The sequence below is a fragment of the Streptococcus mitis subsp. hohhotensis genome, from assembly GCF_000722775.1.
Lineage (GTDB): Bacteria > Bacillota > Bacilli > Lactobacillales > Streptococcaceae > Streptococcus > Streptococcus carlssonii.
On sequence record NZ_JPFZ01000009.1, the window covers coordinates 575,216 to 805,901 of the forward strand.

A 230,686-nucleotide genomic window follows, 5' to 3' on the forward strand; every position below is an offset into this window, starting at 1 on the left:
GTTCTAAACACACTAATAGGTGCTCTTATCAATTTGATTATGCTAGCAAAAAGTATATTGAAGAATATTTTAAAAATCTTCGTGATGACCAAATTAAAGATAAGCTTGATGCCATGATGAGAAGTCTTTTTTTCAAAAAAGAATATTTGCCTCAAACACCAGTAGATCGAGGAGATTCTTGTGATGAAAATCCTTTAGTTCTGAAAAGAAAGACTGAAAGACAAGTACATCATAAAACTTTAAGAAGAAAAAGTATTGAAAAATGGCTATATAAAGAACTCGAAAATGAACTTCATCTTTTCTATGGCAAAGTACGATTAAGTATTTCAGAATGGTCTAATAGACAAGGAGATACTCTTTATTTTTTGAATATTTTTTGTAAGGATTCGAATAGGAAATGGAAAAAGAAAGCAAGTATATATCTTGGTGATAAAGTTTTGCTTAAAGTTGAAGAAGATACAGATTATTATTTAGTTGCAATTGGTCATTTAGATTTTTCAAAAGGATTTCCTCCAAAACTGAAGTTGGCAAGTAGACAAGCTTTCTCCATTGAGAAAGTTTTATGATAAGCAGAGGTGTAAAATGGCTTGGGTTGAATATTTAATTGATAGTTTAAAGAGAATTTTCTTAAAAAAGTCTATATCTGATTTTGAAAACAAAACAGAGAATGGAGAGGAAGGATATGATTCTAGATTTAATGATTCTACTTCAGAAGAACGAGGGATCAAGATTAAAACGTATTATGAAAATTGGGAGAATCAGACATTTGAATCTCTATTACAAGAGCATGGCTTGGTAGAATTAAAATTGCTGATTAATAATAATGAAATTTCTGAGAGTTTTAGTTTTTGTAATATTGGTATAAACTATAGTATTACCAAAACTGCAGATTTTAATTTCAGGTATAGAAGTATTAGTGTGCTACCTAAGTATAGAGAAAGAGGTGTATGTAGCTACTTGCTATTAAAATCAATTATTGTAGTTTTAGAAACACTAGAAAACAAAAATGTAGAATTTTCTTTAGTAAATACAGTAAAAATTGAAATTGAAGACAGATTTTCAATTTACGATTCTATTTTAACGGAAAAAATACCAAGTGAAAATATGCAATATAAAGTATTCTTAGCTGAAAATAGAGATACTAATATAGCACAGTTAAGGGAAATGTATAATAGCAAACTAGAAAAAATGACTACTAATTTAAAATTTACTTAGTATGATAGCATAGATTTAGTCAACATTTAATCAATATTTCGTCTGGAAGAAATCATTTAGTTCACATAAAGTGTGTTATTCTACTTGAAAAATTGAGAGATTTTGAAACAATAAAACATGCTATAATAGTTGCAGAAAGGTTGGTATTTATGGCTAGGATATTGGTTATTGAAGACAATAGTGACATTCAAGAGATTTTACGAACACTTCTTACTGAGGAGCATGAGGTAATTCAAGCCTTTTCTGGTACAGAAGGAATCATGCGTTTTGACCAAGGTGGGATTGACCTCGTTTTGCTAGATATCATGCTTCCTGGAAAAAATGGGGATCAGGTTTTAAAAGCCATCAGGGAACAAAGTCAAATTCCAGTCATTATGCTAACGGCTTTGAGTGATAAGAAGTTAATCAGTCAATACCTCTTAGACGGTGCCAATGATTACATAATCAAGCCTTTTGATTTGGACGAAGTCTTTGCCAGAGTTACTGTTCAATTACGTCAAAGCGTAGAAAAACAGCCTGTGGAAATAGGAAAAACTGAAAATCTGCCACAAAACTTGAAAAATATCCAGTTTGATGCAGAAAGTTTTGAAATCAAAAATAGTCAGGAAACGATTCGCCTTGCCAAGAAAGAATGCTTGATTCTCCAAACTCTCCTCAAACATCCTAAGAAAATTTTCACCAAGGAAGAACTTTATGAATTAGTCTGGGAGGAGAGCTACCTACCTGGAGATAATACTCTCAATACGCATTTGAGTAATCTTCGTAAAAAATTAAACCAGCTTGATCCAAATCAAGAATATATTGAAACCATCTGGGGCGTTGGGGTAAGATTAAAAGGAGACAAGCAATGACCTACATGATAATCTTTATCCTATTGGTACTCCTAATTATTTTATCGATTGTATTAATTCGCTACCATCTAGCACTTAAAAACTTGAGTCAACAGATTGAAGACAAGATTCTCACAGGTAGTATGAAAAGAGTCGGAGTCAGCATTTTTTCCAAACATTTTTTACATCTCTACCAGCAAATTGAAAATCTATTTCAAGAAGTGGAACAATCTCGGTTGGTGATGAAAAGGGAAAAGCACACTCTGGATATGGCCATCAGCAATATCGCCCATGATATTCGGACGCCTCTGACTATCGCTTCAGGCTACACCCAACAATTGATAAAAACTCCTGAAAACAAAGCAGAAACCTTACAAAAAATAGCCCAGCATCTTGATTTAGTTTCCAAACGTTTGGAGGCTCTCCTAGAATATCGTCGTTTGATGGAAGGAGCTGTCAAACCGAAACTGGAAGAAGTTGATCTTTCAGCTTTTATTACCAAGAAGACTCTGGCTTATTATGATGTTTTTCAGGCGGCAAGTATCACGCTTGATTTTAAGGTTGAAGCTGGTCTGAAAATGAGGACTGATGAAGACTTGCTGGATCGAATTTTACAAAATCTGCTTGGGAATGTCCTCAAACATGGCAAGGAAGAAGCGCGGCTATCTTTGAGAAAGGAAAAGGAACAGCTTGTCTTAGAGATTGCAAACCTTGTCAAACAACCCATCAAAAGAATAGAAAATCTCAGCAACCGTTTTTATTCTGAAAATCTATCAGACACCGAAGAATCCTCTGGTTTAGGCCTTTATATCACTGAGGAATTATGTCATCTTCTCGGTGCAGAGATGAAACTAAGCACAGATGGGCAATGGTTGTCGGTTTTCATTTACTTTTAACAAAAAGAAACCTCCTCTGTAGGCTAGAGGAGGTCATTTTTTATAGACTTTTCTTTTTGAAAACTGTCAGTCCACTTAGATTAAAGATTACAATAACAGCTAAGCTAACTATAAGTGTATAGAAAATGGATTCACTATTAGCAGTCATAGCATAGAAAAACTGCAATGATAAATATGGCAAAATTTTGATACTTGGGAAGATGAGCATTGGCATAGAAAGTAAGATAGAGCTGACCAAATAACCAATAAATACCGCAATATAAGAATGACTAACATAGAGGATGAAGGAAACAATGGAAAGCCAAGCAAGGAGGCAAAGAAATTGAAGGAAAATGGTTACCAGTAGATTGCCAATAAAGCCATCAGGCATAGTTCCAAATCCATTTAAGATTGTTGCTGGAATAAAGGCAATCACAAGGCTGATGATGACTTGTAAAAGTGCAATAGAAGCCAATACAAAGGCTTTCGCTAGAAAAAACTCTGTACGAGAAACCCCTACTGTCAAACTATTTTTATAGAGCTTTCCGATTAAATCAACACCGAGAACGAGACAAGTTAGAACAATACAGAGAAAAACGAGGTTTGAACCTTGACTAGATGCGTTAATCAGGGCTTGTACACCGTCCCAACCATGGGTTGGAATTTCTGGCTCTTCTGTATTGATTGCCATCAGATGGCCAGTAGCTCCAAAAACAGCCCCCATTAACATGAGTACAAAGAGAATGAACTCTGTAATCCAGAATCCTTTGGAACGGAAAAGACGGTAAAAGTCTGCTTGAATGGTATGTATCATGATTTTTCTCCTATTCGACCAATTGAGTGAAGTATTCTTCTAGGTTTTGACGGGCATAGTAAATCTCGTCAATGGCAACATCTGCCAAGGTTAATTCCTTGAGAATCTGTTTGACATCTTGTTCCTGACCAAAGATATGGATTTCATTTTCAGGATTAACAACCTTGAACTGGAGCTGGATTTGTTCTTTCAATACTTGACAAGCTTTCTCTTGATCAGCTGTCTTAAGAACAATATAATCCTCACTTAGTGTTTCAAATTCAGCTTTGCTGATTTCACGGATAACCTTTCCTTGATCTAAAATACCAAAACGATTAGCTACGAGGTAGAGTTCTGACAAGATATGGCTAGAGATGAGAATGGTGATCCCTTGTTCTTGATTGAGTCGTTGAATCATGAGTCGAAATTCTTTGATACCGATTGGGTCGAGACCATTGATAGGTTCATCTAAGATTAGGAAATCTGGTTTGGATAGGAGGGCAATGGCAATACCAAGTCTTTGTTTCATTCCAAGAGAGAAATCTCGAAAGACTTTTTTACCTGTATCTGTCAAACCTACATAGTCTAGGGTTTCTCGAATGACTTGATCAGCATTTGGAATATGACGAATCATACAGTAATATTTCAGATTTTGATAAGCTGTTAAGTGATTATGAGCTACAGGTGATTCAATCACTGAACCTACTCGAGATAGAGCTTTGGTCCACTCATTTTCCGTTTGGCTAGAGAAGAGGGAAACAGTCCCTTTATCCGCAAACAGTAGTTGCGTAATAATTTTTATTAAGGTGGTTTTCCCAGCTCCATTCTTTCCGATCAGTCCATAGATATCTCCCTCTCTTATCGTTAGATGAAGATCCTGAAGGATAGCTTGTTTGTCAAAGTTTTTGGACAATCCATGAATGTCGAGTACTGTTTTCATGATTCTCTCCTTTTGATTTATTTTGATAACTCTAGTATAAAGCATAGAAATCAAAGAAAGCTCAAGGATTTCTAAAGAGTTTCTAAAGTTTTAGGAATTCTTAAATATCAAAACCCAGTTGATAAGAACTGGGCTTCTTAATTATAAAATATATTTCTCAATGGCACGCGCAACGCCGTCTTCTTCGTTGCTGGCTGTAACGGCATCCGCAAGAGATTTGACATAATCGCTGGCATTTCCCATTGCAATGCCAAGTCCTGCAAACTGGAGCATTTCGATATCGTTATTGGCATCGCCCATGGCCATAATTTCTGATGGCTTGATATTCAAAATCTCTGCTAGTCGAGAAAGCGCAGTAGCCTTTGTCGTTCCAAGTGGCATGGCTTCATAAATGACAGGCTGTGAACGAACTCCACTAAATCGTTGACAGAGTTCTCCAGCAAAACGCTCTTCAAAATCGTCTGTTTGCTCTCTGGTGCCCAAAAACATCCCTTGGAACATGCGATACTTGCCACTAGTCGCTTCCTCAAGAGAAATTTCAGTCAGGTCTGAAAAGACTAGCTTGGCATCATTTTGAATGATTTCATTCGGCTTACCACCGAGGACAAAATAATGCTCCTCATCAAAAAGAGTCAACTGAACATCGCTTTTTTCAGCTAGGTCATAGAGGTACTCGATGTCTGCTGGACTGAGTTCTTGCCAATCAACCAGACTCCAATCACTGGTCTGGTGAGTTGAACAACCGTTGTTAACAATAACATATTCGTTCTGGAGGTCAAGCCCCAGTTTTTTGTAGTAGGGGAGGACACCGAAAAGGGGGCGGCCCGTACAAAGTACCAGTTTGACGCTTTTTTCAATAGCTTGGTGAATAGCAGTAATATGAGCTTGTGGGATTTCCTTGGCTTCATTGAGGAGGGTTCCATCCATATCCAAGGCTAGTAGTTTAATCATAGGTCTTCCTTCTTTATCTTTTGGTATTATTATAGCATATTTTAGAAAATAAAATGGTAAAAGGGTAGAGACTAATTGATTTTACAGTTTAGGATATTTGGAGAACATTTATTAGGAAAGGTTACACGTTATTCAATTAAGTAAATAATTATATTTGGTAAGCTGGTCAAAAAAACAGAGGATTTAAGATGAAAAATGTGTTATTCATCTTAAATCCTCTGTTCTCCTTAATTTTTTATAAATCAACTTGATTAGACGTAGGGTATGATTTATCTTCTAAATTTTCGTTTGATAATAGAGCGTTGGACTTTTAAAACAAGTAAGCTAAATCCGATTGCTGCGACAAATGCAAGAGCAGTTGATAATTTTAATGCTAAAAAGATAAAACTAAAGATAGCAACACAGATACAAAAAACAGCAATATTAACAAAAAATAGGATTTCCTTGAGATTGGCATCAGATTGTGCTTCAGGTGTATAATCTTGATAGCGAGGAATCTGATGATTTAATTCTTCTTGATAGTCTACCTCATAGGATTGTAATTTTCTTACAGGCATTATTCTCTCCTTAACTGTACATACCTATTTTATCATTTTTTAATCGGATAATTATTACAGTAAGGTTACAAAAAGAATAAAGTCCCTTTTCATTTTCAAACTATTGTTCAGGACACGATAGTTTGAAAATAATAGTACGCATAATATTAAGGCTGTTAAACACCTATTGAAAATAGATTAGTAGAAATCGAAACAGTACATTAATACTCTTTAAAACAAGTTAGCGGCATCTTGTATTAGGTATATGTTACTGATTTAGCCAGTTTTATCTATAATCAAAAAGCTGTTCTTTGATTTTTATTGAGTATATAGACTGCAAATTGCGCTTAAAAGTGGTATAATGGTAAAGTTATATAGTCCCGATAAGATGGTAGGCATTTATTATGATGAGTTTTTCTATCAGTACTTTGCAATTCGCAAAGAATGACGGCTCCAAAGTCGTTCGTCATTCTACGGTTGCCGCTATAGGGCGGTCACCCTATGCGCCTTACTAGCTTCAGAAATAAAAAAGTATCGCTTTTATTTCTTTCACGTCGTAACTCTTAGAAAATGAGAATACCTATCAGTACTTTGTAACTCTATAACACTATTTTTAAGGGGGGACATTTTTATGTCAGAACGTAAATTATTCACGTCTGAATCTGTATCTGAGGGGCATCCAGATAAGATTGCAGACCAAATCTCAGATGCGATTTTGGATGCTATTCTAGCTAAGGATCCAGAGGCGCACGTAGCTGCTGAGACAGCTGTATATACTGGTTCCGTCCATGTTTTTGGTGAAATATCTACAAATGCCTATGTGGATATCAACCGTGTGGTTCGTGATACCATTGCAGAGATTGGCTACACCAATACAGAGTATGGTTTTTCTGCGGAGACGGTGGGAGTTCACCCATCACTTGTTGAGCAGTCACCGGATATCGCCCAAGGGGTTAATGAAGCCTTAGAAGTTCGTGGAAATGCAGACCAAGATCCGCTGGACTTAATTGGTGCTGGAGACCAAGGTCTCATGTTTGGATTTGCAGTGGATGAAACAGAAGAGCTCATGCCATTGCCAATTTCACTCAGCCACAAGTTGGTTCGTCGTTTAGCAGAACTTCGTAAGTCTGGTGAAATCAGTTATCTTCGCCCAGATGCCAAATCACAGGTTACGGTTGAGTACGATGAAAATGACCGTCCGGTACGTGTGGACACAGTCGTTATTTCAACTCAGCACGATCCAGAAGTCAGCAACGAACAAATTCACAATGATGTCATTAACAAGGTTATCAAAGAGGTTATTCCAGTCTCTTACTTGGATGAGCAAACAAAATTCTTCATCAATCCTACTGGTCGTTTTGTAATCGGTGGACCTCAAGGGGACTCTGGTTTGACTGGTCGTAAGATTATCGTAGATACTTATGGTGGCTACTCTCGTCACGGTGGTGGTGCCTTCTCTGGTAAAGATGCGACTAAGGTGGACCGTTCAGCCTCTTATGCGGCTCGTTATATTGCCAAGAATATCGTTGCAGCAGGTCTTGCTAAGAAGGCGGAAGTGCAATTGGCTTATGCTATCGGTGTTGCCCAGCCTGTTTCTGTCCGTATCGATACCTTTGGTACAGGAAGAGTAGCTGAAAGCAAGCTTGAAAAAGCAACTCGTCAAATCTTTGACCTTCGCCCTGCAGGGATTATCCAAATGCTTGATCTCAAGCGTCCAATTTACCGTCAAACAGCGGCTTATGGACACATGGGACGTACAGATATTGACCTTCCATGGGAACGCTTGGACAAGGTAGATGCTTTGAAAGAAGCAGTCAAATAAAATCTTGAGAGGGGGACTTCCCCTCTTTTTTACTGATAAAACATTTCACATACAAATAATTGAACTTTGGAAAAAATAAGACTATATATAGCTCTTCAGTTGTGTAGTATTAACAGAAGTTTAGTGGGTGAGTTCTTTATCATTTTCCTTATTCTGTTGACTATTTCATTCTGGTTTAGTATTTGGAAACTAGAAAAAGCACTAGCTAATAATTCACAATGTAATTCCAAAGATTTAGATCCGAAAACTGGAAATTTTTGTACTTTTACCTAGACAGTGGATAAACCCTTGATACGACTGAGTTTAAGGGGTAATGTACACTCTTTGAAAAATGTACTTTATAATCGAAATGTACTTTATTTTAAGATTGGATAAAGTACATTTTTTGATCCAGTAGCTTAGATATATAATGTACATTTTAGACAATTTTGAACGAAAAAAATTTTTAGTTATATCTTCGGTCTAAGTCTTTTTATCACTTTAAAAAACTCCTATAACATCTTTCCGAAAAACTATAATTTTCTTGAAAAATGTATAAGTCTATGCTATACTACTAGTAGACTTATTTATGGAGAAAATACATGAAACGCGAGATTTTACTGGAACGAATCGACAAACTAAAACAAATCATGCCCTGGTATGTTTTGGAATACTACCAATCTAAGCTTGCCGTTCCCTACAGTTTTACAACCTTGTACGAATACCTCAAGGAATACGATCGATTTTTCAGCTGGGTTTTGGAGTCAGGAATTTCAAATGCTAATAAAATATCTGATATTTCTTTATCTGTCTTGGAAAATATGTCTAAGAAAGACATGGAATCTTTTATCCTTTACTTACGTGAACGTCCTTTGCTGAATGCTAATACAACCAAGCAAGGAGTTTCTCAGACAACCATCAATCGGACTTTGTCAGCACTTTCTAGTCTTTACAAGTATCTGACTGAGGAGGTTGAAAACGACCAGGGCGAACCTTATTTCTATCGTAATGTAATGAAGAAAGTTTCAACCAAGAAAAAGAAAGAGACTCTTGCTGCCAGAGCTGAAAACATCAAACAAAAGCTCTTTCTAGGTGATGAAACAGAAGGGTTTCTGACTTATATAGATCAAGATTACCCACAACAGCTCTCAAATCGAGCTCTTTCATCATTTAATAAAAATAAAGAACGTGATTTGGCCATTATTGCCCTTCTCTTGGCATCGGGTGTTCGCTTATCTGAAGCTGTTAATCTGGATCTAAGAGATCTCAATCTTAAAATGATGGTTATCGATGTCACTCGAAAAGGTGGCAAACGTGATTCGGTAAATGTCGCTGCCTTTGCTAAGCCTTATCTAGAAAATTATCTGGCCATTCGTAATCAACGCTATAAGACTGAAAAGACGGATATTGCACTCTTTCTAACTCTCTATCGAGGTGTTCCCAATCGTATTGACGCATCCAGCGTTGAAAAAATGGTTGCTAAATACTCTGAAGACTTCAAAGTTCGTGTAACCCCCCACAAACTGCGCCATACCCTAGCAACTAGGCTCTATGATGCTACTAAATCGCAAGTTTTGGTCAGCCATCAGCTAGGACACGCCAGTACACAAGTCACTGACCTCTATACCCATATCATAAATGATGAACAAAAGAATGCCTTGGATAGTTTATAGATCGCATAAATTAAATTATGTAATAAATAAGAAAGGGATTCAATAAACTATTAATCTTATTTGATCATATCAAATACAATTGCTAACAGAGTAAACAGCTTTAAAGAATATGAAATAAAATTTATGTGGCCACTAGCTTGCCTTTCTTTGTAATATCCTGGATATGCAAATCACTTATAATTGGTATTCATCTCAAAATAAGAGGATTCCACAAAAATAAATCAAATTGAGCACTTATAAAAACATGATGCTGCCTGCGATGTCCAATATTTTATCAGAAAATAAAATTCCGCTAAAAACAATCATGGATAGGGTTGGACATTCTGATTCTGATGTTACTAATTCCATCTATACCCACGTCACGAAGAACATGAAAGATGAAGCAATCAATGTACTGGATAAAGTTATGAAAAATATTTTTTAAAAAGTTTTGCCCCTTTTTTGCCCCCTAAATACAAAAATAGCCCTTCGGATAAAATCCGAGGGGCTAGAAACGTTGTTTAATCAACGGCCGAACTTTTGAATTTCAAGGTTCGGGATAAAATAGTTCACTGAACTATTTTATTTTTTAAGGTTGTAGAATGATTTCAATCCACGGTATTCAGCTACTTCACCAAGTTGGTCTTCAATGCGAAGTAATTGGTTGTATTTAGCGATACGGTCTGTACGTGAAAGTGAACCAGTCTTGATTTGTCCTGCGTTAGTTGCAACTGCGATGTCAGCGATTGTTGAATCTTCAGTTTCACCTGAACGGTGTGATACAACGGCAGTGTAACCAGCTTCTTTCGCCATTTCGATAGCGTCGAATGTTTCAGTAAGAGTACCGATTTGGTTAACTTTGATAAGGATTGAGTTAGCAGCACCTTCTGCAATACCTTTTTCAAGGTAAGAAGTGTTTGTTACGAAGAAGTCGTCACCAACCAATTGAACTTTACCACCAAGACGTTCAGTAAGAGCTTTCCAACCGTCCCAGTCATTTTCATCCATACCATCTTCGATAGTGATGATTGGGTATTTGTTTACCAATTCTTCAAGGTAGTCGATTTGTTCTGCAGCAGTACGTACAGCTGCTCCTTCACCTTCGAATTTAGTGTAGTCGTAAACTTTACGTTCTTTATCGTAGAATTCTGATGAAGCACAGTCAAATCCGATAAATACGTCTTTACCAGGAACATATCCAGCAGCTTCGATAGCAGCAAGAATAGTTTCAACTCCATCTTCAGTTCCTTCAAAACGAGGAGCGAATCCACCTTCGTCACCTACGGCTGTTTCAAGACCACGAGATTTAAGGATTTTCTTAAGAGCGTGGAAGATTTCAGCACCCCAACGTAGAGCTTCTTTGAATGATGGCGCACCAGCAGGTACGATCATGAATTCTTGGAAAGCGATTGGAGCGTCAGAGTGAGAACCACCGTTGATGATGTTCATCATTGGAGTTGGAAGAACTTTAGTGTTGAATCCACCAAGGTAGCTGTAAAGTGGGACTTCAAGGTAGTCAGCAGCAGCACGAGCTACAGCGATAGACACACCAAGGATTGCGTTTGCACCCAATTTACCTTTGTTAGGAGTACCGTCAAGAGCGATCATAGCACGGTCGATAGCTTGTTGGTCACGTACATCGTAGCCGATGATAGCTTCAGCAATGATGTTGTTTACGTTGTCAACAGCTTTTTGTGTACCAAGACCACCGTAACGAGATTTGTCACCGTCGCGAAGTTCAACTGCTTCGTGTTCACCAGTAGAAGCTCCTGATGGAACCATACCACGTCCGAAAGCACCTGATTCAGTGTAAACTTCTACTTCAAGTGTTGGGTTACCGCGTGAGTCTAGGACTTCGCGAGCGTAAACATCAGTAATAATTGACATTTTTTACTCTCCTTATGAGTTAAATTTTTTACACCTCTATGATACCTTAAAACCACTCCTTTTTCAAGAAAAAACGTTATCTTTGTGCAAATTTTCCTTAACTTTATAAAGTAATCGCTTTCTTTTGTCTGTTTTATTCTAACTTTTATGATATACTGTTTTCATGACAGATTTATCAAAACAATTACTTGAAAAAGCTCATGGTGGAGCAAAATTAAATCCGGATGAGCAAAGACGCTATCTTGGTACCTTTGAGGAAAGAGTTCTTGGATATGCAGATATTGACACAGCAAATAGCCCTCAGTTAGAAAAAGGCTTTTTATCTATTTTAGAAAACCTTCAGGAAAAAGCAGAACCATTATTTGTGAAGATTTCACCAAATATCGAATTTGACAAGCAAGTTTTCTACTTAAAAGAAGCTAAAGAAACTGATAGTCAAGCTACCATTGTATCTGAAGAGCACGCTTCTTCTCCTTTTGGCCTGATTATCCACACCAATGCACCAGTTCAAGTAGAAGAAAAGGATCTTCGACTTGCTTTTGCAAAACTTTGGGAAGTTAAAAAGGAAGAACCAGCCAAAACATCCATCTGGAAAAAATGGTTTGGCTAAATTTTGCGCATAGTTAATAAGTGTCCAATATTGGCGGCCGTGCGCTCCAGATAGAGGCTGGCATTTTTCAAACTATCTTCTAAAGGTTCGCTTTTCTCTAAAATAGAAAAGGCGGCTTGGATATTTTCAAATGGTAGGGAAGGTAAATCTTCAGCAAGACTACCACAAATAGCAATAACAGGAACTCCGACAGGGGTTCTTTTTGCAACACCTATAGGTGCTTTACCTGCTAAACTTTGACAATCTAGCTTTCCTTCTCCTACAACAACCAAGTCAGCATGTGAAACTTTCTTATCAAAGTTGATTAAGTTCAAGCAGGTATCAATTCCAGATACGATATTTGCCCGAGCAAAGGCACACAAACCGCCAGCAAGACCTCCACCAGCTCCTGCTCCTTTAATTTCCAATGTTACAGGGGAGGCTTTTTCATAAAAATCTTGGATTGCCTGATCTACGACTGCAAACATAGTAGGATCTAGGCCTTTTTGTTTGCCAAAAATATAGGTCGCACCTTGAGGACCACATAAGGGACTGACGACATCTGCTAAAATACGAATTTGCACATCTTCAGGAATTTCATAGCAATTTTCTGTTGACATACAAGCTAAGTTTAATAAGGACTGCCCGCAAGCGGGCAAGACATTTCCATCCCTATCATAAAATCGATAACCTAAACCAGCAGCGATCCCAATTCCTCCGTCATTACTGGCCGTACCACCAACTCCGATATAGATATCTTTAATCCCTTTAACAATGAGACAACGAATCAATTCCCCTATTCCACAAGTTTGGATTTGCAGTGGATTTCGTTTCTCTAGCGGAATTTTTCCAAGGCCAACCAAGTCAGCTACTTCAAATAGTGCCAGTTCCCCTTTTTGAAAATAGCGCATGTCTTCTTTTTGGCCAAAAAGGCCTGTCACTTGGATCCATTTTTCTTCAAGGTCAAGAGAATGTCGAATGGAATCTACTGTACCTTCGCCACCATCACCAACAGGGCAGAGGAGGCATTCTACATCTGCTATCGATTGTTGGAAGCCTCTTTTTATTGATTCAGCTACCTGTTGAGCTGTCAAGCTTTCCTTAAATGAATCTGGTGCAATTACAATCTTCATATTTTCCCTCATTCTAACCAGTCAATCAAAGGAAGAACTTCTAAAAAATCCCTCTTGTCAACATGATTCGGTATTTCTTTTTTGAGCACTTCTTTGGCACAAAAGGCGATTCCTAGCTCCGCCGACTTCAACATTAATAAATCATTGGCCCCATCACCGATTGCAATCGTTCTTTCTTTAGAAAGTTTTAGTTCCTCTCTCCATTTTTCCAGAGTTGCTTGTTTGAGTTCAGGGCTTATAATTGCTCCAACTAATTTTCCTGTTAGAAGACCGTCTTTGACTTCAAGTTGGTTTGCAGAGAAATAGGCAATGTCGAGGGATTTTGCTAATCTCTCAACTATTGGAGTAAATCCACCGGACACCAGACCAACTAGGATTCCATTCTTTTGGAGAATGGAAATGAATTCCTGGGCATTTGACGTTAGATGAATAGTGTTGAAGACTTTATCAAAAACCGAAACAGGAAGACCTTCCAACAAGGACACTCTTTTTCGTAAACTGCTTTCAAAGTCCAACTCTCCTTGCATTGCCCGACTTGTAATCAGCGAAATTTCCTCCTCACGACCTACCTCTCTTCCCAAAAGATCAATCACTTCTTCTAGGATTAGGGTTCCATCTACATCCATAACACACAAGCCTTTTACTTGAGACATCAGTTCTCCTCTCTAAACAGCCCAAAAATCGTATGAAGTCATCATACGATTTTATCTATTAATTAACTAAACTATGGTACAAGTCAAGATATGACTTGCAAGCTGTATCCCATGAGAAATCACACTCCATAGCTTGTTTTTGTAGATTTCTCCAAACATCAGGATGGTTTCTATACAAGTCCAAAGCTGTTTGGAAAGTCCAATTTAACCAGTAAGGAGATAGATTGTCAAAGCTAAAACCAGTACCGCTTCCTTCGATTGGATTGAAAGCGCGAACGGTATCTCGCAATCCTCCAACTTCATGGACCAATGGCAAGGTTCCGTAACGCATAGCCATCATTTGAGACAAGCCACATGGTTCAAAACGACTTGGCATGAGGAAGAGGTCACAAGCAGCGTAGATTTCTTGAGCTAGTTTGACATCAAAAGTGATATTTGCTGATAGCTTGTCTGGATAGATTTGAGCAAACCATGAGAAAGCTCCTTCAAATGCTGGATCGCCAGTTCCCAAAAGAACAATCTGAACATCATTTTGCAAGATATGGTGAAGACTTTCGACCACCACATCAAAACCTTTTTGACGTGTCAAACGAGAAACAATTCCCACCAGTGGAACGTCGGCTCTAACTGGCAAGCCAACTCTTTCTTGCAATTTTGCCTTATTCTGGGCTTTTCCAGACAAATCTTCCTGATTAAAATGATAGTCTAAAAGAGCATCCGTCTGAGGATTATACAGGTCAGCATCAATCCCATTCACGATACCAGATACTTTACCTGATTCCATTCGAAGAATTTGATCCAAGTTACATCCGAACTGACTGGTCATAATTTCATGAGCATAACTAGGTGAAACGGTTGAAACACGGTCAGCATAAAGAATACCAGCCTTCATCCAGTTCAGACAGTTGTTCCATCGAAGGGTGCCATCAGCATAACGTTCAAAGCCGACTCCAAACAAATCCCATAACATTCCTTCTGAAAATTGTCCTTGGAATTCCAAATTATGAATGGTTAAAACAGTTTTTATTCCTTGATAGGCTTGAATCCAACGGTATTTTTCCTTTAACAAGAAAGGAATCATAGCTGTATGGTAGTCATGAACATGGAGAAGGTCAGGAATAAAGTCAATCCTTTCCATAGCCTCAATGGCAGCAAGTTGGAAAAAGGCAAAGCGTTCTCCGTCATCAAAATCACCGTAAACATGACCACGGAAAAAATAATATTGATTGTCAATAAAGTAGAAGGTCACACCGTTTAAGACTGTTTTCTTAATTCCACAATACTGTCTGCGCCAACCGACACTTACCTCAAAATGAAGAACATCTTCAATTTGATTTCCAAATTTAGCCTCTACCATGTCATAGTAGGGTAAAATTACTGCAACTTCATGTCCCGCTTTTACTAGTGATTTTGGAAGAGCGCCAATAACGTCTCCCAAACCACCTGTTTTTGAAAAGGGTGCACCCTCTGCTGCTACAAATAAAATTTTCATGAATGAATATCCTCTGTTACTTTGCTACCTTTCTTAACGACAACTGGATGTTCTGCAGTTCCTCGAATCACAACACCTGGCTCAACTTCAACACCTTTGTCCAAGATAGCATATTCGACCTGAGCCCCTTCTCCAATAACAACACGAGGGAAGAGCAGGCTATCTTTAACCAAGCTATCCTTGTGGACATGAATATTACGTGATAGAACAGAATTAGCCACTTGACCTTCAATGATACTACCGGAAGCAAACTGAGAAGTACTTACCTTAGATGTATTGGCATAGTAAGTTGGCTCTTCGTTTTTGACCTTTGTATAAATCTTTTGATTTGGTGAGAAGAGAGAGTAGAATTTTTGTGATTCAAGCATATCTTTGTTAGCTTGATAATAAGACTCTACAGAGTGAATATTTGCCAGATAACCTGTGTACTCGTAGGCAAAAGCCCCTTCTTTTGCAGCCAAATCCCGTAAAACATAGCGCAACTTCTCTGGATGTTCTTTCTTAGCTTCTTCTTCTAAGCGTTCAATCAACCAAGGTGTATCAACGACAAAGATATCTGTAGACATGTTATAGATTTGATCTGGTAACTTGCTATCAAAGAGTTTATGAGAACGAACATGGTCTGTTTCATCCACTTCCAAGATTGCATTTACTTCTGAAATGTCTTTCTTAGCTAGCTTTTTATAAACTACAGTGATAGGCCCTTTTGTTGTACTATGTAGATGGAAAACTTGGTTCAAATCAATGTTAATCAGAACATCACAGTTGAGGGCAACCGTTTGGTTTGAGCCAGAACGTTTCAAATAAGTAAGAAGCTGTTGGTAGTATTCTTTTCCAACTGTACTACTCTCAACGCGTGTATTATAAATCCCTAGATAATAGTGGCTAAGAAGAGTTGACAATCCCCACTCACGCCCTGAACGGATATGGTCAAAGACTGAGCTGATATTATCCTGCTGGAAAATACCAAAGACACTACGAACACCTGCATTAGCAAGACTAGAAAGCGGGAAGTCAATCAAACGATATTTTCCACCAAATGGCAAACTTGCTACTGGACGGTGGTCCGTCAATGTTGACATATCATGAAAACCAACTGTATTTCCTAAAATGGCAGAATATTTATCAATCTTCATCTGTTGCTACCCCCACTACTTCATTATATCCTACAACTTGTACTTCTTCTGTTCCATCAATTTCGACACCGTCAGAAATAACCGCACCTTCACCAATAATGGCACGTTTGATTTTAGCTCCCTGACCAACAATTGCACCACTCATGATAACTGAATCTACTACTTCTGCCCCTTCGCGAACTTGCGCACCTGTTGAAAGGATAGAATGTTTAACAGTTCCATCTACAAAACAGCCATCGACAACCAAGGAATCTTCCACATGAGCATTTGCACCAAGGAAGTTTGGTGGTGAAATCAAGTTTCTTGAGTAAATCTTCCATTGACGGTTACGGCTATCCAAGGCATTTTCTGGGGAAATGTACTCCATGTTGGCTTCCCAAAGTGACTCAATCGTACCGACATCTTTCCAGTAACCATTAAATTCGTAAGCATAGACACTTTCACCTGACTCAAGGTAATTTGGAATGACATTTTTACCAAAGTCTGACATATCTACATTGCTCTTTTCAGCAGCAACGAGCATATTGCGGAGACGTTGCCAATCAAAGATATAGATTCCCATAGAAGCTTTCGTAGATTTAGGTTGAGCTGGTTTTTCTTCAAATTCAACAATACGGTTATTGGCATCTGTATTCATGATACCAAAACGACTAGCTTCTTTCAAAGGGACATCAAGAACTGCTACTGTCAAACTAGCATTATTATCCTTGTGAGACTGGAGCATATCATCATAGTCCATTTTATAGATGTGGTCCCCAGAGAGAATTAAGACATACTCAGGGTTGACACTGTCGATATAATCAATATTTTGGTAAATAGCGTGGCTAGTCCCCTCAAACCAACGATTTCCTTCACTTGCAGAATACGGTTGAAGAATAGAGACACCAGAATTAATACCGTCTAATCCCCAACTTGAACCGTTTCCAATATGATTGTTAAGAGCAAGTGGTTGATACTGGGTGATGACTCCAACATTGTGAATCCCTGAGTTGGCACAGTTTGAAAGAGCGAAGTCAATGATACGGTAGCGTCCGCCAAATTGTACAGCTGGTTTCGCAAGGTTTTGAGTGAGTTTTCCGAGACGAGTTCCTTGCCCACCGGCAAGAATCAAAGCTAACATTTCATTCTTCATTTTCTACTCCTTTTTGGTTTTTACTTGTGACGGTTTTTGCAGATTTCAAGCGGCGTTTGATTTTCCAAACACTTGCTCCCATAGCCGGTAGGGTAAAGGTCAAGGTCTGCTCATAATCTTTCCATAGTCCTTCTTGCGTTTGAACAGTTTGATTATGTTCTTTCCAAACGCCTCCCCACTCTTCTAACTCAGTATTCCAGACTTCTTCATAAATCCCTGCAACAGGCAGACCAATGGTAAAATCTTTTCGTTCAACAGGTGCCATATTAAAGACGCAGACTAGCATGTCGCCCTTCTTACCCTTACGGATGAAGGAAAGAACACTCTGGTCTCGATTATCCGCATCGATGATTTCAATACCATCATAGCTGGTATCAATTTCCCACAGACAGCGGTGGTCTTTATAAAACTGGTTTAGCTGAGAAGTGAAATACTTCATCTTAGCATTCATAGGGTCTTCTAGATTAGACCATTCCAACTGCTCTTCAGATCTCCATTCTAGGAATTGGCCGTATTCACTACCCATGAAGAGCAATTTCTTACCAGGGTGACAAATTTGGTAAGTGTAGATATTGCGCAAGCCTGCGAATTGATTGTAACGATCTCCCCACATCTTGTGCATCATACTCTTCTTACCGTGAACCACTTCGTCATGTGAGAATGGTAAGAGATAGTTTTCCTTGAAAACATACATAAAGCTGAAAGTCACCAAATTAAAGTCATATTTACGATAAATCGGATCTTCTTCATAGAATCGGAGAATATCATTCATCCAGCCCATATTCCATTTGTAGTCAAATCCTAGACCGTCTGAATCTTTAGTGTCAGTAATCTGAGTAGCTGATGAACTTTCCTCAGCTATCATCATAACGTCTGGATGAACTAGTTTAATGACATTATTCAAACGTTTTAAGAAATAATAGCCTTCGTAGTTGAGATTGCCACCATCTTTATTAGGCGTCCATGGAGCATCATCGTAGTCAAGATAGAGCATATTGCTAACGGCATCCACGCGAATACCATCTAAATGGTAAAAGTCAATCCAAAACTTAATGCTAGAAATCAAGAAGGACTGGACTTCATTTTTTCCAAGGTCAAAATTGAGTGCACCCCAACCGTAATTATGAGCCTTATTATGGTCTTGGTACTCAAAAGTCGGTGTCCCGTCATAATAAGCTAAGGCATCATCATTAATGGTGAAATGACCAGGTACCCAGTCTACAATAACCCCAATATTGTTTAAGTGACATTCCTCAACAAAATCTTGAAACTCTTCAGGGAGACCATAGGCATGCTCTAAAGCGAAGTAACCCATAAGCTGGTAACCCCAACTCAAACCGAGAGGGTGAGACATCAAAGGCATAAACTCAATGTGAGTATAGTTCATCTCAACTAGGTAAGGAATGAGTTCATCTTTCAATTGAGCAAAACTATAAGGACTTCCATCTGGATTTCTCTTCCACGATCCAGCATGAACTTCGTAGATATTGACAGGACGTTCAAAGAAAGTCCAACGTTTTCTGCGAGCTAACCAAAGCCCATCCTTCCATTTCTTTTCTGGAATCTCTGTTAAAATAGCTCCAGTACCCGGACGTGCCTCATATCGTACAGCCAAAGGGTCAATCTTCATCAGCTGATGACCATTTGCACGCGTGATATGATACTTGTAAATTTGGCCTTCATGAGCAAGGCTGGTAAAGACTTCCCAGACCCCAAATTCATTTCGTTCCATCGGAATTTGATTTTCTACCCAATTCGTGAAATCCCCCACCAAGTGGACAGCCTGAGCATTGGGAGCCCACACACGAAATGTATAACCGTACTCTCCATTTAGTTCTTCCCTATGTGCTCCTAGATAATGCTGAAGGTGAAAATTTTCTCCTGTCATAAAGGTGCGCAAAGCTTCTCTTTTATCCATAATACCCCCTTTTTTCTGTAAGCGTTTTCCATAGATTTATTATACTACCTTTTTATGTAAGATTCAAGTAAATTACCATATTTGGTAAAAATTCTTTTGAAAATCTTCAAAAAATGAACTTATCCATTCACTTATAAATCAAGGAAAGACAGATAGTTTGTGAAAACTTCCTCTTTTTGATTACTATCATATCACAAAGTTCGTATTTTATCCAAATATAGCATTGTTTTTATGTAAAAAACAAAACCAGGAAAACAATTTCCTGATTTTACATTTCATTTCACATCAAAAACAATGGATTTGACATTTGTCATCGCTTCAATGCTATATTTAATTCCTTGAACACCAGCACCAGAACCTTTGACACCAAGGAATGGGAAATTATCTGGACCACGTTGGGTTTTATTATTAATATGAACTGTACCCACTTCAAGTTTTTCAGCAATTTCAAAGGCCTTTTTGAAATCATTTGTAAAAACTGAAGATTGAAGGCCGAATTCAGATTCGTTGGCAAAGGCAATTGCTTCTTCTACATTAGCCACACGAATAATTGGTAAAACAGGGCCAAATGGCTCTTCCCATGCTACTTTCATATCTTTTGTAACTTGGTCAAAAAGTACTGGCCAGAGAAGATTGCCCTCACGTTTGATTGGTGTAAGAGCCTGAGCCCCTTTTGCTTGTGCATCCTCAATCAATCCCCAAATAAAGTCGGCTGAAGCATTGTCAATAACAGGTGTAATATCAGCATTGTCAAATGGGTCACCAACTGTTAATTTAGCAACCTCTGCTTGAAGCAAAGTAGCTAATGTATCTGCTACACTTTCGAGAACAATGACACGTTTAATGGCCGTGCAACGTTGGCCTGAGTAGCTAAAGGCACCTGCAACGATTTGCTTAGTGGCATGTTCCAAATCTGCATCTTCTAGTACAAGAGCTGCATCTTTCCCGCCAAGCTCCAGCATGATAGGACGCATACCAGCTAAACGACCAATACGTTTTCCGATAGGAGTTGAACCTGTAAAGTTGATGAAGTTGACTTCTTTGTGCTCAATGATATAATCCCCAATTTCTGAACCACGTCCCGTAATGGTATTGAAAACACCTGCTGGAATCCCTGCTTCCTCAAAGGCTTTAGCCAACAAGAGACCAGAAATAGAACCTTGTGTTGGTGGCTTAAACATAACCACATTCCCTGCAATCAAGGCCGGAGCAATCTTAGATCCAGAAAGGTTGACTGGATAGTTAAAGGGAGCAATAGCTAGCACGACTCCAACCGGCTCACGACGAACAACAGCCAGTTTGTTTTTACTTGCTGCTTCAAAACCGCCACCTTCCATCGCTTGGCCTGTGATGCGGAGACCTTCTTCAGCAGCATAACGAATCAAGTCTGCTGTACGCACTACTTCTCCAATGGCTGCTTTAATCCCTTTTGCTACTTCTTTGGCAAGGATAGTACCAATTTCTTCCTTATCGCGTTCTAAAATAGCTGCTGTTTTATGCAAATAAGCCGCACGTTCAACTGCTGATAAAGCTCGCCATGCTGGCAGGGCTGCACGCGCAGCTTGCATAGCCTCATCTACTTCCGCTTGGCTCATAGCTGGTACTGTCCCTAATTCTTCTTGATTGATTGGTGAATAAATCGTAATTTCTTTTTCAGATGATTTCCATTCTCCATTTACTAAATTCTTATATCTTGTCAAATTCTCGTCCTCCTGAAAATGATTAAGATATATTTTACCAAATTTTCAGAAAATTACAACCCTTTTTACAATATTTTTGAGATTATTTTCACAAGCTTGACTTTTCAAACTATTTGAACTCTTTTGTTAAGCAGTCAGTACAAGAAGAAAAGGCTTAGATGAACTAAACCTTTTTCATGCTATGTTATTTTTCATTGAGTTTTATAATTTTTAGCAAGAAGATATCCTAGAAATTATACGACACAATTGAAAACTTTTGATTTTTTCTACAAGACTTTAAAGACGCTGGCGCTAACGCCACCAACCATGTCTTTATCACTTAAATGGCTATTGGTCACCAATAGTTCTAGATTTCCAGCATTTTCAAACTGGAAGTCTTGCCCTTTAGCATTAAATACAACCAGTAAATGGTCTTCCCCTTGAATCTCATAGACAATCAAACCACTATGTTCATTTGCTGAATGAACAAAAACATGATGGTAAATTTCATCATAAGTAGGGTAAGAAAAGGCACCGGTTCCTGTCTTCAATCGAATCATCTGACGGATAAACTCAATACTATCTTGACGCTCATTAATCAAGTCCCAGTTCACTTGGTTCACACTGTCTGGAGCATTATAGCTATTCATAGCACGCTCTCTATCATCATGGGTCAACTCACCATTTTCACCAGTCGCAACTAGTTTGGTACGACCAAATTCTTGACCGATTTCCATAAAGGCCATCCCTTGCATGAGTAGGTTCATAGCTGTGGCTGTCTCAACCTTTCGCATGATTTGTTCTGAACTTTGGTCTGGATGAAGAGTTGCCAATAAATCGTGAAGATTGTAATTGTCATGGGCTTCCACATAGTTAAGTACTTGATTTGGATGTGTATAGGTTCCTAATTCACGACTGCCTAGGATTGCTTTGGCAAGAATTGGCTCTGTCGCAGCACCGCTGACAAAACCTGATTTAATTGCACCGTAAACTTCTCCACCTTTGACAGCATCACGCTGATTGTCATTAAAGAAACCAATATTTGGCATTTCGTAGGCGTTGTCTTTCTTAGCCTTATCATAAGGGGCAAGACCTGTTCCCATGTCCCAACCTTCTCCATAAAGGATAATGTTAGGGTCAATTTCATCCAAGCTCTGACGAATCATCTGCATGGTCTTGACATCATGAATCCCCATCAAGTCAAAACGGAAGCCGTCAATATTGTATTCCTGCACCCAGTATAGAAGAGAATCAATCATATACTTGCGGAACATTTCGTGTTCACTGGCTGTTTCATTTCCAACACCCGTTCCATTCTGGAAGGTACCGTCTGGATTCATACGATAATAGTAATCAGGGACAGTTGTTTGGAAAGGTGCATCAACAACTGAGAAGGTATGGTTATAGACCACATCCATAATGACACCAATACCTGCATCGTGATAAGCTTGAACCATGGTCTTCAAATCACGAATAACCTGAGCTGGGTCGTCTGGATTTGTTGAAAAACTAGTTTCTGGCGCATTATAGTTTTGTGGGTCATAACCCCAGTTGTAGGTTACATTACCATCCGCATCATACTCTTTATGACGGTCTGCAATTGGTTGCAACTGAACATAATTGTAGCCTATCTTCTTGATGTAATCAAAAGCAGTTGACTGGCCGTACTGGTTAACTGTTTCAGTCTGTGCAGCACCTAAGAAAGTTCCTCGAAGATGTTCATCTACACCTGAGGTCGGTGATTTGGTCAAATCACGAATGTGCATTTCACAGATAACTGCCTTACATGGATTTTCCAAGCGCCAAGTAGCCTCAGAACCGTGCTTGACCTCGAAGTTTGCAACTTGCTTTTCTGCAGGACTCAGGATAGCTGAACGTTTGCCATCAGGACTGGTTGCGATGGTATAAGGATCGCGTGTCAGTGTTTGGTGGTGAGGAAATTGGACTTGATACTGATAAGCCTTACCAGTCAAATCTTCCTCAACATCCAAACTCCAGACACCGATTGTATTGTCCTTATGATTATAAGAGTAGCTATTTCCTCTCTCCATATCAAAAGTTTTCCAAACAGGAGCATCATTAGCAGCTGATTCATAAACAACTACCTGCACTTCTGTCGCTGTCGGAGCCCAGAGGACGAAATGTGCCTGATTATCCTCTACACGGCACCCCAATTCCCCTTGGTAGCCCCAATGGTGGTCGAAACTAGCACTATTGATAGCCTTGTCAAAGGCAAAAGGATTTTGATTTTTATAGAAAGGACTGGCAATAGCAGGATTTTCAGAATAATAAATTCTATCATCCCCTTCCAAAATCCAAACCTCTGTTAAAAGAGGATAGTGATTAAAACGGATAGCATACTCTTTACTGGTTTGGCCGGTATGAACCACAAAATTCAAACTTTCTAAGGGATGAATGCTTGGGTGTTCAAAGCTAAATAAGGCTCCAAAATAATCTTCTTTGTAGGTCAGCAAATCAATTCGCTGGTCATGACTTTTTACAAAAGAGCAAGTGTCGTATTCACCATTCTTGCGATGGTAATGAATGCGCATAGGGTAGTTATACATTTTTTATTTTTCCTTTTTTTATTTGTTTCTGTTTTACTAATAAATTTTTGACTAATTTTGTCCCGATTAACAAACTAGTTATACTGTCTAAACTCTGGTTTTAAACTATCATTACAGACTTTCTAGCCAAGCTTCATCTCGAACCTCGATACCAAGTTCTTGTGCTTTTTGCAGTTTACTTCCAGCATCTGCTCCTGCAACAACAAGGTCTGTCTTTTTAGAAACACTGCCTGTCACTTTGGCACCCAGACTTTCGAGTTTACTTTTAGCTTCTGAGCGCTTGAGCCGTTCCAATTTCCCAGTCAATACCACTGTCAAACCTGACAAGGATGCATCTGCCACTACAGTCTGTCCTTTATATTCCAGATTGACCCCAGCTTCTTTCAATTCTTTTAGGAGAATTTCAGAGCCCTCTGTCGCAAAGTAAGTCTGAAGACTTTTGGCAATTACACCACCTAGACTTTCAATACTAGCTACTTCCTCTGGATCTGCCTGAGCCAGATTTTCAATCGAATGGAAATGTTGGAGTAACAGCTGACTGGCCTTGCTTCCGACATGACGAATTCCCAAACCAAACAAGAGTTTTTCAGCAGAGTTTTCCTTAGATGCTTGAATGGCTTGATACAGTTTAGCAGCGGACTTTTCCTTAACCCCCTCTAAAAGGAGAAAATCTTCCTCTTTCAAACGATAAATATCTGCCACGTCCTTAACCAAATTGGCAGCAAAGAGTTTCTCAACAATAGATGGACCAAGGCCTGTAATATTCATAGCATCTCGAGAAGCAAAGTGGATCAAACCTTCCATGATTTGGGCAGGACAACGCGGATTGATACAACGGAGAGCCACTTCATCTTCAAAGTGCAGCAAGACAGAATTACAACTTGGACAGTTTGTTGGGATATCTAGTTTTTCTTCAGAAACCCGTTTGGACTCTACCACACGTAAAACAGCAGGGATGATGTCCCCAGCCTTATAGACGATAACTGTATCATCTTTGCGGATATCCTTTTCAGCAATATAATCAACATTGTGCAGGGTTGCACGGCTAACAGTTGTACCAGCTAGCTGAACAGGGGTCAGATTAGCAGTTGGGGTTACAACACCCGTACGGCCAACTGTCCAGTCAACTGATAGGAGTTGTGCTTCTTTTTCCTCAGCAGGAAACTTGTAGGCCACTGCCCACTTTGGAGCCTTAACAGTAAAACCAAGTTCTTCTTGACCTGCTAGGTCATTGACCTTGATTACCACCCCATCGATATCATAAGGCAGATTCTCCCGTTTCTCTCCTACTTCTTGGATAAAATTCCAAATCTCATCCATGCTTTCAGCCAGAATTCGCTTAGGATTAACCACAAAACCTAGTTGTTCTAGGTGCATTAAGACTTTTTCTTGGCTGTCACGAGTTGAAGGGCTGGCTTCTTGATAGAGGAAGGTAGCAAGATTGCGCTTGGCAACTACTGCTGTATCCAACTGTCGCAGGGTGCCTGCTGCCGCATTACGAGGATTGGCAAATTCAGGCTCTCCATTTTCTTGTCGTGCTTGGTTGACCTGGTCAAAAGAAGCGCGTGGCATATAACATTCCCCACGAACTGTGATATCTAGTTCTTCTGGCAAGGTCAAAGGAATGTCCTTAACACGCTTAAGATTTTCTGTGATATTTTCCCCAATAGAACCATCACCACGTGTTGCCCCAGCAACCAAAATCCCCTTTTCATAAGTAAGCGAGATAGATAAGCCATCGATTTTCAGCTCACAAATATAGGTTGGATGGGCCACTTCCTTACGAACACGCGCATCAAAAGCTTCAAGCTCCTCACGTGAAAAAGCATCCTGCAAACTATAAAGAGGATACTGATGACTGTATTTTTCAAAACCATCTAAGACTTTGCCACCAACACGATGGGTCGGACTGTCTGCTAACACTTGATCTGGATAGGCAGACTCCAACTCGACCAACTCACGGTAAAGACGGTCATACTCACTGTCTGAAACCGACGGATTATCGCTGGTATAGTACTCAGTCGCATAGCGATTGAGCAAGGCGACCAACTCATTCATTCTTTTATTCATAAGACCATTTTACCATAAAGTAAGCCCTCCTCACAAACGAGAAGGGCGGAAAAACACTTAGTTTGAAATTATTTTTGAAGTCCAAGCAAACTTATGTCTCTTTTTCAAAACGGGTTCGAACATATCCGAGAGCTAAGAAAGATAAGGCTACAACTCCAAGTCCAATAATCAAGAAAGAATAAAGATGGACACTTGGAAGCCAGGTCATTAAACCTGTTGCTATAGGCATAAATAGTATAGCTAAGGTATAAATCGAACTGAGAACTCTACCAAGATATTCACCTTCAACCTTGGTTTGTACCTGAGTAAAAAAGTGAACATTGAACATCGTCATAAACAATTCACAAACGAAATTTCCTGAAAAAGTCAGATAGGATGGGAGAGTGAAGCCCATTATCATCACTCCAAGTCCAGTCAGAGCCAATAAAAACAGAAGCATTTCCATACTGGCTTTAATCTTACTAGCTAGCAAAGCCCCAACAATAGATCCGATAGCCCCCATTGTCAAAATAGTGGCATAGGCTCCTTCTGACCCGTAAAGCTGATTCGAAAAGGGAAGGAGGTAATTAAAAGCTGCGAAGAAAAAATTGACACTTGAAGCCATGACTAACAAAAAGAAGATTTCCTTTTGCTTCACAATATAGTGAACTCCCTCCTTGATATCAGAAAAAATAACTTTGAATGTAAGTTTCTTCTCCCCCAAAGTCTTCTCTTCTTTTTTGGGAAGCAGGGCTACCAAGCCAAAAGCGAGAAAAAAACTAAGGGCATCTAATACCAAGGTAATGCGAAGACTTGCAAATTGTAAAACCAGAAAAGAAAGTACAGGAGAACTCACACTGACAACCTGCAAGACCAACTCCAAACGAGAATTGTAGAGGACCAGTTCATCCTTCTCTACCAATTCTGTGATAATGGCCTTATTTGCTGGTCTAGAAAAGGCAAAGGCAATCGACTGCACAATATTAGCCCCAATCAAAGCCCCAATCATCCAGCTGTCATTCCTTATAAAAGAAATAGCCAGACAAAGAATCCCACAAACAAGGTCTGCCACCATTAAAATCTTACGACGAGAAAAACGGTCTGAAATGACTCCGCCAAAAGGATTTACGAGAATAGATGTGACCAGTTCAGAAATCTGATACATTCCTAAAACTGTCTGTCCGATGGTTCCCATAGAAGCCAACCAGACACTATTTCCATAATCATAGAGCATATTCCCTATCTTGTTAACAGCTCCACGACTAATCAGCTGTACTGCATAGCGATTCATATAAAAACTCCTCTCAAATTTTGAAACTATTGTATCAAAACCGAAAGGAGCTTTTTATTTTTTCCCTTATTTGGGAAAATTAATCTTTGACAAATTTTTCGTAGTGTTCCTGATAATAGGCTACCTGCTCTGGGAGATCTAGCACGTCAAAAATATGCATGGCCTCTTGCATCTGGCTACAACCTTCTTTACACTTTCCTTTTTGGTACAAGGCAAAACCTTTTAAGTAATGTAAAATATTTCGTTCATACAGACTAATGTTTTTACCAATAATCTTCTCTGTATAAGCCTCAAAATAGCTTGCATTGTCAAAAGAAAGATGCTCTAAACAATGCTGATAACAATTGAGGGCCAAAATCAAAACCAATCTCTTATGGCGACCAATCTCTTGGTAAAATTCCTCCCTCTCCATAACTTCTCTACCAATCCGAGTGACATAATCCACATCGTAGAAACTATAGAGGTTTCCAAAAAGAATCAACTCATACATGGTCCATTCTTCTGTTTTGAAGAGATAATCTGCTACCTTATCCAAATCATCCTTCTTCATATGATAACTCGAATCTCTTTGACAAATCAGACCTTGCAACAAAATCCAGTTCAGCTCAAAATAGAGAGGATTGGTCGAACTCTTAGCCTTTTCAAGTTGTTCTCTTTGAAGTTTTTGAAAACCTGCAATATCATTTGAGTAGTAAAGCGGAATAATTTGTCCCATCATGGCAACATGTTCATGATTGTGAAAATTCCTAGCCTTATCCATGAAATTTTCGATTGTTACATGAATGTTGTCCAAAATCTCAAAGAAACGCGAGACTGCTAGATCAGACTCCCCAAGCTCAAAGCGAGATAACTGAGAGGTAGAGCAAGACTCTCCTGCCGCCTCCTTTAAGGAATAATTTCCACTTGTCCGAAATTCACGAAATACTTTTCCAAGATGTTCCATCTTTACACCTGCTCTGATAATTCTTCCCATTCAAGCATGGCTTCTTCCTGACGATGGCTGATTTTGTCTAACTCAGCCTGCAATTCCATGAGTTTGCCGGCATCGTTTGTTTCCAACATTTGTTCAGAAATGGCTTGACTTTGACTTTCTAACTCTTCAATTTCAGCTTCTAGACTTTCTATTTGTCTCATGAGCTTGCGGACTTCTTTTTGGCTTTCTTTCTGGGCCTGATAGTCATTGACTGGACTTGATTCTTTTACTTGATTGCTAGTTGAAGCTTCCTCAGTCTGGCTCATTTCTATTTCTGCTTTCTTCTCAACATAGTAGTCGTAATCTCCCAAGTAGAGAGTCGAGCCATTCTCAGACAATTCCAGTACATGAGTTGCTACACGATTGATAAAGTAACGGTCGTGGCTGACGAATAGAAGAGTTCCATCGAAGTCAATCAAGGTATTTTCCAACACTTCCTTGCTATCAATATCCAAGTGGTTGGTTGGCTCATCCAGAATCAAAAAGTTGTTGTTTTCCATAGACAGTTTAGCCAAAAGCAAACGCGCTTTCTCGCCACCAGACAGCATGCCGACTGATTTTTTAACATCATCTCCTGAGAAAAGGAAGGCACCAAGACGGCTACGGATTTCAACTTCTGGTGTCAGTTTAAAATCATTCCAGAGTTCATCCAGTACAGTATTACTTGGTGTCAGCTTGCTTTGGGTTTGGTCATAGTAACCAACCTCAACATTAGCGCCAAATCGCTTTTCACCCTTGATAAAAGGAATCTGGTCTACTATAGACTTGATAAAGGTTGATTTTCCAATACCATTTGGACCGACGATAGCGACAGCATTCATCTTACGAAGGTCTAGGTTAATCGGTTGTGACAGGACTTCCCCATCATAGCCAATAGCTGCATTTTCAACAGTCAAAACAACATTGCCCGACGTTTTCTCAGACTGGAAGGTCATGTTGGCAGATTTCTTACCAGCTTCAGGCTTGTCCAAACGCTCCATTTTTTCTAGTTGTTTACGACGAGATTGGGCACGTTTGGTCGTTGAAGCACGGACTAGATTGCGATTGACAAAGTCTTCCAGAGCAGCGATCTCCTTCTGTTGCTTTTCATAATTTTTTGCCTCAGTAGCTAGTTTTTGCTCCTTCAACTCGACAAAACGAGAGTAATTGCCAACGTAACGATCCAAGGAATGCTTGGTCAAATCTAGCGTAATTGTCGCAACCTTATCTAAGAAATAACGGTCATGGCTAACAATAATGAGGGCACCGCTATAGTTTACCAAGTAATTCTCTAGCCAGGCAATAGTTTCAATATCCAAGTGGTTGGTTGGCTCGTCCAAGACCAAGAGATTGGGCTTTTCAAGTAGCATTTTGGCTAGAGCCAAGCGAGTATTTTGACCACCTGAAAGCTCGGCAATTTTCATCTGCCACATAGATTCGTCAAACTTGAATCCATTTAAAATCGCTCGAATATCAGCTTCATAGGTAAAGCCACCTGCTTGGCGAAAATTCTCAGATAAGCGGTCGTAATCTGACATCAGCTTATTCAAGTCCTCACCAGACTTTTCACCCATCTCCAGCTCCATCTGACGAAGTTGTTTCTCAGTCCGACGCAAGTCATCAAAGACATAAAGCATTTCATCGTAGATGGTATTTTCAGACTCAAAACGGCTATCTTGGGCTAGGTAAGATAGAGAAATATCTTTTTTCTTATTGATTTCTCCACTAGTTGGCTCCTCTTCTCCAACCAAAATCTTTAAAAGAGTAGACTTACCTGCACCATTTTTCCCAACAAGAGCAATCCGATCTCGTTCATCAACCTGCAGGTTGATATTATCAAAAAGAACTTCTCCTGCAAAAGAACGTTCAATTTTATTAGCTTGTAAAATAATCATACAAGTAGTATAGCATGTTTCCCTAAGGCATTCAAGACTTGATAAACAGGCATATGTCACTACTTTTCTGAAAATTATGCTACCGTTTTACTAAAACGCTAAAAAGTGCTATAATGTGAACGGTTAAAACAATTTACAAAAAGGAGAATTTTAATGTCTTACCAAGAAAATTACCAGAAATGGGTTGATTTTGCGGAGCTTCCTGACTACCTTAGTCAAGATTTGGAAAATATGGACGAAAAAACAAAGGAAGATGCCTTCTATACAAATCTTGAATTTGGTACTGCAGGTATGCGTGGCTTGATTGGTGCTGGTACAAACCGTATCAACATCTACGTTGTTCGTCAAGCTACTGAAGGTTTGGCTCGTTTGATTGAGTCAAAAGGTGGAAACGAAAAAGAACGCGGTGTAGCAATTGCCTACGACAGCCGTCACTTCTCACCTGAGTTTGCCTTTGAATCTGCGGCAGTTCTTGCTAAACACGGTATCAAATCTTATGTATTTGAAAGCCTTCGTCCAACTCCAGAACTATCATTTGCAGTTCGTCACCTCAACTGTTTCGCGGGTATCATGGTCACAGCCAGCCACAACCCTGCACCATTTAACGGGTACAAGGTTTACGGTGAAGACGGTGGACAAATGCCTCCACACGACGCAGACGCTTTGACTACTTATATCCGTGCAATCGAAAACCCATTTGCAGTTGAAGTTGCTGATGTGGAAGCTGAAAAAGCTTCTGGCTTGATTGAAGTTATCGGAGAAGCTGTCGATGTAGAATACCTCAAAGAAGTCAAAGATGTGAACATCAACCCAGCCTTGATTGAAGAATTCGGTAAAGACATGAAGATTGTCTACACACCACTTCATGGTACTGGTGAAATGTTGGCTCGTCGTGCTCTTGCCCAAGCAGGATTTGACTCTGTTCAAGTCGTTGAAGCGCAAGCAACTGCTGACCCAGACTTCTCAACTGTAAAATCTCCAAACCCAGAAAGCCAAGCAGCCTTTGCCCTTGCTGAAGAACTTGGTCGTCAAGTTGGTGCAGACGTTCTTGTCGCAACTGACCCTGATGCTGACCGTGTTGGTGTTGAAGTTCTTCAAAAAGATGGTAGCTACCTCAACCTATCAGGGAACCAAATCGGTGCCATCATGGCTAAATACATCTTAGAAGCCCACAAAAACGCTGGAACTCTTCCTGAAAATGCAGCGCTCTGCAAATCTATTGTTTCAACTGACTTGGTAACGAAGATTGCTGAAAGCTACGGCGCAACTATGTTCAACGTCTTGACAGGTTTCAAATTTATCGCTGAAAAAATCCAAGAATTCGAAGAAAGACACAATCACACTTACATGATGGGATTTGAAGAAAGCTTCGGTTACTTGATTAAACCATTCGTACGTGATAAAGACGCTATCCAAGCTGTTCTTGTCGTTGCTGAACTTGCTGCCTACTACCGTTCACGCGGTTTGACACTTGCTGACGGTATCGAAGAAATCTACAAAGAGTACGGCTACTATGCAGAAAAGACAATCTCTGTTACCCTTTCAGGTGTCGATGGTGCTGAACAAATCAAAGCGATTATGGCTAAATTCCGTAACAATGCTCCAAAAGAATGGAACGCAACAGCTATCACTATCGTAGAAGACTTCAAGGCACAAACTGCTACTGCTGCTGACGGTACTGTTACAAACTTAACAACTCCTCCAAGTGATGTTTTGAAATATACACTTGCTGACGGTTCTTGGATTGCCGTTCGCCCTTCAGGGACAGAACCAAAAATCAAGTTCTACATTGCAGTTGTAGGTGAAACCAACGAAGAATCACAAGCTAAAATTGCTAACATCGAAGCAGAAATCAATGCTTTTGTAAAATAAACACCTATAAAAGATGAGAAAACCAATCTCATCTTTTTTTCGTATCAAATCTAAGCAATTTTAGAAACTTTATGGCATACTAGACATATCAATGAAAGCGAGGTAATCTCATGGAACAATTTTTAGATAATATCAAAGACCTTGAAGTCACTACAGTTGCGCGTGCGCAAGAAGCTCTTGATAAAAAAGAAACTGCAACCTTCTTTATCGGTCGCAAAACTTGCCCTTACTGCCGTAAATTTGCAGGTACTTTAGCAGGTGTCGTAGCTGAAACCAAAGCTCACATCTACTTCATCAATAGTGAAGAAGCAAGCCAACTCAATGAGTTACAAGAATTCCGTTCACGCTACGGAATCCCAACTGTACCAGGATTTATTCACATTGCAGGTGGACAAATCAGTGTTCGTTGTGACTCTTCAATGTCAGCACAAGAAATCAAAGATTTCGCTGGATTGTAAAAAATCAGCTAACAAGTTTTAAAATCACAAAAACGCATAATGGAGCCGAAGAACGCTTTGTGAAGTACATAGATTTTTAGGATACTACAAAAATGTTGTATCCTTTTTTGTATCCCTTTTTTAAAAACAGGGTCTGCTTTAGGGTCTGTTTGTGACTCCCTTTTTTACAAAAGAATACCAAGGAATACTAAAGATAAAAATAAAAAACGTTGATTTAACAACGTTTTACCAAGGAATGCAAAAGAATGCAAAGGAATAATGGAGCCGGTGGGAGTCGAACCCACGTCCAAACACCTGCCAACATATTTGTCTACAACCATAGGTTATGTATTAGTTTAACAGCCCCTCGACACATAACTCAAGCCTAGAAACTGCGAGTCTATCAATCTCTTATCAAGCCACTAGACAAGACTTGATCGTATCTCGCTAATAATAAGACCTGTCATTGAACACGAGCAATCCAAATCGGGTCACGCCTGCTGGTTTTTAGGCAGCTAGAGCGTAAGAAGTGTTATTTTTTGCAGTTATATTTAACTGAGCGTTTACGTCGCCACACGAGTCGCAAAATATGCCTCATAATGCCTGTCGAATCCGTAACGACCCCAAAAGACAATAAAACCATTATACCTTATCTAACTAAAAAATGCAAAAGGGAAATCAACTAACTAAAAAAGATGGTCTTTCAAAGCTTTGGTCAAAACCTGATAACCAGTAACACTAAGGTGCAACCCATCAGTTGTATAATCTTTTTTGAGTTGGCCTGCCTGGTCTGTCAAACTATCAAAAACTGGCACAAATTCTACCTGCATATAGGCAGAAGCAAGATCTTGATAGGCTTGATTCCACTCCTGAATTTTTTCATTTGTGCGGATATAGACTGTCTGCTTGTACTCCTCTCCCTCATTGACTGGCAAAATAGAAAGTAATTTAATCTCAGCCAATGGATAATCGCGAGCAATAGACTGTATGATAGCTTCGAGATTATTGAGAGCATCATTCACAGGCACATCCTTTCCGATATCATTTGTTCCAATCAGAAGGACAATTTTATCTACCGCCCCACCATATAGATGAGCATCAAGGTTCTCTCGTAACAAGCTAGTCTGATAACCACGAATTCCTCGATTGACAATCGTTTTTGAAGTCCCAAATAATTCCTGCAGAGGGTAGTATTCGACAATGGAATCCCCAATAAAAATAATGTCTGGCTCTACAACAGAAACCTGATTTAAGTGACGATACTTGGTTTGGATTTTTTCTTGTTCCTTTAGGAGCCAATTTTCTAATAACTGTACTGCCACTTCATTCTCCTTTTTCTAACCAATTTTCCAAGACTTGATAAACTCCTCCTTGGCTATTGGCTGGCGCAAGAGCAGTAGCCACAGCTTTGGCTTTCTCATCAGCATTTTCCATCGCATAGGCAATTCCAGCCATTTCAAGCATTTCAACATCATTTTCACTGTCACCAAAAGCCATGATTTGTTGGGCTTTCAAGTCCCAGCGCTTGAGTAATTCTTCCAAGCCCCATGCTTTATGAATTCCAGCTTGAAGGATATCAATGCAACCATAGCCACTGGATACAGCACGAACACGGCCATCAAAGAGGTCATTGATTTCTTCCAAAACCGAACTCAAACGCTCTTCACCAACAACCATACTCATCTTGAGCACACCTCCAAAAAGGTCAGATGTTAACTCATCCACAAACTGCATCCGTTGGTAGAATTTTTCAATCATTTCTGGAGTCATAAAACTTTCAAGGTCTGTGAAAATCGTACCTTCCTTGACGAAACCACCCTTCATAGCCGTCACAACAAACTGATCCTGACACTCTCGACCCTTGAAATGAGCCAAAGCCTTATCGACAATGGCATCATCCCAAGTCTGAGCCTGAATCAGTTCATTGTTTTCAAACATACGAGCACCGTTTGCAACAACCAGAACCACTCGATCGACCAAGTGCTCCAGTAGTTGCCTCATGCGGTGAATTTCATTCCCAGTCGCGATGACAAAACGAATACCCCTTTGATCCAACTGATCTAAAATCTTTTCCAAGCGTGTAAGATCAAGCTGGCCTCTAGCATCCAGCAAGGTCCCATCCATATCTGTCGCAATTACCTTAATAGTCATTTACTTTCCTCTGGATTCAAGCTAATCCCACTTCAATCCCACATGTTCGTTCATTTCTTTGTAGGCTGTATCAATTCGTTCCTTAGTCGCTTCATCTAATTGATCACGATGACTGCCACCCTCTATGAAATCTTCCAAGATATAGGTTTGATAATGATATAAAGGATAGCCTTCTGGTGAAAAGGTTCCCTTTGGTGTTCGATTGACCCAAGTAGGATGAGCTTTAGCTGTTCCGATAGTTGTTTTTCCATCCTTCTTCTTAATGGTCACGTCCATGAGAACGCCACGTTCAGTCCACTTAGCATTTTCTACCCCTTGCATGGTCTCAATTCGTTGATTGGAAATGAAGTTCCCCATTGAATAGATAATGAGTTTCTTGTCCCCATCTTTTTCAACAATTTCAGACGGTTCAACTACGTGTGGATGCCCTCCAAAGATAATATCTGCTCCCCAATCAATCATCTTGTGATAAAGAGCTTTTTGCTCTTCAGTCGGTTCTATGCGATACTCAACACCCATTTGTGGCATGATAATAGTGATATCTGCTTCCTTTTCCGCCCGTTCAATTTCAGACTTCATTTTATTTTCATCTAAATCTGAAAGATAGTGATTATAATCCTCTTGAGAAATATTTTGCTCAATTCCATTAAATCCATAAGAATAAGCCAAAAGTGCAACCTTGATACCATTCACTTCCTTAATGACCAGCGGAGCCTGATCACGTGGCTCGTGCGTATAAACTCCGATTGGAGTGATTCCAGCCTTCTCAATAATATCGGCCGTTGAAATAACCCCCTCAATTTGCGAATCCAAAATATGATTATGAGCCAAATCTAGAACATGATAACCTGCATCCTTAATGGCATCCATAACTTCAACAGGAGCATTAAAGAGAGGATAACCCGCTAAATAATGATCCTTATTAATGGTTCCTTCAAAGTCACCAATAGCTAAGTCTGCTTGCTTAAGCCAAGGAGTAACATACTCAAAATTCTCATGAAAATCATACGTTCCATCATCTTTTTTTGCTGAAAAGTAAAGAATATCATGATAAAGCAAATCACCATGAGCCATAATTCTAGCAGTTTTTTCCTCTTCCTGCTCCTGAGACTTTTTCTTAGTTCCTTCTTGAGAAATAGTATCTCGTTTTTGACTGGTCATAGGCATGCCTTGGAAGCTTTCAAACAACAAAACCAAGCCCATTGATAAAGCAACTGCTAGCAAGAGTACCGCCACAAATCCCTTGTTACTCCACTTACGATAACGTCTAAAAAAGTTAACCAAACCTTTCACAAATCGAAAAACTGGTCCACGTTTATGTCTATCTTGTCTTCTTTGCATCTTCATTCTCCCTACTTTCTAATGCAAGCCTTTTCTTTTTATTATAACACAGATAAGTATTTCTTTCACAATTGAATCGAACCTAAAAGGCATTTTCTATAAAAGCTCGATGCCGTAATGCTTTCAATCCTTGTCATTTTGTGATATCATGTAGAGGTAATGAAAGGAGAGAAAATGTCTGCTATAGAACGTATTACAAAAGCTGCTCACTTAATTGATATGAACGATATTATCCGCGAGGGGAATCCGACTCTTCGCGCAGTTGCTGAGGAAGTTACTTTCCCCTTGTCTGACCAGGAAATCATTCTTGGCGAAAAGATGATGCAATTCCTCAAACATTCCCAAGATCCTGTCATGGCTGAAAAAATGGGACTCCGAGGTGGTGTTGGACTGGCTGCTCCCCAGTTAGATATCTCAAAACGCATTATCGCTGTTTTGGTGCCTAATATTGTTGAAGAAGGCGAAACTCCACAGGAAGCCTACGACTTGCAAGTCATTATGTACAATCCCAAAATCGTCTCTCACTCGGTTCAAGACGCTGCTCTTGGTGAAGGAGAAGGTTGTCTGTCTGTTGACCGCAACGTGCCTGGCTATGTTGTTCGCCATGCTCGCGTTACTGTTGACTACTTTGACAAGGATGGAGAAAAACACCGTATCAAGCTCAAAGGCTACAACTCCATCGTTGTTCAGCATGAAATTGACCACATCAACGGTATCATGTTTTACGATCGTATCAATGAAAAAGACCCATTTGAAGTTAAAGATGGTTTACTGATTCTGGAATAAAAAAATCCCGTTGCAAGACGGGGTTTTGTGTTATAATAGAGGCATGAAAACAAATGATATTGTCTATGGCGTTCACGCCGTTACCGAAGCCCTACTTGCAAATACTGGAAACAAACTCTACCTCCAAGAAGATCTCCGAGGTAAGAATGTTGAGAAAGTCAAGGAACTGGCTACAGAAAAGAAGGTGTCCATTTCTTGGACTTCAAAAAAATCCCTCTCTGAGATGACTGAAGGTGCTGTTCACCAAGGTTTTGTTCTACGAGTGTCCGAATTTGCCTATAGCGAATTAGAACACATCCTAGCAAAAACACGCCAAGAAGAAAATCCACTTCTATTGATTCTGGATGGCTTAACTGATCCTCATAACCTAGGCTCCATACTGAGAACAGCCGATGCGACCAATGTTTCAGGTGTCATCATTCCCAAGCACCGTGCTGTCGGAGTTACTCCTGTCGTTGCCAAAACGGCCACAGGTGCTATTGAACACGTTCCGATTGCCCGAGTGACCAACCTAAGCCAAACTCTAGACAAACTCAAGGATGAAGGCTTCTGGACCTTTGGAACAGATATGAATGGGACTCCTTGCCATAAGTGGAATACAAAAGGGAAAATCGCCCTCATCATCGGAAATGAAGGAAAAGGCATCTCTAGCAACATCAAAAAACAGGTTGATGAAATGATTACCATTCCCATGAATGGACATGTTCAAAGTCTCAATGCCAGTGTTGCTGCAGCCATTCTCATGTACGAAGTTTTCCGAAATCGCCTATAAAAGAGGCTGGACAAAAACCAGATTCTAAATAAAACCGCTCAGTGATTTCAGTTTTACTCACAATCAAGCTGAAAACAACTGTGTGGTTTTTGAATAGCTGATTTGTAAAATCCATGCTCGTGAAAATGAATTCAAGCTCTACTATGCTGGTCTAGTTGTCTCTAACACACACTCTGAGCTCACCAAAAATATTCTCTAATTTGCGAAAAACGAGATCAGTTGCCATCTTACATTTTGCATAGATTCCAGATTTTTTCTTCAATATATCATGTGTTCTGAACGAAGTTGCCTAAAGAAATTCTAAGTTGTATCGTAACAAATTGATTTTTGAGTTCCTTATATAAGAAAATGAGCATCTCCAACTACGAGAATGCTCATTTTTTAAGATTGTATAGTCACATTTTTATACTCAATGAAAATCAAAGAGCAAACTAGGAAACTAGCTGTAGGTTGCTCAAAGCACTGCTTTGAGGTTGTAGATAGAACTGACGAAGGTCAGTAACATATACACGGCAAGGCGACGTTGACGCGGTTTGAAGAGATTTTCGAAGAGTATTACATATGTTTCAAACGCTCAATCCGCTCTGAGATAGGTGGGTGGGTATAAAAGAGTTTTTGGAATCCTCCACCTTTCTTGGGATCATTGATATAAAGTGCACTGCTGGCATCATCTACAGGACGACTCATAGGTTTACTATTGTCTAACTTACGTAGAGCATTTATCATCCCTTGAGGATTGCGCGTCAACTCAACACTGGAAGCATCAGCTAGGAATTCCCTCTGACGAGAAATAGCTAGTTGCACTAAGGTTGCAGCGAGAGGTGCCAGAACAATAGCTAGTAGTGAAACCACGAGCATAATGATTTCTAAGCCATTTCCATCTCGGTCATCGTCACTTCGTCTGCGACCTGCACCACCCCACCACATCATACGACCTGCCATACTAGAAAGCATAGTGATAGCACTGGCCAGGGCAACAGCAATAGTCGAAATGCGGATATCGTAATTACGAATATGACTGACTTCATGTCCCATAACAGCTTCTAGTTCTTCACGATTCATGATAGCTAGGAGACCTGACGTAGCAGCAACAGCCGCATTTTGAGGGTTAGAACCTGTCGCAAAGGCATTTAAGGCTGGATCATCAATGATGAAAACACGGGGCATAGGAATCTGAGCGACCATAGCCATATCTTCTACTACATGGTAGAGGTCTGGTGCCGTTTGTTCATCAACCTCACGCGCTCCATTCATGGACATGACAATCTCTGTCGATTGAAAAATCATGGACAAGGCATAGATAAAGCCGATAATCAGTGCGATAACCAAACCACCAATCCCAGACCGCATAAAGAGGTAACCAACCGCATAGCCAACAAGAGCTAAGAGTAGGAAAAATACCAGCAACAAAATCCACGTTTTTCGTTTATTGCTTGCAATTTGATCAAACAACATCTTAGTCACCTAAACCGCTAAAATCAACTTTAGGTACTACCTTTTCCTCTTCTGGAGTTTGAAGGAAATCTGCTGCTTTAAATCCAAACATTCCAGCGATAATATTGCTTGGGAAAGTTTCTAATTTTACATTGTAGTTGCTGACAACACTGTTGTAGAGTTGACGAGAGTAAGAAATTTTATTTTCTGTGTTTGTCAACTCCTCTTGCAATTTAACAAAGTTGGCACTAGCTTTCAAATCTGGATAGCTTTCTGCAACTGCAAAAATACCTGAAACCTGACGAGTGAGGGCATCACTAGCTTTCATAGCTTCTGCTGGTGAAGTCGCTGCCGCCACTTGGTTACGTAGTTCTGCCACCTTTTCAAGGGTAGAACCTTCATATTTAGCATAACCTTTTACAGTCTCAATCAAGTTTGGCAAGAGATCATTTCGACGTTTCAACTGAACATCAATCTGACTCCAAGCCTCCTTTGTTTGCATACGATTCTTAACCAAACCGTTATAGCTAACAATCACAAAAATAACAACAAGAGCCAAAACTCCAAGAATAATCCAAGTCATTATATAAGTCCTTTCTACTTTTAGATTAGTACCAGTATATCAAATTTTTAATGATTGTGGTAAAATAAGATGATACTAAAGAAGGAAATAACTATGAAACCAGAAACATTTTACAACCTGCTTGCCGAGCAAAATCTTCCACTTTCGGACCAGCAAAAAAAACAATTTGATCGTTATTTTGAGCTCTTGGTCGAGTGGAATGAAAAGATTAATTTGACAGCTATTACAGATAAAGAAGAAGTTTATCTCAAACATTTTTATGATTCGATTGCACCTATTCTGCAAGGCTTGATTCCCAATGAAACTATCAAACTGCTTGATATCGGGGCTGGGGCAGGATTTCCTAGTCTGCCGATGAAAATTCTCTATCCTCAGCTAGATGTAACTATCATTGATTCACTCAATAAGCGCATCAACTTCCTCCAACTTTTGGCTCAAGAACTGGATTTAGACGGTGTTCATTTCTACCATGGACGTGCAGAAGACTTGGCCCAAGACAAGAACTTCCGTGCTCAATATGATTTTGTAACAGCTCGTGCGGTTGCTCGCATGCAGGTTTTATCTGAATTGACAATTCCTTACCTGCAAGTTGGCGGAAAACTATTGGCACTCAAGGCCAGCAATGCCCCTGAGGAATTATTAGAAGCTAAGAATGCCCTCAACCTCCTTTTTAGTAAGGTCGAAGACAATCTCAGCTACGCTCTACCTAATGGAGATCCGCGCTACATCACAGTGGTAGAAAAGAAAAAAGAAACGCCAAATAAATATCCACGTAAGGCTGGCATGCCCAATAAACGCCCGCTTTAATCTTTTTAGTAAAAAAATATTTACAAAGTTTGTAATTTTTGCTATACTATCAAAAGCAAAGGTTTTTAATGTCATCCCGTGAGGTGACGAAGACGCAGAAATATTTAAAACTCTTTAAAGTCTAGATTTTAGAGAAGTCTTACTCTGAGGGCCTATTGCTGTAAAATAATGGGCTCTTTTTTGATGCCCAAAAGTGAGGTTTATATGAAACAAGAATCAACTGTTGATTTGTTACTAGACGTTGACCAACGTCCTTCGGCTGGCAAAGGAATTCTCCTTAGTTTCCAACACGTTTTCGCTATGTTTGGTGCGACCATCTTGGTACCATTGATTTTGGGAATGCCTGTATCTGTTGCCCTTTTTGCTTCAGGTGTTGGGACACTCATCTACATGATTTCAACTGGTTTTAAAGTTCCAGTTTATCTAGGTTCTTCATTTGCCTTTATCACAGCAATGTCACTTGCTATGAAAGAAATGGGTGGTGATGTATCTGCTGCCCAAACAGGGGTTATCTTGACTGGTTTGGTCTATGTCCTTGTGGCTGCTGGTGTTCGTTTTGCAGGTACAAAATGGATTGATAAACTCTTGCCACCAATCATCATCGGACCTATGATCATCGTTATCGGTCTTGGACTTGCAGGTTCAGCTGTTACCAACGCTGGTCTTGTAGCTGATGGAAACTGGAAAAATGCTCTTGTAGCAGTTGTTACTTTCTTGATTGCTGCCTTTATCAATACAAAGGGAAAAGGCTTCCTACGAATCATTCCATTCCTATTTGCCATTATCGGTGGTTACCTCTTCGCACTAACTCTTGGTTTGGTTGACTTTACACCAGTTCTTAAAGCCAACTGGTTCGAAATTCCTGGTTTCTACTTGCCATTTAGCACTGGTGGTGCCTTTAAAGAATACAATCTTTACTTTGGTCCAGAAACCATCGCTATTTTGCCAATCGCTATCGTAACAATTTCTGAACATATCGGTGACCATACTGTTTTGGGTCAAATCTGTGGCCGTCAATTCTTGAAAGAACCAGGTCTTCACCGTACTCTTCTTGGTGACGGTATCGCAACTTCTGTTTCTGCCTTCCTTGGTGGACCAGCAAATACAACTTACGGAGAAAATACAGGGGTTATCGGTATGACTCGTATCGCTTCTGTCTCAGTTATCCGTAACGCTGCCCTTATCGCGATTGCCCTTAGCTTCCTTGGTAAATTTACAGCCTTGATTTCAACTATTCCAAATGCTGTACTTGGTGGTATGTCAATCCTTCTCTACGGAGTTATCGCAAGTAATGGTTTGAAAGTCTTGATTAAAGAACGTGTTGATTTCGCTCAAATGCGTAACCTAATCATCGCAAGTGCTATGTTGGTCCTTGGACTTGGAGGAGCTATCCTTAAACTTGGTCCAGTTACCCTTTCAGGTACTGCCCTATCAGCCATGACAGGAATCATCTTGAACTTGATCTTGCCATACGAAAATAAAGATTAAGAGACTTGACACAGAAAGAGAATGAACAAAAACGAGCTTCTCTTTACTAACCCCAAAAAGTTGCACAAATAATTATTGAAAGGATTTAGTTCTGTACTGCACAGGACTAAGTCCTTTTATAATAAAATGAAGCAAAACAGTACATAATGTGGTATCGTCAATTGAAACAAGGACAAGATAAAAGAGCCTCAAAAAAAGGTATTGCAACTTGGCAATACCTTTTTTGAGGTACTTTTTGAAAGCCATCAAATGATGACTTTTCAGAGGGAGCAAAAAACTGTCCTCTTTATATTTTAAACGTTTAAATGTCTTCTTTAAACAGTTGGTTAAAGAAACCGTCTGTGTTTTTAAGAAGGGCTTTGAATACCTTAGATTTAAGAGCTACAGTATGAGAGAAGTCATCTGTTTTTTTCAAATCTTCTTCGACTGCTTTATCAAATAAAGGCCTTAACTCATCATAGTTACTGATATGGACGCCATCAATATCGATACCTTCAAAGCCTTTCTTAGCTTTAGCAAGAACCTCCTCGTACCAATGTCTCTTCCACTCTTCAAGTGTCTTGAACTTGTCTCCAGATACTTTCTTAATAATAAAGTCATCGCCTAGCAAACCTTTATTTTCTTTAATAGCCGCATCTTTGTATTTGTTAGATACATAACTAGTGAAACCTTTGTCATATCCATAATAACCCCACATGCGGAAGGCATTGTGCTTGAATGATAATGAACCAGGAGCTCCAAGACTAGTATTACCACCATAAATACCAGCCATCATATTGACGTTTACATATGCTGAGTTGACAGCATAATCTTCAGGGCGATAACGTCCGTTACCTGGATTTCCATGTTTCGTCATGAAGTTATTATCCACTAAATCATTGACGCTAGATAAAGTCATTACCTTTTCTTCACCTTTCAAATCACGGACACTATCCCATTGGTTTGGACCTAAAAGATCATTGTACTGAATCTTAGAGCGCATTTCTTTGTCGATTTTCTTGAACCACTTACTATTGTCTCCTTTAATTTTAGGAAGTACAGCATCAGCTTCTACATAATCAAGCAACATCATAGCTTCATTGTAGTTTCTCATGTAGCGGTCAATGTCATCACGTGTCTTTAATTTGTCAGGATCTGGGTTGTACCATTGGTTACCATCATTTGGACGATGGTAAGCCATGTTAATTCCAAGTGCGCCGTATTCACCATTAGTCGTTGAACTATCAGGTGTTTGCAGCATACCTTGTGCATAGGCTTCTGCATTTGTACCAACACGTTGACTGTATCCTCCGTAATAGAGCATTCGGTCATTGACGTGTGTTGTTTCATGTGTAAAGGCTGAAATACCAAATTGTGATATTAAATCAGTTACCATAAAGTAAACTTGGTCATTATTGTTTGCACTATCGTAAATACTAGCCATAGCTCCCATGGCTCCATTTGTTGCGTGGAATTTGCCAGTTGGACCATACAATTCTCTAATAGGTCTGATAATTGCCCCGTTCTTTCCGTACCCCATGCTGTTGGCACCGTCGACTCCATGGTAGTTTTGGTTATCCCAAACTGGTGTCGGTACCATATTTTGACTCTTAAGTAATCTATCACGAACATTAGGTAGAGCTAATCTGGACCAGAAATCAAGATACGTTTGTTGTCCCTTAGCAACTTTATCAATTTCTTTCTTAAATTCGTTTCGAGCTTCTTCTGTATGTTTTCCATATTTCTCAAATGAACTGTACGCCATCGTGTTATATGTTGAAATTAAGAACATATGGGCATCTTTAAGCGTTAGAAGTGGTAAAATCATACGACCATGAACACCGTTATCTAGCCCATCAAAGACTCTATGACGTTTATTAATAAAGTCAGGATTTGTAGTTTTAGGTTCTGAAACATAAACATTCTTAGCTGAGTGGATAAACCAATCATTAATGTCTTTATCCTCTGTAAACAAACGCATGTTGTATTCTAGGAAGTTACGAAGACTACCTTTACCAGTATTACTTGCAATGATTTCACGATAAGCATCCTGAGTTCGGTCACCCTTTAAGTTCTTCTCGCTAGACCCGATGTTAATCAAGCGATCTAATACACTTGGTGTTTTACCGTAGAAGTCAGGTTTAAATATCATAATGTCTTTGATACTCATACTGTTGTCAGTATACTTAATGTTATAGTAACGGTTCAAGTAAGATAGAGCCATCATAATTTTCGCTTTATTATCGTCAATTTTCTTCACAAGTGCTTTCATCGCAGCTTCGTCACTATTCAATTGATGATCTTCATTTTCGACTAAAGCTTTCACAAATTTATCAAGATTGTCTTTGACGTCAGTAAAGCTTTCTTCTAGATACAAATCAGCTGGATTTCCAATAATTTTACGAACATCTTGCGAATCGTATGTGACTGAAGATAACTTCTCTTTCACATCTGCAATCAGTTTGTCTCGATTTTTAACAACCATATTCGGTGTATAGACAACATCACCAAGACCAGATACGCTATATTCACGCACTTGTTGGACTTTAGAATCCTTGAGTGTGACCCCCATTTCTTCTTTTGTACCATCTGCATAGTGAATCATTATTTTATCGATATCCGATAAATCGGTCACGAATTGACCATCCTTCATTCCCGTAACAGAAAGGACTTCTTTCTTAGCTAAGTTTGAATCTTCTGCAAGTTTGTTACCTTGGTTGACAATCCATTCTTTGTTATAAAATGGTTGAAGTTTCTCAATATTACGATAAGCCAGATCTCGATCTACTTTATAGTCTTGGGTTGACTTATATTCATCTTCTCTTCTGGTTAAACGATTTAAGCGATTGACCACAGGTTCGTTGATTTCATATTTGTCAGCAGTAATATTAAAGGCTGCAATTCTCTTATTAGCTTCATCTTGACTAATTTCTTTAATTTTGTCACGAGAACGTTTGTATGAATGCTTACCTGAACTGACACCTTTGACAACAAAGTTACGATCTAACCATCCATTTGTGAAATAACCATCATCGTAGTCCAAATCTGAAGAACCAAAGAACTCTTCACCATTTTCAACTCTCATCATTGAAATATTATCTTCAAGTTTACCAAAAGGAAGATTGCTATTGATAAATCCACCTGTTTCAAACAAAACTTTAGTCTTAATGGTTCCTTTGGTGACCGATTTACGAATTGAACCGTATTTACCAATTCCCATAGAGTCGTTGCCATTATCTGTTTTAGCAACTAAACCACCGATACGGGCTTTGTTGGCAACAATATCAGCTTCTACATATGCTTTTGCAACATTACCTCTCCAAATCTCACCAGCTATACCAGCTAAGTATTGTCCTTTATCACCTATACCTGTGAGTTTACCGATGAAGGCTACATTTGTCAACTGACCACCACTATCGATTTTATTGACGATACCTGCAATATTGTTATTAGCAACTACATTACCAGTCACCTTAACATCTTCAACAGTTGCATTTTTCACCATATTGGCAACAGGTGCTATTCCGTCAGCCCAAGGCATATTGATATCCACATTACCTAAATTAATATTTTTCACAGAACCATTTTCAACACGGTCAAATAAGGGACGGGCAATGTTATGAATTGTATATTGTTTACCATCAACACTTGATAGATGTCCCTTAAACGTACCTGGAACATATTGTTTGTTAGGTGTTGGTACATTCGTTGCATTCAAATCTGCTCCGATTTTAAATGTACCATTTTTATTAACATTCATAGCGTCTACTAAATCTTTAAAGTTATAGTAGACATTATCTTCTTTAGGTTGGGGTTTTTCTATATAATAAACATACTTATTGCGCGCCTTAGATGGATCAATGTGTTGAATCAAATCTTGAGCTTCAGCAGTGATTTTATAAAGTTTCTTACCTTCTTCAGTCACTTCTTCAATTTTATCAACTGCTAAACGTGTTACTTTATTATCACGACTAGTGATTTTTAAGTACATTTTCTTCACATCTTCATCAGAAGGTTTTTCGCTCATGAAATCACTTGGTGTTTCAGTACCATCATCATTCACCTTCACTAAATTAGTAGATGAAATATTTTTAATTTCGACCTTTTTCAACTCCAAACGCAAAGGTTTTTCATCCAGTTTAGATGTTTCATCACCTTCACCACGGTTGTAAGTCATTGTTGTTGCAATTTTATAATCTTTGAATAAATCCAAACCTTGAATAGCGTCTGTCAATTTTTCTTTAGATAAATCAACTCGCTTAACAACAGTGTCCCCATCTTTAATCTCAGCTATAATGCTCTTGATTTCAGCATTACCTGTATTTTCAAGAGTGTAATCCAATTTAGCTGAACGATCCATCGCATCTTCTGTAACCTTATCTAAAGTCAAAGTTGGAGCAACTTTTGACGTATATTCTGGCAACTCAGCTTGAACTTCTGGTTCTCCCTTTTCTGTGACTACTGCTTCGGGTAATGCTGGCTGAACTGCGGGTTCCCCTTTCTCAGTCACAACAGCTTCCGGCAACGCTGGTTGAACTTCTGGTTTCCCTTTTTCAGTCACAACAGCTTCGGGTAAGGCTGGTTGAACTTCTGGTTCCCCTTTCTCAGTCACAACAGCTTCCGGCAACGCTGGTTGAACTTCTGGTTCCCCTTTTTCAGTCACAACAGCTTCTGGTAACGCTGGTTGAACTTCTGGTTCCCCTTTTTCAGTCACAACAGCTTCGGGTAAGGCTGGTTGAACTTCTGGTTCCCCTTTTTCAGTCACAACAGCTTCTGGTAAGGCTGGTTGAACTTCTGGTTCCCCTTTTTCAGTTACAACTGCTTCGGGTAAGGCTGGTTGAACTTCTGGTTCCCCTTTTTCAGTCACAACAGCTTCTGGTAACGCTGGCTGAACTTCTGGTTCCCCTTTATCAGTTACAACAGCTTCCGGTAATGCTGGCTGAACTTCTGGTTCCCCTTTATCAGTTACAACAGCTTCTGGCAGCGCTGGTTGAACTTCTGGTTCCCCTTTATCAGTTACAACAGCTTCTGGTAACGCTGGTTGAACTTCTGGTTCAACTAAATTGCCGCCAATTGGTGCTGTATATTCGGGTTTCTCATGAACTTCAGGTTCTACCAGATTACCACTAACTGGTGCTGTATGTTCATGCTTCTCTGCTTTAGGAGCCTCGTCTGGAACAGTACCTACAGGTTCAGTATATTCTGGTTTTTTATAAACTGCTGGTTCAACTAAATTGCCGCCAATTGGACCTGTATATTCTGGTTTCTCATGAACTTCAGGTTCTACCAGATTACCACTAACTGGTGCTGTATAGTCAGGCTTCTCTGCTTTAGGAGCCTCGTCTGGGACTGTACTTACAGGCTCAGTGTATTTAGGTTTCTCAGCTTTAGGCGCTTCATTAGGGATACTTTCCTGAGTTTCAGATACTGGAACATTCTTTGTTCCCTCATCCTTATGTTGAATTTCTGAAATTGCATCATCATCAAGGGATAAGTATCCAATATAACGATATCCAGCAATTTGAACTACTCCTTCATTACTTGGAGCTTTCAAAGAATTGCTTATATCGAGAGCTTGCATACTAGAAAGACTAATCAGTCCGATAGTAGTAACTAAGAACAGACTAGCAACTTTTTTCTTTTTATGAACTAAAAGAACTAAACTACCAATAGCTAATAGACCTAAAGCTGTAAGCACAGAAGTCGATGAACTTGTTGCAGGAAGAGTTTCCTGCTGATAAATAAGAGCATAAGTTTCCTCATTATCAGTAGGAATTCCTGCCTGAATCTTAGTTTGTTCTTCTTGTGTAAGAGCACTTTTTTCAATGTAATGATAGGTAGAAGCATGGATGACTGACGGTGCAACCAAGACACTTCCTAGTAACACCGAACCAACAATCCCACAGATTTTTCGGATCGAAAATCGTTCTTTTTTAAATAATGACAAGCGTAATCACCTTCTTTAATTTTATTTCCTAACAGTAAACACTATTTTTTATTCTCAAAAATTGAACTTCTAAAATCATCGGTTTTATCTAGATAAGCCTTAAATATTGCTTTCTTCAACTTATGAACTGCACTGTCAGTCTCAGGATTATAGTTATTCCAATAATAATAATTACGTTCTTCTGCATCCTGTAGAACAGCTTCATCCATTAGTTGTTGTAAATCATTTACTCTTTGAATGGTCTTGGTGGCATTACTCATCCATGATTGCGTCGGATCTTTAAAAGTAACTTTAGTTAAATGATTAAACTGAGCAATGCGCTCTTGATACATAGCTTTTTTAAAGGCTGCCCAAGATAGATACTTACCATCAAATAGCTTTTCTAAAACAAGTTTATCTGTCACCAATCCTCGTTCTTTACCATAAATAGTTATTTTTTTACCATTTTGTTTAGCAAGGTCTTCATATTGATTTGAAATATATGGTACCATACCATCTTTAAAGCCTTTAGCAGCCAAGAGTTCATAAGCCATACGACGGCCCATCAAGTCGCCAGGTGTTCCTATATCACTACTTAATGCTGCATAAATCGGCGCAAATAATTTAATAGTGAAGTAGCCATTTCTTTCATATTCTTTAGACTTGTACTCACGAGCTGATAAGATATTATGGTCAATCAAACTATCAAAGTTAGTCAATTGTTGGGCCTCTTCTTCTGTCAATGTTTTGACTACGTTAGTGGCGTAAACCTCATTTCCATCTGCTGGATCTTTCACATACTTATTCTCAATTTTTCTGAGAGCTTCCATTTTCTGATAAACATTCAGTTTCTTAACGATTGATTGTCCTTCAAGATATTCCAACATATAAACGACATCAAACATATTGTGGACATATTGCTTCAAATCATCAGAGTTTTTAAATCTCGTAGTTGGATCAAGTATTTGTAATCGTTGTCCTTCTGTACTATCAGATTTTGAATGTTTCAAGATTGAGTTAATGGTAATGGTCGCATCATCTGGATGGTCTGGTGCTTGTAATAAGCCTTTAGCAAAGAACTCTGGTCCCAAGCCACTTCTTCGACCATAGCCACCAAGATAAATTTCCCTATCAGAGTTATGTGTCATTTCATGAGTATATGTTACCGCACCAGATTTATCTAACATACGATAAGCCATGTAGTAGAATGCGTCACCCGTTGCATATGCACCATTAGCATTGTGAACAACATTATTTCCAGCAGGGCCAAAGAAGTTTTTAATAGCTGGATGATTAGTTTCAAAATTAGCTTCTTGTAACTTATTATCTTTATCATTTCCAAATCTAAATGCATCATAGACTGGGACACTTCTAAATAATTTTTCTTTATTTTCTTTATCTAGAATTTTATACCAATAATCATAATGATCTCTAAATCGTTTAGCCGCTTCTTTTGCATTATCTTCTACAAATTTATTTAATTTCTCTCCCTTAGGATGTTCAGGACTTCTATATCTATCATAAGCACCAAATCCTATAGTTGAAATATTGGCGATCATAAATATCGTTTTTTCTTCTGGTAAAGTTAATAACGGTAAGACCATACTTTGATATTTCCATGATGGACTAGTTAATCTATCATAAACACCTATAGAGTGTTCTGTTCCTTGTTCTAACTGCTTAGAACTTACTTCAGGAATAGTAGATTTTTCTTCAACTATATAAGCTTTAGATTGTTTTTTAAACCAGTCGTTATTAGAAGTAGTTGGTAGAAATACTTTTCTATAACCTTCTAATGCTTTAAATAAACTTTCAGTTCCATAATTTTTCGCTAATAATACATTATAAGTAATTACATTATTTTTCGCTAATAAATTATTAAAGCCAGACTTACCTAATTCAATAACATTATCTAATGCAGAACTATTAGACTTACCGAAGAAATCTAAATGATATAATACTAAATCTTTAGCACTCGCATTATCATATTTAAAATTATACCAACGTTCTAGATAAGTTAAACCTAGAAGTAACGCTTCTTTATTATTCTTAATTTTTTCTATTACATAATTATCAATTATTGAATTACTATTTTCAGCTATTGCCGCATCAGCAGAAAGAAGTTTTGATAAACTATCTTCAATGTTTGCTTTTGTTTTGTCGAATTGTTCATCTAGATATAATTCAGTTAATTTTATGTCATTAGAAATATCTAAGACATTTCTAACTCCAGCTGAACTATATTGAACAGATTTCAGGTCATTTAAAACAGCGTTTACAATATTATCATAATTATGCAACAGCGTATTAGGTGTGTATATTAATTTTGTATTAGCTATTTCATATTCTGCTACTTTAGAGAAATCTTGTAGATATTTTATATTTAATGTTTGAGAAGTATTATCTGAATAATGAAGTAACAGCTTATTAATACTAGCTTTATGTTTATTAATATCAGAAATTACTTCTTTCTCATGCATCGGAACTACAGACACAAGCTCTTTAGTAAATAAATCATTATTAGTGTCCACTAAATTACCATATTTAACAATTGTCTCTCTATTATAGAAAGGTAATAGTTTCTCAATATTTTTATATACTTTCAACCTAGAAATATCAGCATCTTTTAAATTTCTATAATCCGTTTTATATTTAGAAGAGAAGTTAAAGTCTTCTGTTTTAATATCATTTTTATGAACAAGTTCAGCTTTTTTCTCCAGAACTTTATTATTTTCTAATACAGTTCCTCTTTGTATTTCTGAATCTCTACTTAGTACTTCATCATCTACTTGTACTACATTGACTACCTTATTATTTTTATTACTATAAGTGTTAGTTGCTCTTATTCCTTTAAAATCATAACCAGCAATAGCATTACCGTTCGTAACATTAACGTCACTTAATACATTTGTAAGTTGACCTGAGTTTCTTTCATCTGATGATTCTCTATCCCAAAGATACCCTGCAACTCCTCCAACATAACCAAAATGTTTTACATTATTAAGATTTCCTTCAACATAACTATTACTAATTGTCGCTTTTTTATCAACAACACCTGCTATACCACCAACAACCTGGTCTCCTGTATTAGCATTTGTCGCCATATCGATAGATGAAATTGATCTATCAATCAAAGCACTAACTCCTGAAAGTTTTCCTACTAAACCACCTATTTGATAAGTAGCTCTTGTATCATAAGTATTCGTTATTCTACCAGTAAAACTACTATTAGAAATTGTAGAGTTAGTTACTTGTGAAACTAAACCACCCATGCTACGTTCACCAGCAATTACACCAGATGAGTGAACATTTGTAATTGTAGTACCATTATTCGCCTCTTTAGCAATTGTGGCAGCATCTTCTTTAGAAGAAACATTTACTTCTTTTATTGAAAGATCTCGAATATTAGCATGATTTAAAACATTAAATAACGGTTTTTTCAGATTATATATAGCATAGTTCTTATCATTGTTTGAACCTATTAATGTACCACTAAATTCGTGATTAATATAACTTTCTTTACCATCTGGAAGATCTACTTCACGAGCATCTATAGTCGCCCCTAGGCGGAACGTACCATGTGGGTTACTATTCATAGCATCTACTAGATTTTTAAATGATGTATAAACTCCATTTTCACTACTTACCGTCTTAGGTAGGTAGTAAGTATAATTTTCTAAAGTACTATTGTTTTCGTATTGAATTAAATCATTAGCTTGTCCTACAATTTTATAAACATCTTGATTATCTTTTCTAACGCTCTCAATACTCTTAACTGGTAACATAACATCTTTAAAGTTCTCTGATTTTACTTTCATAAAGTAATCAGTTGGAGTAGTTGGAACACTCGCAAGTGAAGTTACATGTCGATATTTATTATTTTCTACTGTATATAATTCCACGTTTGAAACATTTCTAAGTTCTAGTTTCTTGTCGACTTGTTTTTCTTCTTTAATTTTATCTTTAGGACGTTCCGCTTCCCCATTTGTAGGACTTGCCTCATTTTCATGTTTAGTCTCTTCTGCACTTGCTTGTTCGATTTTACCAGTATATTCTTTCGGTGCTTCTACTTTCTCTGGCTCGACTATCGCTCCAGCTTGTACACCTGTGTATTCTGGCAGTGGGGCTACTTGTTCTGGTTCAACTATCGCTCCGGCCTGTGGACCTGTGTATTCTGGTAGGGGGGCTACTTTTTCTGGTTCTACTATCGCTCCAGCCTGTACTCCTGTATATTCTTTCGGTGCTTCTACCTTCTCTGGTTCTACTATCGCTCCAGCTTGTACACCTGTATATTCTGGTAGGGGGGCTACTTTTTCTGGTTCTACTATCGCTCCAGCCTGTACTCCTGTATATTCTGGTAGTGGTGCTATCTGTTCAGGTTCACCTTTATCACTTACCACAGTATCTGGCGACTCTGGTTGAACCTCAGTCTCACCTTTGTCAGTCACAACCGCTTCCGGTAGCTCTGGTTGGACTGCTGGTTCGCCTTTTTCAGTTACAACTGCTTCCGGTAACGCTGGCTGAACTTCTGGTTCACCCTTGTCTGTAACAACTGCTTCGGGTAACTCTGGTTGGATTGCAGGTTCAACTACTGCCCCTGCCTGGGGACCTGTGTATTCTGGTAGTGGTGCTACCTGCTCTGGTTCAACAATAGCTCCGGCTTGTGGTCCTTTATATTCTGGAAGCGGTACCACCTGTTCAGGTTCGCCTTTATCTGTTACAACTGCTTCTGGTAACGCTGGTTGGACTTCTGGTACACCTTTATCACTTACCACAGTATCTGGCGACTCTGGTTGAACTTCTGGCTCACCCTTGTCAGTCACGACTGCCTCTGGTAACGCTGGTTGAACTTCTGGTACGCCTTTTTCAGTTACAACTGCCTCTGGTAACGCTGGCTGAACTTCTGGCTCACCTTTATCGCTTACAATTGCTTCTGGTAACTCTGGCTGAATTGCCGGTTCACCTTTATCTGTTACAACTGCTTCTGGTAATGCAGGTTGGACTACGGGTTCAACAATAGCTCCAGACTGTACCTCACCATGTTCTGCACCAGTCTTAGGTTGTTCCTTCATTACTTGAGCTTTTTTAGTACCTTTTTCGACTATTCTTAAAACAGGCGCAGTCGTTGAGGTTGAAATAATTTCTCTAGAAACTTCTTCCTTGTTTACAGAGAATACTCTAACGACTTCAACTTTCTTACCTAATTTGCCTTCTTGTTTTACTCTTACAGTTCCTTCAGCTAAATCAGGATTCTCTTGAACTTCTTCTTGAAAATCTATTTTTGTTTCTATAGTTTCATCGCGATATAAGAGTTCAGGTTTGTTCAACTGACCTGATAGAACTTCATCCTGTGGATTTAGTGTATTTACCCCAGTCCTTTCTTTTGGAGAAACCTTCTCGTCTTTCTTCGTTTCTAGATTCTTATGTTCTGCTAATTGTTCTTGAGAATCTGAAGATTGTATCTCTTCTTTTCTTGGATTCGTTAATTCAGTAGAGAAAGGTTTTTCAACTACTTGAACTTCTGTCGGCTTAGTTGAAGAGACAGGTGTTTGTTCCTGAATAGCTTGTCCTGTTGATGGATTCTCTACAAAATTCGGTGTAACATTATAATCCACCTTTTGTTGAGTTTTGGGAGTAGCTACTGATTTCTCTTGATCGCTTACTTTAGATTCAGAAGTTATGTTCCCCTCTTTGATATATCCAATATAAGTGTAACCTGAAATGTCTTTAGGAAGAGGTAATTTTTCTCCTGAGGTTAATTCATAGTCAGTATTGTAATTCAGTAAGAGATTATTTTCTAAAGCATGAGCTGAAACTAAGACACCATTTCCTATTCCTGCAACCAATACTAAATGTAATACTGTTTTATTCTTAACTTTTTTCTTTGAAACGGCAAAAATTAAAATTCCCAGAGCAGCTAAGCTAGCACCAGCAACCAAGGTTTGCATATCATTCTTGCTTCCAGTATATGGCAATTCTCCCAGTTGATTTTGAGAATTTAATTTATAAACAAGATAATAAGTTTCATCATCATTCTCCGTGTATGCCGGAATATCATAGACAAGCTGCTTCTTGTCTTCTGATGATAACTCTGACTCTGTCACATATTTATAGTGAACACCTTTAGTCTCTTGAGCTTCTACAGATGAACTACCTAATACAGACATAAAAAATAAACTTGAAATCGTCGCAGATACAAGTCCTACTGATAATTTTCTAAATGAAAAACGCTGCTGTTTTTCACCAAAATACTTTTCCATGATTCCTCCTTGAAATAAAATTTATATTTATGTTACGAAGACCTTTAATATATTAGTGTATTATCTATAAAAAAGGCATCACACTTTAATTATACTCTTAATTTACCAAAAAGTCTTAAAATTGAGTTACGCTTTCATACTTTGTTTTATATATAAAATACGAAGGAGCAGGGTTTGCCATTTCCTATTTTCTCTTTTTGGATAAAATGTAACCTACCATGAAATTTCCACGGTAGGTGTTACTTATATTAGCAATCGTTCTAAAAATGGTTTGATGCAGTTGATAAGAATCCCTTCTATCCAGCTTTCTTGTGCTGAGGATAGATGATCTGCCTGAAGGCTTTCTTTTAGAAAATCTCGGACTTGTTCTGGTGCGATTTCAAACTCCAAAGCTTTCATTTTATAGAAAAAGTCGATGAGATGGTCTGACAGATATTCAGTAGAAAAAGGCACTTCTCCACTCTTTCGATATTCTAATAAGAGCCGGGCAAATCGGGATTTTTCTTCAGGAAGCTCACGAAAATAGGAATTGAGAAGCCATGTCTGCTTCTGCTTTCTCTCAATTGGATCCTGAGTTGCAATTCGTTGATCTTTTTCCAACTCTTTTTGGTATTGTTTGGCCTTGATAGCCCGTTCTGTTCGATTTTTACCAAAAAGAATTTTCTCCCACTTGCGTTCTTCTTGGGTTAGGGTTTCTGTAAAGCCAAAGTAATCCTGATAGGCACGCTCTGCTGGTCCCATGGCTAGAACCAGATTGTCTGCATATTGTTTGGCGATTTTATCCCTCTTCTTGCGCTCTTTCTCTGCCTGGATTCGGAGTTCTTGTTCGTAGTCAATTTTCTCCTTTCCTAGCTTGACAAGATAGAGTTGGTCATCTGGTTTGCCAAGTAAAAAGGGTTTGATACACTTTTCAAGGACTTCTTCCATACGAGCCTTCTTCTTGGGTTCTGCCTTGGTCCAACTTCCTCCCTGAAAGACTTCTAAGAAGAGCTGGTAGTCTTTCTCAGGTGAGAACTGATTGCCACGATTGGGTTTAAAAACACCTTTTTCCCAGAGCCACTTTAGAAGTCGCTCGTCAAAGTCACTTTTATTGACCTTGATTTTTCCTTTTTCTTAGCTTTTCTGGTTAGATGTTCGACCTTTCTGAGCAGTTTTTCTTCCTCTTCCAATTGCTGGTCAAGGGACAATCGATGAAAATGACGAACACAGTCGCTACCAATTGGAAAGAGGCGTTGCCCTGTGACACCGTTAAAGAGTTCATAAGCGTATTTGATGGCATTTCCACAGACACAATTGCTACGGCCGATACCGTTAAAAATCAAGGAAACTTCATTCCATTCCTTGGTAGCTTGTTCCCAAGTATCAGCTTTTGAAGCCTGTAAAACCGCATCGTGCAGGGATTTTCTAACTGGAAGTGTCATGAGGTCTCCTTTCTAGATTATACTTTTACAACTTGAACCTCGTCTTTACCGAGTAAAATCAAGTATTTTTCAATATTTTCAATCGAATAGGCTCGAGATAAAGCCTCTCCGTATAGGGCTAGCTGACCACGATAGCGGTCTATGAGTTGACTTGGATCATCATAGCGGTCTGTCTTGTAGTCGAAAAGAACGATTCTATCCTCATAAAGCAGATAGCCATCAAGGATACCACGGACAACGAAGTCTTCCTTACTCTTTTGGTCTCGTTTGAGCATGGAGAAAGGTTGCTCGCGATAAAGATGGTCGGTATTAGCGATAATTTCCTGACCGAGTGCTGTGTCAAAGAATGCAAGAATTTTAGCAAGATTGATCTTGTCCCTAACAGCTGGGCTGGTTTGAACTTGTTTGAGAGTTTCTATCAGGCTAGCAAGAGTTGGTTGCTGGCTGAGGTCAATTCTCTGCATGAGTTCGTGGGTGGCACTACCAATTTCATCTCCTGTTACCTTTTCTTTGGTTGAAAAATCTGGCAAATCAAAGTTGATTTTCTTGTCTACTGACTGGCCTTGACCTGCAATCTCGACACCTTCCATATCCATAACGGGTTCGTAGAATTTCTTGATTTGACTTGGGGTTTGAACACTAGGAAGTTCAATAGCTGCGCGGTGAAGAGTATTATATACTTCTACTTCTTTCAGCATTTCAAGGGCTTCTTTGATGGTTTCTGACTGGCGATTGTCTACTTGGGAGCTATCTTGGAGAGGGCTCTTGTTTTCCAACTCTCCGATAGCTTCTCTAGTCAGCTGATCTTCACCAACAAAACGATAGCTAAAGTTGAGATGATCCTTGGCAAATACTTTACTGATAGCCCAAATCCAATCTTGGAAATTCCTTGCTTGCAGTCTAGTGTTGCTATTTAGTTTCCCATTTTTAGCTGTTGGGTATTCCTTGGCTTCCAGCTTTTCACGAGAACCCTTACCGACAAGATAGAGCTTTTTCTCAGCCCGCGTCATGGCAACATACAGCAGACGCATTTGCTCTGAATAGCTTGCCAGCTGTAATTCCTCTTCGTTCTGTCTATAGGTCAGACTAGGAATGGAGAGTTTGATGGTTTTAGGGTAGTAGGCTTCCACTGCTCCTGTCTCCATTTTGGCAATGTATTTGACACCTAGTCCATTTTTACGACTGAGAATGACTTCTGACATGGTGTCTTGCTTGTTGAAATCTTGATCCATATTGAGAATAAAGACGTAAGGAAACTCTAGCCCTTTACTCTTGTGAATGGTCATGAGCTCTACTGCATCTTTTGGCGGTGCGACGGCCACGCTTGCCAAATCGTGCTGGGATTCTAGGATATTGTCAATCATGCTAATAAAACGTGACAAGCCTTTGAAATTGCTCTTTTCAAATTGGTCAGCACGCAGAGCTAGGGCATAGAGATTGGCCTGTCTAGCAGGCCCATTTGGCAAAACCCCAACATAGTCATAATAAAAACGGTCGTTGTAAATCCTCCAAATCAGGTCATAGAGGGAGTGCGTTTTGGCATACAAGCGCCAAGAAGCCAAGATATCCATGAATTGATTTAGCTTATCAGCTAGTGTTGAGTGAATTAACTCTTTCTGACTTGTTGCCTGTTTTTGTGCATTAACCAGTTTCTCAAAGAGATTTTCTTGGACTTTGTCCTCTGCTTTCTGAAGGGATAAACGTGCCAACTCGTCCTCATCAAAGCCAAACATTGAAGACTTCATAAGGGCAACCAAGGCATAGTCTTGCAGGGGATTGTGAATGACACGAAAGGTGTCTAGCATGACTTGCACTTCTAGGGATTGGAGATAATTGTTCTGCTCTCCGTCAGTTTTGACAGGAATTCCGTACTCTGACAAAGCGAGAAGAATCTGGTCATTACGACTGCGACTGGAGGTCAGAAGGGCAATTTCTTTAAAAGCAACACCTTTTTCCTTATGGAGTTTAAGAATTTCCTTGATAACCAGACGCATTTCGCCTGTTAGTTTCGTTTCTGTTTGACTCTCTTCTTCCTCACCTGTATCGCCCTTGTCGTAGAGGAGAAATTCTACCTTGTTGTCTGTATTAGGAGTCAGTTTGGTATTGGCAAAAACAAGCTGGTGCATGTTATCATAGTTGATTTCGCCGACCTCTTGGTCCATGAGACGTTCAAAGACATCATTGGTTGCTGACAGCAATTCTGAACTGCTACGGAAATTTTCCTTCAGGAGAATGAGCTTGCCCTCTTTTGGATTTTGCACATAGCGTTGGAATTTCTCATTGAAAATCTGCGGGTCTGCTTGACGGAATCGGTAGATGGACTGCTTGATATCCCCCACCATAAAGCGATTGTGGCCATTAGACAGCAATTCCAGCATCCGTTCTTGAATATGGTTGGTATCCTGATACTCATCGACCATGACTTCGTGGAAACGCTCCTGATAAGCCTCACGAACTTGTGGGAAATTCTCTAAAATCTCAATGGTGTAATGGCTGATATCAGCGAATTCAAAGGCATTTTCCTGACGTTTACGCTGACGATACGCTTCCACAAAATCACCCATGAAGGCTTGGAAGGTTTTAGCTAGTTCCCATGTGTCTTGATGATAACGTTCTTGATAGTCGAGAATGGTTATCTGGTCTGACAGTTGTCCTAGTTTAGCAAACTGGGTCTTTCTCTCTTCGTTGTAGGCATCGGCCAGTGGCTTCAAATCAGCCTTACGGCTGGCATTAGTCAGAGCTCGGCCGTTTTTCTCTTTCGAAATTTCGACAACACGCGCAAGCACTGCCTGATAAGCCTGACTATCGGACTCCTGATTCAAGGAGCCAATTTCATCCAGAACTAACTGAACATTTTCTAAATAAGCAGCCTTTGTAAACTCCTTGGCATCATTATCCAGATGGTAACGGAAAAAGCTTTCCAAATCCCAAAGGGCTTGCTGGATTTTCTCAGTTAGTTTTTCTTTTTCACTGGTAAAATCAGCTTTTTCAAAGCCTTTTAAGAAATATTCACTCAGCCACTTTTGAGGATTACTGGTAGATTGGAGAAAGTCATAGATTTTATAGACCTGCTGGCGCAGCCCCCGTTCATCCTTGCCTCGCCCAGCAAAGTTTTTCAGCAAATGACTAAAGGTCTCTTTCTGTTTACCTTGATAATGGACTTCAAAGACCTCATGGAAGACTTCGTTTTTGAGAAGAAGTTGCTCGCTTTGGTTTTGTAAAATACGGAAATTAGGCGCAATGTCAAGTAGATAGCCGTGTTTACCAAGGAATTTTTGTGTGAAAGAGTCCATAGTTCCGATGGCAGCGTTGGGTAGATCAGCCAACTGACGACCCAAGTGTTGTTTGAGGTCAACGTCATCGGTTTCTTGGATTTGTTGGCTGATTTTTTTCTCCAAACGTTCCTTAAGCTCAGTGGCTGCCTTAACGGTAAAGGTTGAGATGAAGAGTTGAGAAATTTCGACACCACGAGCCAATTGATCTAGAATGCGCTCTGCCATAACAAAGGTCTTCCCAGAACCAGCCGATGCTGAAACAAGGATATTTTGACCAGAAGTGTAGATTGCTTCGATTTGCTCGGCAGTTTTCTTTTGTTCCTTATTCGAATGCGCTTCTGCTTCTTGCAATTTTTGAATTTCCTTCTCAGTTAAAAAGGGAATAGGCTTCATCGATTCAACTCCTCTCTTATTTTTTCAAACCAAGCTTGCTTGAGCTTTTCTCCGACCAGACGCTTACCATCAGCTAGGTCTAACTTCTCTAAGAAACGGGCTTGACCCAAGTGGTAATTGGCTTCAAATCCTGTGATGGCTTGATGTTGATGAACATACGGTGCAATACTTCTGCCATTTTCGGTATAAGGATTAATAGCGAACTGGCCTGCTAAAATCTTCTCAGCTGCTTTCTTGTAAAGTTGGGCATTGTAGTCCAGCAAGAGCTGGAATTCCTCATTCGTCAGCTGATTTGCCTTGTTTTTATTGTAAAATTCACCCAAATGACTGCTTTCTTTTTCTAAAAAGAGCCCTTGGTATTTCATTGACTTGCTAGCTTCTACTACTGCACCTGCCAGACTTTTAACTGCCATCAAAGATTGGACAGGCTCAGCCATTTCCAAGTACATGGCACCAAAAAAGTTCTGCTCCCCTTCTCTTTTTAGGGCAGCTAAATAGGTTGGCAACTGAGAATTAAGCCCATTAAAGAAATGAGGAAACTGGAACTGAGTCAGACTGGATTTGTAGTCTACCACTCCAATCGCCCCATCAGCTTTCAATCGGTCAATGCGGTCAACCTTGCCTCGTACAAAGACACTGCGTCCATTGTCCAATTGAATAAAGGCCTGCTCTTTACCGCCGAAGTTCGCCTCTTCTTTGATGGTTTCGATGGCTGGATTGTGTCGGAGAATATGTCCAGTCGTCCGCGCCACATCAAGCAGAACTTCTTTAGTAAACTGGGCTTCCAAATTTTCTTGATAAATAGCTTCAAATTCGCGTTCTTGACTGGTTTCTTGAATAGCTTGTTCTAAACGTTGGTCAAAAGAATCTTCATCAGGTAACTGCAAGGCGCGTTCAAAAATGCGGTGTAAGAAATTCCCATGACTACGGGCATCTGGACGCAGGCGCAATTCCTCCTGCAATCCTAAAACGTAGCAAAGAAAATAACTGTATTCATTGCGATAAAACTCCGTCAAACCAGAGGTAGACAGGTAAAACTCCTTGTCAGCTGGATAGAGAGCCTGCAAGGTATCCTTGGTCAACTGCTTACTGCTTGGACTGGTTGGCAGGGCTGGATTTTCCAGACCTTTTTGGTCAAGTTTTTTACCCATCACACGCGCCAGAACCTTGACAAAGGTCAAATCTTGCTCAGTATCACTCGTCTCGCCCTGCTGGTGATAGGCCACCAGACTAGACAAAAGACTGTGATATGACCCTAGTTCTTCCTTAGACAGCCCCTTGTGATTCACCCTCTTCTCTTTTCGACTAAATCCAAAATGGACTAACTCTTGAAGATAGATTGATTCCTTGCTTTCACTTTCGTTAAAAAGGCTTGGAGCCGACAAAACCAACTGCTTACGAGCAGAATTGATCAAGGAAAGCATAGTGTAGCGATTTTTCTTGAGGTTTTCACTGCTGGCAATCAGCAATTGTGACCCTTCCTCTGTCGCTTGGTTTAAGCTTTGTCTTTCTTCATCTGTCAAAAGACTGGTATTTTGCGCGATTTTTGGTAAATTGTCCTGAGTCAACCCAATGGCGTAGACAAAGTCAGCAGTCAGTGGTGCAATCAAATCGTAACTCTGCACCAGAACGGTGTCCACTGTCGCTGGAATGGTACGGTATTGAGATAGACTCATTCCAGAATGGAGCAAGGCTAGAAAGTCCTCTAGACTAACCTGTGAACCAGCAAAAACAGTCGCAAATTGTTCTAAAACATGGCAGAATGCTTTCCAAACTTCGGCTTGTCTTTCCTGTTCTACAGCTTCCATAGTGGCTGTCAAATCTTGCAGTTGCTTGGTCACCTCTCCTTCTTTTAGAAAGACATTCCACTTTTGCAAGAGGTTTTCAGCCTTTTGTTTTCGACTGGCAAAAAGAGTCTCAATAGGTGCTAAAACACGCAGACGAAGGGCATTCAAACGCTCTAAATCAAATTTTCTGTGATGGGACTTGGTGAAGGCTTGCTGAAAGGCTGGCAAGCCATTGATACCAAGATAACGGATATATTGCTCAAATGCATCAATATCAGCCTGACTGAGGTCGGTATACAAACCTGTTCTGAGAAGATTAATCAAATCCTCCTGACGGAAACGATAGCGTTTTAAAGCTAAAATAGACTCGACAAACTGTGTCAAAGGGTGGTGGGCCATGGATTCGCTTCTACCAAGATAGAAAGGAATCTGATACTGGTCAAAAATGGTTTTGAGAGATAACTGGTAAGAAGTCACATCCCCCAAGAGAATACGAAAATGCTTGTAACTCAGGTCTGAGTTCTCATGCAATTTCTGACGGATGCTACGGGCTACTAGCTCCAACTCCTCCTTTTGCGTCAAGCAAGACCAGATTTGTAAGTTGTCACGGTCCTTCTCATTGACATCCAATGTTAATTCTGAAAAGTCATAGGACGATTCCAATAAACGAGAGGCCTTATCAAAACTATCCATCTTCTCATGAGTCTGAGAACGGTCTTGAGCAGGAGTTTGGTATTTAGAGGCTAGATGATGGAGAAACTCCACACTGGCTTGATAGAGATTGCCTTCAGCGAATGGGCTAGTATAAGCTTTCTTACTAGCATAAGCCCCAATGACAATCTCAACACCCTTGCCATGAAGTAAGTCCACAATTCGCTCTTCTTCGGAAGAAAAACGGGTAAAGCCATCAATAACCAAGGCGATTTGAGTAAAATCACTACTAACTTTGTCATTCTCAATAGCCTCAATCAAATGGGACAATTGACTTCCCTGAGCCAACTGACCTTGATTGAGATAAGCCGTTACCTTCTCAAAAATCAAGAGTAAATCGGCCCTCTTGTCCTCATCCGTCAAACTCTCCAAGTCCAAAAAACTCATCTGAGCCTTGGTCATTTCGTGATACAATTCAATCAACTGCTGGATGAATTGAGTATCCTGCTTAATCGCACCATAAACACGTAAGTCTTTGGGATCAAGTTCAGCAAGACATCTGTAAAAGGCCATCCCAAGACCAATGTCATCTAGACTGGTCTTAGCTGGCAAATCATTCAAAATCAGGTATCGAGCCATCTGCGCAAAGCGCGTGACGGTAATCGCAAAAGAAGCCTGCTGGGACAAGCATTCCAGTACGGCGCGTTCTTTTTCAAAAGAAAGAGAGTTGGGAGCTATGTAGAAGACCCGCTTGCCAGCAGCAACTAACTCCTCCGCCTCTCTTGTTAGAATTTCTGTCAAAGAAGTCCGAATATCAGTATAAAGTAATTTCATCTCTGCCTCGTTGGAATTTTTCATTACCTTTTATTATACCATGATTAGCCAGCCAAGTCTGAAAATAATCAGTTCTTGCTCACCTGTTGAAAAGAAAATGCCGGAAAGTTCCGACATTGTTTTAGTAAGCTAATTTCCTGAAAATAGGAGTAACCACACATTCCAGAAGGCAGTAATATTGATGAAAATATGAACTACTATTGGATAATAGAGATTTTTAGTCATACGGTACAATAGAGCCAAAATAAGCCCTCCGCTAGCATAAATGAAAAAAGCAAGAGGAGTTAAAGCAAAATTGATATGAATATAACCGAAAATAATAGCAGAAAGCAAGACATCTCCGTACCAAGGTGAGTTTTTGAAAAAGGTTGTCATAAGCACACCGCGATAAATCAACTCCTCAGCAATAGGGCCGATGAAGCAAACGATGAGCAAGAAATAAGGGTACTCCTGTCTCCCCATCATTTCTACCGTTTCATTCAAAGAAATTTGATTTGAAGACGAGGGTATGAAATAAGACAAGAAGAAGTCCGACATATACGAAATGATGTAGCCCAGTAAAAGGTAGATAAAGTACCTCGGCTGCCACTTGAAATGAAAAGTCTTCTTTCCTGCAAAAACTAGTAGATAGATGACCGCTAATAAAAGACCTCCACTCTCCATCCAAAGCAGAATCTGAAAAAATTCACGACTTGCTGGTAGATAGGGCTTTGCGAGGTGATTGAAAATTCCCCAAAACCAAGTTGATTTGTAAAAAATTAAGGACAATGCTAGTAAAATCTGAATAATCCGTTTTTTCATCTTAAATCCTCTGTTTTCCTTGGCTAGATTATTGAATATAATGGTTTGCTTAACTGCATAACAAGTTTAGTATAGAATATCTTTTCAAAATATCCTCTTCAAATCATGAATTGTTATCAAAACATCCTAGACTGTAAAATCAATTACCCCCTCCCCTTTTACCATTATCTTCTCTAACAAAGGAAGACCTATAATTAAGTTACTAACCTTGGATATAGATTGATTTCTCCTAAATGAATCCAAAGCCCCCAAAAAATCAGGTGGTTTAGTTAGCCTGAACCTTACAGAGCGAGACAAATAAAAGCCAGTATTGCTACTGACTCTTACATCATTTTGATTTAACAGGATAAATTTATGCTTCTGATTTCGTCATAACTGACTCACTACCTTTTTAATAAAGCAAGTAATTTTTCTGCTTCTGCCATGATGCCATTATTATCCATGGTTTGGAGACTCAGATTATTTCGTAAACCAGCTAGGCTCTCTGTCACATTGTTTTTCAAGCTAGCATCCGTTACTTTATCAAGTAAAGCTTCTACTTCTTTGAGTTTGGCTTCTACTTTTTCAGTCTCTACTTGAGGGACTTCAGCTTCGTCTGTTGTATCGTTAGCAACTCCCTCTGTCTCGTCTGCATCAGTGCTCGGTTTATAAAGATTATCTACTGAAGGGTTTAAACCTGCGTGATTCTCTTTTTCATCAGATTCAGGGCGAGTTGGCTCACTTACTTCATCATGTTTCTTATCTTCATCAGGTTTACTGTCTTGGTCTGCCTTATTTTTACGAACATGGTCGCTGGCATTTCCCCAACCATTATCTGAGTGAGGACGTTCGTTTGGATGTTCAACGTAATATTTTACAGTCGCAAAAAGATCCTCAAGGCTATAACCCTTAGGTGCTTCATAGAGTCCTTCGTCAAACCAAGCAAATTTAATGTTATGGTAATGGTCATAATGAGGTATAATCAAGCTACCATTTTTAACTTCAACAGTATGTTGGAGATTGTAAGGCATGTGATCAAGTGGAACTTTCTTAGCTGCCTTCACTTTATTATAGATTGCTTCTGCTCCTTTAACCTCAGTATTTCCTACCCCCTGATTATCTGTTGAAGGAGGCATCAAACCTTTCTCTTTAGCATAAGTCTGAGCTGCTGCTCTTTCAGCTTCAGACAAACTTTCTTTCTTGATCCAATGACTATGAGTCATATGCGGAGTTACATAGGCATCGCCTTCATCGCTAGTTATATCACGAGGATCAAAGATATAGCCATCTTCTGTTGTATACTTACCTGCTAATTTCGCTAATTTAATTTCATCGTTCGTATAAGCAATTTGAGCATTTGGTTTGCCAAGTCGCTCTGGATGGGTAATTGGTGCTAGGAAGGTAAGAATATCATCAACTAGCTTGACTTTATCACTTGAAACATCATTAAGACGTTCCAATAGTTTATCCAAAGCGTCAAAATCAGCTTGGCGCCCTTTATTAGAAATCAAATTTTGATGAACTTTTGCTAGTAAATCATAAACCTTGTTGTAAAATTCTTGATCACTAGAAGGGATGGTACTTTTCTTAGCTCCTAACACATGAGACAAACTTTCTTGTTTGGCAAGTTTATTATCAATGGCTATAACAGTTTCTGCTGAAAGCTCCTTAGTAGAGATATAACGCGAGGTTCCATTCTCTTCAAAGACATAACCATCAGCTACCTTTCGAACCGCCTGTTTCACCAATTTTCCATCAATTGGATTGCTTGGAGATGGTTGAGGATTGGGTACAGGTTGTGGACTTGGTACTGGGGTAGTATCTGGAGCAGGGATTAGATTTGGTCTTGATGGTAACCAATGACTTGAACTATAATGAAGTGGAATCATTCTTGCAATCTTCTGCTCTAGATCAGACATTTGTGAATAAGGAATAAAGTGATAATGGTCTCCGTGAGGCACTGCTACACCGTTAGCTGTACGTTTGATGATTTGTGCCGGATCAAAGACTAATCCATCCGATTCTACATGTCGTTCTGATAAAGGTTTGGCATACAATTCACTTAAAAGTGTTGGGATATCTTCCCCTTGATTTTGATGATAAGTTGGGGTGACAGTCAGGTTTGGAGTCTCTGTCAAACTTGGTTGGGCTGGTTTAGCATTATCACTACTTGGTTTACTTGAACTTGTAACAGAATGTGAGCCCTGTTTACCATTCCAATAAGCTTGGGCAGCAGCCAATTCTCCTGCTGACAAATCACTCTTAGGAATATAGTGGAAATGATTGCCGTGCGGTACAACAAAAGCGTCTCCTGTATCTTCAATCACATCGGTCGGACTAAAGACATACCCATCATCCGTTGTATAAGCGCCTCCAGTTCCTCGATTCGGTGCCGGCGTATTGAGATTAAAGTTTGGTTTAATCGGTGAACTTGGTGTTGAACTTAGTTTCTCAGAACTGCTTGGTTTCGTATTGTCAGAATGACTTTGAACTGGCTGACCTCCAATTGGTAGATTTCGAGCCAATTTTTCTTCCAAAGCAGACATTTGCGAATAAGGAATGAAATGGAAATGGTCCCCGTGAGGCACTGCCACACCATTGGCAGTACGTTTTGTAATCTGTGCTGGGTCAAATACTAATCCATCAGACTCCACATGACGTTGGCTAAGTGGCAAAGCGTACAATTCTTGAAGAAGACTAGCTAAATCCTCATTTGAGCTCTCCGGAGCTTTGGCAGAATCTTGAGGTGTCTCAGATTGACTCATTCTAACGCTAGATCTTGTTTCAGCTCTACTTGAACGATATTCAACCGTACTTAATTGGCCACCTTTTCCAGATAAGAAGGCTTGGGCAGCAGCTAATTCACTGGCAGACAAATCACTCTTAGGAATATAGTGGAAGTGATTGCCATGAGGAACGATATAAGCATCACCCGTATCTTCGATGATATCAGATGCATTAAAGATATACCCATCATCCGTTGTATAACGTCCTTGGGCTCTGGCAGCAACTACCGCCTGATCGTTAGAACCGCCTCCATGATTATGACTATGTTCCTGCTTCTGACGTTTAATCTCTTCTTTTGTCCGAATATTGTCCGCATGAGCCGCATCTTTAAGGTAAACATAGTATTTCCCGTCTACCTTAATCACATAACCACCCTTGATTTCATTGACAATGTCTGCATCCTTCAACTGATAATTCGGATCTTTCATGAGGAGTTCTTCACTGATGATGGCATCATAAGGAACCTTGCCATTATAGTAATGATAATGGTCTCCATGAGAGGTCACATAACCTTGATCCGTAATCTTGATAACAATTTGTTCAGCGTTGATTCCCTCTCTCTTACTGACTTCATCTGGTGTCAAGTTCTCTGCCTTTTGACCAACCTGATCACCGTCTATATAAGCAACTCGATTAGAATCTTTCTTAACTTGTCCAGCTTGATACCGTCCAAGCTCATAAGAACAAACACTTAGGGCAAGAACTGCCACTGAACCCGCCACATATTTTTTATTGATTTTCATTCTTTCCTCACTTTAATTCTTCTGCTAGAACACTCATATTTTCTTCCAGGTTTTCTAAATAAGTCTTGTCATTTTGTGGGTCTGCCTCTAAAGGATTCAGAGTTTTAAGACCCACACCTGTTGATTTGACAAGAGTTTCAGCTACTTTTGAAGAAGCATTACTTTCTGTAAAAATCGTTTTAACCTTATAGGTTTTAACAAATTCCTGAATTTCTGTTAGTTGTCTTGGACTTGGTTCTTGTTCAGGAGAGATACCTGCAATACCAAGTTGATTAAGTCCAAATCGCTTCGCTAGATAAGAAAAGGCTGTATGTTGTGTTACAAATGTTTTCTGAGTCGCTTTTTCAAATTTAGGTTGGAATTTCTTAGTTAGTTCTTGAGCTTTTTTGATAAAGGCTTGCGCATTTTTTTGATAAGTTTCTTTATGTTCACTATCCACCTCTGAAAGTTTATCAGCGATAATTTGCGCTTCTTCGCCAGCTTTTTCAGGATCTAGCCAAGTATGAGGATCATAGAGCGTTTTTTCATCAACTCCATCCCCTGCTTCCACATCCTCTAGACCAGGGACACGATCTAAAGTCATTCCTTCTGAAGCCTCTAAAACCTTAACTTTGGATTTTTTAAGATTGGGATCCAGACTTCCTGCCCAAGATTCGAGCGTATGCGAATGGTAGACAAATACATCTGCATCATAGATGGCTGCGATATCATTTGCTGAAGGTTCAAAGGAGTGAATCCCACTACTTGACTGAATCATTCGAACATCATTCAAGTCACCAGATACTTCCTTGACCATAGCATAGATAGGATAAAAACTAGTTACAATTTTCATCCCTTTACCTGACTGGCTTTCCTTTTGACCACAAGCACCTAAACACAAAAGAAAGATACTTAACAATACTAAAAATAAACTTTGTTTCTTCATGGATAACCCCTTAACTATTTAATTAACTGGTAAACATTCTACTCCTAAAAATTTAATCTGTCAAGCTATTTTAAGAAAAAAATTGAAATTTCTTTCACATATAAAAATCTGCTGAGTTTCAATAACTCAACAGATTCTCACTTTATATAGTCAATGAAAATCAAAGAGCAAATTAGGAAGCTAGCCGCAGGTTGCTCAAAGCACTGCTTTGAGGTTGTAGATGAAACTGACGAAGTCAGCTCAAAACACTGTTTTGAGGTTGTGGATGAAGCTGACGTGGTTTGAAGAGATTTTCGAAGAGTATTATTCTTCTATGGTAGAATGCTTATAGCCATAAGTGAAGTAAATAATACTTCCTACTAACAATGCAACTAGGAAAGCAATCCAAGTTTCCATATTATACTGCAACATAAAGGATAAACAAATGATGATTGATAAAATTGGTAATAAGGGTACCAATGGTGTTTTAAATTCTCCAGCTTTGGGCATTCCTTTTTCTTTCCGTAAGCGAATCAAACCATAAGCCAGCATGATCAAGTAGGCCAAGGTACAAATGTTTAAGAAGGCTGCGATACTGGCTAGTGGGAATATTCCTGCAGCTACTGCTGAAGCTAGACCTGTCAAGATAGTAGCATTCTTTGGTACCTTGCTAGTCTTCGTTAGTTCTTTAAAGGAGGCAGGCATTAAGCCGTCACGCGCTAAACTGTAAATCATACGCGATAGGGCATAGGTCATCGAAATACAAACTGTAATCAAGGTCAAGATAGCCACCAATGACACATAGTTAGCTGCCCAACTAATCCCAACGCTACGAAGAGCATAGGCAACAGCATCATCTACATTTAGATGACTATAGTGAACCACACCAGTCAAGACAAGGGTCACCAAGGCATAGAGAATGGTTACAATAGAAAGCGATAAGACAATCCCTCTAGGAATATTTTTTTGAGGATTCTTGACCTCATCTACAGCCATAGAGATGGATTCAAATCCCAAAAATCCAAAGAACATTAAGGACGCACCAGCCATAATACCAGTACTAGCTCCATAGATTTGTCCAAAACCATAAGGAGCAAAGTTGCTCCAATTATCAAGCTTGATATGCCAAATTCCCACCAAAATAAAGAGAGCTAAAGCGGAAAATTTCAAAATTACTAGAATAGAATTAAAGCGTAAGGCAGCCTTGGCATTAAGTAAAACAAGCGAGGTAACTAAAACTAAGACAAGAATAGGTAATAAATCAACAAATGTCCCTGCTTGAGGATTGAAGGTGCCATTTAAAGCCTGAGGAAGGACTATCCCATATTGAGAAAGCAAGCCTTTAAAATAAGCTGCCCAACCCGAAGCCACACCAGATATGGCTGTCATGAATTCCATCATGGTTAACCAGCCAGCCAACCAGGCTGGGAATTCTCCTAAAATAGCATAGAGATAACTGTAGGCACCACCTGTAGCGGGTACTCGCGAAGCAAATTCTGCAAAAAAGAGGGCTGATAATCCCACACACAAGGCAGAAATAACGATTGAAATCACTAGGGCTGGACCTGCTAGAGTTGCGGCTGCAGTGCCTGTAATTGTAAAGACGCCTGTCCCTACCATGGCTCCGATTCCCAGCAAAATCAAATCCCATAACTTCAAATGCCTATGCATCTCCGTTTTATCTAAACTAACATTCTTTGTTCTAAATATATTCATCTTTGACTCCAAAATAAAATGATGATTCTATTTTACCATAAATATAGGAGATTTGTGAATATTTATAAAACATTTTTCTGAAAAAATCTGACTACCTTTTTGTAACGGATTAAGAACCAAAACTCTTAAAGAAGTTGACAATGGCTTGCCAGAGGGCGCTTAAGAAATTACCCCCGTCCTCTAGCGCCTTATCCGCATCAAAGTTAAGATTGATATTTTTAAAACTGTCGCCAGCTTGTGAAACAATACTTTGTTTCAGGTCATTTAGGGTTTTAGTGAAGTCTGCATTGCTGAGGATATCACTCTTTGAGAGGTTCAATGCAAAATTGATGATGATATTGATCTGGTTTCCTGTTATAACCTGATCAAGTTTATAATTTTTTAAAGTATCTTCAACAATTTTACGGACATCTTCTTCTGTCAGATTTCCCTTGCTTTCTTTAGCTTTGGCCAGTCCTGACTTGATATCAGCTAGGGCAACGTTTAATTTATTAGCATCATAGCCTGACTTGTCCTTGTTTTCAGCATTGATATCTGACAAAGCCTTCAACTCTTCTTGAGCCAAGTCTTTATTGGCTTGCGGCACCTTGGCTCCATTAGCTTCTAGCGAATAGTAGATCCCTGCTAAAGCACTCTCACCTGTAACTGGAATGGGCGCTGCAACAGTGATTTTGGCATGTTCCACACCCAAAGTTACAGCTGCGTTTCGGTACATATCCTGAGTTACCTTAGTGATGTTTTCTGGTGTTTCAATCTTGACCTCAAGTGGCGACTTGTCACCTAGTTTTTGAATCTTGGCTGATGAATACAACTGTAAACTAGAGTCATTGGCAACATTCATAATCTTAGAATAGACATCAGGTGTCATGGTCTTGAGTTCCTTGGTGTCTGTTGAGGCATTGTAGCCTAATTTCTTAAGAGTTTGATTTTTTTGGTCTTCAGACAATGATGAACCTAGGACATATTCAGGTTGGACATAGGTTTCATCGATGACTTTTTGAACATCTGTTGCTGCATGGGCGCTATTCATAGCTGTTACTGCCCACAAGACCGCAGCACTAGTCAGAAAGAGTTTCTTTCTCATAGGGAATTTCCTCCTTTACCTTTCTAGAGTAATATATCTATCTTAAAGAAAACTTATAGCAAAAACACCTGGACTAGCCAGATGTCGAAAAGAGTGTGAAAGTTTTGATGATGTAAAGGTTGAGTTGCACCTGTCTAGAATAATAATAGTTTCCTCCATTTACATAGAGTTCAGCACCGTGAAAAATGGAAATGGGGTGAATATAACTATAAGTCTTTCCAGTGGTATTGCCAAGCAAGGGAGCAACCGTCTCACGAGAGTATTGTTTGGCCAGTGCTAGGGTGTTTTCCTTGCCATTTTGGGCGATAAAATCGATATAGGCAGGTCCAAAATTATAGGCTTGAACAGCCGTCCAAACATCTACACCCTTCTTCTGGGCCAGATAGAGATTGTCTGTCAGAGTTTGAACGCCTTGCCGAATGCTAGAGGCATTATCATTGATGGTGTTGGTTGAACCACTTGCAGACTCACTAGACTGCATGACATCGCCTTCTTTTCCTTTTGTTTCGGTATAAATCATAGCGAGCACAAGCTCTTCGTTTGCTGGGGTGTCTTTTTCACTCAAGATTTCTCGCACCATGGGTTGATAGGTCATGACTTGCTTGACATCTTGGTGAACGCGGTAAGCTTTATATCCAGCAAAAAGGAAGACTGCTAGTACAAGCACTCTTCGAATTCGTTTAAACATTATTTGCTTTGAATATCCTCGATATTTTTGATTAAGATAGAGTAAGTTCCATTGTCGTTTTGGATAAACTCAACAGACTCGGCGTCTTGATAGACGTTATTGGGAACAATGAGCTCAATTCCATTTGACAAGGAAAGTTTTTGGTTTTCAAATTTTTTAAGCTGACGACTGGCATCAATTTCATCAAATTGAACTGGTTCTGGTACGGCTTCTTTGACTTGGTCAATAAAGCTCAAACGAGCTGTCAGATTGTTGTCAAAAAGGTCGTTAGCCAATTTTTCAGGTGACAATTCATTACTTTCTTCTAGATTATTGAAAATCGCTGATTTGACCTTGGATTGAAATTGAAAATCATCTGTGTTAAAAGTCTCAGCAATTCTCTGGGCCGTTTTTTCCAGTTCCTTGATAGATTTCTTAGGAGAAATCTTAGGAGCGACAGCAAGAAGATTATCTGAAAAATAGTTCAAGAAAGTTCCATTGTACTTGATTCGTTTTTCAATCAGATGGTACTTGCGGCTCTGAAGATTGACCACCAAGGCTTCGTCGGCACCCGTTCCAAATCCAGGCAGGTTATTCTGAGTCAGCTTGATTGGATTATCAACTTCTCCACCGAGGTGAGTCAAGGTCTCCCGCAGAGCAATTCGCAAGAAAGCGAAATGTTCTACACCTTCTTTAGAAAATTGCACAAAAATCAAGTCATTGGTCTTGAGGTTTTCAGAAATACTGAACTCTTCTTTCCAGAGATTAGCCAATGTTACTGATGTCTCCAACAAATCGTCTGTGATATGATTGAAGAAGGGATTTTCTTCCTCGAAAATCCCAGTCTTGGCTTCATCTGAATACACACGTTCAATTTTTCTACGCAGGTATTCTTCGATTTTTGGAGTAATATTGAGAAGCTTATCCGCTAGGAACAGCTCGGTATCATCCGGACTGAACTGGTGAATAATGGCTTTCTTAATATAAATATCCATAAAAGTTTTAGTCCTCGTATAATGGGAAGGCATCTGTCAATTCTTTGACTGCACTTCTCACTTCTTCTAAGACAGCTTCATTTTCTGCATTTTTAAGGGTTTTAATGATGAGCTCAGCCACTTTGCGACTTTCTTCTTCACCAAATCCACGTGCAGTAATAGCTGCTGCTCCGATACGAATCCCACTAGTCTTGAATGGTGACAAGGTTTCGTAAGGGATTGAGTTTTTATTTAAGGTAATATTGACTTCATCCAGCAAGTTTTGAGCAACTTTTCCGTTTTCTACAACCTTAGTCACATCCACTAGGAAGAGGTGGTTTTCAGTCCCGCCAGAAATGATACGGAAATCAGGGTCTTGCAAGAAGACATCTGCCATAGCCTTACTGTTTTTGATAACATTAGCAGCGTATTCCTTGAAGGCTGGATCCAAAACTTCTTTGAAGGAAACAGCTTTAGCTGCCACAACGTGCTCCAAAGGACCACCCTGAATACCAGGGAAAATAGCTGAATTGATTTTCTTAGCTAAATCTTCATCATTGGTCAAAATCAAACCACCACGAGGGCCACGAAGGGTTTTGTGGGTTGTGGTTGTCGTGATATGAGCGTATGGTACTGGGCTTGGATGTAGACCAGCAGCAACCAAACCAGCGATATGAGCCATATCTACCATAAGTTTAGCCCCAACAGCGTCCGCAATTTCACGGAATTTTGAAAAGTCGATAATTTGAGAATAGGCTGAAGCACCTGCTACGATCAATTTTGGTTTTACTTCTTGGGCTTGTTTCAAGATAGCATCAAAATCTAAGAGTTCCGTTTCAGGATCAACACTGTAAGAAACAAAGTTGTAGGTTTGACCTGAGAAGCTAACTGGAGCTCCGTGGGTCAAGTGTCCACCTGCTGCCAAATCCATCCCCATAACGGTATCACCCGGCTCAATCAAGGCCATGTAAGCCGCACAGTTGGCTTGGCTTCCTGAATGTGGTTGGACATTAGCGAATTTAGCGCCGAAAATTTCTTTTGCACGTTCAATAGCTAGACTTTCTACCACATCTACTACATCTGTTCCACCATAATAACGGCGACCTGGGTAGCCTTCGGCGTATTTATTCGTCAAGATAGACCCTTGAGCTGCCATAACAGCCTTGGAAACTACGTTTTCCGAAGCAATCAACTCAATGTTGTTTTGTTGTCGTTCTTCTTCTTTGGCAATAGCATTCCAGAGATCAGCATCGTATGCTTTAAAATCATCTTTGTCAAAAATCATAGGTCTTCTCCTTTATTGTGTGACTAGTCCATTAGTTTAATTTTCTTATTAGAAAATCAAACTAAAAGATGCGAATAAACCGTTTCTGCATTTTATCACAAGTATAACCAACTTTTTCATAAAATGCATGAGCACCCAGACGATGATCAGCAGAGTTTAAGCGGATAAACCCATAACCACGTCTTTTTGCTTCTTCTTCCAACCCTTGTAATAAGCTTTTACCAATACCTTGACCTTGCGCTTGAGGTGAAACTGCTAAAGCTAAAATATTAAATCCTGCCTTAGAATAAAGTGATTCATGGACCTCAGCGTGGACATATCCAAGCAAGGCATGACTAGCTTCATCCTCATAAGCAAGTAGGAAATGATGGGAATCCTGAGATAATCTAGCTAGTTGACTAGCTGTGTCCTCTGGACTAAAAGAATAGCCCAAAGCTTCTTGGTTAATGTCACAAATAGCTTTCGCATCTGTTTCTTGCAAATCTCTTAGCATCTCATTCCTCCTCAAAAGAAATCTCCGGTAACTGAGCAAGAATATCTTCTCGCTTAATGGCCCCTTGGCGTAAGATTTTCACCTTATCTCCAGACAAGTCCAAAATAGTCGAATCCTGTCCGGTTAGAAAAGCATCGTCTTCTAGACCCAGAACCTCTTGGTCAAAATCCTTCAGAATTTGTTCAAAGGTTACTCCACTTGCCTGACCTGAAATATTGGCAGACGGTCCAATCAAGGGCCCTGTCTCTCGAATCAAATCCAGCGTGATAGGATGACTGGGCATCCGAAATCCCACAGTTTCAAGACCAGAATTGACCCAATAGGGAACTCGGTCATTGGCTTCTAGAATAATGGTCAAGGGACCCGGTAAAAAGGTCTCGACAAACTTTTGTAGATAAGTTGGCTGATTCTTTGAAAAGTGCAAGATATCCTCTAAAGAGGCAATATTGAGATTGAGTGCCTTGTCTCTGGGACGACGTTTAATCTGGTATACATGATTAACTGCTTTTTCGTCTAGAGCCTTGGCAAACAGACCGTAAACTGTCTCTGTAGGTAGAACGACAGCTCCACCATTTTCCAACTCTTGTCTAATCCTGTCCATCATCAACCACGACCATCCTATCTTGACCAAATTGGTCCTTAAGTGTTCTTACACGTTTTTCAGGAAGATGCTTCCTAAAAAGTTCAGGAACACTTTGACCTTGCTTGTATCCAATTTCAAGGTAAATCTTACCACCATCTTTGAGATAGTCTTTTGCATCTTCCGCAATTCTACGATAAATAGCTAGGCCATCCTCGTCTGCAAAGAGAGCTAGATGAGGCTCCGAATGCAAGACATTCAAGCCGACCTCTGACTCATCTTCACGAGAGATATAGGGTGGATTGGAAACAATTATATCATATTTTTCAGAAATTTCTGTAAAACAGTCAGATTTTTTTAAAAATATTTGAAGATTTTGATTTTTAGCATTTTCACTGGCTATATCTAAAGCATCTTGGGAAATATCTGCTGCTGTCACTGACCAATCTGGTCTGTTTTTTGCTAAGGCGAGAGCAATAGCTCCACTACCTGTTCCAATATCCAGAACTGAAAGATTCGTCTCAGGATTTTCAGCCAGGATAAGCTCCACCAACTCCTCTGTTTCTGGACGGGGAATCAAAACCCGCTCATCAACTTTTAACTGCATTCCATAAAAATCTGCCTGTCCAATGATGTACTGTGCCGGTTTATGAGTTGCTAACTGTTGGAAAATTCCTTTTACAAATACTTCTTCCTCTTCCGTCACTTCCTGCTGGAGGGCAAAAACAAAGTCCGTAAAAGATAGATTTTTCAGGCTACGATAGACAAAAGAGAGGCTTTCAGCTTCCTCTCCTTGTCTTATCAATTCTTCTTCAAAATCTGAAAATAATTGAGCTAATTTCATTATTTATTTGTTTAATTCTTCTAATTTTTGTGTTTGGTCATAAAGCACCAAGGCATCCACAACTTCGTCCAATTTACCAGACAAGATGGTATCTAGTTTTTGGAGAGTTAAGCCGATACGGTGGTCTGTGACACGGTTTTGTGGGAAGTTATAAGTACGAATCCGTTCTGAACGGTCACCAGTACCGATTGTTGACTTACGCTCAGCGTCTTGTTCATCCTGAGCAATTTGTGCAAAGTGGTCAGCAACACGCGCACGGATGATTTTCATAGCCTTCTCACGGTTCTTCTGCTGGGTACGTTCTTCCTGCATCTCAACCTTGATATTGGTTGGCAAGTGAACGATACGAACGGCAGTCGCAACCTTATTGACGTTCTGTCCACCAGCACCTGATGCGTGGTAGATATCAACACGAAGGTCTTTTGGATCAATATCATATTCAACTTCTTCCACTTCAGGCATGACAAGAACTGTGGCAGTTGATGTATGGACACGGCCTTGACTTTCTGTCACAGGGACACGTTGAACACGGTGGGCACCTGATTCGTACTTGAGTTTTGAGTATACGGACTGACCTGAAACCATGGCAACAACTTCTTTAAAACCACCGACACCGTTCATAGAAGATTCCATGACTTCAAAACGCCAGCCTTGGGCTTCCGCATACTTTTGGTACATGGTTAAAAGATCTCCAGCGAAAAGTGCTGCTTCGTCTCCACCAGCTGCTCCACGAATTTCTAAGATAATATTCTTGTCATCGTTTGGATCTTTAGGAAGGAGCAAGATCTTCAGTTTTTCTTCGTATTCTTCTTTTTCAGCCTTGGCATCTTTGAGTTCTTGCTTAGCCATTTCTTCCAAGTCAGCGTCTCCGCCTGATTCCTTAATCATCTCTTCAGCGTCAACGATGTTTTGAAGGACTTGTTTGTACTCACGGTAGGCTGTTACCGTATCGCGAGTAGAAGCCTCTTCTTTCGAAAGTTCCATGAAACGCTTGGTGTCCGAAACGATATCTGGGTCACTGAGCAACTCTCCTAATTCTTCATAACGGTCTTCTACAGCTTGTAGTTGATCATAGATATTCATTTTTTCTCCTTATTTCTCAATTGTTAAATCATAGATTGCTACTACTTCGTTCTCGGATATTTCCCCAGTTTCTTTAAATCCATAACTGAGGTAACAATATCTTGCATGTTCGTTTTCTGGTTCATAAGACAACCAAAGTTTATTGCTTAAACCTGCTGGCGCTGTCCGAACATAGTCTAGTACTTTATCCATAATTGGTTTAAAATATCCTTGATTTTGAAAATTCTTATCAATCATAAAACGAAATAGTAAATAATTTCCACTACTAATTCCGATCTTTTTATCATAAGCTATCATCACAAAACCTATAATTGCATCATTATCATAAACTGCCAATGGAGCTACAAAATCTCCATTTTTAGTGTAGACGTATGCTTCAGCTAAACTAATTGCGTTGGTTGCAATGTATTGTTTTTGATATTCCTTGACATCCAAATTCAAAACATCAAAATAATTTTCCATTGTAACATCTCTTAGTTCAATTGTCATAGTTTTACTCCTTGTTAGAGGTTATCATTGGCGCAAAATAATGTTTACGGCAAACCGAGATATAGGTTTCATTGCCACCAATCTGAATCTGCTCACCATCGTAAACGGGCAGTCCATCCTGTGCTCGCAAAACCATAGTCGCCTTTTTCTTACAATACTGACAGATGGTTTTAATCTCATCGATTTTATCTGCTAAAAGCAAGAGATACTTGGAACCTTCGAACAGTTCATTGCGAAAGTCATTTTTCAAGCCAAAAGCCATGACAGGTATGTCTAACTCATCAACAACACGAGCTAGATCATAAACATGATGGCGCTTAAGAAACTGGGCTTCATCGACCAACACACAGTAAGGCTTTTCTGGTAGGTCTCGGATATAGCCAAAGATATCCGTCGTCTCCTCAATCGCAAGAGCAGGGCGTTTCATACCGATTCGACTCGACACATAGCCAACACCGTCACGCGTATCCAGAGCCGAGGTCATAATCACAACACCTTTTCCTTGCTCCTCATAGTTATAGGCCACCTTGAGAATCTCAATCGTCTTACCTGAGTTCATTGTCCCATAACGATAATACAACTGTGCCATGTTTCTTGCTTCACGTCCATTTCTAAATTTTTGCTACATTCTAGTATATCATAATTTTCTTAAGCTTTAAACGGCAAAATGTGGTAGAATAGAAGAAATCAAAAACTAGTGGAGGAAGCTATTATGCCATTTGTACGCATCGATTTATTTGAAGGACGCACGCTCGAGCAAAAGAAATCTCTTGCTAAGGAAGTAACGGAAGCGGTTGTTCGCAACACTGGAGCCCCTCAATCTGCTGTCCATGTCATCATCAACGACATGCCAGAAGGAACTTATTTCCCACAAGGGGAAATGCGTACCAAATAAGCTAGCTTAAGCAGAATTGCTTAGGCTTTTTCAATCTCCAAGTAGCATCCATTGAAGAAATAGTTCAAATTTGTTACAATTTGAAAAGAGACTTGGAAAAATTTCCAAGAAAAGAGCTATTAATTAAAGGAAACATTATGATTACACGTGAATTTGATACCATCGCTGCTATCTCCACTCCACTAGGCGAAGGAGCTATCGGTATTGTCCGCCTGAGCGGAACAGACAGTTTTGCTATTGCGCAAAAGATTTTTAAAGGAAAAGACTTGAGTCAGGTTGCTAGCCATACTCTCAACTACGGTCACATTATTGATCCTCTGACTGGTAAAGTCATGGACGAGGTTATGGTTGGGGTTATGAAGTCTCCAAAAACCTTCACTCGTGAAGATATTATCGAGATTAACACCCACGGTGGGATTGCGGTGACCAATGAGATTCTCCAACTAGCAATCCGTGAAGGAGCTCGGTTGGCAGAACCTGGTGAATTTACCAAACGTGCCTTCCTAAATGGACGTGTGGACTTGACTCAGGCTGAGGCGGTCATGGATATCATCCGCGCCAAGACAGACAAGGCCATGAACATTGCGGTCAAACAACTTGATGGTTCCCTTTCTGATCTGATTAACAATACCCGTCAAGAAATCCTCAATACTCTTGCCCAAGTCGAGGTCAATATCGATTATCCTGAGTATGACGATGTTGAGGAAGCTACTACTGCTGTTGTCCGTGAGAAGACTATGGAGTTTGAGCAATTGCTAACCAATCTTCTTAGGACAGCCCGCCGCGGTAAAATCCTTCGTGAAGGAATTTCCACTGCTATTATCGGACGTCCCAACGTTGGGAAATCGAGCCTCCTCAACAACCTCTTGCGTGAGGACAAGGCTATCGTTACAGATATTGCTGGTACGACTCGAGATGTCATCGAAGAATACGTCAATATCAACGGTGTTCCTCTCAAATTGATTGATACAGCTGGAATTCGTGAAACAGATGACATTGTAGAACAAATCGGTGTTGAGCGTTCGAAAAAAGCCCTCAAGGAAGCTGACTTGGTTCTACTGGTGCTAAATGCCAGTGAACCACTAACCGCCCAAGACAGACAACTTCTTGAGATTAGCCAAGATACAAACCGTATTATTCTTCTTAATAAAACCGACCTACCTGAAGCGATTGAAACTTCTGAACTTCCAGAAGATGTCATCCGTATTTCAGTTCTTAAAAACCAAAACATTGATAAGATAGAAGAGAGAATCAACAACCTCTTCTTTGAAAATGCTGGTTTGGTGGAGCAAGACGCAACCTACCTATCAAATGCCCGTCACATTTCCTTGATTGAGAAGGCTGTTGAAAGCCTACAAGCTGTTAATGAAGGTCTTGAACTGGGGATGCCAGTTGATTTGCTTCAAGTAGATTTGACACGTACTTGGGAAATTCTCGGTGAAATCACAGGTGATGCGGCTCCTGATGAACTCATCACCCAACTCTTTAGCCAATTCTGTTTAGGAAAATAAGAAATCCATGATCGTTCAATCGGTCATGGATTTTATTGTCTTCATTAATAATCTGGTCTTAAAACCCCTGTTACAGTTGCCTTAGTCGCTTCGTAGTCGCCATCTACGACAACTTTGATAATGCGTTTGGCATCTTCTTCTGGTGCTGGAACAAGAGGTAGACGAGTTGGACCAGCTTCAAATCCCATATAGTTGAGAACGGCCTTGACAGGAGCAGGGCTTGGATAAGAGAAGAGGGCATTAACCTTAGGAATGAATTTACGCTGAATTGCTGCAGCTTTCTTCATGTCGCTTTCTGCAATGGCAGTAAACATCTCGTGCATTTCACCCCCATTTGTATGGGATGCAACAGAAATGACCCCGTCCGCACCAAGGTTCATGGCATGAAAAGCATCGCCATCCTCACCAGTATAGACCAAGAACTCTTCTGGCTTATGCTCAATCAAGTAAGCCATATTGGCCAAGCTAGTACATTCTTTAACCCCAATGATATTTGGATGGTCAGCCAAACGAAGCATGGTTTCTGGAGTTAATTCGACAACCACACGACCTGGAATGTTATAGATGATAATTGGTAGGTCCGAAGCGTCTGCAATTGCTTTAAAATGCTGATACATTCCTTCTTGAGAAGGTTTGTTGTAGTAAGGTACAATAGCGAGTCCAGCAGCAAAACCGCCAAATTCCGCTACTTCTTTGACAAACTCAATAGAGTCACGCGTATCATTAGTACCTACACCCGCAATCAAAGGAACGCGTCCATTGACAATCTTTTGTACAGCCGCAAACAACTCCAACTCCTCATCGTGGGTCAAAGTTGGACTCTCAGCGGTGGTTCCTGCGAGAAGAATTCCATCCGTATGATGGGCCAATAAATGCTCAATCAAGGCTGGAATGGCATCAAAATTGATGGAACCATCCTCGTGGAAGGGAGTAATAAAGGCTGTGATGATTTTACACTCTTTTAAATCTTGATAAGACATGAAAACACCTCTCTATTTCAAAGAAGGAGTTCATCTGAACTCCTAAACGATATAACTATTTTAATTCAAATTTCAATTCGGCAGTTGGACGAACCAAGCCACGTTCATGAAGAGTTTCAGCAATCTGAACTGAGTTCCAAGCAGCACCTTTGAGCAGGTTGTCTGAAACAACCCACATGTGGATTCCTTTTTCAGCATCCAAGTCTTTACGGATACGACCAACAAAGGTATCACGTGAACCAACTGCATTGATAGCTTGAGGATAGATTTGATGAGCTACATCATCTTCAAGGACAGCGCCTGGGAAGGCTGCGATAGCTGCTTTAACTTCTTCAATTGGAGCCACTTCTTTTGTTTCGATGTAAACAGACTCAGAGTGAGCTGACAAGACTGGAATGCGCACACATGTTGCAGACACCGCGATGCTATCATCTTCCATGATTTTCTTAGTTTCCTTAGTCATCTTCATCTCTTCGTAAGTGTAATCATTGTCAGTGAAAACATCAATTTGCGGAAGAGCGTTAAAGGCGATAGGATAGTGTTTCTTGTCCCCACCTGAAGGCAAGATTTCCGCATGCAAATCACGTGGGTTTACACCATCATTCAAGACTTCACGAAGTTCACGTTGTGTTTCAAGAATCGCTCCCATACCAGCACCTGAGACGGCTTGGTAAGTTGAAACGATGATACGATCCAAGCCCCATTTTTGGCGAACTGGCTCAAGAGCCACCATCATTTGGATTGTTGAACAGTTAGGGCAGGCAATGATCCCGTTGTGAGCATCAAGTGCATGAGCATTGACCTCTGGAACAACCAATGGTACATCAGGATTTTGACGGAAGTAAGATGTATTATCTACTACTACCGCTCCAGCTTTAACTGCGTATGGTGCATACTTAGCTGATGTAGAACCACCTGCTGAAAAGAGAGCAATATCAACTCCTTCAAAAGCTGTTTCAGTCGTTTCTTCAATCGTAATATCTTGATCTTTAAATTTCAAAGTCTTGCCTGCTGAACGTGCAGAAGCAAGTAAACGAATTTTATCGATTGGAAGTGTTGATTCTTCCAACATTTTTATCATCTGAGCTCCGACAGCACCTGTCGCGCCGACTACAGCAACTGTATATCCCATAAATAACCTCTTTCGGAATTTTCTAAAAATTTCTATAATAGATGTATTATACTACTTTTTCCATGAATTGCAAAGCTTTTTCATCATTTTTTGGAAAATAAAAATCCCCAGTCGCTAGACCAGGGACTAAGAGGCATCTTCATGTGATGAGCAGGTTCACACAACTCATCAAGGTCCGCTCCTGCGTTATGACCTCCTTATGCTCAATAGTAGTCCGAAGACTACCTATCGACTCATCGCATCTTCTATTCTACTAAAGAGAATCACTTTTGTCAACAGACGAAACTCTTTATATTATCAAATTCAAACTTCGTCAGCGTCTCCTTAGCGTATATATGTTACTGACTTCGTCAGTTTCATCTACAACCTCAAAAACATGTTTTGAGCTGACTTCGTCAGTCTTATCTACAACCTCAAAGCAGTGCTTTGATCAGCCTGCAGCTAGCTTCCTAGTTTGCTCTTTGATTTTCATTGAGTATTAGTTTCATTTACACAGCTGAATAGAAATATCTTTGAAACATTTGATGCAGACATAACAAAAACCCTTGTAAATAAAGGGCTTTTCTGTCTATTTAATGCTAATTGCCGGGATTGAACCGGCGACCTCATCCTTACCATGGATGCGCTCTGCCAACTGAGCTAAATCAGCTTACTTGAAAAGTATACTATAATCAGAAAATCCTGTCAAGTTTTCCTTAAAAATTTTCCATAAGAAAAAGCCAGGTAAGAGCTACCTAGCTTATCTAATTCTATTTGCTTAAATCGATTCGACGACCAATTTTACCGATAATAATCGCTCCAATAATCAATGAGGCGAATTCACCGATACCTGTTGTGAACCAAGTAAGGAAAAATGGTAATTGCGCTACGATATTCAACTCTGCAGCGATAGTAAACATAGAAATTGAAAAGAGGATTGAAAAAAAGAAATGATCTTTTCGAATTAATCCATTAAAGAGGTAATCTTTGCTGTATTTTGCAAAAAGCCAAACACCTAGACTGAGGAATACCAAGGTTGATCCACCACCAACAAAGACATCTAGCAGTCCGAAGCTAAAGAAATTAGCAATCATACAACCGATGGTAACTCCGATGATGTACTTAGGATTGTAAAAAGCCATAAAGTTCATCATTTCTGAAATACGGAACTGATAAGCACCATAGCTGATGGCATTTAGAGGCGGTGTGACAGTCAAAACGACATAGATAGCAGCGACGATTGCGATATCTGCAACATCACGAATAGTTAATTTTTTCATCTTTTCTCCTTTAGCGGTTGCCCGCGTGTAATATGCTTGGTGAAAGAAGCTAAGCACCAAGGGTTGCTTTATTCAACCTTACTAGTATAGCACAATAGCCTGCTTTATGCTATACTTAAACCATGAAAATTCCTATTCAAAAATTTTTTAACAATGAAATTTTATCCTATCTCTTTTTTGGCCTTGCAACAACTCTAGTTTCGATTCTCTCACGACTAGTCATTTATCAACTAAGTCATCAGGAACTCCTTGCTACTGCTCTAGCAAATATTATTGGTATCCTCTTTGCCTTTATCACAAATGATACAATCGTGTTTAAACAAGCAAGGAAGAATCGACTTATCCGTTTAGTGAAATTTTTTCTTGCCCGCCTTTCTACTTTTCTGTTAGACTTGTTTTTAACTTTTCTCTTTGTAACCCAATTTCCTCACATCATAGGACAATTCGTAAATGAAAGTCTTGACAAAATCAATGCAATCGAAACAGTTCTTGCACAAATATCAATAATTATTCTTAATTATATTCTAAGTAAGCTATATGTTTTTAAAAAATAAAAATTTTGAGCATATATCTTGCAAGCTCTTCTTAATTAATATATAATTAAGAGTAAAAATTTTTTGAAAGGGAAAATGAAAATGTTAAAAGATCTTAAAGCATTTTTGCTTCGTGGTAATGTTGTTGACCTTGCTGTCGGTGTGATCATTGCCTCTGCTTTTGGTGCTATCGTTACTTCATTTGTTAATGATATCATCACTCCACTCCTATTGAACCCAGCCTTGAAAGCTGCGAAAGTACAAAACATCGCTGAGCTTGCATGGAATGGTGTTACATATGGTAAATTCTTGAGTGCTATTATCAACTTCCTTGTTGTAGGTACTGTTCTCTTCTTCGTTATTAAAGCTATGGAAAAAGCTCAAAGCCTTACTAAAAAAGAAGAAGTTGTTGAAGAGGAAGCACCAGCTGCACCAACTGAATTGGAAGTACTTCAAGAAATCAAAGCCCTTCTTGAGAAAAAATAAGCGATTAAAAGGATCTAGCGCAAAGCTAAATCCTTTTTCTTTACTCTTTCGGCAACTTACCTGCTTTCTCTAGCATTTTCTTGATCAAATAAGGCATCTTAACATTTTCACGACCTTTTTTCTCAATCAGTTTTTTCACAAATTCTGGCATTTGTAAATCTTGAGATTCGGCCAAAATGTTTTTCGTCTCGTCTGAAGGAACTAATTCATCAAAGGTTTCTTCTTCTGGGAGAAATTCCTTAAATTCTTTGTCCTCATTAGCTCTGACGGTATTAACCAAGGCATCAATCAAACGAGAATCTGTATTTGGCATTGGTGGACGATGGTAGTTTACACCAAATTCCTGACATAAGTCATAACATTCCACATCATTGTCAAACAAGACTTCAATATGCTCGCTAATGAAGCTGATAGGAACAAAAATATAATGGTCTGGATGTTCTTTCTGTTCTCTGAGATACTCTAAAACATCTGGCTTAATCCATGGAATCCCGATATCACTTTCACTCTGCCAAGTGTTAGTATATTGCTCTGAACTCAAGCCTAGTTTTTCAGCGACTAGCTTGCTATTTTCAAAAATTTGGTCGATATAGGGGTCACCAAAATCCAAGGCAAAAATAGGTACACTATGGGCTGAAAAGATGACTTTAAAGCTATCTTGCTTCACTTCATCTTTTAAAATCTTAGCAATTTCATCTGCCCAATAGTTTAGCAAGGCCTCTTCTTGATACCAGTCCTTAATGACCAAAAATTGAATTTGCTTGCTTTCTAAAAATTTCTCATAACCCATGACAGAGTAAAAAGAATAATGAGGCTCCAAAATCAAACAAATACATTGCTCGATTCCGTCTGCTTCCATCTGACTAATCACATCTGGAATAAAGGGACTGGAAAATTTATTGGCAAAATAGACACTATATTCATTTCCTAGCCTAGCTTCTACTAAGGCAACCTCTTCACGGGTAATTCTTTGCAGAGGCGTACCTCCAATAAGTACATAATTATCATAGAGTGTTTGAATCTCGTGATCTTGAGGTCTCACTCCACGACGAATATTTGTGAAAAAATCAGCCACACCTTCAAAGGTAATCTCTTCTGGTGAACCGAAAGTCATCATTAAAATTGCTTTTTTCATAATCGCTTCCTTGTGATATTTTTATCAAGTTTATTTTATCATTTATCCATTAATAAGTAAACGCCAACATAGCGAATTTCCCTAACTTCTGTCTTTTGTTTTTCTCTCTTTTCTATGATACAATGGAAAAAATGAATTCAAAAGGAGTTTTTTATGACTTATCCAAATCTCTTGGACCGCTTCTTGACCTACGTTAAGGTCAACACGCGCTCTGATGAACACTCTACTACTACTCCAAGTACGCAGAGTCAGGTAGATTTTGCTACAAATGTTCTTATCCCTGAAATGAAACGTGTTGGACTGCAAAACGTCTACTACCTTCCAAATGGTTTTGCGATTGGTACCTTGCCAGCCAATGATCCATCTTTAACGCATAAGATTGGCTTTATCTCCCACATGGATACTGCTGACTTTAATGCCGAAGGAGTTAATCCCCAGGTAATTGAAAACTACGATGGTGGTGTGATTGAACTTGGAAATTCTGGTTTTAAATTAGATCCAGCTGACTTTAAGAGTCTGGAGAAATATCCAGGCCAAACGCTCATTACAACTGATGGAACAACCTTGCTAGGTGCTGATGACAAGTCAGGAATTGCTGAAATTATGACTGCTATTGAATATCTGACTGCCCATCCTGAAATTAAACACTGTGAGATTCGTGTTGGTTTTGGTCCAGATGAAGAAATCGGTGTTGGTGCTAATAAATTTGATGCAGATGATTTTGATGTGGACTTTGCCTACACAGTTGATGGTGGTCCATTAGGTGAACTTCAGTACGAGACCTTTTCAGCAGCTGGGGCTGAAGTGCATTTCCAAGGGCGCAATGTCCACCCTGGTACTGCCAAAGGTCAGATGGTCAATGCCCTTCAGCTAGCAATTGATTTCCATAATCAACTTCCAGAGAATGACAGACCTGAGTTAACAGAAGGTTACCAAGGTTTTTACCATCTAATGGATGTGACAGGTAGTGTCGAGGAGGCGCGTGCTAGCTACATCATTCGTGATTTTGAAAAAGATGCCTTTGAAGCGCGTAAAGCAGCTATGCAGTCTATCGCTGATAAGATGAATCAAGAACTTGGTAGCGACCGTGTCACTCTAAACTTGACAGACCAGTACTACAATATGAAAGAAGTCATTGAAAAAGATATGACTCCAATTACCATTGCTAAAGCCGTTATGGAAGATTTGGGGATCACTCCTATTATCGAACCAATCCGTGGAGGGACAGACGGCTCTAAGATTTCCTTTATGGGAATCCCAACCCCTAATATCTTTGCTGGTGGCGAGAATATGCACGGTCGTTTTGAATACGTTAGCCTTCAGACTATGGAACGTGCAGTTGATACAATCATTGGTATCGTAGCCTATAAATACTAAAAATAGACTGGGCAAAAACTCAATTTTAAGAGAAAATGAAGTAAATCTTCACACAATAAAACGCATAGTATCAAGTTTTTTCTGTACTGATACTGTGCGTTTTTTGATTATAAATGCGAATTATTTAGTAGGACTTCTCTTTATTGATGAACTGCTTGAGCTGCTGTGATGAGGGTTAACTTGTAAACATCATCTGCATTACATCCACGAGAAAGGTCGTTAACTGGCTTGTTCAAACCTTGCAAAACAGGACCTACTGCCGCAAAGCCACCAAGACGTTCTGCCATCTTGTAGCCGATATTTCCTGCCTCGATACCTGGGAAGATAAAGACATTTGCTTGACCAGCTACTGTACTTCCAGGAGCTTTCAAAGCTGCAGTTTCAGGAACAAAGGCTGCATCAAATTGCAACTCACCATCGATTTCAAGGTCAGGTCGCAAGTCGTGAGCAATTTTAGTTGCTTCAACGACCTTATCAACGCTTTCACCAAACCCTGAACCTTTAGTAGAATAGCTCAGCATGGCAATTTTAGGCTCGATGCCAAACATCTTAGCTGTGATTGCTGAGTTGATGGCAATTTCAGCCAAGGCTTCTGCATCAGGATTGATATTGATAGCACAGTCTCCAAATAGGTAACGTTCCGTACCACGAACCATGAGGAAGGCACCTGAAGTACGAGTCACATTTGGACGAGTTTTGATGATTTGTAGGGCTGGGCGAACTGTTGAAGCTGTTGAGTGAATAGCTCCAGATACCATTCCATCAACCAAGCCCAAGTAAACCAACATAACACCAAAGTAATTGACATCTTCAACCAAAACCTTACATGCATCTTCTTCAGACATTTTGCCCTTACGACGCTCTACCAAGGCAGCAACCATTTCTTCAAATTGAGGATAATGTTGAGGGTCAATGACTTCATAACCATCCATGATCCCTTCAATTTCAAGATAAATTTTAATTTTTTCAGGATTTCCAAGCAAAACAGGAATCACTTCTGTTTCTTTTACCAAGCGTTTAGTCGCTTGAAGAATACGAGGCTCTTCCCCTTCAGGGAGAACGATACGAGCATTTTTACCAACCAAGTTGGCTTTGAGACTTTCAAAAACTTCCATGAGTTTTCTCCTTTAAAATAATAATTATACTCTGAATCAGTTTTTATAGAGTATTAGTTGATAACTGGGTAATAAGGTTACTGAAATCATCCGGCAAGGGACTTTCTAACTGCCAGTCTTGCTCTAAAAATGGATGATAAAAGGATAGGTAATGGCAATGCAGGGCCTGACGTTGAATGCCGTCGTCCAGACTACCACCATACAAATCATCTCCCAACAAAGGAAAACCAATATGAGAAAAATGGACTCTGATTTGGTGAGTTCGACCAGTGTGCAGACGAATATCTACCAAATGAATATTTCCATAAGAAGCTACAATCTTGTAGGAAGTATGGGCATACTTTCCTCCTTTTGCCACTCGTCTGGTAATAATGGAGTCTTCATCACGCGCAATCGGGGCAATAATTTCTCCTTCCGGCTCCAAATATTCATCTCCTTTAACCAGAGCAAAGTAGCGTTTTTCAATAGACTTTTTCTGCAACTGCTTGTCTAATCGTGCATGGGCATAGCCGTGCTTGGCAAAGAGCATCAAGCCAGAAGTATCTCTATCAAGTCTGGTTACAATGTGAACCTGCTGATTTTCGTAATTTTGCTTGACATAGTAACCCTTGATAAAATTGGCAATGGTATTGGAGTGATTGACACTAGGAATAGAAGCCACTCCATAGGGTTTATTTAAGACTAGAAAATGGTCATCCTCATAGAGAATATCCAGTGGGCGCTCGATTGCTTCTAGAGTTTCAAAGCCTTCCTCAGCAGGAATATCGATAGTAACGCGGTCTCCAATGTCCAATAGATAAGTTGCATTTTGTGGTTGATCATTGACTAGAATAGCTCCGCCTCGAAACTTAATCTTAGCTAGCAGACCCTTAGAAACCTCGTGCTTTTTTAAGAAGGTCTTAACCTTGACATGCTCATCTGCGATAAATTCAAACCTCATTCGTCCACCTCGCCGATAAATGCATCCTTAACACGATTCCAGAAACTGGTATGGCTAGGTGATGCGACAAAGTGAATCTTATGATGGTCGATTTGATACTCAATACGCTCAATATTACGGAAAGAATAAACGCTATTGTCAACCGAAATGGTATGGTAATCGTTTCTCGTCGGGATAAGTTCAATCTTATCCTTCTTAGGAACAATAATGGAAGAGCCCAACGTTCGATAGACACGATTATTAAGGCTGGCAATTTCCGTTAACTGAAGAGCTTCAATGGTAGGGTGTAAAACTGCACCCCCAAGAGACTTGTTATAGGCTGTACTACCAGTCGGTGTCGAAACTGTTAGCCCATCTCCGCGAAAACGTTCAAAGGGAACACCATTGATGACAATATCTGCCACCATGGTTCGATCAGACCTGCGGATGCTGGCTTCGTTGAGGGCACGAAAAATCTTGACCTCTCCATTTCCAAGAAAAACCTTCACATTTAGAACAGGGTAGGAAACCCTTGCTCCGGTATCTAGCTGCAAATTAGTCACTAGCTTGTCCAACTCAAAATCACGGTAGTCCGTATAGAAACCCAAATGTCCAGTATGAACACCGATAAAACGGACCTTATCAAGTTGGTTTTCATACTTATGAAAAGCCGACAAGAGCATGCCATCCCCACCTATGGAGATGACAATATCCGGATTGGTATCATTGAGTATAAACTGATTTCTCTTCAAACGATCTCGCAATTCATACAAAACCCTTTGACTCTGCGGTTTTCTATTAGCTATCAGATCAATTCGTTTACCTGTATTCTTCATCTGTATCGTCACTGTTTCCTACACCGTCATTTAATTTTCTACTCAAAGGATCAAAAAGAGCCTGGGCTTCCTGGATATCATCTCGAATTTTACCCATTTCTTCATCCAACTGATGGGCAATCTTGGCTGTAATTTCCAGTCTCTTTTTAATTTCCTCTGGGAAATCCCCTTGGTACTTGTAGTTGAGAGAATGTTCTATCGTTGCCCAGAAATTCATGGCCAAGGTACGAATTTGAATTTCTGCCAAAATAGTCTTAGCTCCATTGATGGTGTCAACCATATATTCTACTACCACATGATAGGAACGGTAGCCTGATGCTTTTCGATGAGTAATGTAATCTCGCTCCTGTATGATTCGCATGTCCTGACGCTTGTGCAAAATTCCCACTACTTCCTTAACGTCATCTACAAACTGAACCATCACACGCAAACCAGCAATATCTTGCAAATCGTGCTCTAAGGTCGCATAAGTAATGCCACGCCGAGCCATTTTTTCTTTGATGCTCTCAATCGGCTTGACTCGACCAGTCACAAACTCAATCGGAGAATGCTTATTTTGCTTACGATATTGCTTCCGAATACCACGTAGTTTAATCTTTAACTCACCAACAGCTTGAATGTAAGGATCTAGAAATTCTTCCCATTCTAAGGTCATATATTCTCCCTTGTTCTCATACTATCCTTCAAAAATATCTTTGATTTTTTCTCCAGATTCATATACAATAAATACAATGCTTATTATACCATAAATCCGCTTTCAACGATAAAGAAAAGGTAAGAAAAATGAAACATTTAGAAATTGAATTGAAAACACTCTTGAAAAAAGATGAATATGATCATCTAAAAGAGCAGTTCACAGGTGTCACTCCTGTTCTTCAAAAAAATTACTACATCGACACTCCTGATTTTGAACTACGAGAAAAAAAGGTCGCTATGCGCATTCGAACCTTTGAAGACTGGGCAGAACTGACACTCAAAGTCCCGCAAAGTGTTGGAAACATGGAATACAACCAAAAATTGCAACTAAAAGATGCTGAGAACTATCTTAGTAAGGAAGAACTGCCTCAGGGACTGGTTCTTGATGAATTGGCGAAACATGGTATCCAGAGCAAGAACTGGCAGGTGCTTGGTTGTCTCACAACACTTCGCTATGAAATGCAAACAGCTATTGGTCTCATGTCGCTGGATGAAAGTCAGTTCTTTGATATTACAGATTACGAATTAGAGCTCGAAGTGGAAAATCATGAGCACGGCAAACAGGATTTCCAACAATTTTTAGAGGAAAATCAGATTTCCTACCAAAAAGCTCCCTCAAAATTGGTTCGATTTGTCAAAAGCATGAAAAATAGCTGAAATAATCTCCATTTTTTGGTAAAATAGAAGAGATAAAATACAAAAATCCCAGTTCATATAGGCTAGGCAGATATGACTAGGATTTAAAAAGTTTACAGAGGACGGTCTATAATGTCAGATAGAAAAAACATGAAACTTTTCGCACTCAACTCTAACCAAGAGATTGCACAGAAAATTGCTCAAGCTGTTGGTGTGCCACTTGGAAAACTATCATCACGTCAATTTTCAGACGGAGAAATCCAAGTAAATATCGAAGAAAGTGTCCGTGGTTATGATGTTTACATCATCCAGTCTACAAGTTTCCCTGTTAACAACCACCTAATGGAATTGTTGATCATGGTTGACGCTTGTGTGCGCGCAAGTGCCCACAGTATCAACGTTGTCCTTCCATATTTTGGCTATGCACGTCAAGACCGTATCGCTTCGCCTCGTGAGCCACTTACAGCAAAACTAGTTGCTAATATGCTAGTTAAGGCTGGTGTTGACCGTGTCCTTACCCTTGATTTGCATGCTGTTCAGGTGCAAGGCTTCTTTGATATTCCTGTTGACAACCTCTATACAGTTCCTCTATTTGCAAAACATTACTGCGATAAGGGGCTCCTTGGGTCAGATGTTGTTGTCGTTAGCCCTAAAAATTCAGGTGTGAAACGTGCTCGTAGCTTGGCTGAATATCTTGATGCTCCTATCGCCATTATCGATTACCCTCAAGACGATGCAACTCGTAACGAAGGCTATATCATCGGTGATGTTGAAGGTAAGAAAGCCATCTTGATTGATGATATTCTTAATACAGGACGTACCTTCTCTGAAGCTGCTAAAATCGTTGAACGTGAAGGGGCTACAGAAATTTATGCTGTTTCTAGCCACGGTCTCTTCGTCGAAGGAGCTGCTGAACTTCTTGACAATACTAATATTAAAGAAATTCTTGTGACTGATTCAGTAGCAACAAAAGAAAAAACTCCTAAAAACGTATGCTACATCACTGCTAGTGAGTTAATTGGTGATGCTATCGTCCGTATCCACGAAAGAAAACCAGTCAGCCCACTCTTTGCCTACAACAAAAAGAAATAAGGTGATTCTTTGATTTATTTGGACAATGCTGCAACGACTCCCATGTCAGCAGTTGCTATTTCAGCTATGACCAAGGTTATGCAAGAAACCCATGGCAATCCATCTAGTATTCATGGTCATGGTCGTCAAGCTGGCAAACTCTTGAGAGAAGCCCGTCAGGAACTAGCCTTGTTACTGGGGACAAAACCTCAACATATCTTTTTCACTTCTGGTGGGACTGAAGGAAACAATACTGCCATCATTGGCTACTGCCTTCGTCACCAAGAACAAGGAAAACATATCATCACAACTGCCATTGAGCACCATGCCGTCCTTGAAACCATTGATTACTTGGTTCAACACTTTGGGTTTGAAGCAACCATTATCCAACCAGAAAATCAAGAAATCACAGCTCAACAAATTCAAAAAGCTTTACGTGATGATACGATTTTGGTTTCTACCATGTTTGCCAATAATGAGACAGGAAACCTACTACCCATTGCTGAAATTGGCCAAATACTCAAGCAACACCCTGCTGCCTATCATGTCGATGCAGTTCAAGCTATTGGCAAAATCCCTATACACCCAGAAGAATTGGGCATTGATTTTCTCACTGCTTCTGCCCACAAGTTCCATGGTCCTAAGGGAATCGGCTTTCTCTACGCATCTAGCATGGACTTTGATTCCTATCTTCATGGCGGAGACCAAGAACAGAAAAAACGTGCAGGTACTGAAAATCTAGCTGCCATCGTAGGCATGGTTGCAGCCCTAAAAGAAGATTTAGAAAAGCAAGAAGAACATTTTCAACATGTACAAAATCTAGAAACTGCCTTTCTTACAGAGCTAGAAGGAATTCAGTATTACCTGAATAGAGGCGAACACCATCTCCCTTATGTTCTCAATATTGGATTTCCTGGTCAGAAAAATGACCTCTTACTCCTCCGTCTAGATTTGGCTGGAATTTCTATCTCTACTGGCTCAGCTTGCACTGCTGGCATTGTCCAATCTAGTCATGTTCTCGAAGCCATGTACGGGGCAAATTCAGAACGCTTGAAGGAATCCGTTCGCATCAGTTTGTCGCCAGAAAATACTGTTGAAGACCTACAAACCCTCGCAAAAACCTTAAAAGAAATTATCGGAGGTTAGCCATATGGCATTTGAAAAAACCATTCAGTTAAAAAATTGTCGTTACGACTACACTCTTAGCCCTTCTGTTAAAAAATTCACCCTTAAGGACAACACCTTTTTTGAGACTAAGGTTGGTAACTATGAATTGACTCGCCTTTTGGAAAAAGTGCCAAACAGCGGTGAAGGCTTCCAACTCAAAATCATTATTAACAAGGAACTTACAGGGGCTAAAATCAATATCACTGACAAGTTTGGCCTTCGTCTAGTTGATATTTTCAAATCAGAAGACCACCACATTCATCAGGAAAAATTCTACTTCCTCATGGATAGCTTGGTAGAACGTGGTGTCTTTACAAAATCAGAAAGATAGAGCCAAAATGTTTGAACTAACTTATAAGGACAGCTATCATGTAGAGCGCACTCTCAAGTATGATGATTACGAGGCTCTCATGCTGGCTCTGTCAGGATGTGTGACTCTGCCAGATACACTTTATGTAACCTCTTTGACCTTTCAAGGGCAGGAAGTTTACCAAGGACTGGTCGGAGACCTCTACCGTTTTCTATCACATGCAGATTTTTTACATCAAAACTAAGATTTTTCTTAGTTTTTTCTTGTTTTTGTTGATTTTTTCACAATGTTTCTATAAAATAGAAGAATAGAAAGGTTGTGATTTTGTGAAAGATAAACAGTCTGCTATTCCAAAAGCTACAGCGAAAAGACTCTCTCTCTACTATCGAATTTTTAAGAGATTTCATGCAGAAAAGATTGAACGTGCCAACTCTAAGCAAATTGCAGAGGCCATTGGGATTGATTCCGCGACCGTACGTCGTGATTTTTCCTATTTTGGTGAACTTGGTCGTCGTGGATTTGGCTATGATGTCAAAAAACTGATGACATTTTTTGCCGATTTGCTCAATGATAACTCTATTACCAATGTCATGCTGGTTGGTATTGGAAATATGGGGCATGCCCTTCTCCACTACCGTTTCCATGAGCGTAACAAGATGAAGATTATCATGGCCTTTGACCTTGATGACCATCCTGAAGTCGGTAGCCAAACTCCTGATGGAATTCCCATTTACGGAATTTCTCAAATCAAGGATAAAATCAAGGATGCTGATGTGAAGACTGCTATCCTGACCGTTCCCAGCGTTAAGTCACAAGAGGTCGCTAATCTCTTGGTTGATGCTGGCGTGAAAGGAATTCTTAGTTTTTCACCAGTCCATCTGCATTTACCAAAAGATGTGGTCGTTCAGTATGTCGATTTGACAAGTGAACTCCAAACCCTCCTCTATTTCATGCGAAAAGAGGATTAGAAAGCGAAAATCATTTTATGAAAAAACCAGTTATAGGGATTACAGGAAACGAAAAAACTCATCCAGATGATGACATCATGATGAGCTACGCAGCAAAAGGCTTTGTTGAAGGCGTTAAAGACGCTGGAGGGATTCCCATCATCCTACCGATTGGTGATCAAGAAATGGCCTGCCACTATATCAGTATGGTTGACAAGCTCATCTTGTCAGGTGGACAAAATGTTGATCCAAAATTCTATGGTGAACCAAAAACCATTGATAGCGATGACTACCACCTTCAAAGAGATATCTTCGAACTGGCCCTCATCAAGGAAGCGATTAAACAGAAAAAGCCCATTTTCTCTGTCTGCCGTGGAACTCAACTCTTTAACGTTGCCATGGGTGGAACTTTGTATCAAAATATCGAAGATCACTGGCAGGATTGTTCCGCAGAGTACACAACCCAACGCTTGGTGACAGAACCTGATACAGTTCTTCGAGAAATCTATGGAGAAATTTCCCATATCAATTCCTTCCACCATCAGAGCATCAAGGATTTAGCACCAAATTTAAAGATTGCGGCTCATGATCCTAAGGATGGCATTATTGAAGCTGTCATGAGTACGGATGATGTTGCCTTTCTCGGTGTCCAATGGCACCCAGAATTTCTATTTGAAAATCGTCCCAAAGATAAAAACCTCTTTGACTATGTCGTTAATGAACTTTAGATTAAATCCGTCTTTTCACGGTAACTAAAGTAACTAGAATGTGAGACAATCAAATGGTCCAAGAGGACAATTCCCATCAGGTCGCAGGCTTCTTTCACAAGTTTAGTGACATGATCATCATTTCGGCTAGGCGCTACCGCTCCTGAAGGATGATTATGGACCAAGATGAGTGAAGTCGCCATATGCTTGATAGCATAGTGAAGAATCTCTCGCGGCTCAGCGATACTACGAGTTGCAGAACCGATAAAAATGGTCTGTTGATGGATGATTTGATTTTGAGTATTGAGATAGAGCGCCACCAGGTGCTCTTGTTTTTTATCCCCCAATTCCTGTTGCATCTTCTTGGCCAACTTTTGACTGCTGAGAATACTTTCCATCTCAATAGTCTCATGTTTATGAATACGATGCCCCAGTTCAATCATTGCTTGTAATTCTATGGCCTTAACGCGCCCGATACCAGATAGACTCTGCAATTCCTGCAGGGTCATTTTTTTCAAATCTGTTAGGCTTGAAAGATTATTCAAGACTTTCTGGGCAATTTCAAAAACGCTAGCTTGACGTGTTCCTGTCCTGAGTAGAATAGCTAGCAACTCTTGGTTACTGAGCGCTTCAACTCCTTCTTTGGCCAGTCTTTCTCTTGGCAGCAGTGAATCTTCTTGGAATGAAATACTGTACATAAAAATCCTCCTCACTTTATTATTCGTGAGAAGGATGGAAAATTAGATTTTTTTCTCAATTGGAGCCACACTGGCTAAAAGTTTTTTCAAACCAACTTCTGGGAAATTGATTTTCAATTCCTGCGTAGCACCACTACCTGAAACTTCCAGAACGGTTCCCTCTCCCCATTTCTTGTGGAGAGCAATGTCACCAATAGACCAATTTGTCTCGCTAGACGCTAATTTTGCACCAGCTGTAAATTGACCAAATGGAAGACCGCTTGACTGAATAGTTTTTGGTGCCACACCGCGTTTACGGTCTTGGAGGGCCTGCGCCAAACTCATACCTTGACCGAAGGCAAGACCACCACTGCTATAAGATGCCTTAAAGCTTGTATTTGCTGGACGAGCCAGACCTTGATACTCAAGTAAGTCTGAACTAATTTCATTAATAAAACGAGTCGGACGGTTGTAGTTGGTACGACCAAAAAGCAGGCGTGAGTTGGCATTGGTCAGATAGAGAATTTTCTCTGCACGCGTGATACCTACATAGGCTAGACGGCGTTCTTCTTCTAATTCATCTTGATCTTCAGCTGCACGGCTAAGCGGAAAGACATTTTCTTCCATCCCAATCAAAAAGACAACTGGAAACTCGAGACCTTTGGCAGCATGCAGGGTCATTAGGGTCACTTCTGATGTCTCCTGACTACCTGAATCTGTGTCCGCAATCAAGGCCAGGTCATTTAAGAAACGACTCAGTTTGTCCAAACCAGTTTCCTCTTCTGGACCATCAGAGGTATCATCAAAGTTTTTCGTCACAGAAAGGAACTCTTCAATATTTTCAACCCTAGCCTTGCTTTCTAGAGTCGCTTGGGTGTTAAGAATATCGACATAACCTGTTTTTTCTAGGACGGACTCAACTAACTCAGTAATGCTTAAGTGGTCCAGTTGCTCCCGCAAATCCAGAATCATATTGGCAAAATCCCAGATAGACTGGGCTGCTTTACCCTTGATACCAGATAACATGATATTAGCAGAAGCATCTAGCATGGACATATCTTGCATATTCGCAAAGTCACGGATTTTCTCAACTGTACCTGGCCCAATTCCACGTTTCGGTTCGTTGATAATACGCTCAAAACTGATATTGTCACTCAAATTGGCAATAAGATTGAGGTAAGCGATAATATCTCGGATTTCCTTACGGCTGTAGAACTTGGTTCCGCCAACCATGGTATAAGGGATATTTGACTTGAGCAAGGCTTCCTCAATAGTACGGGACTGCGCATTAGTACGATAAAGAACTGCAAAATCCTTGTGAAGGAAGTTTTGACTCCGACCAAGTTCATCGATAGTTCTGGCTACAAATACAGCCTCATCTAGCTCATCATTGGCACGATAGTAAACGATTTGTTCCCCATCAGCGTTTTGAGTCCAGAGATTCTTAGGACGGCGGTTTTTATTGTTTTTAATGACCTCGTTGGCCGCTTGGAGAATAGTTTTGGTTGAACGATAATTCTCCTCCAACAAAACAACCTTGGCTTGGGGATAATCTTTCTCGAAGTCCAAGATATTCTGCATATCAGCACCACGCCAACCATAGATAGACTGGTCCGCATCCCCAACAACACAGATGTTTTTAAAACGTGAAGCCAAGAGTTTGACCAATTGATACTGGGCATGGTTAGTATCTTGGTACTCATCAACATGGATGTACTGAAACTTCTGCTGATAGTAGGTCAAAACATCAGGATTTTGATCAAAGAGACGTAGGGTCAGCATAATCAAATCATCAAAGTCAACAGACTCAGACTGACGCAGTTCTTTTTGGTAAGCAGTGTAGCACTGGGCCACGATTTGCGTGTACATATCTCCAGCTTGGGCAGCATAAGCCACATCATCAATCAGATCATTCTTAGCATTGGAAATAGTCCCTAAGATACTCCGTTCATTCCATTTTTTAGGATCCAAGTTCAACTGTTTGAGAATGCGTTTCATGAGCGTTCGCTGTTCACCAGGATCGACAATTGTAAAATTGCGATTGTAGCCAATATGGTCCGCATCGCGACGCAAAATACGCACACACATGGAGTGGAAGGTCGCAATCAGACAGTCCTGAGTGGCTGGATTAAGGTTATAAGCACGCTCTTTCATCTCACGCGCAGCCTTGTTAGTAAAGGTAATGGCCAAGATATTCCAAGGATTAACCAGCTTTTCATCAATCAGATAAGCAATACGGTGGGTTAAAACACGGGTCTTACCAGAACCAGCCCCCGCCATGATTAACAAGGGCCCTTCTGTCGTTTGCACCGCCTCAGCCTGACGGTCATTCATTCCATTTAATAATGCGTTCATCTTCTCTTCCTTACTCTTGAAGTCAATATTTCTATTATATCAGAATTCAGGGAAAATATCTTTACCTAGACTGGTTACGTGTAGAAGGAAACTTCTTATATCTAGATAAAAAATGAGCTTGGGTATTATTTCCAAACTCATTTATTACTCAATAAAAATCGAAGTGCAAACTAGGAAGCTAGCCGCAGGCTGTACTTGAGTACGGCAAGGTGAAGCTGACGTGGTTTGAAGAGATTTTCGAAGAGTATAAAGTCAATTGCAATATACTAGAACAAGCCTAATACTGTTCCATCGCTTTCAACATCCATGTTGAGGGCTGCTGGTCGTTTGGGAAGTCCTGGCATGGTCATGACATCGCCAGTTAGGGCAACGATAAAGCCTGCCCCTAATTTTGGTACCAATTCACGAATAGTAATTTCAAAGTTTTCAGGTGCTCCAAGTGCATTTGGATTATCTGAGAAACTATATTGAGTTTTAGCCATACAGATTGGCAATTTGTCCCAACCGTTTTGAACGATTTGAGCGATTTGTGTTTGAGCTTTCTTCTCAAAGTTCACTTTGCTACCACGGTAGATTTCAGTAACAATCTTTTCAATCTTTTCTTGGACAGAAAGGTCATTGTCATACAAACGTTTATAGTTAGATGGGTTTTCAGCGATAGTCTTGACAACTGTTTCGGCAAGTGCTACTCCACCTTCTGCGCCATCAGCCCAGACACTTGCCAACTCAACTGGTACATCGATTGAGGCACAGAGTTCTTTCAAGGCTGCGATTTCAGCTTCTGTATCAGAGACAAATTCATTAATAGCTACGACTGCTGGAATACCGAACTTACGGATATTTTCAACGTGGCGTTTCAAGTTAGCAAAACCGGCACGAACCGCCTCCACATTTTCCTCTGTCAAAGCGTCTTTAGCCACGCCACCATTCATCTTAAGGGCACGAAGGGTTGCTACAATAACTACTGCATCTGGAGAAGTTGGCAAGTTTGGTGTCTTGATATCAAGGAATTTCTCGGCACCAAGGTCTGCACCAAAACCAGCTTCAGTAACTGTGTAATCAGCCAAGTGAAGGGCTGTTGTAGTTGCTAAGACAGAGTTACATCCGTGAGCAATATTGGCAAATGGACCACCATGTACAAAGGCAGGTGTACCGTAAATTGTCTGAACTAGGTTCGGCTTAATCGCATCCTTCAAAATCAAAGCTAAAGCACCTTCAACCTGCAAATCACCTACAGAAACAGGTGTACGGTCATAGCGATAACCGATTACGATATTGGCCAAACGACGTTTCAAGTCCTCGATGTCTGTTGCCAAGCAAAGAATTGCCATGATTTCGGAAGCAACTGTAATATCAAATCCATCCTCACGAGGAATACCGTTTAGAGGACCACCAAGTCCAACGGTCACATGGCGAAGAGCACGGTCGTTCAAATCCACAACACGTTTCCAGAGGATACGACGTTGGTCAATTCCCAACTCATTCCCTTGGTGCAAGTGGTTGTCAATCAAGGCAGAAAGAGCGTTGTTGGCAGTTGTAATGGCATGCATGTCTCCAGTAAAGTGGAGATTGATATCTTCCATTGGCAACACTTGAGCGTAACCACCTCCTGCAGCACCGCCCTTAATCCCCATTACTGGACCAAGAGATGGTTCGCGGATAGCGATCATGGTTTTCTTGCCAATCTTGTTCAAGGCATCCGCAAGACCAATGGTAATAGTTGATTTTCCTTCACCTGCAGGTGTTGGGTTGATGGCAGTAACCAGAATCAATTTTCCAACTGGATTACTCTCAACTGCACGAATTTTATCAAAGCTGAGCTTAGCCTTGTACTTTCCGTACAACTCCAAATCGTCGTAAGAAATACCAAGTTTCTCTACAACATCAACGATTGGCTTCAACTCAATACTCTGTGCGATTTCAATATCTGTTTTCATTCAAAACTCCTCTAACCTCTTTTATGATAATTCATTATAACACAAAACAAGATTTTTAACATCCTTAAACTCTCTAAACGTTCGTAAATATCCCTGTTTTTAAGGTTTTTAGAGTCCTTTCTTAAATTTTATATGGCTTTATAGTTTGAAACTATATTCTTTCCTTTTACCAAAATTTTATCACTTTCATTTTACTTACCGTTTATTTTTGTGTACAATAGTGCTATGAAAATTTTAGTTACATCGGGCGGTACCAGTGAAGCTATCGATAGCGTCCGCTCTATCACTAACCATTCCACAGGTCGCTTGGGGAAAATCATCACTGAAACCTTGCTTGCTGCTGGGCATGAAGTTTGTTTAATTACGACAAAACGATCTTTGAAGCCAGAAGCTCATCCCAACCTAAGTATTCGAGAAATTAGCAATACCAAGGACCTTCTACTGGAAATGCAAGAACGTGTTACAGATTATCAGGTTTTGATTCACTCAATGGCGGTGTCTGATTACACTCCTGTCTATATGACAGGGTTTGAGGAAGTTCAATCTAGTTCCAATATAGAAGAATTTTTAAGCAAGCAAAATCATCAAGCTAAGATTTCTTCAACTGATGAGGTTCAGGTTTTGTTTCTGAAAAAAACACCAAAAATCATCTCTTTAGTCAAGGAGTGGAATCCAGCTATTCATCTGATTGGCTTTAAGCTACTGGTTGATGTTACCGAAGACCATCTGGTTGACATTGCTAGAAAAAGTCTTATCAAGAACCAAGCAGACTTGATTATCTCAAATGACCTGACTCAAATTTCAGCAAACCAGCACAGAGCTATCTTTGTTGAAAAAGATCAGCTTCAAACAGTCCAGACTAAAGAAGAAATTGCAAAACTCCTCCTTGAAAAAATTCAAGCCTATCATTCTTAGAAAGGAAAGCTATGGCAAACATTCTCTTGGCTGTAACGGGCTCAATCGCCTCTTATAAGTCGGCAGATTTAGTCAGTTCTCTAAAAAAACAAGGCCATCAAGTCACTGTTTTAATGACTCAGGCTGCTACAGAGTTTATCCAACCTTTGACACTACAGGTACTCTCACAGAATCCTGTCCATCTAGATGTCATGAAGGAACCCTATCCTGACAAAGTGAATCATATCGAGCTTGGAAAAGAAACGGATTTATTCATCGTAGTCCCTGCAACAGCTAATACTATTGCAAAACTAGCTCACGGCTTTGCGGACAACATGGTAACCAGTACAGCTCTAGCCATGCCCAGTCATATTCCCAAACTCATCGCACCAGCAATGAATACAAAAATGTATGACCATCCGGCAACTCAGGCTAATCTGAAAACATTAGAAAGCTACGGCTATCAGCTGATTGCTCCTAAGGAATCCCTACTAGCTTGTGGAGACCACGGACGAGGAGCTTTAGCTGACCTCACAATTATTTTAGAAAGAATAAAGGAAACTCTCGATGAAAAAACGCTCTAATATTGCACCCATTGCTATCTTTTTTGCAACCATGCTTGTGATTCATTTTCTAAGCTCACTTATCTTTAACCTTTTTCCATTTCCAATCAAACCGACCATCGTTCATATTCCTGTCATTATTGCCAGCATTATCTACGGTCCACGCGTTGGTGTTACACTTGGATTTTTGATGGGGCTACTTAGCTTGACAGTTAATACGATTACAATTTTACCAACAAGCTACCTCTTCTCACCTTTTGTACCAAACGGAAATATCTACTCAGCTATCATTGCCATCGTTCCACGTATTTTGATTGGTTTGACTCCTTATCTAGTCTATAAACTGATGAAAAACAAGACAGGTCTGATTCTAGCTGGTGCCCTGGGTTCACTTACCAATACAGTCTTTGTACTTGGTGGAATTTTCTACCTTTTTGGAAATGTCTTTGATGGTAATATCCAAAAACTCCTAGCAACTGTTATCTCAACAAATTCGATTGCTGAATTAGTTATTTCCGCAGTTCTAACCCTAGCCATTGTTCCAAGACTACAAACCTTGAAGAAATAAAAACAATCTCCGCTTTCAAACATGAAGGTGGAGATTTTGCTCTATATCGTTACTATTATTAGTGAAATCTTTACCAATATTTAATTTAAAATGGTCTATAAACTTAGGTAAATCCTTGATTTATTGTCTTGTTTATTATACTATACTAGTGTATATACAGTTAAAAAGGAGATTCTTATGAACACACGGAAAAAGACACAATTTATGACAATGACTGCCCTCTTAACGGCTATTGCAATTTTGATTCCAATTGTTATGCCTTTCAAGATTGTCATTCCACCTGCTTCTTACACTCTGGGGAGCCATATCGCTATTTTTATTGCCATGTTCTTGTCGCCCTTGATGGCAGTTTTTGTCATCCTAGCCTCTAGTTTTGGTTTTTTGATGGCTGGCTATCCCATGGTTATCGTTTTTCGAGCTTTTTCCCATATCTTTTTTGGTACTTTGGGAGCTCTTTACCTACAAAAATTCCCCGATACCCTTGATAAACCAAAATCTTCCTGGATTTTCAACTTTGTGTTAGCGCTTGTCCATGCCCTTGCTGAAGTATTAGCTTGTGTCGTTTTTTATGCAACTTCCGGTACCAATGTAGAAAATATGTTTTATGTTCTATTTGTGCTAGTTGGATTTGGTACAATTATCCATAGTATGGTAGACTATACATTAGCACTAGCTGTCTATAAAGTGCTTCGAAAACGCCGTTAAAAGGAAGAACTATGACAAAAGATCGCAAACAAGCCCTTCTCCAACTCTTGAAAGAAGCTCCAAAAGCCCTCAATGGCCAAAGTTTGGCGGAACATTTTCATGTCACACGTCAGGTCATTGTGCAGGACATTGCAATTTTGAGAGCCGATGGCGCTCCTATCCTATCCACTAATCGTGGCTACGTCTATAAGCAAGTTGATGTCAATCCATACGTCCACAAACTTTTCAAAGTCAAACATGAAGTTGAAGAAATCGGTCAAGAACTCCTTGCTATCGTAGATAATGGAGGGCGTGTCCAGAACACCTTGATTGACCATCCCGTTTATGGAGAAATTGAAACCTTGCTGAAACTGTCTTGCCGCAGAGATGTGCAACATTTTCTAGAACAAGTCGAGCATTCTGACTTCAGACCTTTGTCTGAATTGACAGATGGCATCCATTACCACCTAGTCGAAGCCGAGACACAACAAGACCTCCACTATATCGAGGAGGCCTTGGATCAGCTCGGTTATTTAGTAAAGGATTAGAAAATTTTCTGTTCCCAATCGTCTTCTGTACGGCGAGGGTAGAAAAATTCAGATTTGTCAGGATCTTCCATCATCTCCATCAAGGGTAATATATCATAGGCCAAATCCAAGTTTGGAATCTGGTCTTTTTGAATCCAATAGCTCAAATAGTAACAATGATATTTAAAAACCACATGGAATGAAAATTAACAACTACTTGCTTACTAAAAATATATCACCAGTTATGTTGATCAACATTATCCTTAGTCACAAGATAAATTGGAGAAACTGTTTCTTTTTCCAGTTTTTTCCCTTGATAATGATCTATTGCTGATTGAATAGCAATTTCACCCATCTTAGCTGGTTGCTGAGCGATAGTGGCAGTAATATCACCTTTTGCAATAGCGTCATGTGCATCTGGTTGACCATCAATACCAACAATTAATACATTGCTAAGACCAGCTGCTTTTACTGCTTGTGCAGCTCCTAACGCCATCTCATCATTCTGTGCAAAGATTGCTTGTACTTCTTTGTTTCCTTGAATCATATTTTGCGCTGTATTCAAAGCTTTTGCGCGATCAAAATTAGCGGATTGACTAGAAAGAACATCTAAATTTGTCTTTGAAATTTGTTCAAATCCTTTACCTCTATCTACAGTTGCAGAAGCGCCAGGGACTCCTGATAATTCAAAAGTTTTTGCTTTTTCTCCCAATTGCTTGGTAATAAATTCGGCAGCCATTTTACCTGCTTCTACGTTATCAGAAGCAACAGTTGTCAAGACTTCACCACCATTACTACCGCGGTCAATTAAGATTACTGGAATATTTGCATTATTAGCAGCTTTAATAGATGTAACAATTGCATCAGAATCAACTGGATTAATTAGTAAAGCATCTACATTTTGACTAATAAAATTCTGAATATCATCTGCTTGTCTAGCAGCATCATCTTGTGCATCTGCTATCTTCAAAGTTACTTCTTTTTCTCCTGCGGCTTTTTCAAGACCATCTTTCATAGCTACAAAATAGGGATTGTTAGTAGTCGAAATAGAAACTCCTAATTTTAATTCTTTTGCCGACTTTTGAGTCGTAGATTTATTATCATTTGATGAATTTCCTAAACCAGTTTTTCCACAAGCTACTAAAGCAAAAATAAATGTTACAAACAAAGCAAAAATGCTAATTTTTTTAATAATTTTCATGTTATTACTCCTCGTAATATATATCTATAGGGATAGTTTCCATCCCGACTATTGTTCGTCATCTAATAAATTGTTGCTATTTCCAAAAAAATTGAAAATGATTCTACTGTTTTACAACTTTAAAACGATCAATCAGAACAGCAATTAAAATTACAACTCCTTTTACTACTTGCTGCCAAAATGCTGACACACCGATAATATTAAGTCCATTATTCAAAACCCCAATAATTAAAGCACCTATTAAGGTCCCCAGTATACGACCTTTACCTCCTGATAATGAGGTTCCCCCAAGAACAACAGCTGCAATAGCATCCATTTCATAACTAGCACCTGCTGTTGGTTGAGCAGAACTTAAGCGTGATGTTATAATCAATCCAGAAATTGAAGCCATCATACCTGAAATTGAATAAATGATAATTTTCACTTTATTTAGTTTCACACCTGATATATATGCTGCTTTTTCATTCCCCCCTATAGCATACACAGATTTACCAAATGCTGTTTTATGAAGTAAAACATATAAAACAATAAATACAATAAACATAATAATTACAGGAAATGGAATTCCGACTATGTAACCTTGCCCCAAAAATTGAAATAAGAATGTATCACTTAATCCTTTTGTAATAGGATTCCCATTTGTATAAACAAGTGTTGCGCCTCTAAAAATAGTCATAGTTGCTAAAGTAACGATAAATGGAGCTAATTTCCCGTAGGAAATCAATAAACCATTCATCATCCCCAGAATGCAACCCAAAATTAAAGAGATGAGAATTGCTAATGTAACAGGCATTCCAGATCCTAATAGGCCAGCTGTGAGCGCACTGGATAAGGCTAAAATTGATCCAACTGATAAATCAATTCCACCTGTTAGAATAACAAAAGTCATTCCAAAAGCGATCAGTGCATTTGATGTTACTTGCAATAGTAAATTTAACAGATTATTTGCTGTTAAAAAATTTGAATTGATAATAGTGATGACAGCCATTAAAATTATCAATGCTATTACTGTTGTCAATTCTGACATATACTTCATAGTATTTTTCACACTATTGTCCTCCTGTAGCTAGTTGCATAACTTTTTCTTGTGTAGCTTCTCGACGTGTTAATTCCCCACTAATTCTACCTTCATGCATGACCATAATGCGATCACTGACTCCAATCACTTCTGGTAAATCTGAAGAGACCATAATAATCGGTACACCTCGTTCAGCCAATTCATTCATTAATTGGTAAATTTCACGCTTAGCTCCAACATCTACCCCACGAGTTGGCTCATCTAAAATCAGTACTTTTGGTGCAATACCTATCCATTTTGCTAAAACTACTTTCTGTTGGTTACCACCAGAAAGTGTTCCAACTTCCTTATCTGGATAACCTGATTTAATTCGTAGCCTATCAATTAAACGTTGTACAAATATATCACTTGTTTTATTATCGAAAATGCCATTTTTAACAAAATCACGAGTATTAGGTAAAGTCATATTATCTTTAATAGAAAAATCTAAAATCAATCCCTCATCTTTACGATCTTCTGTTAAGAAACCAATTCCATGCTTAATTGCTTCAAAAGGATTTTTAATTATCAGTTGTTCTTCGTTTATTATAATTTGACCAGATTTTAAAGAATCAATTCCAAAAATTGCTCGCATTATTTCAGTACGACCAGCACCCATCAAACCAGAAAAACCAAGAATTTCCCCTTGACGTACATAGAAAGAAATATCCGTAAAAGCATCACCAGAAAGATTCTTAGCTTGAAAAACAATATTCCCAATCTCAGCCTTTTTTTCTGGATAATAATCTTCTAATTCACGACCTACCATCTTCTGAACTAATTCATCCGCATTAGTTAAGTTCGTTTTCTTGGTATCAATTACAAACCCATCCCTCATAACAGTTATAAGATCTGTAATCTTAAAGATTTCTTCCATCCGATGTGAAATATACACAATACCTACACCATCAGATTTTAATCCTTCTATCACTTTAAAAAGTGTTTCAGTTTCACGATCAGTTAAAGCTGCTGTGGGTTCATCCATAATTAACAAGGAAACTTCTGATAATAAACATTTTGCTATTTCTATCATTTGTTGTTGTCCGACTGATAATTGACCAATGATTGCATCAAGAGGAATAGAGATATTAAGACGTTTAAATGCTTCTTTAGCTTTCCTTTCCATACTAGCTTTATCTAAAAACCCAATCGAATTTTTTATTTCTCTTCCTAAAAAAAGATTATCAAGTACAGTCATATCTGGCCAAGTATTCATTTCTTGATGAATAAAACTCAGTCCAAACCGTTCTGCCTCTTGAGGATTAGAAAATGTTTTTTCTTTTCCATCAATAAAAATAGTTCCTGAAGTAGCTGGAAAAAGTCCAGTTAAAATATTCATTAAGGTTGATTTGCCTGCACCATTCTCTCCCATTAAAGCATGAACTTCTCCTGAATTAAGAACCAAATCAATACTTTCTAAAACACGATTATTCCCAAAAGATTTTGAAATGTTCTTCATTTCAATTTTCATAGGCAACCCCCTTCTAAATAATAACTCCTGATTGCAAGATTATATTCGAATATGGTGTATCTTCCCCAGTGCGAATAACTGCCTTAACTTTAGTATTCATAGCTTTCAATTCTTCATGACTAATATATTCAATAATTATATTCGATCCTAAAAGATCTAGAACTGCTTGCCACTGTTCTTTGTTTTTTTCCTTAATTTCTTCTGCTAAGAAAATTTTTTCAATAAGTACATGATCTGAATATTCTTTTAAAACTTCTAAAAAACTTGGACTGCCTTTTCTTAATGCTAAATCAATTTTATCAACACCTTTTGGAACTGGCAATCCTAAATCTCCGATACAAACCAAATCCATATGACCTAAATCATCAGCTAGTTTTGCTATATTACTATTTAAAATCCCATATTTCTTCATATCCTGAATGCTCCTTTATTTCTTTCAAACTCGGCATGCCTCCTTGCGCTCCAAATCTTTGAACAGAAAGATGTGAAGCAATCGTTGCAAAGGACAATGCAACATTCATCTCTTTTCCTTTTGAGATAGCATAAGCAAAAGCACCATTAAACGTATCTCCTGCTCCTGTAGTATCAACTACTTCTGCTTTTATAGCAGGAATCTTCTGAACTGCTGTCCCATCATAATAAATAGAACCTTCAACTCCTAATGTCACAATCATTTTATTAGGATAAATTTTAATAATTTCTTCTAATTTCTTATCTGGAAAAAGCTCTGAACATTCATGCTCATTAGGAGTAATAAAATCACAAAAAGGAATCATCTCTATGTCTGTTTCTCTAACTGGTGCAGGATTGTAAAGTACCTTAACTTTATTTTCTTGACAAAATTTAGCTATAGATAAGTTGGCTTCATGTGGTATTTCATTTTGTAATACAACAATACTTGCATCACTAATCAATTCCCACTCATTTTTCCAATCATTTGTTTTAACTAAATTATTCGCTCCGGGATAATAAATAATCCTATTATCACCTCCATATAAAGTAATTTGTGCAACTCCTGTAGATTGTGGTACCGTTCCCACATATTCTATAGAAATATTATTATTTTGCAGATTGCTTAGTAAATCTGCTGAAAAAATATCTTCCCCAACGTCCCCAAATATGTAAATATTATCTTCTACACTGGATAATCTACCAATAGCTACAGCCTGATTTGCACCTTTTCCACCTGGAACTATATTAAATGAATCCCCAAAAATCGTTTCACCTCCTTCTGGAATCCTTTTTGTTCTCATAACTAAGTCCATTGAAATGCTTCCAACAACAACAATTTTACTCATTTCTTTCTCCTTAATGTATTTCTTTCTATGTACCTAACAGGGAGTTTAATTTTAGCTTCATCTATAGAGAACTTATTTGCCATATTATAGATTAGCTTTGCAGCCTGTTCTCCCATTTTATATGATGATTGGTGGATAGTTGATAAAGAAGGATAAATAAATTGACTAAGTACAATATCATCATAACCAATGATTTGAATATCATCTGGAATTTTTTTCCCAATTGCTAAAATTTCATGAATATAAGCTATCGCATGAATATCAGAAGGTGCTATAATACTATCAATATTTGGATTTCTTTTTAGATTCTCTTTAGCTTCTTTTTGAATTTTTTCAAAGTCAAACGTTTCACTTTCTTCAATACAAATCTCTAAAGATTTATTGCTCAAATAGTTTAAACTGGCTTCAAATCGTTCCGCAATGTTCTCAGCTTTATCATCTAAAACTTTAATAATCATAACTTGCTTAGCGCCAGCATTCCAAATTGCTTTAGCAGCCAAACGTCCACCCAACTGATTATCAGAAAAAACACCATAGCCTGTATCTTTACTAATCCGGTCAACCACAACAACAGGTAATGTTAGATTTGGAAATTCCTTTGTAAAGTCAAGTGTTGTTATAATACCAGCTGCATTTGTTTTTAACAAAAGGTTTATATATTCTTCTAACGAATCATGATCTGAAATAGTACCAACCATAATCCTATAACCTTTATCTTTCAAATATGATTCGGCTCCTCGAACCAATCTTGGGAAGAAGGGATTAGAAATATCTGGCAATAAGAGTCCTACCATTTGATTTTTTTAGTTTTTAAAGATTGTGCTAATACATTTGGTGTGTAATTTAATTTCTTGATAGCATTTTTTATCTTTTCTCTCGCATCATCTCCGACATAGCCTTTTTTCGAAATATATCTTGAAACTGTTGACTTTGATACTCCAGCTTCTTCAGCAACCTGTTTTATTGTAGTCATCACTCCTCCTTTTTATATTGTGGAACCGTTCCCTTATGTATATAGTAAGCGTTTTCTTTGTTTTTGTCAATACTTTTTTAGAAATATTTTAAATTTATTTCAGAGTATATATGTTTTTTCCTAATCTTCTATTACTATTAGACAGAAAACACAACAAGACCTCCACTATATCGAGGAGGCCTTGGATCAACTTGGTTATTTAGTAAAAGACTAAAAAATCTCTTTCTCCCAGCCATCTTCTGTACAGTGGCGGTAGAAAAACTCCGACTTGTCCGGAGCTTCCATCATCTCCATCAAGGGTAACATATCATAGGCCAGATCCAAGTTTGGAATCTGGTCTTTTTGAATCCAAGAAACTTCTCCTTCATCTGAAGAGCGAAGGCTACCAGAGAACTCAGTCGCCTTATAACAAATGACAATATAGCGCCCACCTGTATCTAGTGGCCAATTTTTAATGCCTACCAGTTGCGGATTTTGGATAGTCAATCCTGTTTCTTCGTAGATTTCACGAATGACAGACTCCGCAAAAGACTCGCCATTTTCTACATGGCCTCCTGGAAAGGCATAACCAGACCAGCGATTGGTTTCAGGAGAGCGATACTGCATCACCACGCGCTGAGTTTCAAGGTCTTCAATCAGACAAATGTTTGTTAAAATCGTTAATTGGGAGCGGGACATAAATTTACTCGCTTTCTAAGATTTAATTTTCTATCATATTTTTACTTTAAATTTCATAACCAGAGGATTGATATTCATGAATGTCATGGGTCAAGAATCCTCTAAAAGCCTGAAAAAGTCTGATAACGCCTTTGGAAGATTCTTGTTTTTAAAAATAATCCATAGATTAATAAACAAAGTTAAGCAAAGTCAAAATAATCAGATATTCCATAAAACAGTGTCAAGTTTAAACCAAACAGACCTAGAATAATTTGGATAAGTACAAATGTAAGATCAATAGTTCTTAACATAGTCTGATGTTTCACTACAATTGGTTCTTTTTTTCAATATGTTTTACTATTAGTAATCTTAACACCTGTTAGATATAAATTAACCAGATTAGTAATAATTAAAGATAATATTGTAATATTAAAGAAATAACATTTATTTATCTTTAAAACTTTCCTCATCATTTCTAAACTCTACTGAACCGAATTGAGTAATATCAATCTTCTTTACAAAAGGAAATACTGCAAATATAGAACTAGTTAACAAAAAAGCTAAATCAATCCATGTTAGTTCAATTTTTAAACACTTAAACAATCCCCATATTATAAATATAGTAAGCGCTAGAATTGGGCTTATGTAATTCAAACTATTAAAAGCTTCTTTTAAACTTTTTCTTTGTTCTTGCTTCTGTCTCTCTTTTTCATAAATTGCAGTTGCAGAGCTTCGTGCTAATAATTCTTCATAAGATGGTAAATCTACTTCTTTGAAAGTAAATTGAGATTTTTGCTCATCATCCACTACTTGAAATAGTCTATTGATCGTAAAAATCGCTTGATCCTCATTACTCTTTAAAACATAATAAACTGGTACATCCATACCATTAGTCTGAAGAAGTTGTTTAATTCTACTATTAAATCCAGACAATTGTTGTCTGGAAAACGAGTCTACTCTACCTATTTTTAATTCAAAAATTGCGATAATTTCTTTTGTATTATAATCTATAATTGCAAAATCGGTTACAAAATTTCCAAGTCTATACTCTTGTAACACTGTTTCTTCTGAATATTTTTCTAATAATTTTTTCTTAAATTCTTTTTCAAAAGTTACTATAGTAGTTTTATTAATCATTATATCTCATTTCTTAAATTTTATTTCTAAACATACTTAATTATATACAAATAATTATAATTCCCCTAATCCAACGCCTTGACTTCCAGCATCATATCACGTATCTGAGCTGCTAGTTCAAAGTCAAGCACTTCAACAGCTTCTTGCATTTGTTTTTCTAGTTTCTTGACGAGTTCTTTGCGTTCTTGTTTGTTGAGGCTATTGATGTCAACTTCCTTGTCCTCTTCCTTAGCAACTGCCTTGGTCACGGCAATCAGGTCACGGATTTCTTTCTTGATTGTCTGTGGTACAATACCATGCTCTTCATTATAAGCCATCTGGATTTTGCGACGGCGGGCAGTTTCATCGATGGCACGTTGCATAGACTGGGTAACCGTGTCCGCATACATGATGACATGACCTTCGCTGTTACGGGCAGCACGTCCAATGGTCTGGATGAGTCCACGCTCGTTTCGAAGGAAACCTTCCTTGTCAGCATCGAGAATAGCTACCAAGCTTACTTCAGGAACGTCAATCCCTTCACGGAGCAGGTTGATTCCGACCAAGACATCAAAGACACCCAAGCGCAAGTCACGGATAATCTCTGTCCGCTCTAAAGTCTTGATATCTGAGTGCATGTACTTGACCTTGATGCCCATTTCCTTGAAGTAGTCGGTCAAGTCCTCTGCCATTTTCTTGGTCAAGGTTGTGATAAAGGTTCGCTCGTTCTTTTCAACACGGGTATTGATTTCACCTAAGAGATCATCAATCTGTCCCATAGTTGGACGGACTTCCACCTCAGGATCCAAAAGCCCTGTCGGACGAATAATTTGCTCAATCACTGTCTCGGTCTGTTCATTTTCATAGTCACCTGGTGTCGCTGAAACATAAACAATCTGATGAACGTGACTCTCAAACTCCTCCCGTCGGAGAGGTCGATTGTCCAAGGCTGATGGCAAGCGGAAACCATAATTAACCAGCATTTCCTTACGAGAACGGTCTCCATTGTACATACCCTTGATTTGTCCCATGGTCATGTGACTCTCGTCAATCATGATTAAGAAATCATCTGGAAAGAAGTCGAGAAGCGTATAAGGAGGCTCACCTTCGCTCCGTCCATCCATGTGACGTGAATAGTTTTCAACCCCGTTGGTATAGCCCATCTCGCGTAACATTTCGATATCATACTCTGTCCGCTGTTTCAAGCGCTGAGCTTCAAGCAATTTGCCTTCCTTTTCAAAGACAGCTAGTTGCTCTTCTAATTCGGCCTGAATTTTAGCAATGGCAACTTCCATGTGATCATCATTGGTCACAAAGTGAGTAGCTGGGAAAATCGCCAAATGATCCACTTCTCCTAGTACTTGACCCGTCAGAGCCTCAACTTCACGAATACGGTCAATTTCGTCTCCAAAAAATTCCACTCGAAAGGCGTGTTCATCACGGGAAGCTGGGAAAATTTCCACCACATCCCCACGCACACGAAATCTGCCCCGTTGGAAATCAATATCGTTGCGCTCAAACTGGATATCCACCAAATCATTCAAGAGTTTATCACGCGAAATCTCAAGACCTGGACGGAGACTAACCACGCTATCAGAGTATTCCTTAGGCGAACCCAAACCATAGATACAAGAGACAGAAGCCACAACGATGACATCATTACGCTCTAGAAGGGCTGAAGTCGCTGAGTGACGGAGCTTGTCAATCTCGTCATTGACTGAACTGTCCTTCTCGATATAGGTATCGCTAGAAGGGACATAAGCCTCTGGTTGGTAATAATCATAGTAAGATACAAAATATTCAACAGCGTTCTCAGGGAAAAATTCCTTGAACTCCCCATAGAGCTGACCTGCAAGAGTCTTGTTATGGGCAATGACCAGAGTTGGTTTATTAACTTTGGAAATGACCTGACTCATGGTATAGGTCTTCCCTGTTCCAGTCGCCCCCATCAGAATCTGAGCTTTTTCTCCACCCTCGATATTATCTACCAACTGCTCGATAGCTTGGGGTTGATCTCCTGATGGTTGATATTTTGATACTAGTTTAAATTGATTATCTGTAATGCGGTTAATCATAAGAATCCTCTCTCCATGTGCTATTCCTATTTTAGCATACTTGTAACATTTTCACGAAGAAAAGGACGGACCGAAGTCACATCCTTTCATTTTCTTTCTTTAATTGATAAGCGAGATAGACAATCAGCAGAAACAAAATAATACTGGACACGATGGAACCCTCAATACCAAAAGACCCACCAGATAGCCAGTCTTGATTGCCTTGTGGAGTAAATTTCATGATTGAGGTTCCTGAAGACTGACCACTAACTAATACTCCAAAGAGGTTTCCCTGTGCGAAATTCCAAGCTCCATGAATACCACCTATACCCCATATAGTATCTGTTTTAAGAAGATATAAGGACATGGCAACTCCGAATAAAAAGAGATTCACTAGAGATAGAGGTGTGAGACCCGAATTACCCATATGAAGCAGGGTAAAGAACAGGCTAGATATAAGAACAGCAAGTTTTAGATTGGTTCTTGAGGCCAATTGGGGAAGGAGCCAAGCACGGGACACCACTTCTTCTGTTGTCCCCTGTAAAATCCAAAATGGGATAGTAAAGACAACAAAGATAAGAGAATAAGGATTTAAGTGAATAGACTCAAAACGATATTGCCCCAAGGCCACCAAACCTAACAAGGTCAGAAGAAAAAGTGCCAAACCTAGGCCAAATCCTTTCAGAAGACTGCTGAGGAAATTCTCTCTATAAAATCCCAAGGTTCGAATAGGTCTTTTCTCAACTTTTCTAGTCCATCTGAACACAGTGTTGAGTATAAAACCAAAGGCCAGTAAATCTAAAATTAAATGAAAGTCACTTGTTTTATCCATCAAGCTCTGCTGCAAGGTCTGCAAGTAGGTTGCAAGATTTTGACCAGCCTCTCCAAAATTTCTAGCAAGTCCGATGAGAGCTAACAAACTAATACCATACAGAGTATAAGCCACAAACTCTCCTATGAAGACAAAAGCAAAGGCTAACAAGGGGCTTGTGTAAATGTTTAAACTCATTTTTGAAGCTTGGAAGTCTTTAAATATTCTTTTGTTCTTCATATCCCTGTCCTCTTTTCTTCTATATATACTATTATTATAGCACTTTATAGTAGCAATTCAAGAAAGAAAAGGAAAAAACAATGTTATATTTTCTGACACAGAAATATAAAAATTTGCCTTTTTTTACTTTTTCTGATATAATGGGAAAATATTCGGAAAAGGAGACTAAAAATGAAGAAAAAATTTCTAGCATTTTTGCTAATTTTATTCCCAATTTTCTCATTAGGTATTGCGAAAGCTGAAACGATTAAGATTGTTTCTGATACCGCCTACGCACCTTTTGAGTTTAAAGATTCAGATCAAACTTATAAAGGAATTGATGTTGACATTATTAATAAAGTCGCAGAGATTAAAGGATGGAATATTCAGATGTCCTATCCTGGATTTGATGCAGCGGTAAATGCAGTTCAAGCTGGTCAAGCTGACGCTATCATGGCAGGGATGACAAAGACTAAAGAACGTGAAAAAGTCTTCACCATGTCTGATACTTACTATGATACAAAAGTTGTCATTGCAACTACAAAGGCACACAAGATTAATAAATATGACCAATTAACTGGCAAAACCGTTGGTGTTAAAAACGGAACTGCTGCTCAACGTTTTCTTGAAACAATCAAAGATAAATACAGCTTTACTATTAAAACATTTGACACTAGTGATTTGATGAACAACAGCTTGAGTGCTGGTGCCATCGATGCCATGATGGATGACAAACCTGTTATCGAGTATGCCATTAACCAAGGTCAAGACCTCCATATTGAAATGGACGGTGAAGCTGTAGGTAGCTTTGCTTTCGGTGTTAAAAAAGGTAGCAAATACGAGCACCTGGTTACTGAATTTAACCAAGCCTTGGCTGAAATGAAAAAAGATGGTAGTCTTGATAAAATCATCAAGAAATGGACTGCTTCATCATCTTCAGCAGTTCCAACTACAACTACTCTAGCAGGATTAAAAGCCATTCCTGTTAAAGCTAAATATATCATTGCTAGCGATTCTTCTTTTGCACCTTTTGTTTTCCAAAACTCAAGTAACCAATTTACTGGTATTGATATGGAATTGATTAAGGCAATTGCTAAAGACCAAGGTTTTGAAATTGAAATCATCAACCCTGGTTTCGATGCCGCTATCAGTGCTGTTCAAGCTGGACAAGCTGATGGTATCATTGCTGGTATGTCTGTCACTGATGCTCGTAAGGCAACTTTTGACTTCTCAGAATCATACTACACTGCCAATACTATCCTTGGTGTCAAAGAATCAAGTACCATTGCTTCTTATGAAGATTTGAAAGGGAAGACAGTTGGTGTTAAAAACGGAACTGCTTCTCAAACCTTCCTAACAGAAAATCAAAGCAAATACGGCTACAAAATCAAAACCTTCGCTGATGGTTCTTCAATGTATGACAGTTTAAACACTGGTGCCATTGATGCCGTTATGGATGATGAACCTGTTCTCAAATATTCTATTAGTCAAGGACAAAAATTGAAAACTCCAATCGCTGGAACTCCAATCGGTGAAACAGCCTTTGCCGTTAAAAAAGGAGCAAATCCAGAATTGATTGAAATGTTCAACAACGGACTTGCAAACCTTAAAGCAAACGGAGAATTCCAAAAGATTCTTGATAAATACCTAGCTAGTGAGTCTTCAACCGCTTCAACAAGCACTGTTGATGAGACAACTATCTGGGGCTTGCTTCAAAACAACTACAAACAACTCCTTAGTGGTCTTGGTATCACTCTTGCTCTAGCTCTTATCTCATTTGCTATTGCCATTGTTATCGGGATTATCTTCGGTATGTTTAGCGTTAGCCCCTACAAATCTCTTCGTGTAATCTCTGAAATTTTCGTTGACGTTATCCGTGGTATTCCTTTGATGATTCTTGCAGCCTTCATCTTCTGGGGAATTCCAAACTTCATCGAGTCTATCACAGGCCAACAAAGCCCAATAAACGACTTTGTAGCTGGTACCATTGCCCTATCTCTCAATGCAGCGGCTTATATCGCTGAAATCGTTCGTGGTGGTATTCAGGCCGTTCCGGTTGGTCAAATGGAAGCCAGCCGAAGCTTGGGGATCTCTTATGGAAAAACCATGCGTAAGATTATCTTGCCACAAGCAACTAAATTGATGTTGCCAAACTTTGTTAACCAATTCGTTATCGCTCTTAAAGATACAACCATCGTATCTGCTATCGGTTTGGTTGAACTCTTCCAAACTGGTAAGATTATCATTGCCCGTAACTACCAAAGTTTCAAGATGTATGCAATTCTTGCTATCTTCTATCTTGTAATTATCACACTTTTGACTAGACTAGCGAAACGCTTAGAAAAGAGGATTCGTTAATGGCAAAATTAAAAATTGATGTAAATGATTTACACAAAAACTACGGAAAAAATGAAGTCCTAAAAGGAATTACGACTAAGTTCTATGAAGGAGATGTTGTTTGTATCATCGGTCCTTCAGGTTCTGGTAAGTCAACCTTCCTCCGTAGCCTCAATCTTCTAGAAGAAGTTACGAGCGGTCACATCACTGTGAACGGTTATGACTTAACTGAAAAAACAACCAATGTTGACCACGTCCGTGAAAATATCGGAATGGTTTTCCAACACTTCAACCTTTTCCCACACATGTCTGTATTGGACAACATTACCTTTGCCCCTATTGAGCACAAGTTGATGACTAAGGAAGAAGCTGAGAAATTGGGAATGGAGTTGCTTGAAAAGGTTGGACTAGCAGATAAAGCTAATGCCAACCCAGATAGCCTATCAGGTGGTCAAAAACAACGTGTGGCCATCGCTCGTGGACTTGCAATGAATCCAGACATCATGCTCTTTGATGAACCAACTTCTGCCCTTGACCCTGAGATGGTCGGGGACGTACTAAACGTTATGAAAGAATTGGCTGAGCAAGGTATGACCATGATTATCGTAACCCATGAGATGGGATTTGCCCGTCAGGTTGCCAACCGCGTTATCTTTACTGCAGATGGTGAATTCCTTGAAGACGGAACACCAGATCAAATCTTTGACAACCCACAACACCCACGTCTGAAAGAGTTCTTGGACAAGGTCTTAAACGTCTAAACTCAAACTGTAAGGATTTCCTTGCAGTTTTTTTCTATCTCGTATTGGATTTTTTGATTTTTCGGAAAATTATGTTAGAATTAAGTTTATGAAATGAGGTTTCCTCATACCTAGCAAGACTAGGAATAAAAATAGAAATTAGGTAGCTAGATGTCATCTAAGGTTATTGTTACAATTTTCGGTGCGAGTGGAGACCTGGCTAAACGCAAGCTCTACCCTTCCCTTTTTAGACTATATAAATCCGGCAATCTTTCCAAGCACTTTGCCGTTATTGGAACTGCCCGTCGTCCTTGGAGCAAGGAATATTTTGAATCTGTAGTAGTCGAATCAATCCTTGATTTGGCAGATAGTACCGAACAGGCTCAAGAGTTCGCTAGCCACTTCTACTATCAAAGTCATGATGTCAATGATACAGAACACTACATTGCTTTGCGTCAATTGCAGGCTGAACTAAATGACAAGTACCAAGCTGAACACAACAAGCTCTTCTTCTTGTCTATGGCACCTCAGTTCTTTGGAACTATCGCAAAACACCTCAAGTCTGAAAACATTGTGGATGGTAAAGGTTTTGAACGTTTAATCGTTGAGAAGCCATTTGGTACAGATTACGCAACTGCAAGCAAGTTGAATGACGAACTCCTAGCAACATTTGACGAAGAGCAAATTTTCCGTATTGACCATTATCTTGGTAAGGAAATGATCCAAAGTATCTTTGCAGTTCGCTTTGCCAACCTGATTTTTGAAAACGTTTGGAACAAGGATTTTATCGACAATGTTCAAATTACCTTTGCAGAGCGCTTGGGTGTAGAAGAACGTGGTGGCTACTATGACCAATCTGGTGCCCTCCGCGACATGGTACAGAACCATACTTTGCAACTTCTTTCTCTCCTTGCTATGGACAAGCCAGCAAGCTTCACAAAAGACGAGATTCGTGCTGAGAAGATTAAGGTCTTTAAAAACCTCTATCATCCAACAGATGAAGAGCTTAAAGAACACTTTATCCGTGGTCAATACCGTTCAGGTAAGATTGATGGCATGAAATATATCTCTTATCGTAGCGAGCCAAATGTGAATCCAGAATCAACAACTGAAACCTTTGCATCTGGTGCCTTCTTTGTAGACAGCGATCGCTTCCGTGGCGTTCCTTTCTTCTTCCGTACTGGTAAACGTCTGACTGAAAAAGGAACTCATGTCAACATCGTCTTTAAACAAATGGACTCTATCTTTGGAGAACCACTTGCTCCCAATATTTTGACCATCTATATCCAACCAACAGAAGGCTTCTCTCTTAGCCTAAATGGGAAACAAGTAGGAGAAGAATTTAACTTGGCTCCTAACTCACTGGATTACCGTACAGATGCGACCGCAACTGGTGCTTCTCCAGAACCATACGAGAAATTGATTTATGATGTCCTAAATAATAACTCAACTAACTTTAGCCACTGGGATGAAGTTGGTGCGTCATGGAAATTGATTGACCGTATCGAAGAACTCTGGGCTGAAAATGGTGCCCCACTTCATGACTATAAAGCTGGAAGCATGGGACCTCAAGCTAGCTTTGATCTACTTGAAAAATTCGGTGCCAAATGGACTTGGCAACCAGATATCGCCTATCGTCAAGATGGTCGTTTAGAATAAAAAAATTTCCTGCAAGTTTGTTCCTTGCAGGATTTTTACTTCTAATTAGATTAAGCCTTCCAAGAGACCCTTCATAAAGTTTTCTGAGTTAAACTCTCCAATATCATCGATTTTTTCACCAAATCCAATCAATTTTACAGGAATATTGAGTTCTTCACGGATAGCTAGAACAACACCACCTCGAGCAGTTCCATCAATCTTAGTCAAGACAATTCCTGTCAAAGGGGTAATTTTTGAAAATTCTTTGGCCTGTACCAGGGCATTTTGACCTGTTGATGCATCAAGAGCCAAGAAAGTTTCATGTGGTGCTTCTGGTACAACACGTTTGATGATACGACCAATCTTTTCCAACTCAGCCATGAGGTTATCCTTATTTTGCAGACGACCAGCAGTATCAATCATAAGAATATCGATACCTTCAGCTACGGCACGTTCCATGCCATCAAAGACTACGCTGGCTGGGTCAGCTTTTTCAGGTCCAGTCACAACTGGAACATCCACACGGCGTCCCCATTCTGCTAATTGGGCAACGGCACCAGCACGGAAGGTATCTGCCGCAACTAGCATAACTTTTTTACCTGCTTGTTTGTAGCGGTGGGCTAGTTTCCCGATAGAAGTTGTTTTCCCGACACCATTAACACCGACAAAGAGCATGACTGTCAAGCCATCTTGGAAGTGGATACTTTCATCATAGTTGCCATCCTTTTCATAAAGCTCAACCAATTTCTCAATGATAACACGGCGAAGTGCGTCAGGTTTCTTGGCGTTTTCAAGCTTGGCTTCGTAGCGTAACTCCTCTGTTAAGTTAGAAGCGACTTGGACACCAACGTCACTCATAATCAGTAATTCTTCCAGTTCCTCGAAGAATTCTTCATCGACAGAGCGGAAATTAGCAAAGAAGGCATTCAAGCGAGCTCCGAAGCCTGTACGAGTTTTCTTAAGACTACGGTCATATTTTTCCTGAACAGTTTCTTCTACCTGAGGCCTTTCTGCTTCAAGAACTTCAGAACTATTTTCTTCTACAGTCTCTAAGAGCTCAGTATTCTCTTCCTCTGAAACTTCTTGTGAGTTTGGAAATTCTTCGACTTCTTCTTGAGAAACTTCTACAACTGGCTCTGAATCCAGACTTTCTTCAACTGTGCCTTGGATTTCCTCTTCTTGGAGCAGAGCTTCTTCAGAACTTTCAACCTCTGCATCTTCTTGAGGAACTTCCTCAGCTTCTGTAAGGGTAGTCTCAATATCTTCAGACAAATCAAGATTTTCCAGAGCTTCTTTTACAACTTCTTCGATTTTAGGTTCTTCTTTTTTTCCGAATAGACGGTCAAATAATCCCATATCTTAGTTCTCCTTTAGCACATATTCTTCGATAGCCCAGGCAACAGCTTCTTCATCATTGGTCATTGGCGTCACTACATTTGCGACTGCCTTGACTTCAGGAACAGCATTTTGCATGGCGACACCGAGCCCTGCCCACTCAATCATAGAAAGGTCATTAGCCTCATCACCACAGGCCATGACTTGGCTTTGCTCTATTCCCAGATGACTGATTAGTTTAGCCAATCCTGTTGCTTTATGAACATTCTTTGGTGACCACTCTAGCAACATTTCACGTGATTTAAAGATTTCATATTGGTCAAACAATTCTGGAGAAATCTTTTGAATGGCTGCATCCAAGGGTTCTTGAGGAAAGGCAGTCACGCACTTATTGTAAGTCATTTGACTAGACAAGTCTGCAAAGTCCACTGGAACAAAGGTCAATGCTGGATTAAATTTGGCATAAAGACTTTCTTGGTCCGATTGGATTTGATAAACAGTTCCTTCTGAAATGGCATCAAGAGGCAGTGATAATTTCTCTGTTTCTTCATACAAGCGTGCTACATCATCATATGAAAAGACTGTCTTATCAAGGATTTCACCTGTATTTTTCTGAACCAAACCACCATTAAAAGTAATCGTATACTCATCTTCATGGCCGTCAGTCCCTAGCTCATGGAGAAAGAAAGCCATAGCTTTTAAGGGACGACCAGTTGTCAATACGACCTTGATACCACGATCACGCGCAGCTTTCAAGGTTGCCTTGGTACGATCCGTCAGCCTTTTATCAGTAGTCAGCAAGGTCCCATCCAAGTCCAATGCAATCAATTTTATATCTGCCATTATAAGCCCTCCATATAAGCTATAACCGACTGGTCCTTATGGTGACCAATCACTGTCTCTGCTAATTCTAAAATTTCAGGTCGTGCATTTTCAGGAGCTACAGGATGTCCCACAACCTGCATCATATGTAAGTCATTAAGATTGTCTCCAAAAGCCATAACCTGATCCATTGTGATGCCAAGTTTTTTAGCCAATTCAACAATGGCCACTCCCTTATCGACATAGTCCAGAACAATATCAATAGATTCAAAGCCAGTTGTCATGGCCTTAACACCAGGAACATGTTCATTGACCCAAGCTTCTCCAGCTTCTAGCGTTTCTTCTGTGAAGTTGGTTGTAAATTTGAAAATGTCATCTGTGATAGCTTCCAAATTCGCTACTTTTTGAATATTTTCATTATAGTGCTGACTCACTTTTAAATAGGTCTCATCAACCGTATCTAGAACATAAGCTCCCTTTTTTCCCGTCAAGAGCAGTTTATTGATATCTACATAAGGTGACGTTTTCAGCCTTTCAAAAGTTGATAGATAAAAGTCACGAGACATAGTCGCTTCATACAAGTCCTGACCTTGATACTCTACCAAACTACCATTTTCCGCAATGAAAATAATATCATCACGAACATCAGCAAATAATTTTTCTAAGGATAGAAATCCCCGACCCGAAGCCACCGCAAAGTAAATCCCTTTTTCCTTATAGGAAGCCAAGAGAGACTTGAGGCGATCCATATCAAAGCGTCCATTCTCATCTAGGAAGGTTCCGTCCATATCCGTTGCTACTAGTTTAATTGTCATCCTTCAATACTTTCTAAATCTTTTAACTTAACCGAAACAATTTTTGAGACACCTGATTCTTGCATGGTCACTCCATAGATGGAATCAGCCGCTGCCATAGTTCCCTTACGGTGGGTTACGACGATAAACTGGCTGTCCTTGTCAAATCGATTGAGGTAATCCCCAAAACGTTTTACATTGGCTTCATCCAGCGCAGCTTCCACCTCATCCAAGATGACAAATGGAATGGTCTTGACACGAATAATGGAGAAGAGCAAGGCAAGAGCCGATAGAGCTTTTTCACCACCACTCATCAGATTAAGAGACTGGATTTTCTTACCTGGAGGTTGAACAGAAATCTCCACACCAGCTGTTAAAAGGTCACCCTCAGTCAATATCAAGTCCGCTTGACCTCCACCAAACATCTGCTTGAAGGTCACTTTAAAGGACTCACGGATAGCTTCAAAGGTTGATTTAAAGCGTTCCTTGACCTCATCATTCATCTCTGTAATGGTCTCAAGGAGCAAGTTTTTTGCTGACAAAATGTCATCTCGCTGACTATTTAGGAAATCCAAACGATTGTGGACTTCTTCGTACTGGTCAATAGCTTCCAAATTGACAGGACCCAGTGAGCGAATAGCCTTCTCTAAATCCTGCACCTCTTGCTCTGCCAGATTAAGGTTTTCCAACTCATGTGCTTTTTCTAGAGCCTCAGTATAGCTAATCTGATACTGGTCTGTCAATTGACTTTGTAGATGGCGCAAGCGCTCGCTGACCTTTTCTTTCTTAGCTTCAGCACGTGTTTGCTTGCGAATCCACTCTTCATTCTGCTGACGTGCCTGGTCCAAATGACTGGAAATATCATCCAGTTGACCTTCAATATCATCCAATTCAAACTGCTTGCGAATCAAACCTTGTTGGAGATTTATTTTCTGAGTTTTGGCTTCTTCGGCCTGCTGACTGAGCAAATCCGTATCAACTTTCTCAAGATTGTCAACCTTTTCTTGAAGAAGGCGCTGGATTTCCTCTTGTTCAAGATCGAGATTATCTAGTTCCTTACCTAGGCGTTCAATATCAGCCACTTCATAACGTTTTTGCCCTTGCAGTTCTGTCTTAAGCAGGCGAGCTTGCGCTAGCTCTTCCTGCAAGTTTTGATAGCGTTCTTGGATGGCATTTTTGTTGGACTTAATTTCTTCAATCTCAGCTTCCAGATTTTGCTTGTCACTGGCAATGGTAGCAAGGCGCTCTTGGCATTTTTCCTTATCTGCTTGCCAATCTCCTTCAGTAAGGCGATTTAATTCCTCTTCTTGAAGTTTCCAAAGCGTTTCTAACTCTTCCACTTGCTGACTGGTCTGCTGATAAGCAAGAGACAGGCCTTGCTCCTGAATACGAGCCTGCTCTCCTTGAGATTTAATAGCTTCTAATGATTCGGTCAATCTAGCCATCTCATCTTGTAAGGTCTTCAAAGATGCTTCTTCTGAACGAAGACTTGCTTCTTCTTCAGCAATTTCTTTTTGTAATTGTTCCAGTTCTGGCTTGATAAAAATGCTGTTATTCTGGCGATTGGCACCACCCGCATAAGAACCACCTGTACGCAATTCTGTCCCATCCAAAGTCACTATACGAACTTGATAACGAACCTGGCGAGCTGCTGCACGAGCATGTTCTACGGTATCAAAGATAGCCGTCGTAGCTAGCAAGTTCTTGAAAATGGCTTCCAGTCTAGTATCGAAAGTAACTAACTCGTCTGCCATGCCCAAAAATCCCGGACTTGCAGCAATAGCATCTTGGTTCTGACTAGAAATCGTACGCGCCTTAATAGTTGTCAAAGGGAGGAAGGTCGCACGACCGGCTCTGTTTCGTTTAAGGAAATCAATGGCCTTGGTTGCCGCATGTTCATCTTCTACGATGATATGCTGACTGCTGGCTCCAAGCGCAATCTCTAGGGCAGTTTGATAATGCACATCAAAGGTCAGGTGCTCACTGACTGCACCAATAATCCCACCAAGTTGGTCTTTTTCTTGGAGAACACTCTTAACACCTGCATAAAAGTTACTATGATTTCTCAGGATATTTTCTAAACTTTGAGCTCTGGCCTGCTTGTTTTTAAGACTGTCCAGACGGTCAAATAGTTGACTTTGTTGAGCTTGATAGGAAGCTTTCTGCTCCTCTTGCTCCTTGGCAATAGCTTGATAGTCGGCCAATAATTTCTGAACTTGCTCCTTGGCAGTTTCAAGCTCTTCTTTTTGCTGACTAGCCTTCTCTTTAGCTGTAGCCAGTTGTTCTTTCAGCTTTTGTAGTTGATCTGCTTGTTTTTGAGAAAGCTGACGACTATTTTCCAACTCATTTTCGATGCGGGTCAATTGGTTTGAGACATCCGCTTCTTCTTGTAAAAAGGCTACAAAGCGTTCACGCAAGAGCTCAATCATCTGATCAGGATCATCTGAAAAAGCCAGCAATTCAGCTTCTAAACGATTGAGTTTTTGATTATTTTGGACTAGATTTTCCTCTAACAGAGCTAAAGAGCTTTCTTTATCAGATTTTTCTTGGCTGAGTAAATTTCTCTTATCTTCCAAAGCAGCCAAACGGGCTTGTGCTTCCTGTTGATTCAGGGCTACTTGCTCAGATTCTAATTTCGATAGGGCTAATTTTCTCTCTAAATCACTAATTAGACTGGTCAAATCCATCAAACTGCCCTGGTCTTTGGCCATCTCAGCCTGTAAATCTTGGCGTTGCTTCTTGAGATTCTGATTTTCCTCTTCTAATTGTTCACGCTTTTGGTAATAGCTCATCAAGAGTTCCTGAACCTGTGCCAATTCTTCTTCTGTCGACTCTAGTTCAGCCTTATTTTCCTTGATTTGAGCAACTAAAACATCCAAGTAAATAGCCTTACGTTGACCTTCCAAGTCTAGAAACTTACGAGCATTTTCAGCTTGCTTCTCAAGAGGCTTGATTTGATTATCCAACTCGTAGATAATGTCCTCTAAGCGGTCTAGATTGTCCTGAGTTTGCTGCAGTTTACTCTCAGTTTCTTTTCGACGAGTCTTGTATTTCAAAACTCCAGCAGCCTCTTCAAAAATAGCTCGGCGTTCCTCAGGCTTGGAATTAAAAATCTCCTCAACCTTCCCTTGGGAAATGATGGAGAAGGAATCTCGTCCCAAACCTGTATCCAAGAAAAGATCATGAATATCACGCAGACGGACTTTCTTACCATCAATCTTGTATTCGCTATCTCCACTACGATAGATATGGCGTTCTACTCTGATTTCTTGTCCGGCATCTTTGATAAAACCGTCATGATTATCCAGAGTCACAATTACAGAAGCATAATTGAGGGGTTTACGACTTTCCGTCCCAGCAAAGATAACATCTGGCATCTTGCCCCCACGGAGACTCTTGACACTAGACTCCCCCAAAGCCCAGCGCAGACTTTCTGTAATATTCGACTTTCCAGATCCATTGGGTCCAACAACTGCCGTCACACCTTGGTCAAAGACGACCTTAGTCTTATCAGCAAAAGACTTGAATCCCTGAATTTCTATTTCCTTTAAATACATGAATCCAGCCCTTTCTCAACGGCATTTTTGGCAGCTTCCTGCTCTGCTAGTTTCTTAGAACGACCTTGACCTTGACCAATGCTCTTACCTTCGACAAGAACTTCTACATCAAATACCTTATCGTGGGCAGGACCCGTTTCAGAAATCACCTGATAACGAATAGCCACATCACCATTGACCTGAAGTAACTCTTGGAGATGGGTTTTGTAGTCTGTAATCATCTCAAATTCGCCTGCTTCAACCTTAGGAATCATGACTTGATAGATAAATGCCTTAACCTTGGCCACATCCTTGTCCAAAAGAAGGGCACCAAGAAAGGCTTCAAAGGCATCACCAAGGATGGTATCACGATTGCGACCACCAGATTTTTCTTCCCCCTTACCCAGCTTGATAAACTGATCAAACTGGCAATCACGCGCAAAACCAGCCAAACTTTCCTCGCGGACAATCATGGCACGGAGTTTAGACAAGTCTCCCTCAGGCTTTTTAGGATATTTTTTATACAGATATTCTGAAATCAATAACTGTAGAACAGCGTCTCCTAAAAATTCCAAGCGCTCATTGTGTGAAATTTTTAAGAGGCGGTGCTCATTGGCATAACTCGTATGAGTAAAGGCAGTCTCCAGTAAGTTTTTGTCTGCAAATTCGATTGCAAAATGGTTCTTTAGTACAGTTTGTAATTCTTTCATACCAACCTCTTTCTAACTGATAGCAGTCCTTTTTATTATATCAAAAAAAGCCCCCTGAGTCACTCTAAAATGGGACTGGAAAGCATTTGGGAATTCTTTAAAATAATGTTTTCAGTTTTAGAGACAAATTTGGGTCAGAATAAAGAAAAAAGCCCTATTAAAGGCTTTTTAGGATGTTTATATCCACCCTGAGGGAATCGAACCCCCATCTCAAGAACCGGAATCTTACGTGATATCCATTACACTAAGGGTGGAAACTTGTTTTATTATAACAGAAATTTGCTCTAATAACAAGTTTTTTTCTAGACGGATAGCCCGTCTTAGTGGGAAGCATCCCCATTCCAGATAGAGTTTTTCACGATAACATAATCAACGTGTTTAAGGTCAGCAACCTGACGTCCACCTGCATAAGAAATAGCACTTTGAAGGTCTTGTTCCATCTCAGTTAAAGTGTCTTGCAGATGACCTTTAGCAGGAAGCAAGATACGTTTGCCTTCCACATTTTTGTAAGCACCTTTTTGATATTGTGAGGCTGAACCGTAATATTCTTTGAACTGTTCACCATCGACTTCAATCGTTTTCCCTGGACTTTCGATGTGTCCTGCAAAGAGGGAACCAATCATAACCATGCTGGCACCGAAACGGATAGACTTAGCAATGTCGCCGTGAGTACGAATTCCTCCATCAGCAATAATCGGTTTACGTGCAGCCTTGGCACACCAGCGTAGAGCAGCCAACTGCCAACCACCTGTACCAAAACCAGTCTTAACCTTGGTGATACACACCTTACCAGGACCGATTCCGACCTTAGTAGCATCCGCACCAGCATTTTCCAATTCACGTACAGCTTCTGGTGTTCCCACATTTCCAGCAATGACAAAAGTATCTGGTAATTCTTTCTTGATGTGTTGAATCATAGAAATCACACTATCTGCATGACCATGGGCAATATCAATCGTGATGTACTCAGGAGCATCAGCCTTGAGCTGGCTAACAAAATCATACTCATAATCCTTAACACCGACAGAGATAGAAGCAATGAGCCCTTGCTCATGCATTCGTTTAATAAAAGGAATGCGTCCTGCCTCATCAAAACGGTGCATAATGTAGAAGTAACCCCCTTTAGCTAGTTGCTCTGCTACATTTTCATCCAAAATCGTCTGCATATTCGCTGGCACAACAGGTAGTTTAAAGGTGTGATTTCCTAGAGTGACACTTGTATCCGCTTCTGCACGGCTTTTAATCACACATTTATTTGGAATCAATTGAATATCTTCGTAATCAAAAATGGGAAATTCATTTAACATATCGATGTCTCGTTTCTTTTGTAATGACCTACCTATGCTCTCGCATCACTACGCCTTTTCCGACGTTTCCTTAATTCATTATAAACTAAAGTACAGTTTTTGTCAAATAATTTTATAAATTAAAATATATTGTTCGGTTTTTTCTTATATCAAAGACAAAAAAGTGGAGAGATTATTTTCTCCCCAGTTCTTTAGTAATATTACTTTTAAATATTTCTTCGGAGTTTTCTAGCATTTCACAAAATTCACGATAAGATGAAGACTTCTGAGGAATTTGGATAGACCATTTCTTTAACAAAGCTCCATAACCTGCTAGCTTTCCTATCTCATTATCAACAACCTTGTCCTTGCTCGGAAAAACAAGACCAGCCTTCTCAGCTTTCAAAATATAAGAATAGGAAATCAGCTGGAATAAGTCCTCACGGTTGATTCCTTTTTCAGTCAATTCCAGTTTTTTATACTTAGCATCTAAAACTATTTTAAGCTCTTCTTGATAAAAATCTGGATATACTTTCCGTTTCCCAACAGAAAATACCGAAATACCACCTAGTTTTTCTTTATTCCGTGGATGGATGAAATCTTTTGGCAACAAAGTATGAACATACTCTTCCCAAAGCCAGGCAACATCAAAAAGAATACCATGAATTTTTTGATCTTGATACCCTAAACCGTGCTTTTCTTGGTTTAGGATCATCAGACAAAGTTCTTGTAACTTTCTGTACTCGTGAAAGTATGCATGACGTATAGGTTTAGATTGATTTACCCGAATAATCTTAGCACGATCAGCTAGTTTATAGGCAGGGGTTACACGCACGATTTCAGCTACGCTTTCTCGACTAGTTGAGAGGTTATCTAGTCCCCCTTGACCAATGCTTTCCTGGTTCTTAATGTATTCAATAGTGTGACGGACCAACTGCATGAGGGGATTATCGTAGGTGAACTCTCTCGTTGTGTAGGCAATATTTCCCGTGAAAGGAAGATTTTTCTTGAGATGGTTTCTTACATCAATCACTCCCTTAACATGGCTGTCGTTATGAGAAAATCGCTGGTATTCCTTATAAAGACCTTTTCGAATTGTAGCTTGTAGATACTTGGGGAAGAGATACATCAAAAGCTGATAAAGCCTCTCTTCACGAGACAAAGCAACATCTAAACTAGTGAGATTGATATTAAGAACCTTGTGTAAGAGATAATGCAAAAAATGGTCATTACTCTCATTAGAAAAGCGAGAGGAAATCGTTAATCTTTCCTGACCACACCCCAGAAAACCAATCACATTTCCAGTCTTGATTTTCTGATTAACTGTTTCAAAGATTTTTTGGTCCTTCTCTAAGTCAGGAGAATTCTTCAAATCATTTGGAAAAATAAAGATATTGTCCTCTTTAGAAAGGTTATCCAGTGTTCTATCAAGAAGTGCTTGACTTAGTTTGGGATATTCTGCGACAAAGTCTTCCTTAGCAATTCTATGCTGATTATCAGTTATCCGCATCATTATCACCAGTATCTTGCGGTTCTGTTCGCTCCTTATTTATCAGATCAAATGCTTTTTTCAAAGTTTCCAGAGTTTCAAATTCCTCATAAGTACCCCGTACATAATCTTCCAAAAGCGGTTTGAGATAATCAGACCAGAGTGATTCATAGTCAAAATCTACATCCTTCAAGTTAAGGAAATAACTTGGCCCGATATGATAATGACTATTTAATTCCTGAACGTTTTCGATAGCAACATTCAAGTTTCTTAGACGTTTTTTCGCTTCTTCAGCTTTATCACCAAGAGCAGTATCGAGCATACCTAATTGGCTTTCAGCAGTAACTTCAACAAAACGGAAACGACGACGCATAGCAAAATCAAAGGTGTCCACTGAACGGTCAATGTCATTCATAGTGCAGATGATATAGACATTTTCAGGGATATAAAATTTCTCATCAGTCTCATGTAAATTAGCGTATTGTGTAGAAACACTTCCCTTTTCACCACGATAACTAGGGTCGATAGAGAAAAAGAGTTCCCCAAAAATCTTAGAAATCTCCCCACGGTTGATTTCATCAATGATAAAGACAAAATTATCTTGGCCTCCAGTTTTCTTAGCGTCTCTAGCTTTCTGACAAAACTTCTTAAAGATACCATCTACTAATTTAAACTCAATGGTACCATCTCCATTAGATACTGGTCTCAATCCCTCTACAAAATCCGTATAGTCATAAGATGGGTGAAACTGTACAAAGCCTATTTGGTCTTCGTTGCCATCCGTTAATTCTTTAGCAATTTCTTTAGCAAGATAAGTTTTTCCTGTACCAGGAGCACCGCGGAGGATGAGGTTTTTGGATGACAGTAAAATATTTTTATACTCGTTGATATTTTCTGATGTGTTTTCCTCGTTTTTAATATCTGCAATCTTATCTTTTTCAATATTAAAATCCATATATAACTCATCAAGACTTGAATATGTTAATAAAGATACTGTTGTAAAGTCCCATTTATTGGTTTCAAGAGAATTTAACTGGAAATCACCAAATTTACTAATCGGAATGATTTCAAATCGTCTTGGAAACCCTTCGAACTCACTATTTTCAACATATTGATAAGGACCAATTATTTTAGCCAAAAAAGAAGCCCGTAGATTCTTCCTGGGAACTACTACTAAATCTCCTATACTGACTCCATGTTGAAGGAGTGCTACTTGATTCTCTTGTTTTCTAGGTTTTTCTTCACCACTGTAAGGATAATTTTTTTCTTCTATATTTTCAAATCCAATATATAGAACTTTATCCTTAAAAGATTTCTTATGCAATTTTATGTTATTGGTCCCGCCAACTGAAATTTTCCAAACTCTTATATTCGACATAAATTCCTCCATTTTAACATTAACATATAATATTTTTTATATAATAACACTAATCAAGAAGCAAAGCAAGGAATTAAATAAAAAGTCCAGTGTTAGGAGCTTTAATGTCTCTTAACGCTAGACTTCTTCTCTATCCTAATAATACTCACCCTGACGGTAGTCCCATGAGTTAAAGGTGTCTGACAGATGCATCATAATCTTATCAATGTCAAGCCCTTTGCGGATTACAACTGGAGCTGGTGAAGTTGAGCGAGCTCCTCCTTGTTCTGGGATGAGTTTGCCTTCTTTATCGACCATAGAGACCATCACACCCTGCTCGTAGCGTGTTTCAATCGTTTTGTCAGGTTGGATGGATGCCACGTAGTCGTCTGCTTCAATGACAAGGTCCACTGCTCCTTCGATACGTTCTCCGATTCCTTCTACCTTACCACGGTTTCCTTTTCCAGATGGATTTGCAGATGAGGCGTAGACCATCTTGCCTTCTTCCCAAAGTTTGGCAGCCAATTGTTCACCAGCTTTCCCAAACTTGATAACGAAACAGCTAGTACCACGAACGTCAGTCATCAGTTCTACACGGCCATCCCCGTATGCTTTCAATTTTTCAAAGGCTTCTGGTTTCCAAGGAAGAATACAACCAAGAAGAATGTCTTCATCCCAATGTTTTTGGTAAAAGGCTTCAATTTCTGGGTTGAGTTGTGCTAAAGCGCGAAGCTCATCCATGCTACCGCAGAGAACAACACCTGGTTTGTTACGGTTACGCTCTTTAGCTGCGAACTTGCGCTCAAGTCCTGCCTTGTCGCTAGTCATGATAATGTAACCAACTTTAGTAGGGCAAACGATACATCCGCCCTCACCTTTTAAAATATCATATCCTTCTTGTGAAAGTGTTCCGTTCCATTGAATGTGTTTTGTCATAGTTCTATTTCCTTTTCTATTTTTCTTCTAATCCTGCCAGTAGGCTGGTCGTTGTTTTTCATAAGCAGCAATCAAATCTTCATACTGCAAAGTAATACCGATATCATCCAAACCATTTAAGAGTTTGTGTTTCCACTCGCTATCGATTTCAAAAGTGAATTCTCCAACTGGTGAGATGATTTTTTGTTGTTCCAAGTCCACAGTTACCTGGTCGGTTGGTTTTAGCTGGGCTAGTTTCTCTCTAACCTCTCTAGGCTGAACAATAGGTAACATGCTATTATTGAGTTCATTATTGTAATGAATGTCACCGAAAGACCCTGCAATCACAACCTTAAAACCATAGTCTGCTAGAGCCCAAGCTGCGTGTTCTCTCGAAGAACCTGCCCCAAAGTTATCCCCTGAAATGAGAATACTGGCTTTGCGATATTCAGGTCGGTTAAAGACAAAGTCTGGATCCTCAGTATACTTGTCATCCAAATAACGCCAAGCATACATGAGGTACTTACCAAAGCCTTTTTTATCAATTAACTTGAGAAACTGCTTAGGTAGGATTTGGTCGGTGTCGATATTATCATTCATGAGAGGAACGGTCGTTCCCGTATAAACTGTAAATTTCTCCATATCCTCTCCTTACTGAGCTTCTGGCATTTGTCGAACATCTACAAAGCGCCCTGCAATAGCTGCTGCTGCTGCCATGGCTGGACTGCAGAGATGAGTCTTAGCGCCAAAGCCCTGTCTGTCTTCAAAGTTGCGGTTGCTGGTTGAAGCGCAGTGGACACCATCAGGAACCTTGTCCGGATTCATTCCTAGGCACATAGAACAACCTGGGTCTCTCCACTCAAAGCCAGCATCTATGAAAACCTTATCCAAACCCAACTTCTCAGCAGCTCGTTTGACAGGACGAGAGCCCGGAACCACGATAGCCGTTAGATTGGGGGCTATTTTCTTTCCTTTGACAAATCGCGCAGCCAGTTGCAAGTCGCTGAGACGAGCATTTGTACAAGAGCCGATAAAGATATAACCTAGTTCAATATCAGCTGGCTTTTGACCTGGTTCCAAATCCATATAATTGTAGGCTCGTTCATCATTCATATCCTTAATTTCTGGGAAACTACTGTCAAAGTCAACCCCCATAGCAGGGTTGGTTCCCCAGGTCACCATAGGAGCCAAGTCTGAGACATCCATCTGGATAACCTTATCATAAACGGCATCCTCATCACTGACAATTGTTTTCCAATCCGCCACAGCCTCTTCAAAGTCCTCTGGAACACATTCTCGTCCCTTGAGATAATTATAGGTGGTTTGATCCGGATTCATGATTCCCATCTTAGAACCAAACTCGATGGACATATTGCAGATAGTCATTCGCTCTTCCATGCTCAGTGCATCAATCGCTTGTCCCCGATATTCCACCACATAGCCAACACCACAGGCAACGCCGTACTTGGCAATCAAGGCTAGAATGAAATCCTTAGAATAAACTCCTTTTTGAGGAACACCAGTGAATTCTACCAGCATTTTCTTGGGTTTGACCTGCCAGAGGGTCTGTGTCGCGAAGACATGTTCGACCTCACTGGTCCCAATTCCAAAAGCGATCGCTCCGAAAGCCCCGTGGGTTGCTGTGTGACTGTCTCCACAGACGATGAATTTTCCTGGTTGGGTTCTTCCTGTTTCTGGACCTACCATGTGCACGATTCCTTGTTTTTCAGAACCGTGGGCAGCATGTTCGATCCCAAACTCCTCAACATTTTCAGCCAGCTTATCAATTTGAGCCTTAGAAATCACATCTCGAATATCGTAGATATTGACTGTCGGGACATTGTGGTCAAAGGTTCCAAATGTCAATTCTGGTCGTCTCAATCTACGACCTGCGTCTCGTAATCCTTGAAAAGCCTGAGGGCTGGTCACTTCATGAATATAGTGCTGATCCACATACATGAGTTGGGGCTGCCCCTCTTCTCCTGTGATGACATGACGGTCCCATAATTTATCAAAAATCGATTTTCCTGCCATCCATTACCTCCAAATAAAATATAAGGCTACTACTGTGGACACCATTCCGAGAAACCAAACTGTTTTAAAATACCATTTTCGAGTCTTGTGGTGAAAGATGATTCCTGCTAACCAGGCCCCAAAACCACCACAAGTAAAGGCTAAAATGAGTAAGATTTTCTCTGGGATGCGCCAAACTCTTCTCCTTGCCTTAGATTTGTCAATGCCATAAATCAAGAAAACCATGACATTCCAAATCAAAAGGACTAGAGTAATTCTTTCGTCTAACTTCATAACCTTGCAATAATAGCTTCTGTCATTTCCTTAGTTGAAGCCTGTCCACCTATATCTCTTGTTAAAATGTCAGCCGCTAAACTTGCCTCAACAGCACGCTCAATACGCTCTGCATCCTCATAACGTCCAAAACTATCTCTCAACATCATGGCAACTGATAAAATCATGGAGATAGGATTTGCAATGCCTTGACCAGCAATATCAGGTGCTGAACCGTGAATAGGTTCATAGAGACTTGGTCCATTTTCAGAATGACTGGCTGATGGCATAACTCCAAGTGTGCCAGATAGGACGCTTGATTCATCAGAGAGAATATCTCCGAAAAGATTTTCTGTCACGATGACATCAAACTTAGCAGGATTGGTAATCATGAGCATGGCAGCTGAGTCCACCAACTGGTGTTCCAAGGTCACATCTGGGAAATCCTGTGCGACCTCCTCAGCTACTTTCCGCCAGAGTTTTGAGGTCGCTAGAACATTTTGCTTATCAATACTAGTAACGATTTTTCTCCGATTTCTTGCGATTTCAAAGGCTTTGCGAATAATCCGCTCCACCTCCTCATAGCTATAATCGTTGATATCACGGGCTTTGCGCTCTTCAAGGATATGATCTCCAAAGTAAATCCCGCCTGTCAACTCCCGCACCACGACAAAGTCTACACCAGCAATTCGTTCCGGTTTGAGTGGTGACAAATGCTTGAGACTGTCAAAGATTTTTACAGGGCGAATATTAGCGTAAAGATTGAGTTCCTTACGGAGAGCTAGCAAGCCTTGTTCAGGCCGAACCGTTTCACTATCATACCGGGGACTACCGATAGCCGCTAGGAGAATGGCATCTGCTTCACGACATACCTTGAGGGTTTCATCAGGTAAGGGATGCCCTGCTGCATCGATACCTGCACCTCCAAAAGGTCGTTTGTCTATTTCATAGTCAAAGCCTGTTTTTTCAGCTAGAGCCTCCAGAACTTCTAAACCAGCCTCCATGATTTCTGGGCCGATTCCATCCCCTGCTAGAGCTACTATTTTCTTTGTCATAGCCTTCTCCTTTACACACTAGGCATATCGCGGTAGGAAACGCTACGCCCCATCTCACCAGCATTCTCTTTTTGAACAAAGGTATTGGCATTGATGTAGGCAATAGCAGATGCTTTCAGTACATCGAAATCAAGTCCCGCTGCATTAAAGATGGTTTCTGTATCTCTGTTTTCAACAGTGACCAAGACCCGAGCTTGGGCATCAATTCCATCTGTCACCGCATCAATGGTATAGGACACCAAGCGGACAGATTGGTTAAAGAACTTATCGATAGCGTTAAAGATCGCTTCAACGGAACCTTGCCCTGTCGCATTAAATTCGACTTTCTCACCATCCATATTGGCTAGGCTTACGAGCGCTTCGATGTCATTATCAGCATGAGTTTGCAGTTGTAAATCATCAAAGTGGAAGCCTTCTGGATTTTCAACCATGGTTCCAGCTACCAGCGCACGAATATCTGCATCTGTGATTTCTTGTTTCTTGTCTGCTAACGCCTTGAACTTCGCAAAGAGTGGTTTGATATCCTCTTCTGTAAAATCTAGGGCCAATTCTCTCAGTTTCTCAACAAAAGCATGGCGACCAGACAATTTTCCAAGCGGAAGACTATTACTCTTAACACCAACCAATTCAGGGGTGATAATCTCATAAGTAAGAGGATTTTTAAGAACTCCATCTTGGTGAATACCAGATTCGTGAGAAAAGGCATTACCACCAACTACAGCCTTGTTTTTAGGAACTGGAATACCAGAGAAGCGAGAAACCATTTCTGACGTATTGATGGTCTCATTTAGGACAATACTGGTTTCTGCTTGATAGTAATCTTGGCGAATATTGAGAGCAACTGCTATTTCTTCCAAAGCAGCATTTCCAGCTCGCTCCCCAATACCGTTGATAGTTCCTTCAACACGTCCTGCCCCATTCTTGACGGCAGCAAGGCTATTAGCCACTGCCATTCCAAGGTCATCATGACAGTGAGGCGAATAGATGATCTGACGATCCGTCTTGACATTCTCAATCAGGTATTTGAAGATGGCTCCATATTCCTCTGGTGTGGTAAATCCTACCGTATCAGGAATATTGATATAAGATGCCCCTGCATCAACCGCTGTTTGAACAACTTGCAAGAGGAAATCCAACTCTGTTCTAGTCGCATCCTCAGGAGAGAATTCAACCACTTCAAACTTAGAACGGGCATAAGAAACATGCTCCTTAATAGCTTCTAGAATCTCTTCCTTGCTCTTATTGAGCTTATACTTACGATGAATCGGACTGGTAGCGATAAAGACGTGAACCTGTGGATACTTGGCATCCTTGAGAGCCTCATAACAAGCATCAATATCAGACTTGACAGAGCGTGCTAAACCAGTCACCGCTGTTTTCTTCAAGACCTTAGCAATCTCCTGCACTGCTGTGAATGAATCAGGACTCGCCGCCGGAAAACCAGCTTCAATGGCTGAAATACCCCATTTCTCCAGCTGCCTTGCAATGGCAATTTTTTCCTTGATTGAAAAATTAACGCCCGGTGTCTGCTCTCCATCCCGAAGGCTGGTATCTAGAAATTCAACTGTTCTCATAAGATTTCCCCTTTTCCAAATGTGGTTTTAAAAAAACATCTCGCTCAGAAGTCCAAGCGAGATGTTGATTCACTCCCGCTTGGTAAGCCAAACAGGACTAATGCTTTTTGCACTAGCCCGAGTACCTCAACAACAAAGCAAATTGATTAAACTTAGCTGTTCTCATGTTTGACTTTCTCCTTCGTTTGATATCTTGTTTAATATTTTAGCATAGGCAAAAGCACTTGTCAAGAAAAAATCAAATATTTTCTGAAAATTTCTTCAGTATAGAATATTTAGCTAATTGAAAATTATTGAAATGTTTCATTTTTTAGAAGTTAAATTCCAACTTTTTTCTATCAATTCCAGTACCATTTCATCTGACAAAGTATCATCAAAAGCCACACTAATCCAGTAGCGTTTGTTCATATGAAAGGCTGGATAAATTCCCTTTTTTGAAAGTAAGTCAGCTACTTGGTCATGCTTGAGGTTGACTGCTTCCACTAATCCTTCTCTACCCTTTTCCAGCTTATCCCAAGAGATTCTCATCAAGACGGCATACCACTTTTTATTACTTTCATGTCTTAACACTGCCGTATCAGGCGATTTCTCCCACATATACTCCAACTGATTTCCATACTTTTCCTGAACTTGAATCATGATTCGCTTAGTCTGAGGACAGATAAAATCCTGTATCTCAAAACAAGCCTTCCGAATCTGGTAGAGAATCTCCAGACAAGCCTCACGGACACTTGCAACAAAACTTCCTGTCATACTTTCCATATGAACTTGAGGATAGAGGTCGCCCATTTCCTGATCAAAGACCTGAAAATTCACATTATCAGCAGTGATGGACACAGTCATGACAAAATCACCCTGCAAAATCATGCAGCTATAAGTCCAAACTCCACTACTTTCTACAAAACCATAGGCACGAGCCTTTTCTTGATTAAACTGATAGGATTTAAAAATTTCAAACATAAGTTAAAACTGCTACCCAAAGCTAGCAGTTCCTTTCTATTTTTTAAAAGACAACCTTGGTTCCATGCAATTGTGTCACGCCCAGCTGGTCAATAAAGGTTTGACGGTTGTCAAGGTCAATCCCCCCACCTGGTAGAATTTCAATTTTACCTTTAACGTGCTCCAAAATTCTGTGATAGTGAGCAAAACGTTTGTCTAGTGAATCGCCAGATACACCCGCACGAGTTAAGATACGAGTGACTCCAGCTTGGCTGAGCCAGTCAATCGCTTCTAGTTGATCTTCATCGCTCAATTCATCAAAGGCCATGTGGAAGACAATTTCCATTCCTTTTGATGCAGCAATTAACTTTTCAAGATTAGGTTTATCCAACTTCTTCTCAGCAGTTAAGGCTCCAAATACAACTCCTTGACTTCCAGCCTGAGCAGTCAATCGAATGTCTTCTAGCATGATTGCAATTTCTAGTTCATTATAGACAAAGTCGCCACCACGTGGACGAATCATGGTCATAATGGTTGTATCGTAGTTAGCTGCCAATTCAACCGCTGCCTTGGTTACTCCATAGCTTGGTGTTGTTCCTCCCACTGCTAGATTATCACAGAGTTCGATTCGACGAGCTCCAGCCTCCATCGCTTTTTCAAGCAAGGTCACATTTTCAGCACAAAATTCGTAAATCATTTGATTCTCCTTGAAGATTACTTTGAATTTATTATATCATATTGTTGTGAATATGCTTTCATTTTTATCAAGGGAAATAGTTACAAATTTTACTTATTCTTTGTCTGGAATGACCTTGAAGAGATAATAAGTGATAAAGATGGTCAAGGCTCCCAGACCGATTTTGACTGGTAGGAGAGGAGCAAAATAAATAGAAATCCCCATCAAGATGTAGATAGATACAATGATTTTTTTCTTGCGTTCACGCGCAATAGACTTAGTCTCGCGAAAATCAGCTACATATGCTTGATAGAGCTTGGTATGATAAAGCCAGTCTTCGAAACGCTTGGAACTTCTTGAGAAACAAGCAATAGACAACAAAAGAAAAGGCGTTGTAGGCAACAAGGGTAAAACAACCCCAACAATAGCCAAGGCCAGTGATAAAAAACCAATAATTAGATAAATAATACGCATAACTTCTCCTAGTTAATACTCTTCGAAAATCTCTTCAAACCGCATCAACGTCGCCTTACCGTAGGTATGGTTCCTGACTTCGTCAGTCTTATCTGCAACCTCAAAGCAGTGCTTTGAGCAACCTGCGGCTAGTTTCCTAGTTTGCTCTTTGATTTTCATTGAGTATAAAATAATCTTCTTCTAGTTTCGCATAAAATGATGAATTTTGTCAAGTTCCAACCAAAAGAGCCTGAAATTAACTTTCAGGACTCTCCTCTTATTTAATCTTTTCTTCTTCGTAGTCACCCTTGCTACAAACAACCTGCTTGCCACCACCACGGACTTTTTTCTCCATGAGGAAATTGCCACATTTTGGACAGTCACGACCAACAGGCTTATCCCAAGAAGTAAATTCACATTCTGGATAGCGATTGCAACCATAGAAGAGGCGGTTACGCTTGGTTTTACGCTCAATAATTTGTCCCTGATGACAACTTGGACACTCTACACCAATCTCTTTCACGATTGCTTGGGTATGACGGCAATCTGGGAAATTACTACAAGCGTAGAACTTACCAAAACGACCAAGTTTAATGACCATTGGGCTGCCACACACTTCACAATCAAATCCAGCTGGTTCATCCTTAATCTGGATTTTTTCCATTTCTTCTTCAGCCTTGGCGACTTCTTTAGAGAATGGTTTGTAAAAGGCATCAATGACACGTTGCCACTGCTCTTTTCCGACTTCGACATCATCCAGTTTTCCTTCCATTTCAGCTGTGAAGGTCACGTTTACGATATCTGGGAAATATTCAACGATGAGCTTGTTAACAATTTCTCCCAACTCTGTCGGTTCAAAGCGTTTGGTTGCAAGGCGAACATAATAACGTTTCTGAATAGTTTCAATGGTCGGTGCGTAGGTTGACGGACGTCCAACCCCATTTTCCTCCAAGGTCTTAATCAATGTCGCTTCAGAATAACGAGCAGGTGGTTGGGTGAAATGTTGCTCTGGTTTGCTATTAACCTGCTTGACTACATCTCCAACAGCCATATCTGGTAACATCTTATTTTTATCAGAATCATTATAAATGGCAAGATAACCATCAAACTTAACCTGACTACCATTAGCAGCAAATTGAACCCCATTTTGAGACAATTTAACAGCCATCGTATCAAAGACAGCAGCTGTCATCTGACTCGCTACAAAACGATTCCAAATAAGAGTATAAAGCTTGAGCTGATCCTTGTCCAAATACTTAGCAATACTTTCAGGTGTATTAAAGACACTAGACGGACGAATAGCCTCGTGGGCATCCTGAGCACCTGATGCATTTTTGACCTTGCTGCCATGCTTAGAATACTTACTACCAAAACGGTCCGTAATGAAACTTGCTGCTTCATTTTGCGCTACAGGACTGATACGAGTCGAATCGGTACGCATATAGGTAATCAAACCTTGAACACCAGAACCGATATTAATTCCTTCATAAAGTTGTTGGGCAACCATCATGGTTTTTCGAGTACGGAAGTTAATTTTATTGGCAGCATCCATCTGCATAGATGAAGTGGTATAGGGTAAAGGAGCATTGCGTTTGCGCTCTTTCTTATCCACCTGATCCACTGAAAAGTCTTTACTAGTCAGACGAGACAAGACTTCCTTAACCTCATCATTGCTAGTCAGTTTCAGCTTTTTACCATCCACTCCATAGAAGGAAGCCTGAAATTGCTTGGTTCCCTTTTTAAAGACACCATCAATTGTCCAATATTCTTCTGGTTGGAAGGCATTAATTTCATTCTCACGGTCAATGATTAACTTAAGCGCAATAGACTGAACGCGGCCTGCTGACAAGCCCTTCTTGACCTTTTTCCACAAAATAGGCGAAATCGAGTACCCTACCAAGCGGTCCAAGACACGGCGTGCCTGTTGGGCATCGACCAAGTCCATATCAATCTTGCGTGGCTCTTTGAAAGCATTTTTGACCGCATCCTTAGTGATTTCATTGAAGACCACACGGTTGGCATCATTTTCATCTAAATTGAGAATATGAGCCAAATGCCAAGAAATCGCTTCTCCTTCACGGTCCGGGTCACTCGCCAGAAAGACTTTATTAGCTTTTTTAGCTTCTTTTTTCAAGTCATTGATGAGAGGACCTTTTCCTCGAATATTGATATATTGCGGTTCATAATTATTTTCAATATCGACGGACATACTGGATTTCTTCAAATCACGGATATGCCCGACACTGGCTAAAACCTTGTAGTTTCTGCCTAGATATTTTTCAATCGTCTTAGCCTTAGCAGGCGACTCCACGATTACTAGATTTTTTTTAACTATTGATTTTTTCTTTTTTGTTGCCGTAGCCACAGTATCACACCTTTTCAAAGTAATAAACTTTATAAAGTGTAAACCATTTTGCCATAACTGTCAAGACTTAGCTCCAATATATAGAAGAAAAGTTTGTTTAGTAAGCGGACTTTCTTCTTATAGTCAATGAAAATCAAAGAGCAAACTAGGAAACTAACCGCAGGTTGCTCAAAGCACTGCTTTGAGGTTGCAGATGAGACTGACGAAGTCAGTAACCATACCTACGGCAAGGTGAAGCTGACGTGGTTTGAAAAGATTTTCGAAGAGTATTAAAATTCAAATTCTGCAAGAACATCCTGCCCACTCGTGACCAATTTTGCCCCTTCTTGAATCAAATGATGGCAACCGTCTGATAGTCCATCTAAAATGCTACCAGGTATAGCAAAGACGTCACGTCCTTCTTCCATTGCTCGCTCACAGGTAATAAGGCTACCTGAGCGCATCTTAGCCTCTGCTACAATCACACCACGACAAAGTCCAGCAATGATGCGATTACGGGCAGGAAAATGAAATTTCAGAGGTTGTTCGCCAGGTCCATATTCACTAAGAACCAGATGGTCATTGCCGATGTAGTCTTGCAAGCGTTTATTTGCTTTTGGATAAAACACATCCAGTCCTGTTCCAATCACTGAAATGGTTTTTCCACCATTCTGCAGAGCTGCCATATGAGCTGCTGTATCAATCCCCCTGGCTAATCCACTGACGATAACCAGTTCATTTTCCAATCCCTGAATGACTTTTTCAACTGACTTAACTCCCTGTTTGCTACAAGCACGACTGCCGACAACTGCTACCTTAGGGAATTTCAAGAGATCAAGATTTCCCTTGTAAAATAAAAGTACAGGTGCATCATATATTTCACTCAAATCCCAAGGGTAACAGTCATCTAAAATAGAGAAAGATGGAAATTTTTTAAACTCCTTCTCCAAATGCGCATCGTCTATCTGAAAATAACGTTCCATAAAAACAGCTGGATTTCTGCAACCTGATATATCTGCAATATCACCCAACAAAAGCTCCTGATCAACATTTTCACCGTATTCTAGGACCTTCAAAATCTGTTGATTGCTCAAACCTGATTTTTTTAACTTATAGATTTCATAGTTTGTGATTTTCATAAATATCTCCATTTCTTTTTCTACTCATCTATTTATTCGTAAAAAAATCAAAAAACATCCGACTATTTTAGCCAGATGTTGGAATCTTTAATTTTCGTTTTTAAGAATTTCTTCTAATTTATGATAGTCTTGGACACTATCGATCTCATAGATGCTATTGCCTTCTAATTCTTCAACATAGACATCCAACTCTTTGATATTATCCTTAACCATATTATCCCAGTAGAGATCAACAAATTCGCCACTTTCATAAGCCTTGTCAATAAAGCTGACAATTTTTTCTGCAGTTGGAGCATCCCAGAAGGATACACCACTAAGGATGCGACCTGCCTTACTATCAACAGTAATGTCTTGAACCTTATAGTCATCTCCATAGACCAAGAACCATTCGTTGGTACAATCTTCACGATAAACACTAAAATAAGTCGAACGAGTCAAATCATTGCGGAACATATTTTTAAAAAGATAATTGTCAGCATCAATAACATAGCTGTTGGCCAATTCTTCTTTTACAAGATAGAGAGAGTAAAAGTTATTGTAGTCAGCATATTTATCATTGAAAACGAGACGAACACCATATTTTTCTTTTAAGTAATCAAATTGTTCTTTAAGGTAACCAACGATGATGATGATGTCATTAATTCCTTTTTCTTTTAAAAACTCAATTTGGTATTCAATCAAAGGTTTTTGATTAACCTGAACCAAGGCTTTAGGGGTATTTTCAGTCATAGGACGCAAGCGAGTTCCCAATCCCGCTGCTAAGATGATGGCTTTCACACGAATCTCCTTTATTCTTTAATAATAATATAAACTCCAGCAATGACGACAAGTGACGTAATAATTGTCAGCATATCTAGCGGTGCACCCAAGAAAACAACTGCGAACAAGACAGTCCAAACTACATAGCTCACATTCAAGCCTGTAGCCTTGGCTGGTTGCAAGCGATTGATAGCGATATAATAAGCCAAGTAGGAAATCATATCAAAGGCTGCAAAGACAATCATAAGACCTAGTAATTGTCCATTGGCCACTTCTGCAAATGACTGATGAGAGAAGAGCACAATCACAAGATAAGACAAGAATGAAGTGACTTGACGAATCAAGAGAGCTTCGATTTCACTCAATTCACTTTCCATGGCAAAGGAGCTAAGAACACTCTCACTTCCCCATGCAATGGCACAAACTAAAGCACAGAGAATACCAATGTAGAAGGAATTGACCTGTTCAACCTTATAGGTCTGAGCAATAATCCCTCCAATAATCAAGACAATCCCAAACACAGTATTTTTCGAAATCTTGTGCTTCAAAAAGAAGAAAGCCAATAAAACTGAAATCGCAGGATAAATAGCCGATACAGATGAAGCTAAGGAACTTCCGATATACTTAACCGCATAAAGATTGGCCTGCATACCGATAGGGCCTGCTAGCAAGGCTCCGATGATAACACTAACATTGCGAATATTTAAGAAAATTGAGAGACGAACTTTTCCTTCTTTTACCAAGAGAAAAGCTAGTAAGATAAAGATACTCAAGAAATCGTGAGCAGCGGCCACCACAAAGGGCGACAAATCTGTAAAAATCGAAAAGATATAAGCACTAATCGTTAGACCTAAACCCCAGAAAATACCTGAGAGTAGACCAAAAGAAACTCCATTTTTATTTTTCATCAGAACCTCCATAATATGACAAACCTTTAACAGCTCTTTGGTAACGACTCACACCATAGTCACCAAAATCTGCACCTTGCTCTTCTTTGTAGACTGTCCATAGACTCCAAATAGCATCTTGCAAAATTTTATAGATGGCAATCTTTTCACGAGAGACAGGTGTTTGCTCACTCTCATAGTGAGACAAGAAGGCTTCTTCCTCTTGACGAGTGAATTCAGACTCTAAAAAGAGAGCAGCCAAATCCCACATTGGATCGTTCATTGATGAATATTCCCAGTCAATCAGATAAAGTCGTCCTTGAGGTGATTCGATAAAGTTTTCAGGGACCAAATCGATATGACAAGATTTTCTGTCAACACCTAAGTCAGCCAGTCTTTTCTCTAAGGAGAAGACTTCTTCTCGAACCGCTTCATAGTTAGCATAAGGGATTTTTTCTTCAATTAAGGATTCGTATTTTTTGATTTCTTCAAAAGGAGCAAATTCTCCCCTTAATTCCTTACCAGAGGCATGAATCGTTTGTAAAATTGGAGCAATTTTATCAAACTTGGTCTTGATTGACGTTGAATCCAGCGTAATCGCAGATTCGATATACTCATTTACTTTGATACCAGCTTCAATATCAAAAAGATAATTTTTTACATCTAGGTCTAAATCCTTCAGTAGTTCAAGATTGTACTTTTCATCTTGACGATTGATCAGCTTTTCTGTCCCTTTACCAAAGAACTTAACAATGTATTGCTTATTTGTTGTTTTGACCAAATAGTTTTGATTGGTCATTCCCCCCAGTTGTTCAACACTGAGGACTTCCTCTTCTTCACTAAGTAGGGAAGAAATTTTCTCTTTAATGATTTTCTCCACAATTAACCTCCAGCACTTATACTTCCCACTTAAACACGGTTTTAAAGGCTGTGTTTAAATCGGTTGCAAAGACACGGTGAATATCTTTAATTTCTCTTACAGGTTCTTCTAGATAAAGGATATTTTTAAGACGATTGGCAAATTTCTTGACTTCCATCATTTGGATGGCATTTTCAAAATCGATGCGACCAGAACGAGAAGATCCAACTAAGAGCAAGCCTTTTTCTAAAGTATCGCGTGTATTGAGATTGACTTTATATTCGCTAACGCCCATCATGAGAATCGTTCCCTGAGGACGAATATAGCGAATCAAGTCATTAATAGCTGGTCCAGTACCATCACCACCACAACACTCAAAAGCATGGTCAAAGGCCAAATCTTCGGGAATATTATCAGTGATATAGCATTCTTTTGCAAAAGAGAAAAGTTCCAATTTTTCCCAATGACGACCAATAACCACAATCTCTGCTTCTGGCAAAGTATAGTTGATAATATTGGCAACCACAAATGCTAAACTTCCATCTCCGATAACGGCGATTCGGTCCCGCTTGCTATGAGCAAGAGTCAATAGACGATTCATAGCGTGCATGCCAACACTGACAAACTCTGTAATGGCTGCAACCGTATCTTCGATAGCATCATAAGCCACCACACGGTCTTTAGGGAGAGAAACAAACTCTCTCATAAAGCCATCAAATCCACTAGACAAGAAATGGGTCCCTGTCATGTAGTTCTCATAGAATTCTTCATCACTCTGCATAGGAGGCTGATTAGGAATCATGACAACTTTTTGCCCAACCTCATAGGTTCCTGTAGGGTCAGAAATAACGGTTCCACATGACTCGTGAATCATTGCCATTGGAAGTTTTTTATTCAAAACCTTGGGATCACGTTTCCCTTGGTAGTAACGCTGATCCGCATGACAGACCGCCATATAATTAGGACGGATAAGGATATGATTCTCTTGGTCAATAGCCTCTTCCTGATATTTGACATTGATAAACTTAGGCTTAGTTAGTTGATAAATTTGATTAATCATTTTACTAGTCTTTCTCAATCATACTTTTTGCAATCTTCAAATCTGTTACGGTTGTAATCTTCAGATTTGAGTATTCACCCTTGGCCAAGGCTACATCTTTTCCTTTAATGACAAAGATTTTACATGCATCTGTCAAGATTTTCTTCTCTTCATCAGAAAGAGATCCATAAAGGTCCATGAAGTCCTTGCAACGGAATGTTTGAGGTGTTTGTCCTTGATAAAGGTGAGCACGATTTGGAATATCTGTAATGAATTGACCATTGGTACTTTCAACGATAGTATCAACCGCTTCTACCACTGTATCCACTGCGTCATGATTTTGAGCAAGTTTGATATTGTCCTGAATCATGCGAAGTGTAATAAATGGACGAACAGAATCGTGGGTAACAACGATATCCTCTGGAGTAAGCGGACGATAAGCATCAATGGCTTCAATGATTTTCTCAATACTTGTATTGCGGTCAGCACCACCCTTTGTAATGATGATACGTTCCTTATGAAGAGGAAGATATTTATCTACAAGATCTTCTGCATGAGAAACCCAGTCTCCATGAACCCCAACTACAATTTTTTCAATACTTGGTTCCAAAACAAATTTTTCAATTGTATGAATCAAAATAGGTCGATCACCTAGCTCTAAAAATTGTTTTGGCAAGTTACTGATTCCCATGCGTGTGCCAGTTCCACCAGCAAGAATTCCTGCATAAATCATCTGTTTTCTCCTTTGTCTTACTAAAAAAACTTATTCTCTCTATTATACCACAATCTAGTCCTATCATGAAAGAAATACCGACCCTCCCGTTCTAGAATAGGAGGATTAAGCAGTTCTATTATTCAAAGAAACTAGTCCATTTCTAGTAATGACTAGGAATTCTGTAGTCATTACCAATAAATGGCTGTGAAATTTTAGAGTTCTCCAGAATAATATAATTTCCTTAAAGAAAACTTAAAATTAAGCTTTGAAACTTCAAAGTGATTACTTGACTTATACTCAATGAAAATCAAAAAGCAAACTAGGAAGCTAGCCGTAAGCTGTACTTGAGTACGGTAAGGCGACGCTGACGTGGTTTGAATTTGATTTTCGAAGAGTATTACTGCCCTTCATTTCTTATTAGCTGACTTTATGATATAATGAAAAACGAGGTAAATTGAATGAAAAGTATAAAATTAAATGCTCTATCTTACATGGGAATTCGTGTCTTGAATATTATTTTTCCCATCTTAACTGGTACCTATGTCGCACGTGTCTTGGACCGAACTGACTATGGTTACTTCAACTCAGTTGACACTATTTTGTCATTTTTCTTGCCCTTTGCGACTTATGGGGTCTATAACTACGGTTTACGGGCCATCAGTAATGTCAAGGATAACAAAAAAGATCTGAATAGAACCTTCTCTAGTCTTTTTTATTTGTGCATAGCTTGTACGATTTTGACCACCGCTGTCTATATCCTAGCCTATCCTCTCTTCTTTACAGATAATCCAATCGTCAAAAAAGTCTACCTTGTTATGGGGATTCAACTCATTGCCCAGATTTTTTCAATCGAGTGGGTCAATGAAGCTCTGGAAAATTACAGTTTTCTCTTTTACAAGACTGCCTTCATCCGTATCCTGATGCTGGTCTCTATTTTCCTGTTTGTCAAAAATGAACACGATATTGTTGTCTATACACTTGTGATGAGTTTATCGACACTGATTAACTATCTGATTAGTTATTTTTGGATTAAAAGAGACATTAAGCTTGTTAAGATTCACCTAAGTGATTTTAAACCGCTCTTTCTCCCTTTAACAGCCATGTTGGTCTTTGCCAATGCCAATATGCTCTTCACTTTTTTGGATCGTCTCTTCCTCGTTAAAACAGGGATTGATGTCAACGTTAGTTACTATACCATGGCTCAACGAATTGTGACCGTTATAGCTGGTGTTGTAACAGGAGCTATCGGAGTGAGTGTGCCTCGTCTCAGTTACTATCTAGGAAAAGGCGATAAGGAAGCCTATGTCGCACTTGTTAACAGAGGCAGTCGAATCTTTAACTTCTTTATCATTCCACTGAGTTTTGGACTCATGGTTTTAGGACCAAATGCCATCCTACTTTACGGTAGTGAAAAATATATCGGAGGTGGTATCTTAACCTCTCTCTTCGCTTTTCGTACGATTATCCTGGCCTTAGATACCATTCTTGGTTCCCAAATTCTCTTTACAAATGGTTATGAAAAACGTATCACAGTCTACACAGTCTTTGCAGGACTGCTCAATTTGGGCTTGAATAGTCTCCTCTTTTTCAACCATATCGTAGCTCCTGAATACTACTTACTGACAACTATGCTATCAGAGGCCTCTCTACTTGTTTTCTATATCATTTTCATCCATAGAAAACAACTCATCCACTTAGGACATATCTTTAGCTATACTGTTCGATACTCGCTCTTTTCACTTTCCTTTGTAGGAATCTATTTCCTGATTAATTTCTTGTATCCTGTGGATATGGTCATTAATTTGCCATTTTTGATTAATACTGGTTTGATTGTCTTGCTATCAGCCATCTCTTATATTGGTCTACTTGCCTTCACCAAAGATAGCATTTTCTATGAATTTTTAAACCATGTCCTAGCCTTAAAAAATAAATTCAAAAGATCATAGGAGTTTAGAATGAAACAACTAACCATTGAAGATGCCAAACAAATTGAATTAGAAATTTTAGATTATATTGATACTCTCTGTAAAAAGCACAATATCAACTATATTATTAACTACGGTACTCTGATTGGGGCAGTTCGACATCAGGGCTTTATCCCTTGGGACGATGATATTGATCTGTCCATGCCTCGAGAAGACTACCAACGATTTATAAACATTTTTCAAAAGGAAGAAAGTAAATATAAGCTCCTTTCCTTAGAAACTGATAAGAACTACTTTAACAACTTTATCAAAATAACCGACAGTACAACTAAAATTATTGATACTCGAAATACAAAAACCTATGAGTCTGGTGTTTTTATCGATATTTTCCCTATGGATCGATTTGATGATCCTAAGGTCATTGATACTTGTTATAAACTGGAAAGCTTCAAACTTCTGTCTTTCAGTAAACATAAAAATATTGTCTATAAGGATAGCCTTTTAAAAGATTGGATACGAACAACCTTTTGGTTGCTCCTTCGACCTGTTTCTCCTCGTTATTTCGCACATAAAATCGAGAAAGAAATTCAGAAATATAGTCGTGAGGATGGACAGTATATGGCCTTTATCCCTTCTAAATTTAAGGAAAAGGAAGTCTTCCCAAGTGGTACCTTTGATAAAACAATCGATCTCCCATTTGAGAATTTAAGCCTTCCAGCACCTGAAAAATTTGATACTATTTTGACTCAATTTTATGGGAATTATATGACCTTGCCACCTGAAGAAAAACGCTTCTACAGTCATGAATTTCACGCTTATAAATTGGAGGATTAGGATGCAATATTTAGAAAAAGAAGAAATTAAAGAAATTCAACTAGCCCTGCTAGACTATATTGATGAGACTTGTAAGAAACATGATATTCCTTATTTTCTAAGTTATGGAACCATGCTTGGAGCTATCCGCCACAAAGGTATGATTCCCTGGGACGATGATATTGATATTTCCCTTTATCGTGAAGATTATGAGCGCTTATTGAAGATTATTGAGGAAGAAAATCACCCTCGCTATAAGGTTCTATCCTACGACACTTCTTCTTGGTACTTCCATAATTTCGCATCGATTTTGGATACTTCTACTGTTATCGAAGATCATGTTAAGTACAAGCGCCATGACACCAGTCTCTTTATCGATGTCTTCCCAATTGATCGCTTTACAGACCTAAGTATTGTCGACAAGAGTTATAAGTATGTGGCTCTTCGTCAACTGGCTTATATCAAAAAATCACGCGCAGTTCACGGTGACAGCAAAATAAAAGATTTTCTAAGATTATGTAGCTGGTATGCCCTCCGATTGGTCAATCCCCGTTACTTTTACAAGAAAATTGAGCATTTAGTCAAAAATGCTGCAACCAACACTCCTCAATATGAGGGAGGAATTGGGATTGGTAAGGAAGGTATGAAAGAAGTCTTCCCAGTTGATACCTTTAAAGAACTCATCTTAACTGAGTTTGAAGGTCGTATGTTGCCCGTCCCTAAAAAATATGATCAATTTTTAACCCAGATGTATGGGGATTATATGACACCACCATCAAAGGAAATGCAAGAGTGGTATAGTCACAGTATTAAAGCTTATCGAAAAAGCTGATTAAGGACGACCATATAAACTACAAAAAGGATGGGGAAAACTCAATTTCAGGAGAAAATGAAGTAAATATTCCTACAATCATGACCACCCGTCAAACGGGTGGTTTGTCCCAGGGCTATAAGTCCAAATTACCAGCCAGCGCCTAAAGACGCTGGCTTTCACTTTGTTCAAGCCTTATCGCTCTTAACTCGTCACTTGCCTCTCAAAGAGGCTTTAGTATTACTTACCACTATCCCTAAAGGGATCCTCATATTCTTTTACACTTAATTTATCTAGTGCTATATCATGCTTTTCCTGTTCTTGAATATATTTCTTAATTGTGCCTTCATTAAGTCCTACTGTACTCATATAATAACCTTCCGCCCAGAAATGCCGATTCCCAAACTTGTACTTGAGATTGGCGTGTTTGTCAAACATCATGAGTGCACTTTTTCCTTTTAAATACCCCATGAAACTCGAAACACTTATCCTTGGTGGAATACTTACTAACATGTGTACATGGTCTGGCATTAAGTGACCCTCGATAATTTCAACTCCTTTATAACTACACAAGCGATGAAATATTCCGCCTAAACTACTTCGATATTGATTATAGATGACTTTTCGTCTATACTTAGGGGTAAACACAATGTGATACTTACAGTGCCACTTTGTGTGCGATAAACTATGAGCCTTTTGTGCCATATTTTTCTCCTTTCGCTTTACAATTGGCTTGAACACCTTTATTGTATCGCGTTTGGAGTTTTTTGGGTATAACCTTCGACGCGCACCCGCATAGCGGGTGGTTTTTTTGTCTCGAGCCTAACGGAGCGAGACGGACTAATAGTCACATAATAAAAACACCCCAAAAGTTAGATTTTTCTGTCTAACTTTTGGGGTGCAGTTCATTCAACACCTGAATATTATGCGTTTTTAATTTTTCTTCAATCTATTACAATAGATAGAGAACTCAATTTCTTATAAGTAAAGGAATTTGAAAATAGCTACTGCCGCAATTGCTGCTGCGATCGGTGCTGCTACTGGTACCCAAGAATACCACCATTTTGAATCGCCTTTGTGCTCACCAAGAACTGATTTTGGAAGGAAAGCATGAAGGAGACGTGGTCCCAAGTCACGGGCTGGGTTCAAGGCAGGTCCTGTAGGTCCACCAAGTGATGTTACCAAGGCCATAACAAGGAATCCAAGTGCCAAGTGAGCTACTGAAAGTCCTGAAGCAGTATGTGGTGCTACTTGGGCTTTGATTGCTAAATCAGAAAAGTCAACATTTTGACCTGCTTGACTAGCCATTTGTTTCATGTATTGAAGCACTTCAGAACCAAAGAAGTTTTTAGTCATTCCAAGGGCTGAAAAGAAAAGAACAAATGATCCAACAAACTCATTTACAAAACCATTAACAGTTGCTGCAAAATGTGATTCTTTTGTACCATTATCCAAACTTGAAATTGTTGAGAAAGTACCCAAGATGTTGTTTGGATTTTCAGTTTTCAAGTAGTATGGGCGGTGTGTTGCCACAACCAAGGCTTGACCAAAGATAGCACCTAAAACTTGTGCAATGATATAAGGCGCAACTTGTGCCCAAGGGAAAAGACCGCTGATTGCAAGTCCAAGAGTGAAGGCTGGGTTGATGTGGTTTCCAGATACGTTACCAAACATCAAGGCTGGAATCATAACCCCCATGCCATAACCAACAGCGATAACGATCCAGCCACTTTGGTGACCTTTCGTACCTTTAAGTTCAACGTTGGCAACTGCACCATTTCCAAGAATGATCAAAATAGCAGTTCCCAAAAATTCAGTGGCATATTTAATTGCCCATGTGAAATCCATTTGATAGATTCTCCTTAAAATTTTTTAGACAATCCTTATTCTATCAATTTTTACATCTTTTAGCAACTACTTTCCCGAAAGATTGTGACAGAAAACGATTCCAAATCTTATAAACTAATCTTTTTTCCAAGATATTCCCAGTTCATTATGTTATCTACGCTAATCTGATGCTTTTATGTCAATTCCTCCTGATACATAGTATAGGGAATAAGAAGTATCTTTCCCCATTCACCAATCAGAGTTTTGCTATGAAAACAAAACTCTATCCTTCTAATGAAACAATCTTAACCTGATTTATATAAAAATTCTCGTCACATTTCCATAAAAGCTCAGCCATATTTTTGTAAGAAATGGATTTATCGTGATCTGCTCTAATCGTAAGATTATAACCACTTTCATTCCTATCCATGTCAATATTTAGATTGTAAAATCCCTTCTGTTCAATGAGAATATTCAAGGTATCTATTGAAGGTTTATTGGTTACAAATCCAGTCATTCTGATATGATAATGGGTATCGCTTTTCAAAAATTTGGAGCTACTTTTCTGAACAGAGACAACAATTAAACTGCAAAATAAGCCTAGAAAAGCAAAACCTGCTCCAATCGCCATCCCAATACCTGCAGTTACCCAAATACCAACTGCTGTGGTGATACCACTGATTTTTTTATCCCTCATGAAAATAATACCACCGCCAATGAAACTAATTCCACTGACAATTTGGCCCGCAACCCTAGAAGTATCATCATTAGGCGTATCCAAGAAAGCTTCTTTTGATAAAATCATCATTAAAGTTGCAGTTAAGGCAACTAAGATATGAGTCTTTCTCCCAGCCTGCTTGTGCTTAGACTTTCTTTAATAGCCAATGATAAAACCAGAAAAACAAGATAATAAAATGAGAATAATATGTCGGACTTCAATCGGTAGAGCTATCGTATCAAGCATTATTTTCCTCCTCTATCACTCATAATTTTATATTATAGTCCTAGTTGAAACTTTTTTCAAGAGAATATATTAGTTGAAAATTGTCCTTCTTAAAACAAAAAACCGCAGTTATCTTCTAGTAATAACTTGCAGTTTTCTGTAACTAATGGATTCTTACAATGTCTCAAACAATTCTTGCATTTGCACATCATCTGGAACCAGTTTTAAGTAAGCTTGTGCATTGACTTTTGCTTCCTCAAAGTAGCCCAATTCACGCAAGAGATAGATATAGTGTTCCAGAAACTCTGGATTGTCCTTTAAATCTACTGCCAACTCTTGGTAAAGCTCATAGGCAGTATCCAAATCGTCCATTTCTTGATAGGAACGAGCAATCATCCACTTGGTCAAGAGATTTTCTGGCTCCTCACTTTGCAAGTCTATAATATCCTCATAACGCTCCTGCTCCAGATAAATAGTTGCTAGACGGAGTAAGATTTCTTCCGTATCCTCAGCATCTTCTTTAGCAGTAAGGAGATAGTTCTCTGCTCCACTAGCATCATGCAATTCATAAGAAAATTGTGAAGCAGCCAGCAAGAGACGAGTATCAAATGGATTTTTCTCCAACCCTTGCTTAGCGATACGCAGGGCTTCTTGAACTTGATGTTCCTTATGTAAGGCCTGGCTATAACCATATTCATAGCCTTCAAAGTCAGGAGAAATGGTATCGATCTGCTTAAAGTAGAGGACAGCCTTTTGGTATTCTTCTTGATCAAAGTAAAGACTGGCCAACTCAAAAGCTGTCAGGTCATCGTATTCTAACTCCAGGGCTTTTTCTAAAAACTCTATAGCTGTTTCAAATTTCCCTAACTGAGCATAGGCAAAGCCAATTCGTTGATAGGTAGAAATGCCTGTTTGCTCATAAATAGTACGATTATCTAACTGAGCATAGCCTTGAATAGCTTCTTGGTAATTTTCCAACTCACTATCCAACTCTGCCAAGCCCAATATCAAGAGAGGATCCTCTGAGTAGGTCAAAGCCTCCAGGAGTTTCTCACGCGCCACATCTGTCAAACCTTCCATTTGGTAAAGGTCTGCTTTTAGAGCCAAAGCCGACACATACCAGTCACTGTCAGCTTGGATTTCCTCAAGATAAGCAAATGCTTCCTCGATTTGACCATCCTCGCTAGCAATAGCTGCCAGATTGAGATTAACCTCTGGAAAATCCTCTACGATTTTCAGGTAAATTTCCTTGGCCTGAGGATAAAAACCAATCCCTTCTAGATAAGTGGCTAATTCATACAAAAGGTCACTCGAATCATTTTCTAAAGCTTTAACGAAATAATGTTCTGCCTTAACTAAATCTTGCTCTTCCAAAGCCTGTAACATCTGTTGACTATTGTTCACTCTTGACTTCCTCTCCCTCTAGTTCATATAGGCCACTGACTACCTTATACCATTCAAAAATCGCTGAAATGACAACTTTAGCAGAGGCATAAACCGGAATACCGAGCAAGACTCCCCAGATGCCAAACATGGATCCTGAAGTTAACAAGACAAAGAGAACATTAATGGGATGGATGTTTAATTGACTTCCCAAAATCAATGGAGAGACAAAACGGCCTTCAATAGTTTGTTCTACGATAAAGACAATCACTACTTTCAAAAGCATGACTGGACCAGCAATCAAACCCAATACTAGAGCAGGGAGCATGGCTAAGAAGCTACCAAGATAAGGAACCAGATTTAAGATACCAGCAGTAACACCCAGCGTAACCGCATAGCGTAGACCAATGATCTTGAAGAAGATGATAAACATTACCGCTACAATAATAGCCACTGTTACTTGCCCTCGAACATAGTTGGACAACTGCTGATTCACATCTGATAAAACTTGTCCAACAGGTTCTTTCAATTTCGTTGGCATGAATTGGGTCAAATAGTGACGCAAGCCTTTCCCATCACGCAAGAGATAAAAGAGCATGAAAGGAACGATAATCAAGGCAACAATCACTTGAGATGCCACACTAATAAAGGCACTCACCCAGTTAACCGCCTGAGAAGAAACCTTGCTCGCCCAAACTGTAGCCTGACTTGAGAAGTTTGTCAAAACTTGTTCTAACTGAGGTCTGAAATCATCTGGTAAACGCTTGGTGACCAAATCATCAATAACCCGATCAGCATCTTCAAGATAGATTGGTACATTTCTTGCAAATGTTAAAACTTGACGTTGCAGATTTGGAATCGCAACTGCCAAACCCCAAATGATAAAGAGAGCGATGATGACAAAGACAATACTGATTGCGATAACACGATTGATTTTGCGTTTTTCCATCCAATCAACAATAGGATTTAATAAATAATATAGCAAACCAGATAGAATGACTGGCAACATCACGACTGTCAAAAAGTCTAAAACAGGTGAAAATAGAAAACTAATCTTGCTTAAAATAAAAAGATTTAAGCCAAGTAACAAGGTTACCAAAAATACCGTAATGGCTTTGTTATCTAAAAACCACTTAAAAAACCAAGATAGGCTAAAATGTTTCTCTTTTTGATCCATAAATACTTCCTTTCTATTGTTCTCCCATTATACCATTTTTGAAACAAAATAACTCTTTTTTAAAGTGCTTACATGAAGACCACTACATAAAAAATCTCCTCAAAAGAGGAGATTCGATTAGTCTTGAATATGACGGTCTAAGTTCTTCTGATAATCAGCATTGGATTTGGCTTTTTCATCAGCAAACTTCTTACGGAACTCATCCATTTCTTTAGTAGTGACAATCTTATCTTGGATTTTCAGATACTTGTAGCTATTTTCACTAGTCTTATCACCTACCCAGCCACCGGCACCACTGCCAGGAACCATTTTCGTCACTAGCATTTGAGCACCATCAGAGTATACTGGAATAACAAGTGCACTATCTGACAACCAAGCTTGGGCCTTAGCATATTTGGAATAACGTTTTTGAAGGTCTGTTTTCTCACTATTTGCATCATCAATCAGTTCTTTGTATTTATCCAATCCAACTGTTTTAATAACTGGATTGTCTGTTCCTGGTGCCACACCAAGAGCACCTAGGAGGCTTGGACCTGAAGTTGGATCAAATACATCTAGATAAGTCGATGGATCAGCAAAGTCTGGATTCCAACCACTGACTGCATTAATATCCCAGTCAGTATTTGCATTGGAAGTAGCTAGAACAGTCATACTTCCCAATTCATCATCAGAAACCTGTTGAATGTCAACAACCACATTTTCAGAGCCTAAGGCTTCCTCGATGGATTGTTTATAAGACTGAACCTGACGAATAAAATCTGGATTTGATGAAGAAATTGGCAAATCTAAATGAATTGGGAACTGTACTCCATCAGCTTGAAGAGTTTTCTTAGCAGATTCAAACTTAGCCTTAGCCTTGTCTACATTATGAAGTGAATCTTGGGCATCATCAAGACTAACATCTTTCCAGACGTTATCCAATTTATCCAATTCTGTCTTAGTAACTTGACCAAATGTTTGATCTCCTACTTGAACAAATGTTGGAGGAGTGAAACTTGTCCGTAACTTACGAGGTCCTACTTCATCACCAAATACTTGAGAGATCCCTGCTTTACGATCTACCGCAAAAGCCAAGGCTTGACGGAAATCTTTGTTTAACAAGGCTTTCTTAGTAGAAGTTTTTTCTGCATCACTTGTTTTAGCAGTGTGATTGTAATTTACACGGTCGATATTGGTTGAGATATAAAAAACTCCTCCACGCTGTTGACCATACACAATATTATCCTTGTATTTTTCTTTTAGACGTTCATAGTTGGCAGAGTTTTTAAAGAGTGGTGCAGCTGGATAGTGTCCCTCATCAAAACCGCGTCCTAGAGAGTCTGCATCTTGACCATCAAAGAAGGATAACTTGATATCATCAATAAAGACATTTTGTTTATCCCAGTAGTGTTGATTTTTGGTCATTTCGATAGAAGACTTAGATGTAAGACCTTTGAGGAGATAAGGCCCATTGTATAGAATGCTCGTTACATCCGTTGGTTTACCAAAGTCATCTCCTTTAGAAGCTAAAAAGTCTTCATTAACTGGTGCAAGGACTCCCATTGTTGTTTTTGAATTCCAGAAAGATTCTGGATGATTCAAAGTATAGACTACAGTATAATCATCAGTTGCTTTTACCCCAACAGTAGAAAAATCTGTTGTTTTCCCATTTACATAGTCATCCAATCCTTTGATAGAATCCTGTACGAGATAAAGAGCCTGTGATTTCTTATCTGCTGCGTGTTTCAGACCAGTCACAAAGTCTTGAGCCTTGACTTCACCATACTCTTCCCCCTCATTGGTATACCATTTGATACCCTGACGGATTTTATAGGTATAGGTCAAACCATCTTTGGAAACAGTCCAATCTTCTGCAACTGATGGAACCAGATTCCCATATTGGTCATTTTCAAGCAAACCGTCAATAACGTTACCTGTGACCTGTTTAGTGCTGACATTTCCAGAAACTGTATAATCCAGAGTCGAAGGATCTGATGAAAATACATAGGCATAAGTAACTGGTTTATTTGCTTCTTTATTAGCATTACCAGATGAACACGCTGCTAGGACAGCTGCCGAGAGTACAGCAACTCCTGCTGCTAAGAAAACACGTTTTTTCATAAACAAACTCCTTTGCAATTTGTATAAGATTATTATAGCACTTTTATTAAGTAAATCAATGAAAACATTCTTAATATTATCATGAAAAGAATGTGGAAAATCTCTTGCCAAGCTTGATTTTTTCATACTAGCATTTTTGTGATATAATAGTCTTATCTTTATATAGAGGTAAAGTTATGAAAGAAACTGTTTATTTTGGAACTTATACACGTCGGACTTCCCAAGGGATTTACAAAGCGGACTTTGATACAGAAACTGGTCAGCTTTCAAATCTAGAACTTTTTGCTACTGAGCCAAGTCCAACCTACCTTGCCTTTGACCAGTACCAACATTTATACACTGTTGGTAGTCAAGACGATAAGGGAGGAATTGCAGCCTATCAAACTGACGGGACTTTATTAAATCATGTCGTGGAAGAAGGAGCCCCCCACTGTTATGTTGCCGTTGATGAAAAGCGTGATTTGGTTTATGCGGCCAACTACCATAAAGGACAGGTCCTTGTTTATAAACGTCAGGAAGATGGTAGTCTTCTACTTAGTGATGTGGATCAACACAGTGGCCAGGGTCCACATGAAAATCAAGCTTCTCCCCACGTTCACTATACAGATTTAACACCTGACCACTATCTAGTGACCTGCGACTTGGGTACTGACCAAGTAATTACTTATGATCTTGATCCAGAAGGAAAATTATCTAAGCTCTATACCTATCATAGCCAGCCAGGAGCAGGCTCACGCCATATTATTTTCCATAACCATTATAAAATCGCTTATCTCATTTGTGAACTCAATAGCACTATCGAGGTTCTAATCTACGATGGTGTTGGCGAATTTGAACGCATGCAAGTCATTTCAACTCTACCAGACGGTTATGAAGGCTTTAATGGTACTGCTGCTATTCGTCTCTCTAAAGATGGTAAATACCTCTACGCTTCTAACCGTGGTCATGATTCTATCGCAGTATATACAATCCTTGCGGACGGTAGTTTAGAGTTGTTAGAAATCGTTCCGACACATGGTCAGACTCCACGTGATTTTGATTTGACACCAGACCAAGAATTTGTCATTGCTGTCCATCAGGACTCTGACAATGTAACCGTCTTTAAACGCAATCCTGAAACTGGTCGTCTAGCAGAACTTTCCAACGACTTCCATGTCCCAGAAGCAGTCTGCATCAGTTTTGCCCCTTAAGAAAACATAAAAAATGAACTTGGTAACTCAAGTTCATTTTTTTCTTATAGTCTTTTTCCGACATTAATACGGTTAATGGCACGTTGCAGTGCAATCTTCGCACGACGTTCTTGGTCAATCAAGTTTTTATCTTGTGCTTCTTCAATTTCACGCTCTGCTCGAAGTTTGGCACGTTCTGCACGACTGATATCGATATCACGAGCACGTTCTGCAGAATCAGCAACGATTGTGATGGTATTATTGGCAATTTCAATAACACCTCCGTTTACTGCAATCCAGTTCACGTGATCTTCATCATCAATACGTTTTACCTTTACTTCATCAACTGCTAAAACCGCAATCATATTTTCATGTCGTGGCAAGATCCCCATCTCACCATCCAGAGTTCGAACCGATACATAGCTGGCATGGTGATCATAGACGAGACCATCTGGTGTCACGATCTGGACAGTTAACTGAGCCATAGATCACCTCTTAAAATCCCATTTTTTCAGCTTTTGCAATCACATCTTCGATAGAACCTACACCACGGAAGGCATCTTCTGGCAAGTGGTCATGTTTACCATCAAGGATTTCCTTAAAGCCACGAACAGTTTCAGCAACTGGAACATAAGAACCTGGCTGACCAGTAAATTGTTCCGCAACGTTAAAGTTTTGTGACAAGAAGAACTGGATACGACGGGCACGAGCAACCAAGGTCTTTTCTTCATCAGAAAGCTCATCCATACCAAGGATAGCAATGATATCTTGCAACTCATGGTAACGTTGAAGGACACGTTTTACTTCTGCAGCAACTGCATAGTGCTCTTCTCCAACGATTTCAGGTGCTAAGGCACGTGAGCTTGAAGCAAGTGGGTCAACGGCTGGGTAGATACCCAATTGTACCAACTTACGTTCCAAGTTGGTTGTTGAATCCAAGTGAGCGAAGGCTGTTGCTGGCGCTGGGTCAGTATAGTCATCCGCTGGCACATAGATAGCTTGGATAGAGGTTACAGAACCCTTCTTGGTTGATGTAATACGTTCTTGCAATTGACCCATTTCCGTAGCAAGGGTTGGTTGATAACCAACGGCTGATGGCATACGACCCAAAAGGGCAGATACTTCTGAACCAGCCTGAGTGAAACGGAAGATATTATCGATAAAGAGAAGCACGTCTTGGCCTTCTACATCACGGAAGTATTCAGCGATTGTCAAACCAGTAAGGGCAACACGCATACGTGCTCCTGGTGGCTCATTCATCTGACCAAATACCATGGCTGTTTTCTCGATAACGCCTGATTCTTTCATTTCCCAGTAAAGGTCGTTCCCCTCACGAGTACGTTCCCCAACACCAGTAAATACTGAAATACCACCGTGTTCTTGGGCAATGTTGTGAATCAATTCTTGGATCAAGACGGTTTTACCAACTCCGGCACCACCGAAAAGTCCAACCTTACCACCTTTAAGGTAAGGGGCAAGAAGGTCGATAACCTTAATCCCTGTTTCAAGGATTTCAGAAGAGGTAGACAACTCATCAAAAGTTGGAGCTTTTTTATGAATTGGCTGACGCTCTGCGTCTTCTGTAAAAGGAGCTTCCAAGTCAATGGTATCTCCCAAAACGTTGAAGACACGTCCCAAAGTTTCTTTACCTACTGGTACAGAGATTGGACGACCTGTGTCCAATACATCCATTCCACGAGTCAACCCATCTGTTGATTCCATGGCGATAGTACGGACCATACCATCTCCCAACTCCAAGGCTACTTCAAGGACGATTTTTGTTTTTCTTTCGTCATTTTTGTAGACGACAAGTGCATTGTTAATCTCAGGAAGTTTTTCCCCTGCTGCAAACAAGACGTCTACAACGGGACCGATAACCTGAGCAATTTTACCTGAACTCATCTCCTTCTCCTATTCTATATAAGATACTGTCGGTTCCTAGCTCAACTAGGTCCTAATACTCTTCGAAAATCTCTTCAAACCACGTCAGCTCTATCTGCAACCTCAAAACAATGTTTTGAGTAGCCTGCGGCTAGATTCCTAGTTTGCTCTTTGATTTTCATTGAGTATAAGTTCATTTTCATACGAGCTGGACTAGAGCCTATTCTAAGGCACTAGCTCCTGCTACGATTTCTGTAATTTCTTGTGTAATCGCCGCCTGTCTGGCACGGTTATACTGAATTGTCAAATCATTAATGACTTTCTTAGCATTATCTGTCGCTGTTTGCATGGCTGTCATACCGGCAGCATTTTCAGCTGTCTTGGCATCGATAATAGCCCCGTAAATCATACTTTCTGCAAACTGAGGCAATAACTGCTCCAAAATTTCTTCTCGGCCTGTCTCCAATTCAAAAGTCAAGCTGTAGTCTTCATCCGCTTCATTGGGATCCAAGTCAACAATCGGAAGCATTTGTTCCACACGCATTTGACTGGTTAGTGTGTTGACATGGTGGTTGTAGCAGACATAGAGTTCATCAAAAAGTTCATTTTGGTACATTTCAACAGTTTTTGAAATAATCTTACGGACTTCATCAAAGCTTGGTTGATCTGCCAAGCCACGTAGTTCATAAAGTGGTTGAATACCACGAGCCTTAAAGAAATCAGCTCCCATTCCACCAATACAGATCATTTCAAAACCTTTACCGTCTGGATGGTATTCTTCTTTCAGCTCCATAACGGCTTTCAGAATAGAAGAATTATAACCTCCAACCAAACCGCGGTCTGAAGTAATGACGATATAGCCTGTCTTCTTAACTGGACGGCTAATCAACATCGGATTAGTTGAACTACCAGCTCCATTCCCATGAAGAATATCCGTCAACAGTTTACGAACTTTCTGAGCATAAACTTGGAAATTGCGAGCAGCTTCTTCAGAACGACCTAGCTTAGCAGCTGATACCATCTGCATGGCATTAGTGATTTGACTAGTATTTTTTGTTGAGGCGATTTTTGTTTTAATATCATTTAGAGATACTGCCATCTGACACCTCTATTCTTATTGGAAGCTGGTTTGATTGAGAAACTCTGTAATCGCAGCATCCAAGACTGCTTCTTCTGGCAAGTCTTTTGTATCACGAATGGTTTCCAAAATCTCTGGATGTTGAGCATCAAAGAAGGCATGGAACTCTTCCTCGAAACGAACAATATCATCTACGGGAACAGTATCCAAGAAACCATGTGTCAAAGCATAAAGAATGGTTACTTGTTTCTCAACAGGCAATGGTTTGTGAACAGGTTGTTTCAAGACTTCAACTGTACGACGTCCACGGTTCAACTTAGCCTGTGTTGCTGCATCCAAGTCAGAACCAAACTTAGTGAAGGCTTCCAACTCACGGTATGAAGCAAGGTCGATACGAAGTGTACCAGCAACCTTCTTCATAGCTTTGATTTGTGCAGAACCACCCACACGTGATACAGATGAACCCGCATCGATGGCTGGACGAATACCCGCATTGAAGAGACCATCGCCAAGGAAGATTTGTCCATCAGTGATAGAAATCACGTTGGTTGCGATATAGGCAGAGATATCTCCTGCTTGTGTCTCAATAAATGGTAGGGCTGTAATTGATCCACCACCAAGTTCATCAGAAACTTTAGCTGAGCGCTCAAGCAAACGGCTGTGAAGGTAGAAAACATCCCCTGGGAAGGCTTCACGACCTGGAGGACGACGAAGCAAGAGTGACAGTTCACGATAAGCTACCGCTTGTTTTGATAAATCATCATAAACGATCAAAACATGCTTCCCTTGGTACATAAATTCTTCTGCCATAGCAACCCCAGCATAAGGAGCTAGGAAAAGCAATGGAGATGGTTGTGAAGCAGAGGCTGTCACAACGATTGTGTAGTCCAAAGCACCGTACTGACGTAGTGTTTCTACTTGCGTACGAACTGTTGATTCTTTTTGTCCAATCGCTACGTAGATACAGATCATATCTTGACCCTTTTGGTTCAAGATTGTATCAATCGCAATGGTTGTTTTCCCTGTCTGACGGTCACCGATAATCAACTCACGTTGACCACGACCAATCGGTACAAGGGCGTCAATAGCTTTCAAACCAGTTTGCAATGGTTCTGATACAGACTTACGTTGCATAACACCAGGAGCTGGTGCTTCTACTGGACGAGTTTTATCAGTGTGGATTTCTCCAAGACCGTCAACTGGACGACCAAGCGGATCCACAACACGACCAATCAGACTTTCACCTACTGGGACTTCCATGATTTTACCTGTACGGCGGATTGTATCGCCTTCACGGATATCTGTAAAGTCACCCAAGATGATAATTCCGACGTCTGTTGACTCCAAGTTTTGAGCCATACCATAAGAGCCGTTTTCAAAAATCAACAACTCTCCACTCATGGCATTTTCAAGGCCATGAGCACGCGCGATACCATCCCCGATATAGGTTACAACACCTGTTTCAGTCACATCAAAATTGGGTTTGAAATTTTCAATTTGTTGCTTAATTAAAGCGCTGATTTCTTGTGCGTTAATTGCCAAAAGAACACCACTTTCTATTTCAAATTTTCTTTAACAACTTTAAGTTGTTGTTTAATACTCACATCAATTGTCTTGTGATTGGCAAAAATGACAAAACCACCAATGAGACTTTCATCGATTTGTTCTTTTACACTCCTTACTTTAAGAGACATTTTTTTCTCAATCAAAGGGAGCAAGCGACTCTTTTGTTCATCTGTTAGAGGATGAGCAGACGTAATCGTCACTTCAAATCGATTTGTTTCTTTTTCAAGTCGGTTCAAGCAATCTACAAGCACATCATAAAAAAGATTTGCTCTGTGGTTGTATGCCAGAACCTGGATCAAGTTTTGCAATAAAGGTGACACAGAGTCTTGGAAGAAAGCAATTGTTTTTTCCTTATCAGACTCGTCTACTGCCACTTTTTTTAAAAAAGAAGGTAAACCTGTTTCTTCAGCAACTTGCTTGATTTGAGTCAAGTCTGAAAAGATACGGTCTTCTTCTCCTTTTTCAAGTACCAATTGGACAAAAGGCATGCTGTATTTTTCAATTACCTTTACTGTTTTCTTGTCCATTAAGCTTCTCCTAGCTGATCGATATACTGATCAATGAGTTCTTTATGGGCATGACCGTCAAGGTTTTGTGAGATGATTTTACCAGCCAAGCTGATTGTTAAATCTGCTACCTCACCCTTAACGCTTTGTAAAGCTTCAGCTTTGTTTTGAGCAATTTCTTGGTTTGCTTTTTCTTTTAAGCGTCCTGCTTCTAGTTTAGCATCTGCTAAAATACTAGCCTTACTTTTCTCAGCTGTTTCTTTCGCATTCTCAATGATTGTCTTAGCTTCTTTACGGCTACCAGCCAATTCATCTTCGCGTTTTTGAGCCAATACTTCTGCTTTTTGACGTGCTTCTTCAGCTCTGTCAATATCTGAAGCAATTTTTTCAGCTCTTTCTTCGAAAATGCCTGTAATATTAGACCATGCAAATTTTTTAATCAAGACTAGCAAAAGGATAAAAGAGCCAGCGATTAAAATAAAATTACCAATTAATTCACCTACTGTTACGTGCATCAGTTACTCCTTTCTACTCTTCATCATTAATTTTATTTCCTAGGTACATAGAGGATAATAGTGTAAAGACATAGGCCTGTACACAAGAAATGAACACGGAAAATGCAGTCCAAACTAAGTTTGTCCCAAATGCGATTGGATACCAAAAAATAGCCTGATGTGAAAGTAAGAGAAGCAAGCTTGTCATTACTTCACCTGCAAAGATATTCCCAAAAATCCGCAAAGCAAGAGAAAGGAAATTCGTGACTTCTTCAAGTAGATTCATCGGTGTCATAAATGCAGGAGTTACAAAACCTTTTAGGTATTGTTTAATCCCACGACGACGAATCCCCTCAATGTGCGCCATCACAATAATACAGAAAGACAAGACAAGGTCAAATGAAAGATTTGCAGTTGGCGATGTCCAAAGGTTTGTTCCATCTGTTGTTTGAAGTTTAGCCATCAAACCAAGATTATTGGCGATGACCATAAAAAGAAATAAGCATAAGTAAAAGAGTGAGTAATCTTTCATGTAGTGGGAACCAAGGTTAGGTTCTGTAAATCCAATTACAAAATCATAGAGATACTCTAGTACATTTTGTTTACCTTTGGGTTTCAAGGTCATATTACGACTTGCCCAATAGATAAATGCAAAAATCAGAAACACAGACAGCAAAGTCAAGGCTGTCAAAGTTAAATCAAAGGTAACAGGACCAATATTGATGGTTGGATTGATACTTTCTTCCATCTAACATTCTCCCTTCTCCAATTTATATTTCGTTATTTAATAATAAATGAGAAGACAAGAGTTACGAAGAAAGTTCCTTCAATAAAGGCAACCCCTAAAAACATCAAGCTACGAAACTCAGCGATAATATCTGGTTGGCGAGCTACTGATTTCAACAAACCATTCATCAATAACCCTTCACCAAGAGATACACCCATACAGGCAAGACATAGACCGAAAAATGTTAAATTCATGACGAATTCTCCTTTTAATTAAAATTTACTTACTTAGTTTAGTCCTAAAAATTGGATTTGTCAACTTTTTACTAACATTGAAAGCGTTTAATGAAAATTATTTACAATTTTACTATTTTTAAGCCTATTATATAGAAAACTTTGTAAAAAAATTGTAATAAATCCGACCATTATCTAGACATTTCTGAAAAATATTGAAAAAATCCGAGATGTAATCTCGGATGAAAATTAATATATTTTCTTTAACCTAATGCTCTTTAGTAAGTAGGATTAAAGGGAAAGCAACTAGAAAGCTTTCGTCTCCTACATGTTTATTAAGCACGCACTGTGACGCTGGTTCCATCTTCCTTATAAAGATTGATGAGACCCTCTTTAAGAGCGCGAACCATGTCTCCTGCTTGAACAGGTTGAGGCACCTTAATAGTCAATAGTTCCATTGGATTTGGAGCGCGGTCGATTTTATTGCCTTTGGCATCATGCAAATCTTCGATATACGTTTCAAAGTGACGGAAACCTGGGCCGTAAAACTCAACTTGGTCTCCTTCGTTAATAACGTTCCGTTGACGAATAGTTGCTGTTTGGGTCGCATCATCATAAGAAACCACTTCAGCGACAAACTTGTATTCAGGGATTTTACGGCGAGCACCAAATAACTGCTCATTTTCAGATGGTGTACCATAGTAGAAGCCTGTTGCCAATTCACGTTGGGCAACCTTCCACATCTCATCAATCAAGTCTTGCTTGATAGCTTCAAACTTCTCTGGACTTTCTAGATAAGCATCAACAGCCGCCTTGTAGCAGTTTGTTACTGTGGATACGTAGTGAATAGACTTCATACGTCCTTCGATTTTTAGACTGTCCACACCGTTTTCAATCATATCTGGGATATGGTCAATCATGGACATGTCAACAGCTGACATTGAAAATTCTTCTGGGATTTCCCCTTTCAAGCTCTTACGTTCTTTCCCAAATGGCATATCGTAGAGGTCATATTTCCAACGGCATGACTGAGAGCATCCACCACGGTTAGCATCACGCATACTCATGTGGTTTGAAAGAGTACAACGACCAGAGTAAGAAATACACATGGCTCCGTGGACAAAGGCTTCAATCTCAACATCTGTACGTTTGCGGATTTCTGCCAATTCTTCCATTGAAACCTCACGCGCCAAAACGACACGAGTCAAGCCCAGTTCTTTCCAGAACTCAAGGGTTTCATAGTTAGTAGCACTTGCTTGGGTAGAGAGGTGGATTTCAAGACCTGGTGCTTCTGTTGCTGCAATCATAATCAAGGCTGGGTCAGATACGATAACTGCTGCAATCCCGATATCACGCAGTTTACGGAACCACTCACCAGCACCAGCTTCATTTCCTTCGTGCATAACCATGTTGGCAGCCACATAAACCTTAGCACCATACTTGGCAGCAAACTGGACACCTTCTTCCATCTGTTCAAAGGTAAAGTTACCTGCACGGCTACGAAGACCATAGGCCTGACCACCGATAAAGACAGCATCCGCTCCATATTGAACAGCTACCTTTAGCTTCTCTAAAGTTCCTGCAGGTGATAAAACCTCAGGACGTTTTAATGTTTTTGTCATGTTTTCTCCTATTTGCAATATAAAAGTTTGACGTATTTCCTTCTCATTTTATAGTAAATAAGAGATAAAATCAAGCCTAGACAGATTGTTTTGACAATTCTAATATTTTAAGCTTTGTATAATAATTGTTAAACTATCGAATATAAACCAATTTTAACAAGTATCCAAAAAGTCTAGAAAAGTAAAAACCAGTACCCAAAGATACTGGCTCATTAAACTACATAAATTAGTCCTTAGATGACTACTCCCACTCAACTGTTGCAGGTGGTTTACTTGTAATATCGTAGACGATACGGTTAACATGATCCACTTCGTTTACGATACGTACAGAAATCTTTTGAAGAACTTCCCAAGGAATCTTTGCAAAGTCAGCTGTCATACCATCAATAGAGGTGATGGCACGGATTGCAATCGTGTAGTCATATGTACGACCGTCACCCATAACACCGACTGAACGAACGCCTGTGTTGACAGTGAAGTATTGCCAGATATCACGGTCAAGTCCAGCTTTGGCAATTTCTTCACGTAGGATAGCGTCTGATTCGCGAACTGTTTCAAGTTTTTCTTCAGTAATTTCTCCCATGACACGGATAGCAAGTCCTGGTCCTGGGAATGGTTGGCGCCATACGATGTGGTCTGGCATACCAAGCTCTGTACCTAGGGCACGAACTTCATCCTTGTAAAGAGTATTGAGTGGTTCGATCAATTCAAACTGCATGTCTTCTGGAAGACCACCCACGTTGTGGTGTGACTTGATAGTTTGAGCTGTATCTGTACCAGACTCGATAACGTCTGTGTATAAGGTACCTTGAGCAAGGAATTTCACATCTTTGAGCTTGCTTGCTTCGTCATCGAAGACATAGACAAACTCGTTACCGATGATTTTACGTTTTTGTTCTGGGTCAGAAACGCCAGCAAGTTTATCAAGGAAACGTTTAGCAGCGTCTGCTTTGACGATATTCAAACCAAACTTACCACCAAGCATGTCCATAACTTGGTCCGCTTCTCCTTTACGAAGAAGACCGTGATCCACGAAGATACAGATCAATTGATCGCCAATCGCTTTTTGGAGAAGAACTCCAACAACTGAAGAGTCAACACCACCTGATAGACCAAGAAGGACGCGTTTATCACCGACAGTCTCACGGATTTTTTGGATCTGCATGTCGATGAAGTTATCCATTGTCCAGTCGCCTTTAGCCTTACAGATGTTAAGGGCAAAGTTACGAAGGATATCATTCCCGTATACAGAATGACGAACTTCTGGGTGGAATTGGATACCGTAAATGTGTTTATCTGGGTTTTCAATGGCTGCGTATGGACAGTCAGCTGATGTACCTGTACGAACAAAGTCAGCAGGAATCTCGGTAACTGCATCGCCGTGGCTCATCAATACAGTTTGTTCATCAGGTGTTGATTCAAAAAGCGCTGATGGTGTGTGAGTTAGGGTTGATTGACCGTATTCACGATTTCCAGCATCACCTGCAGGAACAACTTTTCCTCCAAGTTTATGGGTCAACAACTGCATACCATAACAGATTCCCAAAATAGGAATTCCGAGTTCGAAGATTTCTGGGTCAATATCAAATGAACCATCTTCGTATACAGAGTTTGGACCACCTGAAAGGATAATTCCTACAGGATTGATTTCACGAACTTCAGCAGCTGAAATTTTATGGCTTTTTAGTTCTGAAAACACACCAATCTCACGGATACGGCGTGAAATCAGCTGGTTGTACTGGCTACCATAGTCCAATACGATGATTTTTTCTACATCTTGCAAATCAGTTGAAATGTTGCTCATCTTTTTCCTTTCTCAAAAGAAATATCTTTTTTCAATATTCTATCACAAATAAGGGCGAATTACCAACTAAACAAGGCGAAGATTGACTTTTTCTAGTTTATTGAGGTACAATAGAGAAAAGATAGAAATGAAGTGAAAAATATGCTACCTGCTTATATGAAAATCCATGATCAGATTAAAAAGGATATTGACGAACATCGTTGGGCCATTGGGGAGAGACTTCCCAGTGAACGAGACTTAGCAGAGCAGTTTGCGGTCAGTCGCATGACCCTCCGCCAAGCCGTATCTCTATTAGTCGAAGAAGGTGTTTTAGAGCGTCGTGTAGGAAGCGGCACCTTTGTTTCCAGTACACGTGTACAAGAAAAGATGCGAGGGACAACTAGTTTTACTGAAATTGTTAAGTCTCAAGGTAAAGTTCCCTCTAGCCAGCTCATTTCCTACAGAAAAACCATTCCCAATGAGCAAGAAGTTGCCAAGTTAGGCATTTCTCCAACGGAAAATATTATCCGAATGGAACGGGTCCGTTATGCCGACCAAGTCCCTCTGGTTTATGAAGTTGCTTCTATTCCTGAAAAATTCATTAAGGACTTTAAAAAAGAAGAAATCACCAGTCATTTCTTCCAAACTTTGCAAAAACATGGCTACCGCATCGGTAAATCACAGCAGACCATCTATGCTCGCCTTGCTAAAGAAAAAATTGCCCACTATTTGGAAGTTGAAAAAGGACATGCTATTCTTGGTTTGACTCAGGTTTCCTACCTAGAGGATGGTACTGCATTTGAATACGTAAAAAGTCAGTATGTAGGCGAACGCTTTGAATTTTATCTTGAAAACAATTAGATTACCACGCAAAAACTCTCTGTCACGGACAAAGAGTCTTTTTATTTTTCTAAGAGTAAATCTTTCAACGAAATCAAAGTTACAGCAAACAATATCATTGCCATACCAAGAAAATCAATGGGATAAAATTGTTCATTCATAATTAGGAAGGCAAAGAAAACCGCCGAGATTGGCTCAATTGAAGCCAACAAGCTTGACTTGACCGGTCCTATCAGACTGGCTCCTTTTAGAAAGGCTGTATAGGCAAAGACAGTCCCGATAAGGATAATGCCTGCAAAAGCAAGGAGGAAATCAAGACTAGTCGGTATATTGGCCTGTAGAACCCCTGTAAAAGGAAGGGCGACCAAACCTGCTATGACCATTCCCACACCAATGACCAAACTGCTCCCCCACTTCTTAATCAAGGATATGGGCAAAATGATATACAGAGCATAAGTCAGAGCAGAAAAGAGCCCCCAGAACAGGCCTGCATGTGTCATGGATAACTGGTCCAACTGCCCATGAGTTGCAATCAGGAAGGTCCCTCCAATGGCTAATATGATGGAAATAATCTCTCCCAGTGTCGGCGCCACCTTATCCTTGATACAGCTATAAATCAAAATCCCGACAGGACAAACATACTGAAGCACTGTCGCGGTACCTGCATTGGTCTCCTGAATAGCAGTTAGATAGGCAAATTGATTGAGGAAGAGGCCAATCAGAGCAAAAATAAGAAGAGACAGCAAACTCTTTCTATCCTTTAAAAAGGCCAGCATTCTATCCTTTGCAGTAACATAAGCCAAGAGCATGAGAATCCCGCCAGCGATTAAAAGTCGTAAGTTAGTCAAGACCAAAGCTGAAATTCCGTGTGCCATCAGGTATTGGCCACTCGTTCCTGACAAGCCCCAAGCAATCCCAGCCACAACTGTTAATAAAGTCCCTTTTAAACTATTTGACATGTCTCTCCTTATTCTTCTTTGCGAATCAAGTCCATCACTTGATTACGATCTACAATCCATTGAACCCTCTCATCCTTTTCATAGGTACGATTCGATAGGAAAATGACCGCTTCTTGCTTCTGACGATTCCACATGACAAAGGTACCTGTATAGCCCGTATGGTCTAGCCATTCTCCTTCCAAATTCCATGCTAAAGAACGTTCCTTGTCATCCAAAGGTGAAAAATTTTGACTCAAGTCTCTTGCAAAATCATCTGCTAAATAGTGTTCTAAAAAGATTTGTAAATCCTTTACAGTCGAAAATAAACCAGCACTACCTGCATGTCTGCCTAAGAGGCGAGCCTTGGGATCATGTACCAGACCTGCCTCGACACCTCTGACGGTTGGAACAGCAAGCTCAACAGATCCAAATTGGGTTTCCGTCATTCCCCAAAAATTCCAGACTTGTTCTTTTAAAATCACATCCAAGTCTTGATTAAAGATTCTTTCCAAAATAAAGCCCAACAGCAAAAAATGGACATCCGAATAAAGAAATGCTGGCTGGCTTCGTCTCTTGAGATGAAACATAGCTTCCTTTAATTCAGAAGCTGCTAAAAGATCTCTATTGGGAATGAAAGGATCAAGATTTGTAGCGTGAGTTAAGAGCTGGCGAATAGTGATATCTGGATAATCACTTTCAGGTAAAAAATCGGTTACTGGTCTGTCAATATCTAATTGACCGTTTTCCCACAAGAAGGTAAAAACGGTGCCAACCCCAACAACCTTGCTGACACTAGCTAGGTCATAAACGAGTCCTGCCTCAGTCTGCAAGCCATGCTCTGGGTCACTCTGGCCTAAATAGAACTCCGTCCATTGATTGTCCTTAAAATACGCAAAAGAGGCTCCGGGATAGATCCCTGCCTCGATTTGTTCTTCTATTTTTTTAATAATCTTGGTCCACTTCATACTTCTTCAAACCACAATTCAACATTATTTCTATCTTTTCCAAGGAAGAATTTTTCAGACTTAGGAATAAAATATTCTGTAGACTCAAACTTCTTACGAAGACTTGCTATGTCTAATTCGTTGACCAAGAACTTGAGCATAGATAAGTCCCAAGTAACCGTATTGTCCACAGTCAAATCCTGCCCCAGAGCTGGGATAAAATCAAGTGAAGTCCCAACTTCAGATACTTCCAAGAAACTTTCAATATCAGTTGGGAGATGTAATTCTATAGAAATCTCAAATTTACTTAAAGAAATTGACTCCAGATCTGTTTGAAATTCTGGCTTTTCTCCTACTTCTACTAGACTTTCTCTATCATCTTCCGCATGAATCAAAATCAAATCATCTTCTGGTGAGAAAATTTCAAAAGCGTATCCATTTTGACCTTTATATAATTGATGAATCGAATCTGTTTTAGCTAATAAGGCCTCGATTTCTAAGGGATTTTCCACCTTGACAATCAATCTAGCTAGTTTTTTTCTTCCCTCCACCTTACGAGTGCGCATACTTGGAGATTCTTCTAAAACCAGCTTTTCTAGACCTGTTTGATCACCTAGCGACAGAAAGGCTGACTCTTCTAACAAGGCCTTCATGCCAAGGGTTTCTATATAAAATGTTTCATTTAATTTTCTATTATTAACTTTTAAAGTAGGAATAATCCGTACAATCTGATTTACATTCATAAATTCCTCCGTTACTTTTTATTTTATAGGATTTTAGAATTTTTTACAAGATATTATGCTCAAATTTACCAATTTTCACCCCATTAAAAAATTTTTTTCAAAAGGCTGGCCCAAAACTCCATTTTTAGGAAAAATAAAAAAGTCAAAAAGTAGATAGGATAAACTGGAATGCTAATCAATGGATTGATAAGAAATAATTGACTGTCTTTGTTGATTTTTGATTACGGAGGAGTATTAGAAATAAAAAGAACCAGCTCTTAGAACTGATTCCTTTTACAAGTGAAAAATTAGTTATTTTCAACTTTTTCATCGTATTTTGGTCTTAATGTTGTACCTGAGTTAACAATGGTACGTTTTTGAACAAGAGGAAGGTCTGTACGATTGTAAACTGTGCGCCATTTTTCCCAAACAAGACCTGTTTTTTCTTGGATTTTTACTCTGATATTACGAACATTTCCTTTAAATTGAATCTCAGTGCGGAATCCAGCTGTTCTGTTTTTACCATTGTCTTCCCATTGACGCGTACGAACGCTTTCAACTCCATTCTTATCATAAGTTACTTCATCCCAGTAAACATAGTAACGAGCAATGTAAGCTCCCTTATGATGTAAATTGAGGTAACCATTTTTATATGAAGTCACTTTAGTTTCAATGTAGTCTGTATTGCTTTGAATTGTGGCTACTTGATTATCTTTCAAGAATGCAGTCTTATAAGAAATTGGAACAGCAGGGTTTTGTGTACTGAAAGTAGCTCCTTCTTGAATCAATTTCTTCAAATCTTCTACTGTACCTGTCACAACACGTGCAGCGCCATCAGCATTCCCGCCTACAATTGAAACTGTTACAGTTGTATTCTTCAAGACACGTGCCCATTCAGAGTCTGGTTTAATAGGCACTCCTTTTATGACAGCATTGATTGCTGCTTTCAACTCTGTACTCTTGCTTGTTGTTTCAAACTTAACATACATTTGACGTCCGTATGAAACGCTGGATACATATACAGGAGGTGTTGTTGCATCAATTCCACGTGCTTTCAATTGATCAACCGTTATTCCTGAGGCAAATACATCTGATGGATTTTTTGGAGCATCAAAGTTAGCAGTAAAGTAAACTTGTTTAAAATCAACTACCTCAACTTGTTTTTCACCTTTGTGAACTGCATCAAAATCAATTTTTAAGTTAACTCCTACTTTTTCAAAGTCACTTCCGAATTTTGCTTTTAATTGATTCATGCTATAAGCAGAAGTTGATTCGTATTGCATGCGTGCTGGAGCAGGATTCTTACCAGCATATTTTTCATGCCAACGATTTAACAGGGTATTTACACCTTCCTGCATACCACTTGCAGTTGGTTTAGCATCTACATAGCTATCTCCGCCAACCATACCTGGCAAGTCAACACTAATTCTCCCCTTCTTACGATCTAAACTAATTTGTTGTGGTTTATTTTCTAGGAGGTCTTGATTTGCTTTAAACAAAGCACCTAGGAAGATATCTCCATTACCATTAATGGCAACATCTGCAGAACCATTAGAAAGGTTTTTCTTCACTTTTTCTACAACCACGAATTCATTTCCTTGTTGTTTTGTGCTTGTATTAGTGTAATTTTCTAACGCTTCTCCTTTTCTAGTCAAAATGTTTAATTTATCATAATTTAAACCAAATAAATAGTTATTTAGCTCTGCAGTATAATCTTTTTTATCTTTATTTTCTGTTTTAACTTTGTTTTCTGTTTTCTTATCTGCTACTACTTTTTCTTCTTTTACAGCACGATATACTTCAACTTCTGCCAAACTAAGAGGAGTTTTAGATTTATTTAATTCAATTTTTACATATCGTGCATTAACTCCTGAGAATTGAACATCAACTTTTGGTTGATTATTTAGGGTATCAACATGTTGACGAGTTACTTCCTTACCATCTTTATCTAACAAAATAACATCAAAATTAGATAAACGATCTCCTACATTACTGTCTCCACGATTGTAAATACGAACAGTTCCCACACCTTCTTCTTTTGCTAGATCAACTTTCCACCAAGCATGATCTTCAAAATTTGTATGAGTAACTGAGTGATGTCTGTAAACATTATCTAGATTACCGTCAACCGCTCTAGAAGCATCTGCATCATAATAAGTCGAACTCTGACTTGCAGACTTATGAGCAGCAATATTTTCACCAGCAACTTCAGCAACGCTTGGTTCTGTTGCTTTTACTACATTTGTTTGAAATACAAGGCCAGAACCTAGCAAAAATGTTGCAATGGCAACACCACATACTCCAACGCTACGTTTACGAATAGAATAACGAAATCCTTTATCTTGTTTATTTTGAGACATAAAAAACTCCTATATATGTTTGTACGAATTATTTCTTGAACGCGCTTTCTTGAAACAATAAGAGTATAACATAAAAATATTATAGATGCAATCGTTTTCTTAAAAAAATATTATTTTTTTATTAACCTAGATTGAATAACTAAACATATGTTAATATTTTTACATTCAAATAAAGAGTGGTCTATACCACTAAAAACAAGAAAACGACCAGGCTTAAGTCCCTATAAGTTGGGAATCAGCACTGTTCGTTTTTGTATATATAGTCAAATTCAATTCTTAAATATATAGCTCAACAAATTTCTCAATGCAAAGCTTTTCATTGTTTTTTATCATCTCTTAGATTCAAATTCTTTATAAGGTTCCTGAAGATAAGCATCAAAAACTTCTTCATCTGAAATCGTGTCAGAAATGAAGCTTCCGTTGCTGGTTCGTTCTGACAAATTCAAATCTTGTAATCGACTTTCATAGATCGTTCCTTTATTAGATTGGATAAGCAAAGTTTGATCGTCCCCGTCCACTTCCGTACTGAAGAGATCACCAACAAATCCTTGCTCTGCAACTGCTCCTGCCAAGAAGACACGGTACGGTTTGTTTTTCAACTCACGCAAGACTTGTAATCCTCGTTTGGCACGGCTGGTTGCTGGAATTTCGTCAATAGAAACACGTTTCAAGCTTCCACGTTGGGTCAAGAGGTAGAAGGATGAGGTATTGCAAATAAAGGCAGATTGGAGGACGTCATCTTCTTTCAGATTCATAGCCTTGACACCTGCTGCCTTGGCACCAACAACAGGAACCTCCTCGATATTGAAACGCAGAGCATAACCGTTTCGACTAATCAAGAGAACATCATCCAGTTTAATCTGAGCTACTGCTACAATCTGGTCTGTCTCGTCTTTGAGTTTAGCATACTTGACTGATTTAGATTTATAGGTCCGCCATGGAGTGAACTCTTTTCGTTCTACGCGTTTAATTTGACCAAGACGAGTTGCAGCAAAGTAGGTTGTCGCATCATCAAACTGATCTACTACTTCAACATAAAGGATTTCTTCGTTAGTTTCAAAGTTTGTGATGGTCTGGCTCAGATGCTCTCCGATGTCCTTCCAACGAATATCTGCTAATTCATGGATTGGTCTGTAGATGACATTTCCAAGACTTGTGAACATCAAGAGGTGCTGGGTTGTCTTGGCAGATTGAACAAAAATCAAACGGTCGTCATCACGTTTGCCAATTTCTTCCAGCGTTGAAGCTGCAAAAGAACGTGTACTGGTACGCTTGATATAACCTGCCTTGGTCACGCTGACATAGGTATCTTCCTCGGCGATCAGACTAGCTGTATCAATCTCAATTGCTTTTGCAGTGTCTTCTAAGCTACTCAAACGCGGAGTCGCAAACTTCTTCTTAACCTCACGAAGTTCTTTCTTCATGAGATTATACATGGTACGTTCATCACCGATAATAGCCGCAAGCATGGCAATCTTTTCACGAAGTTCTGCTTCTTCTTCCTGCAAGACAACCACATCGGTATTGGTCAAACGGTACAGTTGCAAGGTTACGATAGCCTCAGCCTGCTCTTCTGTAAAATCATAGCTGACCTTAAGGTTTTCCTTGGCGTCCGCCTTATTCTCAGAAGCACGGATAAGAGCAATGACTTCGTCCAAAATCGAAATCACGCGAATCAAACCTTCGACGATATGGAGACGTTTCTCAGCCTTTTCCTTGTCAAAGCGGGAACGAGCCAAAATCACTTCACGACGGTGGGCGATGTAGCTAGACAAGATTGGAACGATCCCAACCTGACGAGGTGTGAAATTGTCAATCGCCACCATATTAAAGTTGTAGTTGATTTGTAGGTCGGTGTACTTGAATAGGTAGTTGAGAACAAGCTCCGTATTAGCGTCTTTCTTAAGTTCGATAGCGATACGAAGACCATCACGGTCAGACTCATCACGAACCTCAGCAATACCTGCCACCTTGTTATTGACACGAACATCATCGATTTTCTTGACTAGATTGGCCTTGTTGATTTCATAAGGAATCTCAGTAATAACGATTTGTTCCTTACCACCTTTTAGCTTTTCAATCTCAGTCTTGGAACGGACAACCACGCGCCCTTTCCCAGTTTCATAAGCTTTCTTGATTTCATCACGGCCTTGGATGATAGCTCCTGTAGGGAAATCTGGCCCAGGCAAGAATTCCATGAGTTTATCAACCTTTGCAGTTGGGTGGTCAATCATGTAAACCGCCGCATCGATAACCTCAGCTAAATTATGAGGTGGAATATCTGTGGCATAACCAGCCGAAATACCAGTCGATCCATTTACCAAGAGATTTGGAAAGGCTGCTGGCAAGACAGTAGGTTCTTTCTCGGTATCGTCAAAATTCCAAGCAAAAGGAACTGTCTTTTTATCGATATCCTGAAGAAGAAAGCCTGCAATCTCAGACAAACGAGCCTCAGTATAACGCATAGCCGCAGGCGGATCTCCGTCCATAGAACCGTTATTACCGTGCATTTCAACTAGAATCTCACGATTCTTCCAGTCCTGTGACATACGGACCATGGCATCATAGATAGAACTGTCACCGTGTGGGTGGAAATTCCCCATGATATTCCCGACAGACTTAGCCGACTTACGGTAGCTCTTGTCAAAGGTATTGCCATCCTTATTCATCGAATAAAGAATACGGCGCTGAACCGGCTTCAAACCATCACGAATGTCTGGCAAAGCCCGGTCTTGAATAATGTACTTGGAATAGCGACCAAAGCGCTCTCCCATAATGTCCTCCAGGGACATGTTTTGAATGTTAGACATAATAATTCTCTTTTTAGTGTTTTATTGTAAAGTAAATCTATATTTTATAAATTTAACTGTTTCTTTGTAGGTAGTAAGAAAAGAAGAGCAATCCTACTAATCCTAGAATGAATAAAAGATTAATTTTAATAACAAATAAGCTAAGTAGGGTATTAATTAGACCGTGAAAAATGGCGCAAAAAAGGACCGACTTTGTCTTTTTGAAAACAGCTGCTAGAAGAATACTGAGATAAATTGCAAATAGACTGAATAATATAAAAGGCATCCCACTTTGGGAACTTCCAATCACAAACCATAAAGGTACATGCCATATTGCCCAAATACAACCTGTTATCAAACCGGAAATCCAAAAGGAGAATCTAGTTTCCAAAGTTGGTTGCAAGATGCCTCGCCATCCCAATTCTTCTTCGCCACCATAAACACAGACTGCACTCAAAAAAACAACTAACAAATTTCCTAGTGGAAAAGCCGGATTAAGCTCCTTAGAGGAGAAAGCAATGACACCTGTCTGCACGAAAATTAGTAAAAGAAATAACAAAATATATTTCTTTGAGTCCCCTAAGATAAAAGAGACTATGCTTTTAATGGATTTTTGAGGCAAACAAGAAATGGCTGCAATGGTTGGACCGAAACCTCCTAGTAAATGGAGAAAAATTCCTAGTGGACTTGTTAGACTTAAGAGGCTCATTTGCGTCAGAAAAGCGAGCAATCCCCAACCAAATCCCCAAGAAATGAGAAAACTAATCAGTAAAAATTTTGTTATCTTATTATTTTGTAAATGTTTCATTTGTTTCGAGCCTCTCCTCAGCATACTCAATCATCTTCTCAGCTACCTCCATATCATAGTCAAATCCCATCTTATTAGCAAGAAATTGAGATTCTTGGTGGAAAAGTTCCATCGTAGTCAATAAAGACTGAGTGATTTTCTCTATACTTGAAAAATCAAGCAGATTTGATAATTCCTTCTCTTTCTCAGCAGGCAAATAGTTAAAAAGGTACTTATAGTTCTTTCCGATATCGACTCTTCCCCTAGCACTTGCTACCTGCCAAGCCAAAATTTTCAAGAATTCTTGTTGACAAATGCCGTAGAGATGGTCAGTCGCGTAGATGAGCTGATTCCGACAAATCCCTTTGACAACGTAGGACGACACCCACCAAAACTCATTGCAGACTTTTTCAAAATCCTTTTCAGTAGCTGAATTTATCCAGTAACGCTCTATATTTGAGGAATAGGGTTCAAATAAATGCTCTGGATCTTCCAAAACAGTGAATCCAGTCTCACTATCCACCCACTCTTTGATGTGCTCTTTTGGGCAAAGAGTCAAATCGATACGGTTGCCATCTTCAAAGAGCATGAGATAAAGACGACGATGGTCAAGAACAACCTCTTGCTCTATAATTCGTTTTCCGAAATAGTCCAACCAAGAAAGGTCACTCGTCAGATTATCAAAATCATCCACGACATAGACAACATCGTAGTCTTGAAACTCATCTTTTGGTGCTTTTGTATCAGTTCGTGAACCAGACATGGCGACAGCTTCTACTTGTAAGGTTTTGGCAGTCTGTAAAATCAGATCTAGCATTTCTGTTTCAGCTCTCATGTTAATACCCATTCGTTAAAGACAGATTTAAAACACAGTCGCTTCTTCTAGCGTAAACTTGACATTATCTTCAATCCATTTACGGCGTGGTTCTACCTTATCTCCCATGAGGACATTGACGCGGCGTTCGGCGCGGGCTAGGTCTTCGATTGTGACACGGATGAGGGTACGGGTTTCAGGATTCATAGTTGTTTCCCAGAGCTGGTCCGCATTCATCTCACCAAGTCCCTTGTAGCGTTGGAGGGTAGCGCCTTTACCGAACTGTTTACGGAGTTCTTCTAGTTCTCCGTCCGTCCATGCGTAAGCTACTTCTTCCTTCTTGCCTTTACCTTTTGACATCTTGTAAAGAGGCGGAAGGGCGATATAGACATGTCCTGCCTCGACAAGAGGACGCATATAGCGGTAGAAAAATGTCAAGAGCAAGGTCTGGATATGGGCACCGTCGGTATCCGCATCTGTCATGATAATGATCTTATCATAGTTGGCATCTTCAAGGGAGAAGTCTGCTCCAACACCCGCACCAATAGTATAAATCATGGTATTGATTTCTTCATTTTTGAGGATATCTGCCATCTTGGCCTTGGCTGTATTGATAACCTTACCACGAAGAGGTAGAATAGCCTGGAACTTGCGGTCACGGCCTTGTTTGGCAGAACCACCGGCAGAGTCCCCCTCAACCAGATAGAGTTCATTCTTAGCTGGATTCTTGGACTGGGCTGGGGTCAATTTCCCAGACAGCAAGCCCTTGTCTTTTTTATTTTTCTTACCATTTCGGCTCTCATCACGCGCCTTACGTGCCGCTTCACGAGCATCACGCGCCTTGATAGCCTTGCGGATGAGATTAGAAGCCAATTCCCCATTTTCCATAAGGAAAAAGGTCAACTTATCAGCCACAATGCCATCCACAACGGGACGAGCAAGAGGGCTTCCTAGCTTGTCCTTGGTCTGACCCTCAAACTGCAAATGTTCTTCAGGGACTAGAATAGAGAGGACAGCCGCTAGCCCCTCACGATAGTCTGACCCTTCAAGGTTTTTATCTTTTTCCTTGAGAAGCCCTGTCTTACGCGCATAGTCATTCATGACCTTGGTAATGGCAGACTTGAGCCCAGTCTCATGTGTTCCACCGTCCTTGGTGCGAACGTTATTGACAAAGGACAGAATGTTATCTGAAAATCCATCATTGTACTGGAGAGCTACTTCCACTTGGAAACCATTGTCTTCCCCTTCAAAGTAAAGGACTGGCGTCAAGGTTTCCTTGTCTTCGTTCAGATAAGAAACAAAGTCTTGTACCCCATTCTCATAGTGGAATTCAATCGCTTCATCTGTTCGCTTGTCCGTCAAAGACAAGGTCACATTTTTTAAGAGAAAGGCTGACTCATTGAGACGTTCTGAGATGGTATTGTATTTAAAGTCTGTCGTCGAGAAAATACTAGCATCAGGCATAAAAGTAACCTTGGTACCTGTTTTAGACTTGGGCGCTGTACCGATTTTCTTCAGAGTCGTGACAGGTTTTCCACCATTTTCAAAACGTTGCTTGTAAACTGCGCCATCACGGGTGATTTCAACTTCTAGCCAGCTAGAAAGGGCGTTAACAACGGAAGAACCCACTCCGTGGAGACCACCAGATGTCTTGTAGCCACCCTGACCGAATTTCCCTCCAGCGTGAAGAATGGTAAAGATTACCTCAACTGTTGGAATCCCCATAGCGTGCATTCCAGTCGGCATCCCACGTCCATGGTCTTGAACCGTTAAACTGCCATCTTTATTGATGGTCACATCAATACGGTCACCAAATCCAGACAATGCCTCATCGACTGCATTGTCGACGATTTCCCAGACGAGGTGGTGGAGACCTGCCCCATCAGTCGATCCGATATACATCCCTGGACGTTTTCGGACCGCATCCAACCCTTCTAGCACCTGAATGGCATCATCATTATAATTATTAATATTGATTTCCTTTTTTGACACAAGGAACCTCCTATTCGTTCATCTTTACTATTCTACAAGTTTTCCAAGGATTTTGCAAAATTTTTCTTTCTCTGGTGTGACAATTTCAGAAGAGATTCTCTGCCTTTCTTCTCCATTTCATGATATAATAGGAGTATGATTACAATAGTTTTATTAATCCTAGCCTATCTGCTAGGTTCGATTCCGTCTGGTCTCTGGATTGGACAAATATTCTTTCAAATCAATCTGCGCGAGCACGGTTCTGGAAATACTGGAACGACCAATACCTTCCGCATTTTAGGCAAGAAAGCTGGTATGGCGACCTTTGTGATTGACTTTTTCAAAGGAACCCTAGCAACGCTTCTTCCGATTATTTTTCATCTGCAAGGCATTTCGCCTCTTATCTTTGGACTTTTAGCTGTCATTGGCCATACCTTTCCTATCTTTGCAGGATTTAAGGGAGGCAAGGCTGTCGCAACTAGTGCTGGAGTGATTTTCGGATTTGCGCCTATCTTCTGCCTCTACCTTGCGGTTGTTTTCTTTGGAACCCTCTATCTTGGTAGTATGATTTCGCTATCTAGTGTCACAGCATCTATCGCGGCTGTCATCGGAGTTCTACTCTTTCCACTTTTTGGTTTTATCCTGAGCAATTATGACCCTCTCTTCGTCGCTATTATCTTAGCACTTGCTAGTTTGATTATCATTCGTCATAAGGATAATATCGCTCGTATCAAAAACAAGACTGAAAATTTAGTCCCTTGGGGATTGAACCTAACCCATCAACATCCTAAAAAATAAAACGCCAGTTTGAATGAACTGACGTTTTTTTGTATACTTATTTTGATTTGATATAGTTGATACCATCTGCTTTTGGTGCGACTGCTTTTCCAAAGAAGGCTGCCAAGACAAGAATTGTCAAGACATAAGGTGCGATTTGAAGATAAACTGTTGGCACACCTTGTAGGAACGGCAATTGAGAACCGATAACAGCCAAACTTTGTGAAAGTCCAAAGAAGAGACTAGATAGCATGGCTCCGATTGGATTCCATTTTCCAAAGATCATCGCAGCAAGGGCGATAAATCCAGGTCCAACAATAGTTGTCACTGAGAAGTTAACTGAGATTGATTGAGCATAAATCGCTCCGCCAATTCCACCTAGGAAACCTGAAATAATAACCCCTAAATATCTCATCTTGTAGACATTGATTCCCAAGGTATCCGCTGCTTGAGGGTGTTCACCGACAGAGCGAAGACGAAGACCAAATCGAGTCTTGAAGAGGATAAACCAAGCAAGGAATGAGAAGGCAATGGCCAGATAACCAAGTAGACTAGTTGACTTGAAGAAGATATCACCGATAACTGGGATATTCGCCAAGACTGGGAAATCAAAGCGTCCAAAAGTCTGACTTAGGTTGTCGGTTTGTCCTTTGTTATAAAGAACTTTCACTAAGAAAACAGCCAAGGCAGGCGCCATCAAGTTCAATACCGTACCGCTGACAACATGGTCTGCACGGAAATGAACCGTCGCTGCTGCGTGTATGATAGAGAAGAGACCACCAACCAATCCTGCTACAAGCAAGGATAGCCATGGAGTTGCTGCTCCAAATTGTTCTGCAAATTCAAGGTTAAAGACAACTCCAGAAAAGGCACCCATAACCATAATTCCTTCAAGGCCGACGTTTACCACACCACCACGTTCAGAGAAAACACCACCGATACTTGTAAAGATGAGGGGTGCTGAGTAAATCAGCATAGAAGACACCAAGAGGGTGAGCAAGGTTGTAATAGACATCTTTACTTACCTCCTTTAACTTGTTTTTTCAGTTTGACAAAGCGTTCGATAAGGTAATGAACACTGACAAAGAAGATAATAGACGCTGTTACAATGCTGACAAGCTCAGACGGTACCTGCGCCGCATTCATACCAGGAGCTCCAACTTGGAGAACACCAAATAGGAAGGCTGCAAAGAGAATACCAATTGGTGAGTTGGCCGCAAGCAGACTGACCGCCATCCCGTTAAATCCGACAGCCAATGACGCCCCTTGAACATAGACGTTCTGGAAGGTTCCAAGTCCTTCAACAGCACCACCAAGACCTGCCAAGGCACCTGAAATAATCATTGAGAGGATAATCGTTCTTTTTGCAGAAATACCAGCATATTCTGAAGCATGTGGATTAAGACCAACTGCACGGATTTCAAAACCAAGAGTTGTTTTCTTTAGCATGAACCAAATGACTGCAACAGCAATGATGGCAAAGAAAATACCGATATTCATCCGTGAGTTACCAGTTAACTCAGCTAACCAAGGTGTCTGGTAGGTTGCATTAGCCCCAACACGAATGGTCGAATCTGTACTTTGCATGAAGTCTTTAGGGAAAGCATGGATAAAGGCATTCCCTACATACAAGACGATGTAGTTCATCATGATGGTTACGATAACCTCTGACGTCCCTAGATAAGCCCTAAGAATACCTGGAATCGCTCCGACAATCCCACCAGCAATCAAGGCAATCACGATGGTTGCTAGAATCATCAAGGGACGTGGCATATCTGGATGCGACAGGGCAAACCAACCACTGAGAATCCAACCTGCCAAAGCCTGACCCGGAAGTCCGACGTTAAAGAAACCAGCGCGACTGGCAACAGCAAAACCAAGACCAATCAAGACCAGAGGCCCCATAGCACGGAAGATTTCTCCAATCCCACGTAGACTACCAAAGGCTGTATAGAACAATTCTTCGTAGCCCCAAATAGCATCATAACCGAAGATCCACATGACAATGGCTCCGAGCAAAATTCCTAGGAAGACAGAAATCAAGGGAACCGAAATTTGTTGTAATTTTTTAGACATCACTCTTCTCCTTTCCCAAGTTTCCACCAGCCATCAAGACACCAAGTTCTTGTTTATTGGTTGTTTCTGGTGATACAATACCTTGAATCTTACCATCGTGGATAACGGCAATACGGTCTGAGACGTTTAAAATCTCATCCAATTCAAAGCTGACAACAAGGACAGCCTTGCCATTATCACGCTCTTCAATCAAGCGTTTGTGGATATATTCAATGGCACCGACATCCAACCCACGAGTTGGCTGGCTGACGATAAGGAGATCAGGATCACGATCAATTTCACGAGCAATAATTGCTTTTTGTTGATTTCCTCCTGAGAGTGCAGCTGCAGGAACAAATTCGCTGGCAGCACGAACATCAAACTCTTCCATTAGCTTTTTAGCATAAGAAGTAATATTTGAATAGTTCAAAATTCCATTTTTACTATGTGGTTCTTTATAGTAGGTTTGAAGGGCAATATTTTCAGAAATCATCATTTCCAAAATCAAGCCATCACGGTGACGGTCTTCTGGAACGTGCCCAACACTCAACTCTGTAATCTGACGTGGGTGCAAGCCTACAATTGAATCTCCTTTTAGCTCAATGCTACCAGATTCAACCTTGCGAAGACCTGTAATGGCTTGAATCAGTTCAGACTGACCATTTCCATCAATCCCCGCAATACCAACAATCTCTCCAGCACGAACATCCAAGGACAGATTTTTCACAGCTGGGACACCGCGGTTTTCATTGACCACCAAATCTTTGATAGACAAAACCACTTCTTTTGGTTGAGAGGCTTGTTTCTCTGTTTTAAAGGAAACAGAGCGTCCTACCATCATTTCTGCCAAATCAGCATTGGTAGCCCCTGCAATTTCGACGGTTTCAATTGATTTCCCACGACGGATAACTGTAACGCGGTCAGAAACTGCGCGAATCTCGTCCAACTTGTGGGTAATCAAGATAATTGATTTCCCTTCTTTGACAAGATTTTTCATAATAGCCATCAACTCATCAATTTCTGATGGAGTCAAAACAGCCGTTGGTTCGTCAAAGATAAGGATATCAGCCCCCCGATAAAGGGTTTTTAAAATTTCTACACGTTGTTGGGCTCCGACTGAGATGTCTGCTACCTTGGCAGAAGGGTCAACAGCTAAGCCATAACGTTCAGAAAGAGCCTTGATTTCTTTGCTAGCTCCAGCGATATCTAGCACACCATTTTTAGTCAATTCACTACCTAAAATGATGTTTTCAGCCACTGTGAAGGCTTCTACCAACATAAAGTGCTGGTGAACCATTCCGATTCCCAAGCTAGCTGCTTTAGATGGTGAGTCGAGGTTGACAACTTGACCGTTGACCACAATTTCACCACTGGTTGGTTCAAGAAGGCCTGCTAACATGTTCATTAGCGTGGACTTACCAGCCCCATTTTCTCCTAAAAGTGCATGAATTTCACCTTTTCGTAAGTGCAGGTTGATTTTGTCGTTGGCAACAAATGCACCAAACACCTTGGTAATATCACGCATCTCAATGACATTTTCGTGTGCCATGTGCTCTTCCTTTCAGAGTCTTATTTTATTTCAATAAAACTTGCTAGTTTATCTAGTAGCAAGCTTTACTGAGACAAAATGACTTTGTCTCAACTCTTAAAAAAGCGGCCGAGGGCCGCTTCCTAAGAAATGACTTCCATCCATTATTTTGCAGGAACTTTTACGCTTCCATCAAGGATTTTAGCTTTAGCATCTTCGACAGCTTTTTTACCTTCTTCAGAAAGGTTAGTTGTTACCAAGTCAACCCCTTTATCTTTCAATGAGTAAACGATCACTTGACCGCCAGGGAATTCCCCTTTTTCTGCCTTGTTAGAAATATCTTTTACAGTTGTACCAACTTGTTTCAAAGTAGATGCAAGAACAAAGTTTGATTCTTTGCCATCTTTAGAAGTGTATTTACCTTCTGCTTCTTGGTCACGGTCAACACCGATAACCCAAACTTTTTCATTTTCAGGACGGCTTTCGTTGAGTGATTTTGCTTCTGCAAAGACACCAGCACCTGTACCACCAGCTACTTGGTAAACAATATCTGCACCGGCTGCGTATTGTGCAGCTGCAATTGTTTTACCTTTAGCAGCATCACCAAATGAACCAGCGTAGTCAACTTGGACTTTGATAGATGGGTCTACTGACGCAACACCAGCCTTGAATCCTGCTTCAAAACGAGAGATAACTTCTGACTCCTGCCCACCTACAAAACCAACTTGTTTTGTCTTAGTTGTTTTTGCTGCAGCTACACCTGCAAGGTAACCTGACTCATTATCAGCGAAAGTTACGCTCGCAACATTCTTTTGATCTTTAATCACATCATCAATCAAGACATAGTTCAAATCAGTGTGCTCTGCTGCTGCATCTTTAACTGCATTGTGAAGGGCAAAACCAACACCGAAGATTAGGTTGTAACTTCCAGCCGCTTGTTGCAAGTTGTTAGCGTAGTCAGCTTCACTTGTTGATTGGAAGTAAGTGAAACCGTTATCTTTTGAAAGATTGTGTTCTTTACCCCAAGCCTGCAAACCTTCCCAAGCTGATTGGTTGAATGATTTATCATCAACACCACCAGTATCAGTGACGATTGCTGCTTTTGTCTTCACATCAGAAGATGAAGCTGCCTTACGAGAAGAGCGGTTACCACATGCAGCAAGTCCAACTGCTGCCACTGCAACTAGACCAAGGCCTAGCCATTGTTTCTTGTTCATTACTGAACCTCCTAAATAAGATGTGCAACGATGTTGCAAGTATGGATTGGTTGGCCACAAGGACCGTGCCACTCAGAGAGCGACTCAGACTAATTTAAGTCTGTAAAAGAGTATGGAAGTAATTCCCCGACCGTCATCTCGACCGTCGATTTATCTTTTGCGACTAAGGTCACTTTTAGATCTTGTTCAAAAAATTCGACCATTACTTGGCGACAAGCACCACATGGTGAGATTGGTTTTTCAGTTTGACCATAAACAATCAGCTCTGAAAATTCTCTTTGTCCTTCAGATACAGCCTTAAAAATGGCTGTTCTCTCACCGCAATTGGTCAAAGGATAGCTAGCATTTTCAATATTCACTCCCGTGTAAACACTTCCGTCTTTTGCCACTAAAACTGCTCCGATAGGAAAGTGAGAATAGGGGACGTAGGCTTTCTTGCTGGTTTCAATTGCTAGTTCAATCAACTCAGTAGTCGCCATCAGCCAATTCTCCTTTTAAAATGGCTACCCCAGCTGACGTTCCGATACGGGTCGCCCCAGCTTCCACAAAGGCAAGAGCATCTGCATAAGAACGAGCTCCACCAGCAGCCTTGACACCCATATCAGGTCCAACTGTTTCACGCATTAATGTAACATCTGCTACCGTCGCACCACCAGTTGAAAAACCAGTAGATGTCTTAACAAAATCAGCTCCAGCTTTTTGAGCTAATTGGCAAGCCACAACTTTTTCTTGGTCTGTAAGAAGGCAAGCTTCAATAATGACTTTTACTAACTTGTCACCACTTGCTTCTACAACAACACGGATGTCCGATTCAACCAAATCAAGATTACCTGATTTGAGAGCTCCAACATTGATCACCATATCAATCTCATCTGCACCATTTTGGATAGCTTCTTTTGTCTCAAAAGCTTTCACAGTTGAAGTTGTTGCTCCCAAAGGGAAACCCACTACTGTACAGACCTTGACATCTGTGCCTTCAAGCCCATTTTTAGCATGTTCAACCCAGGTCGGATTAACACAAACACTGGCAAAATCATACTCCCTAGCCTCAGACAACAAACAATCAATTTGATTTTCTGTTGCATCTTGTTTTAAAAGCGTATGATCGATATATTTGTTTAATTTCATATTCGGATTCTCCTGCAGTTTATGAGATAATTTCTATAATTTCTCGTAAACTTTGCACCCTATCATTTATTTTAACATATTTTTGAAAATCTGTAACTAGCTGAGGAGAAATTTTTCCATTTGTGTATACTTTTGCAACAATTTCTCCCTTTTGAACGGAGTCTCCAACCTTCTTTTCAAAAACAATTCCAGTTTCATAGTCCAAAGCATCAGACTTGACTGCACGGCCTGCCCCCAGTCTCATAGCATAAAGCCCAAATTCCATAGCTGGAAGAGCTGAAATGACACCCGTTTCCTGAGCAGGTATTTCCACCACATGGGTAACATTTACAGGACGATAGAGGTCTTCCAAGTCTCCACCTTGGGCTTGGACCATCTCCTCAAACTTAGCCAGTGCTTGACCATTTTCAAGATGTTGGCGAACTTCTTCAACTGTTTTATTTACATTTGCCAAACCAAGCATAATTTGAGCCAGTTCACAGATGAAGTGGGTAATATCCTGACGACCTTGACCTTGTAAAATCTCCAATGCCTCAAGGATTTCAAGACGATTTCCAATCGCTTGTCCCAAAGGTTGACTCATGTCCGTAATCACTGCTACCGTCTTCCGTCCAACAGCCTTACCAAGTTTCACCATGGTTTGAGCCAGTTCACGCGCCTCATCAACCGTTTTCATGAAGGCACCCTCGCCAACAGTCACGTCTAGTAAAATAGCATCCGCCCCTGCCGCAATTTTCTTGCTCATCACCGAACTCGCGATCAAAGGAATCGTGTCGACAGTTGCGGTCACATCACGTAGGGCATAGAGAAGCTTATCCGCTTTGACCAGCTGGTCTGATTGCCCAATGACAGATACACCAATATCCTGAACCTGACGAATGAAATCTTCTTGACTACGTTCTACTTGATAGCCCTTGATTGATTCTAATTTATCAATTGTTCCACCCGTATGGCCGAGACCACGACCACTCATTTTCGCGACTGGAACTCCAAAACTCGCTACTAAAGGAGCTAAAATCAAGGTCACCTTATCACCAACACCACCCGTAGAATGCTTGTCAACCTTAACCCCATCAATAGCGGATAAATCAAACTCTTGCCCTGTCTTGACCATATTCATAGTTAGGTCAGAGATTTCTCGAGTCGTCATTCCTTTGAAATAAACAGCCATAGCAAAGGCAGACATCTGATAATCAGGGACAGTTCCTGACACATAGCCTTCTACCAGCCATTCAATTTCACTCGAAGTCAATTCTTGACCGTCTCGTTTCTTTTGAATTAAATCAACTGCTCTCATTCGTTCACACTTCTAAGGATATAGTATCCCTTATCTTTTTTGACGATTTCACAATTGCCAAACACATCCTCCATCTTTGACTTGGCACTTGGAGCCCCTTGTTTCTTCTGGATAACGATTGTTAAATCTCCACCAGTTTCCAAAAAATCTTTACTTTTCTCAATGATTTCATGAACCACTTGCTTGCCCGCACGGATAGGAGGATTGGAAATGACATGGTCAAATGTGCCTTCAACTTGTTCATAGATGTTGGACTGGAAAATCGTCGCTGCCACTTTATTTCGTTCAGAATTTTGTCGCGCCAAATCCAAGGCACGATTATTAATATCGACCATGGTCGCCTGAACTCCATAAGCCTTAGCCAAGGACAAGCCCAAAGGCCCGTAACCACAGCCTACATCAAGGACAGTTTCTCCTTGGTTGACCTCTAGACACTTGAGCAAGAGTTGACTTCCAAAGTCAACCATTTTCTTGCTAAAAACACCCGCATCCGTCAAAAAGGTCATTTTTTCTCCCAATAAGTCCACTCTCAACTCATGAATGTCGTGAGCAGCATCAGGATTTTCTGCATAATACATTTTACTCATGAAACTATTTTACCATAATTTGACTTAAATTGTAAATCGTTTACAAACTGATAATAAAACGAAAAAGACCGAAGAAAGCTAGCCAAGAAGACTTTTTCTTCAATCTCTTTCAATTATTGGAAACGAATGACAAATCATGTAGGAGCAGATATCTCATAGTCTATTGTCTGTAATTAGGCTCATTTTTATGACTATTGCTTAACCTTCAAATACTTTATTATCAACAGGATTCCCAATAAGATGTTTAGATAAAAGCCCAACTGATACGTTTTTGTCAGGAATTCCAAACTTGTCCAAAGGCGTATCAAATCTTCTAGCGACATGCGGAAGAAATAACCCTCTGTAGCAATCCACAAAATCAAAAATAGATAACTACCAGCAGCAAGCCATTTCGTCCACCGTTTTTTTAGTAGGCAAGCAATCAAGAGCGAACAGATAAAGATAGCTGTTACAATAGCATGTTCCATCAAAAAAGTAAAACCGTAATAGATTTCCACAAAGCGTCTACCATTATCTGCATTGGCTCCTTTTATAAAAGGTAGTGCAAAACTTAAAATAAAACAGAGTTCCAATATATAACTTTTTAAGATTCTCATAGTACACCTCCTATAAGTTGTGAATCCCAAAGCCCCCTTGATTAGCTTATAAGTCAGGAGAAACCAGCTCCTACTTCATCTATAAATTGGTCAACCTCTATCTACCTATATTATATAATATTGACTTACCACATTCAAGAAACCGCTTTATTTTTTAACTTTTTATGGTATGATAGACAAAATATCTAGGGGAAAACAAATGACCAACGAATTTTTACATTTTGAAAAAATTAGCCGCCGGACTTGGCAATCGTTACATCGAAAGACAACACCTCCTTTGACAGAAGAAGAATTGGAATCTATCAAGAGTTTTAATGACCAAATCAGTCTTCAAGACGTTACAGATATCTATCTCCCCTTGGCTCATCTGATTCAGATTTACAAGCGAACTAAGGAAGATTTAGCCTTTTCAAAAGGAATTTTCCTCCAACGTGAAAGTAAATCTCAACCTTTTATTATTGGGGTTTCTGGGAGTGTTGCCGTTGGAAAATCCACAACCAGTCGCCTACTGCAAATCTTACTATCCCGTACGCTTACAGATGCTACGGTTGAGTTGGTTACAACTGATGGTTTTCTTTATCCCAACCAGACCTTGATTGAGCAGGGGATTTTAAATCGCAAGGGATTTCCTGAAAGCTATGACATGGAAGCTCTTCTCAACTTCCTGGACCGCATTAAAAATGGACAGGATGTAGATATTCCTGTCTACTCACATGAAGTCTACGACATCGTACCTGAGGAAAAGCAAAGCGTCAAAGCTGCTGACTTTGTGATTGTTGAGGGAATCAATGTCTTTCAAAATCCACAAAACGAGCGTCTCTATATCACTGACTTCTTCGACTTTTCAATCTATGTTGATGCGGCAGTCGATGACATCGAGAGTTGGTATCTGGACCGTTTCTTGAAAATGCTGAGCCTAGCCCAAAACGATCCTGAAAGCTACTACTATCGTTTTACTCAAATGCCCATTGGAGAAGTGGAATCCTTTGCCCATCAGGTCTGGACCAGTATCAATCTCACAAATCTACAAAATTATATTGAACCAACTAGAAATCGTGCGGAAGTGATTCTTCATAAAACAAAGAACCATGAAATCGATGAAATTTACTTAAAAAAGTAATTTTCCCTTGTCAAAACGTAAGTTTTCAGATATAATGGTATAGTTAGTAAATATGGAGGTAAGAACATTGGCAAACATTAAATCAGCTATCAAACGCGCTGAATTGAACGTTAAACAAAACGAAAAGAACTCAGCTCAAAAATCAGCTATGCGTACTGCTATCAAAGCTTTCGAAGCAAACCCATCTGAAGAACTTTTCCGTGCTGCTAGCTCAGCTATCGATAAAGCAGAAACTAAAGGTTTGATTCACAAAAACAAAGCAAGCCGCGATAAAGCTCGTCTTTCAGCTAAGCTTGCTAAATAAGAAACAGTCCATAGAGGCTGTTTTTTTGTCTCCAAATAGGAAAAGGTAGAAAATGAAAATCACAATTATCGGATATTCTGGTTCTGGTAAGTCAACTCTAGCCGAAAAGTTGTCTCACTGCTACTCCATCCCAAAACTTCATATGGACACACTCCAATTTCAACCCGGTTGGCAAGACAGTGATCGCGAATGGATGTTGGATGAGATGAAAAATTTTCTCACCAAACATGAAGCTTGGGTTATTGATGGTAATTATTCTTGGTGCTATTACGAAGAAAGAATGCAGGAAGCTGATCAAATCATCTTTCTCAATTTTCCCCCATTGACCTGTCTCTTTAGAGCCTTTAAACGTTATCTCACATACCGAGGCAAGGTCAGAGAAAGTATGGCAGCTGGTTGTCAAGAACAATTTAATTGGGAGTTTATCAGATGGATTCTCTGGGATGGACGAACAAAAAATGCTAAGGATAGATACCAATACTTAAACAATACTTACCCAGAAAAAATGCATATTCTCCATTCTCAAGCAGAAATTGATTATTTCTTGCAATCTCTTAAAAAATAAACAATAGAGTAACATTCATTAAGGTCAGTATGTAGTGAATGACTAAAAAAGGAAGATTTTCATTCAGAAAATCTTCCTTTTATGTTCCCTTTTATTCTGCAATCAAGGTTTCCAAACCAACCTTCATCATATCGGTGAAGGTATTTTGACGTTCTTCTGCAGTTGTATCTTCATCTGGATTGACCAAACTATCAGAAATAGTCATGATGGCAAGCGCGTCAACATGGTGTTGGGCTGCCAGATAGTATAGGGCTGCTGCTTCCATTTCCACAGCCTTGACTCCCCATTTACCAAGCTCGATATTCTTTTCAAAGTAGTTTGAGTAAAAGACATCAGATGACAAAACGTTCCCAACGTGGGTTGTCATACCGAGATTTTTGGCAATATGATAAGCCTTATCCAACAAATCAAAGCTAGCGATTTGTGGGAAATCGTACTGTGGCCAGTCATTTCGGACAATGTTTGAGTTAGTTGCAGCTGCCTGCGCCAAAACCAATTCACGAACATGAACATCTTCATTCAAAGAACCAGCAGTTCCCACACGGATCAATTTCTTCACACCGTAGTCAACAATCAACTCACGCGCATAAATCGAAATAGATGGCATTCCCATCCCAGTTCCCATGACGGATACACGGTGACCCTTGTAAGTACCAGTGTAACCAAACATGTTACGCACTTCGTTAAAACAAACAGCATCTTCAAGGAAATTTTCCGCAATAAACTTCGCACGAAGAGGATCCCCAGGAAGAAGAATTTTATCAGCAATTTCACCCTGCTGAGCAGCAATATGGATAGACATAATTTATGATACAAAGAGCGACAAGAAAACGACTGAAAATTAGGAATCTGACGAGAAATCCTGATTTCTCACTCAGATTATCTATTTTCCGAGTTTTCCGCTAGTGTTCAAATCAGAACACACGCTCTACCTTTCTTTTTTTATATTTAGGATAGCGACAGAGAACAAAGTAAAAATAGGAAACTGACGAGCATCTCCGATGCTAGACAGTTTATCTTTTTTACACAGTTCTCCGCTCGTGTTCAAATTAGAACACGCGCTCTACCTTTCTTTTTTTATTTTTATATTTCATAGCTAGGAAAAATCGGATTCAATCAAGACTCCGATAAGCCTACTTCTTTTTTATTTCAAACAGTTATTGATAAATTGACAATAGTTTTTAATCTTTTAAGATAAATCTTTGATTCGAAGAAACGGTCGTTCTCTATCTTATTACTCTATTCTTTGACTTCTGACACAGTATATTAGCCCAAGAAAAACGGTCTAATATTTTTGCAAATTCATAGGCTAAAACAGCTGTTACTAAGAGATACGGAAGAGAATCTATACCTAGCCCAGTGAAACCTATTACTAATCCAGTTGCAGACCAGGGAGCCCTCAAGGTCACAGACAAAAAGCAAACCGATCCCAAAAGCAAAATGCTTGGCTGGCTATCCCCACCTAGAATCATTCCAAAGAGAGCAGCTCCAGCCATCCCCAAGGCAAAAGATGGCGTAAGGGTACCACCATAGGCCCCTGCCCACAGGGTAATAAGAACGACCAGTGCTTTTAGGATAAACAAGAGGAATACTGTTTTGCCGTTGCTACCATTCAATACTTCCTGAACTATCATACGTCCATTTCCAAGTAGATGTGGAAAATAACTTGCCAACCCAGCAAGAAAAAGAAAAGCTGTAGGCAATGTGAGAAGTACTCGTTTATCTTTTATCCTGTTTGAAGACACTTCTTTACTCAAGCGGCCAAAAAGCCAAGCTAGTGGGGTTAAGAAAAGAAGTAATAAGGGAATAATCCATATTTCCTTTAATGACCATGTTATCGCTGGAATCTGGTAGAGAGCCTGATCTGAAATAACCAAGCCTGCTATATAGGTTGAAACATAGGTAGTCAAACCGACTAAAACAAATCGTTTAATAGATAGAGCAATTCCTAGAGTTTCAAAAACAAAGAAGACACTTGTTAATGGAACTTGGTAGACAGCCGCTAAACCAGCACCAGCACCACAAGCAAGGAGAAAGATTTGATCCTTCTTAGAGAGAGAACATATTTTTCCAATTGGTCCTGCAAATAGAGTTCCAATCTCTCGTGGCGCAGCTTCTTTACCAATAGGTGCTCCCCCTCCAACTGCAATAATTTGCCAAATTGAATGAAATAGCTGTTTTAAAAAATGAAGTTTGTATTGTGAAGTCTCATCCTTCATCTGTGCTTTAATGGAAAAAATCTGTGATTTTTTTTGCAAGAAATACCAGACCAAGGATGAGCTGACACCCACGATTATTAAACTTAATCCTATCCGCGACGAGGAAACTCCATCTGTCAAGAATACAGTTTGATGCTCTGATTGACCAAAAGCTATCCCCTCTATCATCTTTAAAAGATAATGTAGAAAAATACCAGATAAACCTGAAACTATTCCTTGCAAAATGACTGCTAGGAATAATTTAAGATTATAAGGGATTTTCTGAAAAATACTCCTCAATTCTTTTAACATAATAATAATTCAGCAAAAATGGCTTTAAGTAAGCCTTTAAAATCACCTTTAACACACTCAGCCACTTCTATAACCTCTTCGTGGTTAATCTCTTATTTGAAACCAGTAGTATAGTTAGTAATACATAAAATTCCTAGAAGTTTCAAACCTGAGTAGGCTACAACAATAACTTCAGGAGCAGTTGACATTCCGACCACATCTGTTCCAAGCATCTTATAGGTACGAATTTCTACTCGTGTTCAAATCCAAACACGCGCTCTACCTTTCTGTTTATACTCTTCGAAAATCTCTTCAAACCACGTCAACGTCGCCTTGCCGTATATATGTTACTGACTTCGTCAGTTATATCTACAACCTCAAAGCAGTGCTTTGAGCAGCCTGCGGCTAGTTTCCTAGTTTGCTCTTTGATTTTCATTGAGTATTAATTTTGTTCTTTCACAGAGAGCTACCTGAGTTCTATTCAAGCTCAGGTAGTACTTTCTTATAAACTAGACAAACTAACTGTCATTGTACTATCAGACTACAAGACATCATCGTCACTCACCTTGGAATTCAATGTAGTTCCCCAATGAGTGATTTTCCGATGTGGTTGGGCGAGAAGAGGTCTGTTGTCATAGATTGTTTGCCATCTATTCCAGATAAGACCTGTTCTCTTTTCGATCTTAATTCGCAGATTTCTCATATTTTCTTTAATTGGAATGTTGAGTACAAAACCTGCAGTCTGATTACGTCCATTTCCTTCCCAAGAATGACTACGAACAACTGAATGACCATTTTTATCTACTGTAACTTCTTCCCAAGTTATAGAATAGCGTGCAATGTAAGCTCCACTATGCTGAATAGTTAGGGTTTTATCTTTTACAGGAGTGTAATTTAACACTTGTACTGGCTTAGAAGTTGGTAGTGTCACAGCATTCTTAGCTATAAATCGAAATACTTCTACTTCAGCAAGACTGAGAGCTTGATTTTTTTGACGTAGTTGAATGCGGACACGGCGACCCAACTTGCCATCCAACTGAAGATCTAGACGATTTCCTTCTAAACGAGAAACATATTTTCTAGTAACTTCTGTCCCTTTTTCATCATATAAAATCACATCAAAATCTGCCAAACGTTTAGAAAGTTCGCCATCTTCACGATTATAAAGGCGGACAAGTCCTACCTGTTCTGTACGACCTAAATCAACTTCCCACCAAGGCTGATTTTCAAATTTTGTATGAGTAATTGATTGCTGGCTGTAGTTACTATTAGTATTTCCGTCTAAAGCACGACTAGCATCTCCTCCAAACTCGGTAGAACTTTGGCGTGCTTGCTTTTTCCATGCGATATTCTCAGCACGCAAGACTTGAACTTCTGCGAGACTGAGAGCATTGTAACCATCTAACTCAATACGGACAAAACGAGCTTTTTTATAGTCAATTGCAATTTGTGCAGAGATATCTTTCAGAGATGCAATGCGCTTTCTTTCAATTTCTTTCCCAGAACTATCTAAAAGAATCACATTAAAATTGGTAAGCCTATCCTGAGCAGTATCTGTTCGATTATAAATATTGATTTGACGAATTGTTTCTTCCTTGTCTAAATCGACTTGCCACCAAGGCTTAGATTGAAACTCTGTATGCGTTACAGAATGATGAGCATAATTCCCATCAACTTTTCCATCTACAGCCCTTCTAGCGTCACCTCCAAAAGCTGTCGAACTTTGGGTAACCCGTTTCCCTAGAGCTATATTTTCAAGAGGTTCAGCGCTCGGTTGACTAGATGACAGAGGGACTTGTTGTTTCTTAAAGAAAGAAATTTTTCCCAGTTTTGGATCACGGTAACCCTGCTTATCCAATGTTGTTCGTTTTCCAATATTAAAGTTTGGAATATCATTCATACGGCTTTCAAAATAGCCACGCGAACGGTGTTTAACATTGGCGCTTCCTGTAGATGTCACAACATCACTATCATTTTGTAGCACAGACGTAACCACATTGTCGTTATCCACTACATAATGTTTAATTTTCCCATTTACAGCAAGCTTCCGACTTTCTAGTCCTACATCCCAAAAACCATTTTTGGCATTCCAGATTGTTCTTGAAGTAATGACCTTAGGTGCATTAAATGTTGTCACTTTTTTCAAAACATTATTATAAAAAGTAGGATATTTCTGATAAGCTTCAACTGCTGCTATTTGAGCTAGATAGCCTCCTAGTGAATGACCTGTCATATAGAGATTGGTTATAGTGGAATCCTGCGCCAATTCTTTTACCACATTACGGATATCATCCGCTTGTGCAGGTTTATTTCCTCCTAGCAAGGTCAAGTCAGTTCTCAAATCTTTGGCATCATTCAGTCTTGTCCCACGTATAGCCAACATTTGAACAGTATTGTCTTTTAAATAAGGAAAATCACTCTTAGTTTCAAATAGATAAGCATCCAAACCACTAGCTGTATGGTAAGCTTTTTTCATCTTCCAAAACGGGGCCAACTCATTGTGCATCATCTTATATTCTTGACGATTCAAGTAGAGACTCGGAAATGGATTTTTATGATCTAGAATTTTTTCGATATAGTCATCATCACGATAGGATAACTCCATAAAGAGAAGAGCATCTCGATCTGTAACATACCATTGTTTCTTATTATCATCTTCCCCATCTGCTAATCCGTCTCCATCACTGTCTGCCAGTAATGGATGACTGTTATATCCTAAATAGTCCTTACCATCTTTACGATAAACATAAAGCTCATCCTTATTTTTGATACCATCCTGATCGTCATCACCTTCTAAATCAAGGACTTTTTCACCATAAAGAGAATTGTCAAGCAAATCATTTTCTGAGTGCAGTTCCCCTTTTGAGATTTTCAAAAGATCTTCTGCTGTCACAGGACGAGAAGTTGTAGACTCATCCTTTACATTTTCCTCTTTATTCACTTCTTCAGGAACTAGAGCAGGCTCTGTTTTATGGGATTCCAGCTTTTCTTCTTCCTTCTGATTTTTAAGGACTTCTTTTGTTTCCGGAGCTGGTTGGATAACTGCCACTCTTTCCTCTATAAGAGGCGTTTCCTGTTTTTTTCAGTATTTTCTAGTTTTGTCGGACTATCCGTTGCATTTACTACTAGAGGAGTTTCGTTTTTCACAACTGGACTTCCTTCATTGGCAGAAATTCCTGTCGGTGCTAAAAAAGCAAAGCCAACTGCAACAGATACAACTCCGATACTTAATTTTTTTATGCCAAAACGCATTATTTGGTGACCGATTTTCATTCTTTTCTAACTTTCTTTTATTTTCCCCTATTTACCAATAATTGATAAATAAGCATGTGATAAATTTTTACTAAAGATATAGTAGTTGATTGGATTTTTGTTCATCTTTTAATCACAACAAACCCAATCTTCTCTACTGAAGACGATGAGAACTCCCCCTTTCTAGTCTAATACCATCACCAATTTTTTTACAATTCTGCAAGAATCGCTTTCAGCAAGCCTTTGAAATCACCTTTAACACGTTCAGTCACTTCTACAACTTCTTCGTGGTTAAGTTCTTCTTGGAAACCAGCTGCAAAGTTAGTAATACATGAAATACCGAGAACTTTCAAGCCAGAGTGGGCTGCAACAATAACTTCAGGAACAGTCGACATACCAACTGCATCTGCTCCCAATGTCTTATAGGCACGAATTTCTGCTGGGGTTTCATAAGTCGGACCAGTAACGCCGATATAGACACCCTCATCAAGCTTGATACCAAGTTTTTTAGCCACTTCATGGGCAGTAGCACGGTATTCTGGTGTGTAGGCCTTAGACATATCTGGGAAACGAGGACCAAAGTCATCCAAGTTTTCACCCATCAATGGGTTTTGACCTGTCATGTTGATATGGTCTGAGATAGCCATCAAAGTACCAGGCCCATATCCAATACCACCAGCAGCATTGGTTACAATAACACCTTCACATCCAAGAACTTTCATGACACGTACTGGGAAAGTCACGACTTCCAGAGGGTTTCCTTCGTAGAAATGGAAACGTCCTTGAAGAGCCAAAACCTTGCGACCTGCAAGTTCCCCATATACTAATTTACCAGCGTGACCAACAACTGTTGAACGGCCCCAGTTTGGAATATCCGCATAGTCTACTACAACTGGATTTTCGATTTCTTCTGCCAATTCTCCAAGTCCTGACCCAAGGATTAGACCGAACTCGGGGGCTGCAATTCCCTTTTCTTTCAGGAAAGTAGCAGTTTCATGGATTTTGTTTAAAAATGTCATTGTGTGTCTCCTTTATTATTTTTTTAACATTTGACCAATTTTGTCAAAGGTTTTAGCATTACGAATAGTAATGTGGCGGTAGAAAGGCATCTTGAGCAAGTACTTATGATAGGCAGTTGCATAGTAGGATTCCTCTGAGAATTTCCCCCAGAAAATACCAAGTTTTCCAAAATGAACGACTTCATCTTCCAGTTCCAAACCGTTCACTTTCTCGATCACTTGATTCACATCCAAGCTCTCAGTGTAGAAGAGCACATCTTTTCGAGCCAGGTCTTTGGTCCACCAATCTGGCAGATTCTCCAGCTCTGCTTCATAGTCTTCCTGACTCAGCAAAGAAAAGCTCTGAATAAATGGATAATGGATTTCAAAGAAAGCCTCTAACTTTTCAACCAATTGGGCTTTGGGAGCTGTCGAAGTAAAGAAAATGTTGCCACTGTTGATGTAGGTTTCAAGCTTTTCCAGTCCCAAGTCTGTCAGTTCTTGACGAAGCTCCGCCATGACAACCTTATTTTTCCCACCGACATTAATGCCCCGAACAAGTAAAGCATATCGCGTCATCTTATACCAATTTATCTAAGAAACTTTCACCAATCATGGCAGTTTCAACACCAAAATTATCCGCAACTGTTGCTGAGATGTCTGCAAAATGTCCAACTGGAATGACACCATTGCCTTTAAAGGCAGGGCTGTAGGCCAAAAGTGGAATATATTCGCGAGTGTGGTCTGTTCCTGCGTAAGTTGGGTCGTTCCCGTGGTCCGCAGTAATCAAGAGAAGGTCATTCTCTCTCATGGCTGCGATAATTTCAGGTAAGCGTTCATCAAACTCATGCAAGCAATCACGGTAACCATGAGCATTACGACGGTGGCCATAAAGGGCATCAAAGTCAACTAAGTTTGTGAATGAGAATCCTTTTTCAAACTCAGCAAGTCCCATAGTCTTCAACAGTGTGTCAATTCCGTGGCTATTTGACTTGTTGTGGCCCATGTCATGGTTGATACCAGCACCGTTAAAGATATCGTTGATTTTACCAACAGCGTAAGTATCGATACCTGCTTCATTCAATTTATCCAAAACAGTCGGTGCAAATGGAGAAACGGCTAAGTCACGACGGTTGGCTGTACGAGTGAAGTTACCTGGTTCACCTACATAAGGGCGAGCAATGATACGACCTAGAAGGGCAGGGCGCTCAAGTGTAATTGAACGAGCGTATTCACAGATACGGTACAATTCGTCCAAAGGAATAATGTCTTCGTGGGCAGCAATTTGCAAAACAGGATCAGCTGAAGTATAGATAATCAACTCTCCAGTTTCCATTTGACGTGGTCCAAAATCATCGATAACAGCTGTACCTGAGTAAGGTTTGTTGGCTTCACGAATGACCTTACGTCCTGAAAATTCTTCGATTTTTGTCAAGATTTCTTCTGGGAATCCGTTCCAGAAAGTATCGAAAGGCTCAGTAATGTTGAGGCCCATGATTTCCCAGTGTCCAGTCATAGTATCCTTACCAAGAGATACTTCTTCCAATTTTGTTGCATATCCTGTTGGATTGCTTTCCGCCGGTACAGTCTTAAGAGGAGTTTCACGAGGAATATTTCCTAGACCGATTTTAGCCATGTTTGGGATATTCAAACCAACTGCTTTTGAAATGTGTCCCAGTGTGTCAGAAGCTCCATCTGGAACCCCTGCATTGACAAAGTTATTGGCATCTGGTGCAGCACCGATTCCTACAGAATCCAGTACCACCAAGTGAATACGATTAAATTTTGACATAGTGTATCTCCTTATTATTTTAGTTATCTTGCTTTTGTTGAAGTTAAAATCTGAACCCCGTCTCGTCCAGCAACGATGACCTTATCCACCATTTGGTTGAATAAGCCGTGCTCCACGACGCCAACGACATGGTCCAATTCTTGTCCGAAGGCAATTGGATCTTCGATGACATCCAAGGCAAGGTCAATGATAAAGTTCTGCATATCGGTCACAAAACGTTGGCTATCTTTTTCACGGAAACTTGGTTTGTAGCCAGCTCGTTCAAAACGACGAAAGACCTGTTCTGCGCCATACTGAACCACTTCTACAGGCAATTTAAAAGCACCCAATTTCTCGACTAGCTTGCTTTCATCCACTACCCAAATATATTCTTTTGAGGGTGTTGCTACAACCTTTTCCATCAGAAGGGCACCACCACCGCCTTTGATTCCGTTAAACTGGCTATCCACTTCATCCGCTCCATCAACCGTCACATCGACAACATCTACTTGGTCAATAGACTTGAGCGGGATATTAAGCCCTTCAGCCTGTTTACTAGTCACACTAGAAGTCGTTACAGCTGTAATCTGCAACCCCTCTTCCTTGATACGACGACCAATTTCTTCGACAAAATAATAGGCAGTAGACCCCGTTCCAAGTCCGACTACCATGCCATCCTTGACATACTCAGCAGCCTTGATACCTGCCATTTTCTTCAGATTTTCCACTCAAACACCTCCATTAAAGAGCTATCTCTATTATATCATGTATCCGTTTTTATTTCATGGATACACTAGAAAAACCCGAACATTTTTATGTCCACCTTGTTTTGGTAGTTAGAATCTTAGTTATGAGAACTTGTAGATAAAAACAAGTCCTAGCCAAAAGCAGCAACAGTTGATTTTTTATCATAAAGCTGGTTAAATAATTAAGTACAGAAAAGGAGAAATAGGATGAACCCATTAGATTTGTTTAACCAAGTAAAAGAATTAATCGAAACAAAAGATTTCGAAGCTGCAAAAACATTTGTTGCAGAAAATCAAGACCAACTTGGAGAATACTTCTCTCAAGCTCAGCAGTTGATTTCCGGTTCAGAAGGTCTAGATGGACTCGTTAGCAAGATTAAAGGATTTTTCTAAAAATATAAGAGGCTGGCAAAACTCAATTTTAGTAGAAAATGAAATTAATTTTCCCACAATAAAACGCATAGTGTCAAATTTTTTGTAAATCTGATACTATGCGTTTTTATAATTAACTATGTTCGGTGATAAATTTGTAAGCTTCTTGACCAGCGATAGCTCCATCTCCAACTGCTGTTGTTACTTGGCGAAGGTCTTTCTGGCGAACATCTCCAACCGCAAAGATACCGTCAACTGCAGTTTTCATGTGATTATCTGTCACAATCCAACCAGCCTGATCTTGAATATTCAATTCTTTAACAAAATCGCTAAGAGGGTCCAATCCAACATAGATAAAGACGCCACCGAAGGCTTGTTCTGTCACTTGACCTGTTTTCACATTTTCAAATACGACAGATTCTACTCTGTTTTCACCCTTGATTTCCTTGACTACAGAATCCCAGATAAAGCTGACTTTCTCATTCGCAAAGGCTCGGTCTTGTAAAACCTTTTGGGCACGAAGTTGGTCACGACGGTGAACAATGGTAACAGTTTTAGCAAAACGAGTCAAGAAGAGGGCTTCTTCAACAGCTGAATCTCCACCACCAACTACCAATAAATCTTGGTCGCGGAAGAAAGCACCATCACACACAGCACAGTAAGAAACACCACGACTGTTCAGTTCTTCTTCTCCAGGTACTCCCAAAGGACGGTGTTTAGAACCAGTTGCTACGATAACTGTACGTGTTTCATATGTTTGGTCATCGGTCATCACTGTTTTAAAATCACCATGGTCTTCTATATTTTCAACATAACCATAGATGTGCTCAACACCAAGATTTTCAAGTGGTTCAAACATCTTTTCTGCCAATTCTGGCCCACTAATATTAGCGTATCCAGGGTAATTTTCAATATCAGATGTATTATTCATCTGACCACCTGGCAAACCACCTTCAATCAAGGCTACTTTCAGATTGCTTCGAGCAGCATACAAGGCTGCAGTCATACCTGCAGGTCCAGCACCGATAATAATAGTATCGTACATATAGTTTCCTTCTTTCTTGTTGTAACTATCTTTATTCTAACTCTTTCTTGTCAATCACGCAAGGATTATGCCTTGAAAACAAGAATTAAACTCATAACCGCAAAGGATAATACTGGAACAACCAAGACACCAATCATAATCATATCATAGAGATGGGCTTGGCGAGCCTTGGCTGTCTTATCAACTCCCGACATGGCTCTCAGTCCAATCCAAATCCCTAAAAAAATCAGGACGAGGATGGTGGTCAAGATCAAACTCTCGAAATATAAAGAAAATAGTTGCAGTAGCATGATTTCTCTCATTTCTATCTTTTTTAAAGAGTAAACTCAGCTAGTCCAGCTAACTGAGTTTTTCTTTATCTATTATATCAAATATAAGTCCGTTTGTAACTAGCGAAGAATTCTTTTGTTCGCTCTTCTTTAGGATGGTGGATAATCTCATCCGGTGTTCCAGACTCAATGATTTTCCCCTTATCTAGGAAGAGAATCTTATCCGCAACTTGAGCTACAAAGGACATGTCATGACTAACCAAAATCATGGTTTGACCTGACTTAGCAGCATCTGCAATAGACTTTTCTACTTCGCCGACCAATTCTGGATCAAGGGCTGAAGTTGGTTCGTCTAAGAGCAAGACATCTGGTTTCATCGCAAGTGCACGCGCTAGGGCAACCCGTTGCTTCTGTCCACCTGATAAATGGCGAGGATAATGGTTTTCACGGTCTGAAAGCCCAACCTTAGCCAACTCTTCCTTGGCAATCTTGGTTGCTTCTTGGTCGGATAATTTCTTGACAACAACCAAGCCTTCTTTCACATTATCAAGTGCTGTTCGGCGTTCAAACAAATTAAACTGTTGGAAAACCATAGACAACTTACGGCGTAGGGCAAGGATCTCTTCTTGAGTGATTTTAGAAAAATCAACTGAGAAATCATCAATCTGAATAGAGCCACTGTCAGGTGTTTCAAGATAATTGAGACTACGAAGGAAGGTTGATTTTCCAGCTCCTGAAGAACCAATCAAGGCTACAACTTCCCCTTTTTGAATATCCAAGTTCAGATGATCCAAGACAGTCTGTCCTGAAAAGGATTTGCTTAAATTCGAAATCTTAATCATTAACGAAGGTCTCCTTTCACATCTGTTTGCACTGTATCGGGTGCAGAAATAGCCATTTTTCTCTCGATGAAACGACCAAGGCTTTCAATTCCGATATTTACTACCCAATAAACTAGGGCAACGGAAATAAAGCGTTCAAAATAGCGGTAATCGGCACCACCCAAAATCTGAGCTTGGGCAAAGACTTCCACAACACCCGCACTAAAGGCTAGAGATGTTCCCTTAGTCAAGCCTATTAGGGAATTGATTAAGGTTGGAGTCGCCACAACGGCCGCATTTGGAATAATCACTCGACGATAAACTTGTGCTCGGGTCATACCCAGACTGCGTGCCGCCTCAATCTCACCAGGATTGACTGAGAGAATGGCTGCACGAATGGTTTCACTAGCATAAGCTGCCTCATTAAAGGCAAAGGCGACAATCGCAAAAACAGCCGCTGGAATCGCATTGATATTGAAACCAGTTCCCCATTGCTGATTGAGAGCTTTCAAAGCCAAAGGAATTCCATAGTAGGTCAACATGAGTTGCACCAAAATCGGTGTCCCCTTTAAGAAACTAACAAAGAAGGCCTGCAAGGGATATAAAATCTTGACACGATTGATTTTCACTATGGCAAAAAGAAGTGCCAAAACCAAGCCAAAAAGAGCACCACCAATTGTCAACATGATCGTTGTTGGAAGTTGTTGGACAATTCTCGGAATTCCATCAAAGACCGAACGTAGGCTAAACAGCTTGCCATCCGGAATCAATTGCATCAAGTTTTGGTACCAATCTGATGCTAAAATCGTTGTAACATTCATAAAAACATCCTCTCCTGATAATGATTCATTCTACCATACTTCTGCCGTCAATGAAATTATTTGCTACGGTCAGATACAGACTTTATCTACCTACTAGTTTATCATACTTTGAAACAGGGAGGTTATATATTTTATCTATCAAAGAGATAGATAAAAACTATTTCAATCCCAATTCTTCATAAGGTTTTCGATAACCGATTTGCTTAACAGTTCCATTTTCTACTAAAATGGGTCGTTTTAACAACATTCCGTCGCTTGCTAGCAACTCAGCTGCTTCTTGGTTTGACAGACTTCCTACCTTATCTTTCAGCCCTAATTCACGGTATTTGATTCCACTGGTGTTAAAAAATTGCTTCAACTCGAAACCTGAGGTTTCTAGCCAGTTTAAAATAACTTCTTGGCTAGGTGTTTCTTCGACGATATGAACGGCTTTATAGTCCACACCGAGTTGGTTTAATTCTTGTTTTGCTTTTTTACAAGTTGAACATTTTGGATATTCGATAAATTCTAACATGTCTTTCACTTTCTATTGTTTCTATCTTTAAAATCTGCGCCTTCATGCTCCAAGAGCCAGGCTTTCTTTTCCACTCCTGCAGCATAACCTGTCAGACGCTTGCCTGCTCCCAGCACACGGTGACAAGGTACTAGGATAGACCAAGGATTGCGCCCCACTGCTCCACCAATTGCTTGAGCAGAAGGCACTTGCAGATCTTGGGCTATTTGTCCATAGGTCACTGTCTGACCATAAGGAATTCCCTGTAAATAGGACCAAACTCTCTTTTCAAAATCCGTTCCGATTGGAGCCAAGGGCAAGTCGGATAAATCCCGAGACTTGCCTTTAAAGTAAGCATCTAAGCAAGCAATAACTGGGTCTAAAATGGGATGACTAACAACTGCTTCTATCGTTTCATCTCCTAGTCCCCTCTCAAAATGCTTCTGCTCCTGAATCCAAATTCCATATAAATAATGGTCATCAGCTACCAGTGATAGAATACCAATTGGCGAAGAGTAGAGCATTTTTGCATACTTCTTTTGCATTATTTCTTCAATTTTTGATAGGCCAAGCGTTCGCCATCAACTGGAACCTTACCAACCTGTTTAAAACCGAGTTTTTCAAAAATATGTTGCATGGCCTTGTTTGCAACATGCGTATCTGAACGAAAATCAAGATAGTCAAAACCTTCAATTAAGCCCTCTAAGAAGGTTTGAGCAACTCCTTGTCCCTGCACATCTGCTGCCACAGCGATACGGTGAAAGACTAGGTACTCTGACTCTCCAGCTTGCCATTTTCCTTCATAAATGGCTTCATAGGCTGCCTCTGGACTCTTGGTCACAGCAGCATAGGCTAGCAGTTCTCCCTCTTCCAAGGCTACATAGGCTTGACCTGAGATAATATCTTCAATAATAATATCAGCATTTGGATAGCCATTTTGCCACTGGTCACTACCAGCATCCGCTAAACATTTTTTAGCATCCTCCATCACCTGCATGATGGCATCTACTTCATTTGGAAAAGCTAAACGAATTTCCATCTTTTCTCCTCATTTCTGACTAGTTTCTCCCATCATAGCATAATTTAAGTCTTTCTACAAGCAGTTAAAACTTGACTTTCTGTTTTTGTTATTTTATAATCTAGTTATTAAAACTAGATAAAAAGGAGTTGGAAATGAAAACTACCTTTTCCTACCCAAAATGGGCAGAAATTCCAAACATTGACCTCTATCTGGACCAGGTTTTACTCTATGTCAATCAGATCTGCTCCCCTATCTCTCCTGATAAAGACAAGGGCCTGACAGCATCCATGGTCAATAACTATGTCAAACATGGTTATCTGACAAAGCCTGACAAGAAAAAATACCAACGCCAACAGATTGCCCGTTTGATTGCTATCACAACCCTCAAGTCTGTATTTTCTATTCAAGAAATAGCTCAGACACTTAATACTCTACAAAGTCAAGCAAGTTCAGACCAACTCTACGACGCTTTTGTGGACTACATGAACCAAGGAATTGATCCAGCTAACCCTATTATCCAAACCAGCTGCCAAACCGTTAAACTCTATCATCAAACTCTAGACTTAATCGATCATAGTGAAGAGGAGGCAATCCAATGAACACTAGTCTTAAACTCAGCAAACAACTCAGTTTTGGAGAGGAGATTGCTAATAGCGTGACCCATGCCGTAGGTGCAGTCATCATGCTCATCTTACTCCCCATTTCATCCACCTATAGTTATGAGACACACGGATTTTTATCCTCTATTGGAGTTTCCATTTTCGTTATTAGTCTCTTTCTCATGTTCCTCTCATCCACCATTTACCACTCTATGGCCTATGGTTCGACCCACAAATACGTCTTGAGAATCATCGACCATTCTATGATTTACGTTGCCATTGCCGGCTCATACACGCCCGTTGTCTTGACCTTGATGAATAACTGGTTTGGCTATCTAATTATTGCCATTCAATGGGGAACGACCATCTTTGGTATTCTCTATAAAATCTTTGCTAAAAAGGTCAATGAGAAATTCAGCCTTGCTCTTTACCTGATTATGGGCTGGTTGGTTCTGGCTATCATTCCTGCCATTATCAGTCAAACAACGCCAATTTTCTGGAGTCTCATGGTAACTGGCGGACTTTGTTATACAGTTGGGGCTGGATTTTACGCCAAGAAAAAACCTTATTTCCACATGATTTGGCATCTCTTTATCCTGGCTGCGTCCGCACTCCAATACATCGCCATTGTTTATTTCATGTAAAAATAGTTTAGGACAAAAAATCCTATCCTATTTTTTATTCTCTATGATGTTTTATACCCAATCAAAATCCAAAAATCACTCCAGTCCATTTTATAGTACCTACTAGCGTGCCGTCAATTATGGGATACTGCTTCCCTGATAGTATGTAAATCAGAATAGTTATACTAATTCAAATCACGTCAGCGTCGCCTTACCGTATATATGTGACTGACTTCGTCAGTCTTATCTACAGCCTCAAAACAGTGTTTTGAGCAACTTGCGGCTAGCTTCCTAGTTTGCTTTTTGATTTTCATTGAGTATTAAAGCATAATCACCCGTTAATGAACCTTACCTAACGAATCAAGACAGACAAATGGTCACATAACAAAAAAACGTTTTGCAACGTTTTTTTGACTGTAATTTCTTTAAATGCATTTTTTCCTAAGGCAAATTATTCCCTGCAGCAAGATAAATTTCATACCATTCTTTTCTTGTTAAGCTAAAGTTTGCCGCTTGGCTAACTTCTCTCAAGTGCTTAGGATTTGTGGTACCTACAACTGCCTGCATTTTTGCTGGATAACGCAATATCCAAGAAATGGCAATAGTTGAAGAGGTTACTCCATATTTAATAGCTAAACGATCAAGTACTTGATTTAAAGCTTGAAATTTCTCATTTCCAACAAAGTTCCCTTTAAAATACCCAAATTGTAAGACAGACCATGCTTGAATGACCACATCGTGTAATTTGCAATATTCAAAAATGCTACCATCTCGCATAGTTGCTTGACTATCTTCCATATTAACATGAAAACCTGATTCGAATCCTGGAGTAAAAGCCGCACTTAATTGTAGCTGATTAACAGCTAACGGCTGCTTGACATCTTTTTTAAGTAACTCCATCATCATAGGATTTTGATTAGAAACTCCAAAATTTCGAACCTTACCTTGTTTATAAAGGAGATCAAAGGCTTCTGCTACTTGGTCAGATTCCATCAAAGCATCTGGTCGATGAAGAAGCAAGCTATCTAGATGATCAATCTTCAATCTTTGCAAAATACCGTCTACTGATTTTATAATATAGTCCTTAGAAAAATCAAAATATGTAAATTCTTCAATGCGAATGCCACATTTGGACTGAATCCACATCTCTTCTCTTAAATCTGGACGATTTTTTAGAACAAGACCTAACAGTTCTTCACAACGACCACGACCATATATATCAGCCAAGTCGAAAGCATTGATTCCAACAGAAAGTGCTGTTTCTACAAGCTCTTCAACTTCTTTTACAGACTTATCTTTTATTCTCATCATTCCGAGAACAATTTCTGATAATTCTTTGTTATCTTGACCAAGAGTTATGTATCTCATCAAATTTTTCTCCTTAAATTTCTAACATTCTTCCCTTCATTATAACAAAAAACCGCTTTGCAACGGCTTTTTGACTATATTTCACTCCATTTTATCTTCTTAAACCCACGGAATAAGAGAAAAATGCCAATAAAAAGAACAGCTAAAGGAATAATCTTTGTAAGAAAAACATTTGAAATTCCCATCCACTCATAATAACGGAGTAGAGAACCCGCCACAAGATGGGCAACAATCATACTAACAAATGGACGAAAAATCGGTTCTTTCCAATTCCAAATACTGATGACCAGGGAAATCGTAAAGACAGACAAACTATCCCAGGGAGCAGGAAGATAAAATGCTCCTTCTTGTACAAAACTTCCTATTCCTACATATCCCAGAACAACTAGCAGAACAAGAATCCCAACGACAATATAGGTGCCAATTTTCATTTTAGGAGAATCTTGGACTAAGCCCCAACGTAAGATTGTGGCCACAAGAGCAAATCCAATCAGAAAAAGAAGAAGTTGCCCTAAAAAAGTAAGCAAATTGACTGTTAAGAGAGGACCTTTAGAAAAATCACCCAGTAGATGATAGTAACGTAATATCGCTAGGACAAAAATTGGCGTCAAAAGGGACTCCTTGATAGAACTGCGTGGTGCTTCCTTGAGAATCTCTTTCATTATTTTTTTAGGATTCTTACCTAAATAATCCTCTGCACTCATGCCATCTCGTTCTGCTTCTGAGAAATCTAGCATTATCAAATAAATCTGCTCTCTGAGATAGTCTTCATCATAGAGAAATCCAGCAAGATTAAAACTATCCCACAGTTCCTCAAAATACTGCTGATTCTCCTCAGAAAACTCATGCAGCAAAGCGCTTGTTTCTTCATAATACTTCATTTTCTTCATGGTTTAACCCCCATTCTTAATTCCTTCTACTTTTTGACTCAAATCGTCCCATTGTTGCCAAAAGACCGAGACACGCTCTTCTCCTTCTTTAGTTAACGAAAAATACTTCCGATCTGGACCATCTGGCGATGGGCGCATGTCGCCTCTTATCCATTGATTTTTTTCTAACTTTTGCAACAAAGGATAAATAGTTCCTGGAACGATAGTATCAAATCCAGCCTCTCGCAAAGTCTGAACCAACTCATAACCATACCGCTCTTTTTGACCAATCATATCCAAGACACAACCTTCAAGAATACCTTTTAATAGCTGAGTTTCCTTCATCCCTTCCCCCTTCTATCTATTTTGTAATACCTACTAGTAGCTTCATCTATAATATAGCACTTTCACATTAGTTTGTAAAGCATAATAGTTAAACAAAAAACAGAACTAGCATGAACTAGTCCTGTCTATTTTTACCCAATCACACTTCCGTTTGGTACAGCTGGATCAACTGTAAGAAGGGTTAATTGTCCATCATGTTCAGCTGATAGGATCATACCTTGGCTGACATATTTTTTCATCATCTTACGCGGTTTGAGGTTGGCAACGATTTGAACTTTCTTGCCGACCAATTCTTGTTCGTTTGGATAGTATTTTGCAATTCCTGAGAGGATTTGACGATCTTCACCATCACCAGCATCCAAGCGGAATTGAAGCAACTTATCTGAACCTTCTACTTTAGACACTTCTTTGACTTCTGCGACACGGATTTCAACCTTATCAAAGTCTTCAAACTTGATTTCTTCTTTGTTTAGTTTGAGTTCAACTTCATCTGGATTCCATTCTTTCTCGACTGCTGGTTTATTGCCTTCCATTTGTTCCTTGATATAGGCGATTTCTTCTTCCATATCCAGACGTGGGAAGATTGGTGTTCCTTTGGCAACTACAGTCACATCTGCAGGGAAATCAGCCAATTTCAAATTCTCAAGGCTTGCTACTTCTTCCAAGCCAAGTTGAGTCAAGACCGCGCGACTGGTTTCCATCATAAATGGCTCAATCAAGTGAGCTACGACACGAAGACTGGCTGCCAAATGGCTCATAACACTTGCCAATTGGTCACGAAGTGCTTCATCCTTAGCCAAGACCCATGGAGCTGTCTCGTCGATGTATTTATTAGTACGGGAGATAAGCGTCCAAACTGCTTCAAGGGCACGTGGGTAGTCAACTGCTTCCATATGTGTATGATAATCAGCGATTGATTTGGCAGCTACTTGAGCAAGAGCATTGTCAAATTCTGTCACACCTTCCACATAGGCTGGAATTTGCCCATCAAAGTACTTGTTAATCATAGAAACCGTACGGTTGAGGAGGTTTCCAAGGTCATTGGCTAATTCATAATTGATACGACCGACATAGTCTTCAGGAGTAAAGGTTCCGTCTGAACCAACTGGAAGGCTACGCATGAGGTAGTAACGAAGCGGATCTAGTCCATAACGCTCTACCAACATTTCAGGGTAAACGACATTCCCTTTAGATTTAGACATTTTGCCGTCTTTCATGACGAACCAACCGTGAGCAATCAAACGATCTGGCAATTTGATATCTAACATCATAAGAAGGATTGGCCAGTAGATTGAGTGGAAACGAAGGATGTCTTTTCCCACCATGTGGAAGACTGTTCCATTCCAGAACTTGTCAAAGTTACCATGTTCATCTTGACCGTATCCAAGCGCTGTCGCATAGTTAAGAAGGGCATCAATCCAAACATAGACAACGTGTTTTGGATTAGATGGCACTGGCACACCCCATGTAAAGGTTGTACGAGAAACTGCCAAATCTTCCAAACCTGGCTCGATGAAGTTGCGAAGCATTTCATTCAGACGACCATCTGGAGTGATGAATTCAGGATGGAACTTGAAAAATTCTACCAAGCGGTCTTGGTATTTGCTGAGGCGAAGGAAATATGATTCTTCAGATACCCATTCAACCTCGTGACCTGATGGAGCAATACCACCAGTTACATTTCCAGCTTCGTCACGGAAAACTTCTGCAAGTTGACTTTCTGTAAAGAATTCCTCATCTGAGACTGAATACCAGCCAGAGTATTCACCCAAGTAGATGTCATCTTGAGCAAGCAAGCGTTCAAAGACCTGCGCCACTACTTTTTCATGGTAGTCATCCGTTGTACGGATGAATTTATCATAGGAGATATCGAGTAATTGCCAGAGTTCTTTAACTCCAACTGCCATCCCATCAACATAAGCTTGAGGTGTGATGCCAGCTTCTTCAGCTTTCTGCTGGATCTTTTGACCATGCTCATCAAGGCCTGTCAGATAAAAGACATCGTAGCCCATCAGGCGTTTGTAACGGGCTAGGACATCACATGCGATAGTTGTGTAGGCAGATCCGATATGAAGTTTACCAGATGGATAGTAAATCGGCGTTGTAATATAAAAATTCTTTTCAGACATAATTTTTCCTTTCCAGGCAAATGAAACCTGTTTTTCTAACACTTCATTATATCACATTTTTAAGGATTTTCGATAGGGAAATCCATACAAAAACAAGATAGACAAGTGTCCATCTTGTTGATCTTATTCATAACGAAGGGCTTCGATTGGATCAAGTTTCGATGCCTTATTGGCTGGCAAGACCCCAAAAATCATACCAACACTAGCCGAAACTGCAAGACTAAATAGGGCAACTGGGATCGATACTCCCACTTCTATACCCGCTATCAATCCTTGCAAGAGTAGACCAGCTATAGCTGTTAAGCCTGTTGCAATAGTCAAACCAATGACTCCACCTAGCAAAGTCAAAATCATGGATTCAATCAAAAACTGGATTAAAATATTGGCACGCGTTGCACCCAATGCCTTACGAAGACCAATCTCACGGGTACGCTCCGTCACCGAAACCAGCATAATGTTCATAACACCAGTTCCTCCAACAAAAAGGGAAATTCCCGCAATGGCACTAATAATCGTCGTCATAAAACTAAACGATTGTTGAATTTCTGCGAATGCAGCTGACTCATCTGCTACTTGATATTCTCCCTGTTGCAAGCCAGCAAGCTCTGTCATTTTTCGTGCTAATTCTGGACCCAGAGTTTGAGTCAAGCTTGTGTCATTCACTCGAAAGACAATACTAGCAATTTCATCTACATTAAAATTCGCAGCAAGGGAAATATTTGTGGTAATAGGCAAGCCGCCAAGACCATATATTTTTGAATTTTTAGATTCTGGGCTAGTATAAACACCAATGACTCGATAACTAAAACCATTAACTTCTACAACCTTGTTAATAGCCTCTTGAGGAGATCCAAATAGACTAATGGATAATTCTTCGTCCAGCAAAATGACACTTGCAAACTCTTTGAAATCTTGCTCTCTCAGACTACGACCTGCAATAATTTCATTATTAACAGCGTCCATATAAGTTCTGTTTCCACCTGTCAAATTGGCATTTTCAACCTTTTTATCTTGATAAGTCAAGATGGCGTTCGTTGAGTTGGTTACATAGTAATTATCCACTCCCTTCAGTTTGGCTGCCTCCTTGACCCAAGATTCTTGCGGTTTTGGTGGTTCAACATGAACTTCCTCTTCTTTTCCAGAAACCGTAAAAGCTGATTGTTTCTGAGTAAAAGATCCATCTTTACTTTTTTTAGAAGAGAAAAAGACACTGATATTTTTCTGAGATTTGGTCATATTTTTATTGAGCTGTCGAGACATAGAATCACCCAGAGCCATAATCACAACAACTGATGAAACACCAATGATAATTCCAATCATGGTAAGCAAAGAACGCATCTTGTGAGCCATAATAGATGAAAAGGCAAATTTCAGATTCTGCATCTTAGTTTTCCTCCTTTTCTAACTGAGCACTGTCAGACGAAATAACTCCATCCCGAATGACAATCTGACGTTTGGCATAGGCTGCAATCTCAGGCTCATGCGTTACCATGATAATGGTTTTTCCTTCTTTATTTAGTTCAACTAATAATTGCATGATTTGGTTACCTGTTTTTGTATCCAAGGCTCCTGTCGGTTCATCTGCTAAGATGATAGAAGGATTGTTTACCAAGGCACGCGCAATAGCTACACGTTGCTTTTGACCACCAGATAATTCTGAAGGCAAATGGTGACTACGTTCTGTCAATTCAACCTTATCTAAATATTCCTCAGCTAACTTGCGCCGTTTTGAAGCCGAAACTCCCGCGTAAATCAAGGGCAATTCTACATTTTGCAAAGCATTGAGTTTGGATAGAAGAAAGAACTGCTGAAAGACAAATCCGATTTGTTGGTTACGGACCTTGGCTAGTTGTTTTTCACCAAGGCCAGCCACTTCTTGGCCTTCAAGATAATACTCTCCACTGCTTGGTGTATCCAACATGCCAATCGTATTCATCAGAGTGGACTTACCAGAACCAGATGGTCCCATAATAGCGACAAACTCACCCTCATTCACTTCTAGGTTGATATTTTTGAGAACCTGCAGTTCTTGGTCACCATTACGGTAGCTTCTGCAGATATTTTTTAAACTAATTAGTTTCTTCATCAGCCTTCACCTCTTTTCCTTCCTCTAGAGAAGACGTTGGGTTACTGATGACCTTGACTCCATTTGTCAGACCTGAAGTGATTTCTTGGTTGTCTGCATCAGCATTACCCAAACCAACTTCCACTTTCTTGGCCTTTTTCTGCTCGTCAAGCACCCAGACATAGTTCTTATCATTTTCAGTCACAATACTTGTTAGAGGAACCAAAATGGCTTTACTCTTATTCTTGACCTCAACACTTACTGAGAATCCTTGTTTCAAATCACCGATTTCACTTGTAACATCAATGGTATATGGATATTTAGAACCAGAGTTACCGCCTGCTGCGGCAGTAGCTGCACTTGCTGCTTCACCATTGTTTTTAGGGTAGTCAGAAATGTAGCTAATCTTACCAGTCCAGCTCTTATCTTGGTAAACTTTAGAAGTAAAGGTTACTTCTTGTCCTACAGAGAGGTTGGCAAGGTTATATTCAGATAGTTCACCCTTAACTTGCAAGTTTTCATTGCTAACGACATGAACTACCACCTGGCTAGCTCCTGTTGGAGATTTAGAAACATTACGGTTGACTTCGACCACAGTTCCCTCTAAGGTACTGAGAACCGTCATGGCATCCAACTGACTTTGAGCCTTGCTTAATTGCGCTGCTGCATCTGCACGAGCATCACGAGCATCACCTAGTTGCGCATCAATAGATGACACTGCATTTCCTGAGACTGGAGCTGGAGTTTGCCCTGCAGCTCCTTCGCCTCCTGCTGGCGTTGGCAACTGTGGAGCCGGAGCTGAAGCGGCTTCATTTCGCGCTTGGTTGAGTTCGTTGATATGACGATCTGCCTTAGCAACTGCTCGACTAGCTGAATCATATGCCGCCTGTGCTTCTGAACTACTGTACTTAACTAAAGCCTGTCCTTCACTAACCTTATCACCCACAGAAACAAGGATTTCATCTAAATCTCCCTTACTAGCATCAAAATAAACATATTGTTCATTTTTTGCCGTTACTGTCCCTGATAATAAAACAGAGGATGCGACGCTTCCTTCCTTGGCAACAACAAGATGAGTAGCCTCATCTTTTACAGCAGTCTGAGAAGGTTGTCTAAAGAGCAAAATGCCCCCAGCACCCAATACAACTACACTTGCAGCACCAATTGCTGCATACAATTGCCACTTTTTAGCTTTACCATTCTTTTTCATAATGAAACTCCTTTTTGATTTAAAGTTCTTAACAATATTATACAAAAATTATCAATTTGAAACAATAACATTTCAGAACGAAATAATGACATTTCAGGATTTAATTATTGTTCGGAATTTATTTTACAATCGTTGTACTAGTTATATAATACACTTTATTTTTCTTTTTTGCAAGCCTTTTCTTTAATTTTTTTGAACGTAGCAGATTTTTGCAATCACATCAAAAAAAAGATAGAATATGACTATCAAAAAATGACACTCTACTATTTAAAAGAGTATAAAGGAGTTTTCAATGAGAGAATATGATATCATTGCTATCGGTGGAGGTAGCGGAGGAATTGCTACCATGAACCGTGCTGGTGAACATGGGGCCAAAGCGGCCGTTATTGAGGAAAAGAAATTAGGTGGAACCTGTGTCAATGTCGGCTGTGTTCCTAAAAAAATCATGTGGTACGGGGCGCAAATCGCTGAGACTTTCCATCAATTTGGAGAAGACTACGGCTTTAAGACTACTGATCTTAACTTTGACTTTGCAACCCTACGTCGCAATCGTGAAGCCTACATTGATCGCGCTCGTTCTTCTTATGATGGCAGTTTTAAACGCAACGGAGTAGACTTGATTGAAGGTCATGCTGAATTTGTAGATTCTCATACTGTTAGCGTAAATGGTGAACTGATTCGTGCTAAACATATCGTGATTGCTACTGGTGCCCATCCAAGTATTCCAGACGTTCCTGGTGCTGAACTAGGTGGCTCTTCTGATGATGTATTTGCTTGGGAAGAATTGCCAGAGTCAGTTGCAATTCTAGGCGCTGGTTATATTGCCGTTGAATTGGCTGGCGTACTCCACACCTTTGGTGTCAAGACAGACCTCTTTGTTCGCCGCGATCGTCCTTTACGTGGTTTTGATTCTTACATCGTTGAAGGTTTGGTCAAGGAAATGGAAAGAACAAACTTACCACTTCATACTCACAAAGTCCCTGTCAAGTTAGAAAAAACTGCTGAAGGCATTACCATTCATTTCGAAGATGGTACTAGTCACACAGCTAGCCAAGTTATCTGGGCTACAGGCCGCCGTCCAAACGTTAAGAGCTTGCAACTTGAAAAAGCTGGGGTGACTCTGAACGAACGTGGCTTTATCCAAGTAGATGAATACCAAAATACTGTTGTTGAGGGAATCTACGCTTTAGGTGATGTAACAGGCGAAAAAGAACTGACTCCAGTTGCTATCAAGGCTGGACGTACTTTATCTGAACGTCTCTTTAACGGCAAAACAACTGCAAAAATGGACTACACAACTATTCCAACTGTTGTCTTTTCACACCCTGCTATCGGAACTGTTGGTTTGACAGAAGAACAAGCTATTAAAGAATACGGTCAAGATCAAATCAAGGTTTACAAATCAAGCTTTACGTCTATGTACTCTGCTTGCACTGACAACCGTCAAGAAACACGTTTCAAATTGATCACAGCTGGTTCAGAAGAAAAAGTTGTCGGACTTCATGGAATTGGCTATGGTGTTGATGAAATGATTCAAGGATTTGCTGTTGCTATCAAAATGGGAGCAACCAAGGCCGACTTTGACGCAACTGTGGCGATTCACCCAACTGCATCTGAAGAATTTGTAACTATGCGTTAATCGAAATAAAAGAAGCAGAGCAAAAAACACTTCTAAATATCAAAAATCGAGTATTGCCGTAGTTGGAGATACTCGTTTTCTTATGTTTTATTTTATAGTATGTTGAAATAAGATATGCAAAAATCAATTAACAAACCATAACAAAATATAAGGATTATAACACAATCATTTATTCTTTTCTTTAAAAGATTCATATATTTTTTTATATAACTCTTTCATATCTTTTTTCTGAGAATTCAACTCTTCACTACCGTAGTCAAAATTTGCTACTACAAATCCCTCGTCAGCATTAGAAAAAGTAAAAAATTCTATTCCAATGAGTTTATTATGCTTAGAGTCCTCAATAGTGTCTCCTAAATTATTATTAAATTGCTTCACTTCTTCTTCACGAACTCCGAACCCCGCAGCAGCTCCATTTGCAATGATGTTTGAAAATACTTCTTCTGAAGACGCTACTTCTTTCACAGTTATGATATATGTAGCTTCTTCCGTTTCTACTTGTTTCACTTTATTCCATTTTTCTGTATCACTAGAAGAAAGCGTATAGACTATTAACTCCAGTGTTGGTTTATTGGTATTTTCTTTTGTGATCATTTGTTTTCCAAAGAAGAAAATGGCAAGCATTCCAGCTACAAAGATCAAAGCAATATAAATTATCTTTTTCATACATTATCCCCTATATCTTTCATATCAATGATCACATCAACTTCGTTATAGACAGCTGGATCATGCGTCGCTATAATGACATATTTATCTTCATCTCTTTCATTCAATAATAAACGAATAATTTCTTTTCCAATCTCACCATCTAAAGCTCCTGTAGGCTCATCTGCTAAGATAATTTTACGTGGTTTCATTAACATTCTGGCAATAGCTACACGTTGAGCCTGCCCTCCAGACAATTCATATATTTTTTGATGTAAATAGTCACTTGACAGTCCTACTTTTTCAAGTACATCAGTTATTGTTTTTTTGTCTTTAGTGATAAGTTTCAAATTATCATATACTGTTTTGTTATCTATTAAAGAATAATTCTGAAATACATATCCAACAGTATTTTTAAAAAAAGTTCTTTCTTTTATCTTCCAAATATCTTGTTTATCAACTAAAACATTCCCACTGTCAATTTTTTCTAATCTTCCTATAATATTAAGAAGGGTACTTTTACCAGAGCCAGAACCTCCAATCAATGCATAACTTTTTCCAGATTCAAATTTTAAATTTAAGTCTGTAAAGATCTTTTTTGAGCCGAAACTTTTTGAAACGTTCAAAAGGTCAATTGTCATGTTTCATCTCCTTTTAAAATTTTAGTGTAGCTTTCAGATAATTTTCTAAAACTCATGATTATTGACAACATCAAAACGAGCAGAGAAGCAAGACCAATATATAGCAACTCTATTTGACCTGTCATAAGAAATGTAAATAGGATAACGATTGTAATAGTCATCATAAAATACTTGAGACTTGAAATTGCTATATATGTTTTTGACAGACCTAAAATGATTTTCTTCACATATTCATTCTGTTTTAGGGTAATATAAAGTTGGACATATTGATAAATGAGTATAAAGACAATACTGTAAATTATCTTCTGCAAAATTTGTGAAAGTAGAATTTGGTGCTCTAAGGACTGGATCTTTAATTTCACAATTTGGTAAACATCTACTGGATTCATTGAAACATTCAACTGGGTAGCCATTTCATTTATTTTATTTACCGCCTCAGGACTAAAAAGAGACTTAGTTGTTATATTACTAGCCAAAGAAAACTTGTTGTTTTCAATCATTTTGTCCGTATCTAACACAACAACAATGTTATCTGTGCTATCTGCTACACTTGCCATTGGTAAAAGCTCTTTCATTTTATGATTATCATCAGCATCTTCATTGAAATAAAAAATTTTATCACCATCAGGAATTATTTGTACTGCAATTTCTTCTTTTGTATAGTTTGTTCCAATAAATTGTTCTGCTACAACTGTATTCTCAATAGATTTCTGATTTTCTTTCCATTTCTCAGGAATATAAATGGTTGCTATCTTATTATCTAAAAGATGATAGTTTGTTCCATTCACTTTATTTTGTAGGTTAGCACCTGTTTGATTGATATAAATCAACTCTTTATTTATTTCTGGATTCGTTATTCCGTCATTTTCTAATTGTTTAGAAAAATTTTCCATAACATGTGAAGTTTTCATGAAATCTGGAACATATGCTGAGGATCGATCTATATATAAATAATCTAAGTTTTTTAAGGAAGCAGCTATCTGTAGATACTGACCATCCGAATCATTAACTTCTCCATTTTTAGTAGAGTTACTTTCAATTCCAAGGAACTCAATCCTTCTCCAGTCTTTTACTGTGTCCCATGGTACTAAATTCTGTATCTGAATGTTAATACTGGATTGACTACTCTTTGTTTCTTGTAAAAAAACTCCTGAGATAAGGATAATAATCGAAATAATGGCAAGCCATACGACAAAAATAAGTTTATTTTTTGCCTTGTTTTTAATAATTTCAATAGGCTTTTCAACCTGAATCGTCAACCAAAATAAAACAAAGGTGATGAGATCAATGATTTGAAATAGTATAAAATTCGTTAAAATCAGAGAGAAAAATAACTTAGAACTATAGGTGAAGAAACCATTTCCCAAAAAAGAACTGTAAGAAATCATCAATAAAGCCATCATAATCAGTTCAAAAATAAGAGAAATACCATAATCTCTTCTTAGATCGTATACAGGCAATCCCAAAGAACGTCGTATCACTCCTTCTTTAATCTGCTTCGTTCTAACAACAAATAACACAACTAATAAAGTTAAGTAAATTGAACCCATTAACAGTATTCTTAAAGTTCCAGTAAATTGTAAGATTCCTCCTATATACCAAGGATAAGCCATATATACTGTTTGCAACCCCGTCATCGTAAGTGGTTTCAAACTATCTATATCCATTTTCCCAAGGGTGTAATACATCCCTATTATTGGTGTTGACTTTAATTGTTCATTATTTACATCATCAAAATTTACATACCTCAACTGACCCGAACTCTGAACGATGGGCTTGTAAATGGTAACCTTTTCCGATTTTGATAAATCACGAACCATTTCGTATATTTCGTTATTTGAAAGATTGCTTTTTCCTTGAATAGAAAAAGCACCATCAATTGGTAAAGGTATGGGCATTTCTGTATCGCTAATAGTGACCCAACCAATTGCAGCAATCAAACAGAAGAAGAATCCAATGATACATAATTTTAATTTCATAAGCAATTACCATATTACAAGAGACCCTATTTTATAATTGGGTCTCTTGTTTTCATAAATTATTTTTAAAATCTATAATAATCCCAATATGCATTTAATCGAACATCGCTCCAAGATTTTGTAGCACTTGAATATGCCCATCCATAATCTTGTTTATCCTGAGCTTTAACTGTTCCCCAAAAATTCGTTACTGAAGATTTTGAACCAATATTATCTGGAGAACTAACAAAGTAATTCGAATAACCAGAGTTATCATTTACACCATATTCCCATACATCAATAATGGGACTTGGAGCAGGGTGTGCTGTAGTTGCACTAACAATACTAGCTACAGTAGCAAAGCTAAAACTTAAAACACTTGCGACTAGAAAAACAGATGCTTTCTTGTTAATTCTTTTTTTCATTTTACTTCTTCTTTAATTAAAATATTTGATGAAGAATAAGCAACAGTCCCCTTTTTAGTCCATCCATATTACTTTAATATGAATTGATTATATTTAGGTTTTTAATCACCGTTATTGTATCTAGAGTCGTTAAAATATCTCATAACTACCCCTCCTTTTAAAATTGAACACATATAAATGTATCCGTTTACATTTATTAATGTAGCACTTATTTTTTAGTTTGTCAAGTATTTATAGTATATTTTTTATGTATAAAATGGGATTATCTATATATAAAACTGATTTACAAATCGATAAAAAACAATTATCAAATTTCTCTTGTCAATCAAATCGGCCGTTACAGTTTTTTGTTACCCATGTTACTTAAATAGGTTGACAATAGTGTTGATTTAAGTATAATAGTTACTATATATCAGAAAAGAGGTTAACTATTTTGAAAAAAGCTCACGTTTATGCCATCCCTGCTATTGGGGCTGCTCTCATTGCTGTATTGGCACAAATCACCCTTCCAATTGGACCTGTTCCCTTCACTCTGCAAAACTTTGCAATCGGCTTGATTGCTACTGTCTTTAGACCGAGAGAGGCTGTACTTTCTGTCGGACTCTATCTTCTTCTAGGTGCTATCGGTCTTCCTGTCTTTGCAGGAGGTGGAGCTGGATTGCAGGCGTTGGTTGGTCCTACTGCAGGTTATCTTTGGTTTTATCTTGTCTACTCTGGACTTACTTCTTCCCTAACTAACAGCAAGAGTGGTGTTGTCAAGATTTTTCTTGCAAACCTCTTGGGTGATGCCCTTGTCTTTGTCGGAGGGATTCTCAGCTTGCATTTCCTAGCTGGAATGCCATTTGAAAAAGCTCTTGCTGTGGGGGTATTTCCCTTTATCATCCCAGATCTTGGTAAAATGATTGCTATTAGTTTTATTAGCCGTCCATTACTTCAACGCCTTAAAAATCAAGCTTACTTTGCTAACTAAAAAAGGATATCGAGTTGTCATAACTCAATATCCTTTTCTTTCATTTTGAAAATCTAGTTGCTTTTAAAGGAATCCACCATTGTTTGAAATTCTTCATTGGAGAGAGTAATCCCTTTGCCCATCTTCGTATGGTCTGGACTCCAAGCACGAATATCAAACTTTGCAGGAGCACCATTAAAGCTCACACGGTTGATTTCCTTGGTCCAACCTTTTTCGTTTTCAGAAAGAGTCAACAAGTGCTCTTCGATTTCAAATGTAAATTCTGCCATTTTCTTCTCCTTTTTTAGCTTTCATTTGATTATTCGTAAAATCTTGTAGATTTTAGGAAAATTTTATATAATATTGATATAAAAGAAGGGAGGCCACTATGAGACATAAATTCCAGCAAATGCTAGATAAAATACATGACTTTTTAAATGGACATGAAGAACCAGACCATACTGAAAGTAACTCCCTTACAGCCACTATTGAAGAGGCTATCCAGAAACAAACCGCTGTTCACCTTATCTTGTCAGAGACAAGTTTTACAGGTGATATCATCAAATACGATCAGCAACGCCAGCAAATTATCGTGAAAAATTTTGCTAAAAATGTGACCCGTATTATCCGTATAAGCGATATTCAACGCCTACGATTTGTCCCTTCAACCGTCCAAACAGCCCAAAAAAATAGATTTAAGAAAGAGTGAGATGTAGTTGCTTCATCCCACTCTTTTTTCTTAGCGAATTTGTTCAAAATGTAAATGGACTGCGATATGATCTCCATAACCACTTCTTTCCAAGTCACGTTGTAGACGATAGGAAATATAGTGTTCTGCGATGGTAATGTAGCCTGCTCCCAGTAAACGATGTTCAACCAAAGACTGAATCATGCTGATGGTAGCACGTTCCACCTTGGCTTCTTCCAAATCCAAAACCACTTTCTTAGTGACTTGTGCAAGGTTTTGACGCAAATCATCTGTCAATACATAGACAGTCTGGGCTGCCTTTAAGATAGCTTGGTAAATCTTATCTGGATTAAATTCAGCAATTTCACCATCACGTTTGATTACTTGCATAGGTTTCTCCTTTATTATTTGTTTTCTTTAATTTCTGCCAGCATTTTTTCTTCTTCTGTTGTCAGTTGATAATGTTCAAGCAAATCCGGTCTGCGTTCATAGGTTTTCTTTAAACTCTCATACAGGCGCCACTGACGAATCTTTTCATGGTGACCACTCATCAATACATCTGGTACAACCATACCTCGATAATCATAGGGACGTGTGTACTGAGGATATTCAAGAAGGCCAGAAGAAAAACTATCATCTTGATGGCTAGACTCCTTGCCAATCACTTCTGGAATCAGGCGAACCGTCGCATCAATCATGGTCATGGCCGCCAACTCTCCACCAGTCAGGACATAGTCGCCCAGAGAGATCTCATCTGTCACCAAGGTCTTAATTCGCTCATCATACCCTTCGTAGTGACCGCAGATAAAGATCAGTTCCTCTTCTTTGGCCAAATCCTCAGCATAAGCCTGATCAAACTGCTTGCCAGCTGGGTCTAGGAGAATGACGCGCGGATTTTTCTTTTCAATAGCATCAAAGGCATCGAAAATAGGTTGCGCTCGGAGCAACATCCCCTGACCGCCTCCGTAGGGCTCATCGTCGACATGACGGGCCTTTTCAGCATTTTCTCGAAAATTATGATACTGGATATCCAAGAGCCCTTTTTCACGTGCCTTTCCAACAATTGAGTGCTCCAGTGGAGAAAACATCTCTGGAAAGAGGGTTAAAATATCAATCTTCATCGTCTAACCCTTCTAAAATTTCCACATCGACCCGTTTATTTGGAATATCAACATCGAGAATCACTGGTGGGATATAAGGCAATAACAAATCACGCTTGCCTTTTCGTTTGACCACCCATACATCGTTGGCACCTGGTTGCAGGATTTCCTTGATGGTTCCAATCAAGTTATCACCCTCATAGACTTCCAAACCGATAATCTCGTGATAATAAAATTCACCATCATCTAGGACATTCAAATCTTCCTCAGCGACCTTGAGACTGTATCCCTTATACTTTTCGATAGCATTGATATGGTACATATCTTTGAATTTAATAATGTCAAAGTTCTTCTGTTTACGGTGGCTAGCGATGGTCACTGTTTGAACAAACTGATTTTTTTCATCAAACAAGGCCAGCTCAGCCCCTTTTTTAAACCGTTCTTCTGCAAAATCTGTCACAGACAAAACTCGCATCTCACCCTGCAACCCCTGCGTATTGACGATTTTCCCAACATTAAAGTAGTTCATCTTGTCTCCTATAGTCTCCTTCTTTCCATCTTATTCTGACAATTCTCGAATAATAGTCGCAATTTTTTCTGATTCTGACCATTGTAAATAATGGTGATTCCCTCCTAAAACGAGTTTAGTATTGGAAGTCCAATATTCTGATTTTCTGTACTCTTTTTCTCTATAAGGCTGACAAAAAATAAATACAGGGACATGAGATTCTATCAACAAATTCTCAAAATCTTCCTCAGTAATCTCTCCAGATATCTGAAATCCTGAATCTTGCTTTTCCAACTCTGACCCTTTTTCTTGCATTATTTCCCAGATTTCTTTATTAATTTCAGGGCTAAATGTTGCTTGAGTTAAGTTCCTAAAATAAAGTTCAGGACCATACTCGTCAATCAGTCTCATCTGCTCTTCCATTTCTGGATAAGGATTTTCTGAAAAATCAGCAAACATGACTTTTTTAGTTGTCGGCTCCATTGCTACTAAAGCCTGACACTTAATTGGTTTGTTGAGCAATTTACAAGCTAAAATTCCACTCAAACTATGTACACAAAGTATATATTCAGAAATCCCTAATTCTTCAAGTACTTCATAAACCGCATCTGCAAGATTATCTAGATTTTTTCCAGCTTGGTCATGAATCGGACTCCTACCTGTGTTCGGAAAATCAATTGTCAAATAACCAATTGTAGGAGGAAGTTTTTCAAGTATAAGTGAAAAATTTTCATAACTTGGTAGAAAACCTGCGCCACTTAAACAAACTAGCATTTTCTTTTGCTTTTGATAAGTAACAGAGAGACTACCAATCTCTGTAGATACTTCAAACCTCTTCATAAAGAAATCCACTCGTTCTATATAATGAATTATTAAAAATCCTTATCCTTTATTTTATCACGTTCCAAAGATTTTCTCAAGTTAGAGGAAAATACATAGAGGGCCCGCTATAGTCCAAAAAGTGCTAATATTTTCCTCTTTAATGTTAATTTATATTTGAAAGATGAGATATTTACATTCCCATTATACATATTACTATAAAATGTATACTCGCCAATTTCACCCTGACTTGTTTTCCATTTCATTCTTAAACTAGGCATATTCTCTGGTAAATTTGTATGAATCAATAAGCATGTATAATTTTTTAAATTTTTAACTGTATGCAGTTTATCATTATCAACTAAACGATTACTTTTTGAATCATAGATTAAAGAATAAAATTCTATAATTTCAATATCAACTTCCTTTGGATAAAAAATCAAATGGTTATAATGTTTATCATTTTCATCATGTTTAAACTCATATATATGATGAAATCTCGTATGTAAGGAATCAAATTCGATTGGTTTAATTACCTGAATTTCGATATTATTGATATAGGCCTTATTCTGAAAACTAATTTTTAAAATTACACCTATAAAAGTCGAAATCTGTAAAATTCGCAATAACCAATCAATGTACATTGCCCAATCTATGTTTAAAATACAATCAATGTTCATTCTTTTCCAGTCCCCCTTTAAAAAGCCTTCCAAATCACGTTCATGTTGGTACTTAATGGCTGCAATTTTACACTTCTCGCAAAAAAGCGAGACATTCGTCCCGCCCTTCTTATTTTTCGTCAATAACGATTCTTACTTTTTTGTCTTCAGTTGGGACAGAGTAGACAATCGTTCTTATCGCAGAAATAGTGCGACCCTTACGACCGATTACACGACCCACATCGCTTTGATCAAGATCCAAATGATATTCCAAAAATTCTGGTGTATCTTCAATCTTGATAGTTAAGGCATCTGGTTGTGAAATCAAAGGTTTCACAATCGCAATAATGAGATTTTCAATCGTATCCATCTGTCAACCTACTTTAAACTTATTTTGAGAATTTAGAATCGTGGAATTTTTTCAATACGCCTTCTTTTGAAAGGATATTGCGAACTGTATCTGAAGGTTGAGCTCCATCAGCCAACCATGCAAGAACGCGGTCTTCTTTCAAAGTTACTTGGTTTTCAGCAACAAGTGGGTTGTAAGTTCCAACTGTTTCGATGAAACGTCCGTCACGTGGTGAACGTGAATCTGCTACGTTAATACGGTAGAAAGGTTTTTTCTTAGAACCCATACGAGTCAAACGGATTTTAACTGCCATTTTTAAAGTCTCTTTTCTTATTTTTTATTTCGGTGAAATAGCTGAGCTATTTAGCACATGTTCTATTATAGCAGATTTCTGACAGGTGTCAAGAAAAAAACTTGACAGACTATAAATTTTTTAAACCATTTATAAATTTGTTAGAAGTAGGAAATAAATGTTTGAAAGAAGCTAGCCGTGAATACTATTTTATACTCAATGAAAATCAAAGAGCAAACTAGGAAGCTAGCCGCAGGCTGTACTTGAGTACGGCAAGGCAAAGCTGACGTAGTTTGAATTTGATTTTCGAAGAGTATTAGAAACATTTTATAAAGACCATCAACTCAAACCCTTCATCTCTCCTGAACGAGATTTGGATGCTTGGCTCCTAAATTCCCAAACGAAATATCAAGGATTTTAAGAATGATATCTACTAATTAATTTATAAAATATGAATTAATAGATTCTAAATAGGGGAATAATTTAGTTCTGTAAAAATTAACTTCTATACCTACAAAGCTTATTCTGAGAGAGTTTATAACAGTCTAAGAAAAAAGTAGAGATTCATACAGTATCTAGATTTTCCAAAAATTCTTTATCATCAAATATTATTAACGAAACTATCCAAACCAAATCCGATGCATTGCTTCAAAGATTTCTTTAGTTGTTTGACTATCAAGGGATTTTATTAAAAAATTTTTTCAAATAATTACCACATTGACACATAAAATTCTTGCTTTCTAAATTTAAGTGTGATATATTTATAACATAACATTTAAATGTTATATATTTATAACACAAAAAAGGAGTCTATCATGAAAAAAAGTCAAAAAATGCGTGACCTCATTACAATGATTGCCGTAGCTCTCATTATTGATTTTATTGTTTTATTTGGTTCTAATCTCAGTTGGGGACCCAAGTTAGTTATTACTGGTATTTCAGTGTTAGGTCAAATTATAGCTATTTGGAGCTGGCTACATATGAAACCACGGCCTCATAAGATTCAGAAAGGTAAGGGTAAGACTATTTTTGACTTGTCTGCTAAGCTTTACACGGTACTTGTGTTAGCAGCAAGCATTTTTTATACAGTAGGGATTTGGGTTGCGAACCCAAGCGAAAGTTCTGGTATTAAAGAATGGATTTTGGGAATTGGCCTCGTTATTGAAGTGATTGTATTTGGCTTTTTCTGTTTTAAAAATGTCAAGGAAACTCCGGACGAACGCTTTTATACTAATTTAGCCAAGGCAGCTAGCTTGATGTTTGTTTTTATACTAGGCGCACTGATGATTCTAGCAGTTAGCATTGGATATATAGGGTCTCTCACGCTTTACATGGGCCAGATCTTTATTAGCATAGCTGCCTTGATTTTCATATTTGCGGTTGTCTATTTTATCTTGGAACGGAGAGGATAAGCATGGCCAAAGAAAGCAAGATTATTACTAATCTCAAATCTGTTCGTGAGTCCACAGGCATGACCCAGCAGGAGTTAGCCGACCTCATCGGCATGCGACGCGAGACAATTCTGCACTTGGAAAATAACCGTTACAATCCTTCACTAGAAATGGCTCTTAAAATTGCTCAAGTTTTTAATCTGAAAGTAGAAGACCTCTTTGAACTCAGACAGAAAGAGGAAGCATAATTCTTTTCGAGACATAGTATTAAGTTCATTGATTAATTAGGAATTGAAGCCAAAAGAAAAAATCCTTTGAAAATGTGCTCTTTTAAAATATAGTAATTCTTTCGAATTAACGTTTACTAATTGTGATGCTTTACGAGCTTTCTTAAGATCTGGTTTCCTAAATACTTTGAGTATACTTATGGCATTGATGCCCCAAAACATCTAAAAACTCTAGTGGAAAAAGGTTATGCTGTCATTGAAACTGCTTTTGATTCACTTGACCATCTGAATGCTACAATGAAAAAGAATATTTTGAAAAGCAAGGGAATTGCAGGACTATCTAAGATGAAGGCTGCCGATCTGGACCAAGCCCTTCATGACAACTTTTCAGAAGAAGAATTAGCAAGTCACTTTTCGATTCGTGGCTACAAATTGAGTCCAAAGGGAGAGCAGATACTGGAACAGTACCAGGAAATTATCGACCGGCATCCAAAGAAAAATCTCTAATCAAGCGACTTTGGGATTGATTTTCTCTAAAACTGTCTTGTCACTAATATTTGAATTCCCCTTCCTTTTAGGGTACAATTGTAGAAATGAATTTTTGAGAGGATCAAAATGAAAAAACTAGCAACCCTTCTTTTACTATCCACTGTAGCCCTAGCTGGATGTAGCAACATCCAACGTAGTTTGCGTGGTGATGACTATGTAGATTCTAGCTTGGCCGCTGAGGAAAGCTCCAAAGCATCAGCCCAATCTGCCAAAGAGTTAAACGATGCTTTGACAAACGAAAACGCCAATTTCCCACAACTATCTAAAGAAGTTGCTGAAGATGAAGCCGAAGTGATTCTCCACACAAGCCAAGGTGATATTCGCATTAAACTCTTCCCTAAACTCGCTCCTCTAGCGGTTGAAAACTTCCTCACTCATGCCAAAGAAGGCTACTATAACGGCATTACCTTCCACCGTGTCATCGATGGCTTTATGGTCCAAACTGGAGATCCAAAAGGGGACGGTACAGGTGGTCAGTCTATCTGGCATGACAAGGATAAGACTAAAGACAAGGGAACTGGTTTCAAGAACGAGATTACTCCTTATCTCTATAACATCCGTGGTGCTCTTTCTATGGCTAATACTGGTCAACCAAACACCAATGGCAGTCAGTTCTTCATCAACCAAAACTCTACAGATACCTCTGCTAAACTCCCTACAAGCAAGTATCCAAAGAAAATCATCGAAGCCTACAAAGAAGGGGGAAATCCTAGTCTTGATGGCAAACATCCAGTCTTTGGTCAAGTGATTGACGGTATGGATGTTGTGGATAAGATTGCTAAAGCCGAAAAAGATGAAAAAGACAAGCCAACGACTGCTATCACAATCGATAGCATCGAAGTAGTGAAAGACTACGATTTTAAACTCAATGAAAATCAAAGAGCAAACTAGGAAACTAGCTACAGGCTGCTCAAAGCACTGCTTTGAGGTTGTGGATAGAACTGACGAAGTCAGTAACTATACATAAGGCAAGGCGACGTTGACGCGGTTTGAAGAGATTTTCGAAGAGTATTAAATCTTAAAAATCTAAAAAATACAGTATCCACATTCGGTACTGTATTTCTTTTATCCTCATTATTAAGTTAGCTTGTTAAAATCCCAGATTTGGTCCATCCAGCCTTCATAGAAGTCCGGTTCATGGCAGACCATAAGAATCGATCCCTTATATTCTTTGAGAGCGCGTTTGAGTTCATCCTTGGCATCCACATCCAAATGGTTGGTCGGCTCATCCAACGCTAAAACGTTGTTTTCACGATTCATCAAGAGACAAAAACGAACCTTGGCTTGTTCCCCGCCTGACAAGACCTGAATTTGGCTTTCAATATGCTTGGTTGTCAAACCACAACGGGCAAGGGCTGCACGAACTTCTGCTTGGTTAAGAGCAGGAAAGGCATTCCAGACAGCTTCAAGAGGAGTTTGGCGATTACCGCCTTCTACTTCCTGTTCAAAGTAACCGAGTTCTAGATAGTCACCGCGTTCCACTTCCCCAGCTATTGGTGGAATAATGCCCAATAGAGACTTCAAGAGAGTTGTTTTCCCGATACCATTTGCCCCGATAATAGCAACCTTTTGATTACGTTCAAAGGTAAGATTTAAAGGCTTGGTCAGAGGACGATCATAACCAATTTGCAAATCCTTGGCTTGGAAGATAAAGCGCCCTGGCGTACGAGCTGGTTTGAAATCAAAGGATGGTTTTGGTTTCTCACTTTGCAGTTCGATAATATCCATCTTATCCAATTTCTTCTGACGAGACATGGCCATGTTTCGTGTTGCAACACGCGCTTTGTTTCGAGCCACGAAGTCCTTGAGGTCCGCAATCTCTTTCTGCTGACGTTCGTAGGCTGCCTCTAGCTGAGATTTCTTCATAGCATAGACTTCTTGAAACTGGTAGTAGTCACCAGAGTAACGAGTCAGCTGTTGATTCTCCACATGGTAGACAATATTAATCACATCGTTCAGGAATGGAATATCGTGCGAAATAAGGACAAAGGCATTCTCATAGTTTTGGAGATAGCGCTTGAGCCAATCAATATGCTCAGCATCCAAGTAGTTGGTCGGCTCGTCCAAAAGCAAGATATCGGGCTTTTCAAGGAGGAGTTTTGCCAAAAGCACCTTGGTTCTTTGTCCACCTGACAAAGAGGTTACATCCGTATCCATGCCAAAGTCCATGATACCAAGGGCACGCGCTACTTCGTCAATTTTAGCATCTAAAGTATAGAAATCACGACTCTCCAGACGGTCTTGGAGTTCGCCTACTTCTTCCATGAGAGCATCAACATCCGCACTGTCTTCAGCCATTTCCATATAAAGGTCATTGATACGAGCTTCTGCTTTAAAAAGCTCATCAAAGGCTGTACGGAGCACATCACGCACCGACTGCCCTTCAGCAAGGACAGAGTGCTGATCCAAGTAACCGGCAGTCACATATTTGGACCACTCTACCTTTCCTTCGTCTGGTAACATCTTACCTGTTACAATACTCATAAAGGTTGATTTCCCTTCACCATTGGCACCGACCAGACCGATATGTTCTCCTTTGAGAAGACGGAAGGACACATCTTCAAAAATTGCACGGTCACCAAAACCATGACTCAGATTTTTAACTTCTAAAATACTCATATTAATTCCTTATCTTGTTTTTATGTAATCGTTTATAAAGTAGCCAAGCCAGATAGCCACCCAAGGTATTGGTCCACAAATCATCAATCTCAAAGACGCGATTGAAATCAAAGAAAAAATCTAAGACCAACTGCGTACACTCGATTCCAAGACTCACTAGAAAACTGAAAAAAATCACTTTTCTTGTCTTACGCAAGTTTGGAAGGAGATAAAGGAGTTGGAGAATCAGAGGAAAAAGCAAGAAGACATTGAGGATATTTTGTAGAAAAATCCAACATAATTGTCCTATGTCACTCACCTCACCCAGTTTCCAGAGAGAATTGAAAGGAGTCAAAAGAAAAACCAGGCGTCCAAGATGCTGAATACCTGGAGTTTCCACCCCCACGGGAGATTGTTCTTGAGGAGTAAAGCAAAAATAGACGATACAAATGCTATAGAAAATGACTCCCCAGACCAAAACATGATTATAAGTTTTCTTCATCATTAAGGATTGACTGCTGCGACTGCTTTCTGGCGGTCACGTTTCATTGTATTAGAACGCAATTGTCCACAAGCTGCATCAATATCAGTACCATGCTCTTGACGAACCACGCAGTTAACCCCTTTTTTCTTAAGCGTATCATAGAAGGCCAGGACGCGCTCTTTAGGACTACGGCTATATTGGTCATGCTCACTAACTGGGTTATAAGGAATCAAGTTGACATAAGACAATTTCTTGATGTTCTTAAGCAATTCAGCCAATTCTAAGGCTTGTTCTACACCATCATTAACTTCATTGAGCATGATATACTCAAAGGTCACACGGCGATTCGTTGTCTCAATGTAATACTCAATGGCTGCGAAAAGCTTTTCAATCGGAAAGGCACGGTTAATCTTCATGATACTTGAGCGCAGTTCATTATTAGGTGCGTGAAGGGAAACGGCAAGATTGACCTGAACTCCTTCATTAGCAAAATCACGAATTTTATGGGCCAAACCTGAGGTTGAAACCGTAATGTGACGAGCACCGATGGCCATTCCCTTGTCATCGTTGATAGTACGGACGAAATTCAAGACATTGTTATAGTTATCAAAGGGCTCACCGATTCCCATGACAACGATATGGCTGACGCGTTCATCCTGACCACGCTCATCAAAGTATTTCTGAACCAGCATGATTTGCGCTACGATTTCACCGTTATTGAGGTCACGTTGTTTCTTAATCAAACCAGAGGCACAGAAGGTACAACCGATATTACAACCGACCTGAGTGGTCACACAAACAGATAAACCGTAGTGTTGACGCATGAGTACTGTCTCAATCAGCATTCCATCTGGCAATTCAAAGAGATATTTAACTGTCCCATCAGCAGACTCTTGAACGATACGTTGTTTCAAGGGATTAACCACAAACTGATCATTGAGCTTAGCAATCAAATCTTTTGACAGGTTAGTCATCTCTTCAAATGACTGGACACGTTTACGGTAAAGCCATTCCCAGATTTGATCTGCACGG

Annotated in this window: 208 protein-coding genes, 2 tRNA genes, 1 other RNA gene, 8 pseudogenes and 1 riboswitch (2 of these 220 cut by a window edge); of the genes and pseudogenes, 56 read left to right on the forward strand and 163 right to left on the reverse strand. The window is 39.5% G+C overall.

Annotated elements, in window-relative coordinates; translation table 11 throughout:
• From SK608_RS05485 to SK608_RS05500, 4 genes are all read left to right on the forward strand, one after another.
• Window positions 1-566, forward strand: partial view of a hypothetical protein gene (locus tag SK608_RS05485; RefSeq protein WP_033677176.1) — the 3' portion only. Its footprint begins 199 nt before the window's first position; only the last 566 of its 765 coding nucleotides appear in the window; the start codon falls outside the window, past its left edge; its stop codon occupies window positions 564-566.
• Window positions 567-582: 16 nt separating this feature from the next.
• Window positions 583-1,215 (forward strand): hypothetical protein, encoded by a 633-nt coding sequence (locus SK608_RS05490; RefSeq protein ID WP_033677179.1) that lies wholly within the window; start codon window positions 583-585, stop codon window positions 1,213-1,215.
• A gap of 149 nt (window positions 1,216-1,364) precedes the next feature.
• Window positions 1,365-2,066 (forward strand): response regulator transcription factor, encoded by a 702-nt coding sequence (locus SK608_RS05495; RefSeq protein ID WP_033677181.1) that lies wholly within the window; start codon window positions 1,365-1,367, stop codon window positions 2,064-2,066.
• On the forward strand, window positions 2,063-2,941 hold the full coding sequence (locus tag SK608_RS05500) for a sensor histidine kinase (RefSeq protein ID WP_033677184.1): 879 nt from the start codon (window positions 2,063-2,065) through the stop codon (window positions 2,939-2,941). The genes SK608_RS05495 and SK608_RS05500 overlap by 4 nt, the downstream gene beginning before the upstream one ends.
• A 40-nt stretch (window positions 2,942-2,981) precedes the next feature.
• Here SK608_RS05500 and SK608_RS05505 read toward each other — a convergent pair whose 3' ends face one another.
• From SK608_RS05505 to SK608_RS05520, 4 genes are all read right to left on the reverse strand, one after another.
• Window positions 2,982-3,734, reverse strand: coding sequence for an ABC transporter permease (locus tag SK608_RS05505; protein WP_033677189.1), 753 nt, complete (start codon window positions 3,732-3,734; stop codon window positions 2,982-2,984).
• A 10-nt stretch (window positions 3,735-3,744) separates the two neighbouring features.
• Complete coding sequence (locus SK608_RS05510) at window positions 3,745-4,653, reverse strand: ATP-binding cassette domain-containing protein (protein ID WP_033677191.1); 909 nt, start codon at window positions 4,651-4,653, stop codon at window positions 3,745-3,747.
• A 141-nt stretch (window positions 4,654-4,794) separates the two neighbouring features.
• Window positions 4,795-5,604, reverse strand: a complete 810-nt coding sequence (locus SK608_RS05515; protein ID WP_033677192.1) for a Cof-type HAD-IIB family hydrolase — start codon at window positions 5,602-5,604, stop codon at window positions 4,795-4,797.
• 269 nt (window positions 5,605-5,873) lie between these two features.
• Window positions 5,874-6,161, reverse strand: a complete 288-nt coding sequence (locus SK608_RS05520) for a DUF3270 domain-containing protein (RefSeq protein ID WP_001145223.1) — start codon at window positions 6,159-6,161, stop codon at window positions 5,874-5,876.
• Window positions 6,162-6,771: 610 nt separating this feature from the next.
• Here SK608_RS05520 and metK point away from each other — a divergent pair.
• The 3 genes and pseudogenes from metK to SK608_RS05535 form a co-directional block, all read left to right on the forward strand.
• Window positions 6,772-7,962 (forward strand): methionine adenosyltransferase, encoded by a 1,191-nt coding sequence (gene metK / locus SK608_RS05525; protein WP_033677194.1) that lies wholly within the window; start codon window positions 6,772-6,774, stop codon window positions 7,960-7,962.
• 581 nt (window positions 7,963-8,543) lie between these two features.
• A complete protein-coding gene (gene xerS / locus SK608_RS05530) occupies window positions 8,544-9,614 on the forward strand; it encodes a tyrosine recombinase XerS (protein WP_033677196.1) in 1,071 nt (356 codons plus the stop codon).
• Between the two features lie 265 nt (window positions 9,615-9,879).
• Window positions 9,880-10,038, forward strand: a pseudogene (locus tag SK608_RS05535) (integrase); the annotation flags it as partial.
• Between the two features lie 137 nt (window positions 10,039-10,175).
• On the opposite strand, the gene eno reads toward SK608_RS05535, so the two are convergent.
• Window positions 10,176-11,480, reverse strand: coding sequence for a surface-displayed alpha-enolase (gene eno / locus SK608_RS05540; RefSeq protein ID WP_033677198.1), 1,305 nt, complete (start codon window positions 11,478-11,480; stop codon window positions 10,176-10,178).
• A gap of 163 nt (window positions 11,481-11,643) precedes the next feature.
• Here eno and SK608_RS05545 point away from each other — a divergent pair, with 163 nt between their 5' ends.
• Window positions 11,644-12,090, forward strand: a complete 447-nt coding sequence (locus tag SK608_RS05545; RefSeq protein WP_033677200.1) for a DUF1694 domain-containing protein — start codon at window positions 11,644-11,646, stop codon at window positions 12,088-12,090.
• Here the strand turns inward: SK608_RS05545 and SK608_RS05550 are convergent.
• The 12 genes from SK608_RS05550 to SK608_RS05605 form a co-directional block, all read right to left on the reverse strand.
• Entirely contained in the window at window positions 12,087-13,202 is a 1,116-nt protein-coding gene (locus tag SK608_RS05550) for a glycerate kinase (protein WP_033677201.1), read from the reverse strand. The two genes, SK608_RS05545 and SK608_RS05550, sit on opposite strands and share 4 nt — an antisense overlap.
• An 8-nt stretch (window positions 13,203-13,210) precedes the next feature.
• Complete coding sequence (gene serB, locus SK608_RS05555; protein ID WP_033677203.1) at window positions 13,211-13,855, reverse strand: phosphoserine phosphatase SerB; 645 nt, start codon at window positions 13,853-13,855, stop codon at window positions 13,211-13,213.
• 58 nt (window positions 13,856-13,913) lie between these two features.
• A complete protein-coding gene (gene glgA, locus SK608_RS05560) occupies window positions 13,914-15,347 on the reverse strand; it encodes a glycogen synthase GlgA (protein ID WP_033677205.1) in 1,434 nt (477 codons plus the stop codon).
• On the reverse strand, window positions 15,344-16,483 hold the full coding sequence (glgD, locus tag SK608_RS05565) for a glucose-1-phosphate adenylyltransferase subunit GlgD (RefSeq protein ID WP_033677207.1): 1,140 nt from the start codon (window positions 16,481-16,483) through the stop codon (window positions 15,344-15,346). Before glgD ends, glgA begins: the two co-directional genes overlap by 4 nt.
• Window positions 16,473-17,615, reverse strand: coding sequence for a glucose-1-phosphate adenylyltransferase (locus SK608_RS05570; protein WP_000787247.1), 1,143 nt, complete (start codon window positions 17,613-17,615; stop codon window positions 16,473-16,475). Before SK608_RS05570 ends, glgD begins: the two co-directional genes overlap by 11 nt.
• Entirely contained in the window at window positions 17,605-19,533 is a 1,929-nt protein-coding gene (gene glgB / locus SK608_RS05575; RefSeq protein ID WP_033677209.1) for a 1,4-alpha-glucan branching protein GlgB, read from the reverse strand. Before glgB ends, SK608_RS05570 begins: the two co-directional genes overlap by 11 nt.
• 275 nt (window positions 19,534-19,808) lie before the next feature.
• Complete coding sequence (locus SK608_RS05580; RefSeq protein WP_033677211.1) at window positions 19,809-21,233, reverse strand: NADP-dependent glyceraldehyde-3-phosphate dehydrogenase; 1,425 nt, start codon at window positions 21,231-21,233, stop codon at window positions 19,809-19,811.
• Between the two features lie 266 nt (window positions 21,234-21,499).
• Window positions 21,500-23,779 (reverse strand): type I pullulanase, encoded by a 2,280-nt coding sequence (gene pulA / locus SK608_RS05585; protein WP_033677214.1) that lies wholly within the window; start codon window positions 23,777-23,779, stop codon window positions 21,500-21,502.
• Window positions 23,780-23,890: 111 nt separating this feature from the next.
• Window positions 23,891-25,849: an NAD-dependent DNA ligase LigA gene (gene ligA / locus SK608_RS05590; protein WP_001042577.1), complete on the reverse strand. Its 1,959-nt coding sequence runs from the start codon at window positions 25,847-25,849 to the stop codon at window positions 23,891-23,893.
• 91 nt (window positions 25,850-25,940) lie between these two features.
• Window positions 25,941-27,119, reverse strand: a complete 1,179-nt coding sequence (locus SK608_RS05595; protein WP_033677216.1) for an MFS transporter — start codon at window positions 27,117-27,119, stop codon at window positions 25,941-25,943.
• A gap of 79 nt (window positions 27,120-27,198) precedes the next feature.
• Entirely contained in the window at window positions 27,199-28,062 is an 864-nt protein-coding gene (locus SK608_RS05600) for an Rgg family transcriptional regulator (protein WP_033677786.1), read from the reverse strand.
• Between the two features lie 2 nt (window positions 28,063-28,064).
• A complete protein-coding gene (locus SK608_RS05605; RefSeq protein WP_033677218.1) occupies window positions 28,065-29,966 on the reverse strand; it encodes an ABC-F family ATP-binding cassette domain-containing protein in 1,902 nt (633 codons plus the stop codon).
• 153 nt (window positions 29,967-30,119) lie between these two features.
• On the opposite strand from SK608_RS05605, the gene SK608_RS05610 reads away from it, so the two are divergent.
• Complete coding sequence (locus SK608_RS05610) at window positions 30,120-31,838, forward strand: phospho-sugar mutase (protein WP_033677220.1); 1,719 nt, start codon at window positions 30,120-30,122, stop codon at window positions 31,836-31,838.
• A 110-nt stretch (window positions 31,839-31,948) separates the two neighbouring features.
• On the forward strand, window positions 31,949-32,296 hold the full coding sequence (locus tag SK608_RS05615) for a DUF6568 family protein (RefSeq protein ID WP_033677222.1): 348 nt from the start codon (window positions 31,949-31,951) through the stop codon (window positions 32,294-32,296).
• Between the two features lie 256 nt (window positions 32,297-32,552).
• Here SK608_RS05615 and ssrA read toward each other — a convergent pair.
• From ssrA to SK608_RS10720, 4 genes are all read right to left on the reverse strand, one after another.
• Window positions 32,553-32,900, reverse strand: a transfer-messenger RNA (tmRNA) gene (ssrA, locus tag SK608_RS10715).
• Window positions 32,901-32,961: 61 nt separating this feature from the next.
• Window positions 32,962-33,597 carry an SGNH/GDSL hydrolase family protein gene (locus SK608_RS05620; RefSeq protein ID WP_033677224.1) on the reverse strand — a complete coding sequence of 212 codons (636 nt, stop codon included), beginning with the start codon at window positions 33,595-33,597 and terminating at the stop codon, window positions 32,962-32,964.
• 1 nt (window position 33,598) lies between these two features.
• Complete coding sequence (locus tag SK608_RS05625) at window positions 33,599-34,426, reverse strand: HAD family hydrolase (RefSeq protein ID WP_033677226.1); 828 nt, start codon at window positions 34,424-34,426, stop codon at window positions 33,599-33,601.
• A gap of 21 nt (window positions 34,427-34,447) precedes the next feature.
• Entirely contained in the window at window positions 34,448-35,767 is a 1,320-nt protein-coding gene (locus SK608_RS10720; protein ID WP_082242423.1) for a CapA family protein, read from the reverse strand.
• A 174-nt stretch (window positions 35,768-35,941) separates the two neighbouring features.
• Between SK608_RS10720 and def the strand changes: the two genes are divergently transcribed.
• Complete coding sequence (def, locus tag SK608_RS05645; RefSeq protein ID WP_033677228.1) at window positions 35,942-36,553, forward strand: peptide deformylase; 612 nt, start codon at window positions 35,942-35,944, stop codon at window positions 36,551-36,553.
• Between the two features lie 43 nt (window positions 36,554-36,596).
• Entirely contained in the window at window positions 36,597-37,325 is a 729-nt protein-coding gene (gene rlmB, locus SK608_RS05650; RefSeq protein WP_000855758.1) for a 23S rRNA (guanosine(2251)-2'-O)-methyltransferase RlmB, read from the forward strand.
• Between the two features lie 555 nt (window positions 37,326-37,880).
• On the opposite strand, the gene htpX is transcribed toward rlmB, so the two are convergent.
• Together htpX and SK608_RS05660 are read right to left on the reverse strand one after the other, a co-directional pair.
• A complete protein-coding gene (gene htpX / locus SK608_RS05655; RefSeq protein WP_004260114.1) occupies window positions 37,881-38,780 on the reverse strand; it encodes a zinc metalloprotease HtpX in 900 nt (299 codons plus the stop codon).
• Window position 38,781: 1 nt separating this feature from the next.
• Window positions 38,782-39,342 carry a LemA family protein gene (locus SK608_RS05660; protein WP_033677231.1) on the reverse strand — a complete coding sequence of 187 codons (561 nt, stop codon included), beginning with the start codon at window positions 39,340-39,342 and terminating at the stop codon, window positions 38,782-38,784.
• Window positions 39,343-39,435: 93 nt separating this feature from the next.
• Between SK608_RS05660 and rsmG the strand changes: the two genes are divergently transcribed.
• Together rsmG and SK608_RS05670 are read left to right on the forward strand one after the other, a co-directional pair.
• The gene (gene rsmG, locus SK608_RS05665; protein WP_033677232.1) at window positions 39,436-40,149 is read left to right on the forward strand and encodes a 16S rRNA (guanine(527)-N(7))-methyltransferase RsmG; all 714 of its coding nucleotides are present in this window, start codon (window positions 39,436-39,438) and stop codon (window positions 40,147-40,149) included.
• 204 nt (window positions 40,150-40,353) lie between these two features.
• Window positions 40,354-41,637 (forward strand): uracil-xanthine permease family protein, encoded by a 1,284-nt coding sequence (locus SK608_RS05670; RefSeq protein ID WP_033677788.1) that lies wholly within the window; start codon window positions 40,354-40,356, stop codon window positions 41,635-41,637.
• A 301-nt stretch (window positions 41,638-41,938) separates the two neighbouring features.
• Here the strand turns inward: SK608_RS05670 and SK608_RS05680 are convergent, their stop codons facing one another.
• From SK608_RS05680 to adcAII, 8 genes and pseudogenes are all read right to left on the reverse strand, one after another.
• Window positions 41,939-47,563, reverse strand: a complete 5,625-nt coding sequence (locus tag SK608_RS05680; protein ID WP_033677233.1) for an SIALI-17 repeat-containing surface protein — start codon at window positions 47,561-47,563, stop codon at window positions 41,939-41,941.
• A 41-nt stretch (window positions 47,564-47,604) separates the two neighbouring features.
• Complete coding sequence (locus SK608_RS05685; protein WP_033677234.1) at window positions 47,605-53,802, reverse strand: ZmpA/ZmpB/ZmpC family metallo-endopeptidase; 6,198 nt, start codon at window positions 53,800-53,802, stop codon at window positions 47,605-47,607.
• A 243-nt stretch (window positions 53,803-54,045) separates the two neighbouring features.
• Window positions 54,046-55,223 (reverse strand): annotated as a pseudogene (locus SK608_RS05690) (hypothetical protein).
• A gap of 17 nt (window positions 55,224-55,240) precedes the next feature.
• Entirely contained in the window at window positions 55,241-58,891 is a 3,651-nt protein-coding gene (gene addA / locus SK608_RS05695) for a helicase-exonuclease AddAB subunit AddA (protein ID WP_033677235.1), read from the reverse strand.
• Window positions 58,888-62,163 (reverse strand): ATP-dependent nuclease subunit B, encoded by a 3,276-nt coding sequence (gene rexB / locus SK608_RS05700; protein ID WP_033677236.1) that lies wholly within the window; start codon window positions 62,161-62,163, stop codon window positions 58,888-58,890. The genes addA and rexB overlap by 4 nt, the downstream gene beginning before the upstream one ends.
• A 129-nt stretch (window positions 62,164-62,292) precedes the next feature.
• Complete coding sequence (locus SK608_RS05705; RefSeq protein ID WP_033677239.1) at window positions 62,293-62,964, reverse strand: CPBP family intramembrane glutamic endopeptidase; 672 nt, start codon at window positions 62,962-62,964, stop codon at window positions 62,293-62,295.
• Between the two features lie 383 nt (window positions 62,965-63,347).
• Window positions 63,348-66,473 carry a pneumococcal-type histidine triad protein gene (locus tag SK608_RS05710; RefSeq protein ID WP_033677244.1) on the reverse strand — a complete coding sequence of 1,042 codons (3,126 nt, stop codon included), beginning with the start codon at window positions 66,471-66,473 and terminating at the stop codon, window positions 63,348-63,350.
• A gap of 7 nt (window positions 66,474-66,480) precedes the next feature.
• Window positions 66,481-67,398, reverse strand: a complete 918-nt coding sequence (gene adcAII, locus SK608_RS05715) for a zinc-binding lipoprotein AdcAII (RefSeq protein ID WP_000744913.1) — start codon at window positions 67,396-67,398, stop codon at window positions 66,481-66,483.
• A gap of 153 nt (window positions 67,399-67,551) precedes the next feature.
• On the opposite strand from adcAII, the gene SK608_RS11915 reads away from it, so the two are divergent.
• Window positions 67,552-67,683, forward strand: a complete 132-nt coding sequence (locus tag SK608_RS11915; protein WP_004248630.1) for a hypothetical protein — start codon at window positions 67,552-67,554, stop codon at window positions 67,681-67,683.
• An 18-nt stretch (window positions 67,684-67,701) separates the two neighbouring features.
• On the opposite strand, the gene SK608_RS05720 is transcribed toward SK608_RS11915, so the two are convergent.
• The 11 genes from SK608_RS05720 to SK608_RS05770 form a co-directional block, all read right to left on the reverse strand.
• Complete coding sequence (locus SK608_RS05720) at window positions 67,702-69,093, reverse strand: APC family permease (protein WP_001020332.1); 1,392 nt, start codon at window positions 69,091-69,093, stop codon at window positions 67,702-67,704.
• A gap of 109 nt (window positions 69,094-69,202) precedes the next feature.
• On the reverse strand, window positions 69,203-70,177 hold the full coding sequence (locus SK608_RS05725) for a DUF1002 domain-containing protein (protein WP_033677247.1): 975 nt from the start codon (window positions 70,175-70,177) through the stop codon (window positions 69,203-69,205).
• A gap of 73 nt (window positions 70,178-70,250) precedes the next feature.
• Complete coding sequence (pmp23, locus tag SK608_RS05730) at window positions 70,251-70,865, reverse strand: cell wall hydrolase Pmp23 (RefSeq protein WP_033677249.1); 615 nt, start codon at window positions 70,863-70,865, stop codon at window positions 70,251-70,253.
• A complete protein-coding gene (locus SK608_RS05735) occupies window positions 70,865-71,839 on the reverse strand; it encodes a nucleoid-associated protein (RefSeq protein WP_031227911.1) in 975 nt (324 codons plus the stop codon). The genes pmp23 and SK608_RS05735 overlap by 1 nt, the downstream gene beginning before the upstream one ends.
• Window positions 71,840-71,846: 7 nt before the next feature.
• Window positions 71,847-73,103 (reverse strand): serine hydroxymethyltransferase, encoded by a 1,257-nt coding sequence (gene glyA, locus SK608_RS05740; protein WP_033677253.1) that lies wholly within the window; start codon window positions 73,101-73,103, stop codon window positions 71,847-71,849.
• A 61-nt stretch (window positions 73,104-73,164) separates the two neighbouring features.
• Window positions 73,165-73,596, reverse strand: coding sequence for a GNAT family N-acetyltransferase (locus SK608_RS05745; RefSeq protein ID WP_033677255.1), 432 nt, complete (start codon window positions 73,594-73,596; stop codon window positions 73,165-73,167).
• Between the two features lies 1 nt (window position 73,597).
• Window positions 73,598-74,200 (reverse strand): L-threonylcarbamoyladenylate synthase, encoded by a 603-nt coding sequence (locus SK608_RS05750; RefSeq protein WP_033677257.1) that lies wholly within the window; start codon window positions 74,198-74,200, stop codon window positions 73,598-73,600.
• Window positions 74,184-75,020 (reverse strand): peptide chain release factor N(5)-glutamine methyltransferase, encoded by an 837-nt coding sequence (gene prmC, locus SK608_RS05755; RefSeq protein ID WP_033677259.1) that lies wholly within the window; start codon window positions 75,018-75,020, stop codon window positions 74,184-74,186. The genes SK608_RS05750 and prmC overlap by 17 nt, the downstream gene beginning before the upstream one ends.
• Before the next feature lie 3 nt (window positions 75,021-75,023).
• Window positions 75,024-76,103 carry a peptide chain release factor 1 gene (gene prfA / locus SK608_RS05760; RefSeq protein WP_033677261.1) on the reverse strand — a complete coding sequence of 360 codons (1,080 nt, stop codon included), beginning with the start codon at window positions 76,101-76,103 and terminating at the stop codon, window positions 75,024-75,026.
• A gap of 9 nt (window positions 76,104-76,112) precedes the next feature.
• Window positions 76,113-76,592 carry a GNAT family N-acetyltransferase gene (locus tag SK608_RS05765; protein ID WP_033677263.1) on the reverse strand — a complete coding sequence of 160 codons (480 nt, stop codon included), beginning with the start codon at window positions 76,590-76,592 and terminating at the stop codon, window positions 76,113-76,115.
• 4 nt (window positions 76,593-76,596) lie between these two features.
• Window positions 76,597-77,181, reverse strand: coding sequence for a thymidine kinase (locus SK608_RS05770; RefSeq protein WP_033677265.1), 585 nt, complete (start codon window positions 77,179-77,181; stop codon window positions 76,597-76,599).
• 123 nt (window positions 77,182-77,304) lie between these two features.
• Here SK608_RS05770 and SK608_RS05775 point away from each other — a divergent pair, with 123 nt between their 5' ends.
• Both SK608_RS05775 and mnmE read left to right on the forward strand, forming a co-directional pair.
• Window positions 77,305-77,487: a 4-oxalocrotonate tautomerase gene (locus tag SK608_RS05775; protein WP_033677268.1), complete on the forward strand. Its 183-nt coding sequence runs from the start codon at window positions 77,305-77,307 to the stop codon at window positions 77,485-77,487.
• A gap of 137 nt (window positions 77,488-77,624) precedes the next feature.
• A complete protein-coding gene (mnmE, locus tag SK608_RS05780) occupies window positions 77,625-78,998 on the forward strand; it encodes a tRNA uridine-5-carboxymethylaminomethyl(34) synthesis GTPase MnmE (RefSeq protein ID WP_033677270.1) in 1,374 nt (457 codons plus the stop codon).
• Window positions 78,999-79,042: 44 nt separating this feature from the next.
• On the opposite strand, the gene dapA is transcribed toward mnmE, so the two are convergent.
• The 4 genes from dapA to SK608_RS05800 form a co-directional block, all read right to left on the reverse strand.
• Window positions 79,043-79,978: a 4-hydroxy-tetrahydrodipicolinate synthase gene (dapA, locus tag SK608_RS05785; RefSeq protein ID WP_033677272.1), complete on the reverse strand. Its 936-nt coding sequence runs from the start codon at window positions 79,976-79,978 to the stop codon at window positions 79,043-79,045.
• Window positions 79,979-80,033: 55 nt separating this feature from the next.
• Window positions 80,034-81,110, reverse strand: a complete 1,077-nt coding sequence (locus SK608_RS05790) for an aspartate-semialdehyde dehydrogenase (RefSeq protein WP_000542463.1) — start codon at window positions 81,108-81,110, stop codon at window positions 80,034-80,036.
• A gap of 576 nt (window positions 81,111-81,686) precedes the next feature.
• A tRNA-Thr gene (locus SK608_RS05795) sits at window positions 81,687-81,759 on the reverse strand.
• 100 nt (window positions 81,760-81,859) lie between these two features.
• Complete coding sequence (locus tag SK608_RS05800; RefSeq protein WP_000737072.1) at window positions 81,860-82,369, reverse strand: QueT transporter family protein; 510 nt, start codon at window positions 82,367-82,369, stop codon at window positions 81,860-81,862.
• A riboswitch (PreQ1 riboswitch) is annotated at window positions 82,367-82,463 on the reverse strand. Its footprint overlaps the gene before it by 3 nt.
• 28 nt (window positions 82,464-82,491) lie before the next feature.
• Here SK608_RS05800 and SK608_RS05805 point away from each other — a divergent pair.
• Together SK608_RS05805 and mscL are read left to right on the forward strand one after the other, a co-directional pair.
• Entirely contained in the window at window positions 82,492-82,923 is a 432-nt protein-coding gene (locus SK608_RS05805) for a GtrA family protein (RefSeq protein WP_033677275.1), read from the forward strand.
• Between the two features lie 81 nt (window positions 82,924-83,004).
• Window positions 83,005-83,388 carry a large conductance mechanosensitive channel protein MscL gene (gene mscL, locus SK608_RS05810; protein WP_023944241.1) on the forward strand — a complete coding sequence of 128 codons (384 nt, stop codon included), beginning with the start codon at window positions 83,005-83,007 and terminating at the stop codon, window positions 83,386-83,388.
• A 40-nt stretch (window positions 83,389-83,428) separates the two neighbouring features.
• Here mscL and hemH read toward each other — a convergent pair whose 3' ends face one another.
• Window positions 83,429-84,523 carry a ferrochelatase gene (hemH, locus tag SK608_RS05815; protein WP_033677280.1) on the reverse strand — a complete coding sequence of 365 codons (1,095 nt, stop codon included), beginning with the start codon at window positions 84,521-84,523 and terminating at the stop codon, window positions 83,429-83,431.
• Between the two features lie 153 nt (window positions 84,524-84,676).
• Between hemH and pepT the strand changes: the two genes are divergently transcribed.
• The gene (gene pepT, locus SK608_RS05820; RefSeq protein ID WP_033677282.1) at window positions 84,677-85,900 is read left to right on the forward strand and encodes a peptidase T; all 1,224 of its coding nucleotides are present in this window, start codon (window positions 84,677-84,679) and stop codon (window positions 85,898-85,900) included.
• A 140-nt stretch (window positions 85,901-86,040) separates the two neighbouring features.
• Here pepT and pta read toward each other — a convergent pair whose 3' ends face one another.
• Genes pta through yjbM form a run of 4 tightly spaced genes read right to left on the reverse strand, consistent with a single transcriptional unit; the run spans window position 86,041 to window position 89,425 of the window.
• Window positions 86,041-87,015: a phosphate acetyltransferase gene (gene pta, locus SK608_RS05825; RefSeq protein WP_033677284.1), complete on the reverse strand. Its 975-nt coding sequence runs from the start codon at window positions 87,013-87,015 to the stop codon at window positions 86,041-86,043.
• 43 nt (window positions 87,016-87,058) lie between these two features.
• The gene (locus tag SK608_RS05830) at window positions 87,059-87,955 is read right to left on the reverse strand and encodes an RluA family pseudouridine synthase (protein ID WP_033677286.1); all 897 of its coding nucleotides are present in this window, start codon (window positions 87,953-87,955) and stop codon (window positions 87,059-87,061) included.
• On the reverse strand, window positions 87,952-88,770 hold the full coding sequence (locus tag SK608_RS05835; protein WP_033677288.1) for an NAD kinase: 819 nt from the start codon (window positions 88,768-88,770) through the stop codon (window positions 87,952-87,954). Before SK608_RS05835 ends, SK608_RS05830 begins: the two co-directional genes overlap by 4 nt.
• The gene (gene yjbM, locus SK608_RS05840) at window positions 88,754-89,425 is read right to left on the reverse strand and encodes a GTP diphosphokinase (RefSeq protein ID WP_033677290.1); all 672 of its coding nucleotides are present in this window, start codon (window positions 89,423-89,425) and stop codon (window positions 88,754-88,756) included. Before yjbM ends, SK608_RS05835 begins: the two co-directional genes overlap by 17 nt.
• A gap of 128 nt (window positions 89,426-89,553) precedes the next feature.
• Here yjbM and SK608_RS05845 point away from each other — a divergent pair, with 128 nt between their 5' ends.
• The 7 genes from SK608_RS05845 (at window position 89,554) to SK608_RS05875 (ending at window position 94,325) form a co-directional block, all read left to right on the forward strand.
• Window positions 89,554-90,123 (forward strand): CYTH domain-containing protein, encoded by a 570-nt coding sequence (locus SK608_RS05845; protein WP_033677292.1) that lies wholly within the window; start codon window positions 89,554-89,556, stop codon window positions 90,121-90,123.
• Window positions 90,124-90,234: 111 nt separating this feature from the next.
• Window positions 90,235-91,194 carry a ribose-phosphate diphosphokinase gene (locus SK608_RS05850; protein WP_001283823.1) on the forward strand — a complete coding sequence of 320 codons (960 nt, stop codon included), beginning with the start codon at window positions 90,235-90,237 and terminating at the stop codon, window positions 91,192-91,194.
• 9 nt (window positions 91,195-91,203) lie between these two features.
• Window positions 91,204-92,319 carry a cysteine desulfurase family protein gene (locus SK608_RS05855; RefSeq protein WP_033677295.1) on the forward strand — a complete coding sequence of 372 codons (1,116 nt, stop codon included), beginning with the start codon at window positions 91,204-91,206 and terminating at the stop codon, window positions 92,317-92,319.
• Between the two features lie 4 nt (window positions 92,320-92,323).
• Window positions 92,324-92,671, forward strand: a complete 348-nt coding sequence (locus SK608_RS05860; RefSeq protein ID WP_000863540.1) for a DUF1831 domain-containing protein — start codon at window positions 92,324-92,326, stop codon at window positions 92,669-92,671.
• Between the two features lie 7 nt (window positions 92,672-92,678).
• A complete protein-coding gene (locus tag SK608_RS05865; protein WP_033677296.1) occupies window positions 92,679-92,894 on the forward strand; it encodes a DUF4649 family protein in 216 nt (71 codons plus the stop codon).
• Between the two features lie 82 nt (window positions 92,895-92,976).
• On the forward strand, window positions 92,977-93,618 hold the full coding sequence (locus SK608_RS05870) for a redox-sensing transcriptional repressor Rex (RefSeq protein ID WP_000653414.1): 642 nt from the start codon (window positions 92,977-92,979) through the stop codon (window positions 93,616-93,618).
• A gap of 17 nt (window positions 93,619-93,635) precedes the next feature.
• Entirely contained in the window at window positions 93,636-94,325 is a 690-nt protein-coding gene (locus SK608_RS05875; RefSeq protein WP_033677298.1) for a gamma-glutamyl-gamma-aminobutyrate hydrolase family protein, read from the forward strand.
• On the opposite strand, the gene radC is transcribed toward SK608_RS05875, so the two are convergent.
• The 3 genes from radC to SK608_RS05890 form a co-directional block, all read right to left on the reverse strand.
• Window positions 94,322-95,002, reverse strand: coding sequence for a RadC family protein (gene radC, locus SK608_RS05880; RefSeq protein ID WP_033677299.1), 681 nt, complete (start codon window positions 95,000-95,002; stop codon window positions 94,322-94,324). The two genes, SK608_RS05875 and radC, sit on opposite strands and share 4 nt — an antisense overlap.
• A 42-nt stretch (window positions 95,003-95,044) precedes the next feature.
• On the reverse strand, window positions 95,045-97,336 hold the full coding sequence (gene pcrA, locus SK608_RS05885; RefSeq protein ID WP_033677300.1) for a DNA helicase PcrA: 2,292 nt from the start codon (window positions 97,334-97,336) through the stop codon (window positions 95,045-95,047).
• Window positions 97,337-97,602: 266 nt separating this feature from the next.
• Window positions 97,603-99,273: a formate--tetrahydrofolate ligase gene (locus SK608_RS05890; RefSeq protein WP_033677301.1), complete on the reverse strand. Its 1,671-nt coding sequence runs from the start codon at window positions 99,271-99,273 to the stop codon at window positions 97,603-97,605.
• Between the two features lie 225 nt (window positions 99,274-99,498).
• Between SK608_RS05890 and coaB the strand changes: the two genes are divergently transcribed.
• The 5 genes from coaB to SK608_RS05915 all read left to right on the forward strand — a co-directional run bounded on the left by coaB (window position 99,499) and on the right by SK608_RS05915 (window position 102,530).
• Window positions 99,499-100,188: a phosphopantothenate--cysteine ligase gene (gene coaB, locus SK608_RS05895; protein WP_033677303.1), complete on the forward strand. Its 690-nt coding sequence runs from the start codon at window positions 99,499-99,501 to the stop codon at window positions 100,186-100,188.
• Between the two features lie 11 nt (window positions 100,189-100,199).
• The gene (gene coaC, locus SK608_RS05900; RefSeq protein WP_033677305.1) at window positions 100,200-100,751 is read left to right on the forward strand and encodes a phosphopantothenoylcysteine decarboxylase; all 552 of its coding nucleotides are present in this window, start codon (window positions 100,200-100,202) and stop codon (window positions 100,749-100,751) included.
• On the forward strand, window positions 100,735-101,298 hold the full coding sequence (locus SK608_RS05905) for an ECF transporter S component (RefSeq protein WP_000747412.1): 564 nt from the start codon (window positions 100,735-100,737) through the stop codon (window positions 101,296-101,298). The genes coaC and SK608_RS05905 overlap by 17 nt, the downstream gene beginning before the upstream one ends.
• Before the next feature lie 177 nt (window positions 101,299-101,475).
• Complete coding sequence (locus SK608_RS05910; protein WP_031227900.1) at window positions 101,476-102,003, forward strand: ECF transporter S component; 528 nt, start codon at window positions 101,476-101,478, stop codon at window positions 102,001-102,003.
• Between the two features lie 11 nt (window positions 102,004-102,014).
• Window positions 102,015-102,530, forward strand: coding sequence for a transcription repressor NadR (locus SK608_RS05915; RefSeq protein WP_000159189.1), 516 nt, complete (start codon window positions 102,015-102,017; stop codon window positions 102,528-102,530).
• On the opposite strand, the pseudogene SK608_RS05920 reads toward SK608_RS05915, so the two are convergent.
• The 7 genes and pseudogenes from SK608_RS05920 to SK608_RS05950 all read right to left on the reverse strand — a co-directional run.
• Window positions 102,527-102,667: pseudogene (locus tag SK608_RS05920) on the reverse strand (NTP pyrophosphohydrolase); the annotation flags it as partial. The gene SK608_RS05915 and the pseudogene SK608_RS05920 sit on opposite strands and share 4 nt — an antisense overlap.
• A gap of 77 nt (window positions 102,668-102,744) precedes the next feature.
• Complete coding sequence (locus SK608_RS05925) at window positions 102,745-103,710, reverse strand: substrate-binding domain-containing protein (RefSeq protein ID WP_000691495.1); 966 nt, start codon at window positions 103,708-103,710, stop codon at window positions 102,745-102,747.
• A gap of 103 nt (window positions 103,711-103,813) precedes the next feature.
• Window positions 103,814-104,758: an ABC transporter permease subunit gene (locus SK608_RS05930; RefSeq protein ID WP_023938584.1), complete on the reverse strand. Its 945-nt coding sequence runs from the start codon at window positions 104,756-104,758 to the stop codon at window positions 103,814-103,816.
• A 1-nt stretch (window position 104,759) separates the two neighbouring features.
• Complete coding sequence (locus SK608_RS05935) at window positions 104,760-106,238, reverse strand: sugar ABC transporter ATP-binding protein (RefSeq protein WP_033677311.1); 1,479 nt, start codon at window positions 106,236-106,238, stop codon at window positions 104,760-104,762.
• Window positions 106,239-106,251: 13 nt separating this feature from the next.
• The gene (gene rbsD / locus SK608_RS05940) at window positions 106,252-106,650 is read right to left on the reverse strand and encodes a D-ribose pyranase (protein WP_000759835.1); all 399 of its coding nucleotides are present in this window, start codon (window positions 106,648-106,650) and stop codon (window positions 106,252-106,254) included.
• A complete protein-coding gene (gene rbsK, locus SK608_RS05945) occupies window positions 106,625-107,536 on the reverse strand; it encodes a ribokinase (protein WP_033677313.1) in 912 nt (303 codons plus the stop codon). Before rbsK ends, rbsD begins: the two co-directional genes overlap by 26 nt.
• Window positions 107,533-108,509 (reverse strand): annotated as a pseudogene (locus SK608_RS05950) (LacI family DNA-binding transcriptional regulator). The gene rbsK and the pseudogene SK608_RS05950 overlap by 4 nt, the downstream one beginning before the upstream one ends.
• 136 nt (window positions 108,510-108,645) lie before the next feature.
• On the opposite strand from SK608_RS05950, the pseudogene SK608_RS11165 reads away from it, so the two are divergent.
• A pseudogene (locus tag SK608_RS11165) lies at window positions 108,646-108,723 on the forward strand (DNA-binding transcriptional regulator); the annotation flags it as partial.
• Here SK608_RS11165 and SK608_RS05955 read toward each other — a convergent pair.
• The 4 genes from SK608_RS05955 to SK608_RS05970 form a co-directional block, all read right to left on the reverse strand.
• The gene (locus tag SK608_RS05955) at window positions 108,720-109,187 is read right to left on the reverse strand and encodes an 8-oxo-dGTP diphosphatase (RefSeq protein WP_033677315.1); all 468 of its coding nucleotides are present in this window, start codon (window positions 109,185-109,187) and stop codon (window positions 108,720-108,722) included. The pseudogene SK608_RS11165 and the gene SK608_RS05955 sit on opposite strands and share 4 nt — an antisense overlap.
• Window positions 109,188-109,610: 423 nt before the next feature.
• The gene (locus tag SK608_RS05960; protein WP_033677317.1) at window positions 109,611-110,303 is read right to left on the reverse strand and encodes a hypothetical protein; all 693 of its coding nucleotides are present in this window, start codon (window positions 110,301-110,303) and stop codon (window positions 109,611-109,613) included.
• 65 nt (window positions 110,304-110,368) lie between these two features.
• Window positions 110,369-112,357: an excinuclease ABC subunit UvrB gene (gene uvrB, locus SK608_RS05965; RefSeq protein ID WP_033677319.1), complete on the reverse strand. Its 1,989-nt coding sequence runs from the start codon at window positions 112,355-112,357 to the stop codon at window positions 110,369-110,371.
• Window positions 112,358-112,433: 76 nt separating this feature from the next.
• Complete coding sequence (locus SK608_RS05970) at window positions 112,434-113,387, reverse strand: CPBP family intramembrane glutamic endopeptidase (RefSeq protein ID WP_033677322.1); 954 nt, start codon at window positions 113,385-113,387, stop codon at window positions 112,434-112,436.
• A 171-nt stretch (window positions 113,388-113,558) separates the two neighbouring features.
• Between SK608_RS05970 and SK608_RS05975 the strand changes: the two genes are divergently transcribed.
• The 3 genes from SK608_RS05975 to zwf all read left to right on the forward strand — a co-directional run bounded on the left by SK608_RS05975 (window position 113,559) and on the right by zwf (window position 118,102).
• Window positions 113,559-115,724: an ABC transporter substrate-binding protein/permease gene (locus SK608_RS05975; RefSeq protein WP_033677323.1), complete on the forward strand. Its 2,166-nt coding sequence runs from the start codon at window positions 113,559-113,561 to the stop codon at window positions 115,722-115,724.
• Complete coding sequence (locus tag SK608_RS05980) at window positions 115,724-116,464, forward strand: amino acid ABC transporter ATP-binding protein (RefSeq protein WP_001096321.1); 741 nt, start codon at window positions 115,724-115,726, stop codon at window positions 116,462-116,464. Before SK608_RS05975 ends, SK608_RS05980 begins: the two co-directional genes overlap by 1 nt.
• A 150-nt stretch (window positions 116,465-116,614) precedes the next feature.
• On the forward strand, window positions 116,615-118,102 hold the full coding sequence (gene zwf / locus SK608_RS05985; protein WP_000096150.1) for a glucose-6-phosphate dehydrogenase: 1,488 nt from the start codon (window positions 116,615-116,617) through the stop codon (window positions 118,100-118,102).
• Window positions 118,103-118,147: 45 nt separating this feature from the next.
• On the opposite strand, the gene ftsY is transcribed toward zwf, so the two are convergent.
• The 20 genes from ftsY to topA all read right to left on the reverse strand — a co-directional run bounded on the left by ftsY (window position 118,148) and on the right by topA (window position 139,673).
• A complete protein-coding gene (gene ftsY, locus SK608_RS05990; RefSeq protein WP_033677325.1) occupies window positions 118,148-119,437 on the reverse strand; it encodes a signal recognition particle-docking protein FtsY in 1,290 nt (429 codons plus the stop codon).
• Between the two features lie 3 nt (window positions 119,438-119,440).
• The gene (locus SK608_RS05995; RefSeq protein ID WP_033677327.1) at window positions 119,441-120,259 is read right to left on the reverse strand and encodes a Cof-type HAD-IIB family hydrolase; all 819 of its coding nucleotides are present in this window, start codon (window positions 120,257-120,259) and stop codon (window positions 119,441-119,443) included.
• Window positions 120,259-121,053 carry a Cof-type HAD-IIB family hydrolase gene (locus tag SK608_RS06000; protein ID WP_033677329.1) on the reverse strand — a complete coding sequence of 265 codons (795 nt, stop codon included), beginning with the start codon at window positions 121,051-121,053 and terminating at the stop codon, window positions 120,259-120,261. Before SK608_RS06000 ends, SK608_RS05995 begins: the two co-directional genes overlap by 1 nt.
• Window positions 121,050-124,589 carry a chromosome segregation protein SMC gene (gene smc, locus SK608_RS06005; RefSeq protein WP_033677331.1) on the reverse strand — a complete coding sequence of 1,180 codons (3,540 nt, stop codon included), beginning with the start codon at window positions 124,587-124,589 and terminating at the stop codon, window positions 121,050-121,052. The genes SK608_RS06000 and smc overlap by 4 nt, the downstream gene beginning before the upstream one ends.
• On the reverse strand, window positions 124,580-125,278 hold the full coding sequence (rnc, locus tag SK608_RS06010) for a ribonuclease III (protein ID WP_033677334.1): 699 nt from the start codon (window positions 125,276-125,278) through the stop codon (window positions 124,580-124,582). The genes smc and rnc overlap by 10 nt, the downstream gene beginning before the upstream one ends.
• Window positions 125,279-125,460: 182 nt before the next feature.
• Window positions 125,461-125,532: transfer RNA gene (locus SK608_RS06015), tRNA-Arg, on the reverse strand.
• A gap of 66 nt (window positions 125,533-125,598) precedes the next feature.
• Window positions 125,599-126,585: a GMP reductase gene (locus SK608_RS06020; protein WP_000931175.1), complete on the reverse strand. Its 987-nt coding sequence runs from the start codon at window positions 126,583-126,585 to the stop codon at window positions 125,599-125,601.
• A 172-nt stretch (window positions 126,586-126,757) separates the two neighbouring features.
• On the reverse strand, window positions 126,758-128,077 hold the full coding sequence (locus SK608_RS06025; protein WP_082242426.1) for an McrC family protein: 1,320 nt from the start codon (window positions 128,075-128,077) through the stop codon (window positions 126,758-126,760).
• Window positions 128,061-129,431 carry an AAA family ATPase gene (locus tag SK608_RS06030; protein WP_033677339.1) on the reverse strand — a complete coding sequence of 457 codons (1,371 nt, stop codon included), beginning with the start codon at window positions 129,429-129,431 and terminating at the stop codon, window positions 128,061-128,063. Before SK608_RS06030 ends, SK608_RS06025 begins: the two co-directional genes overlap by 17 nt.
• A 135-nt stretch (window positions 129,432-129,566) precedes the next feature.
• Window positions 129,567-130,346 (reverse strand): L-threonylcarbamoyladenylate synthase, encoded by a 780-nt coding sequence (locus SK608_RS06035; RefSeq protein ID WP_033677340.1) that lies wholly within the window; start codon window positions 130,344-130,346, stop codon window positions 129,567-129,569.
• Window positions 130,347-130,373: 27 nt separating this feature from the next.
• Window positions 130,374-130,967: a 3-isopropylmalate dehydratase small subunit gene (leuD, locus tag SK608_RS06040; RefSeq protein WP_033677343.1), complete on the reverse strand. Its 594-nt coding sequence runs from the start codon at window positions 130,965-130,967 to the stop codon at window positions 130,374-130,376.
• Window positions 130,968-130,976: 9 nt separating this feature from the next.
• Window positions 130,977-132,359: a 3-isopropylmalate dehydratase large subunit gene (leuC, locus tag SK608_RS06045; RefSeq protein ID WP_033677345.1), complete on the reverse strand. Its 1,383-nt coding sequence runs from the start codon at window positions 132,357-132,359 to the stop codon at window positions 130,977-130,979.
• A gap of 3 nt (window positions 132,360-132,362) precedes the next feature.
• Window positions 132,363-132,632 carry a DUF1294 domain-containing protein gene (locus SK608_RS06050; protein WP_033677347.1) on the reverse strand — a complete coding sequence of 90 codons (270 nt, stop codon included), beginning with the start codon at window positions 132,630-132,632 and terminating at the stop codon, window positions 132,363-132,365.
• On the reverse strand, window positions 132,629-133,666 hold the full coding sequence (gene leuB, locus SK608_RS06055) for a 3-isopropylmalate dehydrogenase (RefSeq protein WP_033677349.1): 1,038 nt from the start codon (window positions 133,664-133,666) through the stop codon (window positions 132,629-132,631). The genes SK608_RS06050 and leuB overlap by 4 nt, the downstream gene beginning before the upstream one ends.
• Window positions 133,667-133,677: 11 nt before the next feature.
• A complete protein-coding gene (locus tag SK608_RS06060) occupies window positions 133,678-135,240 on the reverse strand; it encodes a 2-isopropylmalate synthase (protein ID WP_033677351.1) in 1,563 nt (520 codons plus the stop codon).
• 303 nt (window positions 135,241-135,543) lie between these two features.
• On the reverse strand, window positions 135,544-136,200 hold the full coding sequence (locus SK608_RS06065; protein WP_033677353.1) for an MmcQ/YjbR family DNA-binding protein: 657 nt from the start codon (window positions 136,198-136,200) through the stop codon (window positions 135,544-135,546).
• Between the two features lie 43 nt (window positions 136,201-136,243).
• Complete coding sequence (locus SK608_RS06070) at window positions 136,244-136,876, reverse strand: copper homeostasis protein CutC (protein WP_033677356.1); 633 nt, start codon at window positions 136,874-136,876, stop codon at window positions 136,244-136,246.
• A gap of 93 nt (window positions 136,877-136,969) precedes the next feature.
• Entirely contained in the window at window positions 136,970-137,329 is a 360-nt protein-coding gene (locus SK608_RS06075) for a YbaN family protein (protein WP_001220352.1), read from the reverse strand.
• A 12-nt stretch (window positions 137,330-137,341) separates the two neighbouring features.
• On the reverse strand, window positions 137,342-137,488 hold the full coding sequence (locus SK608_RS11705; RefSeq protein WP_033677359.1) for a hypothetical protein: 147 nt from the start codon (window positions 137,486-137,488) through the stop codon (window positions 137,342-137,344).
• Between the two features lie 97 nt (window positions 137,489-137,585).
• Window positions 137,586-139,673: a type I DNA topoisomerase gene (gene topA / locus SK608_RS06085; protein ID WP_033677361.1), complete on the reverse strand. Its 2,088-nt coding sequence runs from the start codon at window positions 139,671-139,673 to the stop codon at window positions 137,586-137,588.
• 126 nt (window positions 139,674-139,799) lie between these two features.
• On the opposite strand from topA, the gene SK608_RS11710 reads away from it, so the two are divergent.
• Complete coding sequence (locus SK608_RS11710) at window positions 139,800-139,946, forward strand: hypothetical protein (RefSeq protein ID WP_033677363.1); 147 nt, start codon at window positions 139,800-139,802, stop codon at window positions 139,944-139,946.
• On the opposite strand, the gene dprA is transcribed toward SK608_RS11710, so the two are convergent.
• The 6 genes from dprA to SK608_RS06120 all read right to left on the reverse strand — a co-directional run bounded on the left by dprA (window position 139,943) and on the right by SK608_RS06120 (window position 145,068).
• A complete protein-coding gene (dprA, locus tag SK608_RS06095) occupies window positions 139,943-140,791 on the reverse strand; it encodes a DNA-processing protein DprA (protein ID WP_033677366.1) in 849 nt (282 codons plus the stop codon). The two genes, SK608_RS11710 and dprA, sit on opposite strands and share 4 nt — an antisense overlap.
• 87 nt (window positions 140,792-140,878) lie before the next feature.
• Window positions 140,879-141,568, reverse strand: a complete 690-nt coding sequence (locus SK608_RS06100) for a CTP--phosphocholine cytidylyltransferase (protein ID WP_004257991.1) — start codon at window positions 141,566-141,568, stop codon at window positions 140,879-140,881.
• An 11-nt stretch (window positions 141,569-141,579) separates the two neighbouring features.
• Window positions 141,580-142,458 carry a DMT family transporter gene (locus tag SK608_RS06105; RefSeq protein ID WP_004269680.1) on the reverse strand — a complete coding sequence of 293 codons (879 nt, stop codon included), beginning with the start codon at window positions 142,456-142,458 and terminating at the stop codon, window positions 141,580-141,582.
• Entirely contained in the window at window positions 142,448-143,317 is an 870-nt protein-coding gene (locus SK608_RS06110) for a phosphotransferase family protein (RefSeq protein ID WP_033677370.1), read from the reverse strand. Before SK608_RS06110 ends, SK608_RS06105 begins: the two co-directional genes overlap by 11 nt.
• A 16-nt stretch (window positions 143,318-143,333) precedes the next feature.
• Window positions 143,334-144,356, reverse strand: a complete 1,023-nt coding sequence (locus tag SK608_RS06115) for a ribitol-5-phosphate dehydrogenase (protein ID WP_033677372.1) — start codon at window positions 144,354-144,356, stop codon at window positions 143,334-143,336.
• A gap of 4 nt (window positions 144,357-144,360) precedes the next feature.
• Window positions 144,361-145,068, reverse strand: a complete 708-nt coding sequence (locus SK608_RS06120; RefSeq protein ID WP_033677374.1) for an IspD/TarI family cytidylyltransferase — start codon at window positions 145,066-145,068, stop codon at window positions 144,361-144,363.
• A 440-nt stretch (window positions 145,069-145,508) separates the two neighbouring features.
• Between SK608_RS06120 and tacF the strand changes: the two genes are divergently transcribed.
• The 3 genes from tacF to SK608_RS06135 are packed head-to-tail and all read left to right on the forward strand — an operon-like array spanning window position 145,509 to window position 148,620.
• Window positions 145,509-146,996, forward strand: a complete 1,488-nt coding sequence (gene tacF, locus SK608_RS06125; protein WP_033677376.1) for a type IV teichoic acid flippase TacF — start codon at window positions 145,509-145,511, stop codon at window positions 146,994-146,996.
• 9 nt (window positions 146,997-147,005) lie between these two features.
• Window positions 147,006-147,809 carry a LicD family protein gene (locus tag SK608_RS06130; RefSeq protein WP_033677378.1) on the forward strand — a complete coding sequence of 268 codons (804 nt, stop codon included), beginning with the start codon at window positions 147,006-147,008 and terminating at the stop codon, window positions 147,807-147,809.
• Between the two features lies 1 nt (window position 147,810).
• Window positions 147,811-148,620 carry a LicD family protein gene (locus tag SK608_RS06135; protein ID WP_033677381.1) on the forward strand — a complete coding sequence of 270 codons (810 nt, stop codon included), beginning with the start codon at window positions 147,811-147,813 and terminating at the stop codon, window positions 148,618-148,620.
• A 219-nt stretch (window positions 148,621-148,839) separates the two neighbouring features.
• On the opposite strand, the gene tnpA is transcribed toward SK608_RS06135, so the two are convergent.
• The 6 genes from tnpA to SK608_RS06165 all read right to left on the reverse strand — a co-directional run bounded on the left by tnpA (window position 148,840) and on the right by SK608_RS06165 (window position 156,029).
• Window positions 148,840-149,304 carry an IS200/IS605 family transposase gene (gene tnpA, locus SK608_RS06140; protein ID WP_033677383.1) on the reverse strand — a complete coding sequence of 155 codons (465 nt, stop codon included), beginning with the start codon at window positions 149,302-149,304 and terminating at the stop codon, window positions 148,840-148,842.
• Between the two features lie 273 nt (window positions 149,305-149,577).
• Window positions 149,578-150,447, reverse strand: a complete 870-nt coding sequence (gene gla / locus SK608_RS06145) for an aquaglyceroporin Gla (RefSeq protein ID WP_023944156.1) — start codon at window positions 150,445-150,447, stop codon at window positions 149,578-149,580.
• Between the two features lie 262 nt (window positions 150,448-150,709).
• On the reverse strand, window positions 150,710-151,261 hold the full coding sequence (locus SK608_RS06150) for an MgtC/SapB family protein (RefSeq protein ID WP_080673925.1): 552 nt from the start codon (window positions 151,259-151,261) through the stop codon (window positions 150,710-150,712).
• Between the two features lie 282 nt (window positions 151,262-151,543).
• Window positions 151,544-152,773, reverse strand: a complete 1,230-nt coding sequence (locus tag SK608_RS06155) for a tetratricopeptide repeat protein (protein ID WP_023944154.1) — start codon at window positions 152,771-152,773, stop codon at window positions 151,544-151,546.
• Window positions 152,763-153,929 carry an AI-2E family transporter gene (locus tag SK608_RS06160; protein ID WP_033677386.1) on the reverse strand — a complete coding sequence of 389 codons (1,167 nt, stop codon included), beginning with the start codon at window positions 153,927-153,929 and terminating at the stop codon, window positions 152,763-152,765. Before SK608_RS06160 ends, SK608_RS06155 begins: the two co-directional genes overlap by 11 nt.
• A 117-nt stretch (window positions 153,930-154,046) precedes the next feature.
• A complete protein-coding gene (locus SK608_RS06165; protein ID WP_033677388.1) occupies window positions 154,047-156,029 on the reverse strand; it encodes a peptide ABC transporter substrate-binding protein in 1,983 nt (660 codons plus the stop codon).
• Window positions 156,030-156,205: 176 nt separating this feature from the next.
• Between SK608_RS06165 and SK608_RS06170 the strand changes: the two genes are divergently transcribed.
• The gene (locus SK608_RS06170) at window positions 156,206-157,219 is read left to right on the forward strand and encodes a lactonase family protein (RefSeq protein ID WP_033677390.1); all 1,014 of its coding nucleotides are present in this window, start codon (window positions 156,206-156,208) and stop codon (window positions 157,217-157,219) included.
• A gap of 44 nt (window positions 157,220-157,263) precedes the next feature.
• Here SK608_RS06170 and SK608_RS06175 read toward each other — a convergent pair whose 3' ends face one another.
• The 10 genes from SK608_RS06175 to guaA all read right to left on the reverse strand — a co-directional run bounded on the left by SK608_RS06175 (window position 157,264) and on the right by guaA (window position 167,109).
• On the reverse strand, window positions 157,264-157,683 hold the full coding sequence (locus SK608_RS06175) for a F0F1 ATP synthase subunit epsilon (RefSeq protein WP_000068043.1): 420 nt from the start codon (window positions 157,681-157,683) through the stop codon (window positions 157,264-157,266).
• A gap of 10 nt (window positions 157,684-157,693) precedes the next feature.
• Window positions 157,694-159,100, reverse strand: coding sequence for a F0F1 ATP synthase subunit beta (gene atpD, locus SK608_RS06180; protein ID WP_033677393.1), 1,407 nt, complete (start codon window positions 159,098-159,100; stop codon window positions 157,694-157,696).
• Window positions 159,101-159,299: 199 nt separating this feature from the next.
• Window positions 159,300-160,178 carry a F0F1 ATP synthase subunit gamma gene (locus SK608_RS06185; protein WP_033677394.1) on the reverse strand — a complete coding sequence of 293 codons (879 nt, stop codon included), beginning with the start codon at window positions 160,176-160,178 and terminating at the stop codon, window positions 159,300-159,302.
• Between the two features lie 15 nt (window positions 160,179-160,193).
• Entirely contained in the window at window positions 160,194-161,699 is a 1,506-nt protein-coding gene (gene atpA, locus SK608_RS06190) for a F0F1 ATP synthase subunit alpha (protein WP_000996629.1), read from the reverse strand.
• Between the two features lie 14 nt (window positions 161,700-161,713).
• Complete coding sequence (locus SK608_RS06195) at window positions 161,714-162,250, reverse strand: F0F1 ATP synthase subunit delta (protein WP_000359034.1); 537 nt, start codon at window positions 162,248-162,250, stop codon at window positions 161,714-161,716.
• Window positions 162,250-162,744 carry a F0F1 ATP synthase subunit B gene (gene atpF, locus SK608_RS06200; protein ID WP_000558549.1) on the reverse strand — a complete coding sequence of 165 codons (495 nt, stop codon included), beginning with the start codon at window positions 162,742-162,744 and terminating at the stop codon, window positions 162,250-162,252. Before atpF ends, SK608_RS06195 begins: the two co-directional genes overlap by 1 nt.
• A gap of 13 nt (window positions 162,745-162,757) precedes the next feature.
• On the reverse strand, window positions 162,758-163,471 hold the full coding sequence (gene atpB, locus SK608_RS06205; RefSeq protein WP_000392863.1) for a F0F1 ATP synthase subunit A: 714 nt from the start codon (window positions 163,469-163,471) through the stop codon (window positions 162,758-162,760).
• Between the two features lie 32 nt (window positions 163,472-163,503).
• Entirely contained in the window at window positions 163,504-163,704 is a 201-nt protein-coding gene (locus tag SK608_RS06210) for a F0F1 ATP synthase subunit C (protein ID WP_001054557.1), read from the reverse strand.
• A 314-nt stretch (window positions 163,705-164,018) separates the two neighbouring features.
• Window positions 164,019-165,305, reverse strand: a complete 1,287-nt coding sequence (locus tag SK608_RS06215) for a peptidase U32 family protein (RefSeq protein WP_000169065.1) — start codon at window positions 165,303-165,305, stop codon at window positions 164,019-164,021.
• A 241-nt stretch (window positions 165,306-165,546) separates the two neighbouring features.
• On the reverse strand, window positions 165,547-167,109 hold the full coding sequence (gene guaA, locus SK608_RS06220) for a glutamine-hydrolyzing GMP synthase (RefSeq protein ID WP_000065714.1): 1,563 nt from the start codon (window positions 167,107-167,109) through the stop codon (window positions 165,547-165,549).
• A 141-nt stretch (window positions 167,110-167,250) separates the two neighbouring features.
• On the opposite strand from guaA, the gene SK608_RS06225 reads away from it, so the two are divergent.
• Window positions 167,251-167,949, forward strand: a complete 699-nt coding sequence (locus SK608_RS06225; RefSeq protein ID WP_000936191.1) for a GntR family transcriptional regulator — start codon at window positions 167,251-167,253, stop codon at window positions 167,947-167,949.
• A gap of 41 nt (window positions 167,950-167,990) precedes the next feature.
• Here the strand turns inward: SK608_RS06225 and SK608_RS06230 are convergent, their stop codons facing one another.
• The 8 genes from SK608_RS06230 to parE all read right to left on the reverse strand — a co-directional run bounded on the left by SK608_RS06230 (window position 167,991) and on the right by parE (window position 179,274).
• Window positions 167,991-168,887 (reverse strand): DMT family transporter, encoded by an 897-nt coding sequence (locus SK608_RS06230; protein WP_033677400.1) that lies wholly within the window; start codon window positions 168,885-168,887, stop codon window positions 167,991-167,993.
• Window positions 168,888-168,895: 8 nt separating this feature from the next.
• Window positions 168,896-169,831 (reverse strand): serine hydrolase domain-containing protein, encoded by a 936-nt coding sequence (locus SK608_RS06235; protein ID WP_033677402.1) that lies wholly within the window; start codon window positions 169,829-169,831, stop codon window positions 168,896-168,898.
• Window positions 169,828-170,553, reverse strand: a complete 726-nt coding sequence (locus SK608_RS06240; protein WP_033677403.1) for a CppA family protein — start codon at window positions 170,551-170,553, stop codon at window positions 169,828-169,830. Before SK608_RS06240 ends, SK608_RS06235 begins: the two co-directional genes overlap by 4 nt.
• A 287-nt stretch (window positions 170,554-170,840) precedes the next feature.
• Window positions 170,841-172,892, reverse strand: a complete 2,052-nt coding sequence (locus tag SK608_RS06245; protein WP_033677406.1) for a thiol-activated cytolysin family protein — start codon at window positions 172,890-172,892, stop codon at window positions 170,841-170,843.
• A gap of 329 nt (window positions 172,893-173,221) precedes the next feature.
• On the reverse strand, window positions 173,222-175,702 hold the full coding sequence (parC, locus tag SK608_RS06250) for a DNA topoisomerase IV subunit A (RefSeq protein ID WP_082242430.1): 2,481 nt from the start codon (window positions 175,700-175,702) through the stop codon (window positions 173,222-173,224).
• Between the two features lie 52 nt (window positions 175,703-175,754).
• Window positions 175,755-176,489 carry a CPBP family intramembrane glutamic endopeptidase gene (locus tag SK608_RS06255; RefSeq protein WP_033677411.1) on the reverse strand — a complete coding sequence of 245 codons (735 nt, stop codon included), beginning with the start codon at window positions 176,487-176,489 and terminating at the stop codon, window positions 175,755-175,757.
• Window positions 176,470-177,303 (reverse strand): aminoglycoside 6-adenylyltransferase, encoded by an 834-nt coding sequence (locus SK608_RS06260; RefSeq protein ID WP_050489922.1) that lies wholly within the window; start codon window positions 177,301-177,303, stop codon window positions 176,470-176,472. Before SK608_RS06260 ends, SK608_RS06255 begins: the two co-directional genes overlap by 20 nt.
• A gap of 27 nt (window positions 177,304-177,330) precedes the next feature.
• Window positions 177,331-179,274 carry a DNA topoisomerase IV subunit B gene (gene parE, locus SK608_RS06265; protein WP_033677416.1) on the reverse strand — a complete coding sequence of 648 codons (1,944 nt, stop codon included), beginning with the start codon at window positions 179,272-179,274 and terminating at the stop codon, window positions 177,331-177,333.
• 135 nt (window positions 179,275-179,409) lie between these two features.
• Here parE and plsY point away from each other — a divergent pair, with 135 nt between their 5' ends.
• On the forward strand, window positions 179,410-180,051 hold the full coding sequence (plsY, locus tag SK608_RS06270) for a glycerol-3-phosphate 1-O-acyltransferase PlsY (protein ID WP_033677418.1): 642 nt from the start codon (window positions 179,410-179,412) through the stop codon (window positions 180,049-180,051).
• A 37-nt stretch (window positions 180,052-180,088) separates the two neighbouring features.
• On the opposite strand, the gene SK608_RS06275 is transcribed toward plsY, so the two are convergent.
• The 9 genes from SK608_RS06275 to SK608_RS06315 all read right to left on the reverse strand — a co-directional run bounded on the left by SK608_RS06275 (window position 180,089) and on the right by SK608_RS06315 (window position 188,438).
• Window positions 180,089-181,045, reverse strand: coding sequence for an ABC transporter permease (locus tag SK608_RS06275; protein ID WP_033677420.1), 957 nt, complete (start codon window positions 181,043-181,045; stop codon window positions 180,089-180,091).
• A 2-nt stretch (window positions 181,046-181,047) separates the two neighbouring features.
• Window positions 181,048-182,106 (reverse strand): ABC transporter permease, encoded by a 1,059-nt coding sequence (locus SK608_RS06280; RefSeq protein WP_033677421.1) that lies wholly within the window; start codon window positions 182,104-182,106, stop codon window positions 181,048-181,050.
• The gene (locus SK608_RS06285; RefSeq protein ID WP_033677422.1) at window positions 182,099-183,634 is read right to left on the reverse strand and encodes an ABC transporter ATP-binding protein; all 1,536 of its coding nucleotides are present in this window, start codon (window positions 183,632-183,634) and stop codon (window positions 182,099-182,101) included. The genes SK608_RS06280 and SK608_RS06285 overlap by 8 nt, the downstream gene beginning before the upstream one ends.
• 143 nt (window positions 183,635-183,777) lie before the next feature.
• Entirely contained in the window at window positions 183,778-184,830 is a 1,053-nt protein-coding gene (locus SK608_RS06290) for a BMP family lipoprotein (protein ID WP_033677424.1), read from the reverse strand.
• Between the two features lie 89 nt (window positions 184,831-184,919).
• Window positions 184,920-185,309 carry a cytidine deaminase gene (locus tag SK608_RS06295; RefSeq protein WP_000246098.1) on the reverse strand — a complete coding sequence of 130 codons (390 nt, stop codon included), beginning with the start codon at window positions 185,307-185,309 and terminating at the stop codon, window positions 184,920-184,922.
• Complete coding sequence (deoC, locus tag SK608_RS06300; protein ID WP_033677427.1) at window positions 185,296-185,958, reverse strand: deoxyribose-phosphate aldolase; 663 nt, start codon at window positions 185,956-185,958, stop codon at window positions 185,296-185,298. Before deoC ends, SK608_RS06295 begins: the two co-directional genes overlap by 14 nt.
• A 19-nt stretch (window positions 185,959-185,977) precedes the next feature.
• Window positions 185,978-187,255 carry a pyrimidine-nucleoside phosphorylase gene (locus SK608_RS06305; protein ID WP_033677429.1) on the reverse strand — a complete coding sequence of 426 codons (1,278 nt, stop codon included), beginning with the start codon at window positions 187,253-187,255 and terminating at the stop codon, window positions 185,978-185,980.
• Window positions 187,252-187,842 carry a class I SAM-dependent methyltransferase gene (locus SK608_RS06310; RefSeq protein ID WP_080982514.1) on the reverse strand — a complete coding sequence of 197 codons (591 nt, stop codon included), beginning with the start codon at window positions 187,840-187,842 and terminating at the stop codon, window positions 187,252-187,254. Before SK608_RS06310 ends, SK608_RS06305 begins: the two co-directional genes overlap by 4 nt.
• A 191-nt stretch (window positions 187,843-188,033) precedes the next feature.
• Window positions 188,034-188,438, reverse strand: coding sequence for a hypothetical protein (locus tag SK608_RS06315; protein WP_033677433.1), 405 nt, complete (start codon window positions 188,436-188,438; stop codon window positions 188,034-188,036).
• A gap of 199 nt (window positions 188,439-188,637) precedes the next feature.
• On the opposite strand from SK608_RS06315, the gene coaA reads away from it, so the two are divergent.
• From coaA to SK608_RS06330, 3 genes are all read left to right on the forward strand, one after another.
• Window positions 188,638-189,558 carry a type I pantothenate kinase gene (gene coaA / locus SK608_RS06320; protein ID WP_033677435.1) on the forward strand — a complete coding sequence of 307 codons (921 nt, stop codon included), beginning with the start codon at window positions 188,638-188,640 and terminating at the stop codon, window positions 189,556-189,558.
• Between the two features lie 67 nt (window positions 189,559-189,625).
• On the forward strand, window positions 189,626-189,862 hold the full coding sequence (rpsT, locus tag SK608_RS06325) for a 30S ribosomal protein S20 (RefSeq protein WP_001274000.1): 237 nt from the start codon (window positions 189,626-189,628) through the stop codon (window positions 189,860-189,862).
• Between the two features lie 52 nt (window positions 189,863-189,914).
• On the forward strand, window positions 189,915-190,427 hold the full coding sequence (locus SK608_RS06330; RefSeq protein WP_033677437.1) for a DNA topology modulation protein: 513 nt from the start codon (window positions 189,915-189,917) through the stop codon (window positions 190,425-190,427).
• A 91-nt stretch (window positions 190,428-190,518) separates the two neighbouring features.
• Here the strand turns inward: SK608_RS06330 and deoD are convergent, their stop codons facing one another.
• From deoD to rpiA, 10 genes and pseudogenes are all read right to left on the reverse strand, one after another.
• Window positions 190,519-191,229, reverse strand: a complete 711-nt coding sequence (deoD, locus tag SK608_RS06335) for a purine-nucleoside phosphorylase (RefSeq protein ID WP_031243322.1) — start codon at window positions 191,227-191,229, stop codon at window positions 190,519-190,521.
• 424 nt (window positions 191,230-191,653) lie between these two features.
• On the reverse strand, window positions 191,654-192,937 hold the full coding sequence (locus SK608_RS06340; protein ID WP_033677442.1) for a chloride channel protein: 1,284 nt from the start codon (window positions 192,935-192,937) through the stop codon (window positions 191,654-191,656).
• Window positions 192,931-193,176: pseudogene (locus SK608_RS10735) on the reverse strand (phosphorylase family protein); the annotation flags it as partial. The gene SK608_RS06340 and the pseudogene SK608_RS10735, both read right to left, overlap by 7 nt.
• A gap of 281 nt (window positions 193,177-193,457) precedes the next feature.
• Window positions 193,458-193,952: a thiol-activated cytolysin C-terminal domain-containing protein gene (locus SK608_RS11975; protein WP_033677790.1), complete on the reverse strand. Its 495-nt coding sequence runs from the start codon at window positions 193,950-193,952 to the stop codon at window positions 193,458-193,460.
• Between the two features lie 6 nt (window positions 193,953-193,958).
• Window positions 193,959-195,521, reverse strand: a pseudogene (locus SK608_RS12055) (galactose-binding domain-containing protein); the annotation flags it as partial.
• Window positions 195,522-195,973: 452 nt separating this feature from the next.
• On the reverse strand, window positions 195,974-196,189 hold the full coding sequence (locus tag SK608_RS06365) for a YSIRK-type signal peptide-containing protein (protein ID WP_033677443.1): 216 nt from the start codon (window positions 196,187-196,189) through the stop codon (window positions 195,974-195,976).
• Between the two features lie 188 nt (window positions 196,190-196,377).
• Window positions 196,378-197,187, reverse strand: coding sequence for a purine-nucleoside phosphorylase (locus tag SK608_RS06370; RefSeq protein WP_033677445.1), 810 nt, complete (start codon window positions 197,185-197,187; stop codon window positions 196,378-196,380).
• Window positions 197,184-197,745, reverse strand: a pseudogene (locus SK608_RS06375) (DUF1697 domain-containing protein). The gene SK608_RS06370 and the pseudogene SK608_RS06375 overlap by 4 nt, the downstream one beginning before the upstream one ends.
• A gap of 1 nt (window position 197,746) precedes the next feature.
• Complete coding sequence (locus SK608_RS06380; RefSeq protein ID WP_033677449.1) at window positions 197,747-198,958, reverse strand: phosphopentomutase; 1,212 nt, start codon at window positions 198,956-198,958, stop codon at window positions 197,747-197,749.
• 23 nt (window positions 198,959-198,981) lie between these two features.
• Complete coding sequence (rpiA, locus tag SK608_RS06385) at window positions 198,982-199,665, reverse strand: ribose-5-phosphate isomerase RpiA (protein ID WP_033677451.1); 684 nt, start codon at window positions 199,663-199,665, stop codon at window positions 198,982-198,984.
• A 225-nt stretch (window positions 199,666-199,890) separates the two neighbouring features.
• Here rpiA and SK608_RS06390 point away from each other — a divergent pair, with 225 nt between their 5' ends.
• Window positions 199,891-200,076 carry a hypothetical protein gene (locus SK608_RS06390; protein WP_023943021.1) on the forward strand — a complete coding sequence of 62 codons (186 nt, stop codon included), beginning with the start codon at window positions 199,891-199,893 and terminating at the stop codon, window positions 200,074-200,076.
• 112 nt (window positions 200,077-200,188) lie between these two features.
• On the opposite strand, the gene trxB is transcribed toward SK608_RS06390, so the two are convergent.
• The 7 genes from trxB to SK608_RS06425 all read right to left on the reverse strand — a co-directional run bounded on the left by trxB (window position 200,189) and on the right by SK608_RS06425 (window position 204,543).
• On the reverse strand, window positions 200,189-201,100 hold the full coding sequence (trxB, locus tag SK608_RS06395; protein WP_033677454.1) for a thioredoxin-disulfide reductase: 912 nt from the start codon (window positions 201,098-201,100) through the stop codon (window positions 200,189-200,191).
• A gap of 65 nt (window positions 201,101-201,165) precedes the next feature.
• The gene (locus tag SK608_RS06400; protein ID WP_000926599.1) at window positions 201,166-201,390 is read right to left on the reverse strand and encodes a DUF4059 family protein; all 225 of its coding nucleotides are present in this window, start codon (window positions 201,388-201,390) and stop codon (window positions 201,166-201,168) included.
• Window positions 201,391-201,467: 77 nt separating this feature from the next.
• Window positions 201,468-202,211 carry an amino acid ABC transporter ATP-binding protein gene (locus tag SK608_RS06405; RefSeq protein ID WP_000590982.1) on the reverse strand — a complete coding sequence of 248 codons (744 nt, stop codon included), beginning with the start codon at window positions 202,209-202,211 and terminating at the stop codon, window positions 201,468-201,470.
• On the reverse strand, window positions 202,211-203,011 hold the full coding sequence (locus SK608_RS06410; protein ID WP_001103447.1) for an amino acid ABC transporter permease: 801 nt from the start codon (window positions 203,009-203,011) through the stop codon (window positions 202,211-202,213). Before SK608_RS06410 ends, SK608_RS06405 begins: the two co-directional genes overlap by 1 nt.
• 157 nt (window positions 203,012-203,168) lie before the next feature.
• Window positions 203,169-203,525 (reverse strand): arsenate reductase family protein, encoded by a 357-nt coding sequence (locus tag SK608_RS06415; protein WP_000889092.1) that lies wholly within the window; start codon window positions 203,523-203,525, stop codon window positions 203,169-203,171.
• A gap of 5 nt (window positions 203,526-203,530) precedes the next feature.
• A complete protein-coding gene (locus tag SK608_RS06420; RefSeq protein WP_033677456.1) occupies window positions 203,531-204,049 on the reverse strand; it encodes a methylated-DNA--[protein]-cysteine S-methyltransferase in 519 nt (172 codons plus the stop codon).
• Window positions 204,049-204,543, reverse strand: coding sequence for a GNAT family N-acetyltransferase (locus SK608_RS06425; RefSeq protein WP_033677458.1), 495 nt, complete (start codon window positions 204,541-204,543; stop codon window positions 204,049-204,051). The genes SK608_RS06420 and SK608_RS06425 overlap by 1 nt, the downstream gene beginning before the upstream one ends.
• Before the next feature lie 134 nt (window positions 204,544-204,677).
• Here SK608_RS06425 and SK608_RS06430 point away from each other — a divergent pair, with 134 nt between their 5' ends.
• A complete protein-coding gene (locus tag SK608_RS06430; RefSeq protein ID WP_033677461.1) occupies window positions 204,678-205,124 on the forward strand; it encodes a DUF1836 domain-containing protein in 447 nt (148 codons plus the stop codon).
• Window positions 205,121-205,768 (forward strand): PAQR family membrane homeostasis protein TrhA, encoded by a 648-nt coding sequence (gene trhA / locus SK608_RS06435; RefSeq protein WP_033677463.1) that lies wholly within the window; start codon window positions 205,121-205,123, stop codon window positions 205,766-205,768. The genes SK608_RS06430 and trhA overlap by 4 nt, the downstream gene beginning before the upstream one ends.
• A gap of 420 nt (window positions 205,769-206,188) precedes the next feature.
• Here the strand turns inward: trhA and SK608_RS06440 are convergent, their stop codons facing one another.
• From SK608_RS06440 to SK608_RS06470, 7 genes are all read right to left on the reverse strand, one after another.
• Window positions 206,189-207,115, reverse strand: coding sequence for an aldo/keto reductase (locus tag SK608_RS06440; protein WP_033677465.1), 927 nt, complete (start codon window positions 207,113-207,115; stop codon window positions 206,189-206,191).
• 74 nt (window positions 207,116-207,189) lie between these two features.
• Window positions 207,190-208,005 (reverse strand): hypothetical protein, encoded by an 816-nt coding sequence (locus SK608_RS06445; protein WP_033677467.1) that lies wholly within the window; start codon window positions 208,003-208,005, stop codon window positions 207,190-207,192.
• Between the two features lie 3 nt (window positions 208,006-208,008).
• A complete protein-coding gene (locus SK608_RS06450) occupies window positions 208,009-208,329 on the reverse strand; it encodes a PadR family transcriptional regulator (RefSeq protein WP_000665414.1) in 321 nt (106 codons plus the stop codon).
• A gap of 131 nt (window positions 208,330-208,460) precedes the next feature.
• Window positions 208,461-210,458 carry a methionine--tRNA ligase gene (gene metG / locus SK608_RS06455; RefSeq protein WP_033677470.1) on the reverse strand — a complete coding sequence of 666 codons (1,998 nt, stop codon included), beginning with the start codon at window positions 210,456-210,458 and terminating at the stop codon, window positions 208,461-208,463.
• Window positions 210,459-210,581: 123 nt separating this feature from the next.
• Complete coding sequence (locus tag SK608_RS06460; RefSeq protein ID WP_033677471.1) at window positions 210,582-211,841, reverse strand: ABC transporter permease; 1,260 nt, start codon at window positions 211,839-211,841, stop codon at window positions 210,582-210,584.
• A 1-nt stretch (window position 211,842) separates the two neighbouring features.
• A complete protein-coding gene (locus SK608_RS06465; protein ID WP_033677473.1) occupies window positions 211,843-212,544 on the reverse strand; it encodes an ABC transporter ATP-binding protein in 702 nt (233 codons plus the stop codon).
• The gene (locus SK608_RS06470; RefSeq protein WP_033677796.1) at window positions 212,528-213,736 is read right to left on the reverse strand and encodes an efflux RND transporter periplasmic adaptor subunit; all 1,209 of its coding nucleotides are present in this window, start codon (window positions 213,734-213,736) and stop codon (window positions 212,528-212,530) included. Before SK608_RS06470 ends, SK608_RS06465 begins: the two co-directional genes overlap by 17 nt.
• A gap of 289 nt (window positions 213,737-214,025) precedes the next feature.
• Here SK608_RS06470 and gor point away from each other — a divergent pair, with 289 nt between their 5' ends.
• Complete coding sequence (gene gor, locus SK608_RS06475; RefSeq protein WP_033677475.1) at window positions 214,026-215,372, forward strand: glutathione-disulfide reductase; 1,347 nt, start codon at window positions 214,026-214,028, stop codon at window positions 215,370-215,372.
• Between the two features lie 165 nt (window positions 215,373-215,537).
• Here the strand turns inward: gor and SK608_RS06480 are convergent, their stop codons facing one another.
• The 4 genes from SK608_RS06480 to SK608_RS06495 all read right to left on the reverse strand — a co-directional run bounded on the left by SK608_RS06480 (window position 215,538) and on the right by SK608_RS06495 (window position 219,041).
• Window positions 215,538-216,038 carry a hypothetical protein gene (locus SK608_RS06480; RefSeq protein WP_000721122.1) on the reverse strand — a complete coding sequence of 167 codons (501 nt, stop codon included), beginning with the start codon at window positions 216,036-216,038 and terminating at the stop codon, window positions 215,538-215,540.
• Window positions 216,035-216,658, reverse strand: coding sequence for an ATP-binding cassette domain-containing protein (locus SK608_RS06485; protein ID WP_000151033.1), 624 nt, complete (start codon window positions 216,656-216,658; stop codon window positions 216,035-216,037). Before SK608_RS06485 ends, SK608_RS06480 begins: the two co-directional genes overlap by 4 nt.
• Complete coding sequence (locus SK608_RS06490) at window positions 216,655-218,637, reverse strand: ABC transporter permease (protein WP_033677480.1); 1,983 nt, start codon at window positions 218,635-218,637, stop codon at window positions 216,655-216,657. The genes SK608_RS06485 and SK608_RS06490 overlap by 4 nt, the downstream gene beginning before the upstream one ends.
• A gap of 65 nt (window positions 218,638-218,702) precedes the next feature.
• Complete coding sequence (locus SK608_RS06495) at window positions 218,703-219,041, reverse strand: hypothetical protein (RefSeq protein ID WP_000746106.1); 339 nt, start codon at window positions 219,039-219,041, stop codon at window positions 218,703-218,705.
• Between the two features lie 433 nt (window positions 219,042-219,474).
• Here SK608_RS06495 and SK608_RS06500 point away from each other — a divergent pair, with 433 nt between their 5' ends.
• Window positions 219,475-220,011 (forward strand): biotin transporter BioY, encoded by a 537-nt coding sequence (locus SK608_RS06500; RefSeq protein WP_033677482.1) that lies wholly within the window; start codon window positions 219,475-219,477, stop codon window positions 220,009-220,011.
• 53 nt (window positions 220,012-220,064) lie between these two features.
• Here the strand turns inward: SK608_RS06500 and SK608_RS06505 are convergent, their stop codons facing one another.
• Window positions 220,065-220,280 (reverse strand): YdbC family protein, encoded by a 216-nt coding sequence (locus SK608_RS06505; protein ID WP_033677484.1) that lies wholly within the window; start codon window positions 220,278-220,280, stop codon window positions 220,065-220,067.
• A 98-nt stretch (window positions 220,281-220,378) separates the two neighbouring features.
• On the opposite strand from SK608_RS06505, the gene SK608_RS06510 reads away from it, so the two are divergent.
• A complete protein-coding gene (locus SK608_RS06510) occupies window positions 220,379-220,699 on the forward strand; it encodes a hypothetical protein (RefSeq protein WP_033677486.1) in 321 nt (106 codons plus the stop codon).
• Window positions 220,700-220,729: 30 nt separating this feature from the next.
• Here the strand turns inward: SK608_RS06510 and SK608_RS06515 are convergent, their stop codons facing one another.
• The 7 genes from SK608_RS06515 to rpsP form a co-directional block, all read right to left on the reverse strand.
• Complete coding sequence (locus SK608_RS06515; protein ID WP_001196038.1) at window positions 220,730-221,068, reverse strand: ATP cone domain-containing protein; 339 nt, start codon at window positions 221,066-221,068, stop codon at window positions 220,730-220,732.
• Window positions 221,069-221,082: 14 nt separating this feature from the next.
• Window positions 221,083-221,799 (reverse strand): tRNA (guanosine(37)-N1)-methyltransferase TrmD, encoded by a 717-nt coding sequence (gene trmD, locus SK608_RS06520; protein WP_033677488.1) that lies wholly within the window; start codon window positions 221,797-221,799, stop codon window positions 221,083-221,085.
• Entirely contained in the window at window positions 221,789-222,307 is a 519-nt protein-coding gene (gene rimM / locus SK608_RS06525; protein WP_033677489.1) for a ribosome maturation factor RimM, read from the reverse strand. Before rimM ends, trmD begins: the two co-directional genes overlap by 11 nt.
• 30 nt (window positions 222,308-222,337) lie before the next feature.
• Window positions 222,338-223,126, reverse strand: coding sequence for an alpha/beta fold hydrolase (locus tag SK608_RS06530; protein WP_033677491.1), 789 nt, complete (start codon window positions 223,124-223,126; stop codon window positions 222,338-222,340).
• 107 nt (window positions 223,127-223,233) lie between these two features.
• Window positions 223,234-223,785 (reverse strand): hypothetical protein, encoded by a 552-nt coding sequence (locus SK608_RS06535; protein WP_033677798.1) that lies wholly within the window; start codon window positions 223,783-223,785, stop codon window positions 223,234-223,236.
• Window positions 223,786-223,894: 109 nt separating this feature from the next.
• Window positions 223,895-224,134 carry an RNA-binding protein KphA gene (gene kphA, locus SK608_RS06540; RefSeq protein ID WP_000379617.1) on the reverse strand — a complete coding sequence of 80 codons (240 nt, stop codon included), beginning with the start codon at window positions 224,132-224,134 and terminating at the stop codon, window positions 223,895-223,897.
• Window positions 224,135-224,153: 19 nt separating this feature from the next.
• Window positions 224,154-224,426, reverse strand: a complete 273-nt coding sequence (gene rpsP / locus SK608_RS06545) for a 30S ribosomal protein S16 (RefSeq protein ID WP_000268760.1) — start codon at window positions 224,424-224,426, stop codon at window positions 224,154-224,156.
• Window positions 224,427-225,220: 794 nt separating this feature from the next.
• Here rpsP and SK608_RS06550 point away from each other — a divergent pair.
• From SK608_RS06550 to SK608_RS06565, 4 genes are all read left to right on the forward strand, one after another.
• Entirely contained in the window at window positions 225,221-225,817 is a 597-nt protein-coding gene (locus SK608_RS06550; RefSeq protein ID WP_033677493.1) for a membrane protein, read from the forward strand.
• Between the two features lie 2 nt (window positions 225,818-225,819).
• The gene (locus SK608_RS06555; RefSeq protein ID WP_001041097.1) at window positions 225,820-226,044 is read left to right on the forward strand and encodes a helix-turn-helix transcriptional regulator; all 225 of its coding nucleotides are present in this window, start codon (window positions 225,820-225,822) and stop codon (window positions 226,042-226,044) included.
• 213 nt (window positions 226,045-226,257) lie between these two features.
• Complete coding sequence (locus SK608_RS11180) at window positions 226,258-226,530, forward strand: hypothetical protein (RefSeq protein ID WP_235202155.1); 273 nt, start codon at window positions 226,258-226,260, stop codon at window positions 226,528-226,530.
• A 108-nt stretch (window positions 226,531-226,638) separates the two neighbouring features.
• Complete coding sequence (locus SK608_RS06565; RefSeq protein ID WP_033677495.1) at window positions 226,639-227,463, forward strand: peptidylprolyl isomerase; 825 nt, start codon at window positions 226,639-226,641, stop codon at window positions 227,461-227,463.
• A gap of 186 nt (window positions 227,464-227,649) precedes the next feature.
• Here SK608_RS06565 and SK608_RS06570 read toward each other — a convergent pair whose 3' ends face one another.
• The 3 genes in view from SK608_RS06570 to rlmN are tightly spaced (at most 1 nt apart) and all read right to left on the reverse strand, a layout consistent with a single transcriptional unit that may run on beyond the window.
• On the reverse strand, window positions 227,650-229,191 hold the full coding sequence (locus SK608_RS06570; RefSeq protein WP_033677497.1) for an ABC-F family ATP-binding cassette domain-containing protein: 1,542 nt from the start codon (window positions 229,189-229,191) through the stop codon (window positions 227,650-227,652).
• A 1-nt stretch (window position 229,192) separates the two neighbouring features.
• A complete protein-coding gene (locus SK608_RS06575; protein ID WP_033677503.1) occupies window positions 229,193-229,675 on the reverse strand; it encodes a VanZ family protein in 483 nt (160 codons plus the stop codon).
• A protein-coding gene (rlmN, locus tag SK608_RS06580) for a dual-specificity RNA methyltransferase RlmN (RefSeq protein WP_000804760.1) crosses the window boundary here: on the reverse strand, window positions 229,675-230,686 show its 3' portion. It continues 74 nt past the right edge of the window; 1,012 of the gene's 1,086 nt are visible here — the last part of the coding sequence; its start codon lies off the right edge, out of view; its stop codon occupies window positions 229,675-229,677. The genes SK608_RS06575 and rlmN overlap by 1 nt, the downstream gene beginning before the upstream one ends.

Excerpts from the sequence above, each read along its gene's own strand:
- SK608_RS05955 (WP_033677315.1), bottom strand. The coding sequence starts at position 109,187 with ATGTCCCGCTCCCAATTAACGATTTTAACAAACATTTGTCTGATTGAA.
- SK608_RS05545 (WP_033677200.1), top strand. The coding sequence starts at position 11,644 with ATGACAGATTTATCAAAACAATTACTTGAAAAAGCTCATGGTGGAGCA.
- SK608_RS06065 (WP_033677353.1), bottom strand. The coding sequence starts at position 136,200 with ATGTTTGAAATTTTTAAATCCTATCAGTTTAATCAAGAAAAGGCTCGT.
- SK608_RS05515 (WP_033677192.1), bottom strand. The coding sequence starts at position 5,604 with ATGATTAAACTACTAGCCTTGGATATGGATGGAACCCTCCTCAATGAA.
- SK608_RS06050 (WP_033677347.1), bottom strand. The coding sequence starts at position 132,632 with ATGAAGTTAGACGAAAGAATTACTCTAGTCCTTTTGATTTGGAATGTC.
- SK608_RS06025 (WP_082242426.1), bottom strand. The coding sequence starts at position 128,077 with ATGATGCGGATAACTGATAATCAGCATAGAATTGCTAAGGAAGACTTT.
- SK608_RS05570 (WP_000787247.1), bottom strand. The coding sequence starts at position 17,615 with ATGAAGAATGAAATGTTAGCTTTGATTCTTGCCGGTGGGCAAGGAACT.
- SK608_RS05625 (WP_033677226.1), bottom strand. The coding sequence starts at position 34,426 with ATGACTATTAAGGTAATTGCGACAGATATGGATGGGACCTTGCTGGAT.
- SK608_RS06280 (WP_033677421.1), bottom strand. The coding sequence starts at position 182,106 with ATGTCTAAAAAATTACAACAAATTTCGGTTCCCTTGATTTCTGTCTTC.
- SK608_RS06285 (WP_033677422.1), bottom strand. The coding sequence starts at position 183,634 with ATGGCACACGAAAATGTCATTGAGATGCGTGATATTACCAAGGTGTTT.
- SK608_RS06305 (WP_033677429.1), bottom strand. The coding sequence starts at position 187,255 with ATGAGAGCAGTTGATTTAATTCAAAAGAAACGAGACGGTCAAGAATTG.
- metK (WP_033677194.1), top strand. The coding sequence starts at position 6,772 with ATGTCAGAACGTAAATTATTCACGTCTGAATCTGTATCTGAGGGGCAT.
- SK608_RS06570 (WP_033677497.1), bottom strand. The coding sequence starts at position 229,191 with ATGAGTATTTTAGAAGTTAAAAATCTGAGTCATGGTTTTGGTGACCGT.
- SK608_RS06485 (WP_000151033.1), bottom strand. The coding sequence starts at position 216,658 with ATGACAATTGACCTTTTGAACGTTTCAAAAAGTTTCGGCTCAAAAAAG.
- SK608_RS06400 (WP_000926599.1), bottom strand. The coding sequence starts at position 201,390 with ATGCTACTGCAACTATTTTCTTTATATTTCGAGAGTTTGATCTTGACC.
- SK608_RS06330 (WP_033677437.1), top strand. The coding sequence starts at position 189,915 with ATGAAAATCACAATTATCGGATATTCTGGTTCTGGTAAGTCAACTCTA.
- SK608_RS05520 (WP_001145223.1), bottom strand. The coding sequence starts at position 6,161 with ATGCCTGTAAGAAAATTACAATCCTATGAGGTAGACTATCAAGAAGAA.
- SK608_RS05505 (WP_033677189.1), bottom strand. The coding sequence starts at position 3,734 with ATGATACATACCATTCAAGCAGACTTTTACCGTCTTTTCCGTTCCAAA.
- SK608_RS05805 (WP_033677275.1), top strand. The coding sequence starts at position 82,492 with ATGAAAATTCCTATTCAAAAATTTTTTAACAATGAAATTTTATCCTAT.
- SK608_RS06555 (WP_001041097.1), top strand. The coding sequence starts at position 225,820 with ATGGCCAAAGAAAGCAAGATTATTACTAATCTCAAATCTGTTCGTGAG.
- coaB (WP_033677303.1), top strand. The coding sequence starts at position 99,499 with ATGAAAATTTTAGTTACATCGGGCGGTACCAGTGAAGCTATCGATAGC.
- SK608_RS05710 (WP_033677244.1), bottom strand. The coding sequence starts at position 66,473 with ATGAAAATCAATAAAAAATATGTGGCGGGTTCAGTGGCAGTTCTTGCC.
- SK608_RS05935 (WP_033677311.1), bottom strand. The coding sequence starts at position 106,238 with ATGAAAATTGAAATGAAGAACATTTCAAAATCTTTTGGGAATAATCGT.
- SK608_RS05490 (WP_033677179.1), top strand. The coding sequence starts at position 583 with ATGGCTTGGGTTGAATATTTAATTGATAGTTTAAAGAGAATTTTCTTA.
- SK608_RS05905 (WP_000747412.1), top strand. The coding sequence starts at position 100,735 with ATGAAAAAACGCTCTAATATTGCACCCATTGCTATCTTTTTTGCAACC.
- SK608_RS06165 (WP_033677388.1), bottom strand. The coding sequence starts at position 156,029 with ATGAAAAAACGTGTTTTCTTAGCAGCAGGAGTTGCTGTACTCTCGGCA.
- radC (WP_033677299.1), bottom strand. The coding sequence starts at position 95,002 with ATGTACAGTATTTCATTCCAAGAAGATTCACTGCTGCCAAGAGAAAGA.
- SK608_RS05600 (WP_033677786.1), bottom strand. The coding sequence starts at position 28,062 with ATGGAACATCTTGGAAAAGTATTTCGTGAATTTCGGACAAGTGGAAAT.
- SK608_RS05800 (WP_000737072.1), bottom strand. The coding sequence starts at position 82,369 with ATGAAAAAATTAACTATTCGTGATGTTGCAGATATCGCAATCGTCGCT.
- gor (WP_033677475.1), top strand. The coding sequence starts at position 214,026 with ATGAGAGAATATGATATCATTGCTATCGGTGGAGGTAGCGGAGGAATT.
- SK608_RS06450 (WP_000665414.1), bottom strand. The coding sequence starts at position 208,329 with ATGAAGGAAACTCAGCTATTAAAAGGTATTCTTGAAGGTTGTGTCTTG.
- trxB (WP_033677454.1), bottom strand. The coding sequence starts at position 201,100 with ATGTACGATACTATTATTATCGGTGCTGGACCTGCAGGTATGACTGCA.
- tnpA (WP_033677383.1), bottom strand. The coding sequence starts at position 149,304 with ATGGCACAAAAGGCTCATAGTTTATCGCACACAAAGTGGCACTGTAAG.
- rnc (WP_033677334.1), bottom strand. The coding sequence starts at position 125,278 with ATGAAAGAATTACAAACTGTACTAAAGAACCATTTTGCAATCGAATTT.
- SK608_RS06060 (WP_033677351.1), bottom strand. The coding sequence starts at position 135,240 with ATGAGAACAGTTGAATTTCTAGATACCAGCCTTCGGGATGGAGAGCAG.
- smc (WP_033677331.1), bottom strand. The coding sequence starts at position 124,589 with ATGTATTTAAAGGAAATAGAAATTCAGGGATTCAAGTCTTTTGCTGAT.
- prfA (WP_033677261.1), bottom strand. The coding sequence starts at position 76,103 with ATGAATATCTATGATCAACTACAAGCTGTAGAAGACCGTTATGAAGAA.
- SK608_RS05925 (WP_000691495.1), bottom strand. The coding sequence starts at position 103,710 with ATGAAAATTATTAAAAAAATTAGCATTTTTGCTTTGTTTGTAACATTT.
- dprA (WP_033677366.1), bottom strand. The coding sequence starts at position 140,791 with ATGAAAATCACAAACTATGAAATCTATAAGTTAAAAAAATCAGGTTTG.
- SK608_RS06490 (WP_033677480.1), bottom strand. The coding sequence starts at position 218,637 with ATGAAATTAAAATTATGTATCATTGGATTCTTCTTCTGTTTGATTGCT.
- SK608_RS06410 (WP_001103447.1), bottom strand. The coding sequence starts at position 203,011 with ATGAATGTTACAACGATTTTAGCATCAGATTGGTACCAAAACTTGATG.
- SK608_RS06430 (WP_033677461.1), top strand. The coding sequence starts at position 204,678 with ATGAAAACTACCTTTTCCTACCCAAAATGGGCAGAAATTCCAAACATT.
- SK608_RS06120 (WP_033677374.1), bottom strand. The coding sequence starts at position 145,068 with ATGATTTATGCAGGAATTCTTGCTGGTGGAACTGGCACACGCATGGGA.
- SK608_RS06565 (WP_033677495.1), top strand. The coding sequence starts at position 226,639 with ATGAAAAAACTAGCAACCCTTCTTTTACTATCCACTGTAGCCCTAGCT.
- SK608_RS06225 (WP_000936191.1), top strand. The coding sequence starts at position 167,251 with ATGCTACCTGCTTATATGAAAATCCATGATCAGATTAAAAAGGATATT.
- SK608_RS06465 (WP_033677473.1), bottom strand. The coding sequence starts at position 212,544 with ATGAAGAAACTAATTAGTTTAAAAAATATCTGCAGAAGCTACCGTAAT.
- SK608_RS05770 (WP_033677265.1), bottom strand. The coding sequence starts at position 77,181 with ATGGCACAGTTGTATTATCGTTATGGGACAATGAACTCAGGTAAGACG.
- SK608_RS06340 (WP_033677442.1), bottom strand. The coding sequence starts at position 192,937 with ATGTTAAAAGAATTGAGGAGTATTTTTCAGAAAATCCCTTATAATCTT.
- hemH (WP_033677280.1), bottom strand. The coding sequence starts at position 84,523 with ATGAAAAAAGCAATTTTAATGATGACTTTCGGTTCACCAGAAGAGATT.
- SK608_RS05970 (WP_033677322.1), bottom strand. The coding sequence starts at position 113,387 with ATGAAGAACAAAAGAATATTTAAAGACTTCCAAGCTTCAAAAATGAGT.
- SK608_RS05845 (WP_033677292.1), top strand. The coding sequence starts at position 89,554 with ATGAAACATTTAGAAATTGAATTGAAAACACTCTTGAAAAAAGATGAA.
- SK608_RS05605 (WP_033677218.1), bottom strand. The coding sequence starts at position 29,966 with ATGATTATTTTACAAGCTAATAAAATTGAACGTTCTTTTGCAGGAGAA.
- SK608_RS05775 (WP_033677268.1), top strand. The coding sequence starts at position 77,305 with ATGCCATTTGTACGCATCGATTTATTTGAAGGACGCACGCTCGAGCAA.
- guaA (WP_000065714.1), bottom strand. The coding sequence starts at position 167,109 with ATGAGCAACATTTCAACTGATTTGCAAGATGTAGAAAAAATCATCGTA.
- SK608_RS06075 (WP_001220352.1), bottom strand. The coding sequence starts at position 137,329 with ATGCGTATTATTTATCTAATTATTGGTTTTTTATCACTGGCCTTGGCT.
- SK608_RS06380 (WP_033677449.1), bottom strand. The coding sequence starts at position 198,958 with ATGTCAAAATTTAATCGTATTCACTTGGTGGTACTGGATTCTGTAGGA.
- glyA (WP_033677253.1), bottom strand. The coding sequence starts at position 73,103 with ATGATTTTTGACAAAGATGATTTTAAAGCATACGATGCTGATCTCTGG.
- pulA (WP_033677214.1), bottom strand. The coding sequence starts at position 23,779 with ATGTATAACTACCCTATGCGCATTCATTACCATCGCAAGAATGGTGAA.
- SK608_RS11915 (WP_004248630.1), top strand. The coding sequence starts at position 67,552 with ATGAAAATCAAAGAGCAAATTAGGAAGCTAGCCGCAGGTTGCTCAAAG.
- SK608_RS05960 (WP_033677317.1), bottom strand. The coding sequence starts at position 110,303 with ATGATTAATAAAACTACTATAGTAACTTTTGAAAAAGAATTTAAGAAA.
- atpF (WP_000558549.1), bottom strand. The coding sequence starts at position 162,744 with ATGCACGTAACAGTAGGTGAATTAATTGGTAATTTTATTTTAATCGCT.
- SK608_RS05660 (WP_033677231.1), bottom strand. The coding sequence starts at position 39,342 with ATGACTTGGATTATTCTTGGAGTTTTGGCTCTTGTTGTTATTTTTGTG.
- SK608_RS05615 (WP_033677222.1), top strand. The coding sequence starts at position 31,949 with ATGGAACAATTTTTAGATAATATCAAAGACCTTGAAGTCACTACAGTT.
- yjbM (WP_033677290.1), bottom strand. The coding sequence starts at position 89,425 with ATGACCTTAGAATGGGAAGAATTTCTAGATCCTTACATTCAAGCTGTT.
- SK608_RS05745 (WP_033677255.1), bottom strand. The coding sequence starts at position 73,596 with ATGCTAAGAGATTTGCAAGAAACAGATGCGAAAGCTATTTGTGACATT.
- rsmG (WP_033677232.1), top strand. The coding sequence starts at position 39,436 with ATGAAACCAGAAACATTTTACAACCTGCTTGCCGAGCAAAATCTTCCA.
- SK608_RS06505 (WP_033677484.1), bottom strand. The coding sequence starts at position 220,280 with ATGGCAGAATTTACATTTGAAATCGAAGAGCACTTGTTGACTCTTTCT.
- trmD (WP_033677488.1), bottom strand. The coding sequence starts at position 221,799 with ATGAAGATTGATATTTTAACCCTCTTTCCAGAGATGTTTTCTCCACTG.
- def (WP_033677228.1), top strand. The coding sequence starts at position 35,942 with ATGTCTGCTATAGAACGTATTACAAAAGCTGCTCACTTAATTGATATG.
- SK608_RS06175 (WP_000068043.1), bottom strand. The coding sequence starts at position 157,683 with ATGGCTCAGTTAACTGTCCAGATCGTGACACCAGATGGTCTCGTCTAT.
- SK608_RS06255 (WP_033677411.1), bottom strand. The coding sequence starts at position 176,489 with ATGAAACATTTACAAAATAATAAGATAACAAAATTTTTACTGATTAGT.
- uvrB (WP_033677319.1), bottom strand. The coding sequence starts at position 112,357 with ATGATTAACCGCATTACAGATAATCAATTTAAACTAGTATCAAAATAT.
- SK608_RS10720 (WP_082242423.1), bottom strand. The coding sequence starts at position 35,767 with ATGCAAAGAAGACAAGATAGACATAAACGTGGACCAGTTTTTCGATTT.
- SK608_RS05865 (WP_033677296.1), top strand. The coding sequence starts at position 92,679 with ATGTTTGAACTAACTTATAAGGACAGCTATCATGTAGAGCGCACTCTC.
- SK608_RS06170 (WP_033677390.1), top strand. The coding sequence starts at position 156,206 with ATGAAAGAAACTGTTTATTTTGGAACTTATACACGTCGGACTTCCCAA.
- SK608_RS05910 (WP_031227900.1), top strand. The coding sequence starts at position 101,476 with ATGAACACACGGAAAAAGACACAATTTATGACAATGACTGCCCTCTTA.
- SK608_RS06195 (WP_000359034.1), bottom strand. The coding sequence starts at position 162,250 with ATGGACAAGAAAACAGTAAAGGTAATTGAAAAATACAGCATGCCTTTT.
- SK608_RS06215 (WP_000169065.1), bottom strand. The coding sequence starts at position 165,305 with ATGACAAAAACATTAAAACGTCCTGAGGTTTTATCACCTGCAGGAACT.
- coaC (WP_033677305.1), top strand. The coding sequence starts at position 100,200 with ATGGCAAACATTCTCTTGGCTGTAACGGGCTCAATCGCCTCTTATAAG.
- SK608_RS06275 (WP_033677420.1), bottom strand. The coding sequence starts at position 181,045 with ATGTCTATTACAACCTTGCTCACCCTCTTGGTGTCTTCTATGCTGATT.
- SK608_RS06240 (WP_033677403.1), bottom strand. The coding sequence starts at position 170,553 with ATGAATGTAAATCAGATTGTACGGATTATTCCTACTTTAAAAGTTAAT.
- xerS (WP_033677196.1), top strand. The coding sequence starts at position 8,544 with ATGAAACGCGAGATTTTACTGGAACGAATCGACAAACTAAAACAAATC.
- SK608_RS05500 (WP_033677184.1), top strand. The coding sequence starts at position 2,063 with ATGACCTACATGATAATCTTTATCCTATTGGTACTCCTAATTATTTTA.
- rbsK (WP_033677313.1), bottom strand. The coding sequence starts at position 107,536 with ATGAGTAAAATTGTTGTTGTTGGAAGCATTTCAATGGACTTAGTTATG.
- SK608_RS06135 (WP_033677381.1), top strand. The coding sequence starts at position 147,811 with ATGCAATATTTAGAAAAAGAAGAAATTAAAGAAATTCAACTAGCCCTG.
- kphA (WP_000379617.1), bottom strand. The coding sequence starts at position 224,134 with ATGGATACGATTGAAAATCTCATTATTGCGATTGTGAAACCTTTGATT.
- SK608_RS05670 (WP_033677788.1), top strand. The coding sequence starts at position 40,354 with ATGAAACAAGAATCAACTGTTGATTTGTTACTAGACGTTGACCAACGT.
- dapA (WP_033677272.1), bottom strand. The coding sequence starts at position 79,978 with ATGTCTTATCAAGATTTAAAAGAGTGTAAAATCATCACAGCCTTTATT.
- serB (WP_033677203.1), bottom strand. The coding sequence starts at position 13,855 with ATGTCTCAAGTAAAAGGCTTGTGTGTTATGGATGTAGATGGAACCCTA.
- SK608_RS05915 (WP_000159189.1), top strand. The coding sequence starts at position 102,015 with ATGACAAAAGATCGCAAACAAGCCCTTCTCCAACTCTTGAAAGAAGCT.
- SK608_RS05735 (WP_031227911.1), bottom strand. The coding sequence starts at position 71,839 with ATGGATATTTATATTAAGAAAGCCATTATTCACCAGTTCAGTCCGGAT.
- SK608_RS06370 (WP_033677445.1), bottom strand. The coding sequence starts at position 197,187 with ATGACATTTTTAAACAAAATCCATGAAACTGCTACTTTCCTGAAAGAA.
- SK608_RS05720 (WP_001020332.1), bottom strand. The coding sequence starts at position 69,093 with ATGAATATATTTAGAACAAAGAATGTTAGTTTAGATAAAACGGAGATG.
- SK608_RS05610 (WP_033677220.1), top strand. The coding sequence starts at position 30,120 with ATGTCTTACCAAGAAAATTACCAGAAATGGGTTGATTTTGCGGAGCTT.
- SK608_RS06420 (WP_033677456.1), bottom strand. The coding sequence starts at position 204,049 with ATGCAAAAGAAGTATGCAAAAATGCTCTACTCTTCGCCAATTGGTATT.
- rbsD (WP_000759835.1), bottom strand. The coding sequence starts at position 106,650 with ATGAAGAAATATGGGATTTTAAATAGTAATATAGCAAAACTAGCTGAT.
- SK608_RS06405 (WP_000590982.1), bottom strand. The coding sequence starts at position 202,211 with ATGATTAAGATTTCGAATTTAAGCAAATCCTTTTCAGGACAGACTGTC.
- deoD (WP_031243322.1), bottom strand. The coding sequence starts at position 191,229 with ATGTCTATCCATATTGCTGCTCAGCAGGGTGAAATTGCTGATAAAATT.
- deoC (WP_033677427.1), bottom strand. The coding sequence starts at position 185,958 with ATGAAATTAAACAAATATATCGATCATACGCTTTTAAAACAAGATGCA.
- SK608_RS06535 (WP_033677798.1), bottom strand. The coding sequence starts at position 223,785 with ATGAACATTGATTGTATTTTAAACATAGATTGGGCAATGTACATTGAT.
- SK608_RS06290 (WP_033677424.1), bottom strand. The coding sequence starts at position 184,830 with ATGAACAAGAAACAATGGCTAGGCCTTGGTCTAGTTGCAGTGGCAGCA.
- SK608_RS06415 (WP_000889092.1), bottom strand. The coding sequence starts at position 203,525 with ATGTTAGAATTTATCGAATATCCAAAATGTTCAACTTGTAAAAAAGCA.
- SK608_RS05790 (WP_000542463.1), bottom strand. The coding sequence starts at position 81,110 with ATGGGATATACAGTTGCTGTAGTCGGCGCGACAGGTGCTGTCGGAGCT.
- SK608_RS05750 (WP_033677257.1), bottom strand. The coding sequence starts at position 74,200 with ATGATGGACAGGATTAGACAAGAGTTGGAAAATGGTGGAGCTGTCGTT.
- prmC (WP_033677259.1), bottom strand. The coding sequence starts at position 75,020 with ATGAAATTAGCTCAATTATTTTCAGATTTTGAAGAAGAATTGATAAGA.
- pcrA (WP_033677300.1), bottom strand. The coding sequence starts at position 97,336 with ATGAACGCATTATTAAATGGAATGAATGACCGTCAGGCTGAGGCGGTG.
- SK608_RS06000 (WP_033677329.1), bottom strand. The coding sequence starts at position 121,053 with ATGACAATTAAACTAGTAGCAACGGATATGGACGGAACCTTCCTAGAT.
- SK608_RS06160 (WP_033677386.1), bottom strand. The coding sequence starts at position 153,929 with ATGGATCAAAAAGAGAAACATTTTAGCCTATCTTGGTTTTTTAAGTGG.
- SK608_RS05995 (WP_033677327.1), bottom strand. The coding sequence starts at position 120,259 with ATGGCAGATATAAAATTGATTGCATTGGACTTGGATGGGACCTTGCTG.
- pta (WP_033677284.1), bottom strand. The coding sequence starts at position 87,015 with ATGGAAGTTTTTGAAAGTCTCAAAGCCAACTTGGTTGGTAAAAATGCT.
- atpB (WP_000392863.1), bottom strand. The coding sequence starts at position 163,471 with ATGGAAGAAAGTATCAATCCAACCATCAATATTGGTCCTGTTACCTTT.
- SK608_RS05725 (WP_033677247.1), bottom strand. The coding sequence starts at position 70,177 with ATGAGAAAGAAACTCTTTCTGACTAGTGCTGCGGTCTTGTGGGCAGTA.
- SK608_RS06185 (WP_033677394.1), bottom strand. The coding sequence starts at position 160,178 with ATGGCAGTATCTCTAAATGATATTAAAACAAAAATCGCCTCAACAAAA.
- SK608_RS06315 (WP_033677433.1), bottom strand. The coding sequence starts at position 188,438 with ATGAGAATCTTAAAAAGTTATATATTGGAACTCTGTTTTATTTTAAGT.
- SK608_RS06445 (WP_033677467.1), bottom strand. The coding sequence starts at position 208,005 with ATGAAGAAAATGAAGTATTATGAAGAAACAAGCGCTTTGCTGCATGAG.
- addA (WP_033677235.1), bottom strand. The coding sequence starts at position 58,891 with ATGAAGCCTATTCCCTTTTTAACTGAGAAGGAAATTCAAAAATTGCAA.
- leuD (WP_033677343.1), bottom strand. The coding sequence starts at position 130,967 with ATGGAGAAATTTACAGTTTATACGGGAACGACCGTTCCTCTCATGAAT.
- SK608_RS06230 (WP_033677400.1), bottom strand. The coding sequence starts at position 168,887 with ATGTCAAATAGTTTAAAAGGGACTTTATTAACAGTTGTGGCTGGGATT.
- SK608_RS06115 (WP_033677372.1), bottom strand. The coding sequence starts at position 144,356 with ATGATTAATCAAATTTATCAACTAACTAAGCCTAAGTTTATCAATGTC.
- SK608_RS06020 (WP_000931175.1), bottom strand. The coding sequence starts at position 126,585 with ATGTTAAATGAATTTCCCATTTTTGATTACGAAGATATTCAATTGATT.
- glgA (WP_033677205.1), bottom strand. The coding sequence starts at position 15,347 with ATGAAAATTTTATTTGTAGCAGCAGAGGGTGCACCCTTTTCAAAAACA.
- rexB (WP_033677236.1), bottom strand. The coding sequence starts at position 62,163 with ATGAAATTACTTTATACTGATATTCGGACTTCTTTGACAGAAATTCTA.
- pmp23 (WP_033677249.1), bottom strand. The coding sequence starts at position 70,865 with ATGTTTAAACGAATTCGAAGAGTGCTTGTACTAGCAGTCTTCCTTTTT.
- SK608_RS06530 (WP_033677491.1), bottom strand. The coding sequence starts at position 223,126 with ATGAAGAGGTTTGAAGTATCTACAGAGATTGGTAGTCTCTCTGTTACT.
- SK608_RS06510 (WP_033677486.1), top strand. The coding sequence starts at position 220,379 with ATGAGACATAAATTCCAGCAAATGCTAGATAAAATACATGACTTTTTA.
- glgD (WP_033677207.1), bottom strand. The coding sequence starts at position 16,483 with ATGAAGATTGATAAATATTCTGCCATTTTAGGAAATACAGTTGGTTTT.
- SK608_RS05890 (WP_033677301.1), bottom strand. The coding sequence starts at position 99,273 with ATGAAAACAGATATTGAAATCGCACAGAGTATTGAGTTGAAGCCAATC.
- atpD (WP_033677393.1), bottom strand. The coding sequence starts at position 159,100 with ATGAGTTCAGGTAAAATTGCTCAGGTTATCGGTCCCGTTGTAGACGTC.
- zwf (WP_000096150.1), top strand. The coding sequence starts at position 116,615 with ATGTCATCTAAGGTTATTGTTACAATTTTCGGTGCGAGTGGAGACCTG.
- metG (WP_033677470.1), bottom strand. The coding sequence starts at position 210,458 with ATGTCTGAAAAGAATTTTTATATTACAACGCCGATTTACTATCCATCT.
- SK608_RS05975 (WP_033677323.1), top strand. The coding sequence starts at position 113,559 with ATGAAGAAAAAATTTCTAGCATTTTTGCTAATTTTATTCCCAATTTTC.
- rlmB (WP_000855758.1), top strand. The coding sequence starts at position 36,597 with ATGAAAACAAATGATATTGTCTATGGCGTTCACGCCGTTACCGAAGCC.
- SK608_RS05510 (WP_033677191.1), bottom strand. The coding sequence starts at position 4,653 with ATGAAAACAGTACTCGACATTCATGGATTGTCCAAAAACTTTGACAAA.
- parC (WP_082242430.1), bottom strand. The coding sequence starts at position 175,702 with ATGTCTAACATTCAAAACATGTCCCTGGAGGACATTATGGGAGAGCGC.
- SK608_RS06245 (WP_033677406.1), bottom strand. The coding sequence starts at position 172,892 with ATGTCTCAAAATAAACAAGATAAAGGATTTCGTTATTCTATTCGTAAA.
- rpsP (WP_000268760.1), bottom strand. The coding sequence starts at position 224,426 with ATGGCAGTTAAAATCCGTTTGACTCGTATGGGTTCTAAGAAAAAACCT.
- SK608_RS06390 (WP_023943021.1), top strand. The coding sequence starts at position 199,891 with ATGAACCCATTAGATTTGTTTAACCAAGTAAAAGAATTAATCGAAACA.
- trhA (WP_033677463.1), top strand. The coding sequence starts at position 205,121 with ATGAACACTAGTCTTAAACTCAGCAAACAACTCAGTTTTGGAGAGGAG.
- adcAII (WP_000744913.1), bottom strand. The coding sequence starts at position 67,398 with ATGAAGAAACAAAGTTTATTTTTAGTATTGTTAAGTATCTTTCTTTTG.
- SK608_RS11710 (WP_033677363.1), top strand. The coding sequence starts at position 139,800 with ATGAAAATCAAAGAGCAAACTAGGAAACTAACCGCAGGTTGCTCAAAG.
- SK608_RS06295 (WP_000246098.1), bottom strand. The coding sequence starts at position 185,309 with ATGGCGACTACTGAGTTGATTGAACTAGCAATTGAAACCAGCAAGAAA.
- SK608_RS06425 (WP_033677458.1), bottom strand. The coding sequence starts at position 204,543 with ATGGAAATTCGTTTAGCTTTTCCAAATGAAGTAGATGCCATCATGCAG.
- mscL (WP_023944241.1), top strand. The coding sequence starts at position 83,005 with ATGTTAAAAGATCTTAAAGCATTTTTGCTTCGTGGTAATGTTGTTGAC.
- ftsY (WP_033677325.1), bottom strand. The coding sequence starts at position 119,437 with ATGGGATTATTTGACCGTCTATTCGGAAAAAAAGAAGAACCTAAAATC.
- SK608_RS06030 (WP_033677339.1), bottom strand. The coding sequence starts at position 129,431 with ATGTCGAATATAAGAGTTTGGAAAATTTCAGTTGGCGGGACCAATAAC.
- SK608_RS05705 (WP_033677239.1), bottom strand. The coding sequence starts at position 62,964 with ATGAAAAAACGGATTATTCAGATTTTACTAGCATTGTCCTTAATTTTT.
- SK608_RS06210 (WP_001054557.1), bottom strand. The coding sequence starts at position 163,704 with ATGAATTTAACATTTTTCGGTCTATGTCTTGCCTGTATGGGTGTATCT.
- eno (WP_033677198.1), bottom strand. The coding sequence starts at position 11,480 with ATGTCAATTATTACTGATGTTTACGCTCGCGAAGTCCTAGACTCACGC.
- leuC (WP_033677345.1), bottom strand. The coding sequence starts at position 132,359 with ATGGCAGGAAAATCGATTTTTGATAAATTATGGGACCGTCATGTCATC.
- mnmE (WP_033677270.1), top strand. The coding sequence starts at position 77,625 with ATGATTACACGTGAATTTGATACCATCGCTGCTATCTCCACTCCACTA.
- coaA (WP_033677435.1), top strand. The coding sequence starts at position 188,638 with ATGACCAACGAATTTTTACATTTTGAAAAAATTAGCCGCCGGACTTGG.
- SK608_RS05495 (WP_033677181.1), top strand. The coding sequence starts at position 1,365 with ATGGCTAGGATATTGGTTATTGAAGACAATAGTGACATTCAAGAGATT.
- SK608_RS06515 (WP_001196038.1), bottom strand. The coding sequence starts at position 221,068 with ATGCAAGTAATCAAACGTGATGGTGAAATTGCTGAATTTAATCCAGAT.
- SK608_RS06070 (WP_033677356.1), bottom strand. The coding sequence starts at position 136,876 with ATGATTTACGAATTTTGTGCTGAAAATGTGACCTTGCTTGAAAAAGCG.
- ligA (WP_001042577.1), bottom strand. The coding sequence starts at position 25,849 with ATGAATAAAAGAATGAATGAGTTGGTCGCCTTGCTCAATCGCTATGCG.
- plsY (WP_033677418.1), top strand. The coding sequence starts at position 179,410 with ATGATTACAATAGTTTTATTAATCCTAGCCTATCTGCTAGGTTCGATT.
- SK608_RS06105 (WP_004269680.1), bottom strand. The coding sequence starts at position 142,458 with ATGAAAAATAAAAATGGAGTTTCTTTTGGTCTACTCTCAGGTATTTTC.
- SK608_RS06130 (WP_033677378.1), top strand. The coding sequence starts at position 147,006 with ATGAAACAACTAACCATTGAAGATGCCAAACAAATTGAATTAGAAATT.
- SK608_RS05850 (WP_001283823.1), top strand. The coding sequence starts at position 90,235 with ATGTCAGATAGAAAAAACATGAAACTTTTCGCACTCAACTCTAACCAA.
- SK608_RS05980 (WP_001096321.1), top strand. The coding sequence starts at position 115,724 with ATGGCAAAATTAAAAATTGATGTAAATGATTTACACAAAAACTACGGA.
- rimM (WP_033677489.1), bottom strand. The coding sequence starts at position 222,307 with ATGAACTACTTTAATGTTGGGAAAATCGTCAATACGCAGGGGTTGCAG.
- SK608_RS05685 (WP_033677234.1), bottom strand. The coding sequence starts at position 53,802 with ATGGAAAAGTATTTTGGTGAAAAACAGCAGCGTTTTTCATTTAGAAAA.
- SK608_RS05860 (WP_000863540.1), top strand. The coding sequence starts at position 92,324 with ATGGCATTTGAAAAAACCATTCAGTTAAAAAATTGTCGTTACGACTAC.
- SK608_RS06035 (WP_033677340.1), bottom strand. The coding sequence starts at position 130,346 with ATGACAAAACACATTCAATGGAACGGAACACTTTCACAAGAAGGATAT.
- SK608_RS05830 (WP_033677286.1), bottom strand. The coding sequence starts at position 87,955 with ATGAGGTTTGAATTTATCGCAGATGAGCATGTCAAGGTTAAGACCTTC.
- SK608_RS05765 (WP_033677263.1), bottom strand. The coding sequence starts at position 76,592 with ATGACAATTGAACTAAGAGATGTTACAATGGAAAATTATTTTGATGTT.
- glgB (WP_033677209.1), bottom strand. The coding sequence starts at position 19,533 with ATGGATAAAAGAGAAGCTTTGCGCACCTTTATGACAGGAGAAAATTTT.
- SK608_RS06575 (WP_033677503.1), bottom strand. The coding sequence starts at position 229,675 with ATGATGAAGAAAACTTATAATCATGTTTTGGTCTGGGGAGTCATTTTC.
- SK608_RS05550 (WP_033677201.1), bottom strand. The coding sequence starts at position 13,202 with ATGAAGATTGTAATTGCACCAGATTCATTTAAGGAAAGCTTGACAGCT.
- SK608_RS06310 (WP_080982514.1), bottom strand. The coding sequence starts at position 187,842 with ATGAGTAAAATGTATTATGCAGAAAATCCTGATGCTGCTCACGACATT.
- SK608_RS06480 (WP_000721122.1), bottom strand. The coding sequence starts at position 216,038 with ATGAAAAAGATAATTTATATTGCTTTGATCTTTGTAGCTGGAATGCTT.
- SK608_RS06365 (WP_033677443.1), bottom strand. The coding sequence starts at position 196,189 with ATGAAAATCGGTCACCAAATAATGCGTTTTGGCATAAAAAAATTAAGT.
- SK608_RS05595 (WP_033677216.1), bottom strand. The coding sequence starts at position 27,119 with ATGAATCGCTATGCAGTACAGCTGATTAGTCGTGGAGCTGTTAACAAG.
- tacF (WP_033677376.1), top strand. The coding sequence starts at position 145,509 with ATGAAAAGTATAAAATTAAATGCTCTATCTTACATGGGAATTCGTGTC.
- SK608_RS06495 (WP_000746106.1), bottom strand. The coding sequence starts at position 219,041 with ATGAAAAAAAGAATTAACAAGAAAGCATCTGTTTTTCTAGTCGCAAGT.
- SK608_RS11705 (WP_033677359.1), bottom strand. The coding sequence starts at position 137,488 with ATGAAAATCAAAGAGCAAACTAGGAAACTAGCCGCAGGTTGCTCAAAG.
- leuB (WP_033677349.1), bottom strand. The coding sequence starts at position 133,666 with ATGACAAAGAAAATAGTAGCTCTAGCAGGGGATGGAATCGGCCCAGAA.
- pepT (WP_033677282.1), top strand. The coding sequence starts at position 84,677 with ATGACTTATCCAAATCTCTTGGACCGCTTCTTGACCTACGTTAAGGTC.
- SK608_RS06460 (WP_033677471.1), bottom strand. The coding sequence starts at position 211,841 with ATGCAGAATCTGAAATTTGCCTTTTCATCTATTATGGCTCACAAGATG.
- SK608_RS06550 (WP_033677493.1), top strand. The coding sequence starts at position 225,221 with ATGAAAAAAAGTCAAAAAATGCGTGACCTCATTACAATGATTGCCGTA.
- gla (WP_023944156.1), bottom strand. The coding sequence starts at position 150,447 with ATGGATTTCACATGGGCAATTAAATATGCCACTGAATTTTTGGGAACT.
- SK608_RS05835 (WP_033677288.1), bottom strand. The coding sequence starts at position 88,770 with ATGAAGAATACAGGTAAACGAATTGATCTGATAGCTAATAGAAAACCG.
- SK608_RS06440 (WP_033677465.1), bottom strand. The coding sequence starts at position 207,115 with ATGAGATACATAACTCTTGGTCAAGATAACAAAGAATTATCAGAAATT.
- SK608_RS06260 (WP_050489922.1), bottom strand. The coding sequence starts at position 177,303 with ATGAGAGCTGAAACAGAAATGCTAGATCTGATTTTACAGACTGCCAAA.
- SK608_RS06235 (WP_033677402.1), bottom strand. The coding sequence starts at position 169,831 with ATGAAGTGGACCAAGATTATTAAAAAAATAGAAGAACAAATCGAGGCA.
- SK608_RS05875 (WP_033677298.1), top strand. The coding sequence starts at position 93,636 with ATGAAAAAACCAGTTATAGGGATTACAGGAAACGAAAAAACTCATCCA.
- htpX (WP_004260114.1), bottom strand. The coding sequence starts at position 38,780 with ATGTTGTTTGATCAAATTGCAAGCAATAAACGAAAAACGTGGATTTTG.